This is a genomic window from Pseudarthrobacter adonitolis (genome assembly GCF_055412845.1).
Window position 1 is genome coordinate 1 of record NZ_JBVAYW010000006.1, and the last position, 211950, is coordinate 211950.

Here is a 211950-nt window from a genome sequence, read left to right on the forward strand (position 1 = left end):
GCGGAACTCGGGCCAGTTCGCCCAGTCACCCACGAGGTTGGAGTTGGCAAGGAGCACGCGGGGCGCCCATTCGTTGGTGCGGAAGACGCCGACCGGTTTGCCGGACTGGACCAGGAGGGTCTCGTCCTTTTCCATCGTTTCCAGGGTGCGGGTGATCGCGTCGAACGCGGCCCAGGACCGGACCGCACGGCCGGTTCCGCCATAGACCACCAGGTCATCGGGACGTTCGGCGACCTCGGGGTCCAGGTTGTTCATCAGCATGCGCAGCGGCGCTTCGGTCTGCCAGCTCTTGGCGGTGAGCTCGGTGCCGCGGGCAGCTTTGACCGGGCGGGCACCGGTGGTGAAATCGGCGGGTGCCATGAGGGCTCCTTCTCGTGTTGGTGCATCTGGAAGAGGTTCTGTATTAACTAAAGCCGTTCCAAACCGGGCAGGATAGGACTTTCGGAGCGGTGGTGTCCGGGATTCCAGACCGCAGCGGTTCCTGTCGGGCCGTCGTCGGGCAGCGTTACTTGGCAGGGCGGCCGTGGATGCGGACGGAGAGCTCGTCCGCCACCTTCTGGACCCGCGCGGCGAGTGTCGGCCATTGGTCCGCCGGCAATTTCTCCTCGAGGAATGTCACGGCGACTGCCGCCGTCGGCCATCCCACATGATCCGTGACAGCGGCGGCGATCGAGCCGAAGCCGGGCGTCACCTCGCCGTGTTCGGTGGCGTAGCCGCGCTGCCTTACCCGGTCTAGGTGCGAGGACAGCGCGGAGTACTTCATGATGGCGCCCTCCACCTCATGCCGGGCAGTAAACGCCTCGGCATTCGGGTAGAGCGCGCGGACCTGCGACTTCGGCAATGCCGCGAGAATGGCGCGGCCGCTGGCGGTGAGGTGACTGGGGAGCCGGACGCCGACGTCGGTCACCAGCGACGGGCGGTTCTTGGCCCGTTCCTCCACGATGTACAGCACGTCGCGGCCATGAAGCACGGCCAGGTGCGCGCTCTCGCCGATCACGTCCACCAGCGATGCCAGCAGCGGTCGACCCAGACGGGACAGCGGCTCCTGCCGCGAATACGCCGAGCTCAGCTCGAAGGCACTGATCCCCAGCCCGTAGCGCTGCTCCTCGTGCAGGTGGAGGACAAAACCGTTCGCCTCCATCACGCCGAGCAGGTGGTAAACGCTTGAGCGCGGCAATCCCAAGGACGTGGCAATGCTCGACGCCGCCATCGGCCCCCGCTTCGAGGCCAGGAGCTTGAGGATACGAAGGGTGTTCTCGGCAGCGGGGACTTTGGACGTCACCCTTGGTTCGCTGCCGGCCTCAGGCCTGGCTTCCGTGTTCGACACCGCTGTGCCCTCCGTCATTTCTCGCGGGGCTTCCGGCCGTGTCCGGGATCCCGTACTTAACCTTGCGCCCATGGCGGCTCCCCTCATGGCCATCCAAACACAGCATGTGTCCGGAATACCAGACATTGGACACGGCGCGGACCCGGTCAGGAGATGCTGGGCCGAGGTTGCCCTCCCGGCCCGCTTGGGTCCGGCGGCGCTGGTCGTAGGCTGAAGCGTATGGCCTCAACCACCGATATCCTTGCCGCGTACGATTCCCAGCTCCGCCGGCTGGTTCCGCCAGCGGTTCCGACAGGCCACGAGTATCAGCTCCTGGGCCCCCTGCTACGCGTGACCGGACAGCGGCGGGGCTTCATCGAGTCGGCTCGTGACCTCGGCGTGGAGGACGGGATGCTCGACAGGATTATCGTCGAGCAGCGTGACTACTTTGCCGGCCGCGGGGAAGCCGTCGAATGGAAGACCCGGGCGCACGACCTCCCGACTGATCTGGAGGCCCGCCTCCGCGCAGCAGGCTTCGTACCGGAAGACCGCGAGACCGTCCTTGTGGGCGAGACGGCCGCGATGGCCGGTGACTCTGCGGTCCCGGAAGGTATTCGGGTGAGGCTGGCCCGCGAACGCCCTGACCTGGAGCGCATCGCGGCCATGATGTCTGAAGTGTGGGCCGCCGACTACGGCTGGGTGGCCGCTGATCTGCATCACCGGCTGGCCTCGGACCCGGAAAACCTGGTGGTCTTCATAGCGGAGGCCTCAGGGGTTGTGGTGTCGGCGGCCTGGCTGGAGATCAATCCGGGTACGGACTTCGCGGGTTTATGGGGCGGTTCAACGTTGCCTGCATGGCGAGGGCGGGGGATCTACAAGGCCTTGGTGTCGGCGCGGGCTCAGGTGGCGGCCGCCCATGGGGTGAAGTACCTGCAGGTGGACGCTTCCGCTGACAGCGAGCCGATCCTGCGAAGGTTGGGATTCAGGGCACTCACCACCACCACGCCGTTTGTGTGGACTCCTCCTGCGAGGCGAGATAGCCCTGGAGCACTTGGGTAGAGCCCCGCTATGGACGAGAAAGAGACACTGCATCACTAAGCCGCGCGTCAGGCGGGACGCCGACATGTGGGCGTCCCGCCTGCGCCCCTGAGGCTTCTCAGCGGTGCGGGTTTGTTAGCCTCAAGATCAGCAGAAAGGAAGACGCTTGATGGCGGATGAAGTGATCCTGGTTACCGGGGCTACGGGCAACGTCGGTCGGGTCGTGGTGGAGCAGTTGCTGGCCGCTGGGCGAAGAGTCCGGGCGGCCGGCCGCAGCATGGAGTCGGTGAGGCGGATGTTTGGGCAGCGGGTTGAGGCTGTTGCCCTGGATTTCACCGATGAGATGACCTGGCCCGGCGTATTCGACGGAATCCGCCAGATGTTTCTGCTGCGCCCGCCGCATCTGGGCAAGCCGAAGACGCAGATCATTCCCGCCCTCGAGTACGCGCGGGCCCGCGGGGTCGAACAGATGGTGTTCCTTTCACTCCAGGGTGCTGAGAAGAACAAGGCCGTCCCGCACGCGGCCATCGAAGCATGGCTCCGCGCCTCCGGTGCCGACTGGACCTTCGTGCGAGCTTCCTTCTTCCACCAAAACCTCTCAACCACCCACCTGACCGACATCCGTGACCGCGGCGAGATCGTGGTTCCCGCCGGCCGTGGCGCGACCGCATTCGTTGACAGCGAGGACGTCGGCGCCGTCGCCACAGCAGCGCTGCTCGATCCCGCCGGCCACCGCAACACCGCGTGGACTGTGACCGGGAACGAAGCGCTGACGTACGGACAGATCGCCCAGATCCTGACTGACGAGCTCGGCCGCCCCATCCGGTATGCCCGGCCCGGCATCTTCCGCTACCTCCGGCACGCCCGCCGGACCCTGGGAATGCCCTGGGGCATGGTCATCGTCACGGCCGCCATCTACACCGCAGCCCGGCTCGGGCTGGCCGGTGGCCTGACCGACACCGTGCACCACGTACAGGGCCGGGACCCAATCAGTTTCGCCGAATTCGCTCACCGGGAACGCGAAACCTGGAACCCCACCCTGACCGGCAAGGAAACCCCATGAGAATTGCACTGCTCGGAGCCACCGGACGCACCGGCGGCCTTGTCCTCACCGCAGCAAAGGCGCGCGGCCACCAGGTGACCGCTCTCGCCCGCAATCCCGAAAGCCTCGCGAGCTTCCGCAATGAAGACGTCACCCTGGTAGAAGGCGAGGTCCACGACCCGGAAACCCTCGCCCGCGTCACAAAAGGCGCCGACGCAGTGATCTCGGCAGTGGGCGCCCGGGGCCGCGACCCGGAGCTGCATACCATTCTCGCCAGGAACACCATTGCGGCGATGAACACCACGGGTGTTAGCCGGTTCGTCGGCGTCAGTGTGGGCGGACTTGATGTCCCCGGAGACCAAAAGGGCCCACGGGACCGATTCATAGGAGCCCTGGCACGAACCCTCGCCGGAGCAGCATCGGCTGACAGGAAACGCGAGTACCAGGCCTGGCAGGCCAGCGGACTACAGTGGACGCTGATCCGTGTCCCCCGCCTCGTCGACGGTGAAACCATCACACCTCCCGTCGTCGACCCACGCACCCCGCCCCGCGGAACCGCGTTGCACCGGGTAGCACTGGCGGCACTCCTGCTGGACTGCGCAGCCACACACCAATACACGCAGCAGGCACCCTTCGCGGCCGACACCTAACATTCATCGGTCGGCGTCACCGGCTGTGAAGGACCCGCGAACGAGACTGAAGCCGGACCCTTGCATGAGCAGCCTTCTCCTGGCCAGCGGTAACCCGATCCGGATGATCCTCCCGGCGCACCCAGTTCCCCAGCGTGCCTTCAAGCACGCCTATCCCCAGACACACCTGCGAGATCGGACGGCCAGAGGAAATCACCAACTCAACAGCCTCATCCCTGAACTGCTGCGTGTACTTCTTACAGTCGGTCATGCGAGAAAAGGCTCCTAACATGGAGCCCCACAAAACCATACGGCCGAGGATGAGAAGTTGAAGAGCGTCAGATGCTGACAACTACTTTGCCGCGAGCCCGGCCCTCGTGCATGTATTCAACGGCGGCTGGCGCCTCAGCGAGCGCGTAGACCTTGTCCACGGCAGGCTTCACACTGCCAGCTTCAATAAGCGTGGTCAGCGCCTCGAGATCGCGATAGTTCTCCGTCGAAACAAGCCCTTTGAATTTTCGGCCGGAGAACAGCGACACCAGCGGCGCACCCATCGAACGCTCAAACCCGCCGGTCAGCTTCCCACCACCCTCACCGCCAACGATCACCAGCGTCCCGCGCGGCGTGAGTGCGTTCCGCAGGACTGAGAGCGGCCGGTTGCCGGCGGTATCCAAAATGACGTCGTAAAGCAGCCCGGCGCGGGCAAAGTCGTCCAGTGTGTAATCGATGACGTGAACAGCACCGAGGGACCGGACCAGCTCCACTTTTCCGGTGCTGCAGACTCCTGTGACCTCCGCCCCGAATGCCTTCGCCACCTGTACGGCAAAGGACCCTACTCCCCCGCCAGCGCCTATGATCATCACCCTCTGGCCGGTACTGACCTGTCCGGCATCGCGGACGGCCTGCAACGCGGTAACAGCAGAAATGGGCGCCACCGCGGCCTCCTCGAACGTGAGGTTTGCGGGTTTCGTTGCCACACGGCTCTCTTTGGCGCAGACAAATTCTGCGAAGGACCCCTCACATGTGCCGAACACTTCATCGCCAGGCTGGAAGCGCGTCACGCCAGCCCCCACAGCCTCCACGACGCCGGCAACCTCGCGTCCGCGGACGGGCACCTTGGGCTTCTTCAGCCCGAACCCGAAGAGCCGGATCAGGTACGGCCGCCCGGTCATGAGGTGCCACACGCCCTGGTCGACGCCGGCCCCGCGGACGCTAATCAGCACCTCCCCATCGCCGGGCACCGGCTGCGGAATGTCCCGTAGCTGGAGTACATCGGAATTCCCGTAAACGTCCTGCACGATAGCTTTCATGATGCGTCTCCTTCGTGATTCGGGTACTGGAACACGTCCTCGAGCGGCACGCTGAGCACATGGGCGATCTGGAACGCCATCTCCAGGGACGGCGAATACCGGCCCTGCTCGATGGCAATGACGGTCTGCCGGGTGACGCCCACACGTTCGGCCAATTCGGCCTGCGTCATCTCGCCCCGTTCGAACCGCAGGCGCCGAATGGAATTGGTCACCCGCGTTGGCTTCACCACGGCTGGAACCCCCGGCGGTAGGCAACGATCTTGGCTACGGAGCCCAGGATCGCGGACAACACAAACGTCAGGTAGATGACGTTTGCGATCCAGAAGTGGTCCACCTCGGCCATCGCCAGGAGCAGCGCCGCGACGCCCCCGATGACCACAAAAGACTGGCCGATGTACTCGCCGAAACGGTAGATCTCCCTGTCGCGCTGGTCCTTCTTCCCGGCCTCCTTGGGCGAAAAGATGCCCAGGAGAATGTGCAGCGCGATGGACGCAGCAATAGAGGCCCCGATGGTCCACAGCAGTGGAGCAACATACGGAACCCCGGCAACGGGCATGGTGCCGGCCAGGCCCAGGACGATGGCCAGATACACGCCATAAGAGCCCGCGGCCACCACCCCCATGATCCAGGCGCTCTTCTCTTCGAAGGACATTTCCGCTCCTGCCATTTCCACCAGATGTAAAACAAAGCTGACATCTCAAAGGTAAAGAAAACCAGACATGATGTCAAGAGTTTTGGACTCGATACAACGCGCAGTGCAGATACCAGCCCCCAGTCCGAGATGGAAGACACCACCGCCTGTGATCCGTGGTGCTGATGGCTGCCCCCGGACCCAGCGCGCTGTTCGTGATCGGCCGTTCCCTGGCCCTTGGCTGGGAGGGGCGGCGTCCTGACAGTACTGGGCAATGCGACCGGGCAGGTGGCTGCAGTTGCGTTCGGAGGGGGCACTATTGTGGCGCAGTCCGTAGTCCTTTTCAGCGTGGTGAAGCTGGCGGGGGCCGCTTACCTGGTCTATCTGGGCATCAAGGCCATCCGGAACCGGCGGCACAACTCGTTCGCCGATCGTCAGCCAGTGGCCTCCTCGCCACAACGGCTGGTGGCGGAAGGTCTGGTGGTGGGTGTCACCAACCCAAGTCAGTGGTGTTCTTCGTCGCGGTACTGCCGCAGTTTGTGGACTACCCGTCCGGGGCCATTCGTTCCAGCTGGCGCTGCTGGGGCGGTTTTCCTGCTGATCGCCATAGTTTCAGATAGCCTCTGGGCCGTCGCCGCAGGTTCGGCCCGCCAATGGTTCGCCCGGTCGCCCCCGGGTTTCAGCAGTGGAGGCAACAGGCGGGGCCTTGATGATCGGCCTCGGCGGAACGTTGGCCCTGACAGGCACCAAGTCCTAGTCACCCGGCCCGCAGGCCGGGCAACAGGACTTCTGAACAGGAGCTGTCAGGGCTGTGTGGCTCAGAAGGCATGCAGCCGTCAGACCGGGTCCTGCCTAGGCCGAAGCAAGCGCCGAACGGACGGCAACCGGCATCGGCGTCGTGGGACGGCCGATGAGGGTGCGGAGGTCCGAGCCGCTGACCAGGAGATCGCCATGGGCAATGCCGAGGTCCGAGTCCGCCAGAATGTCGGCGAAGAGCTCCGGCACGCCGAATCCGGCAAGGAGTCCGGCGTAGTCACTGGCCGGAAGGTCCTGGTACACCACGGGCTTGTTGGCCGCGGTGCTGATTTCCTGGGCCAGTTCGGTGAGCATGAAGGCGTGGTCCCCGCCGAGCTCGTAGACCTTGCCGGCCTGGTTCTGGGCCAAGAGCACGGCCGCGGCGGCCGCGGCGTAGTCCACCCGGGACGCGGCACTGCCGCCAGCCTGCCGGAAGGATTGGCCGACGGTGTGTTCCCGGCCGGTGCCCCAGCCGCATCGTCCTGGACCACATCACCAGCAAGTGGGGAGTGCTGATCCTGCCGGCACTCTCGGAAGGTGAGCAGCGCTGGAGCGAACTCCGGCGCCGCGCCGAGGGAATCAGCGAGAAAATGCTGGCGCGGACCCTCAAGACCCTGGAGCGCGACGGCCTGGTGCTGCGGAAGGCGCAGCCGGTCATCCCGCCCCGCGTTGACTACAGCCTGACCGAACGCGGCTATGAACTATCGGGCCTGCTCGTCCCCCTGATCACCTGGGCCTACAACAACGCTGACGACATCCTCAACGGCGAGCGCTGATTCCCTGCCAGCGCTGGCAGGAAAATCCCCTAAGTAGGGCCCCTCCGCAAAGATGAGTACATGTTACTGGTGTGACTGGTGTGATTAGCGCCTAGCGTAAATGTAAGGTGCCAGCCAGGAATTGGAGGACCATCCTCTGCTGGGGCGTTCCGGCAACCGCACCGCCAGTGAGCGGACGAGCGCCGCGCTGAAGGAGTTACCGATGGTCAATGCTGCCCGTAATCCGGCCCAACACGAACCTCAACACGACCGCCACTACGACGCCAGCGGGAGACAACCGCGCCGTATGGCTAGGGCCTGGAACCGTATCCGCGCGGTGCCAGGCCCAGCAAGCCCCTACAAAATCGGTGACGCCGTTGTGGGAGACGATCCCTTCAACGGCCGGCACGAGGGTGTGGTGGTCTCACGGACCCTCGACTCTGTGGGCATGCGAACCGCAGAGGGCGTTGTCTACTACGATCCCCGCCAGGTCAGACGGCAGGAGTAGGCAATCGGCCCGGCCTACCGCGCGGACCAGCCGCCGTCCATCATGTAACTGGACCCGGTGACCATGCCGGCGTGATCGGAGGCCAGCCAGGCCACCAAAGATGCGACCTCCTCCGGTTCCACCAGGCGTTTCACGGCGGACTCGGTGAGCATCACCCTGGCCAGGACCTCGGACTCGGGGATGCCGTGCACCTTGGCCTGGTCCGCGATCTGCTTTTCGACGAGCGGGGTCCGGACATAGCCCGGGTTGACGCAGTTGGATGTGACTCCGTGCTCCCCGCCTTCGAGCGCCGTCACCTTGCTCAGCCCTTCCAGGCCGTGCTTGGCGGAAACGTACGCACTCTTGAAGGGGGAGGCCCGGATTCCGTGCACGGATGACACGTTGATGATGCGGCCGAAACCGTTGGCATACATGTGCGGCAGCGCCGCCCGGATCAGCAGGAAGGGGGCCTCGAGCATCAGCGCGATGATCCGGCGGAAATCCGCTGGATCGAACGCTTCGATGGGGCTGATGCGCTGGATCCCGGCGTTGTTCACCAGGATGTCGCAGTCCAGGCTCACGGTGGCGAGCGCGTCCGCGTCCAGCAGGTCAACGGCCCAGGCAGTGCCGCCCACTTCATCGGCGAGGGCGGCAGCGCCGGCGGAGTCGACGTCGGCAACCACCACCTTGGCCCCACGGGCGGCGAACTCTCGGACACAGGCAGCGCCAATCCCGCTGGCGCCGCCGGTCACCAGGGCCTTGCGGCCGTTCAGCGTGTTTTCCATTGCACTTCCCATCGTTTGCCTAGTCCCAGTAGCTCAAGCGGCTCAAGCAGCTCAGCGTGAGCCGGCCGGGATCAGTCCCTCGCGGGCGGCGTCGGCCTTGTCCACGTCCTCCAGCGCGATGCCCTTGGTTTCCTTCAGGCTCAGCACCGCCACTGTGGTGATAGCGCACGCAACCACGAGATAGATGGCGGTGGGCAGCCAGGAACCGGTGTCCTTGAGCCACTGGGTGGCCAGCAGAGGCGCCAGCGAACCGGCGAAGATCGAGGTGACCTGCGAGCCCAGCGATACACCCGAGTACCGCATCCGGGTGGGAAAGAGCTCGGCCATGATGGCAGGCTGGCCGGCATACATAAAGGCGTGCAGGCACAGGCCGATGGTCACGGCCAGGACAATCACGACGGCGTTGCGGGTATCGAACATGGGGAAGGCGAAGAACGGCCAGGCCGCACCGGAGATGGCGCCGATGAGGTAGACGGGCTTGCGTCCCAGCTTGTCCACGAGCCGCCCCACCTGCGGGATGACCAGGAGGTGGATGACATGGGCGATAAGGAGTGCCAGCAGGAGCGAGGACGTGTCGTACTTGTGCACGCTCTTGAGGTAGACGATCGCGAAGCTGACCACCAGGTAGTACATGATGTTCTCCGCGAAACGCAGCCCCATGGCCTGCAGGATGCCCTTGGGGTACTTGCGCACCACCTCGAAGACGCCGTAGTTGACAGCCTGCTCCTTCTCCACGAGGGCTTTGGCCTCCAGGAAGATGGGTGCCTCGGTGACGTGGGTGCGGATGTAGTAGCCAACGAAGACGATCACGGCGGAGAGCCAGAATGCTACACGCCAGCCCCAGCCGAGGAACGCCTCGGGGCTCAGGGTGGTGGACATGATGAACAGCACCAGTGTTGCCAGGAGGTTGCCCACCGGCACGGCCGCCTGCGGCCAGCTGGACCAGAATCCGCGGGACTTGTTGGGGCTGTGTTCGGCAACCAGCAGCACCGCGCCGCCCCATTCACCGCCGAGCGCGAAGCCCTGGATGAAGCGGAGGGCCACCAGCAGGGCCGGGGCGAGGTAGCCGATGTCGGCAAAGCCCGGGAGGCAGCCCATCAGGAAGGTGGCCACGCCGACGATCACGATGGTCAGCTGCAGGGTAGGCTTGCGGCCCAGCTTGTCGCCGATCTGGCCGAAGACGATGCCACCGAGGGGGCGCGCCACGAAGCCCACCGCGTAGGTGAGGAACGCCTGGATAATGCCGTCCAGCTCGTTGCCGGTGGCGGGGAAGAAGTACTTCCCGAAGACCAGGGTGGCGGCGGTGGCGTAGAGGAAGAATTCGTACCATTCCACTACCGTGCCCACCATCGAGGCGGCCACAATCTTTTTCAGTCCGGATCCCTTGGGTGCGGATCCGGCGGCATTGTCTGCCGAGCGCTGCTCTACGCTCATGAGTTTCTCCTTAGTGTCCACTTTGACACGCGCTGTGATCCACAGCACTAATGGCTTCACTGAGTATTACTGCACAAACATGCGCCTTCAATGACCAAACAAGCACCGCCTGTGTGCACAATTGCAGATATGAAGGCGAATCCCGATGACCTGCTGGTCCTGCTCGCGGTATCCCGCTCAGCAAAATTTACGACGGCGGCGCAAGCGTTGGGGCTAAACCACACCACCGTCTCGCGTCGGATAGCCGCCCTGGAGAAGGCGCTCGGCGGCCGCGTCCTGGCCCGGGCGGCCGGCGGCTGGGAACTGACGGAGCTGGGCACGGAGGCTGTCCGGGTCGCCGAACAGGTGGAGGCCGCGGTGAGTGTGCTGGGACCGGCAGGCCAGGCACCGGACCCGATCACCGGCGTCGTACGTATGACGGCGACCGACGGCTTCAGCGCCTACATCGCGGCACCCGCTGTGGCGCGGCTGCGCCGGAAACACCCCGGGCTGAGCGTGGAAGTGGTGACCATGACCCGCCGTGCGCTGCAGCAGCGCTCGGGTCTGGACATCGAAGTGGTGGTGGGCGAACCGCAGGTCCACCGGGCCGAAGCCGTCCAACTCGGTGAGTACATGTTGGGGATGTACGCCTCGCGCGCCTACCTCTCCGAGAACGGGACGCCGGCGAGCGTTGCTGAACTGACGGAGCACCCGCTGGTGTACTTTGTGGATTCGATGCTGCAGGTGGACCTCCTGGACGCACCCCGGCGGCTGGTGCCGGCCATGCGCGAAGGGCTCACTTCCACCAACGTGTTTGTCCATGTGGAGGCCACCCGCGCCGGCGCGGGCATCGGATTCCTGCCGTGCTTCATGGGCAATCTGCACAACGACCTGGTCCGACTGCTCCCCGACGACTTCGCCGAATTGCTCCCTTATTGGATGGTGCTGCGGCCGGATTCTATGCGCCGCCCCGCCGTGGCCGCCGTTGTGCAGGCATTGCGCGACCAGACGGCGGCGCACCGGGATGCCCTGCTGGGCAGGGCCCAGACTCCAGCGATTGCTCCGTAACGGCCGTTTTGGGCGCTCAAAAAGGGCGGCTACGGAGCAATCGATGGGGCGTCCGGGTCGCGACGCACCGGGGAGTTCGCGGCGAAGGAGCGCACCTGGGCGTCGTTCCAGATGTGGGCCGGGACGGCACCGCCCAGGAGCCGACGGGCCAGCTGCGGGTCCCCGTCCAGCGGGGTATCGCTGCCGGCCATCACCATGTTGCCGTAGCGGCGGCCCTTCAGCATGGAGGGGTCGGCGATGATGACGGTGTGTGCGAACGTGGCCGCGATGGTGGCGGCGTCTTCCCGCGCATTCAGCAGGCTCGGGGCGTCGCCTGAGTTCACCACATAGATACCACCCGGCGACAGGACCCGCTTGATGTGGTCATTGAACTCGGCCGTGGTGAGCGGCCGCGGCGTAAGTGAACCGGCAAACACGTCGCGGATGATGAAGTCGCGACTGTCCGGCGTGAGCGTCTCGGTAACCTCGCGGGCCTCCCCCACGCGCAGCCGCAGCAGCGGCGCCTTGGGCAGGTCGAACCAGCCGCGGACATACTCGGCCAGTTTGCCGTCGAGTTCCACCACCACCTGCCGGGCGTCCGGATAGGCGGTGTGGAGGTATCGGGCCAGGGAACAGGCCCCGCCGCCCAGGTGCAGCCCGCGCAGCCGCCCGGTCCCGCCCGCGGTGGGCGCGACCGCCTTGGCCCCGCCCCTTCCGGACTTCGGCGGCCAACGTGACTCAATCAGCGCCGCCATCCAGCGCATGTACTCAAAATCGAGGAACAACGGATCGGCGAGGTCGATGTGGGAGCTCATGACACCGTTGATCTTCAGGAGCCAACCGTTGGAGTTGTCCTGGTCCGCGATGAGCTCGCAGTCGCCGGTATCAATGTAGTAGACGCCCTCAACCGGGCCATCAGGACGGGTTCCCTTGGGCACCTCGATGACACCCGCCGTCGGACGCTGGCTGTTCCGGCCGCCTGACTTGCCGCGCTTTGCCATTACCCGTGTGCCGCTTCAGTCATGGATCAACCCTAGTTGTACACCCCAAATCGGCACGCCTCGATGGCAGGCCACCAGCTTCGGGCGTGGGGCAGGGTCCGACCAGGACGTACAGGCTAAATGCCGGAGCCCTAAATGCCGGAGCGCGGCGTGTCGCGATCAGCCCGCTCGCGACGCCTCCGCAGCTCTTCGGCCTGCGCAGGATCGGTGTGCGCATTGGCATCAGGGTAACCGTCTCCATCGCCGTCGACGTCGCCACGGGACCGCACCCCTCCGGGCTGCGTTTCACCGGGGCGGACTTCATTGGACCTCGCTGCTCCGGAACGGGATTCTTGGGCGCGGGTTTCGTCGGCGCGGGCTCCTTCAGTGCGGGCTTCAGCCTGGCGTGCATCAAGGCGCGCATCCTGATCTGCACCCAGGCGTGCATCCGCATCCCGGCCCATATCCTCGCGCACGTCCGGGTCTATCGCGTTGGCCTTTTCGGTCTGCCTGGCTACATCGTCACGGAGAGATCTCGCGTCGCCGGCCTTCTGCTCGGCATCCTGCTTCAGCCGTGCGGCATCGACCTGCGCCTGCTCCGCGTCAGCACGGGCGCGGCTCGCCCTGGCTTCCTTCTCACTCGCATCGAGCTCCACCTCCTCCGCCTTCCGGCGCATTTCGGCGGCCTTCTCGCGGTTCGATTCGTCCCGCTTCTGCTCAAGCGCCCGACGACGACGCCCTGTCACCAGGAACAACACGATCAGGAGCACCACCACGATGCCAACAATCACCCAAACCCACGATGTTGTATCCACAACTACTCGCCTCTTTCCACTTCGTTGTGACGGGGTCCCTGCGATGCCAGGCCGGCAGGCCATACGGACCCATTTGAAATTCAGGTAGGAATAGTACTTACCTTCCGTTAGTAACCATGCTTACTATTTTACGGCCAGTATCGCTGGTTCTTGATCAACAAGCGGCCTTCTTTGGAAAGAGAGCGAAGATGACAGAGAACCAATGGCCCGAGGATTCGGCTTACCCGGCTCCACCGGCCACTCCCGGAAACACGGGAGAACGCGCCCCCAGTACATTCCCCAGTAAGTCCCCCCCAACAGCTCCGCAGACCGGCGATCCCCACGGGACGTCCCGCACCGATACTGTCAGGGAAGAAGCCGGAGACGTGGCGCGGACAGCGACGGAGTCCGCACAGAGCGTGGCGGAAACCGCCAAATCAGAAGCGGCGAACGTCGCGTCGGAGGCGAAGGCGAATGCGAAGGACCTCCTGCAGCAGGCCCGCTATGACCTCACCGAGCAGGCCAGCGCGCAGCAGCAGAAGGTAGCCAGCGGCCTCCGGTCAGTCTCGGACGAACTGCACGCCATGGCGCGGGCGTCAGACCAGCCCGGAGTGGCCACAGACCTGGTCCGCCAGGCCGCGGAGCGTTCCTCCTCCGTTGCCGCATGGCTGGACGGCCGCGACCCCGGATCGCTCCTGAACGAAGTCAAGACCTTCGCCAGGCAGCGTCCCGGGACTTTCCTGCTCCTGGCCGCCGGTGCCGGCGTCCTCGCCGGGCGGCTCACCCGCAGCCTCAGCGCAGGAGCACCGGAGTCCGCCACGACCAGGACCGGCGGCCAATACGACGCGACCGTGCAATACGGCACCGGTGGCCAGTTCGACGGCACCGGCGGTCAATACGGCGCCGGCCCGGCCGGCTATACACCGTCGGGCGGTGGCACTGTCCCGCCGCCGCCGGTACAGTTGCCCGGCCCGGCCACCACCACGGCAGGGTTCGACGGCGGCGCGCCGGGGAGCAGCTACGGGGATCCTTCGCGTCCCGCCAGTCCCTTGGACAGCCCCCAACTCGCGGAACAGCCCTCCTCCGGGGACCGCCTCGCCGACGATCCCCTGGGCGAACGTGATCTCGCCGACGATCCGATGGCCAACGCCCCCCTGACCCGCGACCGCTCGGCGGACGGTCAGACTGGCAGGCCGTGATGAGCAGCCAGATACCGGAGCCTCCCCCCTCGGCTGCGCACGCGAAGGCGGACAACACGTCGTTGGGTGACCTGCTCGGTGAGGTGACTCGCGACCTGTCCACTTTGATGCGCCAGGAAGTAGAGCTTGCCAAGGCCGAACTGAAGGAATCCGCCACCAAGGCAGGCAGGGGCGGTGGCATGCTTGCCGGCGCCGGCGTAGCTGGGCACTTCGTGCTGCTCTTCCTGTCGATCGCACTCTGGGTCGCGTTGGGCGAGCTGATGGGACTCGGCTGGTCTGCCGTCGTCGTCGCAGTCCTCTGGGGCGCCATCGCCGCAGTACTGGCGTCGGTGGGCCGCAAAGAGCTCAAAGCAGTCAAGGGCATGCCCCAAACCGCTGAAACACTCCAGGAAATTCCCCCAACCCTAAAACCCGGTGAGGTACAACGATGAGCGACAACCCGGACGACATCCGTTCAGATATAGAAGCAACCCGCGCCCGACTGGGCACCAACGTGGACGCGGTGGCGGACAAAGTGACGCCGTCCAACATCGTCCACCGCCAAACCGACAAGGTGAAAGACGCCGTTTTCGGAGTGAAGGAGAGAGTCATGGGAGCAGCCGACGACGCCACCACACGCGTCCACAGCGGCGTCCACGCCCGCACTGACAGCGCCGGCAACGCACTCACCGATGCACGTGAGGCCATCGGTGACGCGCCGCACCAGATGAAGGCGAAAACCCAGGGTAACCCGATGGCCGCGGGCTTGATCGCGTTCGGAGCTGGCCTGCTCCTGTCGTCACTGATCCCCGCCAGCGAGAAGGAACGCGAAGCGGCGGACGCCCTCAAATCCGCAGCCGAGCCGCTGACCACCGAACTGACCGAGGCCGCCAAGGACATGGCCGAAGGCCTGAAGGAACCGGCACGGGTAGCCATGGAAAACGTCAAGGCCACGGCCACCGACGCCGCCGAACATGTCAAGGCGGAGGGCCAAGTGGCAGCGGCCGACGTCAAGGACCGCGCTACCGACGCCAAGGACCACGTCCAGAACACCTGACCGGCGGTAGCCCCGCCAGCAGCATGATAGACAGGCCGGTCTCCCTTTCCCGGGAGGGCCGGCCTGTCCATTACCAACCCGTGAGGACACCCCGTGGCCGCTCAAGACTCATCCGAAACCAGCACTGCCAAGGCGGACCAAGCACCCGCGCCCGACGACTCCCGGAAACCGGACAGCCCTGCCGATGTCACTAAGCCGGCTTGGAAGTACATCGCCAAAAAGACCCTTCGGGAGTTCACTAAGGACCAGTGCCCGGACCTCGCTGCTGCCCTGACGTATTACGCCGTGCTGTCCTTGTTTCCTGCGATGCTCGCGCTCGTTTCTCTGATCGGCCTTTTCGGGGACCCTGAGAAAACAACCACTGCCCTGCTGGAGATCGTGCGGGGCTTCGCCCCTGCTGAGACGGTCAATACCGTTAGCGGCCCAGTTGAGGAGTTAGCTAACGCACCCGCTGCCGGGCTGACACTGTTCATCGGACTCGCCACCGCGCTCTGGTCCGCCTCCGGGTACGTTGGTGCTTTCGGTCGGGCCATGAACCGGATTTACGAGATCGATGAGGGCCGTCCGTTCGTCAAGCTGCGCGGAACCATGCTCGCTGTTACGCTCGTCGCCGTAGTCATCGTGGCCCTCCTGGCAGGCATGCTGGTGCTCAGCGGACCTGTGGCAGAGGCAGTCGGCGGCCTCATCGGGCTCAGCGGTGCGTTCCTCACCGGCTGGAACATCGCCAAGTGGCCAGTAATGGTGGCGCTCATCATCGTCATCATCGCGGTGCTCTACTACGCCACGCCCAACGTCAAACAACCGAAGTTCAAATGGATGAGCCTTGGCTCCGGGATAGCCCTGTTCATTTTCCTGCTGGCCTCGCTCGGCTTCGCCCTCTATGTGGCCAACTTCGGCAATTACAACAAAACCTACGGTGCGCTGGGCGGCGTGATTGTCATGCTGCTCTGGCTGTGGATCCTGAACATGTCGCTGCTGTTCGGGGCAGAGTTCGACGCCGAGATGGAGCGGGGACGGCAGCTCCAGGCCGGAATCGAGGCTGAGGAGACCATCCAGTTACCGCCCCGGGACACCAAGAAAAGCGAGAAGATGCAGGAGCAAGAAGAGGACGACATCCGGCGCGGCCGCGAACTGCGTGAACGCCACCGGAACAGCGCCGATCAGGCGGAACCGGACGCGGAACCGGACCGCGCCCGGCGGGACTAGGCAGGACCCGCCACTTAGAGGAAAATCAATATCAGCAGATTCCTTCAGGCTTCCCGGGTCCTTCGCGTCCCGGGTGTCAGGCGGGGTCGGCGGCGAGGTGGCCTCTTCTGAGACCGAGGCCAGTCCCCCCAGTCGTCGTCGGCCCCCTCATTTTGTCCGCTTCTCAGCGTTCAGGTGCTTCCAACGTTCATGCTTCTCAGCGTTCGAACGCCACCGCGGACTCCATGCCAAGGGCCAGCAGATATGCGCCGAACCCCTGCGGCGCCCGGGCCTCGGTCCGCCCGGAAGTCACTACTCGGACCGTGTCCGTAGACGTTACACGGAACCCATGGCCGCGCAGCCGTTCCACCAGCGCACGGTCCTCATGCGAACGCTGACGGGGAAAGCCACCAGCCCGAATGTAGGCCGAGGCCCGCACCCCGAAATTCGCACCATACACGTGGGGATGGTCCTCCCCCAACGGATGCCGGACGTGCCAGCGCCTCAGGAGTTCGCTGTCCATGCCCTCCGGGTCCGGTTCAACCGTCCCCAGGACTGCATCTGCGCCGCGGTCAGCGAGTTCCACCTGACGCAGGAGCCAGTTTTCCGGAACGCAGGAATCGGCGTCGGTATTGGCCAGCCATACCCGTTCCACAGCCTGCGTCCGGCCTGCTCCAGAATGCTCCGGCAGGGGTCCTGCGAGGAGCAAGTTGATGCCTGCACGCCGGCTCCTCCCGACGCTTCGGAACGCGACCGGCAGCAGGGTGATGCGGCGGCGATCGGCCGCCGCAACACGCGCCGCCACGGCGCCGGAACTGTCCGTGCAGGCGTCCAAGACCACCACGATGGCGACGTCCGTGCCTGGCTGGCTGTCCTGCAGGGCATCAGCTGCAGCTCTGACCGCTGCCAGGGCACGTGCCAGGTGCGGTTCCTCGTTATGGACCGGAACAACCACGGCAACCTTCGCGATCCTGTCCACGTCAGGACACCGGAGGTCCGGGATCGCCGGCATCGCCGGGAGCAACCAGTGTTTCCAGCACAAAATCGCGTTCCTCGTAGCGACCGGAGGTGGGCCACCGCAGCCGGTTCCGGGCCAGCGCATGGACCAAGTCGCCGTCGAGCTCCCAACCGGAAACCGGGTGCCGCCAATGGCACAGCAGCAGCGTGCCACCGGGCGCCATCGATTCCTGGATCCGCTGCAGCAGCAGCTCAAACTCCGCGGGCGACAGGTAGTAGCCCACCTCGGAGACCACCACGAGGTCATAGCTGCCCCCGGGCCAGTCAGCAGGGAGCGTCAGCTGCCGCGTGGAGACCCCGGGAAACGACGCGAGCCGCCGGGCCGCAAACTCAAGCGCGGTGCTGCTGGCATCTACGGCAAGCAAGCTGGTGCATCTGGTGGCCAATTCGGCGGCCAGAGTTCCGATGGAGCAGCCGATTTCCAGGCCCGACAGGTAGTTCTCCCGGGGCAGTGCGGAGAGGGTGAGGGCGCGCTTGCGCCGCTCGTACCAGCTGGTGGTGTACTCCCAGGGGTCCTCGGACCTCGAGTGCACGGCGTCGAAGATCCGTTGCGCGTCCGTGCTGGTGTGGGGAGGGGAGTGAACCGGGTGGGCCCCGGGCGGCGTCCAGGCGAAAGTCTCAAAGGCGCGCCTGAAATGCAGCAGCAGCCCCTCGCCGAGGAGCACTTCGTCTCCGGGCAACCCGGACAGCGGACGTATCTGGCTCGTGTGTGAGGCCATGGCGGACCTCTTCGCGGCCTGCTGATCAGCACCCAGCGGAACGCGCGCCCAGGACCGCCAGGCCGGGTCCTCCGGGGAAGCCCACAGCCAGTACCAAATGGGATACTCCAGCAGAGCGTGCCCACCTTCGGCGGCGACGCAGGCGGCCACCGCTCCGAGGACGTTGTGGTCCGCGTGGCCGTCGTCGCGGTACGGTGCCACAATTGCCAGCTGGTGAGGTGGTCCGGGGAGCCGGCCGATGGCCTCACGCAGCCGGGCGGCGATTTCCGGCTTTCGGTCCTGTAGGCCCCGGTCCGGCAGCCCGAGGAAACGCCAGCGACCGGCTAATCCCAGGACTCCCATCGCAGCCGAAAATTCCTCAATCCGGACAGCGGCAAGCTGTTCAGGCGTAATAGTCGCCGAGTCCGGGTGAGAGCCCTCCCCTGCTGTGCAAAGCAGCACCTCGACGTCGGCGCCCAGCGAGTGCAGCAGCGCCAGCATGCCCCCGGCGCCCAGGGTCTCATCGTCGGGGTGCGCAGCCAGTACCACGAACCGCATGGCAGCCAATTCCTGCTGTCCCAAGGGCAGCTCCGCCATCGCCGCGAGCCCGCTTGCCTCCCAGCGGGCCTCGTCAGTCCCCTGGTCCGTGTGCGAGAAGGTCACCACAGCTGTTCCCCCTTCAGCGTCAGCTTTCCCAGCTGCGCATCGTCCCGCATGGCATGGTGCTGGCGCACGTACAGCGCCAGGTCCGCCATGCGCTTGGCATAGGGTTCGTCGAACGCCAGCGGCGCCGGTCCCCGGTTCCGGCTGACCAGGGACAGGACACGCTCGACGGCGGCAGCTACGGTTCCGCGCACACGTAACGCTTCGCTCCACGCGCTCCGGTCCGCCGCCTCTATTTCTTCCCCGGATTCCCGTTGGGCCTCGCCAGTTTCCGGTGTATCTTCCCCGGCGGGCAGGCCGCCGTCGTTGGACAGCTGGCCACCGTCGATCAATGCTGCCGTACGCGCAAGATACTGAAGCGTGGCCGTGAGGATCCTGTCTGTTTCGCCCAGGGCAGCCAGCGCGATCTGGTCAGGTTCGCGGCCGGACTGAGCGGCGGCGGCCAAGGAGTCCTTGTAGTTCCGCGCCACGCCCACGGCGCCCCCGAGCCAGCAGGCAGCTACCCCCATGCCGCCCCAGGCAAAACCGGGCCGGCTGAAATACCAGCCGTCGCTGCCCACGTGTTGTGCGGGCACCTGGCTGAAATGGACTGTCCCACTGGGAATCTCCCGCAGCCCGCGTGCCACCCACGCCGGCTCCTCGCACGTCACGCCCGGATCCCGGAGGTCCACCGCGAAAGCCGCCCTGCCTCCGGCTTCAGTGTGGGCAGTGATGACAGCCCGGTCCAGGAGGGGCGCAAGTGAACACCACGGTTTGGATCCGCTCAGTAGAATTCCGGCGTCGCCGGTCTTGGCGTCGAGGCGAAGTCCCGGGCCTTCCGCGGCAAACACTCCCCACGCGCCCGCGCGGTCGGCCGGATCGTGGCCCGCCTGATGCTTCCCCGCCTGGGCAAGGATCGCGAGCGCATCCATATGCGGTTCAAAAACGCGGCCCGCGGCGACGTCCACGGCGGAGACGGAAGCGAGCAGTTCCCAGAGGTGGGCAGTCTGCCCGCACCCTGGCAGCGGCCAGTTGCCTCCCGCGTTCCGGGCCAACGACAGCAGCGCGGGGACGTCGCCTGCCGCGGAAGCCACGGAGTCGAGCAGGGGAACCGTCCAAGCCAGTTCCGTTTGAGTTGAGACCATGCGGACAGGCTGGTGGGATGATGCAGGCATGCTGCCGCCTCTCCGGCCCGGCCTACTTTGCCGCCGGTTCGGTGACGGCGGCGGACGGAGTCATGGTTTCCGCGTTGACCATCCACGCGAGCTGTTCCAGGCGTTCAATGGAGGCATGCAGCAGGTCGGTGCTGGTGGGATCCTCTTCATCCACCTCATCGTGGACATCCCGCATGGTCTTCACCGTCCGCTCCAGCCTGGCCGTGACCAGTTTGACGGCGTCCTTCGTGGAAATCAGCCCGCCGGTGAGCTCATCAAGGCGCGTGTCTGCGGCTACGGTCTGGCTCCGCCCGTCGGGCAGGGCGTGCAGGGCCCGCATCCGCTCCGCCACCTGGTCGGCAAACAGCCGGACACTGGCGATGATCTCGTCCAGCTGCAGGTGAAGGTCGCGGAAGTTGGTGCCCACGATGTTCCAATGGGCCTGCTTGGCCTGGAGATGGAGCTCAATCAGGTCAGTGAGGACCATCTGAAGGTTGCTGGCAAGGGTGGGTGATGCTTTCATCGTTTTCCTCCACTGCAGGCGGTTCCGGACGGGACATCGGCCGGACAGTCATTCTAAGCATACTTAGCAATATTCGGATGAACGGATGCTGTCGGCGCCCAGGACTCAGCTGCTTGGGGCAGGGGCTCGCGGTTAGATGCTCGGGGCGACCGCTCGGGGTCAGCACTCAGCGGACGCGCGCCAAGGCGAACCCGTCCCAGCCTTTGGACCCGACAGTCTGGATCACGGTGGCATCGAGCTGCGGATGCTGGCCCAGCAGTTCAAGGGCGCTGATGATCCCAGGGGCGTTGATCTGGTCCACGGAAGGATCCAGCACGGCGCCCTCCCAAACGGCGTTGTCGAGGACCACCACGGTTCCCGGCCTGCCCAGGCGCACAGCCCACTCAAGGTACGCTGCGTCGTTTTCCTTGTCCGCATCGATAAACACAAAATCGAAGGGTTCCTGGCCTTCCGCCTGCAGCGTGGCCAAGGTGTCCAGGGCGGCGCCCACCCGGACCTCTACCTTGTCTCCCAACCCGGCCGCCTCCACATTCGCCTGGGCGATGTCCGCATGTTTGGCGAGGTATTCGCACGTCACCAGCCGGCCGCCGTCGGGCAGGCCCTGCGCCATCCAGATGGTACTGAACCCGGCCAGCGTGCCGATCTCCAGCACCCGCCGGGCACCGGACAGTTGGACCAGGAGCTTAAGTAGCTTGCCGGCGTTGGGCGTCACTTCAATGGGCGGCATCCCGGCGTCGACGGCGGAGCGCACCGCCTGCTTGAGCGCACTATCGGGATGCACCACGGTAGTTGTGAGGAATTCTTCCACTGCCAGCCACCCTGGCTGGGACTTGTGCTCAAACATGGCCACAGTCTGGCATGCAGGCAAGCGATGGTCTAGGACTCGGCGCAGGAACCAGCCTAGGAACCGTCTGCGAGGGCCTCTTCGAGGCGGTCCACCTTGGCGCTGAGCTCGCCCTCATAACCGGGCCGGATGTCCGCCTTGATGACCAGTGAGACACGGCTGCCAAACTCTCCCACGGCTTCGGTGGCGCGCTTAACGACATCGAACACCTCGTCCCATTCACCCTCGATCGTGGTGAACATTGAGTCCGTCTGGTTGGGCAGGCCCGACTCCCTGACGATCCGCACGGCGGCCGCAACGGCGTCGTGCACTGAAGCGTCGGTGGGACGCGATCCCCCGGCGGGCGTACCTGACGGGGCGACTGAAAATGCAAGCAACATAGGGCAAGTCTGTCATGCAGCCCACCATGAAACGGGTTTGGCGAGGCTGGCGAAGCGTCACATAGCCGGCTACCCTCCGGTAACCATGATGGCTGCCTGCTGCATTGCTAACCTGAACGAATGAGCATTGCTGTCGTCCGCAAGCCACTACGCGCAGACGCTGCCCGGAACGTGGACAAGATTATCCTGGCCGCGCGCCAGTGCTTCCGCGAGCATGGTCCCGAGGTTCCCCTCCAGACCATCGCACTGACGGCAGGAGTTGGCCCGGCCACCCTGTTCCGGAACTTCGCCGACAAGGAGGAGCTGGTCCTGGCCGCCCTCAACCGGCAGCTCCGCGAGACCGTGGACCCCGTCATGGCGGACGCATTGGCCGGCATCGACGCAACTGCGGGACTGCTGCGCGTCCTCGAAGCCATCATGGCCGCGGCCAGCGCTGATGCCAACCTGCTGGGCGCCGTTGCGGGCCGCCGCGAACTCCTTACCGGGATCACCGGCTCGCTGATGGATTCCATGAGCGTCCTGCTGGGCCGCGGCCAAGGTCAAGGCACGCTGCGTTCCGATATTTCCATGACTGACATGTTCCGCCTGCTCGCCATGCTGATCGGCGTCGTGGACACCATGGAGCCTGGTTCCGATGCCTGGCGCCGCCCCCTGGCACTGATTGAGGACGCCATCCGCACTGAACGGCCCCACCGCCCGTTGCCCGCGCATGTGCCGCTGCCCGCCCCGCAGCTACAGGGTCCACAGTTCACCTGACACCCCGCGCCTGAGCACCCGCCGGCACCGCCACGGGCGCCCCATTGTTGGTGTCGAAACGTTGGATTAGACTTGAGTAGGGTTACGCAGCCAGCCTCTGAATCTCCAGAGGGAGCATAGTGAAAAACATCCAGCGCAGCCAATCCAACGCCATGGTCCGCCGATGAACCAGACGCATTTGTCCCGACTCATCCACGATCCCCGCGGCCCGGAAGAGATCCTTCCTTCGCTGGCAGCGGAGGAACTGGCCAATCTTCTGGACGCCCTCTACCAGAACCTCGATACTCCCACGCCGGTGTTTGATGCGCAGGCGTGGTACGAGCTGGCCGTCGAAGAAAGCGCCCGCCGGACCGGGTCGCCAGAGGATGAACAAACGGCCTGACCGGCCTGCGCCTCGAACCCGGAGAGTGGCACTGCGGAGCCGCCGATGATGAACCCCGTCAGCTGCCGACGCCTTCGGGGTCTTTTTCTTGAGGCTGGGATTTTTGAGAGTGGGATTCCTGGGGCTGGGGTTCCTCGGGCGGGGTTTCCTGGCGCCCGGCGCTGGCTTTCCCATCCGCTTTGCGGGGCTCCTGGTCGTGCTTGTGAGTCTCATGATCGTAGTGGTGAGGCACGTGCTCCTTGGCCTCCAACAGGTGCTGCTGCAGCTTCTCCTCCGCGTCGCGGCGGCGCCGGGAAGTATCCCGCAGCTCCCGCGTCGATTCGGAGACACTGGTGTCGTACACCGGCCGCGGCTTCGGGTCCGAACCCTGGGAGTTGTCGGTACCGCTGTCCGGGTCGGGTGCGTTGGGCCCAGGCTGTTCGTTCATCTAAGTGGCTCCTTTCGTCCGTGCAGACCGCATCACGCCGGCTTTCGTCCGGCCGTCAATCGTCCGCTTCCGGTTCCCGGTTTCGGAGCTCGGCCCGTAATGCCGCGTGCAGGGCGGTGATATTCGATTCCTGGCTGACATCCAGAGCCTGCCTTATTCGCTCGGAGAGAAAATCCAGGTCCTCTGGCGGCAGATCGGACAGGGACCGGAACCGGGTAAAGAAGCGCTTGACCGGTACCCCGGCGCGCCAACCAGCAACAGCCGGGCGGCGGGTTTTGCCGGGTCTTGCACCGGCCGGGTGCAGTCTTATTTCCATGGTCAGCGCTCTCACGAGAGTCCACGGCCAACTGCATAGCCAGCCTCATGCTACAGCGCAGGCGAGCCGCACCACCAGTGGTTTGGTGTCGGTTTCACCGGAGGGGCGGTCAGTTCCATCCGATGAGCCGTAGCAGAGCTGCGGCACCGGCACCCACCACGACCACCAGCAGGAAGGGCGCACGGAAGGCCAGTGCGACGGCGGCGGCGGCGAGGGCTCCCAGCCGCGCGTCGGCGGCCAGGGTCTGGCCGGAGGCCACAGTGTTGAGAATGGTCAGGGACGCCAGCAGTCCGATGGTCAGCGTGCCGGCAATACGCGACATCCGGGGGTCCTTCAGCAGCTTTGCCGGGACGAAATAGCCCACCAGCTTCCACGCGTAGGCAAGGACGCACGCCAGCAACAACCAGAGCCAGAGATTCATGTGCCCGCCCGCCCTGCCTGCCCGTGGCCGTCCCCGTGCAAGTCCCGATGCGTGACCCTGTTTTTGTCCCGGTGCCCGTGGTGCGTGTCGTAAGGATCCACGTCCGGTTCCAGGCCTTCGTCACTGCGTCCGTGGCTAAACCAGCCGATCAGCGCGGCCACCACAGCGGCAATCAGGATGGGCACGCCCGCGGGGACGAACGGCACGGCAACGACCGTGGCCAGGGCGCACACCACGGCAATCACCGCCGGCTCCCGGCCCTTGAGGCGCGGCCACAGCAGGGCCAGGAATGCGGCCACGGCGGCACCGTCCAGGCCCCACTGTTTGGGATCACCCAATCCGCTCCCCGCGAGGGCCCCCACGGCGGTGAAAAGGTTCCAGAGTACGTAGATGCCAATGCCGGCCGTCCAGAAACCGCGGCGTTGCTCATCGGGGTCAGTCTGCCCGCTGCTGGTGGCGGTGGACTCGTCAATGGTGACCTGCGCGGCGACATACCGCCGCCAGCCGGTCGGATGAAGGAGGGCGTTGAGCTGCATGCCGTAGATGCCGTTCCGCATGCCCAGCAGCGTGGCCGCGCTCATGGCCGCAATACCGGAGCCGCCGCCCGCCACCACACCGATGAACGCGAACTGTGAACCGCCGCTGAAGAGCAGCAGGCTGAGCGCCATGGTCTGCCAGAAATCGAATCCTGAGGTGACGGACAGCGCGCCGAAGGAAATCCCGTAAAGCCCCGTTGCGATGCTGATCGAGATTCCCACCCGCACGGCGGGCGAGGCGAGCAGCTTCACCGCCGTCGTCCCGGTTTCCGCAGGCTCCAGGCCCACAGGATCAGCGGCAGCTGAAGCGGCAACCTGACGGTATGCACCTTGCGCTGCGCCGGGGAACCGGCGGGACCATAGGCGCGGCGAAGGGCGTCCACGTGGCCGGCCAGGAATACGGCGAACATGGCAGTCACGGCGGTGGCAGTTGCGCGGCGCGTCACCGGGATCAGGAGGCCGACGGCGGCACCCGCCTCCAGCAGTCCGCTCACCGCAATCCATTCCTCCCGTGACATCACCGCCAAGGGCCGCTTGCCGCCGTTGGGCGTTGGTATTTCGTGCCCGTCCGGCAACTCGCCGCCAGCACTTGGCGCCTCGCGGCAAAGATAATCAGGGACCACCTGCTCGAAGAACCGTGGCTCGCGGAAGTGCTTCATGGCGCTGGTCATCAGCAGCGCGCTCATGGCCGCCGCGGAGACTGTTTGGGTGGCCCGGGCGGACCATCGAAAAGGCATGGGTCCACTCAATCACAGCGGACCTCCGGGGACTAACAGCACCGGCTCAGGACGGCAGCTGGACCTGTTGCCCGCTCGACTGGAGCTGCGCCAGAACGCTGGCCGGTTTGTTCGTGGTGATCTCGTGGATCCCCAGCCCTTGGCAGAGCGCCACATCCCGCTCCGAATCCACGGTCCACACGCGGAAGCGGCGGCCTGATTCCAGCCAGCGCTGCACGGTACGGGCGTGCTCGCGGACGTACATGATTCCCGGTCCCGCGAGTCCCACCTCGCACTCGTCCAAGATGCGTTCGCCTTCCATCTGCGCGGCCTTCATCACGTTGGCAAGTGCGCCTCCAGACAAGGGGCCGAGGTTTAGCTCGTCGCGGAGTTCGTCGACGTCGATGTCGTCTACCAGTTGGCAGATGAATTCGGCCGGCACGCTCCGGAGCAGATGCTTCACCGAATCCGGGCTGAAGCTCATGAACGTCACCCGGACGTTGTCCACCGTGGAGGTACCGGCGTCCCAGCCTTCGCCCCGGAGCACGTCCAGCACGCGGTCTTCCAGTTTCAGCTGATATGGACTGGGGTGCTTGAGCTCGATTGCCAGTGCGATCGGCCGACCAACGCCGCGCAGGATGTCCAAGAGTTCCGGCAAGGTGAGGAACTGCTCAGACCGGGCACCGTATTTCTCCGGGATCCTGACGCCCTTCCAGGACGAAAAATCCAGCAGCCGCAGCTCTGCCAGCGTGCGGTCCGCGACGGGCCCGGTCCCGTCCGAAGTCCGGTCAAGGTTGGCGTCATGCAGCAGCACGGCGTGCTGGTCCCGGGTGAGGTGGACGTCGCACTCCATCCCGTCAGCGCCGTCGGCTATCGCTTGCAGGTAAGCGGCGCGTGTGTGCTCGGCAAATGCCGCGCTGGCGCCCCGGTGGGCGAAAACCCGTGGCCGTTCCGGCATAGACTCCTCGAATGTCATGAGGACACGCTAGCGGACGCGGCCCGGCGGCGCGGGGTTAGGCTGGGCACATGCAGGTGAACTCTGAGCCAACTACCCGCCAGTCCCCGCCCGGGCCCGCAGGTCCCGCGCCGCTGTCCCCCCAGGCGAGCGCCGCCGTCGTCGGTCATCAACTCAGCGCCGGCGACGCCGAAAAGGCGGCAGCGCTGCGGAAAATGAAGCTTGTGGCGCTGGGACTCCTCATTGCCATGGCGGTCATTTTTGTGTTCGCGTTCGCGCTGCAGAAGGAGTATCCGTGGCTGCAGTACGTCCGCGCCGCGGCTGAGGGCGGCATGGTGGGCGCGCTGGCCGACTGGTTCGCCGTCACCGCGCTGTTCAAGTACCCCATGGGCATCAAGATCCCGCACACCGCCATCATCCCGCGCCGCAAGGACCAGATCGGGGCGTCGTTGGGTGAGTTTGTGGAGACCAACTTCCTGTCGGAGCAAGTGGTCCAGGACAAGCTGGCCAGTGTGAACGTCGCCCGGAAGGCCGGCCAGTGGCTCGCCGGGCCGGGTGGCGCCGAGCGCGTGGCGAAGGAGGGTGCCGCCGTCATCCGCGGCGCGTTCAAGGTTTTGAACGACGACGACGTCCAGGCGGTCATCGAGGGAATGGTGCGTAAGCACCTGCTGGCCCCGCCGTGGGGACCGCCCGTAGGCAGGATGGCGGAACGGATTTTTGCCGACGGACACCACCACAAGCTGGTGGACTTGCTGGTGGACCGCGCCGCGGACTGGGTGGACGACAATCACGAAACCGTCAGCCGGCTCGTGTCGGACCGCTCCCCCGCCTGGGTCCCGCAGTTCGTGGACGGGCTGGTGGGCGACAAGGTTTACGTGGAGATCCTCAAGTTCGCGCGCGCCGTGCAGTCCGATCCGAACCACCAGGTGCGGCAGCAGATCGACAAGTACCTGAACGATCTCGCGCAAGACCTTCAGCACGATCCCGCGATGATCGCCCGGGCCGAGGACATCAAGGCACAGGTTCTGGGAGACCCGGAGGTCCGCGAGCTGGCCTCCCGCACCTGGGGAACTGTGAAGAGCGCCCTGCTGTCTGCGGTGGACGATCCGGACAGTGAACTGACGGTGCGGTTCAAGGCGGCAGTGCGCGATTTCGGCTCGCGCCTGGTTAACGACGCCGACCTTGCCGGCAAGGTCAACACCTGGATCGGCGACGCCGCCGGCTACCTGGTCCGGACCTACCGCTCCGACATCGCCGGGGTGATCACGGATACCGTGGCCCGTTGGGATGCCGAGGAAACGTCGCAGAAGATCGAGCTCCAGGTGGGCAAGGACCTGCAGTTCATCCGGATCAACGGCACCGTGGTGGGCTCACTGGCCGGGCTGGTCATCTTCAGCGCGGCGCACCTGGTCTTCGGTTAGCCGCGCCTTCCCCACTGGCGCGAACGGCTGGCGCCTACGCGAAGGATTCCAGCTCTACTCCGGCCGCTTCGAGCCCGGTACGAACACCGGCGGCCATCTCCACAGCCCCGGGAGTGTCGCCATGGATGCACAGGGAATCGGGCCTGACCTGAACCACCGTTCCGTCCACGGCCACAACTTCGCCCTTCGTCGCGAGCCGCACGGCGCGCTCAACGATCGACTCGACGTCGTGCAGGACCGCACCCTCCTGGGAGCGCGGCACCAAGGTCCCGTCCGCCTGGTAAGCGCGGTCCACAAAGGCCTCAACAAAAATCGGGTGGCCGGCTTCCTTGGCCTGGATCAGCAGCTGCGAGCCCGGCAGTCCGAGGATCGGCAGGCCGGGGTCGTAGGCCTGGATGGCGGCAACCACGGCGGAGGCCTGCTCGGCGTCGTGAACCAGGCGGTTGTATAGGGCGCCATGCGGCTTGACGTAGTCAACGGAGGCACCAACGGCGTGCGCCACGCCGTCGAGCGCGCCCAACTGGTAGAGCACGTCGCCGAAAAGCTCGTCGAAGGACATGTCCAGCGACCGACGGCCGAAGCCAGCCAGGTCCCGGTATCCCACGTGCGCACCGACGGTCACATCAAGCTCGAAGGCGGCGCGGCAGCTGTCCAGCATGGTGATGGGGTCGCCTGCGTGGAAGCCGCAGGCCACGTTCGCGCTGGTCACCAGCCGGAACATCGCGGCGTCGTCCCCCATGTTCCACGAGCCGAACGATTCGCCGAGGTCAGCGTTAAGATCCAAAGTTGTTGCCTTCCAGAGTACGTTTTTCCGGTTCCGCCGCCATGGCCATGAGCTCCCCCGGGATAGTGTCCGGCATGGGGCCGAAAGCTTCCTTGGCGTTGGCCACCACGGCGCGGCCCATTATGAGGTTACCGGCACCGCCCACCACCGCGCCGATGCCAAACGGAAGCGCCCGGCCAAGAAGCGCCGTTCCTTGGCGCTTGAGCAGGTTCTTGAGGAAGGCCTTCTGAATCTTGTTCCGAATGGCACCGAACCCCGAGGGCATGGACTTGGTCAGCACGTTGCCCCACGTCTGCGTGGCACTGGCTCCCTTGCCCAGGGCCTGGCCGCTCAGGGTTCCCAGCAGGGCAGTGCCCTCTTCGCCCAGCATGATGGCCATCACCATGGTGCTGGCCTTTTCCGGGTTGGTCAGGCGGATACCGTGGAGTTCCGCCAACGACGTGGCATAGAGGGCTGTGGCTTCGAGGAAGCCAACGGCAGCCGCGGCGGAAAGCCCCAGGGAAGCCACAGTTCCGACGCCGGGTACAACCGCGGTTGCCCCGACGATCGCACCGCCACCGGTCACCGCCCGCAGGTAGTCGCGTTCGAGGATCTCCGCGAGCCTGGCGGCGCTGGCACGCGGATGTTTGCGTTGCAGCCGCCGGACGTAGGCGAGCACCAGCGGCCGCTGGATTTCGACTGCCCGGAGGAGCATGTTGTGGGCTCCGGGTTTCGGCTTGCCGTCGGCGTCGAACACCGCGTTGTGGGCGGTCTCCTGTGCGATACGTACTGCGGGATTGCTGCGCTTGGCCATGGTCACCTCTGCTTCGGTCCTTCTTGTGTCCGCCGGCAGTTTTGGCTGCGGCCCTGCCTTAACACTAAGGGTGATTAGGACTAAGCGGTCCCGGCGCCAGCCGAACCATGCCGTTGAGTTACGCGAAAATCCGGCCGAGCCTAGACTTGCCCTATGCCCACACTCCAAGCCCTGCGGCCCTTTGCGCACCGCGAGTACCGGGTCCTCATCGCGGCACTGGCCATCTCCATCTTCGGATCGGGAATGTGGGCTGTCGCCATGGTCTACCAGGTGATTCACCTCGGCGGCGGCCCGCTGGAACTGTCCCTGGTGGCCACTGCCGGCAGCATCGGCCTGGTGGCCTTTGTCCTCGCGGGCGGGATCGCCGCTGACCGCGTACCGCAGCGGCTCCTCATCATTGCCGTCGAAGGTGCCAACCTCGCCGTTATCGCGGCGATCAGCGGTCTGGCCATGGCAGGGTGGCTGCAGCTGTGGCACCTCGCCGTGGGCAGCTTTGTCCTGGGCGTGGGCGCCGCGTTCTTCTTCCCCGCCTACTCCGCGATCCTGCCACGTATCCTTCCGCCCGAAGACCTGCTGGCCGCCAACGGCATGGAGGGGACCATGCGGCCCATCCTCCAGCAGGCGGCCGGACCCGCCGTCGCGGGCGTAGTGGTTGCGGCGCTTTCGCCGTCGCACGCCGTGACCGGAGTGGCCACCTGCCACCTGCTGGCGTTTATCATCCTGAACTTCCTTGGGCGCCATGCCCTCGAGGCGCCAGCGAACGGGGCCGACGGCGGGGCCCACGTCGGGGCCGAACGCGGGAGCGCCGGGGCCGACGCCGACGCGTACACAACAGGCGCCTCGAAGACGTCCTTCTTCCTTGACCTCCGCGAGGGCGTCACCTACACCATCCGCACGCCGTGGCTGCTCTGGACCTTGCTGTGGGCCTGCGTTTCGGTGCTGTTCCTGATTGGCCCTATCGAAGTGCTGATGCCGTTTGTGGTCCGCGACCAGCTCGGCGGCGACTCGAGCATGTTCGGCTTCCTGCTGGCCGTCATGGGCGTGGGCGGTGCCGTCGGCTCGCTGGTGACCGCGTCGCTGAAACTGCCGCGCCGCTACCTCACGGTGATGATGGTGTCCTGGGGCGCGGGCAGTCTGCCGCTGGCCGCCGTCGGCGTTCTGGACAGCTTCTGGACCGTGGCCGCCGCGATGTTTGTGTTCGGGGCCACCGGAAGCGTGGGCATGGTCATCTGGGGCACGCTGCTTCAACGGCGCGTGCCCAGCCATCTGCTGGGACGCGTCTCCAGCCTCGACTCTTTGTGTCCCTCGCGCTTATGCCGGTCTCCATGGCGCTGGCCGGACCGGCGGCCGAGGTGTTCCCGATTTGGGCAATCTTCCTCTTCGCCGGCGGCGTCTGTCCCGTCCTGGCGGTGATCGCCATGATCGCCGCCCGGATGCCCGCCGACGAGCTGGCCCACCCGCTGGACAAGCCAGTTGAAGTGGAACGCGCGACGGCGGCAGGAGACTGACGCTGCCTGCGTAAACTCAGGCGTGCAATCACCTGAGGCGCGGAACCACCTCAGGCGGGATCCTCACCTCACAATGGGGAGGCTCGCCGTCGGGGGTCCGCTGGGGAAGACAGTGCGCTCCGGAACCTCAACAGGCTCCAGGGCAATCCGGACCGGTTCCGCGCCGATGCTGAGCACCTGGCCGCGGACATCCACGTCAAGCGGTCCGCCGCTGTGGACGCTGAGCGTGAGTGCACCGGCGTCGAGCTCCACCAGTAGCAGGCGGCCCTGGATCTTCAGGTGGAACGACAGTGCCTCCCACTCGGCAGGGAGCCGCGGATCGAAGAACGGCAGGTGGCCCTGGTCCCGGAGCCCGGCAAAGCCGGAGACCAGCGAGCTCCAGATTCCCCCAGCGGAGGCGATGTGCACCCCGTCGATCGTGTTGCCATGGGTGTCGTCGAGGTCGATGAACAAGGCGTTCGTGAAGTGATCCAGCGCAGCTTCGGGGTGCCCCACCTCGGCAGCCATGATTCCCTGCACGCAGGCGGACAGCGTGGAGTCCCCGGTGGTGATGGGATCGTAGAAATCAAAGGCCCGGCGCTTCTCGTCGGCGGAGAAATCCTGCCACTGCAGGAACATGGCCAGCACCGTGTCTGCCTGCTTCAGCACCTGGTGCCGGTAGATCACCAGCGGGTGGAAGTTCAGCAGCAGCGGGTACTTGGACCGGGGAGTGGTCCAGTCCCACGATTCCAAGGTCATGAAGTCGTTGTCCTGCGAGTAGACCTGCAGGTCGTCGTCGAAGGGCAGTTGCATGCGCGTTGCGGCCTGCTTCCACAGCTCGCGTTCCGCGTCGTCGATCTCCGGGTGGTCCAACGCTGCGGCGGCGCGGAGGTTAAACCGGGCCATCACGTTGGTGTAGAGGTTGTCGTTGACAACTGCCGTGTATTCGTCCGGACCGGTAACACCGTGGATGTGGAATTGCCCGTCCTTGCCGAAGAAGCCCAGGGAGCTCCACATGCGGGCGGTCTCGATCAGCAGTTCGGCGCCCATGCCTTCGCGGAAGGTTTCGTCGCCGCTGGCCCACAGGTAGCGGTTGGTGGCGAAGGCGATGGCGGCTGCGATGTGGAACTGCGCGGTGCCGGCGGCGTAATAGGCGCTGGCTTCAAGGCCGTTGATAGTGCGCCACGGGAACAGCGCGCCGTCAACGCTTAGCTCCTTGGCCCTGATCTTGGCGGCCGGCAGCATGTCATGCCGGAACTCGAGGACCTGGCGGGCGCCGTCGGGGTTCGTGTAGGTGAGGTAGGGCAGGAGGTAGACCTCCTGGTCCCAGAAGTAGTGCCCTTCGTAACCTGAACCCGTGACACCCTTGGCGGGGATGCCCGCGACGTCGGCCCGCGCCGTGGCCTGCGCAAGCTGGAACAGGTTCCAGCGGATGGCCTGCTGGAGTTCGGGCTGGCCGCCCACCACGATGTCCGAGGTGGCCCAGTAACCGCGGTAATGCTCCCGGCTCTCGGCGAAGATGTCCTCCACAGGCCGGAGCCCGGCTTCGGCGGTTTCCGCGGCGTCACGGTCCGCGTCCTGAACGCCGCGGCCGGCGGCATAGCTGACGCTCTTGTCCAGCCGGAACGGCTCGTCGGCCCGGACGGCCAGAACATAGCGGACGCTGCTGTCATCTTCGCCTGCCACGGTTTCGAAGGGCTGGTGTCCGGCCGAGGTCCAGTGGTCCACGGCCATGCCCACACGCTGCCCTGATACGGCCGCTTCCCAGGCGAGGCGGAGCGAGCCGTCGCCGCCGTCGATCCTTACCGGCAGCAGGACCCGTCCTGCGTGACGGCCTGCCCGGCGCGGGTCATGCGCCGAGTGGTCCTCCACAGGCTGGTCCTGGCGGTTAATGACAGACGACGTCACATCTGCCGAAACCTCGCGGTCCGACGCTACTTCCAGCGAGATGCCCAGGCTGCCGCGCGAGGCGAAGCCCACGGCGCGGCGTTCGGTGGTGGTCACCGTGGCGCCGGACCGGCACAGCCAGGTGATGCGGCATTCGTAGATGCCGGTGGAGAAGTCAACGGAGCGGCGGTAGTCCAGGACGGCCGATTCGGCGAGGGTGAGGCTCTCGCCGTCGATGATCACCGTGAAGTTGTTCGCATCCGGGATGTAGATGATCCGCTGTCCGGTCCGGGCGAAGCCAAACGCATTCTCCGCATGCTTTATGTCCCAGATCTCGTGCAGGCCGTTGATGAAGCTGCCCGGAAGGTCGGCGTCCGCGGCCGCCCCGTGGGCGCCGCGGATGCCAAGATGCCCGTTGCCAAGGGCAAAGAGCGTTTCCAGCGTGCCCGCGCTGCCCGGCTGGTGGTGTGTTTCCACAAGCTGCCAGGGGGTGTTGGGGAACCGTTCACGGTCCGCGGTGATAAGAGCCATGGTGTTGGGATCCTTTGGCGTTGTGCGGGGCGGGGAGGTGCTTCGTGTCTGAGGCCGGGGAGCGTCAGGCGGCGATTGGTGTTAGAGCAGTTCGTTGAGGTCGTTGACCACGCTCGTGGCCCCGGCGTCGAGCAGGGTCTGCCTGCCGGCGCCGCGGTCCACGCCGATCACCGAGTGGAACTGCCCTGCGTGTCCGGCCTTGACGCCCGAGACGGCGTCTTCCACCACCACGCATTCTTCGCTGGGCAGGCCCAGCAGTTCCGCGGCGTACTGGTACGTGGCCGGGCTCGGTTTGCCGGGCAGGCCTTCGGCCGCAGCAACCACGCCGTCAACCACTATTTCGAAGTGCCCGTTCAGGCCGGCTGCTTTAAGGACAGCCGGTGCGTTCCGGGACGAGGAGACGACGGCGACCTTGAGTCCGCGGTCCACGGCGGCTTCCAGGAAACGCACCGAGCCTTCAAACGGCTCGACTCCGGCGCTGACGATGTCGTTGAAGACCGTGTTCTTCCGGTTGCCCAGTCCCTGGACGGTGGCGTTGGCTGCGTCCTGCCGGGTGGCGTTCTCCGTGGAACCTTGACCGGTCGTGCCGTCACTTGGCGCACCTTCTGGCAGCACGATGCCGCGGGACGCCAGGAAGTCCCGAACGCCGTCGAACCTGGGCTTGCCGTCGATGTGATCGAAGTAGTCGTCTTCGCGGTAGCCGGGCACTTCCGGACGGGACGCCAGGAAGACCTCGAATAGTTCCTTCCACGCCTGTTCATGGACGGTGGCCGTGGGAGTCAGCACGCCGTCGAGGTCGAACAGGATGGCGGAGGCCGTGGTCCAGCTGGTGCTTGGGGTTTTCAGAACGTCATTCATGCGCGGTGTCCTTTCAGACGGCGGGCAACAGGAGGGATGTCACGGGCAGGTTCGTTGGGCGGTACGTAAATAGGCGGAATGGTACAGCGGGCAGAAAAGCGGCGGGCAGCAGGGCGGGGTCCGAGCAGGAGCGGGGAGGGCGGCCACGATGCCGCCGGGTCAGCAGGGGCGGCTGGGGGCCAGGGTGAAAACCGCGGCAGGCCGGTGGGCTGCTGTTGAGCGTCTTCTTCCATCATGGGCGCCTTTGCGCGGCCTGACAACCTGGCGGAGCAGGGCCGGCGGCGCAAGGCGGGCAGGAGGCCTGGCACGTGGCATGTGTCCGGCTTCCCTTTCCGACGGTTTCAGCGGCCCGCAGGAGTGAGCCAACGACGAGTGTAAGCGCTTAAAAATTTGGCGCGCAACTGTTTTTTCTCGGGTTGCCATTCTTGGGCACGCGCCCCGCCTGGTACAGAGGTCAGCCGAGCACGCCGTTGAGCCGTGCCCGCAGGTCAGCCGAGCACGTAGTGGCGCAGGAAGGCGCTGACGTCCACTATCTCCGTCTTGCTCATGGCGTGGCCCATGCCGGGATACGTCCTGGCGGTCAGCCGGGTGGTTTCATTCAGCCATTGTCCGGTGTAGGCCGTGGCATCCTCATTGATTACCAGGTCGGCTTTGTCCCGTCCCCAAAAGAAGGGCGGCGGGGTTGTGAAGGATTCGGTCAGCGAGAGCAGTTCGTTTTCCAGCACAAAACCGGAGAGGCCCACCGTTGCCTTGTAATCTGCGGGATGAAGCCGCAGCAGCGTGCTGGCCATGGCCATTCCCTGCGAATAGCCCAACAGACTCACGCTGCTGTGCTGGCCCCTGACTGAGTTGATCCACGCCTGGACCGTGTTGGTGGCGGTGATGACATCCGCGAAATCGTTGACCAGGAAGTAGTCCAGCAGGAACCAGCCGTAGTGGTCGCCGATCACCATGGGGGCCCGCAGCGCGACACAAGTGAACTCGGCCGGCAAGTATTCGAACAGCCGCACCATCCGCGACTCATCGGTGCCATAGCCATGCATCATGACCAACAGCGGTGTGCCGTCCCGCTCAGCCTCCGGCTTGGACCATACAACTGTCTCCATCGGATCAGCCTAGCCAGTGCGGGCCACTGAGCAGGCGCGACGCTCACCCCGCGGCCCGCCTAAATGATTGAATCGCACCCGGCCGGGCTGTAGCGTGTGCATAGGACAGCACGCTTATCAATTTCGGCACCATAAGTACCCGAACATCAAGGAGCAAGTCATGAGAATCGGTTCCTCCATCTTCCTTATCGCGCTCGGCGCCATCCTGGCCTGGGCCGTCGCCCCGGGATTAATCCCCTTCGTGGACCAGGTCTTGATTGGCTACATCCTGATGGCCGTTGGTGTCATCGGGCTGATCGCCTCCCTGATCCTGGCCTCGCCTGGCCGCAGCCGCCGGGTCAGCGAAACCCGCTCGGTGGTTGATCCCAACACGGGCGAGCGCATTACCCGCAACGAAAGCCGCGACGGCGGCATCTAGGCTCCAAACCAACCCGAAAGCCGGGCCGGACCGCAAGGGTCCGGCCCGGCTTTTCCGTTTCCGCGCGGAGGCTCCGGCCCGGCTTTTCCGTTTCCGCGCGGAGGCTCCGGCCCGGTTTTCTGTGTTTTTGTGGCTTTCGTTGACAAACCCACATAGGCACAGATAAAGTCAAGTAATTCAACATCATGTGATGCCAGTCACTGGACTGCAGGGCACTGGGGATCAGCACTTTACGCAATGGAGGGTACGTGTTCGCCGAGGAGCGCCAGCAGAAGATCGCCGAGCTAGTTGCCGGTACCGGCCGGGTCAGCGTGACCGTGCTGGCCGAGCGCTTCCGCATCACCACCGAAACCGTCCGCCGCGACCTCGCCACCCTCGAAACCACCGGCACCGTGCGCCGTGTCCACGGCGGAGCAGTCGCGGCCGACCGCTTCAGCACCACCGAGGAAAGCATCAACGAACGGACCATCCAGCGCCCGGACCAGAAGATGCGCATCGCGCAGGCGGCCCTGGCCCTGATCCCCCAGGCAGCGTCCGGCAGCATCCTGCTCGACGCCGGTTCCACCACCGAAGCGTTGGCCGACCTCCTGTCCCGGCGCACCGCCGTCGAGCCTTCCGCTACCGAACCCGGCGCCGAACTGGTGGTCATCACCCACGCCGTTCCCATCGCAGCGAAGCTTTCCAACACTCCCGGAATCGCCCTCCAGATCCTGGGCGGCCGGGTGCGCGGCCTCACCCAGGCCGCCGTGGGGCAGTCAACCGTGGAGGCCGCGCACCGGATGCGCCCGGACATCGCCTTCGTCGGCACCAATGGCATCCACCCCACCTTTGGCCTCAGCACTCCCGATCCTGAAGAAGCCGCCGTCAAGGCAGCCTTCGTCCATTCGGCGCGCCGCATCGTGGTGCTGGCCGATTCCTCCAAACTGGACGCAGAAACCCTGGTCCAGTTCGCCTCCCTGAAAGATCTGGATACCTTGATCACAGACAGCGAGCCCAGCCCCGAACTGGCGGCAGCCCTGACCGAGGCCGGCGTTGACGTGGTGATCGCATGATCGTCACCTTCACGGCCAACCCCAGCCTGGACCGCACGGTGGCCCTGCCAGGCCCCTTGGAACGCGGCGAAGTCCAGCGCGCCATCTCGGTAAGCCAGGAATCCGGCGGCAAGGGCGTCAACGTCTCCCGTGCCCTGGTTGCCTCCGGCCTGGAGACCATAGCCGTGCTTCCGGGAGCCGAAGGTGATCCCGTCCTCGCCGGGCTGGTCCACGACGGCGTGCCGTTCGCGGCCCTTCCCATCTACGAGCCGCTGCGTACCAACGTGGCGCTCACCGAGCCGGGCGGGGTGACCACCAAGATCAACGAGCCCGGACCCATCATGGATGCAGACCAGCAGGAAGCCCTGATCGGCCTGCTGCTGGAACGCGCCCGCGGCGCCAGCTGGGTGGTCCTGGCAGGTTCCCTGCCTCCCGGCTTCCCAGCCGACTTCTATGCCACCGTCACCCGGCGGTTGCGGACTGCAGCGGGCGACGGCACACCGCTGGTCGCCGTCGACTCCTCCGGCGGCCCGCTCGTCGCCGCCGTCTCCGGCCCCTCGCCGGATGGCACTTCACAGGACGGCGTGTCCGGGAAACCGGACCTCCTCAAACCCAACGCCGAGGAACTGGCGGAACTGGCCGCAGCAGCCGGCTTCGCCACGGCGTCAACCGCAGACGAACTTGAAGCGGATCCGGAGGCTGCCGCAGCGGCCGCCGCCGCCGTCGTGCGTTCCGGTGTGGCTGCCGTGCTGGCAACTCTCGGATCCAAGGGAGCTGTCCTGGTAACGGCCGACGGCGCGTGGCTGGCCACGCATCCGCCGGTCGCCGCGGTCAGTACGGTCGGCGCGGGCGATTCGTCGCTGGCTGGCTATCTGCTCGCCCACGGCCAGGGCGCCGCCCCGGCCGATTGCCTCCGTCAGGCAGTGGCACACGGTGCCGCCGCCGCTTCCCTGCCGGGTTCCAGTGTCCCGGCAGTCCACCAAACCACCCCGGATGCCGTAACCATCACGGCCCTTCGAAAGGATTGACAGTGACTCAGCTCATCACCACCGAACTGGTCGAGCTCGACCAGAACCTGGGCACCTCGCCCGAGGACGTGATCCGGCACCTGGCCAGCAAAGTAGCTGCCACCGGCCGCGCGTCAGAAGTTGAAGGCCTCTTCGCCGACGCCTTCGCCCGCGAACAGAAAACTGCCACGGGCATCCCCGGCGGCATCGCCATCCCGCACTGCCGCTCTGCTGCGGTCATCGAACCCACGCTGGCCATGGCCCGGCTCAACCCCAAGGTGGACTTCGGCGCCAAGGATGGCCCCGCGGACCTGGTCTTCTTCATTGCCGCCCCGGACGGCGCGGACCAGGAGCACCTGAAGCTGTTGTCCAAGCTGGCCCGGTCCCTGATCAGAAAGGACTTCACTGCGGCGTTGCGTGCGGCGTCCTCCCGCGAGGAAGTCGTGGAACTGGTGGAGGGCGCGCTGGCGGACAAGCCGGCTGCGCATGCTGCTCCTGCATCTGTCGATGCGGCTGCTGCTGGCGTTGCTGCTGCCGGGGCCGGCGCCGCCGCCGGTGCGTCTGCAGCCCGGCCGAAGCGCCTGGTAGCTGTGACCGCCTGCCCCACCGGCATCGCCCACACCTACATGGCCGCCGATTCACTGGTTGCCGCTGCCCAGGAAATGGGCGTGGACCTGCAGGTTGAGACCCAGGGATCCTCCGGCGCCAAGCCGCTGGACCCGGCGGTCATTGCCGCCGCTGACGCCGTGATTTTCGCGGTGGACGTGGATGTCCGCGGCAAGGAGCGCTTTGCCGGCAAGCCCGTCATCAACGCGCCCGTCAAGCGCGGCATCGACGAGCCCGCCAAGATGGTGCAGGAGGCCCTCGCAGCCGCCGAGAATCCGAATGCGCGCCGCGTCCCCCACTTCGGGGCGGAGGAACAGGCCGAGAACGAGGCCACCGAAAAGGGCGAGCACATCGGCCAGAAGCTGAAGAAGGCGCTGCTCACCGGTGTCAGCTACATGATTCCGTTTGTGGCCGGCGGCGGCCTGCTGATCGCCTTGGGCTTCCTGCTGGGCGGCTACGACATCACCGAAGTCGCTGACAAGGTGGTGGTGGAGAACAACTTCGGCAACCTTCCCGAGGGCGGGCTGGCCATTTACCTCGGTGCTGTCCTGTTCAAGATCGGTGCCCTGTCCATGGGCTTCCTGGTACCCGCACTGGCCGGCTATATCGCCTACGCGATCGCTGACCGCCCGGGCATCGCGCCAGGTTTCGTCGCCGGTGCCGTAGCAGGCTTCATGGGTGCAGGCTTCCTCGGCGGCATCGTCGGCGGCCTCCTCGCGGGCTACATGGCCCACTTGATCGGTACCTGGCAGGTACCGCGCTGGCTCCGCGGCCTGATGCCCGTGGTGATCATCCCGCTGCTGGCCTCCATCTTTGCCTCCGGCCTGATGTTCCTGGTCCTCGGCGGTCCCATCGCCGGCCTCACCACGGCACTGAACTCCTGGCTGTCGGGCATGACCGGTGCGTCCGCCGTCGTACTCGGAATCATCCTTGGCCTCATGATGTGCTTTGACCTCGGCGGCCCGGTCAACAAGGTTGCGTACGCGTTCGCTGTTGCCGGCCTTAGCGCCGGCAGCGCCACCAACCAGGCACCGTGGCAGATCATGGCGACCGTCATGGCTGCCGGCATGGTGCCTCCGCTGGCGATGGCCCTGGCCACCGTCCTGGACAAGAAGCTGTTCAGCCTGGCTGAGCGCGAAAACGGCAAGGCAGCCTGGCTGCTGGGCGCGTCCTTCATCTCCGAAGGCGCCATCCCGTTCGCCGCGGCCGATCCGCTGCGCGTCATCCCGGCCAGCATGGTGGGCGGCGCCCTCACCGGCGCCCTCTGCATGGCCACCGGCGTCACCTCGCAGGCACCCCACGGGGGTATCTTCGTGTTCTTCGCCATCGGCAACCTGGTGATGTTCGTCGTCGCCATCCTGGCCGGAACCGTGGTCAGCGCCCTGGCCGTCATCGCCCTCAAACGCTGGGCGGCCGCCAAGCCCGCCGCTACCGTGGAGCCCGTTCCCGCGACGGTCTGACCTCGCCTTACCCACAACGATTCACGGCGCTGAACCAACGAGCGCCGAAAGACAAAGGAGCAAAAATGTCAGAACGCACCGCAACCGTCGCCAGCCGCGTAGGCCTGCACGCCCGCCCCGCCGCCATCTTTGCCGAGGCTGCCGGCGAGTTCGACCTCGACATCACCATCGCCCGCGAAGGCGAGCCGGACGATGAGGCAATGGACGCCGCGAGCATCCTGTCCCTCATGAGCCTGGGTGCCTCCCACGGCGACGTTGTGGTGCTCCGCGCCGAAGGTACCGGCGCGGATGACGCCCTGGAGCGTCTGGTCCAGATCCTGGAAACGGATCACGACGCCGAGTAAACAGCTCTGCGCCAGCGGCCGCCGTCGCGCCTGTCCCCTGTTTGGGGAAGGTACGACGGCGGCCGCTGGCTTTTCTCGTGCAGTTTCAGTTGGAGTGGGCTGCTTAGCCGCGTTCGGCGATCTTCTTGACGTCCGCCACGAGCATGTCCCACAGGCCCTTGGAGTGCTCCGCCGCGTCTTCGTTGGCGTTGTTGTCCTGCGAAAGCGTGAACCGTGTTGCACCGTTCTGGTCCTCGAGCGTCCACGTGAGCGTGTGGTAATTTTCCCGCTTGTCCTCTTCGCCGCCCAGGGGACTGAAGTGCGTGTGGACCAGCTTGCGGCCGGGATCTACCTTCAGGATCTCGCCCTTATCCTCGTAGGGTTTGCCTTCCCACTCGCCGCGCCAGGCGATGGGGCTGCCCTCCGTCCAGTCGGTCTCCAGGTCCGCGCCGAATTCCTTCACCGCGGCCGGATCGGTGATGACCTTCCAGACGCGGTCCGCCGGAGCATCAATGGTGATCGTTGATGTAGCCACAAGGTTCCCGGGCATTACCGGACTTCCTTGGCGGTCACCAGCAGGTATTCCCATTCCATTTGCCATACGGCATCACCGTGGGCCTCGCCAAAGGAATCGGCCAGTTCGGTGAGCGCTTGGTCCAGGGCCTGGGCCTTGTCCTCGTCGTCGCCGATGAATTTGTAGACCGAGATGGTGGGACCGTAGTGGGACTTGAAGTACCGCAGGAAGTCCTCCGGCTGGTGGAAACTGCGGATGGCCAGCGTGCGCTTCTTCGCCTGGATATCGGTGATTCTGTCGCCGAAGAGTTCCCGCACGTGGTCCTCGCTCCCCCACAGCGGCGGCGGCTGGGCTCCGGGCGGAGGCGGCGGCGCGAACGGCTTCATGGTGGCAAACATCCTTCCAATGAAGCCTTCGGGCGTCCAGCTGAGCAGGCCGATGGTGCCGCCGGGTTTGCACACCCGCACAATTTCGTCCGCGCCGGCCTGATGGTGCGGAGCGAACATCACGCCCAAGCAGGACGTGACCACGTCAAATGCGTCGTCCTCGAACGGCAGCGCCTCGGCGTCTGCTTCCACCCATTCAAGCCCTACGCCGCGATCGGCAGCCTGCCGGCGCCCGGCATCGAACAACTCCGGGGTGAGGTCGCTGGCCACCACATGGGCACCCATCATGGCCGCAGGGATGGCCGCGTTGCCGGCGCCGGCAGCCACGTCCAAAACGTGCTGCTTCGGCTTGATTCCGCAGGCATCAACCAGGATGGCCCCGAGATCCTGCACCAATTCGCTGGCCAGTGCCGGGTAATCCCCCGAGGCCCACATGGCCCGGTGCTTTTGCTTCAATGCCCGGTCTGCCTCGTCCGCGTCCGCTTTGTCATTCATGGTGGCGCCCCTCTCCTTTGACAGGCTTTTCCCTTGAAAGGCTTCGAGTGACAGCACACTGTTGCACAGGGCTGTAATGCGACCCATTGTGGCCGCCGCGGCGCAAGCTGTAAAGCGTCCGAAGCTACGGGCCGACCCGAAAACAAGCAACCGTAGTGTTTCCTTGTGTTTCCAGAGGCCCGGAATTAGCGTGGAAGCCTGACCAGCGAATACGGTGCTACGGCGTCCAGGTTGAAGGAGGACGACATGCCCGGCAATGAGAACCCGAGCCTGAAAGATCCTGAACTCTACGAGGAACTGCGCGAAGACGGTGCATCCAAGCAGAAGGCCGCGCGTATCTCGAACGCGGCCGCCAAGAAGGGCCGCTCCGCGGTGGGCAGCAAAGGCGGGAAATCCGGTGACTACGACGATTGGACCGTCCCGCAGCTGAAGGCCAAAGCGAAGGAAATAGGCCTCACCGGCTACTCAGCCAAAAAGAAGAGCGAGCTTATCTCCGCCCTGCGGAACTCCTAGGCGGCGGCCATCGCCACCAACGCAGCGTGTTCGCGGCCCGACTGTTCCCGGACCGCTTGTTCGCGGACCGCCTCAAGCACCCTTTCGTGCCCGCGTGGTGGTGGCCTTCACAGCAGGCTTCGCAGCGGCGGACTTAGCGGCTGTAGATTGTGCAGCGGTGGACTTAGTCGCCGTGGACTTGCTGGCTGCAGTGGATGTGGCGGCGGTTTTGCTTCCGGAGGATTTCGCCGCACCCGTCTTGGTTCCCGCGGCCTTTCGGCCGGCTTTGACGGGAGCCTTCCCGCCGGAACTGCCGGCACTTTCTTCAGTGTCGGCGTCGTCCGCGTCCCCGGGGGCCGCATCCTCGGAGCCCGCATCCTCAGAAGCGGCAGGCTTACCGCCGCCGCGCTTCCGCTCCAGGCTGCGCTTCAGCGCCTCCATCAGGTCGATGACCTCGCCGTTGCCGCCCTCACCCGCTTCTGCGCCGAACGTTTCGTCGGTATCGAGCGAATCGCCCTTCTCCAGCTTGGCCTCGATGAGCTTTCGAAGCTGCACCTGGTAGTCATCGGTGAAATGCTCGGGTTCAAAATCGGCGGCCATCGACTCCACGAGGGCGGCGGACATTTCGCGTTCCTGGGCCGAAATCCGGATGGACGTGTCCAAGGTAGGGAAGCTGGCCTCCCGGACCTCGTCGGGCCACAGCAGGGACTGCAGGACCAGCACATCGTCTTTGATGCGCAGCGCCCCCAGCCGGGTCTTCTCGCGCAGGGCGAACTGGACGATGGCCACGCGGTCCGTATCCTCAAGCGCCCGGCGCAGCAAGACGTAGGCCTTGGGCGACTTGGAATCCGGCTCCAGGTAATAGCTCTTCTCGAACATCATCGGTTCCAGCTGCTCCGACGGGACAAACTGGACCACCTCGATCTCATGGCTGTTCTCCGCCGGGATGGATTTGAGCTCATCCTTGGACAGGACCACCGTCCGGCCCTCGTCCTCAAACGCCTTGTCAATGTCCGAATAGTCGATGATCTTGCTGCACACCTCGCAGCGGCGCTGGTACCGGATCCGGCCACCGTCGGCATTGTGGACCTGGTGGAGGCTGATGTCGTGGTCCTCGGTGGCGCTGTAGACCTTCACAGGCACGTTGACCAGGCCAAACGCGATGGCACCTTTCCAGATGGCTCTCATCCCTCAAGTGAACATCACGCGCGGCCGGAGGTGAAGACCCATGGCCGGCCCTAAAGAGCGCGTCAGGGTGGCGGGGCGGGAACTGACCCTCACCAACCTGGACAAAATCATCTACCCGGAGACGGGCACCACCAAGGCCGACGTCCTTGCTTACTACGCCGCCGTGGCCCATGTCCTGATTCCCGCGGCAGCCAACCGGCCCGCCACCCGCAAGCGCTGGGTCAACGGCGTGGGTACCGCAGGGCAGCCCGGCGAGGTCTTCTTTCAGAAGAACCTGGAAGATTCAGCGCCCGGCTGGCTCCAGCGCGCTGCCATCGAGCACAAGGACCGGACCATCTTCTATCCAATGGTGAACGATCCCGCCACGCTCACCTGGTTCGGCCAGATCAATTCACTGGAAATCCATGTCCCCCAGTGGCAGGTGGACTCCCGTGGCAAGCAACTGAACCCGGACCGCCTGGTCCTGGACCTCGATCCCGGCGACGGCGCAGGACTCGAGGAATGCGCCGAGGTTGCCAGGCTGGCACGCGCCATCCTGCAGGACGTGGGCCTGGAGCCGGTGCCGGTGACCAGCGGCAGCAAGGGAATCCACCTCTACGCCGGCCTTGATGGGACGCAGACCTCCGATCAGATCTCGGACTTTGCCCACGAACTGGCCCGCGCACTGGAGGCAGACCACCCGGATCTCGCCGTCAGCGATATGAAAAAGACGCTGCGCAAAGGCAAGGTGCTGGTGGACTGGAGCCAGAACAGCGCCGCCAAAACCACCATCGTGCCGTACTCCCTGCGCGGCCGTCTCACCCCCACGGTGGCCGCCCCGCGGACCTGGCAGGAGATCGGCTCCCCCAAGCTCCAGCACCTTGACTACAAGGCCGTGCTGCGCCGGGTGAAAGCAGGCAAGGACCCGTTCGCCGCCGTCGGCCACGGTGCCGGGCACCCTGGGTACGCTAGTGCGGAGACGGACGACGGCGGGACACACGCCCGCCTGGAGCGGTACCGGTCGATGCGGGACCCGGACGCGACGCCGGAGCCGTTCTCCGGCGCCTCCGGAAATGGGGATACCTTCGTGATCCAGGAGCATCACGCGAGCAGGCTGCACTTCGATTTCCGGCTGGAGCACGAGGGTGTGCTGGTGTCCTGGGCCCTGCCGAAGGGCGTCCCGGAATCCGGCGAGAAGAACCACCTGGCGGTCCAGACCGAGGACCACCCCTTGGACTACGCCACGTTTGAGGGCACCATTCCCAAAGGCCAGTACGGTGCCGGCGAGGTCACTGTCTGGGACCACGGCACGTATGAACTCGAGAAATGGATCAACGGCCGGGAGGTCATCGCCACGCTCACCGGGGCAGAGGGCGGTGGCTTGGGCGGAACCAGGAAGTTCGCCCTGATCCATACCGGCCGGGGGCAGGGCAAAGACGCCGAAGGGCAGTGGCTCATCCACCTGATGGACAAGGACCACCACACCTTTCATCCGCGGAGGGCTGCGGCGGATGATGAACCGGCGGAGGACGCGGAGGACGATTCGGCGGAGGACAGCTCTTCCGGGAAGGCGCCCGCCGACGAAGATTCCCCGGCTCCGGCCGCGCCTTCCCCACCGCTTCGCGCGGAGAATTTCAGTCCCATGATGGCAACGTCCGGCACCACCGCCGACCTTTATGGCAGCGACTGGCAGTTTGAGCTGAAGTGGGACGGCGTGCGTGCCCTGCTGGTCGCGGACGAACAGAAGGTCCGCGTCTTCAGCCGCAACGGCATCGACGTCACCGCAACCTACCCAGAACTGACGGACCGGACCTGCTGGCCGGAGCAGGCGTTCGTCGCCGACGGTGAGATCATCGCCGTCGGGCCTTCCGGCAGACCCGACTTCGGGCTGCTCCAAGGACGAATGAAACTGACGCGGCCCGCCGACGTCGCAAAGGCCCGCGCAGCAATCCCGGTCCGGCTGATGCTTTTTGACCTGCTGTCCGACGGCGGCGAGGACCTTCGCCGGCTGCCTTTCGCGAAGCGGCGGCAGCGACTGGAGGACTTCCATCACCCGTCGGAGTGTCCCGTAGAGCTGTCCGCCGTCCTGGACGAGAGGATCGAGCACATCCTGGAAAGCGCACAGGAGCTGGGCCTCGAGGGCGTGATGGCCAAACGGACCGACAGCCGCTACGTCAGCGGGCAACGGACGCGGACGTGGATCAAGATAAAGCTGGAGCAGACCCAAGAAGTGGTGGTGGGTGGCTGGCGGCCGGGCAAGGGCGGGCGGCAGAGTTCCGTGGGTTCGCTGCTGGTGGGCATCCCCGACGGCAACAAGCTGCGGTATGTGGGCCGGGTGGGCAGCGGCTTCAGCATGCGAGAACTGCAGGAACTCCGGCAGAAAGTGGATGATCTGGCGCGCAAGACGTCACCGTTCAACGACGTTCCCCGCGAGGATGCCTCGGACGCCCATTGGGTGACGCCCCGGCTGGTCGGTGAGGTGACTTTCGGAGAATGGACGGGCAGCGGCAAGCTCAGGCATCCGGTGTGGCGGGGCTGGCGGCTGGACAAAACGGCTGAGGAAGTGGTGCCGGAGGATTAGCGACGCTGACTGGTGCCGCTGAGCTGGCGACGCGCAAAGTCCTCCGGGATGCGCTGATATTCCGAGGACACAGAAACCGCCTGGCGACACCCGAATTCGGGTGTCGCCAGGCCGTTTGTGTGTCGTCAGGTCAGATGCGGGTCGTCAGCGCGGGTGTTCCTAGGAAGAGTGCGGCATCTGCGGGCGGCCGGTACGGTGCACGGCCGTGACTGCAGCTTCCTGGCCCACCCGGCCATGCTCTGAACCCTGCTCTTTGGGGTGCCGGTGCTTGCCGTTGCCGTCCGGCCAGCGGCGTTCGCCGGCCATCGCGGCAGTCACCGCAATGGTGGCCGGGTCCGGCATGGACGGCGCTTCCATGGCTGCCGCGAGATGGTCCGCGACCTCGGGTTTGATCTTTGCTTCAGCATGTTTTTCGGCCATTTTTCTTCCTTCCGCAATGAAATGAAGTGGTTACCAATAGTAGGTCTGGCGTGCTGTCCGGGCGCTGGAATTACCAGCGGACCTTCTTCTCGGCCGGGCCCTGCTTGCCGCTGGCGTGCGTGGGCTTGTGGCTCTTGCCGACGCTTTGCAGCCCGGTGTCGCCGCCCCGGGATTTGCTGGCGAGCATGGCCCTCTGCGCTTCGGTGAGCCCGGCCCGGATGCCCTTGGCGTCGGCGTCGTCCGGCGCAGATTCGGGCTGGCTGGGAGTGTTGTTTTCAGTCATTTGGTGGAACCTTTCTGAGGAGAATCAGTGTGTCTGACGAGATCAGCTGGACGGGGCCGGAGGTACCAGGCCGCAGGCGTCCGCCTACTCAAAAATCAGTGTTCCCATGGCTCAACAATAGGCAATTTCAGGCTCGGTTGTGAACCCCCGGTTTCCGGCCTGTACATGGGGCCGGGTGGCGGTCTGCGCAGCGGCCGGGGCTGGCGCCCGGATGGCCGTGGCGGCAGTCACTTTTCCGCGCAAATCAGGGGAAAAATGGCCCCAAAAATGCGCCGTGAACAAAAAATTCGATAACGATGGGTCCGAACCGCCCGAATCCCAGTGATGACGGGGCGAGAGTCGCCAAAAGAAATCGCGGAATGGTGCAGGAAACCCACTCCGAGGAGGGCACTCTACGGTACAAAACTCTCAATTGCCATGGAATCCGCGTAAAATTGAAGGCCTGCCCAGAGCGGGGCAGCTACAAGTCGCAAGCAAATGACCTCCATAGGAGTCGCCCAAATGCCCACAGACCGAAGCACGACCGACGCTTCAGCAGGCGTGAACAACGCCAGCCGACCCAACGATGCAGCACCCAACAACGCACGACCTACCGCACCAATAAGTGTGCGGAAACCTAAGATACTTGCACGCCGCCGACTCAAAGAGTCCGACGTGAATGTCGTCAACCAGCCCATGCTTAAAAAGGCGCTCGGCGGAACCATCGTGGGTAACACCATGGAATGGTTCGACGTCGGTGTATTCGGCTACTTGATCACCACCATGGGACCAGTCTTCCTTCCCGAGGCCGACAAGTCCGTACAGACGCTGTTCCTGCTTGGAACGTTCGCTGCCACCTTCATTGCCCGTCCACTCGGCGGCGTCGTGTTCGGCTGGCTCGGCGACAAGATCGGGCGGCAAAAGGTACTCGCCGCAACACTGATGATTATGGCTGCGAGCACGTTCGCCGTCGGGCTGCTGCCCGGATACGCGCAGATCGGCATCTGGGCCGCGGCGCTGCTGGTGCTCCTGAAGCTAGTACAGGGCTTCTCTACCGGCGGTGAATACGCAGGCGCCACCACCTTCGTGAGTGAATACGCCCCGGATAAGCGCCGCGGATTCTTTGCAAGCTTCCTGGACATGGGCAGCTACCTCGGCTTTGCACTGGGTGCGGCGCTGGTTTCTGTCCTGCAGCTGACCCTTGGCCAGACAGCCATGGAGGAATGGGGCTGGCGCATACCCTTCCTCGTTGCAGGTCCGTTGGGCCTCATCGCCATCTACTTCCGGAACAAGATCGAGGAATCCCCTCAGTTCCAGGCCACCCTGGATGCCCAGGAATCCATCGGGCAGGACGCCGCAGCAGCTGACGTGGACGCCGCCAAGGGTCCGTTCGGAATCGTCAAGGCCTACTGGCGCTCCCTCATAGTGGCCATGATCCTTGTCGCCGCTGCCAACACCGCCGGCTACGCCCTGACGTCTTACATGCCGACGTACCTCACCGAATCCAAGGGCTACGATCCCGTCCACGGAACGCTGCTGACCATCCCCGTGCTGGTCATCATGAGCCTCTGCATTCCCCTGACCGGGAAGCTGTCTGACCGGATCGGCCGCCGTCCCGTGCTGTGGATCGGCGCCATCAGCACCGTGGTGCTGGCAACCCCAGCGTTCCTGCTGATCGGCATCGGCGAGGTCTGGTCCACGCTGGCAGGCCTCTCGCTGATCGCCTTCCCGGTGACGTTCTATGTTTCGAACCTTGCCTCGGCATTGCCCGCTCAGTTCCCGACAGCCAACAGGTACGGCGCCATGGGCATCGCCTACAACTTCGCCGTGGCCATCTTCGGCGGCACCACACCGCTCATCGTTGCCGCGCTGATCACGGCGACCGGCGACGACATGATGCCGGCCTACTATCTGATGGGCACCTCGGCCATCGGCGCAGTGGCGATCTACTTCCTCAAGGAATCAGCCCAGCGCCCGCTGCCCGGCTCCATGCCCAGCGTGGACACCCAGGCAGAGGCGCGGGAACTGGTTGCAACTCAGGACGAGAACCCGCTGATCGACCTGGACGACATGCCGTTCGAATCCCAGGACGTCACCGATGCCGCGGCCGCTAAAGTTCCGGCCGGAGTCTAAGCAACACATCGGAACAACAAACCGGCCTGTCCGGGCCGTCTTGTAGCCCGCGCTCAAAGGCCCGTCCCGCGCGCTTTCCTTGGGGGAAGCACGCAGGGCGGGCCTTAGCCGTGCCCGGCCCGCCCGTGCCCGGCCCACGCGACGCCCTGGGACCCAGCTAATGGTGGCCATTCCGGGCTTCTACTAACTTCCGAAGAAGGGTTTGAACGGATAGGTGGTTGGCTGTGCGCAGAGTCATGGCCCATGGACCCCGGCCTCCTGGTCACCGAACGCGCGGTGGAGACCTTTGTGGGGGCAGTGATCGGCATCGCCGTAGTTGTGGCCATCCGCGCACCGCGGAAGGCTACTGTTTCGGGCGTCGCGCCGGCCCGGACGTACGCCGCGCTGGCAGCACGCGCGAGATGGCGGCCACCAGTTTGTAGCGTTTGGTGGGGATCGAGACGCCCCTCCCGCGGGCGTTGTCGGCCAGGCCATCCCGGACCACCTGATCCGCCCGCAGCCACATCCAGCGCGGGGCGACCGACTTGTCCATGCCCATGCGGTCGTGGAATTCCGTGTGCGTGAAGCCGGGACACAGCGCCGTGACGTGCACGCCTCTCGGTCCATAGGCAAGGTTGGCCCAGCGGCTGAAGCTGACCTGCCAGGCTTTCGCGGCCGAGTAGCTGCCGCGGTTGGCGAAAGCCGCCACGCTGGCCACGTTGATGATCCGGCCGGAATGCCGTTCCAGCATCCCCTGCAGCGCGGCATGGCAGAGCTCCATAGGAGTCTGCACGTGCAGGCGCAGGTGCATCGTCTCGTCCTCAACTGGATTGTTTTCGAAGGAGCGCAGCAGCCCCATCCCCGCATTGTTCACTAGGACCTCAACCGGCCGCGCCGCGTCCGTGAGGCGCCCGACGACGGCGGCCACCCCGGCGTCGTACGTCAGGTCCGCGGGCAGCACCTCAGCTGAAACGTTGTAGTCGCGCTCGAGTTCGTCAGCGATCTGCTGGAGCCGGGCGGCGTCGCGGGCCACCAGCACCATGTGGTGGCCTTCCTGCGCGAGCTGGCGGGCGAATTCCGCTCCCAGCCCTGCTGTTGCCCCTGTTACGAGCGCGGTGGTGGGTGTCTTCATGCGCCCAGACTAGCCGTGTTACGGCGCAGGCGGCTGGTACAGACCGAAGGCCGAGCCCTGGTCGTCTTTGCACAGCTTGAATCTTCCGTACTCCGCCGCGCCTTGCTCCTGACCGAGTTGGAAAAAGTCTCTGCTTTCTGTCGATCCGGCCTCGCGCCGTTCGACCTATGGGTGAGAAGGTCGAAGGGCGACCTTCCACAACCAAGGAGAAGATTGAGATGGCCAAGTACATGCTGATCATGCGGGCAACCGACGAGTCCCTCGCGAAGTTCACGGACGTCGACTTCACAGAGGCCATGAACGCCATGGGCGAGTTCAACGACGAACTGATCCGTGCCGGTGTCCTGCTGGCGGCCGAGGGCCTGGAGGATCCGAAGGAGGGCGTCGTGGTGGACTTCACCGGCGAAACACCGGTGGTCACCGACGGCCCGTACGGGGAGACCAAGGAACTGTTCGGCGGCTTCTACATCCTCGATGTGGCGTCGAAGCAGGAAGCCATCGAGTGGGCGAAGCGGGCGCCGCTCACGGCCGGCAGTAAGACCGAGATCCGCCGTGTGCCCACCGTCGACGAGTTCCCGCAGGACAACGAATGGATCCAGAAGGAACGCGTCTGGCGCGAGCAGACCGGGCAGCTCTGACCCCGACGGTGAGTGGTGCTGAGGCGCGGGGCGCCGTCGAGGCGGTGTGGCGGATGGAGTCTGCCCGCATCGTCGGCGCCTTGGCCCGCTATACGGGCGATTTTCCGCTGGCCGAGGATCTCGCGCAGGAGGCACTCGCCGAGGCTCTCGTCTCCTGGTCCGTCAACGGGGTACCCGCCGAGCCCGCCGGATGGCTGCTCACTGCCGGCCGCCGTCGTGCCATTGACACGTTCAGACGACGGGCCGCCCGGGACGGAAAGTACGCGTTGCTGGCCCGCGACCTCTCGGCGGAGGAGCCCGGAGCGGATGCGCTGTTCGACCCCGCAGCGATCGACGACGACGTGCTCGCCCTGATGTTCATCTCGTGCCATCCGGTGTTGTCCAAGGAAGCCCGGATCGCGTTGACGCTGCGCGTTGTGGGCGGACTGGGCAGCGACGAGATCGCCAAGGCCTTCCTGGTGCCGGTGGCGACAATCCAGGCACGCATCACCCGCGCCAAGAAGACACTGGCCGCCGCGAAGGTGCCGTTCGCAGTCCCCGAACCGCACGAGCGGGCTGAACGGCTCGGCTCGGTGCGTCACGTCATCTACCTGATCTTCACCGAGGGCTCGTTCGCGTCGGGTGGCGAGGAATGGATCCGCGCTGGCCTGGCCGGCGAAGCCCGCCGCCTGGCCCGGGTGCTGGTGCGGATCGCGCCCGAACCCGAGGTATTCGGGCTGCTTGCACTGTTGGAACTCACCGCTGCGCGGTTCCCGGCCCGGATCGATGCGTCCGGCCGCCCGGTGCTTCTGGAAGACCAGGACCGACGGCGGTGGGACTCGGCCGCGATCCGGCGCGGACGTGCAGCGCTGGCCCGGGCAGCGGGTTCCGGACGCGGGCTGGGCGCCTACGGTCTCCAGGCATCCATCGCCGAGTGCCATGCAGTGGCTCATTCGGTCGCCGAAACGGACTGGCAGCGGATCGTCATCCTCTACGAAGCCCTCGGACGGCTGGCCCCGTCCCCCATCATCGAACTCAACCGGGCGGTCGCGGTCGCGATGGCATCCGGCCCTGCGGACGGACTGGAGCTGGTGGAGGCGATCGCCTCGCGCGGCGAACTGGCGGGCTCGCACCTGCTCCCCGCGGTCCGTGGCGAGATGCTCACCCGGCTCGGTCTGCGTGACGATGCACGGTCCGCACTCCTGCAGGCCGTTGCGCTGTGCGGGAACGCCGCCGAGCGCGCGGTGCTTCAGCGCAAGGTGGACGAGATCGCCTGACCCCTGGGCTGAGCCCGCGCAGCGCGAAAGGACACTTGCGGCCCCGCTGCCGGATTCTGCTCCATCATTCCGGTTTGCCCCGGGACCGGGCCCGGAATCACGGGTCCACCTGGCCGAAAACCCGCGAATGACGGAGCAGAATCCGACGCTACGCGAACCTGGCGAGCGGGTTGGCGAGCCGGCCGGCCATCTGCAGCCCGCCGGACGGGTCCGTGAGGTCAAGCATCTGCTGGTTGTTCCGCAGCTGCAGCCGGTTCAGGCACGACAGTTCAAAGTCCGCGGCGAACAGGTCGTGGCGGGCGAACTGGTCCGTCAGCTCCGGGTGTTCGGCCTGGTAGTCCCGGATGACCCGGGCGGCCGTGCCCCAGAACTCCTCCTCGCTGAGTTTCCCGTCCTCCACCAGCAGGGCACCGAGGAAGCGGAAGATGCAGTCGAACACATCCGTGAAGATGGCCAGCACCTTTTCGCCGTCGGGAATGTCCACCTGGATCCGCGATACAGCCTCGGGCAGGTCCAGCCGGTGCCCCATCACCACAATTTCCTCAGCGATGTCCTTCATAACCGCCCGCACGGGCACGCCGTTGTCCAGCACCAGGATCACGTTCTCGCCATGCGGCATAAAGGCGAGTTCGTACCGGTACAGGCAGTGGACCAGCGGGACGAGGTAGGCCTCGAAGTAGCGGCGCAGCCACTCGGCGGGTTCCAGTCCGGAGCGCTCGATCAGGGCAGACACTATCGGCTTGCCGGCCGCATCGACGTGCAGCAGGGACGCCATGGTGGCAAGCTGCTGGCCGTCCTCGAGCAACGGGAGCGGACTTTCCCTCCACAGCGCCGACAGCATCTTCTGGTAGGGCGAGCCTTTGGCGGACGCGGCCTCGTAGTAGCTGTTGTGGTAGCCGATCGCCGCGATCTCGCTGATCATAGCCATGCCGCGCTTCTGCAGGGCTTCGTCTGACCGGATCAGTTGCTGCAGCCAGTCATTGATGGCGGGGGTTGCCTTCATGTACTGCGGCGAGAGTCCCCGCATAAAGCCCATGTTCAGGACGGACATCGCCGTCTTGACGTAACTCTTGGCGGGCACGGCCGTGTTGAAGAACGTGCGGATGGACTGCTGGGCCTGATAGCTGTCTGCGCCGGTCCCCAGGTGGATGATGTGCTGCTGGGCGATTTCGGCAGCGAAGGTGATGGTGAGCTTGTTCTCCCACTGCCAGGGATGCACCGGCATCAGGAAATACTGTGCGGGGTCCACGCCCTGGGCCGCGAATTCGGTGTCAAACGACTGCAGCGCAGCGGCGCCGAGCTCGGCCTCCAGGTGGGCGCGGTAGTCCAGTCCGGCGCTGGCAGTGAAGACAGCCTTGCTGCGGTGAACCCCGATCCACTCCAGGCGAACGGGAGCTCCGGTCTCCGGCGCGAACGCCCGGTAGTCGCTGATGCCGAAGCCCAGCCGGCCGTTGTTGGCCACGAAACACGGGTGGCCCTCCGTCATGCTGCGTTCGATGGCCTGGAAGTCGGCCGCGGGGTCGGTTCCGCCGGTGACTCCAGCCACGAGTTCTTCGGCGGACGGCTGTCCCAGCCATTGTTTGTAGGAGTGGCCTGCCAACGTGCTGCTGATCTCCTCGAGGTATACCGGGAGCATCTCCTCGCGGAGGCCCAGGGTGTCCTTGAAGTCGGTGATAAAACGCAGGGCATCGGGGGCGGCATCCTCGCCGCTGCGCGTGCAGTGGATCGAAGCGGCGTCCACCGACCAGTGCTCCAGCTCAAGCACGCGGGCCGTGAATGAATATGCTGTGAGGCCGTCGTCGCTGCGGACCACGTACACCGCGGGCTTCTCCGGACCTGTGGCACCCCCGCCGGAGCCCAGGCGCTGCGGCTCCAGGATGCGTTCGTGCAGGAATTCGGCGAGCGCCTTGCGGACCAGATGACGGTTGGCCGCAGCCCAGCGCTCGGGCGCCAGGTGGGGAACGGTGTTCGCGGTGCTGTCCGGCCGGTCGGCCGCGGCGTCAATGTCGGCGGTGTCAATGTCGGCGGCGGGATCAACGACGGCGGGGTCCAGCTCGATGGTGGTCACAGTGATGCTCCCTGGTGGATCGGGGCGGAAAGGTCATGGGAAAGGTCTTGGGGGTGGCGCAGGGCTGCGCGGGCGGCAAGGTAGTCCTGGCTTGTGCAGAAGCTGAGCAGCGCATCCTTGTCCGGCAGATTGACCACCCCCGCCGGCCGGAAGCCCAGCCGCTCGTTGAGCACATGGATCTTGGAGTTTCTGGCGTCTGGTTCCACCACCACGCGTTCCACGCCTGGTTTTTCGAACAACCGCCCCAGCACGGCGGCCATCACCGCGGCTGTGTACCCCGGTTTGGGATCTCCCGACGGCGGCGCCACCAGCAGGTGCATGCCGATGTCGCCCTCCTGCACGGCATAGACCGCGGCCAGTGGCGAGGCTGCCGGCAAGTATTCCTCCATCAGAAAGGCGGGGACGCCGTCGTCGTTAATCCCCAGCAAGGCATGGTGATGCCCCGTTGCCTGGATTTTCGAGTATTCCTCCACTACTCCGTCAACTGTGGAGGACAGCATCCCCCAGAACGACGCGTACGGCTGGGTTACCCAGCTGTGGAGGAGGCGTGCATCGGCAACGGCGTCAACACAGCGGAACGTGAAGCTCATGCGGACACCTCCACACTCTGGGTGGGAACCGGCTCGGCGCTTAGCCCGGCCGGCCTGGAGCCCGGGCCGGGCTGGGGTGCGCCGAACTGCTGGAACGCGATGCTGCGCTCCACGGGATAGACCTCGCGGCCGGTGATCTCACGAAGGATGCACGAGTTGCGGTAGGCAGCCATGCCGAGGTCCGGGGTGATAAAGCCGTGCGTGTGCAGCTCGGCGTTCTGGACGAATAGTTCGCCGGGTTCGACGCCGGTGCTGTAGTTGCGTGCCACGGCGAACCGGCCGGCGGAGTCCCTGGCGATCCGGTCCTGGATGCCGGCCAGGAAGTCCGGCTCCCGGTAGGTGTAGCCGGTGGCCAGGACCACGGTTTCGCTGTCCAGCACATAATCCGAGCCCTGCTCCTCGTGCCGGAGCTGCAGTGTGTGGGAACCGGCGGCAGAATCCCACACGGCGCCGGTGAGCGATGAGTGGGTCAGGAGCTGGGTGTCCACCATGCCGGAGAGGCTCTTGGTGTACAGGAGGTCGTAGATGGCGTCGATCAGCTCGGAGTTGATGCCTTTGTACAGGTTCTTCTGGCTCTTAATGAGGCCGTCGCGTTGGTCCTGAGGCAGCCCATGGAAGTAATCCACGTACTCCGGCGAGGTCATCTCCAGGGTGAGCTTGGTGTACTCCAGCGGGAAGAAGCGCCCGGACCGGGTGACCCAGTTCAACTGGTAACCGTAGGTGTCCATGTCCTGCAGGAGCTCGTAGTAGATTTCCGCGGCACTCTGGCCGCTGCCCACGATGGTGATGCTGCGTTTGGCCTGCAGCTCACTCTTCCTCGACAGGTAGTCGGCGTTGTGGAGGACAAGTCCCCCGCCGTCCGCGGCCGCCTCGACTATTCCGTCACAGGACGCCGGCACGTACGGTGAAGTGCCCGTGCCCAGCACCAGCCGCCGGGCCAGCAGCACCTCGGGCCCCTCCGGACCTTCCACCGAAAGGCGGTACACGCCGGCGTCGTACGTTACATCCAGCACAGCCGTGCTAAAACGGACGGACCGCAGCTGGCCGGCCACCCACTGGCAGTACTGGTTGTACTCCGCGCGCAGCGGATAGAAGTTTTCGCGGATATAGAACCGGTAGAGGCGGCCGGTCTGCTTGAGGAAATTCAGGAACGAATACGGCGAGGTGGGGTCGGCCAGTGTCACCAGGTCCGCCATAAACGGCACCTGGAGGTGGGCCGGCTCCAGCATCATGCCGGGGTGCCAGTCGAAGGATTCCCGTTGCTCCAGGAAGACGCCGTCCAGCCCGTCCACCGGCTCGCTAAGGGCGGCGAGGCCCAGGTTGAAGGGCCCGACGCCGATGCCGGCGAAGTCGAAAATGCGCGGTTCGGTGGAGGTGCTCATGCGGACACCTCGCTGGTGCTGGCGTTGGCCAGCAGCTGCGCGCCGGTGCGGCGCAGCAGCTCGATGATCTCGCTGATGTCCTCCAGGGTTGCTTCGGCGTTGAGGAGGGTGAACTTCAGGTAGTGCCTGCCAGCCACCTTGGTGCCGGCCACCACGGCCTGCCCGGACGCGAAGACTGCCGCGCGGACGGCCGGGTTGAGGGTGTCGGCCGCATCCTCGGAAAGCCGGCCGTGAGCGTCGGTGAGACCGGCATCGGCAAGGCCGGCGCCGGCAAGCGCAACGGCGCCGGACACAGCCCCGGACACGCGGGGGCGGTACCGGAAGACCAGCGTGCTGAGCTGCGGGTCGGCGGCGAGCTCAAAGTCGTCGTCGGCAGCCAGCACGGATCCCACGCGTGCGGCGAGATCGATCGCTTCATCAAACAGGGCGCCAATCGCATCCGCGCCCATGATGCGCAAGGTCAGCCACAGCTTGAGCGCGTCAAAGCGGCGGGTGGTCTGGATGCTCTTGTCCACCTGGTTGGGGATCTCGGCCAGGGCGGCGCTTTCAGGGTTCAGGTAGTCCGCGTAGTAGGTGACGTGCTGCAGCATGGCGCGGTCCCGGACCAGCAGGGCGCTGGAGCTGACGGGCTGGAAGAACGTTTTGTGGAAGTCCACCGTGACGGAGTCGGCCAGGCGGGCCCCGTCCAGCAGGTGGCGGTAGCGGCCGGAAACCATCAGCCCGCCGCCGTAAGCCGCGTCGATGTGGAACCAGGCACCGTAGGCGCGGGCCAGGGTGGCGAGGTCCGCGAGCGGGTCCACGGCACCGAAGTCGGTGGTCCCGGCCGTGGCCACAACCGCCATCGGTACCAGCCCGGCGTCGTGCGTTTCCGCCATGGCCTCAGCGAGCGCGGCCGGGTCCATCTTATGGTCCGCGGCGCAGGGGACAGAGATGACGGCGTCGAAGCCCATGCCGAGCATGGACGCGGACTTCTGGATGCTGAAGTGACTGTCTGCTGATGTGAAAATCCGCAGCTTTTCCAGCAGCGCGGGCAGCCGGAGTCCGGCGTTTGCCGGCTCCTGCCGCAGCCCGGCAACGGCGTGATTGCGCGCGATCAGCAGTGCCTGAAGGTTCGACTGGCTGCCGCCGGAGGTGAACACGCCGTCGGCTGCAGCCCCCAGCTGCAGCCGTTCGGCGGTCCAGTCGATGAGCCGGCGCTCGATCATGGTGGCCCCGGCGCTCTGGTCCCAGGTGTCCATCGAGGAGTTCACCGCGGACAGGATGGCCTCCCCTACCAGCGCCGGGATCACCACTGGGCAGTTCAGGTGGGCCGCGTACTTGGCATCGTGGAAGTAGATGGCGTCCCGGAGGTAGACGCTCTCAAGCTCTTCCAGGGCCGCGGCGGTGTCCGGGAGCGGCCGGTCCAAGTCCACGGCGCCGATGCGCGCCTCCATTTCTGCAGGCCCGACGCCGGTGAACGGCCGGGTGGTCCGGTCGAGTTTGGTGGCCACGGCGTTGACGCCCTGCAGCACCTGCGCCACGTACCGGGTGGAGTTCCGGGTGTTGAACAGATGGTTGCTGGCAGCGAGGGCCAGCTCCACGCGGGAGCCGAAATCCTGCCCGGGCAGGGTTTCGCTCACCCGATTTTCATCCACGTACATCTCATCAACACGGGGCAGCAGCGGCACAGTGGTCATCCTTAGTTCGACGTTGGGGGTTGTCTTTAGCAAGGTAAGCCTTACTTAGGTGAACCTTTTCGTCAAACTTTAGTGACTTATTTATCTTAAGCCGCGGGAATACGGGTGTTCCTCCGGTCGGGAGCGCGTCATTGACTCGCCCGATCGCTATTCGGGTGCAAAATACTCCGCGCGAACGGACACCTTAGGCCCTCCGAGGGAGTTTCCGGGGCTTAGGTGACCGTTCGCCCTAGTTGTCCGGCCAGTCGATGTGCTGTTCGTAGCCCTCGTGTGCACGGAGGTAGCCGGCAATGAACGGGCAATGCGGGATGATCCGCTTACCCGAAGCCACCACGTCGTCGAGCGCGAAGTGAGCCAACACCTTGCCCAGGCCCTGGCCCTTGAAGTCCTCGGCGGTGTCGGTGTGGAGGAAATCCACGTGTCCGGGCAGGTCCCGGAAGAAGGACTGGACGGCGATCTTCCCGCCCACCCGCAGCTCGTAGCGGTGATGCTCGTCATCCCTGGACAGCGAGACGTCGGGGCTGAACTTGTCCTCTGTGGAAATCATGTTCTCAGTCATGGTTCGACATTGGCACTACTTGGCCCCGCTGGCAATGGCCCGTCAGGCTGGCTGCCCTCGTGGTCGACCCGTTCGGCACGACCATCGCCGGAGACGCGTTCCGGCATCCTGCCCAGCAGCAGGACGGCCAACACAAAGCATGCTGCGCCGCCTCCGAGCAGGCCAAGCGTCAAACCGTTGAGGGCAGCGTCCGCCACCGGAATGAAGACGACGACGGCGGCCGTCACCACCGCGGCGGCGGGCCGGCCGCGGGTGTGGACAGACGCCGTCGGACGTTCCTCCAGGCGACCGAACGCGGCCAGCACCGGGAGCAGGAGAGCGACAACCCCCAGGAGGACGAGCGGACGAGCCCACCACCATTCAGCGGTGCCTGCCGCGGGCTTGGGGAAGTCGGTGAGGAGCAGGAGCCCGGACATGGCCACGAGCAACGGCAGGTGCCAGAGGTACACGGTCATGGAGCGGCGGCCGGCAACCATGACCACCGCGCGGACCCAGCGCACGCCGGAAACCCAGCCGAGCCCCGGCCGGAAAAGCTGAAGAGCGGCAGCCTGAGATACACCCAGGAGCAGCAGGCAGAGGTTGGGCGGATTAAGGTTGACCAGCATGTTTCCGGAGTAGAGGCCCAGGCCGGTGACCAGGCCAAGCAGCAGGTTCGCCGCAAGGATGAGCCCAACCAGGCCGGAGCGCGTGAACCTGGCGAGGTGGCCGTCGGCCATCAGGAAGCCGAGCTGCTGCACGGCGCACCAGAGGAAGACAAGATTTGCGTAGGCGAGCATCGGGAGGGCTCCGCGGAAGGAGTCGACGGCCACCACGAGGGCGGCCAGGACGGCAACGGTCAGCCAGGGCGCGCGGTTATGGAACCGGGCCAGGAGCGGGATGTTGAGCTGGGCCGCCAGGTAGGCGGCGAGGAACCACAGGGGCATGCCGGCTCCGGTGGCCATCAACTGGACCACCTGGGGGTCCACGCCAAGAAGGAGCGCCGCCGAGAGGCCCAGGAACATCATCGCCAGGAGTGCCGCCGCCGGGCGGATCAGCCGCAAGAGCCTGGCCTGGGCAAACTCGACGCCGGTGCCGCCGTGGGCCTTCAGCCGCTGCCAGGACTGCAGCCCGGTGGTGCCGCCGGTCACGAAGAACAGCGGCATCACCATAAAGATCCAGATCACCGGCACGAACCAGGGCTGATCGCCCAGCGTATTTTCGGTGGTCACAGTGCCATCCGCGTGCAGGACGGGGCTAACCATCATGCAGTGGCCCACCACCACCAGGGCCAGGCAGACGAACCGGACAAGGTCGATCACCAGGTCGCGCTGGACCGCCTGCTCACCTTGCGGGGCGGGCCTGGACCGTTTGGCCGGCCCACGCCGTGGGGTTGAACCCTCTTCCTTCACACCACTCACGTGCAGTCCCTACAAGCGCCGATGCTGTTGTTGACTCAATTGTCCGCCCGCGATGCGCTCCCGGCCAGAAAAGCGTGCTCCCGGCCAGAAAACGGGCACCGCGTCGCCTCGGCAGTGTCAGTCAGCCAGTAACGGCCAGCAACCCAAGCACGACGGCGAGCAACGGCGTCGCCCCCTGCGTTACCGCGGCGCGGAGGTACTTTTTCCCGCTGAGTGCCAGCACCGCGGCGGCGAGCAGCATGGAGCCGCAGCAGCTGAAGATCAGCGTCCAGCCGACGATCTGCTGCGCCGAGGCGTCGGGGCCAAGCGCCACGCAGCCCACTCCGATGAACGCGTTGATGGCCAGGAACAGGTTGTAGAAGCCCTGGTTGTAGGCGAGGGGTTTGGTGGTCTCGGCGTCGGCCTGGGAGGCGAGGCCGAAGCGTTTCCACGTGGCCGGCCTGGTCCACGTGAGGGACTCCATGGTGAAGATGTACACGTGGAGCGCTGCGGCGATGAACGCAAAAACGAGGGAGGCCAGGATCATGTGCTGATCCTAGCCTCCCCACTCACCTGCATCCCCGAGTTCTTGTCCAGATAATGCAAGCTGCGCGCCCGCGAATTCCCTGGCCGAGCTGTTCCAGTGGCCCAGCACGCCGGTGCGGAGTTCGGTATTGAAGTTCACTTTGCCGACGTTCATCGCGGCAGTCTTGACCAGCTCCCCGCCGGAATGCCGGACGCCGCCGTGGAGCACCAGGAGAATGTGTGTCCGCACGCCAATGTCCTGCAGGACGTCCCAGCGCAGCTGCGGCTCGCCCTTGTACTTGCCGTGGACGTTCCCCACCGCAACAGCCAGCAGTTCCGCGCCGGCTTCGTCGGCGCCGAAGGCCCGGTCTTCGTCCACAGGACATAGAAACGCGCGCAAGTAGACTTGTCAGACATATCTGGCGACGGCGGCACGGGGGACAAATGGCACGGAAATCACTGGTGGGCGTTGTTGCAGACGAACTCCTGGACCGGATCATTGCCGGTGACTTTCCGCCCGGATCCAGTGTGCCCGGAGAGCTTGAACTCAGCGCCAGGCACGAAGTGAGTCGCATGACCGTGCGCGAGGCCATGAAAACCCTGGAAGCGCAGCGGATCCTCAGCGTGGAACGCGGCCGCGGTACGTTCGTCAACCCGCTTAACCGTTGGGCTTCGCTGGAAGCTGTCCTGCGGGCGGCGTCGGAGGGCCAGAACGAAGCCGCCGCCTCCGTGCAGCTCATTGAACTGCGCGGAATGCTGGAAACCGGGGCCTGCGAGCTCGCGGCGGCACGGATCAGTGACGCGGACCTGCAGGCACTGTTCGGCCATGTAGCGGCGATGCGGGCCGCCCATGAGGTCAACGACGTTGCCGCCTTTGTGGAGGCTGATCTGGCATTCCACGACCTGATCCTGTACGCCTCGGAGAACGTTTTTGTGGCGGTCCTTTTCGCGCCGCTGCACCGGGTGCTGGAAAAGCGCCGGGCCGAAACATCCGCGGTGCCAACCATCCAGGAGCACGCTATCGGGCACCACCAGAACATTGCGGAGGCGCTGGAATCGCGCGATCCGAGCCGGTCGCGGGAAGCCATGGAGCTGCACATGCAGCAAACCCTGGATGACCTCAAGAACCTGGTCCTTGAAGCTCCGTGACCAGCGGCCAATCCGCTGTACTGGGTCTGGCCACGCCTGAGAAGTGCCACTAGTGTTCAAGGACGGCCCGCAACCGGGAATCGAAGGCGATCACGAGGAGCGAAGTTGTCCAACCACACGTACAGCATTACTGAAATTGTCGGCACCTCCGAAGAAGGCGTGGATGCGGCGGTCCGGAACGGGATCGCCGAGGCCTCCAAGACCCTGCGCAACCTTGACTGGTTCGAAGTGAAGGAAATCCGCGGCCACCTCGAAGGCGGCCAGGTTGCCGACTGGCAGGTGCGGATCAAGCTCGGTTTCCGACACGAAGGCTGACCGTGCCTGAGTTTTAGCAGTTATGGCCTCGTCCTTAGGCGCGGCCATCACTGCTTTAACCCGATTGACGGTTACAGGCTGACGGGAGCCGGCAATTTGAATAGGCTCGTACCGGAGCAATCCCCGAAAGCGGTTTCCGGCCGGACATCACCGCCGGGAACCACCCTTCAGCACTACGAGGAGTCCTCCATGTCAGAAATCTCGCTGAACAACGGCGTCACCATCCCCCAGCTCGGCTTCGGCGTTTTCCAAGTCCCGCCGGAAGACACCCAGCGGATCGTTGAGGATGCCCTCGAAGCCGGCTACCGCCACATCGACACCGCCGCCGGGTACCGCAACGAAGCAGGCGTTGGAGCGGCCATCGCCGCCTCGGGCATCCCGCGCGAGGAAATCTTCGTGACCACCAAGCTCCGCAACGGCGACCAGGGCCGCGCCCGGGACGCATTCCAGGATACCCGCAAGGCGCTGGGTCTTGACTTCGTGGACCTCTACCTCATCCACTGGCCGGTTCCGTCGCAGGGGCTCTACGTCCAAGCATGGAAGGATCTGGAGAACCTGTATGCCGACAAGGAGATCCGTGCGATCGGCGTCTCAAACTTCCTCTCTGACCACTTGGACACTCTACTGGAATCCACGCAAGTAGTTCCCGCCGTGAACCAGATTGAGCTGCACCCCAGCTACCAGCAGGCCGAACTGTCCTCCAAGAGCCGGGCCCTCGGTATTGCGGTGGAGGCCTACAGCCCGCTCGGCCAGGGCGGGGACCTCAACGGAAACGCCGTTACCGCCGTCGCGCAGGCGCACGGCGCCACCACCGCCCAGGTGGTCCTGGCCTGGCACCTTGCCGCGGGCACCATCGTCATCCCCAAGTCGGTTGACTCGGCCCGGATGCGGGAGAATTTCGCGGCCGCGTCTCTGACGCTGTCCGACGACGAACTCGCCTCCATCACCGCCCTTGAGCGGGGCGCGCGCATCGGTTCCGATCCCGCCGTCGCGGCCTTTACACAGCTGTAGCATGCAGTACACTCACTTGGGCCGCTCCGGCTTGAAAGTTTCCCGCCTGTGCCTGGGCACCATGAACTTCGGCCCGCACACCGACGAGGCTGACGCGCACAGCATCATGGATTCGGCCCTGGACGCCGGCATCAACTTCTTCGACACGGCCAACGTCTATGGCGGCAGCGGGCACCGGGGCTGGACCGAGGAGATCATCGGCCGCTGGTTCGCGAAGGGCGGTGAGCGCCGCGAACGGACCGTCCTGGCCACCAAGCTGTACGGCACCATGACCGACCGCCCCAACGAGTCCAAGCTGTCCGCGCTGAACATCCGGCGCGCCCTGGACGCCAGCTTGAAGCGCCTCCAGACGGACTACATCGATGTGTACCAGTTCCATCACATTGACAGGGACACTCCCTGGGACGAGATCTGGCAGGCCATCGAAGTGGCCGTTCAGCAGGGAAAAATCCTCTACTCGGGCGGCAGCAACTTCGCGGGCTGGCACATCGCCCAGGCACAGGAAGCCGCCCGGCGCCGGAACTACACCGGGCTGGTCAGCGAGCAGTCCATCTACAACCTGTTCCGCCGCGAAGTGGAACTCGAGGTCATCCCCGCGGCACAGCAGTACGGCCTTGGGCTGATCCCGTGGTCCCCGCTCCAGGGCGGACTGCTGGGCGGTGTCCTGAAGAAGGAACGCGCGGGCGTCCGGCGCACCGAAGGACGCGCTGCAGAAACGCTTAAGAATTACCGGGACCAGATCCAGCAGTTTGAGGACTTTGCCGACGTCCTGGGGCATGAACCCGGCGACATCGCGCTCGCCTGGCTGCTTCACCAGCCAGCGGTCACCGCACCGATCGTGGGACCTCGCACGCAGGAACAGCTCGACGCCGGCATCCGGGCGTTGGAGGTCACGCTCGACGCCGACGCCCTCAAGCGGCTCGACGACATCTTCCCGGGCCACCGCCCCGCACCGGAGGACTACGCATGGTGAATCCATTGGATACCGCGGCCGACACCGTGGCACCACGGAACATCCTCTTCCTCGGCGGCACCGGGGTGATCAGCGCCGCAGCGGCGGAACGCGCCGTCGTACTGGGACACCGGGTGACCATCCTCAACCGCGGCCAATCAGGCAAGCCGGTACCGGATGGCGCAGAGGTTCTGCACGCGGACATCCGCGACCAGGACGCTGTGCGGGCGGTGCTGCAGGGCAGGGAGTTCGACGCCGTCGCGGACTTTATAGCCTTCACCCCGGATCAGGCGCGGTCCAGCATGGAGTTGTTCCGCGGCCGGACCGGACAGCACGTGTTCATCAGCACGGCGTCGGCCTACCAGAAACCGCCCACCCGGCTGCCGATCCTGGAATCCACTCCGCTGAAAAACCCGTTCTGGCAGTATTCACGGGACAAGATCGCGTGCGAGGACCTGTTGTTCGAGGCGTACCGGTCAGATGATTTTCCGGTCACCGTGGTGCGTCCCTCGCATACGTACGACCGCACGAAAGTGGGACTGGTGGGCGGCTGGACAGATATTCACCGGATGCGCACCGGCCAGCCCGTCATGGTGCATGGTGACGGCACCTCGCTCTGGACGGTGACCCATGCCAGGGACTTCGCGAAGGCCTTCGTGGGACTGCTCGGCCTGCCGCAGGCAGTGGGCGAGAGCTACACCATCACGTCGGATGAATACCTGCCCTGGAACCAGATCTACGGCCTCTTTGCGCGGGCGGCGGGGGTTGCCGAACCGGAATTGGTCCACGTGCCTTCGGAAACCATCGCCGCGCACGGCGCCAGGCACAGCCCCCATCTGGGGCCAAGCCTCCTGGGCGACCGCGCCCACTCGGTAGTTTTCGACAACGCCAAGATCAAATCCTTGGTGCCGGGCTTTGCGGCCACCGTTCCTCTGGCGGACGGGACCCGGGAGATCGTTGACTGGCATGACAGCCACCCCGAATTGCAGGTGGTGGACCAATCGTTCATGGACCTGAGTGATCGGCTGATCAGGTGGGCGCGAAAGGCGGCTGACTGACGGCGCGGCCGCGGCGCCTCCTGTGGTGCCCCGGCGCTAGACCAGTGGTGCCCCGGCGCTAGGCTTTTCAACCCACTGGGCCCGCCATCCGGGCGCCTCGAAGGTTTCGCTCCAGTAGGCCGTCTCCTTGGCAATCCTGCCGTCCCGAAATTCGAAGATGAACACCGTTTCATACTGCGGCCCGTTGTAGAAGCAGAGCTTCGGCCACCACCAGGTTCCCGCCGCTCAGCATGCGGCGTGGCGTGATGGTGGGCAGCTGCGGGAAGGTGTTGTAGATTCCCCGCCGGTTTTCCGCGCCGCGCACAACTTCCCCGGATTGCGGCCAGTGCATCTCCGCGTCGTCGTGAAACAGTTCGTCCTTCAACCACGATGTTGACCTGATTCCTCGACGATATTAGGGAGACCGCTAACCCTTGCATTGTGCTCCTGAAATCCGGCATGCACCACGGTAACTAGCCTCTCTCCCGGCAGGCCCGGGCGCTCCTGCCCAGTTGCTTTTGGCCAACCCGCCGACATGCCGTGAGAGAGGCGTCGTTTGCCGGCCTCGGACTGGAGCAACCGGGCAGGAACGCAGGCAGGTCCGCGCGCTCGAGCCGAGCCTCATTGCCTGGCCCTCGCCAGGCTCTTGCCAGATCAATCGAATATCGGCATCGCCACCGTACAGGTCACCTGGCGCACCGGATCGGGATCACCCCGGCCAATCTGGCGGTACTCAAGAACGGCCGCGCCAAAGCCGTGCGCTTCACCACGCTTGAGGCGCAGTGCGACGTCCTCGACTGCCAACCCCGGGACCTGCTGCACTGGGAGCCCGGGGAAAAGGAAGACGCGACGGCCTAATTGGGGGCAGACTGTTGAAATGACTCTCTCACCGCTCATCACGCTCAATGACGGCCACGGCATCCCGCAGTTGGGGCTCGGCACCTGGCCGCTGGACGACGAACAGGTGACTACCGCCGTCGTACATGCCCTGGAAGCCGGGTACCGGCACATCGATACGGCAGTGAAATACGGCAATGAGGAAGGTGTTGGGAACGGCATCCGCGCCAGCGGGGTGGACCGGGGTAAAATCTTCGTCAGCACCAAACTGGACGGCGAATTCCAGGGCCAGGACCGCGCCGTGGCGGGGCTGGAGGGGTCGCTCACCCGCATGGGACTGGACTACGTGGACCTGCTGCTGATCCACTGGCCGCTCCCTGCTCGTGGTGATTTCGTCTCGACGTGGAAAACGTTCGAACGGCTGCAGGCGGACGGCAAAGTCCGGTCAATCGGCGTCTCCAACTTCAAGCCGGCACACCTGGAACGACTGCTGGCCGAAACCGACGTGGTGCCGGCCGTGAACCAAATCCAGTTGAGCCCTGCGATTACCCGCGACGCAGAACGTGAGTTCAATGCCCGGCACGGAATTGTCACAGAATCGTACAGCCCGCTGGGCGGGTCAGGGGCCAGCCTGCTGACCGCCCCTCTCCTTGCCCAGCTCGGCGAGAAATACGACAAAACGCCGGCCCAACTGGTGCTGCGCTGGCATATTGAGCAGGGACTTGTAGTTATTCCAAAATCGGGAGATCCCGAGCGGATGCGCGAGAACCTGGACATCTTCGACTTCTCCCTGGATCGGCAGGATCTCGCGGAACTTGCCATCCTGGACGAGGGGCCCGGCGCCGGCAACGACTCGGACACGACAGGGCACTGAGAGAGCCCGAACTGGCTGTCCATGGGGATTCAGAGTGGCAAAAAGAAAGTAAGCATGATTAGTATTGGGGCAGAGGGAAGAAGCGTGCCCAGTATCCGGGCACCTCCCTGATGTAGGAAGAAGGAACGAAAAAATGGGTTTCTTTGCATTTTTGATTCTTGGCCTTATTGCCGGCGCGATCGCTAAGGCGATCCTTCCGGGCAAGCAGGGTGGCGGCTGGATCATCACCCTCGTTCTGGGCGTCGTTGGTGCGTTCCTCGGCGGCTGGCTCGGCGGAATGATTTTCGGTACCGGCCTGCAGGAGTTCTTCTCGCTGCAGACCTGGCTGCTCGCGATCGCCGGCTCGATCATCGTGCTGCTGGTTTACAGCATGGTCACGAAGCGGAGCGTCCGCAGCTAGTTTCGTCACCGGCATGAAAAACCGGCCCTGGGACAACATCCCGGGGCCGGTTTTCTTTCCCCGGCCAAGCGGATCGGGGACCGACACCTTCTCAACGAGCAGGAGTTCACTATGAAATCTAAACTTCTTTTGGGTATTGGCATCGCGGCGGGTTACGTCCTGGGATCGCGGTCCGGCCGGGCAGCGTACGACAAGCTCAAGGTCAGGGCGGCGGGAATCTGGGAAAGTAAGCCGGTCCAGGACAAGGTCAATGCCGCCACGGAGGCCATCAAGGAGAAAGCTCCCGAGGTGGCGGACCAGCTGAGTGAGGCCGCGCGCCGGGCGGGCACGGTTATCGGCTCCGCCGTCCACCACGACGCCCCGTCTGGTACCAGCAAGTCCAAAACGTCCGAGGTCGGCGCCTCGGTAGGTGCCGCCGGCACCGCTGCGCCGGGTACTGCTGCGGCTGCTGCGCTTGGTGACCACGTTCCCGCCCACAGCACGCACCCGGAAACAGTGAACCTGGGGACATCTGACGTCGACTCCGATCCCGCGTTCAGTGACAACCAGGGCCAGGACTGGTCCGGTGAAGGCGGCGCCACTCCCGCCGGTGCAGCAACGAACGTTGACCCTCGACGGGAATGATCCGGGGCTCTACGCCGGGACATTACGCTTGGTCCGCGCTGTGACACCGGGGCCGCGTTGGAACTGTGCTAAAAATAGTCGTTGCTGGCCGCCGCGCTCCTTGGGGGACGCGGCGGCCAGCGACGTTTCACGTCATGGCCACATGCCGGCTCAGGTGACCAGCTCGGCAGCACCGAACGACACGCTGAACTGAACGCACCACAGGTCAACTGACGGGTACTTCGACAGATCAACGTCGGCGGGAATCTGGTAAACCTGATTGCCCTGGTTTCCCTTGATCAGGCCGAGGTCGTAGTAATCAGCGGAGCCGGCGGTGAACCACCCGGCCGTCCCTTCCACCACGTGAGCGGCACTTAACCAGACGTGCACATCCGGACCATTGGAAGTATCCAGGTTTTCGAGCGTGAGGAGCCTGGCACCATCAGGCTGCTGGACGATCCGGACAGTTCCCGTGGTCGTGTGTTCATGGCTGATCAGAGTACCCACAGCGAGTTGCATCGGGCCTGCAGGCATGGGTGCCGGCGTCGGAGTAGGCGCAAGGGGTGTGGGCGTAGGCGGAGTCGGTTGTGCTTGCGCGGGACTGCTGGCCACGATGGGGAGCTGTTCATCCACCCTCACGTCTACAAAGAGGAGCCAGGGCTTGAACAGCACAAGCCCAATCACCAGTCCTACCGCTGCAACGGCCGCCGCAGCGATGATCCAGGTCCGGCGTCGGTTTGGAGTTTGCTTTCCGCTCATGGAATCATCGTCCGCGCATCCGCCGACCGGCGCAACGGACTGGACGCAACCGGGCTTGCGGCCTTTTGGGGCGACGGCGGCAGTCCGGGCATAAATGTCGTACTCCCTTGGCAGAGTGTTCCTATGGAAGGTTTCGGGGATCAGCTCGCGGGGAACGGCGGTACCGCTGCCGTGCTGATGGCCGACGCCGGCCTGGCTGCGGCGTTCGCCTCGGTGAACGCTGCCGCCGCGTCTGCTCCCGGGACGCTGGCGATGGCCGGCTACGTCGACGCCGCCGACTTCGCCGGCCTCGTCGAGGACCTCTCCCGGACCGTGGACTACCTCCAGATCCTCGCCGCGGGCGCCGTGGACCGCACCCGCAGTCAGGCCATCACCGCCGCCGTAACAACCCGCACCACCCGGCCATGGATCACCGGCTGGGACAACGGCGTCGAAACTGTCCACGAAACCGACGCCGCCTGGCCCGCCACCGGCACCGCCGGAACCACATGCCCCGTACCGCGGTCACCGGCCGATGACGGCTGCAAGAACACCGCCGAATTCCTGCGCCTCCGGCTCCGGATCGGGCGCAGCGAAGCCCACCGCCGCATCCACCTCGCCCACACCATCCTGCCGGCGACCACCCTCACCGGAGACCCCGTACCCCCAATGAGGGAACACCTCGCCGCAGCGCTCTCCCCCACCGCCACCAGCAGCTCGGCAGACACCAACGCCGACGACGGCACCGAACCCACCGAAGAAGCACGCCGCAACACCCAAGGCGCCTTCATCCGCAAACCCCGCCACGGCCTCCACCACCTGGAAATCTTCGCCACCACCGACCAATACGAACACCTCGCCACCGTCATGAACACCGCCACCAACCCTCGCACCACCACGGGCACAGAAACCGGCACGGGGGCCGGGACTCCCGACCCCGGTCAGGGCACCAACGTCTGGCAGGACAACGACCTGGACCTGGACCTGCGCACCCGCTCTCAGAAACAACTCGACGGCATCATCGGCGCGCTCAAAGCCGCCCTGAGCACCAACCAACTGCCCACCACCGGCGGGAACCGCCCCCAAATCCTCGCCACCATCAACTACCAAGACCTCCTCCCCCACCACGAGGCCGCCGGCACCGGCGCAGGCAGCAGTACGGGCACGGGCAACTACATCTTCACCGGGCCCGTCGCGGCCACCACCCTGCGCAAACTCGCCTGCGACGCCGACATCATCCCCGTCCTGCTCGGCCCCAGTGGTGAAATCCTCGACCTCGGCCGCAAAACCCGGCTCTTCACCTCCGCCCAACGCCTCGCCCTCACCGCCCGCGACCAAGGGTGCACCTTCCCCAAGTGCACCATCCCCGCCCCCTGGTGCGAAGCCCACCACATCACCTACTGGTCACACCACGGCCCCACCACCGTCAGCAACGGAGCCCTGCTCTGCTCCCATCACCACCACCTCATCCACAAAGAACAATGGACCATCCACACCCGCGGCGGCATCCCATGGTTCACACCCCCACGCCACATCGACCCGAAGCAGAAACCCCAACAAAACCGCTACTTCAAACCACCAACCCCACCCAAACGCGAGTAGACGCTGCCACAGCGCGAATAGGCGCGAGTGCAACGCGAAGGGGCAGCCGCCGCTGCAGGAAGAGGTACCTGCCGGCCCCCAGCTCTCCTAAAGTCGGGTCCGTCCAACTACAACCGTGCCGTCCAGCTCTTCCGAGCGGACAGTCCTGACCGCGAAGCCCGCACCCGCCAGGATCGACGCCGTCCCTGCGGCCTGCCGCTCGCTGGTTTCGATGATGAGATTCCCGCCTGGCCGCAGCCATCCGTTGGCATCCGCTGCGACACGGCGGTGGAATTCGAGTCCGTCAGCGCCGCCGTCTAGCGACCACCACGGTTCGTGCTCGCGTGCCTCATGCGGCATGGAATCTATGGCACCGGTGGGGACATAGGGGGCGTTGACAGCCAACACACGGATCCGTCCCCTGATGGCGGGCGGCAGTGCATCGAACAGGTCGCCCCGGTGGACCTCACCACACACACGGTCAACGTTACGGCGGGCGCAGGCCACCGCGGCCGGGTCAATGTCCGCCGCATGGAGCTCCAGCCCCGCAATCCGGGAGGCAATGGCCGCACCCACCGCACCGGACCCGCAGCAAAGGTCCACAACGACGGCGGGCTCTGAACCATCCCGGTGCTCCTGCATCGGGTCCGTCGAGAGCAGGGCTGCGGCCTCATTCACCAAAAGCCCGGTGCGGCGGCGCGGAACAAAAACCCCGGGATCGAGCTCAATCCGGAGTCCGCAGAACTCTGCCCAGCCGAGAATGTGCTCCAGCGGATACCCGGCAACGCGCCTCTCCACTGCCGAAGCGATCTCGGCCGGGCCGGACCCTGCCGTCAGGAGAAGCTGGGCTTCTTCCTCCGCAAAGACACACCCGGCCGAGCGAAGCCGCTCAACGATCCCCAAAAGGGACTCAACATGCAATTCAGTGGCTGACATGGGTACACCTTCCACGATCTGATTGGCGCCGAGCGCCGTCTCCCGCCCTCTGAATGTACGCGAAGGTAGCCTCTGGCCGGCTGTCTCAAAAGACTGGATTTATTCAGTGCAAGCGCTTACAGTGTGCCGTGGTTCACTTGGCGATCGTTCCGTGACTGCCAGCGCGAACTTCACACCTGACCGCCAACTGACGCCACCACGCTCGCATCTCCACAGCAGCCTGTACAGCATCGCCGCTACCAGGAAGGTCTCCTGACGTGAACACACGCACCCACAGAGGCTCAATCCAACGCCTCAACTACCCGACCGCATTATGGCTGGGACTGCTCGCCGCAGCCGTGGTCGTGTCGGCTTCCGCCCTCCCGGCGCACGCGGCGCCGGGCCCGAAGGACCCGGGGTCGTCGTCGGCCCTTCACTCACTCCGTGCCCCGGTGACGGACGAGAATTTCTACTTTGTGATGGCCGACCGATTCAGCAATGGGGACACAACCAATGACGACGGCGGCCTGGGTAACGACCCCATGGTGTCCGGCTTCAATCCCACAAAAAAGGGCTTCTACAACGGCGGCGACCTGGCCGGGCTGCTGGACAAGATCGACTACATCCAGGGCCTGGGCACCACGTCCATCTGGCTCACCCCCAGCTTCAAGAACAAGGCGGTGCAGCCCGAGGACAATTCGGCCGGGTATCACGGCTACTGGATCACCGACTTCACCCAGATCGACCCCCATCTGGGCACCAACGACGAGTTGAAGGCCCTCATCGACGAAGCCCACTCGCGCGGCATGAAGGTGTACTTCGACATCATCACCAACCACACCGCGGACGTGATCGGCTACGAAGAGGGCGCCCGCAAGACCTACGTTTCCAAGGACGCCGAGCCGTACAGGTCCGCTGCCGGCGACGAGTTCGACGACCGCGACTTCGCAGGGACGAAGGATTTCCCGGAGCTTGATGTCAAGACGTCTTTCCCCTACGTTCCAGTTCTGGACCCGGCGGAACAAAACCTGAAGGTTCCCGCCTGGCTGAACGATCCCACGCTGTACCACAACCGCGGCGACACCACCTTTGTAGGCGAGGACTCCTACTATGGCGACTTCTTCGGATTGGATGACCTCTTCACCGAGAACCCCAAAGTGGTGGACGGGATGGAGGAGATCTACAAGACCTGGATCGGCGATTTCGGGGTGGACGGCTTCCGGATAGACACGATGAAGCACGTCAACAACGAGTTCTGGCAGGAATTCGGCCCAGAGGTGCTCAGGTACGCCAAGGCACAGGGCAAGGACGAGTTCTTTATGTTCGGCGAAGTCTTCGACACGTCCAAGTCCTTCACCTCTCAATTCACCACCCGCAACCAGATGCAGGCCGTGTTGGACTTCCCGTTCCAGGAGGCCGCCCGGAACTTCGCGTCCAAGAGCCAGGACACCCGCTCGCTGGAGACGTTCTTCGCCGGCGACGACTGGTACACCGATGCCGATTCCAACGTCTACCAACTGCCCACTTTCCTGGGCAACCACGACATGGGCCGCATCGGCAGCTTCATCGCGGCAGACAACCCGGGGTCAGCCGACACGGAGCAGGTGGCCCGCGACCAGCTGGCCCACGAGCTGATGTACTTCTCCCGCGGCAATCCGGTGATCTACTACGGCGACGAGCAGGGCTTCACCGGCCCCGGCGGCGACCAGGACGCACGGCAGACGCTCTTCGCCAGCCAGGTGCCGGAGTACCTCGACGACGACCTGCTGGGCACCGATGCCACGCACGCCACCGACAACTTCAACGCCGGCCACACGCTGTACTCCAAGTTCAGCCAACTCGCGGCCCTGACCAAGGACCACCCGGCCCTGCGCGACGGCGCCCACCAGCACCGCTACGCCTCCGAAGGGCCCGGAATCTACGCCTTCTCCCGCACCGACGCGGAGGACCAGCGTGAATATGTTGTAGCCCTGAACAACAGCGAACAGCAGCAGACGGCCGACGTGCCCACCTATATCGGCAAGCGCAGCTATACGCGGATTTACGGTGCGGGCGCGGACGAGGTGAAGACCTCAGCGGACGGAAAGCTGACGGTCGCCGTCCCGCCACTGTCGGCCGTGGTCTACCAGTCATCGGGCCGCATTCCGCACTCCAAGACGGCTCCCGCCGTCGCGCTTCAGGAACCTGCCGCGGCACCGGCGGACAACGGCCGGATCAACGTGACGGCCGACGTCGGCGGTGCTTCGTTCTACGAGGTCACCTTTGAGGCCAGGACCGCGGGCGGTGGGTGGGCGCCGATCGGCACCGACGACACCGCGCCGTACCAGGTATTCCACGATGTCGCTGCCTTGGATGCAGGCACCGTCCTCGACTACCGCGCCACAGTGCTGGACAACGGGGGCCACCGAGCCACCAGCCAGTCCCGGGCAACCGCAGTTCCGGCGCCGGTCCTGACTATGCAGAAGCCGCTGGAAGGAAGCAGCGTGGAGGGGGCCGTTGAGCTCAGCGCAACGGCCGATCCGGAAAAGTCCAGCCACGTGGTGTCCTTCGAGCGCAGCGTGGCCGGCGGCGAGTGGACAGCCGTAGGCTCCGATGACTCCTCACCGGTGTACTCCGCGGTTGATGACCTGGCCGCACTAGAACTCGCAGACGGCACGAAGGTGCAGTACCGCGCCAGCACGAGCGGCCCCGGCTTCAGCGTGGTCAGCGAGCCGCGGACGGTAACGGTCGGCGACGCACCGCAGCCGGCTTCGGTGACCGTGGCGGGGTCGCTGAACTCCGAGATGGGTTGCCCTGCGGATTGGGACCCGGCCTGCGCAGCGGCGTTCATGACCCTGGACCCGGCGGACAACATCTGGCGGCTCACGGCAGACCTGCCGTCCGGGCAGTACGAGTACAAAGCCGCGCTCAACGGCGACTGGGACGTGAACTATGGCGCCGGCGGAGTGCTTAGCGGCAGCAACATCGTGTTGGACCACCCCGGCGGAGCAGTCACGTTCCGCTTCGACAACAGCACGCACGTCATCAGCGCCGGGTACGCCTCACAACAGCCGGGGGCGGTTGCCATCGCGGGAAGCCTGGACAACGAACTCGGGTGCGGCGCCGACTGGGATCCCACCTGCGACCAGGCCCAGTTGACGCTGGACCCAGCAACGCTGGTGTGGAAGCTGTCAGTGCCGGACCTGCCGGCCGGGACGTATGAGTTTAAGGCCGCGGTGAACCGCGGCTGGGCCGAGAATTACGGGGCTGACGGGGTGCCAAACGGCGGCAACATCTCCTACACGCACGACGGCGGCGCGGTCACCTTCCGCTACGACCACGCCACCCACCTGCTCACGGCGGGCTAGGGCTTGTCGCGGGGCTGGGTGCGTACTGTTTGCCCTAGGCCCGCGACAAACCGCCGGATGGCGAGCTCGGCAGTGACCGGCATGCCGGTGCCTCCCACTACGAGTACGGGCCTGTCGGTCATTTGGGATCCTCCTTGACGGCACGCACACCACGTCCGGCAGCCTCTTCACATTGTCACTCGAAGCGCTGCGGCCCACCAGCATCAGTCCCCCAGCGCCTCCGAGACTGCACCCAGCAAAGCGTTGAACCGCGGATTGGTAGGAAGTTCGTCGATGAACACCGGCTTTCCGTCCGGACCGCCGAGTGGGACCTGCCAGTTCGGGTACAGCGCCTCGGTGGTGCCGGGCTGGTTTTGCACCCGCCGCTCCCCCACAGCATCCACCAGTGCCACCCCGAGAAGCACCGACGGCGTCTGGGCCAGCAGGCGGTGCAGCGCCTCTATGGTGCATTCCTCGCTGCCGGCGCCACCGTCCTCAGGCAGCAGGCCGCGTTCCCGCAGCAGCCCCATCATCTTTTCCAGCGTGGCCGTGTGCTCCGCACGTTCTTCCGCCTCGGAGCGTTCCAGCAGGCCCAGCCTGCTGCGGAGGGCCACATGGTCGCCCGCAAGGTACCCTGCGGTGGGCGGCAGGTCGTGAGTGTTGACGCTGGCGAGGGCCTGCGTTCGGTACCGTTCCGGCGGCAGCGGGGAATCGCCGTCGTTCTCGAACCAGAGGATGGACGTGCCCAGGATGCCGCGGGCAGCGAGGTAGTCGCGCACCCACGGCTCGAAGGTTCCCAGGTCCTCGCCGATCACCACGGCGCCGGCGCGCTGCGCCTCCAGCGCCAGGATGCCGATCAGTGCTTCGTGGTCGTACGTGACGTAGGCGCCGTCCTGCGGCGAGTTGCCGGCCGGCACCCACCAGAGCCGGAACAGGCCCAGCACGTGGTCCACCCGGATGCCGCCGGCATGCCGGAGCACCGTGGAGAGCATGTTGCGGAACGGCGCGTAGCCGGCCTCCGCCAGGCGGGTTGGATGCCACGGCGGCTGGTTCCAGTCCTGGCCCAACTGGTTGTACATGTCCGGCGGCGCACCCACGCTGATCCCGGGCGCCAGGACATCGCGGAGCGTCCAGGCGTCGGCGCTGCTGAGGTCAACGCCCACGGCGAGGTCGTGCACCACGCCCAGCCGCATCCCGGCCCGGCGCGCCGACTGCTGCGCGCTTTCAAGCTGTTCGTCGCAGATCCACTGCAGCCAGCGGTGGAACCCGATCCTGTCGGCCAACTTTTCCCGCAGCGCTTCAGCTTCGGGCGATCCCAGCGCGCAGTCCGGGTCGGCCCAGAGTGGGTCATCCGGCGCCAGATCCTCGCGGATGGCGGACCACAGCGCGAAGTCATCCAGCCCGGGGCCGGATATCCGGCAGAATTCGTCGAACGCAGCCTGCCGTGCCGGGGCGCGCCGGGCGTGGTAAAGCAGTTCCAGGGCCTGTAGCTTGGCCGCGTACACGGCGTTGCGGTCCAGCCTTTCGCCGTCCTTGTTCAGGGCCTGGACCTGCTCCTGGAGCCTGTCCACCGTTGCGCGCTTCCGTGGTCGCAGGTAGGCGATTTCGGGTATTGCTTCCACGCGGATGTACAGCGGGTTGAAGAAGCGCCGCGTGGACGGCGAGTAGGGCGAGGGCTGGACCGGCGGGACGGGTTCCGCGGCGTGCAGCGGGTTGACCAGGATGTAATCGGCTCCGCGTGCGCCGCTGAGGGTGGCCAGGTCCGCGAGGTCGGCGAAGTCGCCGATCCCCCAGGACCGTTTGGACCGCACGGAGTAGAGCTGGGTGGCCAGGCCCCAGCCGCGGCGCTCCAGCAGCGGCTCGGCCGTGGTGAGCCGCGCCGGAACCACCACCAGAGCACCTAGTGCCATGACGCCGTCGGACTCAGCGTGCAGGGTGTGCCAGCCCAGCGGCAGCCCCTCCGGCACGGCGAAAGTTGCCCGCCCCGTGGGGACACCGTCCACGTCCTGCGGCGTCACATAAACGTCCTGTTGGACGGCGTCCACCGGTCCGCCAATGCCCGTTTCAAGCTCCACGTGCAGCCGGGCTGTGGCGCCGTCCCGGACGTGGACGGGAACCAGCGCGGTTTCACCTTGTTGGACCACGACGGCGGGCGGCAGCATCCGCCGCCACGGCGCCAGCTCCGCCCCGGCCAGGGCAGCTTGGATCAGGGCGTTGGTATGGGCCGGCACTCCCAGAGCCGCCAGAACCTTGATCAGGGTCTCGGGGGCGACACTGTGCGGAAGTCCGTCCCAGCCGTGGAACGACGTGCCCACGCCATGCGCGTCCGCGAGCCGCTTCAGGAGATGCTGATCCACGGGTCCGAGACCAGCCGCCTCGCCGCCGCCCGGGGAGCCCGGCGTTCCGGAGAATTGCGTGTACTGCTGGTCTGGAGCCTTCATGGATGTCCGCCTCGTCTGGTGTGATGGGCCCGAACTTACATTGATTTCCTGCCACACGGGATCCCTCACAGCCCCCGCGCAAAACTGTTGGTTCCGATTATTGCAGGGGCAGCCCCGGACTGCTTCAACAGGGGAATCAAAACCGTTGGACATCCCTTACTGTTCCTATCACTGAGAACGTTGTCTACCGAAATAGGCACGCGCGATGAAGGGCGACCCCTACTCCATGCAGATCAAAGTCACAAACAATCCGGACGTGTTCGGCACTCACCCTGGCAGGCCTCAGCCTCGCAGCAGCGCTGGCCGGTGGGCGCCTGGTTCGGGGAGATGAGGTGGATGTGGCTGTCCACTCCCCCCGCGGTGAGGATCTTGCGCTCGCCGGCAATGATTCGGTGCTGGCCCCGATCACGATATCCACGCCGTCGGTGATCTGCGGGTTGCCTGCCTTGCCGATCTTGAAGATGTGACCGTCCCCGAGGGCGACGTCGGACTTGTAGATGCCCGTGTAGTCCAGGATGACGGCGTTGGTGATGACGGTGTCCGGGACGTCCTCATCCCGAATCACCTGGCCGTTTTGGCCCATGCCGTCGCGGATCACTTTGCCGCCGCCGAACACCACTTCCTCGCCGTAGACCGTGAGGTCCTTCTCGATTTCGAGGAACAAGTCGGTGTCCGCCAGGCGGATGGCGTCACCCGTCGTCGGGCCGTACAGGTCGGCATACTGCCTGCGGGGTAGGTCGAAGCTCACTGGGCCCCCTCCTTGGATGCTTCGGGATCGGCGGCGTCAAGCCGGCCGTTTACGGCGTTGCTGAGCCCGTAGACTTCGCGGCTGCCGGAGAGTTCAATCAGCCGGACGGTCCTGCTGTCCCCAGGCTCGAACCGCGCCGCGGTGCCGGCGGGGATGTCCAGCCTGCGGCCGTAGGCGGCCTGCCGGTCGAATTTGAGGGCGGCATTCGCCTCGGCAATGTGGAAGTGCGACCCCACCTGGACGGGGCGGTCGCCCGTGTTGGTGACGACGACGCCGGCCGCCTCCCGTCCTGCGTTCACCGTCACCGGTGAGGAGCGTGGTGCCGTAGCTCATCAGGTCCGCCACGGTGCGGCCATCGCGGGCGCCCTCGATCAGTTCGTAGCTGATGATAGGCACGGCCTCGGGGAAGTTCAGTTTCAGCTTGTCCGTCGCCGTGGTTCCGGATTACCCTTTTTCCATCAACACGGATCTGATCGACCATGAGACGCCAGCGCGTCTAGCTGTGAGTCACGTCCCCCACAGCGCAGAGGGCTCAGATGCCCTGCACGTGTGCTCCGGGGTAGGCAAGCTCGCAGTCCCAGCAAAATTTGAAGAAGTCCTGCATCTCTTGGCAATGCAGCCTGCGACGACACCGGCGCAGGCATCAGAAAGGTCCGGTATTGATGTGGCGGAGATGCTAAACTTCTGGGCCTTTGGGTTCGAAGATGGGCTACTTCACAACCCGGCGCAATGATGCCAAGTAGGGGTAATCAAACCCTCGATTCTTTTAAAATTGCGGGATTTCCTCGACTTTTTTTCGCCGCCTTTGTATCTGGTTTGGGTGGATCTCTCGTCCCAATTGCGTTCGCTCTGGAGAGTCACAGAATCGAACCTTCAGGATGGGGCCTGACTGTGGTGCTCCTTTCCCTTTGGTCGGGGCGATTCGTTGGGATGTTTACGGTTCAGCGAATCCGCCCTGCACGAAATCCCGTGCGCGTGATGATATTTTCTGACCTCGTGCGTTTCGTCGCGCAGGCGGGTTTGCTTAGCTGGCTTCTGGCCACAGGAGCAGGTAGTGGTCATGGTGAAGCGATTGCTGCACTGTCGATCTCATCGGGTATCTATGGGATCGCCCTGGCCTTTTTTCAACCGGCGCGATTCACGGTGATTCCACGGCTGATACCAGCGGAGCACCGGGGTCGAGTCAATGCATGGCTATCAGTGTTAGGTGACGTGTTCGCCGTCACTGGACCACTCATAGGTTCGCTGGTTTTCTTGTCGCTTGGGTTCGAAGCAGTACTCCTGATCGACTCGATCGGCTTTCTGCTCGGTATCGTCGTTCTGGCAGGCCTTCGCCTCTCAGATACGTCAAGCGAACCAGTGCCCCTGGCTGAGGCTCCCATTGACACAAAGAGGTACCGCCCGAGGCTTCCTCCAGGAATAAACGTCGGATTACTAACGTGGCTGTTCGTAGCACTCACGATAGGGCTCCTGGGTACTGCTGGCCCGACCCTGGTAATCGAACAGAACTCACCGGCAACCTGGGCGGTGACTGCAGCCTTCATGGCTGCAGGTTCGCTGGTCGGTTCCGCATCGTCCCTGCTTGGATTTCTTCAAAAGATACCCTGGAGGTACCTGCACGTACTGTGCTGCCTAAGCATCGCCGTACAACTACTGTGCTTCTTGTTCATCCCAGTGCCTGTTCTGCTATGGGTAGCTGGGTTCCTGGGTGCTGCACTCACCACTGCATCTGGCATTCACTGGGACACCTTGGGCCAATCCATAGGGGACGAAGCTGTCGTCCACACCTTCGCTGCGCGTGACCAGATAGTCAACACGGTTGGCGTCCCCGCAGGAATGCTGCTGTTCGGCATAGCCGGCGTCACCAACGCTACGTCCCTCATAGTCACCGCCGTTGCAGGTACCGTGGCGCTAATGGGCGTGCTAGTCATGTTTACACAACAACCGAAAATTGAAGACAACCTGCCAGTCCCCGGTTGAACCGGTCTGGCAGGACATAGTCGGAGTTTGCGGTGAGCCCGTTGGCGCGGAGGACTGCGAGGTAACCGTGCAGCCTGGCCACGCTGCATTCGACCGCCTCAGGTCCGCCCAGGAACGCGATCTTCCGGTGGCCCAGGGCATCAGGTGCTCCTTCGCGGCCTTGCCTCCGGCCCAGTTGGTGGCGCCGATGCTCACGTACCCGGAACCGGGAGGGCTGAACGGATCAATCACCACCACGGGAATGTTTCGGCGCAGGACCCGGGCCGACCGCGGCGGCGTCCGAAACGGCCCCTAGGGTGCCGATTCCCGGATCTTCAGCGCAAAGCCAGCTTCTACATGAACGCCGGCCTCCCCCACCTCCAGCCCGTCAATCCGGTCGATCAGCAACCCGACGGACCGTTCCGCAATCTCGTCCATTCCCGGGGACACGGTGGTGAGCGACGGCGAGGCGAACCGTGCCTCGTCGATGTCGTCAAAGCCCGCCACCGCAACGTCCTGGGGCACTTTCACGCCACGGACGAGCAGTTCGTGCATGGCGCCCAGGGCCAGGGCGTTGTTCAGGCCGAACACGGCGTCGAACGGAACGCCGCGCTCCAGGAGGCCGGCGACGGCGGCTGCTCCCCCGTCGCGGCGCCATTCACCGCGCGCCACCAGGGCCGGGTCAAACGGGACGCCGGCGTCTTCCAGTGCGCTCCGATAACCGTTGAGCCGCAGTCCGGCAGAGCCCGCCGACTCCCCGGGGTGGGCGCCGAGCACGGCAATCCGACGTCGGCCTCCCGCCAGCAGGTGGGCGGTGAGGGCGTGGGCGGCGGCCTGGTTTCTCATGGTGACCAGATCCAGCCGGGGATCCAGAATGTACTCGCCGAGGAGCACCACCGGCTTGGTGCCGCGATGGGTGGTTACGGCGTCGGCGCCCATCACCAGGGGCGTGAACAGCAGGCCGTCGGTCAGCTGCCCCAGCGGACCCTGCAAGGCACCCAGTTCGTTTAGCTTCCAGGGCGCCGGATTGTTCCACGAGCACCCGGTAGCCGCGCCGCTCCGCCGCCAACATCACCCGGGAGGCCAGTTCCGCGTAGTACGGCGCGGCGAGGTCGGACAGCACCAGGCCCAGCATGTGGGTCTTCCCAGAACGCAGGCTGCGGGCCGTCAGGTTCGCTTCGTACCCCAGTTCGGCGATGGAGTCCTGGACGCGTTGCCTGGTGGCCGCCCGGATGAACTCGTAGTCGTTGAGCACGTTCGAAACGGTCTTCAGCGATACCCCGGCCGCGCGCGCCACATCGTTCATGGTCACGGCCATGCGCGGTCAGCCTTTGGCAGCCTTGGCCGCCGCCTTTGCTGCCTGCTTGCTGGCCCGCACCTTGACGAGCGATTCAGGACTCACAATGTCGGCGACCGAGAGGAAGGCATCTTCCTGGCCGTAGTGCCCGGCGGCCTCGCGCCAGCCGGGCGCCGCCAGCCCGCGCTGCTTCCCCAGGAGCGCAAGGAAGATTTTCGCCTTCTGCTCCCCGAATCCGGGCAGCGCCTGCAGCCGGCGCAGCACCTCCGGGCCGTCGGGGTCGCCCTTGGTCCAGACCAGCGTCGCGTCGCCGTCCCAGTCGTGCTGGACAGTTTCGGCGAGGGCCTGGACGCGCCCCGCCATCGAGCCGGGGAACCGGTGCACCGCGGGCCGTTCCCTGAACACCTCGACGAACGCCTGAGGTTCATACGCGGCAACCGCGGCCGGGTCGATGGACCCGATCCGGGCCCGGATCTTCTCCGGCCCGGCAAAGGCGGATTCCATGGTTACCTGCTGGTCCAGCAGCATGCCTGTCAGCAGCGCAAACGCGTCATCGGTCAGCAGTTGATCGGCGGCCGGGTCCCCGGTGATATGCAGTTCCATGGCCCTCATCTTTCCACCTCCCGCGGCCTGCGTCATGACCCAGCTAGGAATCGAGCCCCAACCGGATCATGGACCAGGATACCGCCGGGAGTTCTGCGGTGAGCCGGTCGCCGTCGGCCTTGACGCTCACGTTCGCGGCGGGCAGGACCGACGTCGAATCTTCCGCCGTTGACCGCCAGTACGGGTCCTTGTTCGCGTAGGTGACCGCTTCCACCACCCGGACGCTGCCGAGGCCCGCGTCGACGGCGTCCAGTGTCAGAGGGTCCGTCGCCGAGCGGTTCACGGCGAAGATGACCGCCTCGCCCGCTTCGGTGTCCGGGGTTGCGACAGCCGACAGGGCGGAAAAGTCCGTTGTAGTACCGCCGCCGACCAACGGGGACTCGACGGCGAGCTGTAGCACAGTGCCGGCGGCATGCCGGGAGGTGAGGGCAAAGGGGTGGAAGGTGGTCTGCTTCCAGGCCCGGCCTCCCGGTTCGGTCATGATGGGGGCAATGACGTTGACCAGCTGGGCCAGGCTCGCGGCGTGCACGCGGTCGGTGTTGCGCAGCAGGGTGATGAGGAGGTCCCCGACGACGACGGCGTCCGCCACCGTGTATTTGTCCTCCAGCAGGGCCGGGGCCACCGGCCAGTCCTTGCCGGTGGGTGCCTTGGATTCGGTGCGGCGCATGTGCGTGACGTTCCACTCGTCAACGGACATGTTGACCTGTTTGCTGGATTTCCTGACGGACTTCCCGTGGTCGATATGGTTTACGCTGTCCCGGATGGAGGACTCCATTTTGTGCCCGGCAGCCAGGTGTTCCTGCAGGTCACCGGTGTCCTCAAAGTACTGGTGGGCGAATATCAGGTCCACGAGGCACCACATCCTGATGCCATAGCCGTTCTCAGCTCAATTGGCCTTGCGCTGGTCCGAGAAGGCCGTGCCGCCGTCGATATTGCAGTATTCCAGCAGGCCAGCGCCGCCTGGATCCCGCGCGTGCCCAGGTTGACCGCCATCATCGGTTCACGCCCGCCCTAACCGACCACTTGGCGAACTCGTCAACGTCCACGAGGTTGGGATCGGTGGAGTGCCAGGCGAGATCCAGCCGTGCCGGGCGCTGCTCCTCCGGTGCCACGCCGTCTTCCCAGCGGTACCCCGACACAAAGTCGCCGCCCGGGTACCGGACCGCGGAAACACCGAGTTCGCGGGTCAGTTCCAGGACGCCCGTTCGGAACCCGTCCCCGTTCGCCCGGGGTGCTCCGGCTCGAAGATTCCGGTGTAGACGCAGCGGTCCCTGGTGTTCCACGAAGGCGCCGAACTCCGTCGCCGGACGGGTCCAACAGTGAACGCCGGGTCGATGGTGATCTTGCCGGTGGCGGTCTTTGCTGTACTCACGTTAGGTCCTTCGTTCCAGGCATTTTCAACGTTGTAGATTTTCTATCTCGGCGCTGGCGGCGTGGGAGTCAAGGAGTTTGGTGGAGGAATTTTGATGCGCAGATTGGAGTAGGCGGCCGAAAAACCAAGTACTACCTAATTTGAAAAACAAGTACCGATTACGCGGTTGCCCGGGACCACGACAGAACTACCTTCGACTAAGAGCAAAGACTCGCAAATCGCACTGAATTGGAAGTCTCACTTGGGGGGTTGTGAGAAGGATGAATACTCGACTTGGCAGCCGCGTTTTCCCGTCCCAAAGGGTCCGGGAAGTAAGCGGGGCCGGCGACGAGGAGGTCTTCGAGACCAAGGCCTCTCCCCCAGCCGTCGCCGGCCCTCCGCTCTCCACTGTTCACATCCATCGAACTCCATCAGTCCGATCCCGGCGGCCCATGGCGAGACGGACATGAAGTCTTCCCGTTCCGAAACTTCCCAGGCACACACGTCGGCGGGCAGGCGGCCAGCGCCCGCACATCCGACCCAACACGCCATCCAGCACGGAGTCCCCCATCCGGGGCCGGCAGCCAAAGCGGTCACCATCGGATTGGTCGGCGCCGAGGGGCTTATTCCCGATTTTGCCACTGGCGCGAAGGACCTGGCTGACTCTCTGGAGATCCTCGTCCACCTAGGAGCGGCCACGCTGAGCCGGATCGCGGGTGTCCCCATCGAATGCGCCGTGACCCTGAACCGGGTCAAACGCGTCAAAACCACCGCCGGAACCGGCACACCGACCGAAAGGTTGGCCCGGTTGGAGCAGGAGGTCGGCGAAGGCCCCCTGACGGAAGCCCTCGCCGGCACAGGTACAGCAGCCATGAACCATGTGGCCACCGACTTCCGCTGGGCACGCTACAGGCCGTACCTGCAGGATGCCGGGTTCAGCAGCGTCCTGGGCCTCCGGCTTTCGCTGGACGAAGGTACCGAGGCGGCCCTCGCCTTCTTCGCAGCCAGCCCCCAGGCGTTCCCGCTGCAGGTGATCGCCGAGGCGCGCGGCTTCACGGACATCGCGGCCCGCGGCCTCAGGCTGGTCCTTGAGCTGCAGTCGGCCAGCACCAGGGCATCGGATCTGCAGTCAGCCTTGGAAAGCCGGACGTCAATCGACATTGCCTGCGGCGTCATCATGGCGCAGAACAGGTGCTCCTACAACGAGGCGATCGGCATCATCTCCAGGGCATCCAGCCACCGGAACATCAAGCTCCGCACGGTTGCTGAGGGCATCCTGGCGAACTTGCCGGGCGGTGCGCCGGACACTCATTTCGAGCACTAGCCGCCCGCGGGGCTAGTGGTGATGCGGCGCGGCACCGTGTCTGGGAAGAACGACGCTGACACCAGTAATCGTTCAGCCTCGAGAACTGCCCCCACATCAGGCATCCTGCCAGCCTACCGGCGCGAACTTTGCCGCTCGGCACGGCTCTGAACAACGGGCCATTCGGCCGGGCCGACTGTCGCTTAACGAAAGAAGACCAGAGACGGAGTGTCTCTGGTCTTCTGCGTGGGTGGGCCCTGTGGGGATCGAACCCACGACCCACGGATTAAAAGTCCGATGCTCTACCAACTGAGCTAAAGGCCCCAGCTGACGGTCAAACGACCGATCAGCCCAGTCCATTTCTGGACGTAAAATACTTTACCCCACACACGGGGCGGCTTTGGCACGAAGACGCGCGCCGCCGTCGTACGTTCCGGATTCCGTACAGTGTCACCGGCGCCGGTAAGGTGCTGCATCCTGACTGCGAACAGCACTCGATTTCCCGCGCGGCACAGGAGTAGCGTGGGGGCATGAGCGAACACGCAAGCCCCAGTCACTACGGCGGAGCCAACCGGCATCACAAGCCCAAGCCGTTCGCCCCCATCGACTTTGAGCCGTTCGCCGGCGGTCCGGATCCTGCGCGCGTCTCCGAGGCCGCACACCTCGCCGCCCAGGCGCTGGTGCGCCACGGACGCGACAGCGACGATCCCGTCATCACCGAACGCCTGGTCAAGCTGACGGACGAGCAGGGCCTGGAAGCCATCGCGGAGATGTGGGCGGAAAGCCCGGCGCGTTCGCTGCCCGGCGCCCTCTGGCGGCTGTACGCCCTGCGCGCCGCCACCGTCCAGGACCCGGAACGGATCTCCGTATACTTCCGCGCAGGCAAGGACACCGCGCAGGTTTCCAACGTGGTGGCCGGTGCCGCTGAACCGCCGGGCGCCGAGGAAATGCGGGCCATGGCTGACGCCATACTCTCCGGAGCGTTCGACGGCGAGTTCGACGTCGCGCTGGAACGTTCCGCCGCGTTCTGCCGCGTCGTGGCGCTCGGCCAGGCGACGATCGCCGACGGTGCCGAGCACGGCAACGAGGCCCACGCGAGCAAGCTCACGCGCAACTCGCACCAGCTCGTGAAGACCGCTGAGGACCTTGAGCACGCGGCAAATGCCTGGCGCCTGGGCGAGCTCGACTGAACCACCGGCGCCGATCTGTCAATGTTGACTTGGACCAAGCAACGTAGAACACTGAAACTGGTGTCGAGCCGCGAAACCCCCGGGCTTCAACAATTAGCCGCCTAGAGCGGCCTACCGCCGAGAGGCGTATCCGGTTCGGCACCATTTTTTATGCTTGTTTACAGGCTGCAGGCACGGGCCGGTAGAATCAACGCAGCTGCTGGCCTGCGTCAAGTCACAAGTGGGCGGCCCCCGCCCCTGCACATCCCCGGAGACCGGTATCCCAACGTGAAGCTGCGCCTTTTTCCCCAGGAGCCCGCAGGGCTGACCCTGCTGTGCCAGATGGCCCAGCAACTTGTGCATGCCAGCGCCACCATGGCAGAGATCCTGGGCGTTCCCGCATCCGAGCACGCCAAGCTCGTGGACGACATGCACAACCACGAGGCCAAGTCCGCCGAACTTCACTTTGCCTTGCTCACCCACATGCGCACGAGCTTTGTGAACCCGCTCCCCCGCGAAGACATGTACGCACTGTCCCGCTACCTCAACGAGGCCCTCGAGAAACTGGATGGTGCCGCGGAACTTGTGTCCCTGTATCAGCTCGACCGCCTGCCGCGGCGGGCGGCAGACCAGCTCGAGATCATCAGCCGGCAAGCCGAACTCACCGTGGACGCCATGCGCCGGCTCAACAACCTCGACGACCTCGAGGATTACTGGATCGAGATCCTCAGGCTCGCCAAACGCGCGGAACGGACCCACCGGGTCTGGGTAGCGGACATGATCCGGGACATGAAGTGGGCGCAGTATTCCCGTAACCGCGACGTCGCCAACCAGCTGGTGGAAGTCACCAAAGACATGCGCCGCATCGCTACCCAGGTAGGCAGCATCATCGTCAAGGAATCCTGACGTGACAGCAGTGATTTTCGGCGTTGTGGTCCTGTTGACCGCAACGTTTGCCTTCCTCAACGGCTTCAGGGATGTCTCCACGTCCGTGGCGATGGCCGTCCGCACCCGGGCACTCACGCCCAGCGTGGCTGTGCTGCTGGCCGCCGTTTTCAACTTCGTTGGCGCCCTGATCAGCGCGACCGCAGTGGTTGCCATCAGCCACACCTGGATCCACCTGCCGGATGGCGCAAGCGGTCTCAGCATCCTGGTGGCAGCCTTGGCCAGTGCCTGCGCCTGGGGACTGCTCATGTGGTGGCGCGGCATCCCCGCGTCCTCCACGCACGCCCTGGTGGGCGGGCTGGCCGGGGCAGGGCTCGCCAGCCTGGCCGTGGGCGGAATGGGAGTAGGCGGCGTTGACGATTCCCTGCTCGTCCAGGTTCTCCTGCCGCTGCTGCTCTCGCCCGCCGTCGCTTACGTTGGCTCGTACCTGCTGGTTTTCCCGGTGACCTGGGCGGCGCGGTATGCCCAGCCGAACGTGGTCAACGAGCGCTTCCGCCGCAGCCAGGCCATCGCGGCCGGTGCCGTGGCGTTCGGCCACGGCCTGCAGGACGGCCAGCGTGTGGGTGCCGTACTGCTCCTGGCACTGCTCGCGGCGGGCTATTCCGACGGCGAGAGCATCCCCCTGTGGGTGGCGCTGGTTTCCGCTGTGATGATCACAGCCGGAACACTTTTTGGCGGCTGGCGGATCTCCCACACCATCGGCTACAAGATCACCAGGGTGGACCCGCTGCGGGGCTCCGTGGCCCAGACCTTCAGCGGCGCAATGCTGTTTCTCGGGGCGATCGCGCTGCATTGGCCCCTCTCCACCACCCACACCGTAACCGCGGCCGTGCTGGGGGCCGGCGAGAACCAGCACTTCTCCGTCACCAACCGGAAGCTGGTCATGCAGATCCTGGCGCTGTGGGTCCTGACCCCCGCGGCAGCCGCGGCCGGGGCCTTCGTGCTGGCCCTGGCGCTGTCGCCCTTGGCTGCTTAAGGGCGGCCTGGGCGCAGCACCCTTGGCTTAAACGCCGCATCGACTGCTCCGTAAGCGCCCTTATGAGCTGTCAAAGTGCGCTTATGGAGCAATCGATGCAAGGGGCGGCTGGGAGCCGGTGTTGGGCCCACACCGGCGAGGGCCCCGGCCTGAGCTTGCGAAGGCTGGGAGCCGGTGGGGATTATCCGAAGCGGCCGGAGACGTAGTCCTCGGTGGCCTTCACGGTGGGGTTGTTGAAGATGGTCTGAGTGTTCCCGTATTCGATCAGCTTGCCCGGCTTGCCGGTACCGGCGATGTTGAAGAACGCCGTCTTGTCCGAGACGCGTGCGGCCTGCTGCATGTTGTGGGTCACGATCACCACGGTGTACTGGTCCTTGAGCTCGTTGATGAGGTCTTCGATGGCCAGGGTGGAGATCGGGTCCAATGCGGAGCACGGCTCGTCCATGAGGATCACCTGCGGTTCCACGGCAATGGCACGGGCGATGCAGAGGCGCTGCTGCTGGCCGCCTGACAGGCCGGAACCAGGCTTCTCCAGCCGGTCCTTGACCTCGTTCCAGAGGTTGGCGCTCTTAAGGGAGCTTTCCACCAAGACGTCGGCCTCGCCTTTGGAGATCTTCTTGTTGTTCAGCTTCACTCCGGCCAGCACGTTGTCCCGGATGGACATCGTGGGGAACGGGTTGGGCCGTTGGAAGACCATGCCGATCTGCGAACGCACGGTCACCGGGTCCACGCCGGGACCGTACAGGTTGTCGCCGTCCATCAGGACTTCGCCTTCGACGCGGGCGCCGGGCAGAACTTCGTGCATGCGGTTCAGGGTGCGCAGGAACGTGGACTTGCCACAGCCTGAGGGACCGATGAAGGCCGTCACGGACTTGGCCTCGATATTGATGCTGACGTCCTCCACGGCCAGGAAATCGCCGTAGTACACGTTCAGGTCTTTGACGTCGATGCGCTTAGACATGATGTTCCTTCACTTGCTGGGGGTACGGATTGAAGTCTAGGGTTTGGCCGCGAGGACCGGAATGCCCTGCCGAAAAATTCTTCAGCGGCCGGACTTGGGGGCAAAGGTCCTGGCGATCAGCCGGGCACCAAGGTTCAGGGCCATCACCAGGATGATCAGCACCAGGGCGGCGCCCCAGGCCCGCTGCGAGGACGGGTCCGGGTTCGCCGGCGACGTGGGGTTCAGGATCTGGGTGTAGATGAACGTGGGCAGGGAGGCCATCCAGCCGCCGAACACGTTGTTGTTGATGCTGGTGGCAAAACCGGCGGTGACCAGGATGGGTGCGGTCTCGCCGATCACGCGGGCGATCGCCAGGGTGACACCGGACGCGATGCCTGAGATCGCCGTCGGGATGACCACCTTGATGATGGTGCGCCACTTGCGCACGCCCAGCGCGTACGCCGCTTCACGCAGTTCGTTGGGGACGATCTTGAGCATTTCCTCGCTGGAACGCACCACAACGGGAATCATCAGGACGGAGAGCGCGACGGCGGCGACGGCACCGGTTTTGGTGCCGGGACCAACCACCGCGAAGAAGAAGGCTGCGGCGAACAGGCCGGCGACGATGGACGGGATGCCGGTCATCACGTCCACAAAGAACGTGATGGCGCGGGCCAGCCGGCCGTCGTTGCCGTACTCCACCAGGTAAATAGCGGTCAGCAGGCCCACCGGTACGGAGATCACGGTGGCTACGAGCGTGATCTGGACGGTGCCCATCAGTGCATGGTAAATGCCGCCGATCACGGGGGCGCCCTCTTCAGCTGCCTTGTTGTCGTAGACGCCCGTGACGCCGTTCATGGAGCTGGTGAGGAATCCCGGGTTGATGATGCCGGGGACGCCGTTGACCAGCACCGTCCAGATCACGGAGATCAGCGGGAGCAGCGCGACCAGGAACGAGCCCACCACCAGGCAGGTGGCCAGCTTGTCCTTGGCTTTGCGGGAGCCTTCGACGACGGCGCTCCAGCCCACCAAACCGGCGGTGAAGAGGATGGCCGAGACGATGCCCCAGCCGAAGGCGTTAAAACCGATCAGTGCCAGGATTGCGGCGCCCACGATGAGCGCGGCTGCCAGGACGACGTACGGCGCGAAGGCGGGCAGCCGGCCCTTGGTCAGGGCTGAACGCTTGCTGCGCACCGGGGTGAGAGTGGAGGACATTTAGTTTGCTCCCGAGAATTCTTTGTGCCGGGTGATGATCCAGCGGGCGATCATGTTGACTCCCAGGGTGATCACAAAAAGGACCAGGCCGGCGGCGATCAGCGTGCTGACCTTCAGGCCGCTGGCTTCGGGGAAGTTCAGGGCAATTTCCGCAGCAATGGTCTGATTGCCTGACGTGATCAGGCTGGCGGTCAGGGCGCCGGAGGAGAGGACCAGGGCCACGGCCATGGTCTCGCCGAGCGCGCGGCCCAGGCCCAGCATAACGGCGCTGATGATGCCCGGGCGGGCGAACGGCAGGACCGACATCTTGATCATTTCCCAGCGCGTAGCTCCAAGTGCCAGGGCGGCTTCCTCGTGGAGCTTCGGCGTCTGCAGGAAGATTTCACGGCTTAGGGACGTGATGATGGGCAGGACCATCACCGAGAGCACAATGCCCGCGGTCAGAATGGTCTTGCCGGTGGCGGAGGCGGGACCCTGGAAGATGGGCAGCCAGCTCATGTTCTCGGCGAGCCAGTTGTACGCCGGAGAGATTTCCTTGGCGAGGAACGCAGCACCCCAGGCGCCATAGATAACTGACGGGATGGCGGCCAGTAGGTCAACCACATAGCCGAGGGCAGAGGCGAGGCCGCGAGGTGCGAAATGCGAGATGAACAGCGCCACCCCGATGGCGATAGGTGTGGCGATCACCAGGGCAATGACTGCGGCGATGAGGGTGCCGACGACAATCGGCCAGATGTAGGCGAAGAAGCCTTCGCCGCCCTGGATCTCGTCTGCCGGGGCTGTCAGCGCCGGAATGGCCTGGACTACAAGGAACAGGGCCACGCCGAACAGAACGGCAAGGATGAGGCAGCCGGCGGCTAGGGCGGCGCCGGAAAAGATCTTATCCCCGGCGCGGGCTGCGCCCTGGGAACTTCTCAGGGAGGTGGCGGTCATTGCAGACCCTTCGGTTGTGGTGGTGCCAAAAAGCTAGCTTACAAAAGCCAAGTTCCCCGCCCCGCCTGTCGGCGTGGCGGGGAACTTGGCTCAGGGACAGGTATTAGGACTTGACCTTGATGGACTCGATGGCCTTGACGGCCTTCTCTGCGAGAGCCGAGGAGAGCGGTGCGGACTTCGCTGAGTCAGCAGCTGCCTTCTGGCCTGCTTCGGAGACTACGTAGCTTTCGAAGGCCTTGACCAGGTCAACGGTTTCCTGCTTGTCGTAAGTGGTGCAGACAACGTGGTAGGAAACCAGGACGATCGGGTATGCACCCTTGGCGGTGGTCTTCCGGTCCAGCTTAATGGCGACGTCGGTGGCGGAGCGGCCTTCGACGGGCTTGCCGGCTTCAACAGCCTTGGCAGCGGCATCCGCGGAGATCTTGACAAAATCCTCGCCCACCTTGATGGAGGCGGTGCCCAGCTTGCCGCCCACAGCGGAGTCATCCGCGTAGGTCACGGCGCCCGGGGTGTCGGTGACGGTCTTGACGACACCGGAGGTTCCCTTGGCGTTCTCGCCCTGCAGGGCTGCAGGCCACACGCCGGAAGCCTTGTCGGTCCACACATCAGCAGCAGCCGCGGCAAGGTACTCGGTGAAGTTGGTGGTGGTGCCCGAATCGTCAGAGCGGTTCACCGGCGTGACCTTGAGGTCAGGGAGGGTGACGCCCGGGTTCAGGGCAGCGATGGAGGGATCGTTCCAGTTGGCGACCTCGCCGCGGAAGATCTTGGCCACCGCGGCGGCGTCCAGCTTCAGCTCGGTGACGCCGGGGAGGTTGAAGGCCACGGCGATCGGGGAGATGTAGACCGGGATGTTTATGGCGCCTTCGGGGCCGCACAGGGCCTTGGAGCTGGCCAGCTCTTCATCCTTGAGGTACGCGTCGGAGCCGGCGAAATGGGCCGAGCCGTCGATGATGGCCTTGCGGCCTGCGCCGGAACCGTCCGGGGAGTACTGCACAGTGGCGCCGGAGTTGGCGGCGGCGAAGCCGGCCTTCCAGGCGTCCATGGCTGCGCCGGTGGAGGATGCTCCGATGCCGGTCAGCGTGCCGGTGACCTTGGGGCCGGCAGAAGTCGGGTTGCCCGCAGGCGTGTTGCCCGTGGCGTTGTCTGAACCGCAGGCGGTAAGCGCGAGAGCGCCGGCTGCAATAACAGCGATAGCCGCGTGGCGGCCGAAGCGGAGTGCCTTCACTAGATGTACCCCTTCCAGGGTTATTCAGTAGCGGGCAGGACTGGAGAGGCCCTGCAGCGCGATGCGTACGTTTTGTACCTTCAATTGAAGGTATGGGCCGCAGGTAACGGGATGGGCGGCCGCAGGTGAACAGAAGATTAACGACGGCGACATATTGGCTTACAACTGTAGCGTCACCATTGCGCAGGTCACACTTTCGGACGTAGGTGCCCGGGCGGCAAATACACTGGAGGGCATGGCCGCAGCAGCAGGACTCTCAGCAAGCAGGCGTTTCCTGCGCGGACGCATCCGCACCGGCCTGGTCCGGAGCCGGAACTCGCTTGTCCCCGCCGTCCAGATGACCGCGTGCGCGGTAGGGGCGTACGCCTTCGCCGAGTACGTCCTGGGGCACTCCGGCCCCCTCTTTGCGGCCACATCGTCACTGATAGCCCTAGGCTTCTCGCGTGACCCGCGGCTGCGCCGGGTGATGGAGGTGGGCCTTGGCTGCACTATCGGGATCGCCGTGGGTGACCTGCTGCTGCACTGGCTGGGCAGCGGAATCTGGCAGGCCGCCGTCGTACTTCTGTTCTCCATCCTGCTGGCTCGTTTCCTGGACAGCGGCAACATTTTTACCACGCAGCTGGGGCTGCAATCCTTGCTGGTGGTGCTGCTGCCGGCGCCGGCCGGCGGGCCGTTCACGCGCAGCCTGGACGCCGTGGTGGGTGGCCTTTTCGCCCTCCTGGTGACCGTCCTGATTCCGAAGGACCCACGCCGAGAGCCCCGCAAGGATGTCCGGAAACTGCTGCACGAGCTTGCCGAGGTGCTCCGGGAATGTGCCACGGCCCTGACTGAGAGCGACTCCACGCAGGCCTGGCACGCGCTGATCCGAGGCCGGAACTGCCAGCCGCTGGTGGACGGGATGCGGCAGTCGCTGCGCGCCTCCGGCGAAGTGGCCACGCTGGCGCCAGCCTACCGCCGGCACCGTGACGAGCTGGACCGGCTTGAGAATTCCCTTGACTTCATCGACCTTGCGCTTCGGAACAGCCGCGTCTTCGCACGCCGGCTGACCAGCGCCATCAACCACGCCGCGCTTTCAGACAACGCCACCGAGAACATTGCCGACGTGCTCCAGGAAACCGCAGCCGCGATTGATGAACTGTCGCTCGGCCTGGCCGAGATGCACGACGGCGTGCGCCGTGCCCATCTGCGCACGGCCCGGCAGGACTTCAGCGAGATCGCGCTGCGGCTGCACCCCAAGCTGCTGGAGGTCGAACGGCTTGAGGGTGAGACTGTGGTGATGCTGTTCCGGCCGCTCATGGTGGACCTCCTGGAGGCCACCGGCATGGATGCGCGCGAGGCCCGGGACGTGCTGCCGGGGTTGTAGCGCCGGCGCCGGTGCTTGAGCTGGCGCCCCGCCCGCAGGGTTCCCTGACCGAGCCTGCGGGGTTAGGGCGCGGCTGGGGAGAAACCAGATGTCGGTGGCCGCCAGTAGGGTGGAACTCATGGCAACAAAGACTTCCCGGGCGTCCAAAGCGCCCGCTTACAAGTGCGCCGAATGCGGCTGGACCACGGTCAAGTGGGTGGGACGCTGCGGCGAGTGCCAGGCGTGGGGCACGGTTGAGGAAACCGGCGCCGCTGTAGCGCGTACGACGGCGGCAACCACAGTTCTGGAGCCGGCCCGCCGGATTGCCGAGGTGGATGCCACCACGGCAGCTTTCCTGCCTACCGGCGTGGACGAGCTGGACCGCGTGCTGGGCGGTGGCCTGGTCCCTGGTGCGGTCATCTTGCTGGCCGGGGAGCCTGGAGTGGGCAAGTCAACGCTGCTGCTGGACGTCGCGGCCAAGTTCGCCCGGACCGCGCAGGACGTCCTGTATGTCACGGGCGAGGAGTCCGCCGCGCAGGTGAAGCTGCGCGCCGAACGGATCGACGCCGTCGCCGATTCCCTGTACCTGTCAGCGGAAACGGACCTGGGGCAGGCACTGGGGCAGGTGGAGAAAATCGAGCCGCGGCTGCTGATCGTGGACTCGGTCCAGACCCTCAGCAGCGCGGACGTGGACGGCAGCGCCGGCGGTGTCTCGCAGGTGCGTGAGGTTGCGGCGTCCATCATCGCGGCGGCCAAGCGCCGGAACATGACCACTTTGTTGGTGGGGCACGTGACGAAGGACGGGTCCATCGCGGGGCCGCGGCTGCTCGAACACCTGGTGGATGTGGTGTGCCAGTTCGAAGGCGAGCGACATTCCCGGCTCCGGATGCTGCGCGCGGTAAAGAACCGGTACGGGCCCACGGACGACGTCGGCTGTTTTGACTTGAATGAAAACGGAATCGAAGGGCTCACGGACCCCAGCGGACTGTTCGTCAGCCGCACCAAGGAGCCGGTCTCCGGCACCTGCATCACGGTGACCATGGAAGGGCGGCGGCCGTTGCTGGCCGAGGTGCAGTCGCTGCTGGCCGAAAGCGCCAACTCGCAGCCCCGCCGGGCCACCAGTGGACTGGACAGTTCACGGGTGTCCATGCTCCTGGCGGTCCTGCAGCAGCGTGCCGGCTGCCTGCTGCACAAGGATGATTCCTACGTGGCCACGGTGGGCGGCGTGAAGCTCAGCGAACCGGCCACTGACCTCGCTGTTGCTTTGGCCGTCGCGTCCGCGAAGGCCCGCAAACCCCTGCCCATCCGGCTGATCGCGTTCGGCGAGGTGGGCCTGGCGGGCGAGGTCCGGCCGGTGCCCGGCATCAACCAACGCATCCAGGAAGCCCACCGGCTGGGGTTCACCCACGCCGTGGTCCCGGCCAGCCACAACGGACCCGGACCTGTGCCAGCAGGCTTCTCGGTCCGGGAAGTGGAGCACCTCACGGAAGCGTTGAGCCTGCTGATCGGGTAGGACCCGTTGGCCGGCCAGGGCGGTGTCAGCTCGCCGTGATCACCAGGGCAACGCTGTGTCCGCCGAAGCCAAAAGCGTTCACCAGGCCGGCGGGGGCGGAGCCGGGCGCCAGCGTGTGGGCCGTCTCCGTCACGACGTTCAGGTTCACTTCGGGGTCCAGCGCCTCGACGTTCGCCGTCCCTGGGAGCTGCCCGGTCTGCAAGGCCTGGACCACCACGACGGCAGCGAGCGCACCGGCGCCTCCCAGCAGGTGGCCGGTGTGGCCTTTGGTGGAGGTCACGGGCACGTCGGCACCGAAAATAGCGTTGATGGCTTGGGCTTCCAGCCGGTCCCCTACCGGGGTGGAGGTGGCGTGGGCGTGAACGAAGCCGATCTCCGATGCCTGCATTCCGGCCGAGGCCAGGGCCTTCTGCATGACCCGCCGCTGCATGGCCGGGTCCGCGGCCACGATGTCGTTGGCGTCGGACGTTACCGCCCCGCCGGCCACTGCGCCGAGGACGGCGGCGCCGCGGGCCCGGGCGTGGGCCTCACTCTCAAGCACCACAATGCCGGCGCCTTCCGCGAGGACAAAGCCGTCGCGGCCGCCATCGAACGGTCGCGAGGCGCGCTGAGGTTCGCCGTTGCGTGTGGAGAGTGCCCGGATCTGGGAGAAACCGGTGATCACCAGGTCGTTAACGGAAGCGTCCACGCCGCCCGCAATCACGACGTCGGCCGCTCCGGAGCGGATCATTTCGGCACCCTGGACAATTGCTTCCGCGCCGGATGCGCACGCGCTGACCGGGGTCCGGGCGCCGCCGCGGGCGCCAAGGTCAATGGAGACCCAGGCCGAGGGGCCGTTGACCATAAGCCGGGTGAGGGTGTGCGGCGAGACCCGGCGCGGGCCGCCGCTGGCGAGCGCACGGTCCTGTTCGAGGGTAGAACTGAGGCCACCGTAGGCGGAGCCGATCACCACGGCGAACCGTTCGGGGTCGACGTCGGGCGCCCCTGCCTGCTTCCAGGCTTCGCGAGCAGCCACCAGCGCCAGCTGCCCGCACCGGTCCATCCGCTTCAGCTCGCGCGTGGTGAGGTGCTCCGAAAGATCGGCTGTGACCTGTCCGGCCATGCGCACGGGCAGCTGCTCCGCCCAGTCCTCATCCAGCGCGGCGATGCCGGACTGTCCCGCCAGCAGGCCGGCCCAGGTCTCCGCCACGGAGGAGCCGAGCGGGTTGATGGTGCCGGCGCCGGTGATCAGCGCGCGGGGTTGGTCTGCAGACATTGGACGCTACTTTGCGGGGTTGTGGGTGCCGATGGGCACGAGGGTCAGATCGGGGTGGTTCTTCTCGATCCGGCGCAGGGCCCAGACGTCGTTGAACAAGGCGAGGTATTCGCCGTCGGACCTCAACAGCACCTCAGCGCCGGGCACGTTGGCCAGTGTGGGCATGGCGTCCGCCGTCGAAATCCTGGCGATGGAGTACGGCAGGCGCTCCAGCCGCATGGGGGCGCTGAAGTCATGCGCCATGCGGTCCTCCACCACTTCGAACTGCATGGGGCCGACGGCGGCAAGCACCGGCGCCTGATCGCCGCGGACGTCAGAGCGGAGCACCTGGATGACGCCCTCGTGCTCGAGCTGCTCGATGCCGCGGCGGAACTGCTTGAACTTGCTGGGGTCCTTGGACCGGGCCACCTGGAAGTGTTCAGGGGCGAACAGCGGGATGGCCGGGTACTCCACCGCGCCATCGAGGAAGAGGCTGTCGCCGACGCGCAGCGTGGAGGCGTTCACCAGGCCCACGACGTCGCCGGGGTAGGCCTCGTCGATGACCTCGCGTTCGCGGCCGAAGACCTGCTGGGCGTACTTGGTGGCGAAGGACTTTCCAGTGCGGGTCTGGGTGACCACCATGCCTCGTTCAAAAACTCCGGAGCAGACGCGGATGAAGGCGACGTGGTCTCGGTGAGCCTTGTTCATGCCGGCCTGGACCTTGAAGACAAAGCCGGAGAAGGACGATTCAACCGGGCGCGGGCTGCCCTCAACGTCCGGCCGGGGTGCGGCGTGGGGCGCGAAGTCAACCAGGGCGTCCAGCAGTTCCTTCACGCCGAAGTTCAGGGCGGCGGAGCTGAACAGGATGGGGGTGGCGGTGCCCGCATGGAAGGCATCGACGTCGAATTCGAGATTGGACTCGATGACCAGGCCGGCCTCGTCCACGGCGTCGGTCCAGTTGCTGCCCTGCGTTTCCGCGGCCTCTTCGGGCGTGAAGTACTCGGTCAGCGCGATGTTGGCGCCTGAATTGTTGCGCTGGAAGCGGGCGAAGCGGTCCTGGCGGAGGTCCCAGACGCCGCGGAAGTCACCGGAGATGCCCACGGCCCAGGTCAGCGGCATGGGCCGCAGGCCGGTGCGCTCGGTGAGCTCGTCCATCAGCGCCAGCGCGTCCAGTCCGGGCCGGTCCCACTTATTGATGACGGTGATGATGGGCAGGTTGCGCTGTTTGCAGACCTCGAACAGCTTCATGGTCTGCGTTTCCAGGCCCTTGGCGGCGTCCACGAGCATCACTGCGCAGTCGACGGCGGCCAGGACGCGGTAGGTGTCCTCGGAGAAGTCCGCGTGGCCGGGGGTGTCCAGCAGGTTGATGACGGTGTCCCGGTAGGAGAACTGCAGCGCCGCGGAGCTGATGGAGATGCCGCGGTCCTTCTCCATCTGCATCCAGTCCGAGACCGTTTCCTTGCGGTTGGCCTTGCCGCTGGAGGCGCCGGCGGTGCCGATCACCTTCGCGTGCAGTGCCAGGGCTTCGGTGAGGGTGGACTTGCCGGCGTCGGGGTGCGAAATGACAGCAAAGGTCCGACGCCGGGCCGCCTGTTTGTGAATCTCGTTGACCCGGGCGGGGCTAAGGACATCTTGGGACACGGTGCTACTTTCGCTGCGATGGGGTTACCCCAAGGCGCTCGGCAGGCCTCAAGGGGAAGCATGGCTCTGTGACAGCCAAGTTCCAAGTTTATCGCAGGGGCGGGCTTTAGGCTGAGGGCGTGAATAACACCAAGAGAGCAACGCTCATATGGTCGCTGGGGGCAGTTATTTTCTCTCTCATCGGCGTATCCACGGCGCTCGGCTCCAACGGAGTCTGGTACCTCATCGTTTCGGCCGTCGTTCTTCTTCTCGCCGGTATCGCTTTCGCCTCCAGGGAGACTCTCTCCCTCCGGGCCGCCAACGGTTCAGACGCTTAGTCAGCCTCGGGGAACGGTGCGAAACGCCTCCCCGACAGCCGCCGTCGAACGCGTTCCCGAGGCACTTCGCGGCACCCCCTAACGAGGCACTTTGGGGCTTGTCCGTGCGGTTGTTGCCGCTTCTTACCTCTATTATTGAGCTTGCGGGAAACTGAGTACTTTTGATCCTGCCGGCGGAGTGTAAAACCGGCGTACCTGCGGGCGGCAGTCTGCACCTTTGAAGGGAACACCTATGGCTCGGAGCCCCGAAGAATCGCTCAAGGCGACTCTGGGCAGAGTGGCTCCAGGCACGCCGTTGCGCGATGGGCTGGAACGCATCCTCCGGGGGCGGACCGGTGCGCTGATCGTACTGGGCTCGGACCGGACCATCGATTCCATCTGCTCCGGCGGCTTCGACATCGGCATCGACTTCTCCCCCACGAGGCTCCGCGAACTGGCCAAGATGGACGGCGCCATCATCTGCGACAAGGACGCCGGCAACATTCTCCGTGCCGCGGTCCAGCTGCTCCCGGACTCAAGCATCGAAACGCAGGAATCCGGCACCCGCCACCGCACGGCGGAGCGCGTGGCCATCCAAACCGGCGTGCCTGTCATTTCCGTCAGCCAGTCCATGCAGATCATCGCGTTGTACGTGAACGGGCTCAGGCACGTGCTGGAGGGATCCGAAAAGGTCCTGGCCCGCGCCAACCAGGCCCTCGCCACGCTGGAACGGTACCGTTCACGGCTGGACCAGGTGACCAGTTCCCTGTCCGCCCTGGAGATCGAGGCCATGGTGACCGTCCGCGACGTCGCCGTGACGCTGCAGCGCCAGGAAATGGTGCGCCGGATCTCCGAGGAAATCTCGCAGTATGTCTTGGAACTTGGCGAGGACGGCCGGCTGCTGTCCCTCCAGCTCGATGAGCTCACGGTGGGCCGCGGCCCGGGCAGCGATGTCATCATCCGCGACTACGCCGGACCGGACGCGTCCGCCGAGGACATCGAACAGGCCGTCAGCGCGCTGGTGAATCTCGGCCCCACGGAGCTGATCGACCTGGGCAAGATCTCCGGGATCGTCGGTTTTGCCGGCGGCGAGGCCAACCTCGACGCAGTGGTTCAGCCGCGCGGTTACCGGCTGCTGTCCGGCCTCAAGGCAGTCCCCAAGGCTGTTGCCGACCGCCTCGTGGACCACTTCGGCGGCCTGCAGTTCCTGATGGCGGCCACCATTGACGACCTCATGACCGTCGACGGCATCGGCGACCAGCGCGCCCGCACCGTCCGCGAAGGCCTGAGCCGGATGGCCGAAGCCAGCCTGCTGGACCGCTTCCTCTAAATTCCCCATCGATTGTCCCCACCGGTCCCCTCGCCTCGCAAGCTCGGCCAGGGAACCCTGCCGGCGTGGGCCCACCACAGCCCTTAGGGCTCAAAAGGGCCGGTGCGGAGCATTCGATGAGGGAAAAGTATCAGCTGAGCTGGAACACGGCCTTGGGGCTGGCCCTCGAGCCGAGCTTGGCCGTGAAAATGTAGTACGCCCCGCCTGCACCTGGCTTGGCTTCGACGGGGCCGCAGCCTTCCAGCGTGCGGTTACGGGCCCACGGGAAGTTCGCCGTCTCGCTGGCGCCCGGGGCGATCGTCTTCACGAGGTCTTCGCTTTTGGCCTGGCAGTCCTTGGACGAGAAGATCCTGTCCGCGCCGCTGGTCACCAGGAACTCCATCTGGGACGTCCCGATGTTCACCTCGCACGGCATGGTTCCGCCATTGGTCACCTTCAGGGTGAGCAGCGGGTTCTCATCGGGGCCGTAGGCGGCTTTGTCGGTCGAAGCGGACACCGTCACCAGGTTTTGGTTGCAGGACGGCGTGGGCGTGGGAGTGGGTTCGCTGCCCGCAGCTTCTGACGGCGAGGCGCCGGGGGCGGGGGCGGATTCGGTGGCGCCGTCAGTGGAAGATGCCGACTCGGTACCGCTGAAGGCACCGGCCACCGCAAAGCCACCGAACGTGAGCGCCACCGCCATCAGAAGGGCTGTTCCCACAAAAAGCCGACGGCGGCGGTAGACGGCTGCGCTCGCCGGCCGGATAGCGCCGGAACCGCCCCGGGAACCGGATGAGGATGCCGTCTTGCGCGGTGATGAATTGCCTTGCCTGCCCATCCTTCTAGGCTAGAGAACCCACCGGATTCTGCCCTCCCACCACGCCGGTCCCCCGGCCAACGCTAAGGTCACAGTTTGTCCGCGGGAATCCTCGCGTGGGCTCCCGGGAATCCACTACAGTGTTGGGATCGACGCTATGACCCTTTCCCCAGCCATGCCCGCGGACGGCTCGTCCGGCACAGATGAACTCCGCCCCGACCAGCTCGCCGCGCTGCACCGCAAGATCACCGGCTGGTTCGCGGAGACGGCGAGGGACCTGCCCTGGCGCGAACCCCGCTGCTCACCGTGGGGAGTCCTAGTCAGCGAGATCATGCTGCAGCAGACCCCCGTGGTGCGGGTCCTGCCTGTCTGGCGGGAATGGCTCGAGCGCTGGCCCACCCCCGCCGGGCTCGCCGGCGAGCCTGCAGGGGAAGCCGTCCGCTCCTGGGGCAGGCTCGGCTACCCCCGCCGGGCACTCCGCCTGCACGCGGCCGCCGCCGCCATCGTCCGCGACCACGGCGGCAAGGTCCCCGGCAACTACACGGAACTGCTGGCCCTGCCCGGCGTGGGCAGCTACACGGCCGCGGCCGTTGCCGCCTTTGCCTTCGGACGCCGGGAGACCGTGGTGGACACCAACATCCGGCGTGTGCACGCGCGCCTGATTTCCGGCGTCGCGCTCCCCTCACCATCGCTGAACGCTGCGGAGATGCGGCTCGCGGCGGAACTGCTGCCGGACGACGTCGGGACCGCCGTGCGCTGGAACGCTGCGGTTATGGAACTGGGGGCGCTGGTCTGCACGGCGCGTGCGCCCAAGTGCGCGGACTGCCCGGTGCGGGACGCCTGTGCGTGGCTGGCAGCTGGCGAGCCGCCGCCGTCGTACGTTCCCAAAGGACAGGCGTGGCACGGCACTGACCGGCAGGTACGGGGTGCCGTGATGGCTGTTCTGCGGCTTGCGGACGCCCCGGTGCCGGCGGAGATGTTCCGGCGGGAGCCTGCTGACCTGGGCTTCGCGGCGGACGGAATCGGCGTACCCCTGGCCGCACTGCACCAACTGAACTCCGCGCCGGAACAGCTCGAACGTGCGATTGCCGGCCTTCTCGCCGACGGGCTGGCCGAACTGCACCAGGGCGGTTACCGGCTGCCCGCCTGAGGCGTCTTTAGGGTGGCCCGCGCCTGGATGGCATACTTTCTGGTGACTCGAACCGGGGGAAATCATGAGAATCGTGCTGTACATCATCTGGGCGCTGTTTGTTGCGGGTGTCATTTTTGCGCTGGTCCGATCACTGCGGAAAACCAAGCAGCAGGAAAAACTGATCGCCAGCTGGCCAAAGGTGCAGGCGACCGTCACTGGAAGCGTCGCGGGCTGGACACATGGCGGAGGCGGCTCGACGCGGAGCAGGCGCTTCTATCCCACCTACCAGTTCGCCGACTCCAACGGGACCCTGTATGCGGGCGAATCCGAGGTCTCGTACGCCAACCAGCAGGCACCTGGATCGCTCCTGCCGGTGGCCTACAACCCGGCGAATCCCAACCAGTCGTTCCAGGTGGCGTCCGAATCAAAAATGGTGATCGGGTGCCTGATGCCGGTCTTCGCATTTTTCGCCCTGCTGCTGTTCTGGGTCGCCGGCGCCTTCCCGCTGGGCTGACCCGTGGACTTCCTGAAACTGCTGTTCATCGTGCTGCCCGGGCTTTTCCTTGCCGCGGGCCTCATCCTGATGGGGCTGTCCCTGGCCGCGTCCTTCCGCCGGAAACGTTCCATGGCGGGGTGGCAGGAGGCTTCGGCCACCGTCACGGGAAACCTGCATGGCACGGACGGACCCGCGAGCAACGGCTGGAACCGGTTTGCGCCGTCGTATGAATTCGCGGACGCCGGGGGCAAGCACTGGCTGGGGCAGTCCGATATCTACAGCCAGGACCAGGCGATCATCGGCACCCGCATCCCCGTGCTCTACAACCCGGCCAACCCCGCCGAATCCACGCTGCCGGTCTTCGTTGTTGCCAAGGGCCGGCTGGCGACGGGTCTCATTATGGTGACCTTCGGGGCAGCAGCCATAACAATGTTTGCATCACTTTCCTGGTAGCAATGCAGGCTTCCGGCTCCGGATTTACGCTGAAGTATGGGCAAGCCCGGAGTACTTCTGGCACTGATGACGACGGTGGTACTCACCTCCGGCTGCTACTACTACCCCGGCCCGGCGCCGTGCCCGATGATTGCCCAGGCCTCAGTGGTCTCGGTGACGGTGGCGCGGGAGTACGTGGCACAGGTGGGATCGTTACGCCTGAAGGCGTGCCAGGACGGCGTCTGCAAGGAAGCCGCCGTCGAGCTGTCTCCCGGAACGGCATCCATTGACCAGGGCTGCACCCCGGACGGGGTCTGCTCTGCCACGGCTTCCCCGGACGGGACCATGATCGGGATGCTGATGCTGGAGTCCCTCACCGAGGCCCCGATGGCGCTGACCGCCACGGGTATTACTCCTGGCGGATCGGCCCTGCCTGTGCGCACACTGGATTTCCGGCCCCGCGGCGCCTACCCCTACGGGGAGCAGTGCGGGAGGTTCGTTACGGCGTCGGTGATTCTGGACGCCGGCGGCTTGCGACAAGCCGCGTAACTATTGGCGGCCCTCGCTGGGCGGCTACTTGGCCCCGCCAGACCACCCCTTGACTTCCGCTCAGGACACTCCTACGGTCTGTATTATTAGCATCGGCAACGTTGGATTTACAACAGGTTTTGCCACCGGGAAGGGGTTTCGATGCCACTTTCAGATCGGGAGCGGAAACAGCTCGAGGAGCTGGAATCGGGCCTGGCGGCAGACGATCCGAGGCTCGCCGAGGAACTCTCGTCCGGCTCCGTGGGCATGAGGTTTGGGCGGCGTACCTACTTCGGTGCCATCGCATGCCTGATTGGGCTGGTGTTGCTCATTGTCGGGGTCAGCACGCAGATCATCGTGATCGGCGTGGGCGGCTTCCTCCTGATGGGAGGCGGCACATACCTGCTCGTGGACAAGCGCTCCTTCAATCTGGGCCGTAGCCGCCAGGTCAAATAGCCTGCCGATCAGGCCGGAGCCTCTTCCAACCACTCCCACATCAGTCCGCGCCCTACGGCTCGCCGAAGCCCGCCTGCACCAGGCCGCCGACGTAGTTCAAGGCACGCTCGGCGTCGGGCCCCCAAGCCTCGATGTGGAGCACGGATCCCTTGCCAGCCGCCAGGGTCATCAGGGATGTCATGGAGGCACCATCCACGCCGTTGACCGTGACTTCGGCGTTGAGGGACGCCAGACCGCCCGCGATCTTGGCGGCCGGACGGGCGTGGATGCCGGCCTCATTCACCAGTTCGAAGTCGCCGGTGAAGTCCGGCCCCGGACCGGTGACGGACCCTTCGGTGACGGTACTTGCGGCGAGCACCGGCGAAACAGCCGCCACCTCCGGCCCCAATCCGTAGACCGCTTCGGCGGCACGTTTGACGGCTTTTACATCGGCGCCCCCCTGTGCGGCCACGGCGGCAGCCACGAGGCCTTCCACCAGGGGCGCGTCCGCCAGGAGCACACCGGCCGGCTCCTCCACGAGTTCCAGAGCCGACTCCGCCGTCATCACGGCAGATCCCAGGTCTGTCAGGACCACCACTCCATCGCCGCCGACCGCCTGGTCCAGGGCAGACATGACTTTCTCCAGGCTCGTTCCGATCCGGCCGTCGGCGGTGCCCCCGGCGGCGAGGATTACGACGTCGGGCGCCATCTGGGCGGCAAGCTCCACGGCGCCGTCGGCAATTTTTTCGCTATGTGACACCACCACCAGGCGTACTGTCACGCTGCGGCCCCCACGGCGGCCCGGAGAATGAGGGCACTGGAGGCGGCGCCTGGATCGCGGTGGCCCGCGCTCCGCTCCCCCAGGTAACTGGCGCGGCCTTTGCGGGCCACCAGCGGGTCGGTGGCCACGGCGCCGGCCTCAGCCGCCTCTGCTGCAGCGACCAGCACGCCAAGGACGGTGCCCGCACCGTCCGCCGCGGCGGCCTGCGCTGCCTCAGCGGCGGGGGTCCAGGCATCAACCATGGTCTTGTCGCCGGACTCGGCCTTACCCCGGGCCACGATCCCGTCGCGGGCAGCCACGATCGCATCGGCAAGTTGAGGCGGATCAATCTCTACCACGTCGCCCAAAGCGGTGGAGGCGCGCAGGAACGCGGTTCCATACAAGGGTCCCGCGGCGCCGCCCACCTTGGACATCAGTGTCATGGCAGTCAGCTTCAGCGCCGCGCCGGGGGTCTCCGGCCGCGCTTCGGCCAGTTTCTCCAGCACGGCCTGGAAGCCGCGGTCCATGTTCTCGCCGTGGTCAGAATCCCCGATGGCACGGTCCAGTTCGATGAGCCATACCCGGTTTTCCGCCATGGCCTGGGCGCAGAGCGTCAGCCACCTGACGGCCCATGTCACGTCCAGCACCACGGTTACACGCCCCAGCGCAGGGCTGCGGTGTGCACCGGAGCGTCCCACAGCTGTGTAAGTTCATCGTCGAGCCGGAGCACTGAGATGGAGCAGCCCTGCATTTCCAGGGCGGTGATGTAGTTCCCCACCAGCGAGCGTTCGACGGCGGCCCCACGTTCTGCGATCACCTGGGCAGCGCGGCGGTAGACGATATAGAGCTCGCTCAGGGGGGTGCCGCCCATGCCGTTGACGAACAGGAGGACTTTCTCGCCGCCGGTGATGCCCAGGTCGCTGAGGACCGGGTCCAGCAGGCGGTCGGTGATGCCGTCCGCGTTCTCCATCGGGATTTTGTGCCGGCCGGGCTCGCCGTGGATGCCGATGCCGATCTCGATTTCATCATCCGCCAGATCGAAACTGGGCGTTCCCGCATGCGGTACCGTGCACGCGGACAGCGCGACCCCCATGGTGCGGACGTTGCTGTTGACGCGGTCACCGATCGCGGCCACGGCATCGAGGTTGTCACCCCGTTCAGCCGCGGCGCCGGCCATTTTCTCCACCAGAACAGTGCCACCCACTCCACGGCGGCCTGCGGTGTACAGGGAGTCCTCCACCGCGACGTCATCATTCACCAGGACCGTTCGGATGTCCACGCCTTCGGCCTGCGCCAGTTCCGCTGCGGTCTCAAAGTTCAGGACGTCGCCGGTGTAGTTCTTAACGATATGGACGACGCCGGCGCCCGAGTTAACGGCGAGCGTCGCCGGAAGGATCTGGTCCGGTGTCGGCGAGGTGAACACCGCCCCCGGCACCGCGGCGTCGAGCATTCCCAGTCCGACAAAACCGGCGTGGAGCGGCTCGTGGCCGCTGCCCCCGCCGGAAACGAGTCCGACCTTCCCTGCCACTGGCGCGTCTTTGCGCGTGACGTACTTCGGATCGGCAGTGACGGTCACGAGTCCCGCGTGGGCCAGACCGAATCCCTCGACGGATTCGTCAACCACGGAGCGGGGATCATTGATGAGCTTTTTCATGGCGGAACTCCTGGGGTGTAGGTGCTTCCTGGAGGATGCACTTTGACCCTACTACCGCCGCATGAAGTCCGGTAGCCTGCGACGATTCGGGTGGGAGCGGTAAGGGACAGCCCCCAATGACTGCCCCTTACGGCAGGCCCCACACTGCAACCCTGTCAGTTTATCCATCAACTCGACATAAAGCTATTTATGTCACAGGGTGACTTCTGGCCGCGGCTGCCTGGGCAGGATGATTAGGGGTGTCTAGAGGGTCTTGATCATGCGGGTATTACCGAGGGTGTTGGGCTTTACCCGCGCCAGGTCCAGGAACTCGGCAACCCCTTCGTCATGGGAGCGCAGCAGCTCGGAGTAGACCACCGGGTCCACCGCCGTCTGGTCGGCCATGACCTCGAAGCCATGGCGCTTGAAAAAATCCACCTCGAACGTGAGGCAGAAGACCCGCGCCACGCCCAGTTCACGGGCCTCTTCCAGCAGGCTTTCCACGAGAACGTGCCCTACCCCCTTGCCGCGCCACGCGTCCGATGCGGCCAGCGTGCGGACTTCAGCGAGGTCCTCCCACATAACGTGCAGGGCGCCGCAGCCGATGACTTCGCCGGCGTCGGCTTCTGCGATCCGGAACTCCTGGAGGCTCTCGTAATAGGCAACCGTTTCTTTCGCCATCAGGATCCGCTGCTCAGCCAACGGCGCCACAAGGCCTTTGATGGCGGCCACGTCACTGGTACGTGCAGAACGGATATGGAAAGAGTCTGAGTCGGTCACACCATAATCCTACGGTGGCGGCCGGCTGGCTTGGGGCGCTCCCGTACCGGCGCCATTTGCCGCTTGCTGCTCGCCAAAGCAGCAAAGGCCCCGCCTGCTCCTGAAGGGAGCCGACGGGGCCTTTGGCTAGCGCAACGAGCTTAGGCGCTCGGAGCGATCTCCGGGATGCGCGGCTTCGTGTTGCCCGCGAACGTGAACTTGGCTTCGTCTCCGTCGCCGTCCACATCCACTACAACGATGTCGCCGGCGTGGATCTCGCCGAAGAGGATCTTCTCTGAGAGCTGGTCCTCGATTTCGCGCTGGATGGTGCGGCGCAGCGGCCGGGCACCCATGGCGGGATCGTAGCCGCGGGTAGCCAGGAGCACCTTGGCCGCGGTGGTGAGCTCGATGCCCATGTCCTTGTCCTTGAGGCGCTTCTCCAGCCGGCCAACGAACATGTCCACGATCTCGATGATCTCGTCCTGGGTCAGCTGCGGGAAGACCACAACGTCGTCAACACGGTTCAGGAACTCGGGGCGGAAGTGCTGCTTGAGCTCCTCAGTCACACGGGCCCGCATCCGGTTGTAGCCGGTCTGCGTGTCCGTGCCGGACTGGAAGCCGGTGGCAACACTCTTGGAGATGTCCCGGGTGCCGAGGTTGGTGGTCATGATGATCACGGTGTTTTTGAAGTCCACCACGCGGCCCTGGGAGTCGGTCAGGCGGCCGTCTTCCAGGATCTGCAGGAGGGAGTTGAAGAGGTCAGCGTGGGCCTTCTCGACTTCATCGAACAGGACCACGGAGAACGGGCGGCGGCGGACCTTTTCGGTGAGCTGCCCGCCTTCCTCGTAGCCGACGTAGCCCGGAGGTGCACCGAAGAGCCGTGAGACCGTGTGCTTTTCGGAGTACTCGGACATGTCCAGCGTGATGAGGGCGTCCTCGTCACCGAACAGGAACTCGGCCAGGGCCTTGGCGAGTTCGGTCTTGCCGACGCCGGTGGGGCCGGCGAAGATGAAGGAGCCGCCGGGACGCTTGGGGTCCTTCAGGCCTGCACGGGTGCGGCGGATAGCCTGCGACAGGGACCTGATGGCCTCGTTCTGGCCCACCACGCGCTTGTGCAGTTCGTCTTCCATCTTCAGTAGCCGCGAGGACTCTTCCTCGGTCAGCTTGAACACCGGGATGCCAGTGGAGTTGGCCAATACCTCGGCGATGAGATCCTCATCCACCTCGGAAATGTCATCCATGCCGCCGGACTTCCAGTGGCGTTCCTTCTCGGACCGCTCAGTGATGAGCTTCTGCTCCTTGTCGCGGAGCGAAGCGGCGCCTTCGAAGTCCTGGGCGTCGATGGCGGATTCCTTCTCCATCTTGAGCTTGGCGATCCGCTCATCCATGGCCTTCAGCTCCGGCGGGGCGGTCATCCGGCGGATGCGCAGCCGGGCACCGGCCTCGTCGATCAGGTCGATGGCCTTGTCCGGCAGGAAGCGGTCCGAGATGTAGCGTTCGGAAAGGTTCGCCGCCGAGGCGAGAGCGCCGTCGGTGATGGTGACGCGGTGGTGTGCCTCGTAGCGGTCACGCAGGCCCTTGAGGATCTCGATCGCATGCGCGACGGAGGGCTCCTTGACCTGGATCGGCTGGAAGCGGCGCTCGAGCGCGGCATCCTTCTCGATGTGCTTGCGGTACTCATCCAGGGTGGTGGCACCGATGGTCTGCAGTTCGCCGCGGGCCAGCATGGGCTTCAGGATGGACGCAGCATCGATGGCGCCTTCAGCAGCGCCGGCACCCACAAGCGTGTGGATCTCGTCGATGAAGAGGATGATGTCGCCGCGGGTGCGGATTTCCTTGAGGACCTTCTTCAGGCGCTCTTCGAAGTCACCGCGGTACCGGGAGCCGGCCACCAATGAACCGAGGTCCAGGGTGTACAGCTGCTTGTCCTTAATGGTTTCCGGGACGTCGCCGCGGACAATCGCCTGGGCGAGGCCTTCGACGACGGCGGTCTTACCGACGCCGGGCTCACCGATCAGGACAGGGTTGTTCTTGGTGCGGCGCGAAAGGACCTGCATCACGCGTTCCATTTCGGATTCGCGTCCGATCACCGGGTCCAGCTTGTTCTCGCGCGCAGCCTGGGTGAGGTTTCGGCCGAACTGGTCCAGAACCACGGAGCCGGCGGGAGTGCCTTCGGGCTGGCCGGGGCCGACGCCGGCGCCGGTGGTTTCCTTGCCCTGGTAGCCGGAGAGGAGCTGGATGACCTGCTGGCGGACCCGGTTGAGGTCTGCGCCCAGCTTGACCAGCACCTGGGCGGCAACGCCTTCACCCTCACGGATGAGGCCCAGCAGGATGTGCTCCGTGCCGATGTAGTTGTGGCCCAGCTGCAGGGCTTCGCGCAGCGAGAGTTCCAGCACTTTCTTTGCGCGTGGGGTGAAGGGGATGTGGCCGGACGGGGCCTGCTGGCCCTGGCCGATGATCTCCTGTACCTGCTCGCGCACGCCGTCGAGCGAAATGCTCAAGGACTCAAGTGCTTTGGCGGCAACGCCCTCACCTTCATGGATCAGACCCAAGAGGATGTGTTCGGTACCAATGTAATTGTGGTTCAGCATGCGTGCCTCTTCTTGGGCAAGCACAACTACGCGACGGGCACGGTCCGTAAATCGCTCAAACATTTCGCCACACTCCTAGCTACGACGTACTTTGATGCTACGTGGCAGACCCTCTCTTGGGGAGCGTGTTCGCCACAGGGGAAACATGACGTGTTCAACCTCCCGTCACCCTGCCCCGCTTAGATCAATGCAAGGACCTCAAGCAAGGAGAACGTCATGGAAGTCATCACCCTGCTCATGACCGCCGCGACCGTAGCCCTCGCCGGGATCGGAGGGCTCTACTACTCCTTTGCCTGTTCGGTGATGCCGGGGCTGCGTGCCACCGATGACGCGACATTTGTCAGTGCCATGTCCCACATCAACGCCGCAATCCAGAATCCGGTGTTCGCGCTGAGCTTCGGCGGCGCCTTCCTGTCCCTTGCCGGCACGGTGGCCTATTCGTGGGCGAACGGCCGGGACAGCGCACTGCCTGCCTCTGTCGCCCTGGCCTGCTATACGGCCACACTGGTCATCACTTTCGGAGTGAACATCCCCTTGAATAATGGCCTCGGCCGGGCGGCCGCGTCCGGAGACGCTGCGGCAACCAGGGCATCGTTCGAACGCCGGTGGACGCGGTGGAACATCCACCGCACGTGGCTGTCCCTGGCCGCGCTGGTAGCGCTCAGCGCCGCCTGGGCCGCCTTGGGTCAGCCGTGAGGCTTGCCCTATCCGGGGCGGCCTATTTCCGGAAGTCGAACAGCGCCGTCTGCGTTGTCCCGTCGTTCAATCAGAGTGAATTGCCGGCACGTTCCTGCCCAGGCTTTGTGGGGTTTCCACATGTACGTGTCGGTATCGGAGCCGGCTGCGTAGCTCAGTGAACTGCTTCCCGCGGCGACGGTCTGTTCGATGTCGTCCAGTGCCGTGCCGCCCGGGCAAGCAATAGCAGACGACGACGGCGCTCCCGCCGCCAAAATGTCCTGCCCCCTATTCCCTTCGAGTCCGAACTTGAGAGGCACTGCGGCGCCTGCCTTCAAGGAGTTCAGGACGCCGCCGTTATCCACCGGCTGCAGGAATCCACGGAATGGCCACTTCGGCTGGCCGACGGCGAAGGGTGAGAAGTACGTGGTCCGTCCGCACACCTTCCCGGGGCTGCTGGTCGTGGTGATGCCCACCCATGCCGGGGCCACGTAGTGGTAGAGGTGCTGCCGGGCCGACTGCTCCGCTGTCATGCCGGCCGTGTCGAAGGTGATGCAGACTTCCGCTCCGAGGTTCTCATCGAAACCCGCCGTGGTTGCAATGTCGTAGTACAGCAGCGGGTCCGTGAGCGAGGAGAATCCGCCGTCGGGGTAGGCATCTCCGGAGTCGAGCCGGGTAACAGTGGCGGCGCCCCCTGTCCCGACCCATGGGAACGTCAAGGTGACATCGGCCCTTCCGGCGGTGTCCACGGGCGCCACTGCGACGTTCGGTCCAGCGATGATTAGGCTCGGATCCACCGGCCCCACGGCATTGCTCTCCATTGCCGCGTAGGGGCAGCCGACGCCGGCGATGTCCAGGTGCGCGGTCACGGACTTCCCACCGGCGTCCAGCGGCACCACAAACGTGGGGCCGAAGGCGCTGACTTCAACTATGTATGGGTCCGCGTGGGCCGGAGCACCGAGCGGTGCCGCCATTAACAAGAGGACTGCCGCCAGGACTGCCGTAAATCGCTGAGACCCGCTAATTCCAGACATTCCCGTCTCCCGACACTCAGAGATTCGAGCGGGCTAATTCGAGCGGGCGTCCCAGACCGAAGGCTCAAACCGAATCACCGGCTCATCGCAGGGAAATTGCACGACGATTAGCCCAACGACACGCCCGGAGCCCCTTAGTCAGGAAGGGTTTTGCGCATACGCAAGTCCGTCTTTGCGCATTCACAATTGGCAGCAAAAAACCCTGCCCCCACCCGAAGGTGAAGACAGGGCCTAATACGCAGACGGAGAGGCGTGGGTCAGGAATTTGCCTTTTGGTAGGCTGCCTGGATTTCCGCCTGAATTCGGCCGCGGCTGTTAACCGTGTAGCCGTTATCCCGTGCCCATTGGCGGATCTGAGCGGAGTCGTTGGCGCGGGCGCCTGCAACCGCTTTGGTTCGGGTGGCTCTGCCGGCCGAGGTCTTGCGCCCGGCGGCAACGAAGCGCTCCAAGGCAGAACGGAACTCGGCCGCATTGGCCGAGGACAGATCGATTTCGTAGCTGACCCCATCGAGGCCAAAACGGACGTTCTCGTCCGCAGATCCCCCATCCAGATCATCGACGAGGATGATGTTTACTTTCTGTGCCATTAAATATGTCTTCCTCTTGGAAAGGTTCGGTTGTCAGAAAATGAGGATGCTCCTGCAAAAAGTATGAGCCCTTTTATGGCAACGCGTCAAAGCGTCGAATCGTTCCTGTGGAAATCCACAGGAACCCGCAGAAAGTTCTTTCGATCTATTTGTCCGATTCCGGGTTCTGTCCGTTCAGTGGCTCGGCGGACCGCGCTTCCGCCTCGGCCTGGGCCTGGGCTTCGGCCTTACGCTCGGACTTATCGGCATTGAAGATGGATTTCATGGCGAACCAAAAAAGCAGGCCAACTACCAGTGAGGGTAAGAGTACGGCTACATATTCCATTGTCAGTGGCCTTCGGGCTTCAGAAGTGGGAAAAGGATCGTCTCGCGGATGCCGGCGCCGGTGAACAACATCACCAGCCGGTCAATACCCAGGCCGATGCCACCCATGGGCGGTGCGCCGTATTCGAGGGCCCGCAGGAAGTCCTCGTCCAACTGCATGGCCTCGTCATCGCCCGCGGCCGCGTGCCGGGACTGCTCGGTCAGCCGCTCGCGCTGGATGACGGGGTCAATCAGCTCGGAGAAGGCCGTGCCGCGTTCCATGCCCCCGATGATGAGGTCCCAGGCCTCGATCAGCCGGCCATCCTCCCGGTGCGGGCGGGCCAATGGCTGGGCAGACGGCGGGTAGTCGTACACAAAGGTGGGGTTCAACAGCGTGGGTTCCACAATTTCACCGAACAGCTCCACTGCCACTTTCTCGGCGTCCCACTTCGGGTCCACCTTAACCTCGTGCTTTTGTGCGATTTCGCGCAACACCTCCAGCGACGTGTCAGGCGTGACTTCCTGGCCAACGGCGTCGGACAGTCCCGGGTAGACGGAAACCCAGGCCCAGTCGCCATCGAGGTTGATCTCCCCGGCTTCGGTCTGGAGGGTGCGGCCGACACCCACGGCGTCAGCGGCGTCCAGGATGATCTCCTTGATGCGCTCGGCCATGACGAACTGGTCCGCCCAGGCTTCGTAGCACTCAAGGGTGGTGAATTCGGGGCTGTGGGTGGAGTCCACGCCCTCGTTGCGGAAAACGCGGCCCATGTCGTAGACGCGGTCGATCCCGCCCACCACGGCACGCTTGAGGTAGAGCTCCGTGGCAATGCGAAGGGTCATTTTCTGGTCGAACGCGTTCATGTGCGTCTCGAACGGGCGGGCCAGGGCGCCGCCGTGGACCAGCTGCAGGATCGGAGTTTCCACCTCTACATAGCTGTGGCGGTGCAGGCTCTCGCGGACGGAGCGGGTAATCGCGGCGCGGGTGTAGACCATTTCCCGGGCTTCGTCGCGCACCATCAGGTCCACGTAGCGCTGGCGGACACGCGTTTCCTCGTTCAGTTCCGCGTGCAGCACCGGCAGTGGGCGGAGGGCCTTGGAAGCCATGGACCAAGACTCTGCCATGACGGACAGCTCGCCGCGGCGGGAGGAAATCACTTCGCCCTTAATGAACACGTGGTCGCCGAGGTCCGCCAGAGCCTTCCAGTCCGCGAGCGCTTCCTCGCCCACGTTGGCAAGGCTGATCATCGCCTGGAGCCGGGTGCCCTTGCCGTCAATGCCGCCTTCCTGCAGCGTGGCGAAGCAGAGCTTGCCGGTGTTGCGCACAAAAACCACGCGGCCGGTGACGCCCACAACGTCGCCGGTGGTGTCGTCAGCCTCAAGGTGCGCGTACTTTTCGCGGATCTCCGTGAGGGAATGCGTGCGTTCCACTCCCACCGGATATGCCTCGGTACCGCGTTCGATCAGCTTGGCGCGCTTGTCCATGCGGATGCGCATCTGTTCGCTGGCGTCGAGCGGCTCTGGGGCATTTTTGGGGGTGGGGGTGTTTTGGGAAGTCACAATCCCCAAGTTTACCGGGAGTTCGCGCCACCGGCTCCCGGCGGACGCCCAGGCATAGACTCGGGCTGTGGAGACGTGGAAAGTTGAAGCGGAGGACGGCGGGCGCCTGGACGTGCACTCGTTCCGCATCCCCGCGGGACTGGACCCGACGACGGCGGGACCTCCCGGCGTCGTACTCATTCACGGCACTTTGGTCACCGATGCCCTCTACCGGCCTTTTGCCCGGAAGCTCAGCGTCCTGCTGGGCCGGCCGGTGCACTGCTACAACCGGCGCGGCCGAGCGGGGTCAGCCCCGCAGCCCGCGGACTACTCGGTAACGACTGAGGTCAACGACCTTGCCGCCGTCATGCGCGCGACCGGCTCCACGGACGTGGTGGCCCACAGCTACGGCGGCTTCGTGGCGCTGCATGCGGCCCGGACCCTGCCCGTGGGCCGGCTGGTCACCTATGACGCAGCGGTGTCGCTGTCCGGAAACCTGAGCCACCGCTGGCGGCCGGAGCTTGAGGATGCCGTCACCGGGGGCCAGCTCAACCACGCCTGGGCGCACCTGGTCCAGGGCCTGTCCACGGCCGGCCCGCTGTCCTACCTGCCGCTCGGCGCGCTGCGGATGCTGAGCATCCTCTCCGCCAGGACCAACCTGGGCGCGGAGATGCGCCAGCTGCTGCCCACGGCCGTCACCGAAATGCGTGCCGTCCTCGACGCCGACGCCGAACTGGACAATTTCACCGCACTCACCACCCCCATCCTGATGCTCAGCGGCAGCTGGAGTCCGGCGTACTTTGCCGAGACAGGCCGCCAACTGGCGGCCGCCGTGCCATCCATCGACTTCCAGTTGGTTCCCGGTCAGCTGCATGAAGGTCCCATCCGTCCCGGCAAAGGACTGGCCGTGCGGATTGCCCGGTTCATCAACGGCAGCGACGGCCAGGTCCGGAAGCTGGGGCGGCGCCGGTAGGGCGCCTTACCGGTAGGGCGCTTCGCCGCGAGCCTAGGATGGGGAGCGTGAAAGAACAGGAAGTCCCCACCCACGACGGCGGCAGGCTGGCCTTGTACAGCTACGGAACCGAGGATGCGCCGGGAGAGCGCCGCGTGGTGGTCATCGGCGGGGCATTCCTCACCGCCCTGATCTACCGGCCGTTCTCGATGGCGTTGGCCGACGGATTGGGCGATGGGTGGGCAGTGGACGTCTATGACCGGCGCGGGAGGGGTAATTCCACCGAGCAGCCAGCCGACTATTCCATGGCCACTGAGATCGCCGATGTCCGCACGGTCATAGATGCTACGGGCGCCCGTAACGTCCTGGGACACAGCTTGGGCGGGTCCGTGGCGCTGAACGCCGTCCAGGAGTTCGCGGGCACCTCCTACGAACCGGACAAGCTGGCGGTCTACGATGCCGCGGTCAACATCGACGGCAGCATCGACATGTCGTGGCTGGACGATTTCGAAGCAGCAGTCAGTGCGGGCAAGGTGGGGCATGCCATGGCCAAGATGAAAAAGGGCATGCAGCCGGGCACTGCGCTGTCAAAGGTCCCAGAGCCGGTGCTTGCAGGGCTGATGGCTGTGGTGTCGCGCACCAAAGTGAACAGGATGTTCAAGGAGCTGATGCCCACCGGCGTCGGTGAACTGCGAGCCGCGTACGACGAAGCCGAACATGTCAGGAACTTCGCCGTCCTGTCCGCCAACACGCACTTTATGGTGGGCGGCAAGAGCCCGAGCTACTACAAGGTCACGGCCCAGCGCCTTCATGCTGCCGTCCCGGGGAGCACGTTCGAGCTCTCCCCCAAGGGCTTCCACGGCTCCATCCCGGCCGCTGTGAAGGAACTTGTCACCGACATCGCGGAATACTTCAAAGGCTAAGGCATTCGGCAGGTTGCTCGGCTAGGCTCGGATCATGACGAGCGAGAACATCAAGACCCCCGACGGCGGCACGCTGGAGCTGTTCTCCATGGGTGCCGAACTGGCGTCCGCCGGCTCCGGCGTGGTTGTGGTGCCGGCCTCCATGGTGACCGCGGCCGACTACACAAAGTTCGCCCAAAAACTCAGCGCCGCGTTGGGCCGCCCCGTCCACACGTTCAACCGCCGCGGGCGGGGTTCATCGTCGCCGCAGGCCGAGGATTACACCCTGGACGCGGACATCCGGGACCTGGACGCCGTTATGAAACACACGTCCAGCACCGATGTCTTTGGCCACAGCTTCGGCGGCGCGGTGGCCCTGCACGCTGCCCGGACCCTTCCGGTGGAGCGGCTGGCTGTGTACGACCCCGCCGTGTCCGTGAACCACAGCGTAAAGGCCGACTGGACTGCTGAATACGAACGCGCCACGGCCGCCGGGGACGACGACCGCGCCCTGGCCGTGCTCACCAAGGGCCTGGAGACCGGCGCCTTCTCACGGATGCCGCTGTCCATGCTCACCATCGCCAACAAGCTCACCGCCGGCACCCATGTGGGCAAGCAGATGCGCGAACTGATGCGCACCGGCGTCCGGGAAATCAAGGCGATCATCGCCGCGGACATGCCGGCCGAGCCGTTCCTGGAACTGCCCCTGGAAACACTGATCATTGTGGGAGAGAAGAGCCCCGCGTACTTCGGTGTTGCCTGCGGCCAGATCCACGATGTCCTGTCCGGCTCCAGCTACACCATCCTGCAGGGGGCCGGCCACGACGGCGTCCTCCGCGCACCGGACAAGCTCATCACCGAGCTGAGCGATTTCTTCGCCGGCTAGCGCAACGGCGGTTCCCGGTGGTTGAGCTTGTCGAAACCTGACCTCGATCCCCAACTACCCGCCCCTTGAAGCGCGAACTGGTGGCGGCGGAGGTGTCCGCTAGTGGGCTCCGTGGCCGGGGGCGGCGCCTTCTGTTTTGCGCATCATCGCGGAAAGTACGACGGCGGCGAGGGCTATGACCGTTGCCGTCAGGAAGGCGGCGCTCATGCCGGCGACCAGGCCGGACGCGGCCGAGACCACGGCGAAGATGGACACCAGCAGCGCCGTGCCGGCGGCACCGGCCACCTGCTGGGCGGTGCTCATGATCGCCGAGCCGTGCGAGTAGAGATGCGGCGGCAGCGGGTTCAGACCGGTGGTAAATGCCGGCGTGAACAGCAGCGCCAGGCCGAAACTGAGCCCCACGTGGAGGGTGACGATCCACCAGACCGGAGTGCCGGCGTCGAGCATTGAGAACTGCCACAATGCCAGCACCATGAGCACGGAGCCCGTGACGGTGAGCGGCAACGGCCCCACCTTGTCGAACAGGCGGCCGATGAACGGGCCCAGCAGGCCCATCGCCAGACCACCGGGCAGCAGTGCGAGCCCGGTCTCCAGCGAACCCAGGCCGCGGATTTCCTGCAGGTAAAGCGGCAGCAGGATCACGCCGCCGAAGAGCGCCATCATGGCCACCACCATCAGCAGCACGGAGACGGTGAACATCCTGAAGTGGAAAGCGCGGAGGTCCAGCAGCGGGGCTTCAGCCTTCTGCAGTCGGAGCTGACGAAGCACAAAGACCGTCAGGCTGGCCACGCCGATGACCAGCGCGGCGATGGCCCCGGCGCTCGGACCGCTTTGGCCGCTTTGTCCCCCGCCGATTTGGCTGAGGCCGTACACGAGGCCGCCGAAGGCAGGAACTGTAAGAAGTACGGAGAGGAAGTCGAGCTTGGTCTTCTCGGTTTCTCCCACGTTCGTCAGGTACTTGGTGCCGATAGCCAGGGCGGCCAGTGCGACCGGCAGGACAAAGACGAACATAAAGCGCCAGGTGAAGTGCTCCAGGATCAGCCCGGAGACAGTCGGCCCCATGGCCGGCGCCACGGAGATGGCGATACTGACGTTGCCCATGACGGCGCCGCGCTTGGCCAGCGGCACAAGGGTGAGGATGGTGGTCATCAGCAACGGAAGCATAATGGCTGTGCCGCCGGCCTGGATGATGCGGGCCAGGAGCAGGATCTCAAAACCGGGCGCCGCTGCCGCCAGGGCGGTGCCGCCGGCGAACAGTCCCATGGCCAGCATAAAGACGGCTCGCGTGGACAGGCTTTGGAGGATGAACCCGGTGGTGGGAATGACCACGGCCATGGTGAGCATAAACCCGGTGGACAGCCACTGCACGGTGGGCGCGTCCACGCCGAGGTCAACCATCAGCCGCTGCAGGGCAACGTTCATGATGGTCTCGTTAAGGATCACCACAAATGTTGCCACGAGCAGCGTGGTGATGATGGTCACCGATTCCCGAGACATCTTCTCCGGCGCGGAGGACTTCGCCGGCGCCGCGTTCCCGGAGGGACCGGACGGGCCGGAGGCGTTCGAAGAGACTTCTGTAGACATGTGCGTTCCCTCAGGGAGTAAGAATGAAGTAAAGCGCGAGCATCGTCGCTGCAGATGCAAACACTCTACCGTCTGGAGTAATTCCGGAGCGCGGATTTATTCTTCGGCACGGGCATTGTGGCCCCCGGCGTAGGCTGTGTGGAGTGAACCCCCAGAGGGTTTTTCGTGGTGCTGAAGTGACCGTTCGCGCCGGGATCAGCTGCGGTGGTGCGCGATCAGCCAGCCGGCCATCTGCTGGGCCCGCTTCGCCGCCATGGCGTCCCCCTCGGTGGCTGAGACGATTGACCCCTTCATGAGGATGTGCCAGGACCGGGCGAAATCCTCCGGGCGGTCCAACCCAGCCTGCTCCGCTAGGGCCTGCACATGGCCCCTGATTCTGGCCAGGTAATCGATGCTGGCCTGGCCCAGCGGATGTGCGGGTCCCATTTCAAGCAGGATGTTGATAAAGGAGCAGGCTTCGAAGTCGTCGCGCAGGAACCAGTCGCCGAAGACGTCGAAGATGGCCAGCAGTTGTTCAGTGGGGGTGGTGCCGCGCAATTTGGCCTGGCCAACGATGGAATCAACTGTCCACAACTGGTCCCGCTGCTCCAGGAACGCCAGGACCAGCGCGTTCTTGGACGGGAAGTGGCGGTAAAACGTTGCCTTGGCCACGCCGGAGCGCTCGATCAGTTCGTTGACACCAACGTCCCGCACACCGCGGCGGGAAAACAGTTCGTAAGCCACCGCCAGGATTCGGCCCCGGGAATCGGCCGGGACAACTGCCTCGGCGGGCAAATCCGCGGGAACCGGCGTGAGTTCTGCCGTGTGGTCTGTATCGAAAATCATTGTAGGAATACTTTACCCCGAGGGGCAGACAGACCAGTCTTACTCGCGGTAGTGTTTTCCGGACGCAGTGCGTTGACTCCGATGGAATCCCCTCCAGGGTCCTGTCGGCTTGGTGCAAGGAGGCCCCAATGTCAGCAGAGCGAAGGTTCGAATTTGTCCCGTGTGATGATACTGACCCGTGGATTGAGAGCACCACAGCGTCCGCCGAGGTCAGGTACTTCGCCCGGGAGTCCCTCAGATGGCAGGCACAGGAAATCATCGACGAAGTGCTCCGCGGAACCGCCCCCGGCGAGGAGTTGGCGAGGGCAAGGATGCGCCGCTGCGTGGCCCAGAACCCGGGCAGGCCCGAACGTGCGCTTCTGCGGCAGCTGATGCTCAACCGCGACCCCTACGGCGAACCAACACAGTAGAGCAACTCCTTCCTCCGCCCGCAAGGCGCACCTTACCCCGCCTTACAACGTGAGACTGCTGTCCACAATGCGCCCGGCGGTCATATGGATGCTCTGGCTGTTGGCGCGTGCATGGCTGGGCAGCATGTTGAACGCTGCGTTCATGTCCACGCCGTCGGTGTGGGAAATGACGCCCTTGGCCTGCTCGATCAGCACCCGGGTGTTCAATGCCAACTGCTGCTGCTCATTTACCAGTGCCGCCTCCCTGATGGTGCGTTCCTGCATGAGGGAGATGGTGGCGACGTCGGGCAAGGGCCAAAGTCAGCAAAGCCCGCGCCATGAAAGACGAACAGTGATTAGGAGCTCTAGGGCGCCCGGAACCGGACGCTACATATCAGCTGCTCAGCGGCACGTTATCGATCAGCCGGACCGGCCCCACCTTGGCCGCGATGAGGGCCAGGCCCTCGCCGCGGAACGGGACTTTCCGGCAGTTTTCGGCCAGCGGCTCAAGGGTGCGGGGATCCACCACGTCGAAGTAATCCAGTCCCACCAATGGCTGGGATTCCACCAGGGCCCGGGCCGATTCCAGATCAAGCGGCTGGTGGGCGTTCGCCCGCTCCGCCAGGAGCCGCAGCGCCCGTGACAACACCAGGGCGGCCTCCCGTTCCTCCGCGGACAGGAACCTGTTGCGGCTGGACAGGGCCAGCCCGTCCTCAGACCGGACCGTGGGAACGGCAACAATTTCGACGGGGAAGTTCAGGTCCGCCACCATCCGGCGCACCAGCGCCAGCTGCTGGGCGTCCTTTTGCCCGAAATACGCCCGGTAAGCCGGCAGTCCCCCACCGCCGGAGGCAAAAGCACCGGCCGGCGGAAGCCCGGCGCCCGGGATCCCGTAGTGCAGCAGCTTGGCAACCACTGTGAGGGCGCCGTCGAAATGGCCTGGCCGTGAAGCGCCTTCCCATTTCTCTCCCAAGGCGCCTGCGGTCACTCGCACCAGCGGTTCGCCGCCGGGATAGACCTCTTCCACCGGCGGCGCAAAGACCAGGTCCACGCCCTGTGCTTCCAGCAGGGCAAGATCGGCTTCGAGCGTGCGCGGGTACCGGTCCAGATCCACCGCATCACCGAACTGCAGCGGGTTCACGAAGATGGACGCCACCACTACGTCGTTCTGTTCGACGGCGGTTCGCGCCAGCCGGGCGTGCCCTTCGTGCAGCGCGCCCATGGTGGGCACCAGGCCCTGGGACCTGCCCATCTTCTGCGCGAGCAGCCGGGCACTCGCTTCACGGAGCTCTGCGGCAGTTGTCACCAGTAGCGTGGCCATGTCAGCTTTCCTCTTCCAGGGCCGCGCGGAGGGCCCCCACTTGATCCGCTTTGAGCAGCCCCCGGCTGCTTGCCCGCTGTGCCGTGGCGCGAGCCATGGCGAGGTAAGCCTCCAGCACATCGCCGTGCGCACCGGCGTCGTATTCCCGTAAGGCCTCAGCGTGGGCCGCCACTGTCCCCACGTCACCGCGGGCCACCGGCCCGGTCAGCGCCGATTCGCCTGAGGCGAGCGAATTCTCAAGCGTGGCACGCAGCAAAGGTCCCAGCATCCGTTCCGGTGCGTCTACGCCCACGTCGCGGAGCAGCTGGGAGGCCTGCGCCACCAGGGTGACCATATGGTTCGAGCCATGGGCAAGCGCCGTGTGGTAGAGGGTCCGGTCCCCCTCGGCGATGGCCACGGGTTCGGCGCCCATCTCCACAACCAGCGCCTGCGCGATCGGCAGCATCGCGGCATCTGCCGTGACGCCGAAAGTGCAGTCCAGGAGGCGTGTCAGGTCCAGGCTCATGCCCGTGAACGTCATGGCGGGGTGCAGCGCAAGGGGGATGGCTCCGGCGGCGCGCACCGGGTGGAGCACCCCCACGCCGAACCTTCCTGACGTGTGCGCCACGATCTGTCCGGGCTGCCACGCTCCGAGTTTGGCGAGGCCCTCCACCAGCCCGGCCAAGGCGTCGTCGGGCACGGCCAGGAGCACCAATTCGGACCGTTCCACAATCTCCTGGATCTCCAGTATGGGCACGCCGGGCAGCAACGTTTCCGCCCGTTCACGGCTGGCCTCGGACACCGCGGAAACCCCGACGACGGCGTGCTCGGCCGAGCGCAACGCCGCACCAAGGACGGCACCCACCTTCCCGGCACCGATGATTCCGACGCCAAGGCGCCCGGGCTTAGCCACGTTGCGGGCCTTCCTGTTGGGGACTTTGTTGCGGTGCGGGGGTTTCGGCTGGCTCAACCAACGGAGCCACCTGCGCCAGCCATTGCTCGCTGGTCTGCCGCTTACGGGCGAGCCGGGCGCGGGCGGACTGGGCAACAAAGAGGGCCCGGGCCTCGTCAAGCCCGGCCTGGGTGAGCCGAGGCGAGACCGGCCCCGCGGTGGTGTGCAGGACAAGGTCCGCCACACCGAATCGGCGTGCGAGCGGACCCTGGTGCAGCGCCATTGACTGGGCGCGCTGGTGCGGGACCACCACCAGTTCCCGCCACCACCGGCCCGAGCGGAGCAGCAGGGCCGTGTCAGTGGTGGCGAAGCCGTTGCGGCGCCAGCCCAGCGGCGCCAGGAATCTGCCGCGGCGCGGCGTGGTGACAAATCCGCCGTCGGAATCCAACCCCGAGAGCCCGGCCGCGAAGATCCGGCCAGGCTCCGGCGTTCCCGGATCCGGCAGCACGAGTGCGAGCATGCTCATCACGTCGGGCAGCTTGCCCACGGGCAGCAGCGTGGTCCGGGACGCCGTCTCACCGTTCCCTCCGGCCGCGCCGTACCCGGCCACGTTGACCTGGATCCGGTACCAGCCGAAGATCCGCCACAGCGGGGACTGGGCCACTTTCAGCGCCTGGACCCTGCCCGGCGGCAGCGTCTGCGCCTGCGTGTCCAGCAGCCCGTAGCGGAGCCGGATCCCGTCCGGCGAAGTGGCCGCAGTGAAGTTGTAGCCCTTGTTGAAGGAGCCCCAGTAGCTGGCTGCAAGGCCCAGCACCGCCGGGATCAGGTAGAAGAAGAAGCCGCGGTTTTCCGTTACGGCGGACAGGATCACGGAGACGATGCCGCCCACCACCACAAAGAAGCTCTGCTCGCTTAGGAGCAGCGAACCGATAAGGCGCGACGGCGGCACGGACAGGACCGGATATTCGGGCGCCTCGGGTGCGGCCTCCTGCGGCCGGGCCGGGTCCGGGACCACGCCTGCGGCCCGTGCCAGGATGGTGGCCCGGAGCTGGCGGGCGTCGTCCATCCGCAGGTACGCCAGTTTGACGGCCGATTCGCCGGCGTCGGCCACCTCGAATTTGAGTTCGGCCAGGCCGAAGATCCTGGCTAGGAGGGGCTGCACGATGTCGATGGCCTGGACGCGGTCCAGCCGTGCCTGCCGCTGCTGGCGGAAGAGGAAACCGGAGTTGACCCGGACGTATCCTTCGGAGACCTGGTACTTGGTGAAGTACCAGGTCAGGAGAAAGCCCAGCACGGTCACCACCAGGACGATGCCGCCGCCAGCCACCAGCCAGGGTGCACGGCCGGCGAAACCCTCCTCGAAGAGCGGACGGCCCTGCAGCAACCGCTCGAAAAAGTCCCGCCCGAAGAAAAAGCCAATGGCCGCCAGGGCCACCCAGCCGCGCACAAAGGGGGACGCCGGGTGCACACGCAGCCACTCGCCGTCGGGCGCTACCTGAACCGCACTCGGCGCGCCGGCCTCCGGAACGTTTGCCGTCACAGCCCTGCCAGCCTGGCTTCACCGCGGGCGGCGAGCTGCTCGCGCAGGCGTGCCCCCTCCGCAGCGGGTAAGCCGGGAATGGTGGCGTTGGTTCCGGGTGAGGCGGTGTGGAGTTTGAGCGTGCAGAGTCCCAGCCCGCGTTCCACCGGGCCCACGCCGATGTCCACGTACTGCATGCGGCCGTAGGGAACGGTCATGGTCCGTTGGAAGAAAATGCCGCCCCGGATCAGCAGGTCATCGTCGCGCTCGGCATAGCCGATGGCGCGCACCTGGCGCGGGATCAGCAGCAGCCGCCAGAGGGCCATGACCAGAGTCACCGCCGGGACGGTGATGGCCAGCCACAGCGGCGGCCACCGCCACCAGCCGAGCAGGACAAAGACGAGCGGCAGGGTCAGGACAATCACCGTGACCAGGTTCCCGATGGCCCACTGCACCAGCCGCACCGTGACGTATTTCGGGGATACCCGCTGCCAGGTAATGCCTGGTGGATCAATCGCCTCTGTACGCATATTCGCCTTCCCCTGCGGCTTCGCCGCGTACCCCGCGGCCGGGTTTTCCGTCGCCGGGTGTCGCATCGCTGTCTTCGGGCGGGATCTTGCAGAACCGTTCCACCAGCAGGCCGACGACGATCATCACCAGACCGCCGACGGCGATCGCGATTGCCACCCAGGTGATGCCCTGGTCGCTGCGCAGGTTCCAGATGCGCAGCTGGTCCAGGAAGATCCCCCCGTGCCAGCCGAGAAGGACGGTGCCCGCGTAGGCGCAGGCCTGGGCGAGCACCAGGGTCCTGGCGGCAAGGATCGGGTCAAGGGCCTTCTCGCGTTTGGTGCTGTTGCGCCACCGGAGCACGCGGATGCCAAGAACCAGGGTGATGGCAACAATCACGCCCATGGTGGCCAGCGCGGTGGCCGGAAGAACCGGCGTGGCCATGCTGTAGCGCGTGGTCACCACGGTGGCCGACCAGCCGGCCACGGTCAGGACCAGGCCGATCAGCAGGAGGCGGACAGGGTTGATGGGCTTCACTGGTTACTCGACCGCCCCGGCTGTGGGGACGCCGTCGTTATCGCCGAAACCGTCGAACGGGGCGAGGTCGCCAAAGTCGGGGGCGCGGGAAGCCAGCTCGCTGATGCGTTTCCCGCCCAGGGTGGCCGCCGGCTCGATGAGCGACCACGGATAAAGCACAAAGGCGCGTTCGGCGGCACGCGGGTGCGGCAGTGTCAGCACCGGGTCGTCACTGGTGAGGTCGCCGTAGGTGATGATGTCGACGTCGAGCGTCCGGGGTCCCCAGCGTACTTCGCGAACGCGGAGGTGCTTGTTTTCCACCGCCTGGCAGTGCTTCAGGAGCTCCGTCGGGGACAGCGTGGTTTCCACGGTGATGATCATGTTCAGGAAGTCGGGCTGGCCGGCCGGGCCACCAACGGCTTTGGTCTGCACCACCGGGGAAACGGCCTGCAGGCGTACCTCCGGCGGGTCCACCAGGTCAGCAACGGCCTCGGACAGGGTGTCGTTCCGCTCGCCCAGGTTGCTGCCGAGGGCCAGGACGGCTTTGGTGTACCCGCCGCTCATGGTCTCTCCCGGTGCACGCTGACGGCCACATCGCCGAAGGGCACCTCGATGGGTGCCTTGGGCTTGTGGACGGTGATGTCCACGGCCTGGATGGTGAATTCGGCGAGCAGGCCATCGGCGATCCGGACGGCCAGGGCCTCGATCAGGTTCAGCGGCTCCCCCGTAATCCAGTCCTTGATCCGATCAGCCACTTCGCCGTAGTGGGCGGTGTCCCGGACGTCGTCGGACACTGCGGCTTTGGCGAAGTCCAGATGCAGCACGGCGTCCACCACAAACGGCTGGCCCTCACGGCGCTCGAAATCGAAGACTCCGTGATGGCCGACGGCGGTGACACCGCTCAGCGTGATCCTGTCCATGGGTGCCCGGCCTAGGTGGTGGTAGGGGCGGCGGCCATCCGCGCGGCCACCTTGACGGCGTCAAGGCTTGGACCGACGTCGTGCACACGGACGGCCCAAGCCCCCCGGAACGCGCTGATCGCGGTGATGGCGGCCGTGGCGGCGTCGCGTTCCTCCGGGACGGCGGACTTGCCGGCGACTGTGAGGAGTGTGCCCAGGAAACGCTTGCGGGAGGCGGCCACCAGGACCTTGTGCCCCAGGCTGTCCAACTGGTCCAGGTGCTGCAAGAGCTCCCAGTTCTGGGCGTCGTTCTTGGCGAAGCCCAGGCCCGGGTCCACGATGATCTGCTCTTTACTCACCCCGGCTGCGTAGAGCTTGTCGCGGACGCCGGCGAGTTCAGCCACCACTTCGCCGGCCACATCCTGGTATTCGGCCAGCGAATCCATGGTGCGGGCATCGCCGCGGCGGTGCGTGAGGACATACGGCACCTTGGACGCGGCTACGAGCTCGGCCATCTCAGGCTCGATGGTCAGCCCGGAGACGTCGTTGATGATGGCGGCACCGGCTTTCAAGGCAGCAGCGGCCGTGGAAGCGTGGGTAGTGTCGACACTGACCAGGGCGCCCGCTTTGACCAGGGCTTCGATGACGGGGATCACCCGGCGCTGTTCTTCCTCCGGGCTGACGTCCTCCGCACCGGGGCGCGTCGATTCGCCGCCGACGTCGATGATGTCCGCTCCGGCGTAGAACATCCGCAGGCCCGCCGCGATGGCGGTGTCCGCTGTCACGTGCTTTCCGCCGTCGCTGAAGGAGTCCGGGGTGACGTTCAGGATGCCCATGACCAGGGTGCGGCCGGTGGGCAGGTCCGCGAATTTAGCGGCCGGGCGCGGTCTGCGCAGGATGGGCAGCGGAGTTGTTGCGGGCCCGGTTCCCGGGGCGGCAGCTAGTGAGTCCATGGTCTGTTACTTACCTTCCGAGGATGAGGCTCATGGCTTCGGCACGGGTGGCCGGGTCATGAAGCTGCCCGCGGACCGCGCTGGTGACGGTCTTTGCTCCGGGCTTGCGGACACCGCGCATGGACATGCACATGTGTTCGCATTCGACAACGACAATCGCGCCACGGGGCTTGAGGTGGCTGACCATTGCTTCGACGATCTGGGTGGTGAGCCGCTCCTGCACCTGGGGGCGCCGGGCGTAGATGTCCACGAGGCGTGCCAGCTTGCTGAGCCCGGTCACTTTGCCGTCGTGGGAGGGAATGTAGCCGACGTGCGCAACCCCGTGGAACGGCACCAGGTGGTGCTCGCACGTTGAGTAGAACGGGATGTCCTTGACCAGGACCAGTTCTTCGTGGTCCAGGTCAAACGTGGTGGAGAGGACGTCCGCGGGATCGTGGTGCAGTCCCGCGAACACCTCGGCGTAGGCCTTGGCCACCCGCCGGGGGGTGTCTATGAGGCCGCCGCGGTCCGGGTCCTCGCCGATAGCCAGGAGTATCTCACGGACTGCTGCCTCGATCCGGGGCCGGTCCACCTTCTCGTGCTTTTTGTGGTGGGAGCCGTCCTCCGCCGGGAGTCCGGCGGAGGCATGGGCGTTGTCGTCGTCGAAGTGAGTCACAGAAGAAAGCTTAGCCGCGCAGGGCGTCGGGACCCGAGTCGGGAATGCCGCCCTGAAACGGAGCATCCTCCGGGACACCCTGCGGGTGCGGCGGCTGCACGTCCAGCGGTTCCTCAAGGCGGGCCTGTTTGGCTTCCTCCTGGGCTTCGCGCTCAGACTTCTCCAGGCGGGATTCCACGGGGCCGGCCTGCTGGACCGGACGGGTCTCCTTGGACAGCCACACCTCGCGGAAGTCACGCTTGCGGATGTCCGTGAAGATGTGCGCGATCTCGGCCTGGTTGAGGGTCTCCCGTTCCAGGAGTTCCAAGGCCAGCTGGTCCAGGACGTCCCGGTTTTCGGTGAGGATGGCGTAGGCCTCATCATGCGCCTGGTCGATCAGGCGGCGCACTTCCTCATCCACCACGTAGGCGATCTGGTCCGAGTAGTTCCGCTCGTGGCCGGCGTCGCGGCCCAGGAAGGGTTCGCCGCCGCCCTGGCCCAGGCGTACCGCACCGACTCGCTCGCTCATACCGTACTCGGTGACCATCTTGCGGGCCGTGGAGGTGGCCTTTTCGATGTCATTGGAGGCTCCCGTGGAGGGATCATGGAAGACGATCTCTTCCGCCACACGGCCGCCCATCGCGTAGGCCATCTGGTCCAGCAGTTCGTTGCGGGTGATGGAGTACTTGTCGTTCTCCGGGACCACCATGGTGTAGCCCAGGGCCCGGCCGCGGGGCAGGATGGTGATCTTGGTGACCGGGGCCGAGTTCCGCAGCGCGGCCGCCACCAGGGCGTGTCCGCCTTCGTGGTAGGCGGTGATCTTGCGTTCGTGTTCCTTCATCACGCGGCTGCGCTTCTGCGGGCCTGCCATGACGCGGTCGATGGCCTCGTCCAGGGCGCGGTCATCGATGAGGTTGGCGTTGGAGCGCGCGGTCAGCAGGGCGGCCTCGTTCAGGACATTCGCGAGATCCGCGCCGGTGTAGCCCGGGGTCTTCTTCGCCACGGCCTTGAGGTCAACGCCCGGGGCCATCGGCTTACCCTTGGCGTGCACCTGCAGGATCTGGTCGCGGCCAATCAGGTCCGGGGCGTCCACCGAGATCTGGCGGTCAAAACGGCCGGGACGCAGCAGGGCCGGGTCCAGGACGTCGGGGCGGTTGGTGGCCGCAATCAGGATGACGTTGGTTTTAACGTCGAAACCGTCCATTTCAACCAGCAACTGGTTGAGGGTCTGCTCACGTTCGTCATTGCCCCCGCCGATTCCGGCACCGCGGTGACGGCCGACGGCGTCGATCTCGTCGACAAAGATAATGGCCGGAGAGTTGGCCTTCGCCTGCTCAAAGAGGTCGCGGACACGGGACGCGCCCACGCCCACAAACATTTCCACGAAGTCCGAGCCGGAGATGGAGAAGAACGGCACGCCAGCCTCACCGGCGACTGCACGGGCCAGGAGGGTCTTGCCGGTTCCCGGAGCGCCATAGAGCAGCACGCCCTTGGGGATCTTGGCGCCCACGGCCTGGAACTTGGCCGGTTCCTGCAGGAACTCCTTGATTTCCTGGAGCTCCTCCACAGCCTCGTCCGCGCCGGCAACGTCAACGAAGGTCACCTGCGGCATGTCCTTGTTGACCATCTTGGCCTTGGACTTGCCGAACTGCATGATCTTCGACCCGCCGCCCTGCATCCGGGTCATCAGGAACCAGAACAGCGCACCAAGCAGGATGACGGGGATGAGCAGCGAGAGCAGGCCGGAGAACCAGTTGCTTTCGATCGGCTGGTCCGTGTAGCCGTTGGCGGGCTTGGCAGCGGTGACGGCCTTGACGACATCCGCGGCGCGGGCGTCGACGAAGAAGAACTGGACGCTCTTGCCCTTGTCCTGCCCGTTGAGGTCCAGGTTGTCCTTCAGTGTCAGGTCAACGCGGTTTTCGCCGTCGAAGATCCTTGCCTGCTCAACCTTGCCGCTGTCGGCGAGGAGCTCAAGGCCCTTGTCCGTGTCGATCCGCGCCGCACCACCGGGAGCCAGTGTTGCAAAGGCCACGAGAAGCATGGCGATCACAACAACGATCCAGATGCCCGGGCCCTTGAAGAAACTCTTAGCTTTCATCTGTTCGGGGGCTGGCCCCGTCCCTCCTGGTAGTGCTGCACGGCGAGTGGGTCTGCGCGCGTGTGGTGCTGCATCAGCTACTAGCTATACACCGTTCGGAGTAATTCACGCACGGTGCTGCTCAAAAGTTCCCTCTGGGCGTAGCGGGATCCGGCGGCGCCGCGGGAGGCGCCAGCGGTCTCCCCCTGTTCGCTTTAAACGCAGCGAGATGGCATTTCACGGCATTGTTCAGTCCTTGGGACTGCCGTGAAGTGCCATCTCGGCGGGAGTGGTTACTCGTATACGTGCGGGGCGAGGGTGCCCACGAAGTCTAGGTTGCGGTACTTCTCGGCGTAGTCCAGGCCGTAGCCCACCACGAACTCGTTGGGGATATCGTAGCCGACGTACTTGACGTCGAGCTCCACCTTGGCGGCCGTGGGCTTACGGAAGGCAGTACAGATCTCCACAGAGGCGGTGCCGCGGGATTCCAGGTTGGACTTGAGCCAGGACAGCGTCAGGCCGGAGTCGATGATGTCCTCGACGATCAGGACATCCTTGCCCATCAGGTCCGTGTCCAGATCCTTGAGGATGCGGACAACGCCGGAGGACTGGGTGCCGGAGCCGTAGGAGGATACTGCCATCCAGTCCATCGACACGTGGCTGTGGAGCGCCCGGGCGAGGTCGGCCATGACCATCACAGCACCCTTGAGCACACCGACCAGAAGGATTTCGCGTCCTTCGTAGTCCTTGTCGATCTGCGCAGCGAGCTCGCCGATCCGCTGTTGGATCTGTTCCTTGGTGCAGAGAACGTGCTTGAGGTCTGCCTGGACGTCGTTTGAATCCACCAATGGCTCCTGTGTAGATGCGGGGTGCGACTATTCTTGGGACGGTTTTTGAGGCCGGAATACTAGCTTCCCACAGCGGGCGGCTTCGCGGGGAACAGGGGCGCCGCCGTCGGACCCCTCCGCGGTGCCGGGCCGCCCGCCCGCAGCGTCCCGCTGGGCCAGCTCGGCGAGGGAGAGCCGGTATACGCTCACCCCGCCGGGCAGCTCCACGGGACCGGCGGAACCCTGCCGCCGCAGCAGCGCTTCCGCCGCCAGAAGGCGCTGGTAGCTGGGCTGTTGGCCCCCGACGTCGGCCGCTGCCTTGGCGATGACCCGGAACCTGATGGCCGGGGGCAGTCCGCCCAGGGCTTCCTCCGGGAGGCTGATCTCCGGCCCGGACCGCTCGGCCAGGGCCGTAAATGTGCGATCTGCCACGTCCTCCAGATAGTCGGCGTCCTGTTGCAGGATGGACGCAGTCCGCGCAAGTGATTCAGCCACTCCGGGCCCGAGTTTTTCCTCGAGCAGCGGCAGCACTTCCACCCGGGTCCGGGAGCGGACAAAGGCCGGGTCTGAATTGCTGGGATCGTGCCAAGGGTCGAGGTCCTCGACGTCGCAGATTTCCAGGGTGTCCGCGCGGCGCAGGCCCAGGAACGGCCGTAGCAGCATGCCCCGGGCAGGCCTCATGCCCGCGAGGGAACGGGTGCCCGAGCCGCGGGCCAGGCCCAGCAGGACCTGTTCGGCCTGGTCGTCCAGGGTGTGACCGAGCAGGACCGCCGCGGCTCCCTGGTCCCGGGCCGCAGCCTCCAACGCTGCGTGGCGTGCATCCCGGGCGGCAGCCTCCGGGCCCATCCCTGTGCTGGCGACGGTAACGGTCCGGAGGTCCACCGGGGAGAGGCCCAGTTCCTTAAGTGCCTGGACGGTGGCGGCAGCTACCTGGGCCGAGCCCTCCTGCAGTTGGTGGTCAACCACCACGGCGCCGACCGTCAGTGGGTGCCCGTCAACGTGGCCGCGGCGGGCGAAATAGGCTGCCACCGCCGCAAGGGCAAGCGAATCCGGGCCACCGCTGCAGGCCACCAGCACATGGGCCGGATAGCCCGCGTGCGCCAGGGCGTTCTGGAGCGCTTTGCGCGCTGTGCCGACGACGGGCGCCAACCTGCCGGGCCGCCGTCGTCCGCTTGGAGCCTTGCGAGCGTCCGGCATCTTTGGAGCGTGCTGCACCTACAGGCCCATCCGGTCGACCCACAGCTTGGCGTCGTGGATTTCAGGCTCGGTGGGGAGGTTGTCCGCGGCTTCCCACACCCGGTTGAAGCCCTCCATGCCGGCAACAGCCACGACGGCGCGGACAAACTTGGCGCCGTCGGAATACTGACGCATCTTGGCGTCCAGGCCCAGGAGGCTGCGGATGAATTTCTCCATCACGCCGCGGTCCTTGCCGCGGTCGGTGAAGCGCTGCCGGATGGTCCTGACGGAGGGGACGATGCTGGCGTCGACGGCGTCCATCACCACGTTGGCGTGGCCCTCCAGCAGGCTCATCACTGCCGTCAGGTGGGATAGGGACGCCTTTTCCTCGGGGTTCTGCAGCAGGTCCAGGATGGCGCCGCGGCCTGGAGTATTGCCCGTGGCGGTCCGGTCTTTGAGGGAACGCGCGGCCGCGGACGCACGCTCCATCAGCGAATCAACGTTGCCCAGCAGGTGCCCGCTGAGGTTGTCGATCTCGGAAAGCATGTGGTGGCGGAGCCACGGCGCGGCCGCGAACTGCACGCGGTGCGTCTGTTCGTGCAGGCAGACCCAGAGCCTGAAATCCTCCGGCGTGACGTTGAGCTCGCGCTCCACAGCCACGATGTTGGGCGCCACAAGCAGCAGGCGGCCGGCTGCGGGCGCCGTGGAACCGTCGGCGAGCGCGGCGAACGGATCGTACTGGCCCAGGACTTTGCTGGACAGGAACGCCAGGACAGCGCCGAGTTGGCTGCCCGTGATGGCGCCGCTGACGCTGGCCGCCGCCGGGCTGACGGTGCCGCGGCGGCTTTCGAGCATTTTTTCCATGGCGGGTTTGAGCATCACGGCGAAGCTCTGTGTGTTGGCCTTGGCCCAGTTGGCCCGGTCCACCACCAGGACAGAGGAGTCGCGGAGGTCCCGTGCGGCTTCGAGGCCGGTGATTTCGTGGACGTGCGGGACGGAGGCATCCGCGAGGCGGCGCAGGCTGTCCACGGCTTCGCCGATTTCCGCCGAGTTGAGTGTTGGCCCGGCGGAGGCCAGCCGGGCCGCCGTGGATGCGGCCAGGTCCCAGTTGATCAGGGCCTGGGGCGGGCTGGATGATGCCGGGGCTGACGAATCACGTGCAGTGGACTCCATAGTCCCCATCACATCACAGCCGACGGCGGATGGTCCTTAAGTTCGCTGACCGGCGAACGCCTCCGGGCATCCCGTCCGGCCAGTTACGGGCCCTGTTACTGCCCTCCCGTAGTCTTCGTAGTGACCTCGGCACGTGCTGTGTTGGCGTAGACCTCCGGGCTGACCTCATAGCCGTGTTGGTCGAGCTCGAGTGCTTGCTTATTAATGTCTGCCAGTTGGGCGTCGGAGAGCTGTTCAATTTGCACGAGGTCCAGAGTTTCCTGCCTTACGCCACCCTCAGCTGTCACTTTCACAAGCCCTGTCCCGGCTGAATAGTGCTTACGCTGATGGCCTACCTCCGGTTCCAACGGATTGCGTTCGTTAATAATCAGCACGTCTCCGTAGCAGCCTGTGGGGACGCACAGCGCTACATCCTCCTGGATGACACCTCCGCAATCCAAGAAACCTACTGAAGCCGCGTGCGCCTGAACGTATTCCGGCGTGCCGGTCTGCGGCTCCGCTGGCATGGCAATTCCGGCCTGGCTCCCGGAAATTCCGTGGATGAAGGTGTTGGGCGCCCCCATGAATTTGTCGTTTTCAAACTCCTCGGGATACTCACCGAAGAGCCAAACCGTTCCAGCGTTATCTTGGGCAAAGAAGGCCAGTTCCGATTCAACCAGCACCTCGTCCTGGTAATCGCGGTCCCACATCACCAGGGTTTTCACACCGTCAATAACTTTGGTCAGGCCAGTTACGGTGTGTGTGACCCTCCGCTCGGTGGTGCCATCTTCAGCCTCGACTGTGCCGGTGGTGGTGTATGTGGTGCCAGGCTTTAGCGGAAACCACTTGTTGTTGATCGTCGGAGAGCTTTGGAAGTCTGTCTTGTCGAAGTTGATCGAAGACCCTGGCCCGCACAGCTCTGGCGCCTGCGACGTAGCTGTCGGCGACTCTGACGGCGATCCTGACGGCGATGCCGGCTCCGAAGTGCCGGTGGAGTTGGGCTGCGCCTGCCCGGCATTCGGCGCCGCGCACGACGCTACAGCCGACATCGCCAGAAGCAGCGTGAAAGCGGAACTGAGGGCTGATAGTCGTCTTTTTGACTGGAACATCATTGTGGCCTTCGCTGTCGGAGTTTATTGCTTCAGCAACTGCCTTGGGCGCCCCGTTCGGGAGTTCATCTAGGGGCAGCGCTGTCGAAACCCGCGCCGGGTCTGGGGCGATCAGAAGACGCCGCCTACGGGAGCGCGGCGAGCCGCCAAACGCGCGGCTGCAAGCACAAGGTCATGCCGTGCCGCGTCTTGGCGGGAGTGGGTCGGGGCGGCATCACGGAATTTGATCGGACATGGACACCAGCCTCACCCCTTCATGACGGTTTCGACGTCGGAGGTTCTTTGCGTTGCCAAACGCGGAGCCCCGTGTGGTCGAGTGTAGGGCCGGCCTTCGTCACGTGTCACGAGTAGCCGGTACTTGTTTTTCCTCCCGTTGCGCCGCAAGTACGCGCTCATAAAAAGGCCCTGCCCGCATAACAGCGGTCGGGACCCGCACGGACGGTGTTGCCCCGGCACCGGTCTTCGGGGCAGCACCGCTGGTGCCGGCAGGACAGGTGCTTCGAGGACGGGGCCGCCAGGTCAGCGACAGCCGCAGGCAGCGAGCGCCGTGGCGGCCCGGTCCAGGGCTTCCCGGTTCCCGGCCGCGCCAGGCGTCAGTCCGTTGCCGATGAAGGAGAAGACCAGGAGCCGGCCGTCTGCGTCCACCACGTACCCGCTGAGTGCCATCACCGAGTTCAGGGTCCCGGTCTTCGCCCGCACCAGGCCGGCGCCCCGGGAAGTGGCGTCATCCCCGTAGCGGGCGTCCAGGGTTCCGGTCAGCCCCGCGACGGGAAATCCATCCAGCGCAGCCCGCAGCCTGGTGTCGGAACCGGTGGTGATGGCACGCACCACTTCGGCGAACTGGCGGGCCGAAACCTGGTTGGCCAGCGCCAGCCCGGACACGTCCGCGAGCCGCATGGTGTCTGTGGGGATCCCCATGTCCGCGAGTTGTGCGCCGACTGCCACGGTGGAGCCGTCGTTGCTGGCGGGCTTCCCCGCTGCCGCCGCTGCCATCCGGCCCAGAACCTCTGCCAGATAGTTGTCCGAGGTCTGCAGCATCAGGTCCACCTGCTGGCCCACCGTGGCGGACCGGACCTCGGCCAGGACCGCCGGCTCTTCTGCGGGAAGCGTATCGCCCGAAGGCGCGGCGTAACGCTCGACGCCGGCCGCTACCGTGAGTCCCGCAGCTGCACCTGCCGCCTTGAGCTGCGCGGCAAACGCCTCCGCGGCGGTGATGGCTGAGTCCTGGGGGCGCGGGCCGGTGGTCACAGCCGGGTCAAAGCGCGCCGAGTTCAACGCAAGCGGGTACAGCGGGGCCACCTCGCCCGCCGCAACGTCCCCCTCAGCCCAGGCGGGGTTCAGGGCGGGGCCGCTGAACAGGGAATCGTCCACCAGGACCTTCAGCTCGCCAATTGTTCCTGTGGCTTGGAGCGCGTTCACGGTGGCGGTGGCAAGGGTAGCGAGCCCGGCGTGGCTCATTACCTGGTTGGGCGCGGAATCTCCGGCGCCCAGGAGGACGTCGCCGCCGCCGGTCAGCACCACATCGTTGGCATCCGAACCGGCCAGAACCTTGGTGCTGAACCGGTGGTCCGGCCCGATTGCCCGGAGGGCGGCCACCGCGGTGAGCAGCTTCATATTGGAGGCGGGGATCCGGCTCTCCGCACCGCCGCGGTCAAACAGGACCTGGCCAGTGAGCGCATCCTGGACCAGCCCTGTGAAGCTGCCGTCGCCGTCGGGCTTTAACAAGGCGTCCAACTGCGCGGCGACGGCGGAGGGCAGCGGCACGGACGCCGACTCCGAGAGCGGAGCCAGGCCCTGCCGGGCGGAAAGCGTGGCAGGGCGCTGCTGCCAGGCAGGCACCACGGGCGTCGCCACTGGAGGCGGGCCGACGAAAGCCGGGGCAACCAGCCACGCGGCGGGCAGTGCCAGGATGACGATCACGGCCAGGAGCAGAGCCGTGGGCCAGGCACGCAGCCCGCGCTGGACCGTGCGCCGGAACGCGCCGGGGCCCGATGATTCCTTCATGCTGGTGCTGGTCCTCAAGTCCTGAAATTTCCCCGCAAGTTCCTGAAACCTGGGCCTCTCGCTATATCCTCAATAGTAGTCGGCGGCACGGACACTCCTTTTGTTGTTCGTCTCCTGTGCCGCGAACCCCCTGCAATTGCCGAGGAGCATTCCATGAAGCATGACGTGACCATCGAGATCCCCAAGGGATCACGAGTCAAGTACGAAGTTGACCACGAGACCGGCCGCGTCCGCCTGGACCGCGTCCTCTTCACCTCCATGCAGTACCCCACGCACTACGGTTTCTTCGAGAACACTTTGGGCGAAGACGGCGATCCGCTGGATGCACTGGTGCTCCTGCAGGACTTCGATCTGCACCCCGGCGTCATCGTTGAGTCGCGCCCCATCGGCGTATTCAACATGACCGACGACGGCGGCGGAGACGCCAAGGTCCTGTGCGTCCCGGTTGACGCCCGCTTCGACCACATTCAGGAAATCAGCGATGTCAGCGACTTCCTGATTAAGGAAATCGAGCACTTCTTCACCCGTTACAAGGACCTGGAGCCCGGCAAATGGGTCAAGGCTGAGGGCTGGGGCGACCGCGCCGCCGCCGAGGCCGAGCTGGAAGCCTCCATCAAGCGTTACGTGCCGGCAGCCCACTAGCGTCTGTCCCTAACGTCCGACGGCGGGTGCCGGGTTCGCGAGAGCCCGGCACCCGCCGTCGTCATCTGCTAGTTTTTGTCCAGCTATCGGGGCTTGAGCAGCGGCAAAGGCCCGATATCTGGACAAAAACTCCAAAGGAAACTATGGAATCGTTGCCCTGTGAATTCCGAGCCATTGCTTAATCCTCCGTGCGGACCAATCACCGGGTGGCAGGACGGTGCCGTGCTGCGCGCCACCGGCATCCCCTACGCCACCGCGCGCCGCTTCCACCCTCCCGTTGCCGCGTCCGACTGGACCGCCGAGTTTGCCGCCACCACCCTCGCGCCGGCCTGCCCGCAGGGCCCCGTTCCGTTCCTGGACGACGTCCTGGGTACCCGGTACGGCGAACTCCCCGGAAGTGAAGACTGCCAGCGCCTGTCGATCACCGTTCCGGCCGGGCTTGCCGACGGTGAGCAGGTCCCGGTCATGGTGTGGTTGCACGGTGGCTCCTACACGTCGGGTTCCGGTGACCTGGCGATCTTTGACGCCAAGTCCCTGGTGTCCGAGAACCGGGTCATCGTGGTCTCCGTGACCTACCGGCTGGGCCTGTTCGGATACCTGGCCACCGGCACCGGCCGGCCCGCGAACCTCGGCCTTCTGGACCAGCTCGAAGCCTTCCGGTGGGTGCAGCGCAACATCGCGGCCTTCGGCGGGGACCCGGGGCGGGTCACCGCGTTCGGGCAGTCCGCAGGGGGTGACTCCGTGGCCCACCTCATGGCCGCCCCGGAGGCGCCGTCTCTGTTCCAGCGGGCCATCATCCAGAGTGCGCCGCTGGGGATAACCCGCGGCCGGCACAAGATGAGCCATGCCATGGGCATCGCGGCCGAAGCAGTTACAGAAGACACGCCTGCCATGGACGTTGTGGCCATTGAGGACCAGGTGTCCCAGGTGTCCCGGAAGTATGGGCTGCTGGCGGCCATGCCGTTCGGCACGCAGTACGGACACGACCCACTGCCGCCGGAATCCGGCATTGAAGCCGCCTGGAACGCCACGGCCCCGGGCATCGAAGTGCTGATCGGGCACACGTCGGATGAGGCCCGGCTGTTCCTGCCCCGCAGTCCAGTGGTCGGCCGGCTGGGCAAGATCCCGCTCGTGGGCGCCGCCGCCGTGAAGGCCATCAATTGGGCCGTAACGGAGGCGGTCTACGGCCGGGCAGCCCGAAAGTTTGCCCGCCGCCACGCCCGCGCCGGGGGCAAGGCCTACAGTTATGTGCTGTCTTGGGGCGCACCCGGAAACTTCTACCGCGCCGCACACACCGTTGACCTGCCGCTGCTCTTCGGAAACCAACAGACCTGGGCCGCCGCCGGGCTTCTCAAGGGCGCAACCTGGGATGAGATCGACGCCGTGGGCCGCGAGATGCGCCGGCTGTGGGCCGCCTTTGCCCGGGGTGAAGGACTGGCTGAGACGGGCGGGATTCCGGGGGCGCTCCAGTACCGCTCGGTATGAGCCCGAGTTTTTGTCCAGCTATCGGGGCTTCAGCAGCGTCAAAGGCCCGATAGCTGGACAAGAACTCTGAGGGTTCTCAGCCGTTGAGCACCCAGTTCCGGATCTCCTCCGGGTCCTCGCCGTGGGTGCGGGTGTGTTGCCGCGCTTGGATCCGCCGGTCCTGAAGGTCCTGCCGCAGCAGCGAGTGCTTTTCGGCCAGACCGGGCACGCGGTCAACAGCGTCGATGGCCAACTGGAAGCGGTCGATCCCGTTGAGCATGGCCATGTCGAACGGCGTTGTGGTGGTTCCCTCCTCCTTGTAGCCGCGCACGTGCAGGCCGTCCTGGTTGGTGCGGCGATAGGCCAGCCGGTGGATCAGCGACGGATAGCCGTGGTAGGCGAAGATGATCGGTTTGTCCGGGGTGAAGATGCCGTCAAAGTCCGACGCTGGGAGGCCATGGGGGTGCTCACTCACGTCCTGGAGCCGCATCAGATCAACTACATTGACCACCCGGACCTTCAGCCCCGGGACACCTCGCTTCAGCAGTTCGGCCGCGGCCACCGTTTCCACCGTGGGCACATCCCCGGCACACGCCAGAACAACGTCCGGGTCCTCCCCCGGCACCTCCGAACCCGCGAACTCCCAAATGCCCAGCCCCCGCCGGCAGTGGTTCGCCGCGTCGGCCGGCCCAAGCCAGGTGGGCGATGGCTGCTTGCCGCTGACCACAATGTTCACGTAATCGGTAGATGCCAGGCAGTGCTCCATGACCGACAGAAGCGTGTTCACGTCCGGCGGCAGGTACACGCGGATGACCTCGGCTTTCTTGTTCACCGCGTGATCGATGAAGCCGGGATCCTGGTGCGAAAAACCATTGTGGTCCTGCTGCCACACATGGGACGACAGCAGGTAGTTCAGCGACGCCACGGGCTGGCGCCACGGGAGCTTGCGGTGGACCTTGAGCCACTTGGCGTGCTGGTTGAACATGGAATCCACGATGTGGATGAAGGCCTCGTAACAGCTGAACACCCCGTGCCGGCCGGACAGGAGGTACCCCTCCAGCCAGCCCTGGCACAGGTGCTCGCTCAGCACTTCCAGAACCCTGCCGGAGCGGGCGAGGTCCTCGTCGGCGTCGTCAATCCGGTACTGCCAGACCTTGTCGGTGACTTCGTAGACGGCCTGAAGCCGGTTGGATGCCGTCTCATCCGGCCCGAAGAGGCGGAAGTTCTCCATGTTCAGCGAGATGACGTCCCGCATCCACGAGCCCAAGGTGATCATGGGGCTGATCCGTTCGGTCCCCGGCGCCGCGACGTCAACGGCGTGGGCGGCGTAGGCGGGCAGCTTCAGCGGTGTGCGAAGGAGTCCGCCGTTGGCGTGCGGGGTGGCGCTCATCCGGAGGTTCCCGGTGGGCGCATTCGTGGCGACGTCGGGCCGGAGCCGGCCCTCGGCGTCGAACAGCTCCTCCGGACAGTAAGACCTCAGCCACTCCTCCAGCTGTTTCAGGTGTGCGCCGTTGGTGCGGACTTCCGCCAGCGGGACCTGGTGGCTCCGCCAGGTGCCCTCCACCTGGAGTCCGTCCACTATCCGCGGTCCCGTCCAGCCCTTAGGCGAGCGCAGCACAATCATGGGCCAGTGCGGCGCAGCGCCGTTTCCGGGGGCACCGCCTGAAGTGCCGCCGTCGTGCGCTTTCCCGCCCGTCCCGTCCGCCCCGCCCCGGCGGGAGGCCTGGATGGCGCGGATGCCTGCCAGGCAGCCGTCGACGGCAGCCGCGAAGTCCCGGTGCGCCTGCTCCGTGTTGTCCGCGTCCTGGACCGTCACGAAATGCGGTTCGTGGCCGTAACCGCGCAGCAGCTGCTCCAGCTGTTGCTGCGGCATGCGCGCCAGGATGGTGGGGTTGGCGATCTTGTAGCCGTTCAGGTGCAAGATGGGCAGCACGGCACCGTCCGCCACCGGATCCAGGAAATTATGGGAGTGCCAGCTCGCCGCCAGCGGCCCCGTTTCAGCTTCGCCGTCGCCGATCACGACGGCGGTGATCAGCCGGGGATTGTCGAACACCGACCCGTAGGCGTGGGCCAGCGCGTACCCGAGTTCGCCGCCTTCGCTGATGGAACCCGGCGTCTCCGGCGCCGCGTGGCTGGGAATGCCGCCGGGGTAGGAAAACTGCCGGAAAAGTTCGGCCATTCCTGCTTCGTCAGGGCCCACGTGGCCGTAGATTTCCGAGTACGTGCCCTCGAGCCAGGCGTTCGCCACTACCGCAGGACCGCCGTGGCCCGGGCCGGCAACGAAGAGCATTTCCTGCGAGTCCCGGCGGATCACGCGGTTCAGGTGTGCGTAGACAAAGTTCAGCCCGGGAGTGGTGCCCCAGTGGCCCAGGAGCCTGGACTTGGTGTGATCCGCAGCGAGGGGCTCCCGCAGCAGCGGATTTGAGCGCAGGTAGATCTGACCTACCGAAAGGTAGTTCGCAGCCCGCCACCAACGGTCCACAAGATCCAGGGCTTCCTGCCCCAATTCGTCCTGCCCCATGCTTCCGGCCATGACCATCCTCACGTAGCTGCGCGCCGCCGTCGGCGGCTGTGCCTCCATCGCAACATCTATCGGTACGCCGGCACAACCCTGCCCTCTGAGGGACTCCTCGCCAACTTGCCTTGGGCCAGCTGCTAACCGGTAGTCTGTGATCCACATGTTCACGTTGACCATCAATCAAACGGATAGCCGGCGCGACGGCGACCGCGTCCCTCAGCTGCTGAAGGACCTGCGGCACATACCCGCGCGCCTGGACTTCGACCGTTCTGTGGAGGATGAGGTCCAGGGCATTGTGGACTGCCCGCACCAGGCCGTGGAGGCTGCCCTGATCGCCCTGCGCTGCGGCTCCTGGTACGTGGGGCTCGGCGTCGGACCGGTCAACGAGCCGCTTCCCAACCAGATCAAGGATGCCTCCGGCCACGGCCTGATCTACGCCCGGCGCGCGGTGGACCGGCTCCGGAACAGCAAAGAACGCATCCCGGTTGCCGTAGAAGGACCGCTGGCGGACGTCGCCCACGAAGCCGAGGCCGTGCTGCGGCTTTTGGGCCATATTGTGCGGGACAGATCCGGGGCTGAATGGCGCGTACTGGACCTCATGACCCCCGGCGTCCGCGGACAGCAGAAAGCGGTGGCCCAGGAACTCGGCATCACCACCCAGGCCGTCAGCAAGGCAGTGGCCAGGGCCCAGTGGAACGAGGAACACGCTGCCCGTCCCGCGGCCGCGCGGTTACTGGCGCTCATCCTCGAAGTGCGCTGAACCCAGTTAGGTCACGCCGCCTGCTGCTGAAGGGGCCTGTTGCAGGGCGCCTTTACTGCATGGCGCCGATGATTGCCCCCATTGCAGTGAAGGTCACGATGTTGTAGCTGGCGTTGATGGCGAACAGCGTCAGGCTGCGGCGTTCGAAAAGGTAGTTGACGCCCAACGCGGCGGCCACCCACGCCGTACCGGTAGCCAACCCTGCAAGAGCACCGAATCCGGCGCCGCCGTCGGCGATAAAGGCGGCGAGCGCCACGGCCATCACCGCTGCGAGCAGGAACGATCCCACAAACACCCGCACCGTTCCGTGCTTCAGCTGCTCATCCGTCACGCCGGCCTCGCGTTGCCATACTTTGGCGAAGAGCACTGAGTACCAGAGCGCTCCCACTATGAAGCCCGCCAGCGCGGCCAGCAGCACGGCCAGCCAGTTGATGTTGATGTCCATGAGGGGGCATCCGCCTTTCCGAAGGGTGATAGCCCGATGCTAGCGGCCGCCACAGGCCAGGTCTTGTAAAAATGCCGCAGTGTCAGAGACGTCCGGTTCTGAGGCCGGGCAGTTCCTCCACCGGAACAAACGTGGCGTAATCGGCGCCGTGTTCCCGGACGATCCTCAGATATTCCGACGGCGTGAAGCCGGCAAAGCGGCGGAATGCCCGGACCAGGTGGGGCTGATCGTAGTAGTCGGCCAGGGACAGGAGATCTTTTCCCGCCCCGGCGCCTGGCGGCAAAGCAGCCGCGGCCTTGACGAAGCGATGGAATCGGCACACGTCGGAGAACCCTTTGGGCGTTGTTCCGCAGTCCCGCATCATGATCCGCTGCAGCGTGGAGGTGCTGAGTCCCAGCCGCCGCGAAAGGTCCCCCACCGGGATGTCTTCTTCCGCAAGGAGGCCGACGGCGGCTGCCGTCCTCGCATCGGATCGGTACCCGGGGCGGAACCTCGCCTTGAGAAACGATTCCAACGCGGCGAAGGCGCGCTCCGGCGTCGGGCCCTCAGTTCCGCGACCCCGCGCGGCACGCAAGGTGCCGAATCCGGGGAAGATCCTCTCGGCGTCCAGCACCCGTCCGCTTAAGGCCGACGGCGGCACGTCAGTGAAGGCGGCCGCCCCGAAGGGTGCGAGAACAGCTCCGACGTTGAGGATCTGTGCGGGGTTTTCACTGATACGTGCCCTGGAGTCCTGAGTAGAACCCGGCGGCGACTTCTTGCGCCGGACCCGCGGAACCTGTGGGGTCGATGAGCCGGTACGGATCAGAGAGGTTCAGGACCAGGTGCGCCGAGGGTGCGGGCAGGATCTTTTCACAGCGTGCTGCCGGGCTGGCCCGGATAAACCAAAAACCCGTGACGAACGGTTGCAGCCCGGGCGGCGCCGGGCACTCCTCGAAGTGCACAGCCCCAGTCTAGGTGCGCCGTTCCAGAACCACTTGCCGCAACTGCCAGCCCTCTATAGGAGGCTGCGCAGCACATGCGCGGCGCCGTCGTCGAACACCGAATGCGTGACCTCATCCGCGGCGGCGATGACTTCGGCCGGAGCCTGGCCCATGGCGACGCCCCGCCCGGCCCAGCCCAGCATTTCGATGTCGTTCCGGCCGTCCCCGATGGCCACGGTGCTGTGGGGTTCAATCCCCAACTGGCCGCGGAGCCGTTCCAGCGCACTGGCCTTCGTGACCCCTGCGGCGGCGATATCCAGCCACGCCGTCCAGCCGACCGAGTAGGTGACGCCGGCCAGGCCGATCTCCCTGATGGTTGCGGAGAATTCCTCCGGCGTGTTTTCGGTGCTGAACACCACGAGGCGGACCGCGGTGGCCTCCAACAGGGTCTGGAAGTCCACGCCGATCGCTTCGACGCCGAAGCTGGCGTCCTGGAAGCGTTCCGTGGACAGGAAGTTGCCGTCCTCGTCCTCCAGCGCATACTTCGCGGTGGGCAGCTTCTCCCGCAACGCCCGCAGCGCCGGGGCAGGATCGAAGGTGGCCTTGTGGATGATTTCGTAGCCGTCGGCCAGGTCCGGATCCAGCCGGAGAGTTACGCCGCCATTGCAGCAGACGGCGTAGCCGCTGTCGATGCCGATCTGTTCGATGATGGGCAAGGTGGCGTTCAAGGAGCGGCCGGTGGCGATCAGGACGTCGTGACCCGCGGCCACCACGGCCTGTGCGGCCTCACGGACCGGCGCGGACATGTGGCCGTCGTGGTCCACCAGGGTTCCGTCCACGTCCAGGGCAACCATGAACTTGGTGCTGTCTTCGTTTGCGATCCGCTGGTCATCGATGCCAGCGACTGTGGTTTCAGTCAATGTAGTCATACATCCAGTAGACCAGAGACCCCTGACACCGGCTAGGACGCAGGCCACAGCGCCCCATGAACACCCGGTAAATACTCACAGGCTTCGTCGGCGGTTATGTCACCACGGATCCCGGCATAGCAACCACCAGAGCATGGCTGAGCTTGCTCGACCCCATGACATCCATTGCGGTCTGGATCAGCCCCGCGCAACGGAATTCACCCTGCACCACGGGCTCTACAGTTGTCCTCAGTCGGTGCCGGAGCGGATAGGAACGCGTTTCCCGCACTTCCTTGACTGCCGTGTCCTCACCGAGGACCAGGAGCGGCGATCGCCGTATCCGCTGCGTCCAGGAAGCGTTGTTGCAAGCTCAACGAATGCGGGCGTCCTGAGGGTGGGCAGGCCGTTGGCCAGGGCGGCCGTTTCCCCGCACAGCACGGCGCCCTTCACTGACCGGGCAACCGCCGTCGCCAGGCAAAGCGCTCCGAGGGAAGGGGCTGGCGGTACGTAGCCCGCAGTCAGCAAGCGCCGAGCCCTATGTGGACCAGGGAGGCGACGGAGGAAGCCTCGGAAAGAAGATTCCTGGGCGTCCGGGGTGGCCGGAAGCTAGAGGACGGGGAAGACTTCCATGCCGCCAAGGTACTTCTGCAGTCCGGCCGGGACGTTGACCGAGCCGTCGGCGTTCTGGTGGTGCTCCAGGATGGCCACGATCCAGCGGGTGGTGGCTAGCGTGCCGTTCAGGGTGGCCACGGCACGGGTGCCCTTGGTTACGCCTTCGTCGTTGACCACACGCTCGCGGATGTTCAGGCGGCGGGCCTGGAACGTGGTGCAGTTCGAGGTGGACGTGAGTTCACGGTAGGCGCCCTGGGTGGGAACCCAGGCTTCGCAGTCGAACTTGCGGGCCGCGGACATGCCGAGGTCACCGGCAGCAGTGTCGATCACCCGGTACGGAAGCTCGCACTTGGCCAGCATCTCCTCTTCCCAGGCCAGGAGCCGTTCGTGTTCGGCTGCGGCCTTTTCCACCGTGGTGTAAACGAACATCTCCACCTTGTTGAACTGGTGCACGCGGATGATGCCGCGGGTGTCCTTGCCGTGCGAGCCGGCCTCACGGCGGTAGCAGGAGCTCTGCCCGGCGAACCGGATCGGTCCGGCCGTCAGGTCCAGGATCTCGTCCGCGTGGTAGCCGGCCAGGGCAACCTCGGAGGTGCCCACCAGGTAAAGGTCGTCCTCGGCGAGACGGTAGATCTCGGCGTCGTGCTTTACATCAAAGCCGGTTCCCTGCATGGTTTCGGGGCGCACCAGAGTAGGCGTGATCATGGGAACGAAGCCGGCCTCGATGGCCTGGTCCATGGCCATCTGTAGCAACGCCATCTCCAGGCGTGCACCCACGCCGCGCAGGAAGTAGAAGCGTGAGCCGGACACCTTTGCGCCGCGCTCCATGTCGATCGCGCCGATCAGCTCACCGATTTCCAGGTGGTCCTTCGGCTCGAAATCGGGGAACTCGCGGGGCGTGCCAACGGTTTTGACCACCACGTAGTCGTCCTCGCCGCCCTCGGGCACGCCGTCCTCAATAAGGTTTGCGATCGTGCGCAACAGTTCGTCCTGCTTGGCTTGGGCAGCGTCCGCTTCGGCCGATGCGGCCTTCACAGTGTTGGCCAGTTCCTTGACCTCGGCGAGCAGGGCCTTCTTGTCGTCGCCCTTGGCCTGCGCCACCTTCTTGCCGAAGACATTCTGCTCGGCGCGGAGGTTTTCAAACCGGATCAGGGCGGCACGCCTGGCGGAGTCTGCGGCGATGATCGCGTCCACCACTGATTCGTCTGCGCCGCGGGCGCGCTGGCTGGCCCGGAACTTGTCCGGGTTTTCGCTGAGGTCTTTTACGTCGATCACCAGACAAGAGTATCGAATCCGGCGGAACCAACACTGCCCGGCCGGACGGGGGGAATCGCGGCGCGCCGGCCGGGATACTGTTGAAGCACCATGAACGACTGGCTTCTCTACATCCTGAGCGCGGCGGCGCTGGCTTTCGCCGTCTCCAGCTGGTGGGGCGTCCGGAGGCTCAAGGCCCTGCACATCCGCAGCGCGGTCCACGAAGAAGCCCACGAAACCGGCCTCACCCAGCAACGCGTGGCGGTCATCCTTAATCCCATCAAGGCACGTGCCCCGGAAGCGAAGGAAGCCATCCAGCGCGCCTGCTTGGCAGCCGGCTGGGACGAGCCCCTCTTCTTGGAGACGACCGCCGAGGACCCCGGATACTCCCAGGCCCGGTCGGCGCTGGACTACAAGGCCGACGTCGTTCTGGTGGGCGGTGGCGACGGAACTGTGCGGGTGGTGGCTGAGTCCCTCGCACATACGGATGTGGCCATGGGCCTGATTCCCCTGGGGACGGGAAACCTTCTGGCGCGAAACGTTGATCTGGACGTCAACGACCTTCACGCCAACGTGCAGACAGCGCTTTTCGGCCACCAACGCTACATCGATACCGCGCGTATGCGCATCGAAAATTCCCGCACGGGACACTCCTCCGAACACGCGTTCCTGGTGATCGCCGGGATCGGCATGGACGCCGAAATTCTCGCTGATACCAATGACGGCCTCAAGAAAGCTGTGGGTTGGCTCGCATATACCGAGGCCGGAATGCGTCACCTGCCCGGGCGGCGAAGGAAAGTATCAGTCGCGATGGATGACAAGCCGGAGCAGGTCCGTAACATCCGCAGCGTCCTCTTTGCCAACTGTGGGCTGGTCCCGGGCGGGATCGATTTCATCCCGGAAGCCATGATCGATGACGGCATGCTGGACGTGGTGGTCATGAGCCCCCGCAGCGCCATCGGCTGGCTGGCCATGTACGCGAAAATTCTCTTCAAACACAAGGGCAACCTGCCCATTATGACGATGTACCGGGCCGGGCGAATTGTCATCAAGTGCCCGGAGCCCATGCCCACACAAACCGACGGGGACACGTCCGGGTTGGCCACTAAGCTCACCGTCCGGGTGGAGCCGCGGTCCCTCCTGATAAGGGTGAAAGGCCAGCAGGCCTGAAGCGGGCCAGGCCTCAGGCGGTTGCCTTCTTGACCGCTTCAGCCTCTGCGGCGGCTTTCGCGGCACGCGCCTCGGACTGCTCGCGGATCATGGCCTGTTCCTCTTCGAAGCGCAGGCGGTCAGCGCGGTCAGCCTCGTCGCCGCCCCAGTCCTGGTTGTCCGCCGCGGGCTTGGGATTAACGATCATGCCCTGGCCGTCATTATCTGTGCTGCTGGTACTCATGACCTGCTCCCTTCGTTAGGGGCCATCCCCCAAGTGGATCAAGCAAGCATACGCACAGTAACTATCCCGCGGAAGTACCTTGATCTACGCTGTGGGCGAAGCCCTAAGCGTCGTCTAGCTGCATTCATTCCCTCCCCAGAATCTGCCCCACCCATTCATGCGCCGCCCGGAATGCCTCGTCGGACGTGTGTTGCGCGACGCTGGAGCTTTGGGCGTCCGCCCGTCCATAGGAGCCCAGGAAGCGTGTGGCCGGGCTGATGCGGTGAAGCCCGGCCAGGGCGTCGGCCACACGGGCGTCCGCGATGTGCCCGTCGGCGTCGATGCTGAAAAAGTAGTGGCCCAGATACTGGCCCGTCGGCCGCGATTCGATCCGACTGAGGTTCACGCCCCTAGTGGCGAACTGGTCCAGGATTTCCATCAGCGCACCCGGACGGTCTTCCGGAAGCGGGACTACCACTGTGGTCTTATCCGCACCGCTCCGTTCGGGCAATGAGCCCGGCCGGCTCACCAGGATGAACCGCGTCACTGCTCCCGGGTTGTCGCCGATGTTGTCTGCCAGGACGGTCAGCCCCGGCTGCTCCTGCGCCACCATGGGCGCACATATCGCGGCGTCGTAGTGGGCATCGCCGCCCAGCAGCCCCATGGCAGCCGCCGCGGTGGAGGAGCCAGCAACATATTCCGCACCCGGAATATTCGCTTCTACCCAGAGACGGCACTGCGCCCAGGCATGGCCGTGGGTAGAGATCCGGCGGATATCCGGCACCTCCACACCGGGTCCGGCCACCAGCACAAAGCTGATGGGCACCAGAACTTCTCGGATGATCCGGAGTTCCTGCCCACCGGCGATAGCGTCCAGGGTGGCTGTGACCCCGCCTTCCACCGAATTCTCAATGGGGACCATCGCTGCGTCCGCAGAGCCGTCGCGGACCATGTCCAGCGCGGCATTAACGTTGGAGGCCGGGACGCGGGTGGCGTCGGCGGCACCCGGAACCTGCATCAGCGCCGCTTCGGTGAACGTGCCCGCAGGCCCGAGGAAGGTGTACGTAACGGGTGTCGCGGGCATGAATTCCTCTGTGGTGACGGGATACAGGTTCGGGCTTGAACTACAGAATGAGTGGCTTGAGGCCGTTGTCGGACACGAGCGGCTTGCCGGACTCGAGCCACTGGTCCATTCCGCCGGCCACATTGATGGCTGTATAGCCCTGTCCGGTGAGCCATTGCGCTGTGCGGAAGGACCGTCCGCCGGTGCGGCAGATGATGTAGACGTCCTGGTCCGGGTCCAGTTCGTCAAGCCGCGCCGGAAGCTGATCCAGGGGGATGTGCACGGCGTCCTCGGCGTGTCCGGCTACCCATTCGTAGTCTTCGCGGACGTCCAGAATCACGGCGTCGGCTGGGACGTCGTTGACGGGCACGGAATCGAAATCGCTCATGGGAGTCCTTTTTCGGAGAATCACGGGTCTCCTTCCAGCCTAGCGCCAGCCGATCGCCCCGCTCCCGAAACCAGGGACAAGTTACGCTGTTGATGACCCTTAGGAGGATCCTTGCCCGCTGAGCAGCCCACCATTTTGGCCACGTCTGGAGGCTACAGGCAAGGTGTGCGAACACGCCTGGAGTTTGACCGCCTGCTGCACTATGCCGTGGAGCTTTCCGGCGTCAGCGGACGGCCGCCGCGGGTCACCCACGTGGGTACGGCGGCGGGGGATCAGCGCGGGTTCAATGCGGAAATGGACGAGGCCGCGCGGCTTGCTGGCTTCGACTTCAGCCACCTGAACCTCTTCACCATGCCGAACTACGCAGACCCAGAGGCGCATCTGCTGGAACAGGACGTGGTGTGGGTGAACGGCGGCTCCGTGGTGAATCTGCTTGCCGTCTGGCGCGCCCACGGACTGGACGGGATCCTCCACCGCGCGTGGCAGCGCGGAGTTGTGCTGGCGGGGGTTTCGGCCGGATCCATCTGCTGGTACCAGGGCGGCACTACGGATTCGTTTGGGCCGGAGCTGCGTGCAGTTACCAACGGCCTGGCCTTCCTCCCATACGCCAATGGCGTCCATTACGACTCAGAGGTAAGGCGGCGGCCGCTGGTGCACCGGCTCGTGGCTGACGGAAAGCTGGGGGAAACGCACTGCACGGACGACGGCGTGGGGCTGGTCTATCACGGCACGGAACTCGTGGAAGCGGTTGCCGAAGTACGGGGCAAGGGCGCCTACATCGTCACCGCGGAAGCCGGTGGAGCGGGTGGGGCTACCGCTTCCGAGAGGCGCCTGGAGCCTCGCTTCCTTGGCTGACATCCACGAACTGCCGGCCGTCCGGCTCCGGGATGTCCTCCGCGCAGGCGAGCTTTCAGCGCGGGACGCCACTGCACATTTCCTGGCCCGGATTACAGAGCAGAATCCGTTGCTGGGCGCCTTTGTCACGGTCACGGCAGAACAGGCGATGGCCGATGCAGCCGCCGCCGATGCCCGGTTCGTCCGGTTCCGAAATGACTTCGGAACGGACTCCGCGGAGGGCCCCGGAGGCAGCGCGGACGGCCTGCCGCTCGTGCATGGCATGCCGGTGGCGTTCAAGGACCTGACCGACGTCGCCGGTGTGGTGACCACCCACGGAAGCGCTGCACTTGACCACAAACCTGCGCCCTCCGACGGCGCCCTGGCTGCAGTCCTCAAGGCCGCTGGCGTCGTCTCATTGGGTAAGACGCAGGTTCCGGAGTTTGGACTGACGGCGTACAGCGAGAACCGCATCGCACCGCCGTCGCGCAATCCGCATGCGCCGAGCCGGAGTTCCGGCGGTTCCTCCGGGGGCAGCGCTGCCGCGGTGGCCGCGGGGCTGCTTCCGTTCGCGCCAGGGACCGACGGCGGCGGTTCCGTCCGTATTCCGGCCGCCGCCTGTGGCCTCGTGGGCCTCAAACCCGGCCGCGGTGTGGTGCCGTCAGGCGAGAGTTCAGGCGACCCGGCGCGCCTGGTGGTAGCGGGGCCGCTGGCCCGTAGCGCCGCCGATGCAGCCCTGCTGATGGATGCGCTGGCACCGTCAGTTGGCAGCAGTTATCTCGGCGCAGTGGGACACGAACCGCGCCCGTTGCGCATCGGCCTGACCCTGGACAGCCCCTGGTCCGCCACCTTCCCGTTCACGCCGGAACCCGAAGCCCTGGCTGCATTGCAGACGGGCAGCGACATGCTAGAGCATGCCGGGCACGCCGTCAGCGAAGCCGCAATCCGCTACGACAACCGCTACCCGGACGCCTTCACCACAGCGTGGACCGCCGCCGTCGGAACCGCCCGGATCAGTCCGCACCGCGAAGCCCTTCTGGCCCCGCTGACCCGGACGTTCAGGCGCCGTGCCCAACAGCGCAGCGTCGCCAAGCTCAACGAATCGCTGGCGTTCCTCCGGCAATTCGAGCGCGATACCATCACGCAGTACGGGGCGTGGGACCTGATGCTGATGCCGACACTGGCCCAGACACCCCGGCCGGTGGGCTGGTTTACCGGTGCAACGCACGGTGACGGACGCTGGCCGGCTGCGGAATGGGCCGGCGACGCCGACGGCGACTACCGCAGGCAGTGCGAGTTCGCGCCTTGGTCCTCCATGGTGAACGTGTGTGGCCTGCCGGCCATCACGATTCCGGTGTACTGGACCGGTGGACTACCGGCTCATGGCCTCCCGATGGGAATCCAGCTCGTGGGGCCGGCGGGATCGGAACTGCTCCTGCTCCAGGTGGCGGCCCAGCTCGGATTCTGAGGCTGGATTGAGGGGCCCTTGGGTGTCGACTCCGCTGCCGAGACGGAGGACGATTAAGGGGCAGTCACTATGAGGAGGTCTGTGATGTGCTATTCATCGATGGAGGAATACGGGTGGCGTAACAAGAGAGAAGCCAGCCGGAAACCCGAAGCGCGCCACGAAACACCGCCGGACCGTCAGGAGCCGCATTACACGGCCCAGGACTTAACTTTCTGGGCCTTCCCGCGTCGCCGGAAGACCCACGAATCCCAGGAACCGGCCGCTGAGAGTACGCGCGAGAGAGTCTGATTTTGTTGTTCAGGCCCACCTGAAGAAGGGCCCCCTGACGGGGGCCTTTCCGCTGACTGGCAGTCTGTATCCAGGCGGGTCAGTTTCGACCGGGGTCAGTAACCGTAGATCGAGCTGTACGACAGCCCGATGATGAGGAGCAGCCAGAACGCTCCGTACCCCAGCAGGCACAGGTAGCCCAGGACCAGCCCGGTGATGGACATGCCCTTGCCTGAGGGTTCGCGGCGCAGAGCCAGATGGCCGGTAATGATTGCGGCGATCTGCGGAATCATGAACCAGCCCAGGAGGACCGAAGAAATGCCGCACACCATGCTGGCGATGCTGAGGCCTTTGGGTTCGGCCGGCATGCCGTAGTAGGCCGGCTGGCCGTACGCCGGCTGGCCATAAGGGCTGGCACCTTGGCCGTAAGGGCTTGCAGGCTGGGCATATGCCGCGCCGTACTGATCGCGCGGCTGGCTATACTGGCCTGCACCGTACTGGTTCTGGCCGTACTGATTCTGGTCATACAGAGGCGGCGCCGGAATGCCGGGACCCGGCGGCGGCTCGTAGCCTGCCGGCGAATCGCCTGGTCCCTGGGCACCGGACCCTTGCGAATCTGGGCGCGGAGTTGGCTGGTCAGTCATGGTTCTCCCCATTCGAAGTCTTCGCTTCCCAGCCTACCGCCGCCTGCATTACAAGGCCTACCGCCGCCCTCATTCCAGTCCTACCGCCCCCAATACGACAGCACGTAGACGGTAAAAACTACGAAGGCAGCCAGGAACATCAATCGGGTAATTCCAGTGGCTGCGTGGTGCTGCGCTTTCGACTTCCTGGCGCGTCCGGCTCCGCCGCTGCCCGCCCCACTCCGCGCCCCGCGGCCGGTGCCGTGGGCGAGTTGCCGGGGTCCCGGCCGGACTCCAGTCTGCCCGGACCGCGGCGGCCCAGCTATCGGCGGCCGTCCGGCTGCCGGCTTCACGGTCAGCGAGTTCACCGCCGGACCTTCCACAGCCAGTTCCTGCGTCAGCTGCTCGCCGAGGTGCGCAGACAGGCCCGCCACCGTCTGCTGGTCGAGCACCGGTGGCAGCGCCAGGACGGCAGCCACAACGCGGTCGGCACCTGCCACGGCGACATCGGAATTGGTGATGCCGAAGAGGTCAGGCTGCCCGGCGAGGCAGATCAACGGACGGACGAACCGCCGGTGGGGCGGCGCCAGCACAGACGCGACGGCGGCGCACTGCGCCAACGCCCCGTCCACGGACTGCGTCCTGGCGAAACGGCCCTGCCACAGGACACCGGCGGAGACACGGACCTCGCCGGTCCAGTTCTTGGCATCGACCACCACCACCCCGCCGGGACCCACCAGCACATGGTCAAGGTTGGCTTTGGGCCGCCCGGGCCAGTGCACATCGTTCAGCAGGTACCAGCCGTGCGGAATGAGCCGGCTTAGCCTGTCCTCTACGAGCCGCGCGCCCACGGCACCGGCGTCCCACGACTTCGTGGCACGCTCGGCCTGATCGAGCTGGCGTTTCAGTCGCTGCACGCGTTCTGCAGCCAGCCTCGACTGCTCCGCCGCGCCGTCTCCTGCCCCCATGACCTGCCCCCTGATCGCTGCGTCCCGACTTACTGCAATGCCCGACGCTTACTGCAGTGCCCGATGGCGGCGCTCCCCGCCGTCGGGCATTCTTTCCTGAGTTTTTCCGAAAGTAGCAGCGCCGCAGGGAGCCGGTATATAGGTACTTTTGGGGCCAGTACTCGCTTTAACTATTTGCTGCCCACGGCCCGGAGGGGAGTTTCCGCGTCATAGGGGCCGGATTATGGACCCGGCGTTTTGACTCCCGCCCACGTCTGGCATGCTGGTGCCATGGCTAGCCGCGCGGGCACAGTTGCCCAATCCCAGGACCTTGTTGACATCACTGCGCTTCTCGACGCGTATTACGACATCACTCCGGATCTGAGTGATCCCGGCCAGCGCGTGGCGTTCGGCACTTCCGGGCATCGCGGCTCGAGCCTCAAGGCGTCGTTCAACGAACAACATATCGTCGCGATCACGCAGGCAATCGTGGAATACCGCGCGGGGCAGGGCATCACCGGCCCGCTTTTCCTGGCGAAGGACACCCACGCCCTCAGCGAGCCGGCGCAGAACTCCGCCCTGGAGGTCCTCGCGGCCAACGGCGTACACGTGCTGATCGACGCGCGGCACGGCTACACCCCCACGCCGGCACTGAGCCACGCGATCCTTACGTACAACAACAACGGCCAGCCCGGCACTCCTGAGGCGGACGGCATTGTGGTCACGCCCAGCCACAACCCGCCCGGAGACGGCGGCTTCAAGTACAACCCTCCGCACGGCGGCCCGGCCGATTCCGACGCCACGGGCTGGATCGCCAACCGCGCCAACGAACTCCTTGAAAACAACCTGCGGGGCGTGAAGCGCATCCCCGTCGCGGACGCCCTCGCCGCGGACAGCACCGGCAAGTTCGATTTCCTCAGCAGCTACGTTGACGATCTCCCGTCCGTGTTGAACCTTGACGCTATCCGCGAGGCTGCCGTACGCATCGGCGCCGACCCCATGGGCGGTGCCGCAGTGGATTACTGGGGCGAGATCGGCGAGCGCCACCACCTGGACCTGACGGTGGTGAACCCCACTGTAGATCCCCAGTGGGCTTTTATGACCCTGGACTGGGACGAAAAGATCCGGATGGACTGCTCCTCGCCGTTCGCGATGGCATCCCTGATCAACAGGATGTCCGACGGCGGCAGTTCAGCCGCGTTCGACGTCGCCACCGGCAACGACGCCGACGCCGACCGGCACGGCATCGTGACCCCTGACGGTGGCCTGATGAACCCAAACCACTACCTCGCCGTCGCCATCGATTACCTCTACCGCAACCGAAGCGGCTGGAACCCCAACTCGGTGGTGGGCAAGACCCTGGTTTCGTCCTCGATCATCGACCGTGTGGCGGAAAGCCTGGGCCGCAAACTGGTTGAGGTCCCTGTGGGCTTCAAGTGGTTTGTGCCGGGGCTGCTGTCCGGCGAAGGCGCCTTCGGTGGCGAGGAGTCTGCCGGCGCTTCCTTTAACAAGTTGGATGGCAGCGTCTGGACCACCGACAAGGACGGCATCCTGTTGGCGCTCCTGGCCTCGGAGATCACCGCAGTCACCGGCAAGTCTCCGTCTCAGCTGTACAAGGGCCTGACCGACCAGTTCGGCGCCCCCGTCTACGCTCGCATTGATGCAGCAGCCACGCGTGAGCAGAAGGCGGCACTCGGCAAGCTCTCGCCGTCGGACGTCACTGCGACTGAATTGGCCGGCGAAACGATCACCGCCAAGCTGACCGAGGCGCCTGGCAACGGCGCGCCAATCGGCGGGCTCAAGGTGGTCACAGAGAACGCCTGGTTCGCCGCACGCCCGTCCGGGACCGAGGACGTCTACAAGATCTATGCCGAGTCGTTCAAGGGCGAGGAGCACCTCAAGCAGGTCCAGGCGGAAGCCAAGGCCTTGGTGGACGGTGTGATCGCCTAGCCTGCCGGGGAAAGGCGAACGCTCTCTCACCGGAAGTGAGAGAGCGTTCGCCCTTAAAGCGCAGAAAGTGAGAGAGCGTCAGCCCGGGGATTCATGGCGCGCCGCATGGTAGGCGTTGTTTAAGCAGTGAAAGGGCCCCCTGAACTGGGAAATAGTGGTTGTCGAGACCGATATTTGCCGAGCGAAGGAGCACCCTTTCGACGCAAAAGTCTACCCCTGTTTTTCCGTCCGTTCCGGTCACTTTCACCGGCCAGTCGCTGATCGCCCACGCCGGAGTCACGGTCCTCACCGGCTGCATGGACGCGCGGGCCACTTGTGGACGGGCGAGAGATGCACACCACCCACACCCCGGCCCCAAAGGCAGTTGAATCGTGATGCTCACCATAAATCTCACGATGCCTTGTAACTCCCGGCGAACGACTGAACGCTGCGCTGGCTATGGAGCGGGGCTTGTGGTGCTTCTTGTTGCCCGTTCCAGGAGCTCCAATAGGTGCAGGTACTCTTTCCCTGTTGACCTGGACATGCCTAGCTCGCAGGTCCTGCTGGACGAGGCGTAAGCGTCGAATTCCCGCCTATTGAGTTCGGCGGCCTCATATTCGGTTGCTGAGGATGTGAGTTCTGGATGCAGCAGCCCACGGTCCCCGGCAAAGGCACAGCAGGACCAGTCCACCGGAATAAATACTTCCGTGGCGATACGGCCTGCGATGGATGTCATCATCGCGTTGATTCCCAGCTGGGTCGAAGAGCAGGTCGGGTGCAGAGCTATAGATGACATTGGCGCCGACACCGTGAGGTGCTCCAGCAGGTTGTTATGGACGAATTCGAGGGCGTCCACGAAACGGAGGGAGGCATACTTGGCTGTGCTGCCCGCGGTATCACGCAGGGTTTCGAGGCCTTCCGTGCAGGAGGAGGCGTCGCAGATGATGGGCAGCTCGCCCTGCCGAGATGTCTCCCACAGCACCGGCAGGACCTTCTCCGCCATACGCGTGTGGCCGGTCGTGAACCCTTTGGACTTCCAGGGGGTTCCGCAGCAGAGGGATGCGATCTCCTCCGGCACGATGATCGGAACGCCTGCCCGCCGGCACAGCGCGAGGATAGCCGACGAAACCCCTTGGGAGTTCCCGGCCGGCCCGAAAATGGTCCCGATGCAGGCGGGGAAATATACGGCCACTGGTTTCTCTGCAGGCACGGGAAGACGCCGGGACCCACCAGCCGGCAGCGACCGGTCGTAGAGCGGCACGGTATCGGCTCCTATGACCGCACGTCCTAAGCGGGTAGCTGCGGTCACGGCAGTTGCTGGCACCCGATCTGCAAGAGTAAGAGCCGCTCCCCCCAGCTTCGTCATACCATCCCAGTGATTGGCGGCTGTCGCCCAGACGGATGATTCGACCGCGCCGGCGTTTTCCGCGCGCAACCGGCGTACGAGGTCTCCCGTGTTGATTTTCACTGGGCAGGCGACCTGGCACATACCGTCGACCGCGCACGTGTCGATCCCTTCGTAAGCGAAAGCGGATTGGAGCTCGCGGAGCAGCTTGCCGTCGCCGTCAGCTTCTGCCGTCTGCATTTCGCGTCTGAGCACGATGCGCTGGCGGGGTGTCAGCGTCAGATCTTTCGAGGGGCACGACGGCTCGCAGTAACCGCACTCGACGCAGCGGTCGACTTCTTCTTCCACAGCGGGGGCCAGTTTTAGGTCCTGTAGATAAGAATCCGGGTCATCGGAGAGCACTGCACCGGGGTTGAGCATCCCGGTGGGATCGCAGAGGAGTTTGACCTGGCGCATGACCTCGTGGAGTTCACTACCGTACTGTCGGCGGATGAACGGGGCCATGATGCGGCCGGTTCCGTGTTCGGCCTTCAGAGAGCCGCCCCTGCCGAGGACGAGGTCAACCATGTCTTCAGTGAAATCCCGGTACCGCTGGAGGTTTGAGGACTCCTCGAAGCGTTCATTGATCATGAAGTGGATGTTGCCATCTTTCGCGTGTCCGAAGATCACGCTTTCCTCGTACGAGTGCCGTTCAAAGAGCCCAAGGAGGCCCTCGCAGGTTCCGAGAAGCTCCGGGACGGGGACGACGATATCCTCCAGGAGCGCGGTGGTTCCCGAGGGCCGGGCGCCGGCGACAGCGGTGTATAGACCTTTGCGGACGCTCCAGAGGGCTGCCCGCGCGCCGGCGTCGCGTGTCATGGTCAGCGGGGCAGCCAGCTCCAAGGAGGAGAACAGCCCTTCGCTGCGGGCTTGCTGCCTTTCCACGTCGTCCGGTGTCGAGCCGGTGTATTCGATGAGGTAGGCGGCGTGGTGGTCTATCGTCAGCGCAGTCAGTTCCGGAGTGACCTGAGGGAGGGCCTGGGCAACCCGCAGGGACGTGGCGTCCATCAACTCGATGGTGGCCAGCCCGGTGCGCACGAGCGCCGGGAGCGCCGCTGTCGCACTGCTCAGCGACGGGAAGACCGCCAGTCCCGTGGCCGCGCGCGGGTGCGAAGCCACTGTCCGGTAGGTAGCCTCGGCGATGAAAGCCAGGGTGCCTTCGCTGCCGACGACCAGATGGGTAAGGATGTCGACAGGACAGTCGAAGTCCAGGAACGAGTTAACTCCGTAACCCATGGTGTTCTTCATGGCGAACTGCCGGCGGATCGTTTGGACCGAGCTCTGGTCGGCACGCACTCTGTCCCGCAGCCGTGCCAGTCCGGTCCAGAGATCGCCTTCGGCATGCCGGAGGCGCTCATCTGCATCGGGGGCACCGGTGTCGATCATTGTGCCGCTGGGAAGTACGACCACCAGCGATTCAAGGGTGTTGTAGGTGTTGTATTCGGTGCCGCAAGTCATACCGCTGGAGTTGTTGGCCACCACGCCGCCGATGGTGCAGGCGATTTCACTGGCCGGATCGGGACCGAGTTTGCGGCCTAACGGGGCAAGACGGTTGTTGACGCTGCGAAGCGTCGCCCCTGGCTGGACCCGCACTCTGAGGCCGTCGTCAAGGACCTCAATGCCTCTGAAGTTGCTGCGCACGTCGGCAAGGATTCCGTTTGAGAGTGCCTGCCCGCTGAGGCTGGTGCCTCCGGACCTGAACGTCAACGGAATCCCATGTTCACGGCTGACCTTGAACAATCGGGCCACGTCCTCGGCATGTCGCGGGACCGCCGTCAGCTCGGGAACCAGCAGATAGTGCGACGCATCGTGTGCCAAAGCAAGGCGATCGAAAGCACGGGAACTCGCCGGCACGGGGGCAAGGACGTCCGCGTCCATCAGGCCCCGCCGTGCTGACTGCGTTCATGGACGACACGGTAGGTGTTGCGCAAGGCTTCCATTGAGGCGTCATAAGATGCCTGCGCCACACCGGTGAAGAGACAGTCGACGACCATGAGCTGGGCAATACGGCTGCCAAGGGCTCCGGACCGGAACCTTGTTTCCCTGGCGGCGGTCGTGAGCACAACGTCGGCGGCCGCGGCGACCGGGGAATCATGGAAGTTGGTGATCGCTATCGTGGCAGCACCGGATTCCCGTGCGACGGAGAGGAACTCCACCGTGTCCTTTGTGTTTCCCGAGTGGGAGATGGCGATAGCGACACATGAGTCGTTGAGCGTCGCAGCAGCCGTCCACGCCGAGTGCGAGTCAGACCAGTTGATCACCGTCCGGCTGATCCGGGAAAGCTTCTGCTGCAGGTCAAGGCCGACGAAAGAGCTGGCACCCATGCCGAAAGTGTCTATCCGGCGGGCCCCTGACACTAGACCCACGGCCATGCCCAGGGCTTTTGTGTCCAGCGCCCGGGCCGTGTCGGCAATTGAGAGGGTCTCGTTGATGGCCACTTTCGCCACAATGTCGTCAAGTGAGTCGTTCCGTCCGATGTCCCCGGAAACCGGAGGGAGGCTGGAAGTCGTCATTTCCTGACGCATCGCCTCCCGGGTGAGGTCCATCAACAGGTCCTTGTAGTGCGAGTAGCCCATCCGCTTGTAGAAACGCACCACCGACGTGGTCGAGGTGTCGCAGCGATCGGCCAGTTCGGCCACGGACAGGGTTGCCCCCTCAGACGGGCTTTCGATGAAGACCTGGGCGATGCGTTTCTCGGACGGCCTCAAGGAGGGTAAGGCGGCCCGGATCCGAATCAGCACCGTCTCGGAATCGGGTGTTTCTACCGCGTTGTTCACATTCAGCTCCCTCGTCAGGGTGTTCCTCCGGCAGTTAGCCAAAGGTAACGGATGGCATGGGAAGGACACGTCTAAAAAACTATCCGGGGAATATCTTTACATAGATTGCTCCATGAAGGTACGTTAATGACCAACCCGGATCACCGATGCTCTCTGGGGGACCTGCGAAAGCCGGCGCGGCATGCAGGAGGCATCACATGTCACAGAGGAGACCAACCCATGCACAGCGGTTCCCGATTCATCCGTGGCACGCTTTCGGCATTCGCAATAGCCGCAGCTGTGTCGATAACTTCCACTGCCTGCTCCGCCCCGGCATCTCAACAGACTTCAGCGGGAAAATCCGGCGGGAATCTTGTCGTGGGTGTGACGACAGACCCCGACACTCTGCTTCCCTGGAAAGCCACGCAGTTCCAGGCTGTCTCAGTGCTCCAGAACATCTACGGCACACTTACGGAGTTTGATAAAGACCTATCCGTGGTTCCTGGGCTGGCCAAGTCCTGGGACGCATCGGCGGACGGTTTGACCGTCACGTTCAAGCTCCGCGAAGGCACGGTGTTCAGCGATGGCAGCGCCCTGGATTCGAAGGACGTGAAGTTCTCTCTGGACAAGATCAAAGAAGAAGCGACGGGTGCTGTGGCGCGAACCTCGCTGGCCGCAGTGTCTTCGGTCGAGGCTCCCGATCCTGCGACGGTCATCCTTCGGATGACGTCGGCTGACGCTGCGCTGCCGGCCAACCTGGCCGTCATCAACATGGCAATACTCTCCTCCGAGGACCCCGAAACGTCGCTGATGACAACGCCGAACGGATCCGGTCCGTTCACGCTGAAGGAGCGCATCCCCAGCCAGTCGATGAAGCTGAGCCGGAATGATTCCTATTGGGGGGAGAAAGCGAAACTGGACACAGTCGAATTGCGGGTGATCCCGGACGAGTCCTCCATCGTCGCCGCGATGCAGTCCGGCAACGTAAATTTCGCCGTTTTCAATAGCCCGCTGGTTGCGAAGACCGCTGGCGGCCCCAACACTTCAGTGGCCAAGACGCCTCAGTTGAGCTATCACGCCCTCCAGCTGAACGCAGGACGCCCGGCCCTCGCCGACCTTAACGTTCGCCTGGCGATCCAGTGCGCCGTGGACCGTCAGCAGGTGCTCGATACCGCGGCACTCGGTGAAGGCGAGGTGACAGGTCCCATCACCTCGCCCGCCTACAAATCGAACGCGGACGACCGCCCGTGTCCGAAGCGCGATCTCACCAAAGCCGCTGAGTACCTCAAGAAGGCAGGAAAAGATGCGGGAGTGACACTGTCGACGATCGTCTCCCAGGGCGAATACGCCACATCCGTTGACGAGGCACAAAACCTCAAGGCCCAGCTCGCCGACGCCAAGATCACGCTCACCATCGACGTTCTCGAATCCGGCGCCTTCGTTAATCGGTGGAAGGCCGGAGACTTCGATGCCGCAGTTGCACTCAATAGTGGACGCCCCGACCCTGACGGCATGTACGGGCGGTACTTCACCAGCACCGGCAACCTGAATAAGGTCGCGGGTTACAACTCGCCAGCGCTCGACACCCTGTTCGCCTCCGGCAAGACAACCTCAGATTCGGAGAAGCGCAAGGACATCTATTCCAAGGTCTCCGGCGAGCTGGAGAAGAACGCTGCCTGGGTCTGGTTGTTCACCAGCTACACCTACACAACGACGAGCTCTTCCGTCCAGGGGTTTATCCCCATGGCAAACGGCTCACTCCAGTACCTGCGAACCACGACTATCAACTAGCCGCCCCGACAGTGGGCCCCGTTCCACCGGGGCCCACCACTGGCGAGAAAACCAGGGACATGCTTCAGACCTTTACCCACAATCCCATCTTGCGTCGCGCCGCCGGCGCAGCGGGAACGCTGCTGGGGGTGGCTATCTTCGTATTCATCATGCTCCGTGCCATCCCGGGAGATCAGATCATCGCCGGCCTCGGAACAGAAGCTGCTGCCCTCACCCCGGCCCAGCAGGCCTCCCTGGAGCGCTACTACGGCCTGGATCAGCCGCTTTTCGTCCAGTTCTTCTCCTGGCTGGGCAATCTGTTCACGGGAAACCTCGGCTTCTCGGCCCGGGCCCAGCAGAGCGTTCTGGACCTCACCCTCCGATCCCTTCCGGTGACCTTCGAACTTGCCATCCTGGCGATCGTCCTGGCACTGCTCATCGGTGTGCCCCTCGGCATGCTGGCCGCTTCCAGGCCTGACTCCCCGCGTGACGGACTGGCCCAGGTCGTGAGCCTGGCCGGGCTCTCAGTCCCCGCGTTTCTTCTAGCCACGACACTGCTTTCTGTCTTCGCCGCCTCCCTCGGCTTCAACCCGAACGGGCGGGGATTCGCCACCTTCACCGAGAACCCACTGCTGAACCTTCAACAAATGCTCCTGCCCTCATTAGTCCTGGGATTCGGCATAGCCGCACCGATCATCAGGACCACCCGCACCGCCGTATTGGAGATTCGCTCAAATGACTTCATCCGCACCGCCCGCGCCAAAGGCGTCCCGGAGAGCCGGCTGCAGACCAGACACGTACTGCGCAACGCCCTCGTCCCGATTGTCACGATGACCGGTCTCCAGTTCGGATACCTCCTTGGCGGGGCGGTTGTCGTAGAGCAGATTTTCTCGATTCCGGGGATCGGCCGGCAGGTGCTGCTCGGCATACAACAGAAAGAGTATGCACTCGTGCAGAGCACTGTGCTCGTCATCGCACTGACCTTCGTCATCGTGAATCTATTGACCGATGTCCTCTACCGGATCATTGACCCGCGGGTACGTGCCTCATGACCGGCATGCCATTGACCACGGAAAACAATATGATCCTCACGGGGGCCGCCCGCCGCTCCCTGGCGCTGCTGAAGAGTCCCACAGGTCTGACCGGGCTCATCATTATCTGCCTGCTCGCTCTGCTCTCGGCGCTGTCTTTCAGCAGCGCCCTTCCCTATGATCCGATCACGCAGAACTCGCCTGCCAGGCTGCTCCCACCGTCCGGCTCGCACTGGTTCGGGACGGACCAGTTCGGGCGGGACGTGTTCTCCCGGGTCGCCGCAGGTGTCTCCAACTCATCCCTCATCGCAGTCACCGCAGTGGCCTTCGCCGCAGTTATTGGCACACTGGCCGGCCTTGTCGCCGGGTTCTACCGCGGCATGGCCGACGGGCTCATCGGCGGCGTCACCAACGTACTCTTCGCCTTCCCTCCCCTGCTCCTGGCTCTCGCCCTGGCGTCAGTCTTCGACCGCAACTGGTTCACGATCGCCGTCGCGATCGCCGTCGTCTATGTGCCGATCTTCATCCGGGTCACCCGCGGCCCGGTCCTGTCGCTGCGCGAAATTGAATATGTGAAGGCGGCAACCAGCACAGGACAGAGCCGGGTGATGATCATGCTGCGGCACGTTCTGCCGAACATCACCTCTATCATCATCATCCAGGTGGCCCTTTCGCTCTCGTGGGCGGTCCTCACTGAGGCGTCACTGAGCTTTCTGGGGCTTGGCACTCCCCCGCCGGCCCCGTCGCTTGGATCAATGATCTTTGAGGCCCGCACACTGGTTTATGTTGCGCCCTGGACCATGATCGCGCCCGGCGCGCTCGTCGTCCTTCTCGTCGTCGGCCTGAACCTCCTCGGGGACGGCCTCCGCGATGGACTCGACCCACGGAACCGAGGCAAACGATGACCCTTACCCCTCTCGAGATCGCCCGGCTTACAACTCTCGACACGGAAATCGCAGACCCTCGATTTGCCACCATCGACAAAATGTCCGTCGGTGAGCTGGCAGAAACAATGAACACAGCCGACTCCGCTGTCCCTGGCGCGGTCAGACGCGCCCTTCCACAGATAACACCCGCGATCGAAGCCACCGCGACGCGCATGAAGGCCGGCGGCCGGATGATTTACGTTGGCGCAGGAACACCTGGCCGCATCGGGGTGCTCGACGCCTCGGAATGCCCGCCGACCTTCGGGACTTCGCCGGATCAGATCTTTGCCGTCATCGCCGGAGGGGCCAGCGCCATCGTCGCCCCCTGCGAAGGCGCGGAAGACGATGTCGACGCCGGCACGCAGGCAATGGATGCGGCCGACGTCGGTGCGCTGGACACGGTGATCGGCATCGCCTCCAGCGGCCGGACGCCGTTCGTCGTCGCAGCCCTGGAGCGCGCGCGATCCAGGGGCGCCCTCAGCGTTGCCCTCACCTGCAACACAGGGACACCCCTGGCGGCCGCCGCGGAACACCAAATCGAAGTCATCGTCGGTCCCGAAGTCGTCGGCGGCTCAACCCGCCTCAAGGCAGGGACCGCCCAAAAGCTAGTGCTGAACATGTTCTCAACAATCGTCATGGTCCAGCTCGGCAAGACCTACGGCAACCTTATGGTCGATGTGAAACCCACGAATGCCAAGCTCCGGGAACGCGCCGTCCGAATGGTCCGGTCCGTCACCGGCGTAGAACGTGTCAGCGCCCTCGAAGCCCTGGGCGCCAACAACTCTTCCGTCAAACAAGCCATAGTCGCACTTCGTCTGGGTCTCAACCCGGTTGAAGCGGCGACGCAACTCACTAAGCACAGCGGCCTCCTTCGAGCGGCACTAGGGGAGCAAGCATGAGAATTCTAGGGATGATTTCGGGAACCTCCCACGACGGAATCGATGCCGCCGTCGTGGACTTCGATGAACGCGACGGACACCTGACGGGAAAAGTTCTGCAGTCCACCAGCACGCCCTACCCCCCGGCACTCCGGGCTCGGCTCATCAAGTCGCTTCCTCCAGCAGCCACGACCCTGGCCGAGATGTGCGAACTCGACACACTGGTCGGCCAATGCTTTGCGCAGGCGGCACTGGACGTCATCCGCGACGCCGGCCCCGTAGACCTTGTCGTTTCACACGGTCAGACGGTCTTCCACTGGGTGGAGGACGGGCAGGCGCGGGGAACGCTGCAGATAGGACAACCAGCCTGGATCGCCGAAGCGACCGGGACACCTGTGCTGTCGGATGTGCGCGTCCGGGACATCACGGCGGGCGGTCACGGTGCGCCCCTGGTGTCGTACTTGGACGCCCTGCTGCTGGCCGGCCACCACGGTACCGCCGCCGCCCTGAACCTCGGCGGTATCGCCAACATGACAGTGGTCTCCGGAGAGTCGGAGCTGTTCGCCTACGACATCGGACCGGCCAACGCGCTCATCGACGCGGTCGTCGTCGGCCGGGACCTGAACGATAAGGGCTACGACGCAGACGGCAGGATTGCTGCCACCGGCACGGTGGACGCCGACTTGCTTGACGTGCTCCTCGATGACCCCTATTTCCGGCTGCCAGCTCCTAAGTCCACCGGCAAAGAACACTTTCACCTCCCCTATGTCGAGGACAGCCTGGAGGCAGCCGGTGCCCGTCCCAGCGACGCCGATCTGATAGCAACCCTCACCGAACTGACAGTCCGCTCCGTGGCCCGGGACGTGCGCACGCACGGAATCGACCTCGTGGTCGCTTCCGGTGGCGGATGCAGGAACAGCGTCCTCATGGAAGGACTGCGGCGCGCGCTGCCCGGAGTCCTCATTACACAATCGGACGACTACGGTGCCCCGGCCGATGACAAGGAGGCAATTGCCTTCGCGCTCATCGGGTGGTGCACCGCTCACGGGCTGCCCGGCACGGTCCCTGCGGGAACGGGCGCCCGGGAAGGCCGAATCCTCGGCACCATCACCCCTGGAAACGGACCGCTGACCCTTCCAGCACCTGCCACGTCAGCGCCCATGGCCCTGACACTCCGCCGGGGATAGAGAGGCGGTGATCGTGCCCCTCACCTCTCGGAGAGCGTCCGCGGCCGACTTCGAAGAAATCGTCGAAGTGTTCCTTTCCTGCTGGCGGGACAGCTATTCGGGCGTTCTGCCACCCCATGTCCTACAGAGCATGACGGAAGAACGCCCTCGTGCCCTGCGGGAACGGGTGTTGTCCACTCAGGACGTTGAGGAAGAGATCACCGTCGCCGCTGACGCCGGTACGGGCGCCATCCGCGGCGTCGTCAGGCACGGTCTCAAATACCCCGGCCACGGAATCATCTGGTCGCGCTACGTTGACCCGTCCTCGCAGGGCTGCGGCATCGGATCCCGCCTGCTCCGCGGGGCGGAATCCTCTTTGGCGGAGGTGGGCGCCGAATCGGCCAGCCTGTGGGTTTTCGCCGACAACGCAGCTTCCGTCGCCTTTTACGCCCATCACGGCTGGCTTCCCGGCAGCAAACCTCCGGCCCGAAGCCGGGAATTCGGCGAACCCACGTGCCGGCTGTCGAAATCCTTCCGGGACGCCCGCCCGGAGGCCCCCGCCACCATCATCCTCAAGGAGTGCTATCCCCTCTACGCCGCGGCTGCAAGCGCTGGGGACGCCCACCGCCTCGTCGAAACGCTTCCCCTGGTCTGCGCACCCAGGACCGCGCGCCGCTATTCCGATCTCGGCTTCATTCTCCTGGGCCGAATAGTCGCCGCCGCAGCCGGCCAGGACCTCGCATCTGCCACCGCAGAGCAGGTCACCCGACCACTCGGCCTCGAGTCGACCCGGTATGCGCGGCCAGCCGGTACCAACGTGGCCACGGGATCCCGCGACGACAGGATCGAAGCCGCGATTGTCGACTCCCATATCCCCTACGCAGGTCCCTTCAGCAGCAGTGACTTCTCCGGATGGCGCCGTCAGCCGGTAAGAGGACAAGTTGCGGACGGTAATGCCCACCACGTCTTCGATGGTGTTTCGGGGCATGCGGGCTTCTTCTCGACGGCTCCTGATCTCCTCCGGTTCGCCGCCGCACTGGCGGCCTACCGGGAGCACGATTCCCTGTGGCGATCAGAAGTCGCCGAGGAGTTCTTCTCGGCTGGACCGGATGCGGGGCAGGCGCTCGGATTCCGCCGTTACAGGCTGAAGATCAATGATGAAACTCTCACGGTCCTCGGCCATCCCGGCCACGTGGGGTGCGCTGTCGGGTTCCTGCCGGACCGAGGCATAGTCCTTGCGCTGGCCAGCAACCGCCTGCTCGTGGACGGGGCGCCGGTCGTGACAGAGGAACTATGGGCGGAGCTTCTCGAAGTAGCCGGTGACGAAATCGGACGCAGCAGCCCATGAGTGCCACTTTCGTCGCATCAGCCATCCACGTCTTCCGCAGCCCTGCAACAGAGAGGCACACGCCATGACTCCCCCTTCCCCGCTCCTTTCCATCCAAAACCTTTCGATCGCTTTCGGCTCCGGTGCGCGCCAGCTGGCTGTGGTTCAGAATGTTTCCTTCGAGGTGTTCCCCGGACAGACAGTTGCCGTCGTCGGCGAATCGGGCTCGGGAAAGTCAACTACCGCCGCCGCCGTCAACCGGCTTCTTCCTGCGAACGGACGGATCATCGGCGGTGACATCTTCTTCGATGGCCGCAACCTGGCCGATGCCACGGAACGAGAAATGCTGGCAATTCGTGGCGCCCGGATCGGCTTCGTACCCCAGGATCCGATGTCCAACCTGAATCCGCTCATGCGAATCGGCGACCAGATTGCCGAAGCCCTGGAGGTCCACGGGCGCTCCCTGGGCAAGGGCGGCCGCGGGCAGGTCATCGAATTGCTCGACATGGTCGGGATTCCAGAGCCGGAGCGGCGGCTGAGCCAATACCCCCATGAATTCTCCGGTGGCATGCGTCAGCGGGCACTCATTGCCATGGGTCTGGCCTGCCGACCGAGCCTCCTGATCGCCGACGAACCCACGTCTGCGCTGGATGTGACCGTACAGAGGCGCATCCTCGACCAGCTCGAGGAGCTTACCGAACGGATGGACACGGCCGTGCTGCTGATCACGCACGACCTCGCACTGGCCGCCGAGCGAGCCGACTCCATTGTGGTGATGCGGCAGGGGGCAATCGTCGAATCGGGCCCCGCGGCCCAAATCCTGAATGATCCCCAACATGACTACACCCAACGCCTCCTTATGGCAGCGCCCAGCCTGACCTCCCGGTCGATTGTCACGCATACGGCCGTCGGCGTCGAGCCTGGCCCGCACCCTATGGAAGCGGCTCCGGCGAAGATTGCCGACGTCCGCAACCTGAGCAAGACCTTCACCATCCGCGGCTCCGGAGGCCGAGGAGGCACCACGTTTACCGCGGTGGACGACATCAGCTTCAGTATCCCGCGTGGCCATACTGTCTCAATTGTCGGGGAGTCCGGTTCCGGGAAATCAACGACGGCGAACCTGATGTTGGGACTGGATGACATCACCTCGGGCCAGATCCTGTTTGACGGCACCGACGTCTCGACCCTGGGAAGACGTGAGCTTTTTGCCTTCCGCAGGCGCGTCCAACCGGTATTTCAGAACCCGTACGCGTCGCTCGACCCCAGATACACGATCGCAGAGTCGGTTACCGAACCCCTCCGGGTCCACCGGATGGGCACGAAGACCGTACGGCACAGCAAATGCCTGGAGCTGCTGGACCAGGTTGCGTTGCCAGCAACCATGGCCGACAGGCTGCCCCACGAGCTCTCCGGCGGGCAGCGCCAGCGCGTGGCCATTGCCCGCGCGCTGGCTCTTTCCCCCGAACTCGTCGTGCTCGACGAGGCGGTATCCGCACTCGACGTTCTCGTGCAGGCTCAAACCCTGGACCTGCTCGCCGAGCTACAAAAGGAGCTTGGCCTGAGTTACCTCTTCATCAGCCACGACCTCGCTGTCGTCCGAATGATTTCCCACGCAGTACACGTCATGCAGCGCGGCCGCATCGTCGAAAGCGGCACCCCCACCGACATTTTTGACCACCCTCAAGCCGCCTACACCCGCGAGCTCCTCGCCGCCATCCCCGCCGTCACGTCAGGCGCCTGACCGGAAACCCTGCACCAAAAATAGGCCGCCGCCGAGCTGGCGTAAGCCCGGTTGCGCCACTTCCCCCGCAGCGACGCCGCGGGGGCGTCCTGCCGCGGAATGACGGCCTTCAGGCCCTCGAAACGAAACGTTTTTCTGGACCGAAAGAAGCCATTGACGACTAACAAGCCTGCTGGTAATTTTTTTACCAATCCACTCATAACTTGGTAAGTAAATTACGAAGCAGTCAAAGATGACCTGCCCGCCGCATGCGGCCGGCAGCCCTGGGGGAAGGATCGGTACGTGCATGGCTCTCGGCAATCGTGACAAATTCAAAACTCCGGCCCGGACCTCGAAGACGACGGAACCGGGTCGGGACACCGCGGCCCTGCCACAACGGGTACAAAAAGCAGGGCTGTTCACCGCCTTCGCCGGGATGGGCGGCACGACATCGATAGTTCCGGCGATCATCCCCTTGACTGCCCACAACTCAAACAGCCCGGTCTCCGAATACCTCGGCGTCGTACCCGCGCTCTTCTTCGGACTGATGGCCGGGGTGCTGCTCTCGTCAATTCTGCTGCGGGCGACGAGCGCGGCCGCCACGCTTTCCGCCGGATCGCTGCTTCAATTCGCTGCACTCATCGCAATAGCCGCTGCACCGGACGGTGCTGCCTTCGCGATATCGGCCGGGGCCGCGGGCGTGGGGTTCGGCCTGTGCGAAGCCAGCGGGAGCATCATGGCACGCGTCGTCGCCGGCGAGGGGACCACGAGCCTGCTGTCTGCACTAACCGGAACCGTCGCCCTCGTCGCGGCCCTCGGCCCCCTGCTTATCGTCGCGGGGCTTCTCGGCGCGAACGCGGTCCCGCTGCTGGCATCGATCGCGCTCGTCCACCTGACCACGGCCGCCCTCTTCCTCTTTGCGCCAAAGACCGGCAGCGGACCGCAGGGGACCGGCGCTTTGACCGATCCCGCCAGAACCCGCCCGACAGCACTGCTCCTCCTGCTGGCGCCGGTGTCGGCAGCCCTCTTCGTGTACGTCGGCGTCGAAACAATCTTCGCCGGATGGTCCGCAGTCATCCCCGCCGAAGCTCTGGCACTGGACGCCACCGCTGCAGCAGCCGGAACGTCCGCTTTTTGGGTCCTGATGGCCGCTGGCCGTTACGCAGCATGGTTCGTCCTCAAGACCACAGTGACGCCATCAGCGGTCCTCATCTCCACCTGCTCCATCGCCGTGACGGGCCTCGCCGTGGCGGGTGCCCTCAGGCAGGCCCACCCCGTGGCCGCTCTGGTCACGACGGGCGTGGCCATTGTGTGCCTGGGGCCGATGTACTCCCTGATTCTAGGAATCGGACTGACCCGGGTCAAAGTCCAGGACGCCAAAAAAGCGGTCGGCCTACTGGTCGCCTGCGGCGCGGCAGGCGGCGCCTGCATCCCTGCCGCACTCCTCTCGGTCACGTCCCACCCAGGGAGCATGGGTGTTTTCCTTACGGCCGCGGCGCTGACAGCGGCCATAGTGCCGCTCATCGTCCGTCGACGCCCCCAGCAGCTTCCGCCGAACCACACCAGCCAACACTGCATAGAACCGGAGAACAAAATGGCAGTTCTGCACGACATCGAAGAGAGTCTGGCAAGCAAAGAACCGACCGCTCCCCCGTCCTGGACCAACGCCCACCTCGCCCTGGTCAACGAAAACGTCGTTCTTCACAGCGGGGCAGGGATTCTCCAGGGAGCATGGCACTCACAGGACAGCGACGAGGTGCTACTGGTCCTTAGCGGTCGATGCACCGTCGAAACGGGAGAGGGAGCCTTGACGGCCGGCGCAGGCCAGCTCATCCGCATCTCCGCCCACGAGCCGCACCGGGTCAGCACCGGTGAGGCGACGGTCCTGGTCGCGATCGAAGGCTCGTCGGCACTCCGAACGCCGCTGACCGGCCCAGGCGCATGAGAGCAGAGTTTTCGCGGAAGCCAGCATGTCGATGGCGTTGTCGCACTCGATGACGGCAGCACCGACGAGTCGCTGAAAATCCTCACGTCCGCTGCCTGCATCACAGAAATCATCAGGATCCATCCGGACGAAAAGACGGAATGGAACGAACCGCGCAATCGCGAGCTGCTGGTGACTGCTGGTCAGGCACTGGGAGCGGGCTGGTTCGTCGCCTACGACGCCGACGAGCGCCCGGACAGCCGGCTCTGGAACCAGTGGAACCTTTTGACCGATGTGGCGGACGCATCAGGGGCAATCGGGATCAGCCAACCACTCCGGGAGATATGGGACCGCCCCGATAATTATCGCTGTGACGGGGTCTGGGGACGGAAGCGGAAAGTGTCGATCTTCCGGAACCTGGAATCTGATCACCAGTTCGACCCGGCCCAGTGGCACGGGGAATGGTACCCCGCCCAGTTTCTGGGAACGGATCGTTTCCTGCTGACAGACGTGAACCTTTACCACATGAAGATGCTGCACGCCGCGGACCGGGAGCAGCGGATGAAGCGCTACCTGCGCCTGGATCCTGATCGTAAATTTCAGGAGACCGGATACGAATACCTCGTAGACGAGGCCGACATCGCACTAGCGCCGATCTCCCCGGTGGAAGGCTACGCCGGCATGGCCAGCGGCGCCGAACACAGCCGAACGGTGGCGCATGAGTAAACCCCTTGTACGCTCACGGCTTCTGACCCTGTTTGCCGGGACTGCCCTGGTCATTCCCACCACCAGCTACCTTTGCGCGCAATGGGGCTGGAGTCCCGCCGCTACCGGTGGCGCCGTCAGCCTCATGACGGGCGCCGCTGTGGTCTTCGCTCCAATGTGGGGCGTCCTTGACGACAAGGCGAACGGGCTCGGAATGCGCCTTGCCTCCGGTGTTGCGACGATTTCATGCGCACTTCTGTGGATCTGCGCAACCTGGGGGCCCTCCGGTGGATTCGCTGTGACAATCAGCCTGGCCCTGTTCGGAGCCTCAAGCGGAGGCATCGAACCGCTCATATCGGCGCACATACAACGGCTGCAGCTCATGGCAAAGTACCCGGGCCTTCGCTTGTTTGGAACGGGCGGTTGGGTGCTGGGCCTGGCGGCAGCATCCGTGGGAGTCATCACCGGAACACTGGAAACCGTCTATCTTCTTGCCGGCGCTCTCTTCGGATACCTTCTGATTGCCAGCTCTTCGGGCAACGTGACGGCGCCCGAGCGGAGACAAACACAATGGCGCCTCCAGCGACCCGTGGTGTTATTCGTCCTGATCGGCCTTCCCATCCCGATTTCGGCCTACGTCTACCTCGTCTTTTCTGGGGCTGCATTCCAGTCACTCGGTGTCACACACCCTGGCGCACCGTTCGTCACACTGCTTCTGCTGGCGGTGCTCGAAGTGCCAGCCTTCCTGCTGGTGCAAAAGATCATTCCCGGCCATGGACTGGTTCCCCTGTACGCGGTCGCGATGGGATGTCTGGCGCTCTCCTGGCTTGCCCTGATGGTGGCAGACGGCAACATCCTGCTCCAGGCAGCTGCACTCGTGACTCATGCCGTGGCGGCCGCCCTGTGGGCGTCCTTGCAGGTCAATGTCGTCAGGCATTACTCAAAACCGGGACAGGCAGGTTTCTCCCAGGCATCAGCCTCAGCCATGGCCAAGTGCCTCAGCGCGACTATTGCCGGTGTGGTCGCCGGCTGGCTTATGGGCGCCGTGAATGCCATGGCCGCCGCCTGGTTCATCCTCATGCTCTGCCTGCTTTCTCTCCTCTGCTTGATCGCCATCTTCAGGTCCTCGGGCTTCATGGCGTCAACGAAAGTTCCCCGCAACGAATTATTCCCAATCGAAAGGTGACGTACCCATGTCAACTGTGCTGGATAACATCCATGGAACGACCGGCTCCGCGAAAACCCTCGCCGACCGGGACCGCGAATTCGTCGCCCGCCCGACGACGCGGATTCCCGTCGCCGTCAAAGGCGGTGACGGCGCCTATCTCGTGGACGCCGACGGCAGGTGCCTTCTCGATCTCACCTCCGGCTGGAACGTGGCAAACACCGGGTGGAACCACCCCAGGGTCGTCGAAGCCGTTGTACGGCAGGCGCGCCAGATGTCCTTCTCGCCCCCCTGGTGCACCCACGACGGGCGTTCCAGCGTCGCCGAAAGGCTCAGCGACCTGCTCGGCGGCGGATACAAGGCGCTCTGCGGTGCGACCGGGAGCGAGGCTGTCGAGGCGGCACTCAAGGTGGCCCGCCGGGCCACCGGTCGGCAGGCCATCGTCGGATTCACCGAGGCGTACCACGGCGGAACCCTGGGTTCGATGCAAGCGGGCGGCGTTCCGCAACTCCATGCCGTGGATGTCCCCAGCACCGAATTTCACCGTTACGCCCCCATCCCGGACGCACTGCGCTCCAATGGGGTGGACTACGCGGCAGCCCTGCGGGAGGTGCTGGCGAGCGGACCCGCGCCGGCAGCCATCCTGCTCGAACCCATTTTCACGAATCCTGGCGTCATCCACGGCGATGCCCAGTTCTACGCCGCTGTGCAACAGGCGGCCCGAGAGGTTGGCGCGCTCATCATCATGGACGAAGTCGGAACAGGATTCGGCAGAACCGGTCACGCCTTCGGCTTCCAGCACTGGGGGATGGATCCCGACATCGTTGTCGTCGCCAAGGCCCTCACGTCCGGTGCGGTTCCCATGGCGGGAGCACTGATGAAGGAGGAGCTGTCCGCGGCGGTCGCCGGGCCGGGGTTCTCCTCCACCTTCGGCTGGGTCCCGCTCGCCTGCGCGGCCGCCCATGCGTCGCTGGATGTCATCTCTGACGAAGACCTGGTCGCGCGGGCGGCAACCCTGGGGCAGCGGGGCCTCGACCGGTTCTCCGGTCTCGTCGCCACCTACCCGAGCGTCGCTGCTGTCCGGGGCAAGGGCCTGGAAATGGGCATCGAATTTACCGATGAGAACGGCAATCCCTTCGCCCGGCCCCCCATGGAGAACCTCACCAGCCGCCTTCTCAAGCGGGGGATTTTCGCCGAGCCGTCCTCATATACATCGACACTGCTGCTCATGCCGCCACTGGTCATCACCGACGAGGACTGGGTCCGCGCGCTCGATGCCATCGAGGAAGAAGTCGCTGACATGACGCGGATGGGAGAATTCCAGTGAGCCAGACTTTCCGGGTGGGCGTTCTCGGCCTGGGCGCGATGGGCAGCCCCGTTGTGGAGCATCTCCTTGAAATCGGCGCCAGCGTCATAGTCTTCGACGAAGACTCTAGCAAAACCAGCGGACTCGTCCAGCTTGGCGCGACGGCCACAACATCTGCCGCGGCCATGGCCGACGAAGTCGACTGGATGCTGCTATTCCTCCCCGGCCCGCAGGAAGTCGCCGCAGTCGGATCCGAGATATTGGCCGCGCCTCGGCGCCTTAAGGGCATCATCGACTGCACTACGAGCGACCCCACCGTTTCCCGAGACGTGGGGGAACGGCTCGCCAGCGCCGGCGTCCTCTTCGCAGATGCCGGCATGCTGGGAAATCCGCCGCTTGCCCGCACCGGATCACTACTTCTGCTCCTGGGCGCGACGGAGGCGGATGCCGGACCGCTGATGCCGCTGTTGTCCCTCGTCAGTCGGAAAGTCTTCTATCTGGGCCGCGTCGGCGGAGGTCACGCCGCGAAGCTCGCAGCAAATGAGCTGTTCACCGCCCAGGTTGCGGCAATGGCGGAAGCTCTGGCGGTGCTTCGGGCCCTCGACGTGGACCACGACGTGTTCCTCAAAGCGCTTTCGGCCACCGGAGGACGAGGAGTCGGACTTGCCGACATCGGCAAAACCATGCTAAGTGAACCTCCCGCTAGGGGGTTTGCGCTGCGCCTGGCAGCCAAGGATGTCTCCCTGCTGGACGCATTGGCGGGTAATTCCGGGGTCCCGGCCCCTGTCGCCGCGGCGCTGGCAGGGCTCTTTGCCGCTGCCGCAGGGAATGACGGCAATGCCGACTACACCCGCGTGTACCACCACATCGTGCAGACCCAGGGGGAAGGAAACGAAACCTCGTCCGACATCAACCGCACACCAGCACACAACGCCACATGAATTCCGTGGGCGCAGTCATTTTCGACATGGACGGTGTCCTCCTTGATACACCGAGGATCCACCGCGAGGTCTGGCTCGAGTTCGCATCGAATGCCCCCTGGGCTGAGGTCCGAAATTACGAGTCAACGTCCGCCGGGAGACGTTCCCGGGACGTTCTTGATGAACTCATCGCGCACCGGGTTTCGCCCGGGCAGATCGAGGACATTGTGACCTATCTCCATGGAGATTTCTTACGACGCTGCCGGGGAGAGGATCTGGTGTTTCCCGCAATGCGTCAGGCCGTAGAGCACCTCCGGGGGAATGTACCAATAGCTCTGGCTACGAGCGCCCCGGGCTACGTCGCCGTGCAAATGCTGGATGATCTCTTCAAGTCCTTTGATGCGACGATCACCAGCGACGAATGCGGCAAAGGCAAGCCGGATCCGGAAGTGTATGCCCGCGCGCGGGAAGCACTCGTGAACGTCACCTCGCCGGTCCTCGCGGTAGAAGACACGTCGATCGGGGTGAAGTCGGCGGTGGCCGCAGGCTGTACGACGTGGGCGCTTGCTCCGGATCCGACGGCTGCCTCCGATGCGGTTCGCGCTGGAGCTTCCGTCGTCGTCTCCGACGTCACTGATCTGGCAAATCTGATCGTCGGATCCGCCAGCTGGTCATCAAGTCCCTCACACGGAGACATGCTCGTACCCCTGGACACGTGACGCCAGGGACGGGTGCACCAGCTCTCGCAGGAACTGGCGCACCCGCCCTCCACCGGGAAAATTATCACCCGCACCCGCGCAACCAGCTGCTGCTACCGGAATCAGCGCCCGAGAAAGACCCTGAAACTGCCTTGGAGAACGACCGGACGCCTCATACAACTCATACCTGCCCCCCGGCCGAGCCGCCACTGATCCTGTCCCGACGAACAGCCCCATCACCGGACGTGAAACGGCACCAACCTCAAGCGAACCAACGGGCCACACAGTACTGCCCGAAACAGAAGCAACCGCCGGCCAACCCGCTGGCGCGAATCAGCGACCATCATGAAAAATCGAGGTTAGACGGTGCGGACAACGTCCTCGTAGCTGAACTTGGGCTTTGCTGCGCCCCAGGCGTCTTCGCCGGCCTGGCCGATGTTGACCACCAGGAAGCTCTTCTGGTCGCCGGCGGGGAAGAAGGCGGCGTCGATGGCGCTGAAGTCGGCTCCGGTCATCGGGCCGGCGGCGAGGCCGAGGGACCGTACGGCCAGGATGAAGTAGCCGGCCTGCAGGTGGGCGTTGTTGTTGCCGGTGGACGCGGCCAGGTCGGGAGCGGCGTCGTACATGGCCTTCGGTGCGTTGTACTCGGGGAGGAAGTTGTCCCACTGCTCGGCCCAGGCGGTGTCGTAGCTGAGGACTGCAACCAGCGGTGCTGAGGCGGTCTTGGCCTTGTTTCCGTTGGCCAGCGTGTCGACGAGCGTGGCGCGGGCCTCATCAGAGCGGACGTAGGTCACGCGGAGGGGCTGGGAGTTGAAAGCCGTGGGGCCGAACTTGGTGAGTTCGTAGATGGCGCGGGCCTGATCCTCGGTCACCTCGCCGGTGAAGGAGTTGGCTGTGCGGGCCTCGGCAAAAATGGCGTCGACGGCGGCCGAATCGATAACCGCTTCTTCGTGGGCAATAGTCATGGCGTACCTTTCGCTGGGCCCGCTCATCGTAAATGATGGGCCGGCAGTCTGCTTTCCATAGTTGTAACTTCAAGCACGCCGTTCCTCTTCCCATGAAGCGCGTGACGTTCACCACAGCGGAGCCGGGATTGCCGTTGCCCCCCGTACGCAGGAACATGGGCGGTATCGGCGCAGCCTGCGTGATCGTGCTCCTGCGTCTCCCGACCCAGCAGGGACGTGATGACATGTCGGAGCCCCGGAAACGCCCATTGCCGGTCCGGCTCTCCGCCGTTCTGGCCGCCGCCGCGACAGTCTTGCTGACGGGCTGTACAGCCCGACAGTCTTGCTGACGGGCTGTACAGCCTTGCTGACAGGCTGTACAGCGGCGCCGCCGGCGCCTGTGCAAGTCACCCGCGAGACCGTGACCTACAGGACCATCCTGGAGGAATTCAGCAAAAGGATGCTGGACCTTGGAGCCCCGGCAGTCCTGATCGAGGCGCGGATCGATGGCGAGAGGTTTTCGTCGGCGGGCGGGGTCCGCAGCCTTGAAACCCCGACGCCGGCCGAGGTCACCGACCCGGTGCACGTCGCCAGTGTCACCAAGTCCATGGTGGCCGTTTCGGTCCTGAAGCCGGTGGAGGAAGGCGTCATCCAGCTCTGGGACCCGGCGGGAAGGCACCTCCGTCAACGTCCTGATGGTGAACAATCCGCAGATGGAGGATCTGCAGCGGGCTCACCGCGGATAACTTCACCAAGGAAACCGGCATCAAAGTCCCGCCGGAAAACGCTTCCAGAACGACCGCTTCGTTGAGAACCCCCCGCAGCGCCCACGCTTTGCCCACATGCTGCCCACATTCATGGTAAAAACCAATGATCTAGCGTGAAAATCCCCGAAATCTAAGGGTTTCCCGCGCCGGGCCAGGCGCGGGAGAGGTTTCAAATTCCATCGTCACCGCGAAATGCAAGGCCCTTGCTTCCCTTTGTTTACAAGGAAAGCAGGGGCCTTCGCTTGCCCGTATCAGTGTTTTGGGCACACTTGCCAGCAAGACGTCGTGATCCAGGGCGTCTGAAACGGAGTCCAGATCCGCGCCAAAGAGGTCCGCGTAGACATCCGGCGTCATGGCTGCCGAGCTGTGGCCAAGCATCTTTTTTGGACAGCTTTTTGGCCTTCCCGGCAGGTCTACGCCCCGCGCGTGGTGGTTAGGGTCCGGCGATCCGCGATGCCGCCGTCTGCTATCGATTGGGCGCAGGCGGCCTATGTTTGCTTGTCGGTCCGGTCAAGGCCGCTGTCAGCGTTTCATCGCTCGGCCTGTCGGCTCAGTGATGGTAAACCTGCCGTGTTGGCATGCGTCGTATCCGGATTGTGGAAAATATCTTCCACAAAGGTGTAGAGTTTCCTATGTGTTACGGGTCACGTACGACTGATGCCAAGCAGAACCGCCGCTGTACACCACTGAACTGACGAGCAAAGAAGCCAGTAGTTGAGAGGTCCTCTTGAATTAAGAGGAACGTTGAGGAGCGTGAAACATGGATGAAATCAAAGTGACCGTTAACGGTCAAGTCCGAGGCTGTGACGGCGTGGACCCGAATACCCGGCTCCTCGACTGGCTGCGGTCAGAGGGCCTCACCGGTTCCAAGGAAGGCTGCGCCGAAGGCGAGTGTGGTGCCTGCGCCGTGCTGGTAGCCCGGCCAGACGGAACCGATCGCAGCAGATGGACATCAGTGAACGCCTGCCTGCCGCCTGCCTTGGCGTTCGACGGCCAGGAAATCATCACCGCCGAAGGCCTCGGTACCGCACCGAGCCCCAATGTGAAAGAGGAGCTGCACCCGGTCCAGCGCGAAATGGCTGACCGCGGAGGATCCCAGTGCGGTTACTGCACCCCCGGCTTCGTCTGCTCCATGGCCGCCGAATTTTACCGCCCCGAGCGGGTCGCCTCCGGTTCCGGCAACACTGTTTCCGGCAACACCGTGCAGGCCAGTGCAGAAGCGCCCAACGAGGAGCACGAAACCGACCACGAGTGCGGGCCCAACGGCTTCGACCTGCACTCCTTGAGCGGCAACCTCTGCCGCTGCACCGGCTATCGGCCTATCCGGGATGCGGCATATGCCCTCGGCGCCCCAACGGAAACCGACCCCCTCTTGCAGCGCCAGGACAGCCCCGCGCCGGCCGCTGTGCACACTCAAACCACCGTGGACGGCGCACAGTTCCTTCGCCCACAAACCATGGAAGAGCTCTTTGAGCGTCTCGCGCAGAACCCTGAGGCCAAGTTGGTGGCCGGTGCTACCGACCTCGGGGTGGAGGTAAACATCCGGCACACCCGGCCTCCGTTAGCTCTGGCCATTGACCGGCTCGAGCCGTTACGGGAGCTCCGGATTGGCAGCGATTTGATCGAAATCGGAGCCGCCTTGACCCTCACAGAGATCGAACGCGAACTCAACGGAAAAGTTCCCCTGCTGGCCCAGCTATTCCCCCAGTTCGCCTCACGGCTGATCCGCAACGCCGCAAGCTTTGGTGGCAACCTCGGCACCGGATCCCCCATCGGTGATTCAGCTCCGGCCCTGCTTGCTTTGAACGCTTCCCTGGTCCTGGCATCCAAGAACGGCGAGCGAACGGTCCCCCTTTCCGAGTACTTCACCGGATACCGCCAGACGGTGAAACAACCCGGCGAGATCATCCGCACGGTGCAGATCCCGCTTCCCCTCGCGGAGAAAACTGCCTTCTACAAGATCGCTAAGCGTCGCTTCGATGACATCTCCAGTGTTGCCATCGGTATTGCAATGCAGCTGGATGAAGGCACTATCACCTCCATCCAGATCGGCTTGGGCGGCGTTGCAGCCACACCTATCCGGGCACAAAAAGCCGAGCAGGTTCTTCTTGGCAAGCAGTGGACTCCTGAGGTAGCTGCCGAAGCTGCGGCTGCAATGGCCACTGAAGGTACTCCTATTGATGACTTCCGGGCCAGCTCCAAGTACCGCTCAACCATGCTCGGACAAGTAATGCTCAAGTTCTATGCGGAAACCCAGTCCGCCAACACGTTGGAGGTAAGCAAGTGAAATCTCTGGCCGATCGTCCCGCAAACCCGGTTGTTGGAACTTCCGTCTCCCATGAGAGCGCTGCCCAGCACGTCACCGGCGCCGCGCTCTACACAGATGACCTTTACTACAAAGATCAGAATGTGCTCCATGCCTGGCCTGTTCAAGCCACGGTCGCCCACGCCAAAATAACCTCGCTCAACACCGATGCAGCTCTAGAGATCCCGGGCGTTGTCCGCGTTCTTACAGCTGCAGACGTGCCAGGCATCAACGATGCAGGCATCAAGCACGATGAGCCGCTCTTCCCCAGCGAGATCATGTTTTATGGCCACGCGGTGTGCTGGGTTTTGGGTGACACCCTTGAAGCAGCACGTCTGGGAGCCGAAGCAGTCACCATTGACTTCGAAGTACTCCCCTCGTTGATCACCGTTCCTGAAGCTATTGCAGCGGAGAGTTTTCAGGGCCACCGGCCTACAGTTACCCGCGGCGACGCCGATGCAGCCCTTGAGGCTTCTGCCTACCGCTTCAGCGGCGAGCTGGAGTTCGGTGGCCAGGAGCACTTCTATCTGGAGACTCATGCCTCGTATGCCCGTGTTGATGAGGGCGGGCAGCTCTTTGTTCAGTCAAGTACTCAGCACCCCTCAGAGACTCAGGAAATTGTGGCTCACGTTCTTGGCTTGAACAGCCATGAGGTGACAGTTCAGTGTGTCCGCATGGGTGGTGCATTCGGTGGTAAAGAAATGCAGCCGCACGGTTTTGCAGCAATTGCCGCTTTGGGTGCAACCCTTACCGGACGTCCAGTACGCTTGCGCCTGAACCGCACCCAGGACATCACCATGACTGGAAAGCGACACCCCTTCCTCGCTAACTGGGAAGTTGGCTTCGATAAGGATGGTTACATCCAGGCGTTGAAGGCCACGCTTACTAGCGACGGCGGATGGAGCCTTGATCTTTCCGAGCCAGTTCTGGCCCGCGCACTGTGCCACATTGACAATGCCTACTGGATCCCTAATGTGAAGGTCAACGGCCGGATTGCGAAGACCAATAAGACTTCGCAGACTGCTTACCGCGGTTTCGGTGGCCCTCAGGGCATGATCGTGATCGAGGATCTCTTAGGCCGTTGCGCTCCACTCTTGGGCCTGGATCCAGCCGAGTTGCGCCGTCGTAATCTCTATTCACCCGGCCAGAGCACTCCTTATGGTCAGCCGGTAAGGCATGCAGAGCGCTTGGTGACCATTTGGGACCAGCTTGTTGAGCGTTCTGATCTCAAGGCTCGTAAAGAGCAGATCGCTGCCTTCAACGCTGCACACCCGAACACTAAGCGTGCCCTGGCTATCACTCCGGTGAAGTTCGGCATCTCCTTCAACTTCTCCGCGTTCAACCAGGCGGGCGCTCTTGTACACGTGTACAAGGACGGCTCCGTACTGATCAACCACGGTGGAACTGAAATGGGCCAGGGCTTGCACAGCAAGATGCGCCAGGTTGCCGCAACCGCTCTGGGTGTGCCGTTGGAAGCCGTTAAATTGGCCCCGACGCGTACTGACAAAGTGCCCAACACCTCGGCAACTGCTGCGAGTTCGGGTACCGACCTCAACGGTGGTGCAATCAAGAACGCTTGTGATCAGATCAGTACACGCCTGGCTGAAGCCGCTGCCCGCAAGTTCAACGTGCACCCTGACGATATTCGTTTCTCTCAGGGCAAGGTCACTGCTATCAGTAGTCCTGATCAAGAGATTGCTTTCAATGATTTGGTTCGCGACGCTTACTTCCAGCGCATTCAGCTTTGGGCTGCCGGGTTCTACCGCACCGAAGGTCTGCACTGGGATCCCGTGAAGATGCGTGGCGAGCCGTTCAAGTACTTCTCCTTTGGTGCTGCGGTTTCCGAGGTTGAGGTGGACGGCTTTACCGGTGCGTACCGTCAATTGCGCACTGATATTGTTCACGACGTCGGAGACAGCCTTTCGCCGCTGATCGACGTCGGGCAGATCGAAGGCGGTTTTGTCCAGGGTGCCGGCTGGTTGACTCTTGAAGAACTCCGCTGGGATGTTTCTGATGGGGCGAACCGTGGGCGTCTTGCTACCCAGTCTGCAAGTACTTACAAGCTGCCGAGCTTCTCTGAGATGCCTGCAGAATTCAATGTCCACCTCTTTGAGCAGGCCACCGAAAGTGGAGTTGTGTACGGTTCCAAAGCCGTGGGTGAGCCACCTTTCATGCTCGCCTTCAGTGTTCGTGAGGCTTTGCGTGAAGCTGTTGCAGCCTTCAGCACAAGCAACGGAGCCGTAGAACTTCCTAGCCCTTCCACTCCAGAAGGCATCTTCTGGGCCGTTCAGCGGGCTAAGGATCCTTCTTCAGTTTCAGAGACAGTTGCTGTTTCATCTGCTGCTTCATTGGCCGCTGCTGAGACTCCTCTTTCACCGGTTCCTGTTCACTAACATGGACTGGCTACAAGCGCTGCAGGAGCTGCGTTCTGACGGGCTGCCAGGTGTTCTGGCAACCGTCACTGAAGTACGTGGGCACGCCCCTAGGGAGGCCGGAGCGAAGATGTTGATCGGCGCCGAGGCCCTCTGGGGCAGCGTTGGTGGCGGAAACCTGGAGGCAACAGTGGTGGATCGGGCCCGTCCCATGATCGCATCCGGCACTGCTGTTCCAGAAAGCCTGGACTTCTCGCTCAACGAGCACGCTGCAACTGAGCATGGACAACAGTGTTGCGGAGGCGTAGTCCGTGTGCTCCTCGAGCCGTTTCCTTCCCGCCCCACTGTTGCCATCTTTGGGGCAGGGCACGTTGGACATGAACTGGCCAGGATACTCTCCCGCTTGTCCTTAAACGTCCATCTTGTGGACAGCAGAGCCGATCAGCTGAGTTCAGAGCGGCTCGCAGATGTGATGGAGGGGGCTGCCGAGGTCCATTCCCATCACAGCCCGGTTCCGGATACATTGCTGGGAGAATTGCCCTCCGGTACTCATGTGTTCATCATGACGCACGACCATGCCGAGGACTTTCTGCTGTGCGACGCCGCGCTACGTCGGGACGATTTAGGCTCAGTGGGTCTGATCGGTTCCAAGGCTAAGTGGGCGCGGTTTCGTCAGAGGCTCAAGGGTGAAGGGCACCTTCTGGCCGTTATCGATCAGATCAGCTGCCCGATAGGGCTTCCTGACATCACAGGAAAAGCCCCGGCCGTGATCGCCATCAGCGCCGCCGCCAAGCTGCTCCAGACAGTCCCGTCCGCGGCGATACCCATGGAAAGCGAGTAGTTAGGTCCCTGCTTCCCCCTTCATAAGGAAAGCAGGGGCCTTTGCTTTGCCCAAATGGCGGCCAAACAGCTGCGGTGAGACGACGACAAACACCTTCGGGGCCAACACGGGGGAGTCCATCACCGCGTCCCAGGCCCCTGGCGGGGCCGCCGGGCAGGGGGCATACGGGAACACCGCGGCGAACACAAAGTACCTGGCCACGTCCAGCACCGATGATGCCGGCAACCAGTCCCTGTACACCTACAACGGGGCCGGGAACATGCTGACGTCCACCGATGCCTCGCCGCGGCCGCGGCCCTGAGCTACAACACCGACGGCACCGTTGCCGCCGCCCTGGCGCCGGGCAACGGGACCAACAAGACCCAGTACGGGTACGACTACAGCCACCAGCTGACGACCCTGACCCCGGTCACCGGGTCCTCGCTCGCTTCCCGGACGTTCACCTACGACACCTGGGGCAGGCCGGCCACGGCCACCAACGGGCGCGGCACCACCCTGAGCTACAGCTATGACGCCGTTGGACGGCTGTCCGGTACCCGGTGCTCCATGATTTCCAGCCGGGAGCCGCTCCGCGGACGACCTTCGGTCTCGTCATCGAAGCACTCTCCCGCCGTCGGAAACGCGGGCTGGCCCCCTTCACCGTGATGAAGCTGCGCCTCCTCAACGCCAGCCACCAGGGCTTGTGCTATTTCGGCTACCGCTACGCTCACGAAGTCTGCCAGGACCCGCTGTTCACCCAATTCCTGCTCGACTACATGGACAAGGCCACCCCCACCCTCCAGCCTGTCCCCGAGATCGACCTCAGCGAGGCGTCAGCAAAGCCGGCAATGGTGCCGGTAGGATCGCTGATTCGTCGTTCCGTGGATGTGAAGACGGTCCCGCTGGTTCCAATCGATGCCGCCACTTCACCCGGTTTATGGGTTAAACCCAGTGCTGCTCCCGCGTTGTCTCCGCACCCTGCAGCCACCAGGGTTCCTGTCGCTGTTGCACCTGCAGTGGCAGAGGGTTCGATCACGGTGGCAGGTCGGGGGATCTGCCGAACGCCCACTCCACGAGGTCGTGCCGATAGATGTCGTTGCGAACAGAGTAATAGCCCGTTCCCGACGCGTCACTGCGGTCGGTGGTCGGGTAGTTCTGCGCTCCAGGATCTGCCAGATCAGCCAGTCGTGCGGAAGCAGGACTTTGCGGACGCGGTCGGCCAGCTCGGGATGGTTGTCGGCGAGCCACGCAAGCTTGGTGATGGTGAAGGAGGACACCGGGACGATGCCGATCTCCTCCGCCCATATCTGTGCCCCGAGCTCCTGGCGCAGCCGGTCGGCCTGGGGTGCGCTGCGGGACATGGGGTACCTGGGCGGGCTCATCGGCGACACCGCGGGTGGCTTGGTTGCAACTGTTGGTGACATCAATACGTCTACGCTGCCCTGATGGACGGACGGCTCCTGAAGCCGGCCACCGTCAAAGAAATGCTGCTGGCGCCGAAGGGGCTACGGTCTTGGCCTCGAGCGGTGGGGCGACGCCTGCGAGGGCGGCTTCTACTACAGCCATGCCGGCGATACGGCGGGATACGGAACCATGGTCCTGACAACCCCAGACAGCAGCCGTCAGCTCACCATTACCCTTGCATATCCTCCTGACCAGCTGAACCTCACACCGTACGTGCCGAGTAACGAGCTGGCCTGGGAAGTACTGAGGATCGCGAGGAAGGCACTCGACAGCAGCTGCTAAACCCGGGCTGGCCGCGCGGTATTGTTGCACCGGAAGATCCCAGCCCCAGCGGCAACCCCCTTGAAAGGCCCCGACCATGAGCATGCTCGGAATGAAATGGAAGCTCCACGGCACCGGCAAATCGATTAAGCCCGGCCACGTGGTCGCTCCGGATGAGCGGCTGGCCTGGCCCCTGACCATCGGCGTGGGCATGCAGCACGTCGTGGCCATGTTCGGAGCCACCTTCCTGGTTCCCATCATCACCGGGATGCCGCCGGCCACCACCCTGTTCTTCTCCGGCATCGGCACACTGCTGTTCCTGGTCATCACCAAGGGGCGGGTGCCCAGCTACCTCGGCTCCAGCTTCGCGTTCATCGCGCCCATCATGGCGTCCCAGCAGCAGTTCGGCGTGCCGGGCGCGCTGGGCGGAGTGGTGCTCGCCGGCGTCGCACTGGCCCTGATCGGTGCGATCGTGCAGAAGTTCGGCGCGGGCTGGATCAACCGGCTGATGCCGCCCATCGTCACGGGCGCCATCGTGGCGCTGATCGGCCTGAACCTTGCCCCCGCGGCGAAAATGAACTTCGACGCCGCCCCCGTCACCGCCGTCATCACGCTGGCCACCATCATCCTGGTGAGCGTTCTTTTCCGCGGAATCGTCGGCCGGCTCAGCATCCTGGTGGGCGTGGTGGTGGGCTATCTCGTGGCCATGCTGCGCGGCGAAGTGAGCTACGAAAAAATGGAGGCCGCCGCCTGGATCGGCCTGCCGCACTTCCAGACCCCCGAGTTCCATGTGGGCGTGCTGGGTCTCTTTGTCCCCGTGGTGCTGGTCCTGGTTGCCGAGAACATCGGGCACGTAAAGTCCGTGGCGGCCATGACCGGCCAGAACCTCGACGGCGTCTCCGGCCGCGCGCTGATGGCGGACGGCGCCGCTACTGTCCTCGCCGGCCTGGGTGGCGGCTCCGGCACCACCACCTACGCGGAGAACATCGGCGTTATGGCGGCCACGAAAGTGTATTCGACCGCGGCGTATTGGGTTGCCGGCATCTTCGCCATTGTGCTGAGCTTCTCGCCGAAATTCGGCGAACTGATTGCCACGGTCCCGTCAGGCGTGCTGGGCGGTGCCGCCACCATGCTCTACGGCATGATCGGTATCCTGGGCGTCAAGATCTGGGTGCAGAACAAGGTGAACTTCTCCAACCCGGTGAACCTGACCACCGCCGCCGTCGCGCTGATCATCGGCATCGCCGACTACACCTGGACCATCGGGGAACTGACGTTCACCGGCATCGCCCTCGGCTCAGCCGCCGCCCTGGTGATCTACCACGGCATGAAAGCCATCGCGAAGGCCCGCAGCTCGGTGGCTGAACCGGAAACGGAGCAAGGCGGGCCTGCCGCCCGCCGTCACGGCCGCCGCTAACGCAGCAGCGAAACGCGCACCGAAGAAGCGCTGACCCGTCCGCAGGCGCGTCAAGCTGTTGCGTCAGGCTGCGTGACCGCCGCCGATGAATGGGCCGGGCGGGGTTCCGATGCCGAAAACCGGCCGCGGGTCGGGACGCTTGGCGGTCAAATCCGCTTCTGGCGGGTGCCTCAATTGCCGGATCACCCACGGAACGAGATATTCCCGTGCCCAGATGAGGTCCTCGGTCCTGGCTTCCTTCCAGCTGTGGGGCAGCGGGGGCTTAGGGTCCCACGGCTCCAGTGTGTGCGGGACACCCAGGGCCTTCAGCACGGCCGCGGCGATGGTGTGGTGCCCCAGCGGTGAGAAGTGCAGCCGGTCCGGATCCCACATGCCCGCGTTCGACAGTTCGCGCAGGAACCACAGGTCAACCATGACCGCGTCGTGGCGGGCGGCCACCGCGTGCAGGTTCTCGTTGAAGATGGCCACTTTGCCGCGGATCTGGCTGAAGACCGGCGTCGCACCCCAGTCCGGCCCGGCAAAGAGGACCACGGTGGCGCCGGACCGGGCCAGCTGCTCCACGCCGTCGTCGATCTTTTCGGCGAGCCGGTCAGGATCGCTGCGCCGGAAAACAATATCGTTGCCGCCAGCGGAAAGCGTCACCAGGTCGGGCTTCAGGGCCAGCGCCGGTGCAAGCTGCTGGTCGAAGATCTGCTGTACCAGCAGGCCCCGGACAGCAAGGTTGGCGTAGGCGAAATCAGGCTGGTTCGCACTGAGTTCCTCGGCCACGCGGTCCGCCCAGCCGCGCAGACCACCCTCGCTGCGCGGCTCGGGGTCACCGATGCCCTCAGTGAAGGAGTCGCCCAACGCAACCAGCCGGTGCCACGGGTGGGGCGCCAGTTCCACAGCGGCCTTCTTGGCTGCAATGTCCTGCTTCCAGACGTTCATGCCGGACTCCCTGTTTTGTGAGGTCCCTGGCGGAGTGCGCGTATTTCAATGTCAGCGAGACCCCGGAAGACGGCATTTTCCTGGCCGGGTCCTGCCGGGTCCGGGCGCGAGGCAGCCACAATATTCAGGGCCGTCTCGCGAAGCCCCTGGCGCGTGTGCCGTGCAACGGTCCGGAGGTACTGCAGGGCGGCCTCATGGCCGAGCCCGTACTCGGACTTGAGGGTGCTGACTGCCAGGTCCATGAGTACCATGGAGCTTTGGGCTACCGCCAGTTGCGCGCCGGCTTCGGCCCGCTCCGCCACACGCACCACCATCCGCAGCGACCGGGCCACCTGCCGCGCATACCGGCGCGTCCTGATGATGTCCTCGCTGGTGAAGGCATGGGGAGTGGACGCGTACAGGCTCAGTGCGGCACTCCATCCGGCAGCGGCCACAATCGGCATGGACAGCAACGACCTGACGCCGTGGTCCGCGGCAGCACTGGCATAGCCCGGCCACCGCCGGTCGCGGGCGACGTCGGCCAGGTGCACAAAATCACTCGCGCGCACGGCTTCCAGCACAGGTCCGTCCGCAAACGAGCACTGTTCTTCGTCCGCGGCGCGGGCTGCGGACGTCCCGGCGGCGGCGGTCCGGGCCGATCCGTGGCGGAAGAAGGTTACAGCCCAGCTGATACCGCGGGAATCGCCGTCGATGTCGCGCATGAACTCGCGGGTGACCGCAGCAAGGAAATCTTCAACATCCGTGCTGTCGATCACCACATCTTGGGGGTCGGGAAGCGATTCCCAGCCCGGCTCCCCCGGTGTCTCCGCGGCCATGTTCCACGCCTAGGTTCGAAACGCGTGGCCCACTGCAAAACCTATTTCTAGGATACGTCCGGTGACCGGTCCGCGGGCGGTGTCCAGCCACACAAAAACCGCAGCCCGCGAACAGAACAGTGCTTACCCGGCGTCGAAACTTTTCTCGTCGTCGTCCTTCGGTGACTTGTCCTTGGGGCGGTCGGTTCCGCTGCCGTCCGGCAGGCCGGCAGCATCCTGTCCGGATTCCGACGAGAAGGGTTCCGAGCCCTGCGAATCGTCGTTGGCCTCGTTGATCTCCGCCTCGGCGGAGGGCACGTCGGCGTCGCGCGGAATCGGCGGTTCGCCCGGTTCGAAGCCCGGATCGTTGGTGTCACTTTCGGCGTGATGCTGGTCATCGGTGCCGCCGAAGCGGCCGGCACCCGGTTCGCCGGCGCTGTCCTTGTCTTCCTCATCGAAGTGGCTGAGATTGGGAGTGCCCGTGACAAACGTTTCGCCGTCAGGGCTGTCCTGGTTCAGGCCGGCGGCATCAAAATCCTCTTCCTCGCGGGGCTGGGCGAACTGCTTGGTCTCCGCTCCGCCCGTCTCCTGTTCCGCCGTCGGCGTGCCGTAGCCGCCCACTTCCTCGTCTGGTTCCGTGTGCTGGTTGTCCTGACTCATGGTTCCTCCTGTTGTGGATGTGAATCTGACGTGCAAACTTCGCTACAGGCCCTTGCCGCCGGTCACCGGCAGCACTGCTCCGGAGATGTAGGATCCCTGGTCGGACGCCAGCAGCACATAAGCCGCGGCGAGCTCCGCCGGCTGACCCGCGCGCTGCAACGGCGTGTCCTGCCCGAAGGTGGGCAGCTTGTCCGGCCATTCCGTGGCGGGGATCAGCGGGGTCCAGATGGGGCCCGGGGCCACCGCGTTGACGCGGATCCCCTTCGGTCCCAGTTCCTGGGCCAGCGCCTTGGTGAAGGCAACCTGCGCCGCCTTGGTCATGGCGTAGTCAATCAGCCCCGGGGACGGGTTGAAGGCCTGGACGGAGGCCGTAGTGATGATCGAGGAGCCAGCCTTGAGGTGCGGGACCGCGGCTCGGGCGGTCCAGAGCAGGGAATAGAGATTGGTCTTGAACACGCGGTCGAATTCCTCGGTAGGGAGGGACTCGAAACTCTCGCGGTTCTTCTGGTAGGCGGCGTTAAGCACCACCACATCCAGACCGCCAAATTCAGCCACGGCATCTGCGACGATTCGGGTGCTGAAGTCCTCTTCCCGTCCGTCTCCGGCCAACAGCAGCGCACGCCGGCCCGCTTTGCGGATCCAGTCGGCGGTGTCCTGGGCGTCCTCCTCTTCTTCCGGAAGGTAGGAAATTGCAACGTCGGCACCCTCGCGGGCGAAGGCGATGGCTGCCGCCTTGCCGATTCCGGAGTCTCCGCCGGTGATGAGCGCCGCCTTACTCTGCAGCGCACCGCGCCCTTCGTAGCTGAGTTCGCCGTGGTCCGGCTTGGGATCCATGGGCGCGGTGAGTCCCGGCTGTTTCTGTTCCTGCTTCGGGAAGGGCCCGGAGTGATAGCCGTCCCGGGGGTCTGTGGGCGGGCCTGTCCGTTTCTGCGTGTCGCTCATAGTCCACCTCTTCATTGAATCGGGTTTGGAAGGGCTTCTGCCTGCACCGGCTCTTCGAAACTATCCCGCCCGGAGGAGCAAGTCCACCGCACGGAGCGAATAATCAGTAAACTTATCAAACGTTGCCCTGGGCGCAACTTGGGCCTAGTTTTGGAGCACGCTGCTATGCCCCGGAAGCGAGGAAACCAATGTCGGATGTTGAGGACTTCACCGGAAGCACCGGCCGGAATGAAACCCGGGAAGAACAGCTTGACCGGAACTGGGCCGAGCTGCTGCAGGAACTCAGGGTGCTGCAGACCGGGGTCCAGATCCTTGCCGGCTTCCTCCTGACGCTGCCCTTCCAGCAGCGGTTCGAGGACCTGGACGATTTCCAGGTGGTCCTCTATCTCGTCAACGTGGTCATCGCGACGCTGACCACCGCCTTTATCCTGCTTCCCGTCAGCGTCCACCGCAGGCTCTTCCGCCAACGGCTCAAGGAAACCCTGGTCTCCAGCGCAGACAGCATTACCAAAATCGCCCTGGCCGGCGTGGGGATGCTCAGTGTGGGGACAGCCGCCCTGGTCTTTGACGTAACGGCCGGCCGAACCGCCGGCCTGACCGCCGGCGGAATCCTACTGGCGGTCCTCCTGGTCCTGCTGATCTACGTCCCGCTGCGGCTCAACAGGCGCGCAGCGGAACGGTAGCCACCCACCAGGCCACCAAGCAGGGATCCGATCGAAGGAGTGCACATGCGCACGTGGGCCAAGGAACACGGGCTTTTGCTCGCCAACGCCGGACTGTTCCTGGCGTTTTTCGGCGGCATGACCCTCTCCGGGGCTGCGGTTTACAGCGAGGATCAGGTGGCCCATGGGCAGCCGGGAGTCACGGTTCTGGAGTACCTGTCCACCGGCGATTTTGTCGAAGCCACGTTTGAAAACTGGGAATCCAAGTTCCTGCAGATGGCCATGTAACGCTCCCTGCCCGTAGTCCTGCTGCTGCTGTTTGGTGTCGCGTCGTTCAGCCTGCACCTCCGGGCCCTGGCTTCAGGCGCCTTCCAGAACCTGGCTGGTGGCCCAGGTCAGATATTTTGCGGCGTTGGCGACGGCGTCTTCCGGGCTGGCCGCAACATCCAGCAGCTGCGCCGCGGCTACCACGCCATGCCCGGCCAGGTCCTCGGGCGTGACCAGGATCCGCCCCGCCACCACGATCACCGGGATCCCGCGTTCCCGGGCTGCGTCGGCGAGCGCGATGGGGGCCTTGCCGGTCAGTGACTGCGAGTCCATGGAGCCCTCACCGGTGATCACCAGGTCTGCGTTGTCCAGTTGACCCGAGAGGCCCGTGAGTCCCGCAACCAGCGCGAACCCGCCTTCCAGCCGGGCGTTGGTGAAGGCAAGGAACGACGCCGGGAAGCCACCCGCCGCCCCGGCTCCCGGGATGTTAACGTCCCGGCCAGTGGCCTCCCGGAGTACGGACGCCCAGTTGCGGAGACCGGCGTCGAGCTGTTCCGTTGCCTCGTCGTCGGCACCCTTCTGGGCGCCGAAGACGTGCGCCGCGCCTGTGGCGCCATACAACGGGTTCTGGACGTCCACGGCGATCCTGAACGAGACGGTGGACAGGCGGGGATCCAGTCCGGAGGTATCGAGGGCTGCAACGTCGGCGAGTGATCCGCCGCCCAGCGGGACAACGTTTCCGGCGGCGTCCAGCGGCTTGAGGCCCAGCGCGCGCACGGCGCCGCTGCCGCCGTCGGTCATGGCCGATCCGCCAAGGCCCAGCACAATCTCGGTGGCGCCGGCGTCGAGCGCCGCGGCGATCAGCTGCCCGCAGCCGTAACTGTGCGCCCGCAGGGCGTTAGCGGGGGTGGGTTCCATCTCAGCCAGGCCGGAGGCCTGCGCTGTCTCGATGACGGCGGTAGCACCGCCGTCGGTGTTCTTCCGGATGGCCCAGGCGGCTCCCACGGGGGCAAGAATGGGACCCACAACGGCGTTGAGTCGCTCCTCGTAGCCGGCTGAAACGGCAGCCTCCAGGGTTCCCTCACCGCCGTCGGCGATCGGAAACTGGTTGGCGACAGCGTCCGGGTAGACGCGCAGCGCACCTTCAGCGATGGCGGCGGCGGCCTCCGCGGCGGTGAGCGAGCCCTTGAACTTGTCCGGAGCGATGAGAATGCGCATGCCGTCCATCATGCCAGCCATATCCAGGAAAGCGCTTGCCCGATCCGGCATGCGGACACCTCAGGACGCCCCCTACCGGCTGGCGGGGGGATCTTCGGGCTTGAGCACTGCAAAGTAGCCCGGCACCCTGCTGCTTCCCGCGGCGTCCATCAGCGGGTTGGTCTCGATGGTTGCGACCCCGTCTTCCACGAGCGCCCACCGGTCCTTTGGCATCACGCGGGCGAGCTCTTCCGGTCCGAAGCGGCCCGGCATGGGCAGCTTACGGATTGCCAGCTCCAACGGGGCAGGGATGCTCCGGGGCGACGCCCCCAGGTGCGCGACGTACTCCACCTGGTTGCCCTGGAAGTTCGTCTCCGCCAGGAAGACTGTGCCGCGGGCGCCCACGAGCTGCCTCAGATTTTCCATCAGCGCGGCCTGATCGGTCGGGGCCAGGACGTGCAGCACGCCGCGGACAAAGACGTTAGCGTCCGTGGATCCCACGAGTCCCGTGCCTGCCCCTGGCTGAGTCATGTCACGCGCCAGGTAGCTGACACCCTCAACGCCTGCCGATTCGTCGCGGGCGCGGGCCACCGCGTGCGCAGACACGTCAACGCCCAGGACCTGCGGCGAAAACGCCGTCAGAGCGCGGCTGAATGCGCCATGCCCGCATCCCACATCCACCACGGGAAGGCTGGGATCGAAGTACCGCTGCAGGACGTCCCGATAGCCCAGCAGCTCGTGGTCCGTGCCGGAATCCCACAGCACGTCACTCCGGGCGCCCGTCCTGGCGATCGCGGCCCAATACCTGTCCCAGGCCACGGTCCTGTTCTTCGGAGCAGACCAGGACAGCCTGATCAGTTTGGGCAGGATCAGGTACTTCCGCAAGGCGGAGAGCACGGGTTTCGCTGGGGAGGACATCGTACAAATATAGGACCCCAAACGCGCCGCGGCGGTTTGGCCGGGCGGGTCCCTTCAGGCTGGGGCCCCGGGTTCCTTCAGCAGCCAGGCCATGGCGTCGTCACGGGACGTAAAGAACCGGGTGGGGCACGGCAGTTTGTTGATGCCCAGGATGAAGTTGGCCAGTACTCTATCAACCGGAGACGCCCCCAGCAGCGCAATGCGGGAGGCCTGGCAGGGGCGGCCAAAAACGGCACGGGCTCCCCGGCTGACCTGGGCCGTGGTGGCCATATCCACCAGCATTGGATGGCGGAGGGAACCGCACAGGTCGTTCACGTTCTGCATGGCGGCCTCGGCATCGGATTCCGCGATGGACACACCCCGCGGCCACTTCAGCCGGATAACACCCTGTTCATCCAGCGTCAGGTCCGCTTTGGCTGCTTCTGCAGGCTGACTCGTCACGATTAACCTCTCCGCATTTTTATAGGAACAGGCATGCTCCGTCACCCTACAATGTACTGAGTCAGGAGCAAACGGGTGCTCACTCAGGAGCGAAGGGGGCAGGTTGCCAGCGGACACACCACATTTCGCAACCGTGCCATACCTGGCTGTCGTTGCGGACCCCGACGCCGGACGCCGGGAATTCACGACGGCGGCACTTGAGGCGGCGGGCTTCACGGTCGGCGCTGTGGACAATGCCACCAGTCTGTCGGCCGTTCTGGACCAGCGCGAGCCCTCCGTCCTGGTCCTGGACAGTTCACTCTCCGACGTCGACGCGACCGCCCCTGTGTTGGTCCTCGTTGATCTCGACAGCCCTGCCGAAGTCAAGGCGGTGGAGCACGCCGGCGTACGGGACAGCATCTCCAAACCGCCTACTGCCAAGGAACTCGTCCACCGCGCCACAGCCCTGATCAACCTGGTCTCGCGCCGGAATGAAGCGCGGCAGGAAGCGGAGACGTTACGTGAAAGGCTACGGCAGGTATCCGCGGCGGTCCGCGGAACCAACCATCCGCAACAGATCGCCGACTTTGTGGTCAGGGGGTTCGGTGAGACTTTCGGCGCGGACCGGGTCTGGCTGACCACGTTCGACGACGACAGGGTGGCACCCATCACCGCCCAGTGGCACCGGCCCGACCTGGCTCCGCTACCTGAAGGATTGTTCACGGACGAAGGCCCGGTACGCAGGGCGGCTGACGTTCTGTGGGCGCGGGCTGAGGCCCTGACGGCGGACGGAGCGTTCGCGCCACTCGGCGCCGGCGACGTCCGGCTGCCGGCCGAACTCGCGAAACTGCGCGCCGCCGCATCCGTGGCCGTCCCGATGGGGGACGGCAGCTCGTCACTGGGAATTATCTGGATCGCCCTCCTGGACTCCCCCCGGGAATGGTCGCGGGCTGAGCTGGCACTGATCCAGCATGTGGCCGGCAATACCGCCCACGGCCTGATCCAAAGCCACCTGATCACCAGCCAGCAGCAGGTGGTCAAGCAACTCCAGCAGCTGGACAAAGCCAAGACCGACTTCCTGGCCACCGTCAACCATGAGCTGCGAACGCCGCTGACATCGATCATGGCTTACCTGGACATGATCCAGGAGAATACCGCCGATCCGGTGTCCAGCGAGGTCCACCAGATGTTGGACATCGTAGTCAGGAACACCGAACGGCTGCGGTTGCTGATCGAAGACATGCTGAGCGTCTCCCGCAACGGGCATGAGCAAAGTCCGCTGCACCTGACCCCTGTCCGGCTGGCGCGGACGCTCGAGATCGTCACCGCTGCGCTGAGGCCGCTCGCAAAAGTACAGAACGTCGCCATTGCCATGGCAATGGCCTCGGACGATATGGAAATCCTTGCAGATGAAGTGCAGCTGCAGCAGGTTTTCACGAATCTGGTCTCCAATGCCATCAAGTTCACCCCCGGCGGAGGACAGATCGACGTCGTCAGTCTGACGCGGGCAGATGCAGACGGCACCCGCTGGGCGACGGTCAGCGTCTCGGACACCGGAATGGGGATCTCCAGTGACGAGATTGCCCACATCTTCACTCGCTTTTACCGCGCCTCGAACGCGATGTCCGGGGCGGTTCCGGGTACCGGACTTGGGCTCGCCATCACGCAGGACATCGTCCAACGCCACGGCGGCCGCATTGACGTAACCTCGGAGCTGGGTGTTGGCACCACTGTCACCGTGAACCTCCCCCTTGGAGCCCACGCGTCCCAGGAGACCTGACCCGGAAAGGAGGCACCAGATGTTCGCTGACGGTGACCCCAGGCTCTCCCAGCTGCTCGATGGCATCGTCCGGCTCGCCTCCGGAGACCTCCAGTCGCGGATAGAAGTTTCGCCGGCCCGGGACGAGCTCGACGCCATCATCATGGGCACCAACCTCCTGGCCGAGGACCTCCAGATCATTTACGAGGAGCTTGAGCAGCGTGTTGAGGTCCGCACGCAACTGCTGCACGAAGCCCACCGCGAAATGCAGAAGATGGCCATGCAGGATCCCCTCACCGGCCTCGCCAACCGCTCGGCGCTTCTGGCCGCGCTGAGGTCCGCCCAAGACCACGACGGCGATGCCCGCAGCCAGCCCGTTATCCTCCTGCTTGACCTTGACGCCTTCAAATCCATCAACGACACCCTCGGCCACACCGCCGGCGATCAGGTACTGATCACCGTGGCGCACCGCATCCGCAGCGCCGTCCGGACCAGCGACGTTGTTGCCCGGCTGGGCGGGGACGAGTTTGCCATCGTTATGCCGGCCACGGGCGCCGACCAGGCCGACGTCGTAGGCCAGCGCATCCTGGCAGCCATCAAGGAACCCATAGGCCTGCCGGACCGGACCGTCCGCTGCGGGGCCAGCCTAGGACTCAGCGTCGGGGCGGCCGGGCGGAGGGCCGAGGACCTGCTGATGGAGGCCGATGTGGCCATGTATGCCTCCAAAGCCGAGGGCCAGAACCGGCTGCACGTCTTTGAACCCGGTCTCCTGCTGGTCCGCAGGCTCCGCAGCCAGCTGCTGGAGGACCTCCGGGCCGCCATCAAGGGCGAGGGTCTGGTGCTGCACTACCAGCCCGTGGTTGAACTGGGCACCGGGCGCATCGAAGGGGTGGAAGCCCTGGTCCGCTGGGACCACCCCACCCGCGGCCGGATCATGCCCGACGAGTTCATCCCACTGGCAGAAGATGCCGGGTTGATCTCCGAGCTGGGCCTGTGGGTGCTCAGCACGGCTGTAGGACAGCTACGCCGCTGGATTGATGCCGAACTGGTGGACAGCCGGTTTTCCGTCCGGATCAACATCTCCGCAACGGATCTGCAGAGCCTGCAGTTCATCGAGGACGTCCGCGCCGTGCTCAAGCAGACGGGCGTCCGTCCCGAGCAGGTTGTCCTGGAGCTGACGGAAGCGGCCATCGTCAGGGGCAACGAACTGGACCGGTATTCCCTGGGCGGGCTGCGCGGACTGGGCGTCGGAATCGAGATCGACGACTTCGGTACCGGATATTCCTCCATCAGCTACCTGCGCCGGCTCCCGGTGGACCGGGTCAAAGTGGACCGTTCCCTGATCGAGGGCCTGGGCACAGACCCCAGCCAGCCGGCACTGGTGGCTGCAGTCCTGCAGCTGGTGCGCGCCTGCGGGCTCGAAGCCGTATGGGAAGGCGTGGAAACAGCGGAACAGGTCGAGCACCTCAGGAACCTCGGGTGCCTCAGCGCACAGGGCTATTTCTTCAGCAAGCCCGTCCCGCCGGAACAGATTCCTGCGCTGCTGGCCGAAACATCATCCAAGAGTAATAGAGGTTGATCGATTAAGGGCTGCGCTTTTGGATCATCCCGATATACGATCAAGTGGCAGTATCCGATTTTCTAGGCTAGGAAGATCGGCATTAATCAGGAGTGGCGCATTCCGAAGGCATCTGGAAATTTGCAAAAGGGGCCAAGGAGCCATTACTTCGTCAACTGGGGGCGTTGCTAATGACGGTTCGGGTACAAGCTTGGGGAGTTATTGCTGCGGTATTGGCGGATTCCGATCCTGCCGGGGCTGCAATACGTCAGCGCCTTAGCGACCGCTTGGGGGAAAATCCCGGTATGCCGGAACGGGCCCTGCTGGAATATCTTCTGGAACGCCGGCAACAGGACGGCGCAGCCGCCGACACTCCGGATATTGCCCGCTTCCCGCAGCCTCTCAGCGCCATGCCGCCACAGCTGGCCGAGCGGCTGGATTCCCTGCGCAGCCTGTCGCGGATCAGCGCGCTGCTGGAAAACCAGATGCTGATGACCGCGTTCCAGCCGATCTACGGCCTCGAATCCAAAGGCGTTGTGGGCGTGGAGGCGTTATCGCGCTTTGTCAGCGACGACGGCGCCAGCGCGGAACTGTGGTTCGCCGAGGCGGCCGCCGTTGGCCTGGGCGCCAACCTGGAATTTTCAGCCCTCGCGTCCGCAGCCGTAGCTGCCGCGAAACTCCCCGCGCACCTCTATGTCTCCCTGAACATCTCCCCCACATCATGCCTGGATCCCCGGTTGCCCGAATTGTTTGACCACATCGAGCTGCCAATAGACCGCATTGTGCTCGAATTGACGGACGAAATTCCGGACGAGGAATACTCGCATTTCATTTCCGCAATTACGCCGCTCCGGGAACGCGGGCTGCGCATTGCAATCGATGATTCACACCCCAGCGCGGGCGCCCTGAGCCGGATGCTCCATCTGCGGCCTGACTTCATCAAGCTGGGCAGGAACGTGATCAGCGGCGTGGACACAGATACCTCCCAGCACGCCCTGGCCGCGTGCCTGGTGGACTTCGCGGAGCAGATCGGCAGTGTCCTGGTGGCCGAAGGGGTTGAAACCACCGAGGAACTGAAGGTTCTGACGGAGTTGGGTTTCAGCGCTGGCCAGGGCTACCTGCTGGGCCGGCCCTCAGTGCGGCCGAAGGACTGGGCGGCGTGGAATACGCCGCTCGACCCCGATGGGCTCCGTCACCTCACCGCCGCAGCGGATCACGCCACCCACGGTCCCGGCGGCACTGACCGGCACTAAGCCCTGCTCGCAGCCACGGGATGACGGCGGGCTATTCGCTGTGGCCCTGGTCGCCGCTCATCTGATCCTCGGCGGGCGGCGTTTCGCCCGGAGGCACGCCCCCGCCCGGCTCCAGACCGGTGATGTTTCCTTCTGCGGGGTCAGGATTGGCTGACGCTGCAGAGTCTTTTCCTGACCGGTGTGGCTCTTTCGGCGACCGATCCGACTCTGCCTGATCGGATCCTGGCTGGTCAGGGTTCGCTGGATCATTTTCAGGATGATAGCTGCTCATGGCGACTCTTCCTTTCCGTGAATCGGCCTGGGATCCGCCCCGGGCTCTGGACTAATTGTAAGCATGCTGATAATTCTGGAACGGTAGTGTTCCGGCAGGCTCCCTGTAGCCCGGCCCCGCCGCCGGACCGGTATCCACCATCCCGGGTGAACCTGAGTCGGATACCCGGACTTCGCCATCGGAGTCAGCGGCGGGCGCTTCGGATGTCCCGAGTGACGTTCCCGACCCCCCGGCGGTTTGCCCCAGGGCGACCCGGACGAATTACGTGCCGATCCCGGCGAGGGTGACGAAGACCCGTCCACGGGATTTGGACGCGGCCGACCGCACGCGCCAAATAGATCCGGGTCAGCTGCCGGGCCACTCGCCGCGCTCCTGCAGGACCTGCTTCAGCAGATCCGCACGGTCCGTCACGATCCCGTCCACGCCCAGGTCAAGCAACCGGTGCATCTCGGCGGGGTGGTTGATGGTCCACACATGGACCACCAGGCCCAGAGTGTGAGCCCGCCGGACATAGGCCGGCGTCACCACCCGGATCGCCCCGTACCGGACCGGAACCTGCAGCGCCTGGACATCCCGCAACGGGCCCCGCAACACAAAACGCAGCCAGGCAGCGGGAAGCACCGGTCCCAGCAGGACAAACAGCGCGTTCGTCACCATCCCTGCCGACGACGCCACCGGACGGCTCAGCAGCTTCAGCACCGCCCGGCGTCGGCGGTCTGAAAAACTGGCCACGAGGACCCGGTCATGCGCGCCGTGCCGTTCGATGCCGGCGGCCAGGCTTTGCACGGAGTTCCAGTCTTTGACGTCCAGGTTCAGCCGGGCAGCCGGGAAGGCCGTCAGCAGTTCATCGAACAGAGGCACAGGCTCGAGCCCGCCGATCCGCGCGGTGGAAACCTCGACGGCGGTCAGCTCGGAAATCCGGCCACGGCTGTCGGTGACCCGGTCCAGGGTCTCGTCGTGGAAAAGCAGCAGCACGCCGTCGGAGGTGGTGTGCACATCCGTTTCGAGGTACTGATAGCCAAGTTCGGCGGCGGCCCGGAACGCGGCCATCGAGTTCTCCAGCCCCTCCCGGGAGAATCCGCGGTGGGCCATGGCGATGGGACGCGGGGGACGGGCAGCACCGCCGGAAGCATCAAAAAACGGCTCAGTCACGTTTGTGAGCGTACCGGAGCCGCTGGGCTATGCGTCCTGCGGCACAATCTCCACGCCGTCACTGCAGTGCAGCAGCGTGCGGCCATGGCCGTTGTCGAGGTCCACCCACACAGCGGTGTGGTCCCAGGTGATGGCATCCACAAACCCGCCGGTTTCGTATCCCCGGGCGAGGCGGACGCGCACGCGGTCGCCCTCTTTCAGTGCCTTCCAGAGCGCAACCGGCTCTGCCGGGCGCAGCGGCGCTTCGGCCGCGCGTTGGTTGCCGTTCCTTGCCATGACTTCCCCCTTAGCTGCGGATGTGTATCCGTAGCCCACGGTAGGTGGCAAACGTGAACGGAAGGTGAGCGGAAGCTGTGAATTCCTGGCCAGGGAGCCGGGATCAGGACAGCTCTACCCCCAGCGCCGCGAGCCTGGCCTCGAGGACCTGGGCCACGCCGTCGTCGTCAAAGTGTGGCGCCTTCTGCCCGGCAGCGCTGATGGCTTCCGGATGGCCACTGGCCATGGCATACCCGTGGCCCGCCCAACGCAGCATCTCGACGTCGTTGGGCATGTCCCCGAACGCCACGACGTCGGCAGCGTCAATGGATAGCGCTTTTGCGTATTCGGCCAGGGTGACGGCTTTGTTGACGCCGGGGAGGGACAGTTCCAGCATCGCCACGGTCGGCGCAGAGTGGGTCGCGGACGCGAGATGGGCGACGGCGGGCCGCACGGCTGCCAGGAAGTCGTCCGCGGTGCCATCCCTGACAATCGCCAGGAACTTCACGACGGCGTCGTCCGGGGTGAGCGTTTCGGCTAGCGGGGCGGGGGTAAATTCGGCCAGCAGCTCGCTGGTACCGTTCTCGATGAAACCCGGCTCAAGGTGGAATCCGGTCAGCGTTTCCGCGGCGAAGAGCGCGGCGGGGCGCAGGTCCTTGATGATCCGCCGCAGTTCCAGCACAGCATCCATGCCCAGCGTCCGGGCGGAAACCAGCCGGTCCGCTTCGAGGTCCCACACCACGGCGCCGTTGGAACAGATGACCGTGCCGGTGTGGCCCAGCTGTTCCTCCAGCGGGTGGAGCCAGCGCGGCGGGCGGCCGGTGACAAAAACGAGCTCGATGCCGGCGTCCCGGCACGCGTGGAAGGCACGGACGGTGCGGTCGCTGATCTTTCCGTCGTGCCCAAGAATCGTTCCGTCAATATCACTTGCTACCAGCCGCATCCTGCCAGTCTACGTGGGACATGGGGCTTCCCGGGCCGTGAAGCTTCCTCCCTGGCGGCTGGTCCGGTGGAGTCGCCCGGCGACGTTTTTTGACGCCGGGCTACGTTCTGTTGAGCCTGCGCGTCGCTGCGTGAACGTCCGTGTCCGGCGCCGTTGTGGGGCGTGGGGGCCGTCCGTAATCTCATCTTCAACATCTCCGCAAGCAAAGGAGATACCGTGACAACTCCTCCGCAGAACCAACCGGCGGCCACCCGCATCGTGGCCGGCCAGACTTCCGCTCCGAAGCGTCCGCTCGGCCTGAAGATCGGCATCGTGGCCGGCATTCTAGCCCTGGTCGGCGGCGGCGTGGCCGTGGCATCGGCCGTCTCCGGCAACGCCGCCGGCACCTCCGCAGCGTCCTCCGCCGCCCCGACCGGCAACCCGGCAGCAGAGCTCAAGCTTGGCTATTTCGGCAACGTGACACATGCACCCGCATTGGTGGGTGTCAGCCAGGGCTACATCGCCAAGAGCTGGGCGATACCAAGCTCAGCACGCAGGTCTTCAACGCCGGGCCCGCCGCGATCGAAGCCCTGAACGCCGGCGCCATCGATGCCACGTACATCGGCCCGAACCCGGCCATCAATTCGTTCGTCAAGAGCGGCGGAGAGTCCGTGAACATCATCGCCGGAGCGGCCGCAGGCGGCGCGCAGCTGGTGGTCAAACCGGAAATCAACTCCGCCGCGAACCTGAAGGGCAAGACTCTCGCCTCGCCGCAGCTCGGCGGCACGCAGGATGTGGCACTCCGCGCCTGGCTCGCCGCCCAGGGCTACAAAACCAACGTTGACGGTGGCGGCGACGTGGCCATCAACCCCACCGAAAACGCGCCAAGGTCCTGGTTGACGAAAAGGACCTCTGGGACGGCTCACTCTCCGGCGAGGCCGGCGAGTTCCCCACCACCATCCTGATCGTGAACAAGAATCGCCGCCGAGCACCCGGACACCGTGAAGGCATTGCTCAAGGGCCACGCCAAGTCTGTTGACTGGCTGAACAGCGCGGCTGCAGGCGAAAAGGCCAGCGTCATCAACGCTGCCCTCAAGGAAGCGGCAGGCGCCGAACTCAAGGCCGGCGTGATCGAGCGGTCCCTGAAGAACATCGTGTTCACCGTGGATCCGCTCGCCGGAAACCTACCCCAAGCTGCTCAAGGACGGCGTGGAAGCCGGCACCACCGAGCAGGCCGACATCAACGGCATCTTCGACCTCACTGCCCTCAACGAGGTCACCGGGGAGAAGACGTCAGCGGCCGGGCTCGGCAAGGAATAGCCCCAGGAGCCGTCGGCCCAGTGCACCACGCAACCCGCTCATCCGCCCGAACTGAACCCAATTGCGGGCCGATGGGCGGGATTCCGCGGCATCCCGCTAAAAAGCCCCGCATGGAGGGACAATGGCGGTATGAGCTCAGAAGAACAGCTGCCGCCCGTCGTCGTACCGCCCGCTCCGGAGTCCCAGCCCACGGTTCAGCGCACCGAGCCTGCCCCTGTGCCTCCCAGGAAGACTGCTTCCCCACGCGTCACCCGCGCCGCAGTCATTTGGAGTGCCGTGGCGGTCAGCCTCGCGGTGCTGGTGCTGCTGATTATTTTCTTTATTCAGAACCAGGACATGGTCGCGGTCAAGTTCCTTGGCTGGGAGGGCCGGCTTGCCCAGGGTGTGGCGTTCTTCATCGCCGCGGTCGGCGGCGGCATACTCGTGGCGATCGCCGGCGGCGCGCGCATCCTGCAGCTGCGCCGCACCGAACGACGGCGGCGCAAGGTTACCAACCTCTAGCAGCTGAGCTGCTCCCCAGCCCTTACTCCGCCGGAACCGCGTTCAGCTCCGCGCGCGTGGGCGGGTTGGCGCCCGGGCGGGAAACAGTGACGGCCGCAGCGCGGGCAGCGTGGGCCAGGAGTTCAGCCAGGCCCTCGGCCGGAAGCTCGCGCAGGTCCTTCCGGTTCTGCGCACCGTCCAGGCCCCGGTCCACGATCCCGGAGAGCAGCGCGGCCATAAAGGAATCACCGGCGCCCACAGTGTCGGCCACGTCCACGCGAGGCGCGTCAATCGCAGCTTCACCCGCGGCCGTGATGCCCCACGGACCGGCGGCGCCCCGCGTGACCACCACCAGGGCCGGCCCCTCAGAGCCGCCCAGCGACAGCCATCGGCGCGCTGATTCCAGCACATCGACACCCGGGTACAGCCACTCCAGGTCCTCGTCCGAGGCCTTGACCACGTCCGCGAGAGTGACAAATTTCTCCGCCTGCCGCCGCGCATAATCCACGTCGGTAATGATGCTGGGCCGGCAGTTGGGATCGAAACTGATCGTCGCGGCGGGGTGGGCGTGCTCGACGGCGGCGAGCACCGCCGCGGCGCCCGGCGCCAGCATTGTGGCGATGGAGCCGGTGTGCAGCAGGGTGGTTCCCTGCAGCATAAAGGCGAGGCGGTCCGCCAGGCCGGGAAGCTCCCAGGTGAGGTCGAAAGCGTAGGTAGCGGCGCCGTCGTCGTCAATCACGGCGGTGGCCACGCTGGTAGGCAGCTCATCGGGGCCCAGCGGCAGCATGACGGAGCTGGAGCGCAGGTGCGCCGCCACCGAATCCCCGTAGGCGTCGCGGCCGTAACGGCCGACGAACTGCACGGGATGGTCAAGGCGGGCCAGGCCCACCGCGACATTAAGGGGACTGCCGCCCACGTGGGCTTCGGTTCCGGAGGCGCGCTGGACAACGTCAACAAGGCCCTCGCCAATAACTGTGAGCATGGTCATACTCTGCCAGACATGCGCCCGCCTACACAGGCGTGTCCCCGCCCTCAACGACTACGGCGATCCGAGCCTCCTGGCGGACGTGGACACCGGCCCTATCTTGATGTTCCACGCCGCCGGAACGCACGCCGGATTCTTCGAAGCAGCGGCCGTGCTGGAGCCCGATGACAACGTCCAGCACTGTGACCCCAGTTTCTCGGACGACGACGGCCTGACCTGGCAGCACCGCAGGATCACCGCCCAACTCAGCTCCGTCCGCCGGTTCACCCCGACGAGCCGGACATCACCGGGATCTTCGCCGCGGCCGGGTAGGGCATCCAGATCCCCGCCGGACCTTACCGCGGCCGGCTGGTGCAGCAGTGCGGGCGTGGACGGCATGGTCGTCGACGCCGAAATGTCACGGTAGCCGCCGTGCGTGGTTCGACCCAGCTGTGCGGAAGCAGGCGAGGACCCGATCGCGGCGCCCGGGGGATTTCGCCTTGGCCCGTTAGGGATTCCTTCCCTGGTTCTTGCCACGTCAGGAGGAGTCCGATCAACCGGGCCACTACGGTTGGGGGTGGCCGTCGAGTGGTCAGACTCCAACCCTGATGGATTCGCACCACGTCGGTTGTTCGATGTCTCGACCAGTCCGAGCAGATGCATTCGAGACTTATTGAGTAGATTCAACGGAGTTCCACTATCCAAGGAGTCTCTGTTGCCTCGTCCCCACTCACCGATGCTGTCCGTCGATGCGATCGTCACCGCGGCGATGACGCTCGTAGATGAGGCGGGGGACTTCAGCTTCCCCAAGATGGCGCGCCGACTCGGCGTCAGCCAGTCCGCCCTGTATCACCACATCGACAACCGTGAGCACATCATTGAGCTGATGCGGGGCCGGCTTTTCGCCGTCCAGGTTCCGCCACGGATTGAGAATCTCTCTTGGGCGGATGCCCTGCGCGCCCTCGTGCGCGCCTACCGTGACAGATTCGCCGCTCACCCTCGGCTCGTACCCCTGCTGATCACGCAAACGGTCCAAGATCTCGGCGTCGTGGGCTTCTACGAGGAAATTGCCGTCACGCTCGAGAGTGCCGGCCTTGAGCAGGGCCAGATCGGCCCGGCGATTGCCACGATTGACTACCTTGCCCTGGGTGCGGCCCTTGACCTGACCGCTCCGGAGGTCGCCTGGTCCCCGCCCGAGGGTCAATTCCCCGCGCTGCATCGCGCGGTCGCAAATTCCGGGTCCGTGGAGGAGCGGGCCGAAGCGGCCTTCGTGTTCGGCCTCGAACTGCTCGTCGCCGGCATACATGCCCAGGCGATTACATAAGATTTACTGAAAGCCTTTCACTAACCTCTTGTGCCCGACCGGGAGATGCGTCACACTAAATGAATGCCCTTCATTTAGTAACGGCATTCCCATCCAGCCCATCCCCCGGAGGTAGCCATGCCTGAAAACATTGTGGAGCCGGGGGGTTCCGGCCGCGTGCCCCTGACGGCGAAGCGCGCCATCTCTGTCTTTGGGATCAGCGTGGTGGGTTTCATGACCGCCAACCTGGTTCCGGTCATGATCGTTGCCCTGACCGGGGAGTTGGGATTGTCCGTCACCGAAGCGGGCACCCTGATGACGGCCTCCCTGTTGGCCTGCGCTGCCTCCTGCCTGGTGACCTCCCGCTGGTCCGCCCACGGCGGGCGGTACGCCGTCGCCCGCGCCGGCCTTGCCCTTGCGGCTCTTGGTTTCGGAGCCGCCGCGTTCGTCCCCTCCGTGCCGGTGGTCGTCGCAGGACTCGTGCTGGGCGGCTTGGGTGCGGGCGGGGCTGTCTCCTCCGGTGGCGCGGCCTTGGGGGCCCTGCGTAATCCGGACCGCGCCTCGGGCATCAACGGGTTCACTAACCGCGCGATCGTGTCGGTCGTCCTGTTCGCGATCCCGGCGCTGGGAGCCGGAATGGGCAGCGCCTTCGGGCTGCTCGCGGGCCTGGCCTTGGCGGCCCTGCTCACAACAGGGTGGCTCCCGGACCGTCCTGTGCCCACGGCAACGTACGCCTCTGCTGCGTCCTCGTCGGCCCCTGCCGCAAAGCCCGCACGCACTACGACACGGGCCGGGATCGGGCTGTTGATCTGCTTCGCCTTGTGGGCCCTGAGCGAAGATTCCCTGTGGGCCGTCGCGGGCACCATGGGGGCCGAGCAGGCCGGTCTCGATGAAACCGGCATGGGACTTGCGCTCAGCCTGTCCACCTTGGGGGGTTTGCTCGCCACAGCCGTCGTGAGCTACTTCGGGCGGCGCCTGGGACGCACCATCCCCCTGGCGGTCGCCCTGATGGCTGGCGGCCTGCTCAAACTTCTCGCCGGGGCTGTGACCGACCCGGGCTGGTACCTGGTGGTCATCATCGCCTGGAACACGCTCTACGCGGCCGCGTTCGTCTACATCATCGCTGTCGCCGCCGCACTGGACGCCTCGGGGCAGTGGTCGGCGCCGCTGCTCGGCGTCTACCTTATCGGCTCCTCCTTCGCCCCCGTCTTCGGCACTTCCCTCTCGGCCGCGATCGGCTATGCCGGGATGGGCATGGTCCTTGCCGGGATGACCTTTGCCCTGCTGGTTCCCTTCCTCGTCATCTCCCGCTTCTCCGTCCGGGCCGAGACCGCCTCGGCCACCCGATCGGCGCCGGAGTCCGGCTTCCCCCAGGCAGCGATCGCCTGATGCTCCCCGCCACTTTCCCAACATCCGAAAGCCTTCCCGTGACACACCGCATTCTCTACACAAATGCCACGATCTTCACCGCCGACGGCACCGGAGCCGATTCCTTCGTCGTCGAGGGCTCCCGTTTCCACTATGTCGGGGCCCAGACCGACGCGCGCCGGGCCGCCGGTACTGATGCTGCGGAGGTCGATCTGGCCGGGGGCTTCGTCCTACCCGGGTTCGTCGACGCCCACACGCACCTCCTGATGATGGGACAGGCCGCGCAGAAGGTCGCCCTGCGCGACGCCCCGGACCTTTCCCAGATCCAGCGGCGGCTGCGGGAAGCGGCCGCGGAGAACCCGCAGGCTCCCCGGGTCCTCGGCGCCGGTTGGCTTTACAGTGCTTTGGGAGGCACGGCCCCGACCCGGCAGATGCTCGATGAAGCCGTGGCCGACCGTCCCGTCTACCTTGACGCCAACGACCTGCACTCGGTATGGGTCAACAGCGCCGCCCTGGCCGAACTGGGCATCGACGACGCGACGCCGGACCCGATCGGCGGGCGGATCGGCCGGGACCCCGGCACCGGGGCAGCAGACGGGATGCTCTACGAAACCGCCGCGCAGCAGATCGTCTGGCCCACCCTCGCCCGGGCCGCCACCGATGCCGACAGAGACTCACACCTCGACTCGGCCTTCGAACACTACCTCGCGGCCGGCGTCACCGGCGCCGTGGACATGGCCGTCCAGGACGACGACCTGGACGCCTTCCGGCGTGCCCTGCGCCGCCGCGGCGGCTCCCTGCCCCTGCGTGTGAAGGGCCACTGGCTCGTCACCCGCCGGGCCGCCGAGCAGGACAACCTCGCCCAGGTCGCCAGGGCGGCCGGCCTGGTGGCCGAGCTCTCCGGCCCATGGCTGCGAATCTGCGGAATCAAGATCGTCATCGACGGCGTCATCGACAGCTGCACCGCGGCCATGAAGGAGCCCTACGCCGATGGCAGCCGGTGCGAACCCATCTGGGACCGGGAGTCCCTGATCCCGGTGGTGGTCGCCGCCGATGCCGCCGGGATGCAGATCGCCCTGCACGCCATCGGCGACGAAGCGTCCGACATCGCCCTGGACGCCCTCGAAGAGGCGCACCGGATCAACGGCCCGAAGGACCGCCGGCACCGCATCGAACACCTCGAGACCGTCACTAGGGGCAACGTGCTACGGCTAGCTGACCTTGGTGTGGTGGCCTCCATGCAACCGGTCCACGCCGACCCGGCGATCCAGGACAACTGGAGGTCCGTGCTGGGCGACGACCGCGTCGAGCGGGCCTACCCCTGGACCGAATTCCTCGCCGCCGGAGCAACCCTGGCCCTGAGCACGGACGCGCCCACCGCGCCGCACGAGCCATTGCCCAACATGTACGTCGCCACCACCCGGAAGTCCGCTCTGGATCCCTCACTGCCACCAAACCGGCCGGACTACGCCCTTAACCTGGCCGACGCCCTTTGCCACGCAACCCGCGACGCCGCCTACTCCTGCCGTGCCGAAGACAGCGAGGGCCGCATCGTCGCCGGTCACCTCGCCGACTTCACCGTCCTCGACACCGACCCCTTCCTCTCCGAAGCCGAGCAGTTGCTGACGAACCGGACGCGCCTGACCGTTGTGGGCGGGCACGTCGCCTTCGACGCCGCCGCCGCGGCGGTCGCACCATGACGACGTCTCCGCCCACCTCCCTATCCCCCACGAACCGAAAGAACTGCCCCGCCATGAACCCCGCCACTGCGACAGACACGGTCATGCCCGCCGAGTGGCACCCCCACGACCGGACCTGGATGGCCTTCCCCACGCCCAACGACACCTTCGGCGCCGTCGGCAGCAGCACCCTGGAGCGGGCCCGGCGCGCATGGGCGACCGTCGCCCGGACCATCGCCCGCCACGAACCCGTGACCATGGTGGCGGACCCCGCCGATGCCGAAGCGGCCCGCGCCGCGCTGGCCGAGGGGATCACGGTCGTGCAGGCGCCGCTGGACGACGCCTGGTTGCGCGACTCCGGGCCCACCTTCACCCACGGACCCGACGGCACCGTGCTGGCCGTGGACTGGGTGTTCAACGGCTGGGGCGCCCAGGAATGGGCAGCCTGGGAAAACGACCAGCACCTCGGCGGGTTCGTCGCCTCCGAGGCCGGCGCCGGCCTGCGGGCCAGCACCCTCGTCAACGAGGGGGGTGGCTTCCACGTCGACGGCGAGGGCACCGTACTGCTGACCGAGACCGTGCAACTGGACCCCGGCCGCAACCCCGGGGCGACCAAGGCTGAGGTGGAGGCAGAGATCCACGCCCGACTCGGCACCACCAAAGCGATCTGGCTGCCGCGCGGGCTGAGTCGCGACTATGACGCGTTCGGCACCCGCGGCCACGTGGACATAGTCGCCGCGTTCGCGGGTCCGGGCACGGTCCTGATGCACCGGCAGGATGACCCGCGCCATCCCGACTTCGACGTCTGCCAGCAGATCCGTGCGGCTCTTGAGCAGGCCGTCGACGCGGCCGGGCGCCGCCTCCGCATCATCGACGTCCCCGCCCCCACCGTCCTCGACGCCGGCGACGGCTTCGTCGACTGGTCCTACATCAACCACTACGTGGCCAACAACGCGGTCATCCTGTGCGCGTTCAACGACCCGAACGACGCAATCGCCGCCGGGATCCTGGCGCAGGCTTACCCCGGCAGGCGGATCGAGCTCGTTGACGCCCGGGACATCTTCGCCTTCGGCGGGGGCATCCACTGCATCACCCAGCAACAGCCCGCTCCCCACCGGACAACGACGGACGGGGAGGCCTGGCGATGAGCACCTTCAACGTCGTCGAGGCAACGATCTCCGAACTCCGGGCCGCACTTGAGTCCGGCCGCGTGACCAGCGAAGAACTGGTTCGCCTCTACCTCGACCGGATCGAAGCCTACGACCGCAGCGGGATCCGCCTCAACGCCCTCGTCGTCATGACCCCCGACGCCCTCGTCGAGGCCCAAGCTTCCGACCAGCGCCGTGCCCGCGGCGCGGTCCTCGGGCCGCTGGACGGAATCCCCTACACCGCCAAAGACAGCTTCCAGGTCCGCGGCCTCACCGTGGCGGCCGGCTCCCCCGCCTTCGAACACCTCGTCGCCCAACGCGACGCCTTCACGATTGAACGGCTCCGCGCGGCCGGAGCGGTGCTCATCGGACTGACCAACATGCCCCCGATGGCCAACGGCGGAATGCAGCGAGGTGTCTACGGCCGGGCAGAAAGCCCCTACAACGCCGACTACCTGACCGCGGCCTTCGGCTCTGGCTCCTCAAACGGTTCAGGCACGGCGACAGCGGCCAGCTTCGCAGCGTTCGGACTCGGCGAGGAGACCTGGTCCTCAGGCCGGGCCCCCGCCTCAAACAACTCCCTGTGTGCATACACACCCTCCCGCGGGATCATCTCCGTGCGCGGCAACTGGCCGCTCGTACCGACGATGGACGTCGTCGTCCCCCACACCCGCACCATGGCGGACCTCCTCGAGGTGCTGGACGTCGTCGTCGCCGACGACACCGAGGCCCGCGGAGACTTCTGGCGCGTGCAACCCTGGATCGAGATCCCGGCCGCGTCGAGTGTGCGCCCCGACTCCTACGGCACCCTCGCAGTGGCCGACGCCACGGCCGCCGCACGCGTCCTTGCGGGCACCCGCCTCGGAGTTCCACGGATGTACATCAACGCCGACCCCGACGCGGGCACGGGCGACTCCCCCGGCATCGGCGGCCCCACAGGGCAACGCATCCAGACCCGGATCTCCGTCCTTGACCTCTGGGAAGCCATGCGCCGTGACTTGGAGGCCGCCGGCGCCGAGGTAGTCGAAGTCGATTTCCCCGTCGTAACCAACTACGAGGGCGACCGCCCCGGCGCACCGACACTCGCCACCCGCGGACTGGTCAGCGCTGACTACCTGGAACGCGAACTCTGGGAACTGTCGATGTGGGCGTGGAATGACTTCCTCGAGGCCAATGGCGACCCCGCCCTTCACCGCCTCGCCGACGTCAACGGGCAGCGCATCTTCCCCCCTCCGGAAGGGGCGCTGCCCGACCGCTACGGCGACCTGGATTTCGACCTCGCCCAGTACACCCTCCGAGCCCGCGAGGAAGGCGTCCCGCCGCTGGAGGACATTCCGCACATGGCCGAGGGACTGCGGGGACTGGAGGAAACCCGCGGCGCAGACCTCGAGGAATGGATGAACATGCGGGGCCTGGACGCTGTCATCTTCCCGGCCGTCGCCGACGTCGGCCGGGCGGACGCTGACGTGAACGACGCATCCGCCACCGTCGCCTGGCGCAACGGCGTGTGGGTGGCCAACGGCAACCTCGCGCCCCGGCACCTCGGCATACCGACCGTGACCGTGCCGATGGGCACCATGGCCGACACTGGCATGCCCGTAGGGGTCACTATCGCTGGCCGCGCCTACGACGATACCGCGCTCCTGCACCTGGCGGCCGCCGTCGAGGCCACCGGAGACCGCCGTGCCGCACCCACGCGCACGCCACCGCTGGGCGGGTGAGCCGGTAGCAGCATCTCGTGCCCTACGAAGAGGCCAACGCCCATGGTGCCCTCGGCACACGTACAGCGATGAGTCATCTCCCGTCACCCTTTCCGACACACCCATATATAAAGGACGCACCCATGACAAACACGGGAACCCGTGATTCGATCACCCTGACCATCCGCGAAAGAGCATCGATGGAAAGCACACTGGACGACGCCGTGCGAATCCTCAGGCCCGAGGCAATGGCCCGACGACACGGCCTAATGGTCACACGCAGCGGCCCGCACACATTCACCGTCAGCCTGGACCAGGATGTCCCCTACGGCACCACGCGCGAAAGAACGGCGTGGAAGTAAGCCATCGGATCCTGTGAAAGGCGGTCATACTCGATCTTTCAGGCGGACAGGGCGTGTCCGTCTAACGGTCCACGGTTGGCATTTAGTTGATTCTTCCGCCGAAGGTGATGGCGGGCATTCAGTGCCGGATTTCGACGTCGTAGTCCAGGAGCGGCGGGAACTCGCACCGGGCGCGTGTGAGGTCGAGAGAGGTGATGCCCGCCTTCGGTCTGGAGCTATACCTCCAGTTCGTGTTCGCCTGGCTGACGGGAAATGGTGATCTCCACGCCAAGAACGTCGCCATCCTCGCCGGGTGGGTCCGGCGCATTTGTTGTGGTGCCGGTCTATGACGTGCCCTGCACACTCCTGTATGGGGATGAGACCCTAGCGCTCCCGCTGGGCGGCCGGACACAGAACCTGAAGGCAAGGCATTGGCGGGAGTCCCCGGCCACGACTGGCCTGCCTCAGCGGGCAGCCGCGTCGAGAAAATACTCTCGCACGTCGGGCCGCGGCGGCCATTGATCTTATCAGCGCCAACACACCAACACCACCGCCCACACAGTGGATCACTGGCTGCGGGCAGGGCACGGATTCACGCCGGGAGCTCGTGAGGACGGGCACGAACGGGGTGGTCACCGCCGTCGTTGTCTCCGGACGACTACGACACCTCCGACCTCATCAGCGGCGGCTTCACAGCTGTCCCCGGAAGCCGCCGACTGCAGCCGCCGCCGGGACTACCTCGACCCGGAGGAACCCGCTTTCCCTTCCGAGGAAGGACTGCGTGTCGACATAGTAGATGACGGCGCTCTTCCACCACCGGTCGCTGGTGGCCTCGAGGCACATGGGCGCCACCACCGATCGACCGATCCCGACCAGTTCCCGGAGTTCTCGGTCACCGGCATCCGCGTCCAGGATCCGGTCCACCCCACGGCAGCGGGCAGTGGGGTTCGTCGCCCGCGCCCAACAGCCTGCTCACCCCCGAGCAGCTGGCGATGCAGTACGTGGTCCGCGAGCCGAGACGCTGGAGCTGCGATCTGCCTACCTGCTACCTGCTGGTGCTGCCGCTCGCCGAGGCCTGATCAGACCATAGCGCTCGCCGCGCCGTTCGCTAGGGCCCGTTTTGGGTCTTCCAGTTACTGGTGGCGGGGAAGTCCCGTAAAAGGAAACCCTACGGGACAGTTGCCGCTGGCGCCGCTGACTGCAGGCCTGGCTATGGTCACGAAGCTGCGAACCCAAGAATGGAACTAGTCGTCGAACTGACCGCTGGGCTCGGGCCATGCGTAGCGTCCGAACTGACTCAAGTAATCCAGGCTTGTGAATCGCAGCGGTATTTGGCGTTGTTCCGTCAACGGTAAATGGCGGGTGCCCGTTCGAGGAACGGCGGATTCAGGCGGTCATTGCAACAGGAGGCCTTCGATCAGTTCGATCGGTTTTTTGAACTCGAGTCTTTTGCGTGGCCGGTCGTTGAGTTCCTGGGCAACCCAGTCGAGGTCTGCCTGGCTGTGGATGCCCAGGTCCGTGCCCTTGGGGAAATACTGGCGAAGCAGGCCATTCGTGTTTTCATTGATGCCGCGCTGCCAGGGCGAGTGCGGGTCCCAGAAGTAGATGTCTATGCCGGTGTCCATCTTCACGGTTTTCCAGTCCTGCATCTCGATGCCCTGATCCCAGGTCAGGGAATGCCTCAGCGCCTCGGGAAGCGTCTTGATCTTCGCGACCAGCGCATCACGGATCTGCTCGGCCCTGTACCCGTCCGGCAGGTGCACGAGCATCGTGTAATTGGTGTTCCGTTCCACCAGGGTCCCGATCGCGGACTGGTTGCCTTTGCCGATGATGAGATCACCCTCCCAATGCCCCGGCACCGCACGGTCCTGAACCTCGGGATGACGTTCGGAAATGTTGATCATGCCCGGGATCCGGTTCTTCCGCTGACCGGCTTTCCTGCAGGGCTGCCTGACCGCCCGCCCGGTGCGCAGGCACGCGGTCAGATCACGCTTCAGCGCTCCGCGGGACTGCACGTACAGGGACTGGTAGATCGTCTCGGGTGACACCCTCATCTCCGGTTCATCGGGGAACTCAATCCGGAGCCGTCCTGCGATCTGCTCCGGTGAGTACTTCTTTTTCAGGTCCTCTTCCACCTTCGCACGCAGCACGGTGTTCGTGTGCAGTTTCGCCGGTTTCGGCCGCGAGGCCCGCTCATACGCCAGCGCGTGGGCCGAGGTCGCCCGGTAAGGCAATCCTGCCACCGAGTTACGGCGCAGCTCCCGGGAAACCGTCGAGGCCGATCTGTCGATCAGGGCCCCGATCGCCCTTAGGGAGCTTCCCTGGGCGCGCAGCACCGCGATCTCTTCACGCTGGGCGAAGGTCAGGCACCGGCCCTTCAGATCCCGGCCGCGACGAGGCCTGACACCCCCGGCCTCCGCCAGGACACGGCGCCCAGTCCGCCTGCTCGTATTGATCGGCACCACAGCATCCGTGATGAAATCACCGGCCTGCATCCCGGCCCAAAACACCTGCAGCAAATCCGGTCTTACGTAGATCGAATAGCTCGCCACAACAACACCCATCCGCTAAGTGTTGCAATCACCGCAAGAACCCAAGGAACCTTCACCGGGCAATCGCGGCTATAGCTGCGTGCGGTCGGCTGCCGTGATCTTGGCGCGTTTCGACGTCAAGGAGCTCGAACCCGGCATTCTGCAATAGGCGACTCATCTGGTCTACAGACCAGTAGTACGCCTTGGTAATTGCATGGTCGAGCGGCTCGGCGGACACGCCCTCGAAAAAACCAACAAGCAGGTGCCCTTGTGGCCTGAGAACGCGTGCGAGCTCGGAAAGAATGTGAGGCATCTCCGTTGGGGACAGATGAATCAGCGAATACCATGCGAGGACGCCGTTCAGGCTCCCGTCTGCTACGTCGAGGGCGCGGAGTGAGGAGACCCGAAACGATACCTCGGGGAAGCGGATGCGGGCGCTTTCTATGAATTCGGGAACGAGGTCAACGCCAGAGATTTCGACACCCCGCTTGTGAAGAAAGTCCGTCCAATGCCCTGGGCCGCATCCCGCGTCGATCACCGGACCGCTAATCTCCTCGGCCCACCGTTCAATGCGACGCCGGTCAAGCTCATGCATGTCTTCTATTGCACCGAGAACACTCGTGTAGTCCGCCGCACGCGCGGCGTAGGCATGGAGAACCTGCGCATCAGTCACGCAACAAGTGTAGGGACGAGCAAGCGCGATTCCTGCACGCCAGACTGAAGCACCCCTAAGGGGTGTCCTGTATGGAGGCTTCAAGTCGGCCCGGCAGGGGGTCGTTTGTGAATCAGAGGATTCGTTGCCCAGGATCCTCTTTCCGGAAGACGTGCACGTGCGGATAGTGTCGGGGTAGTGAGGGCTGAGCTCTTCGTGCACTGCCCCGTCGTTCCTGTCGGGGATTCGTTTCGGTGGGAGTTCTATGTCTGCTGTTCAGGTCCATCCGGATGTCGCCATGGTGATGAGGGTTCTCGGCGGCCTCGCCCTCGTCTGTTCGCCCGCCATAGTCGAGCCCGACAACGCTGAGTACGGTGCCGCGATCTCGGCAATCGGTCGGTCTCCGGTTCGGTTCAGGGTCGGCAAGCTGACCCCGACGAAGGTGGGATTGTTCGTGACGGTGTGGCGGCGCTCTCTCGGCGGGTCGACCGAACCGCTGCCTGCGGAGGAGTATATCGACGTGCTGGTGGTCTGCGTACGGGAGGATTCCCGCTTCGGAGCGTTCGCGTTTCCGAAGGCGGCGCTCGTCAAGTACGGCGTCGTGTCCGTGGGCGGCGCCGGAGGCAAACGAGGGTTCCGCGTCTATCCGCCGTGGTCAGCAACGACGAATCGGCAGGCGAAAAAATCCCAGCAGTGGCAGTGTAATTACTTCTTCGAGATGGCTGACGGATCCGCCATCGATGGGCAGCGAGCCATTCGACTCTTCGTTGCGGCCTAGACGGATTCGGCGACATTTCGGTGAGGCCAGGTCGGTGGCGGGCCATGGTCGAGCGCTGCTCCACCCCGAGCGAGCCCGACAGATATTGTCGCGAAAATGCCGCCTCTAGAGACGCGATCCACAGCCGGATTGGTTGTGGATCGCAGTTGTATTTGGCGTTGTTCTGTCAGCGGCAAAATGGCGGGTGTCCGTTCGAGGAACGCTAAACGGACACAGCCCCGAGAAACGACACAATGAACTATGGCTGAATCTGTGATCCTGATAAATGGACTTCCCGGAGCGGGAAAAAGCACTCTGAGCAAACAACTCGGCAAGGAGCTAGGCGTGCCGGTTGTATCCAAAGACAGAGTCAAGGAAGTCCTCGCAGATATCAGTCTGGGGCAGGTAACTAGCGGCAAGCTTGGCCAGATTGCGTCAGACACCATGTGGCAGGTAGTAGCTGCGATTCCGGGCACGGTCATCGCCGAGTCGTGGTGGTACCGGACGCGTGATCTTGGCTTTGTAACTGACGGCTTAGCTCAATCAGGCAGCCCCAAGGTCACTGAAGTCTGGTGCGAAATTCCTCCCAGCCTTGCGTGGAAGCGCTATGTGGAACGCCAACGCCACGAGATTCATCCGACCGGGAGCGTCGCAGAACGTGACTGGGCGGATTGGTCGGCAAATTCAGTTCCACTAGGCATAGGGCGCACGGTCAAAGTAGATACCTCCGCCCCCGTCGATGTGGTCTCTCTTGTCGGCATGCTGTCAATAGCAGTTGCTCTTTAGCAGCGAGGTACCGCCGTAAGGGCTGTCAGCGTCTGGCCTGTGACTGTCTGTATCGAAAGTCCTCTGCGCCAACCCTGGGGTGTCGGCCTGGAGGAGTCCAGGTTGGGGAACCCTGAGCGGTCGCGTCCATTTCAATCGACGACTGCTGCGACAGCTTCGATCTCCACAAGTTGGTCGGGGTAGCCCAGAACCGTGACTCCGAACAGTGTGCTCGGAGCATCGTGGTCACCGAAGGCCGCGCGAACAACATTCCACGCCGCGACAAGGTCAGATCGTTCAGTGGAGGCCACGAGGACCCGGGTGGAGATGACGTCTGTAAGGCCCGCACCAGCTTCTTCCAACGCAACGCACATGTTATCAACTGCTTTTTGGGCTTGTGCCTCGTAGTCCCCAGGACCGGCCGTCGAGCCGTCGTCATTCAGGGGACAAGCACCGGCTAGGAAGATAAGTCGTGCCTTGCTGGGACAAGTTGCAGCGTATGCATATTCTGCAGCTGAGGCCAGTTTGTCCGAACGAATCAGGGTCACGGCGCCTGGCATAAGGGTCCTCAATTTGGGGTGACTGCTGCTTGTTTTCATCCTAGCCACACTGGCTCCTCGGTTGATTGCCATCCCGACAACCGCGCCCCAGGCCAGTACGCTCGGTAACCAGTCGCCGGTGCCGACGGCGCGCGGGGAGGGACCCGTGGGGTTGCGCCACCGGTAGAACGAGGCACGGGATACCTTCAGGGCCCGGCAAGCCAAGGGCGTACGGGTCGCCGCCCCGACGGTCGGTGCGGTCATGCGCGAGCAGGGCCTGCGGGCCGTGCGCACCAAGGCGTGGAAGCAAACCCCGTGCAGGACCCGCCGGCGAAAACCGCGCATATCCGCAATCACATGCTCGATGAGGACGGCAAGCGGGACTTCACCTCCATGCTGCCCGGGACCCTGCTCTGCGGGGATATCACGTATCTGCGCACCGGCGAGGGGTGGCTCTGGCCACCGTGATCGACCTGTGCACGGGCATGGTCATCGGCTGGGCCATGGTCGATCACATGCGCGCCAGCCTCTGTACCGGCGCACTGGCTATGGCCCGTGACCACGGCTACCTGGTCGGGGAAACCACGGTGTTTCATTCTGAGCGGGGCTCCCAATACACCTCAGACGAAATCCAGAAATGGTGCGGCGGCAACGGTCTCACCCAGTCAATGGGAGTCGTCGGGGTGTGCTGGGATAACTCGGTCGCCGAGAATTTCTTCTCGCATCTGAAGACCGAGACGTACCACCAGCACACCTTTGGCAGCCGCAACTGTCCCGATATTTGTTCTGTACGATTTGCGTGGCACGTCTTAATGAGGATAGTTATGGAACGAAATCGGGTGGCGTGTCGCCATTTTTCGGAGGCCCGGTCCTGGGCGTTCCACTTCCTAGGAACCGGGACAGTTCGGGGCTCGCGAACTCACAAGCTAGGGGAGTTGGTGGCGGGGACGATTGCCGGCCGTCTTTTGCAGTGCTCCGAAGAAGGCGCTGATGCAGGCAGCAACAGCGCCGGGTTCTTCTTTTGCCATGAAGTGTCCACCGTGCGGCAGCACCTCAAATGAACGGATGTCGGTGTAACACCGCTCGGCCAACGACCGCGGGTATCCCAGGTCCCCTTGAGCGACACCGATCCCCGCCGGCACACGGACGATCGGCCGTTCTGCACGGTGCCGGAAGTCGTAATACGAGAGGAACGACGAGCCAATGCTCTGAGTGAACCAGTACAGAGAGACAGTGGTTAGCAGATCGTCGCGCGCGAACTTCTCCTCCAACGTCTGAACATCTGCCCCGCTGCTACGGTCGCTCCACGCTCGAAACTTTTCCACGATCCACGCTGCCAATCCTGCTGGCGAATCGTTGAGTGCAGCGGCGAGAGTATCCGGGCGGGTCGATTGGATGCCCTGGTAGCCGACCTCTCCCTCCCACTCCTTATCCAGCCATCTGATGAAAGCGGTCTCGGCCTCTGTAG

General features: G+C 65.1%; 208 protein-coding genes, 1 tRNA gene and 13 pseudogenes. 101 read left to right on the top strand and 121 right to left on the bottom strand.

Annotated elements, in window-relative coordinates:
- Both ACZYZ4_RS08370 and ACZYZ4_RS08375 read right to left on the bottom strand, forming a co-directional pair.
- A pseudogene (locus ACZYZ4_RS08370) lies at positions 1-360 on the bottom strand (urocanate hydratase); the annotation flags it as partial.
- Positions 361-505: 145 nt separating this feature from the next.
- Positions 506-1345 (bottom strand): IclR family transcriptional regulator, encoded by an 840-nt coding sequence (locus ACZYZ4_RS08375; RefSeq protein WP_463859881.1) that lies wholly within the window; start codon positions 1343-1345, stop codon positions 506-508.
- Positions 1346-1546: 201 nt separating this feature from the next.
- Between ACZYZ4_RS08375 and ACZYZ4_RS08380 the strand changes: the two genes are divergently transcribed.
- The 3 genes from ACZYZ4_RS08380 (at position 1547) to ACZYZ4_RS08390 (ending at position 4036) form a co-directional block, all read left to right on the top strand.
- Positions 1547-2365, top strand: coding sequence for a GNAT family N-acetyltransferase (locus ACZYZ4_RS08380; protein WP_463859883.1), 819 nt, complete (start codon positions 1547-1549; stop codon positions 2363-2365).
- 148 nt (positions 2366-2513) lie between these two features.
- Complete coding sequence (locus ACZYZ4_RS08385) at positions 2514-3407, top strand: NmrA family NAD(P)-binding protein (RefSeq protein ID WP_463859885.1); 894 nt, start codon at positions 2514-2516, stop codon at positions 3405-3407.
- Positions 3404-4036: an NAD(P)-dependent oxidoreductase gene (locus tag ACZYZ4_RS08390; protein ID WP_463859887.1), complete on the top strand. Its 633-nt coding sequence runs from the start codon at positions 3404-3406 to the stop codon at positions 4034-4036. Before ACZYZ4_RS08385 ends, ACZYZ4_RS08390 begins: the two co-directional genes overlap by 4 nt.
- Before the next feature lie 16 nt (positions 4037-4052).
- Here ACZYZ4_RS08390 and ACZYZ4_RS08395 read toward each other — a convergent pair whose 3' ends face one another.
- Genes ACZYZ4_RS08395 through ACZYZ4_RS08410 form a run of 4 tightly spaced genes read right to left on the bottom strand, consistent with a single transcriptional unit; the run spans position 4053 to position 5977 of the window.
- Positions 4053-4325: a transposase gene (locus tag ACZYZ4_RS08395; protein WP_463859889.1), complete on the bottom strand. Its 273-nt coding sequence runs from the start codon at positions 4323-4325 to the stop codon at positions 4053-4055.
- A 28-nt stretch (positions 4326-4353) separates the two neighbouring features.
- Positions 4354-5325, bottom strand: coding sequence for an NAD(P)-dependent alcohol dehydrogenase (locus ACZYZ4_RS08400; protein WP_463859890.1), 972 nt, complete (start codon positions 5323-5325; stop codon positions 4354-4356).
- The gene (locus tag ACZYZ4_RS08405; protein WP_160677130.1) at positions 5322-5555 is read right to left on the bottom strand and encodes a helix-turn-helix transcriptional regulator; all 234 of its coding nucleotides are present in this window, start codon (positions 5553-5555) and stop codon (positions 5322-5324) included. The genes ACZYZ4_RS08400 and ACZYZ4_RS08405 overlap by 4 nt, the downstream gene beginning before the upstream one ends.
- Complete coding sequence (locus ACZYZ4_RS08410; RefSeq protein ID WP_463859892.1) at positions 5549-5977, bottom strand: hypothetical protein; 429 nt, start codon at positions 5975-5977, stop codon at positions 5549-5551. The genes ACZYZ4_RS08405 and ACZYZ4_RS08410 overlap by 7 nt, the downstream gene beginning before the upstream one ends.
- A gap of 267 nt (positions 5978-6244) precedes the next feature.
- Between ACZYZ4_RS08410 and ACZYZ4_RS08415 the strand changes: the two are divergent.
- Positions 6245-6559, top strand: a pseudogene (locus tag ACZYZ4_RS08415) (LysE family translocator); the annotation flags it as partial.
- A 249-nt stretch (positions 6560-6808) separates the two neighbouring features.
- Here ACZYZ4_RS08415 and ACZYZ4_RS08420 read toward each other — a convergent pair.
- A complete protein-coding gene (locus tag ACZYZ4_RS08420) occupies positions 6809-7153 on the bottom strand; it encodes a Rossmann-fold NAD(P)-binding domain-containing protein (protein ID WP_463860250.1) in 345 nt (114 codons plus the stop codon).
- A gap of 24 nt (positions 7154-7177) precedes the next feature.
- Between ACZYZ4_RS08420 and ACZYZ4_RS08425 the strand changes: the two are divergent.
- A pseudogene (locus tag ACZYZ4_RS08425) lies at positions 7178-7527 on the top strand (winged helix-turn-helix transcriptional regulator).
- Between the two features lie 202 nt (positions 7528-7729).
- Positions 7730-8014, top strand: a complete 285-nt coding sequence (locus tag ACZYZ4_RS08430; RefSeq protein ID WP_463859894.1) for a hypothetical protein — start codon at positions 7730-7732, stop codon at positions 8012-8014.
- 14 nt (positions 8015-8028) lie between these two features.
- Here ACZYZ4_RS08430 and ACZYZ4_RS08435 read toward each other — a convergent pair whose 3' ends face one another.
- Together ACZYZ4_RS08435 and ACZYZ4_RS08440 are read right to left on the bottom strand one after the other, a co-directional pair.
- Complete coding sequence (locus ACZYZ4_RS08435; protein ID WP_463859895.1) at positions 8029-8778, bottom strand: 3-hydroxybutyrate dehydrogenase; 750 nt, start codon at positions 8776-8778, stop codon at positions 8029-8031.
- Between the two features lie 51 nt (positions 8779-8829).
- Positions 8830-10212: an MFS transporter gene (locus ACZYZ4_RS08440; protein ID WP_463859896.1), complete on the bottom strand. Its 1383-nt coding sequence runs from the start codon at positions 10210-10212 to the stop codon at positions 8830-8832.
- A gap of 129 nt (positions 10213-10341) precedes the next feature.
- On the opposite strand from ACZYZ4_RS08440, the gene ACZYZ4_RS08445 reads away from it, so the two are divergent.
- Complete coding sequence (locus ACZYZ4_RS08445) at positions 10342-11259, top strand: LysR family transcriptional regulator (RefSeq protein ID WP_463859898.1); 918 nt, start codon at positions 10342-10344, stop codon at positions 11257-11259.
- Between the two features lie 29 nt (positions 11260-11288).
- Here ACZYZ4_RS08445 and ACZYZ4_RS08450 read toward each other — a convergent pair whose 3' ends face one another.
- On the bottom strand, positions 11289-12239 hold the full coding sequence (locus ACZYZ4_RS08450) for a spermidine synthase (protein WP_463859899.1): 951 nt from the start codon (positions 12237-12239) through the stop codon (positions 11289-11291).
- A gap of 131 nt (positions 12240-12370) precedes the next feature.
- Entirely contained in the window at positions 12371-13033 is a 663-nt protein-coding gene (locus ACZYZ4_RS08455; RefSeq protein WP_463859901.1) for a hypothetical protein, read from the bottom strand.
- A gap of 188 nt (positions 13034-13221) precedes the next feature.
- Here ACZYZ4_RS08455 and ACZYZ4_RS08460 point away from each other — a divergent pair, with 188 nt between their 5' ends.
- The 4 genes from ACZYZ4_RS08460 (at position 13222) to ACZYZ4_RS08475 (ending at position 16453) form a co-directional block, all read left to right on the top strand.
- Complete coding sequence (locus ACZYZ4_RS08460) at positions 13222-14211, top strand: hypothetical protein (RefSeq protein WP_463859903.1); 990 nt, start codon at positions 13222-13224, stop codon at positions 14209-14211.
- Positions 14211-14642 carry a phage holin family protein gene (locus ACZYZ4_RS08465; protein ID WP_463859905.1) on the top strand — a complete coding sequence of 144 codons (432 nt, stop codon included), beginning with the start codon at positions 14211-14213 and terminating at the stop codon, positions 14640-14642. The genes ACZYZ4_RS08460 and ACZYZ4_RS08465 overlap by 1 nt, the downstream gene beginning before the upstream one ends.
- Positions 14639-15247 carry a DUF3618 domain-containing protein gene (locus tag ACZYZ4_RS08470; protein ID WP_463859907.1) on the top strand — a complete coding sequence of 203 codons (609 nt, stop codon included), beginning with the start codon at positions 14639-14641 and terminating at the stop codon, positions 15245-15247. Before ACZYZ4_RS08465 ends, ACZYZ4_RS08470 begins: the two co-directional genes overlap by 4 nt.
- A 93-nt stretch (positions 15248-15340) precedes the next feature.
- On the top strand, positions 15341-16453 hold the full coding sequence (locus ACZYZ4_RS08475; RefSeq protein WP_463859909.1) for a YihY/virulence factor BrkB family protein: 1113 nt from the start codon (positions 15341-15343) through the stop codon (positions 16451-16453).
- Between the two features lie 196 nt (positions 16454-16649).
- Here the strand turns inward: ACZYZ4_RS08475 and ACZYZ4_RS08480 are convergent, their stop codons facing one another.
- The 6 genes from ACZYZ4_RS08480 to ACZYZ4_RS08505 form a co-directional block, all read right to left on the bottom strand.
- Positions 16650-17411 (bottom strand): glycosyltransferase family 2 protein, encoded by a 762-nt coding sequence (locus ACZYZ4_RS08480; protein WP_463859911.1) that lies wholly within the window; start codon positions 17409-17411, stop codon positions 16650-16652.
- A gap of 1 nt (position 17412) precedes the next feature.
- Positions 17413-18813: a PIG-L family deacetylase gene (locus ACZYZ4_RS08485; protein ID WP_463859913.1), complete on the bottom strand. Its 1401-nt coding sequence runs from the start codon at positions 18811-18813 to the stop codon at positions 17413-17415.
- Positions 18807-19934, bottom strand: a complete 1128-nt coding sequence (locus ACZYZ4_RS08490; RefSeq protein WP_463859914.1) for an acyl-CoA dehydrogenase family protein — start codon at positions 19932-19934, stop codon at positions 18807-18809. The genes ACZYZ4_RS08485 and ACZYZ4_RS08490 overlap by 7 nt, the downstream gene beginning before the upstream one ends.
- A gap of 52 nt (positions 19935-19986) precedes the next feature.
- Positions 19987-20466 (bottom strand): Dps family protein, encoded by a 480-nt coding sequence (locus ACZYZ4_RS08495; protein WP_463859915.1) that lies wholly within the window; start codon positions 20464-20466, stop codon positions 19987-19989.
- A gap of 166 nt (positions 20467-20632) precedes the next feature.
- Entirely contained in the window at positions 20633-21310 is a 678-nt protein-coding gene (locus ACZYZ4_RS08500) for an O-methyltransferase (protein ID WP_463859917.1), read from the bottom strand.
- Between the two features lie 56 nt (positions 21311-21366).
- A complete protein-coding gene (locus tag ACZYZ4_RS08505) occupies positions 21367-21690 on the bottom strand; it encodes a thiamine-binding protein (protein ID WP_111907406.1) in 324 nt (107 codons plus the stop codon).
- A gap of 120 nt (positions 21691-21810) precedes the next feature.
- Between ACZYZ4_RS08505 and ACZYZ4_RS08510 the strand changes: the two genes are divergently transcribed.
- Both ACZYZ4_RS08510 and ACZYZ4_RS08515 read left to right on the top strand, forming a co-directional pair.
- Positions 21811-22446, top strand: a complete 636-nt coding sequence (locus ACZYZ4_RS08510; protein ID WP_463859920.1) for a TetR/AcrR family transcriptional regulator — start codon at positions 21811-21813, stop codon at positions 22444-22446.
- 163 nt (positions 22447-22609) lie between these two features.
- Complete coding sequence (locus ACZYZ4_RS08515; RefSeq protein ID WP_463859922.1) at positions 22610-22828, top strand: hypothetical protein; 219 nt, start codon at positions 22610-22612, stop codon at positions 22826-22828.
- A 58-nt stretch (positions 22829-22886) separates the two neighbouring features.
- Here ACZYZ4_RS08515 and ACZYZ4_RS08520 read toward each other — a convergent pair whose 3' ends face one another.
- From ACZYZ4_RS08520 to ACZYZ4_RS08545, 6 genes are all read right to left on the bottom strand, one after another.
- Entirely contained in the window at positions 22887-23255 is a 369-nt protein-coding gene (locus ACZYZ4_RS08520) for a hypothetical protein (RefSeq protein ID WP_463859924.1), read from the bottom strand.
- Between the two features lie 55 nt (positions 23256-23310).
- Entirely contained in the window at positions 23311-23586 is a 276-nt protein-coding gene (locus tag ACZYZ4_RS08525; protein ID WP_463859926.1) for a hypothetical protein, read from the bottom strand.
- 94 nt (positions 23587-23680) lie between these two features.
- On the bottom strand, positions 23681-23992 hold the full coding sequence (locus tag ACZYZ4_RS08530) for an AzlD domain-containing protein (RefSeq protein ID WP_463859928.1): 312 nt from the start codon (positions 23990-23992) through the stop codon (positions 23681-23683).
- Positions 23989-24780: an AzlC family ABC transporter permease gene (locus tag ACZYZ4_RS08535; protein WP_463860229.1), complete on the bottom strand. Its 792-nt coding sequence runs from the start codon at positions 24778-24780 to the stop codon at positions 23989-23991. Before ACZYZ4_RS08535 ends, ACZYZ4_RS08530 begins: the two co-directional genes overlap by 4 nt.
- Entirely contained in the window at positions 24777-25265 is a 489-nt protein-coding gene (locus tag ACZYZ4_RS08540; RefSeq protein WP_463859929.1) for a DoxX family protein, read from the bottom strand. The genes ACZYZ4_RS08535 and ACZYZ4_RS08540 overlap by 4 nt, the downstream gene beginning before the upstream one ends.
- A 46-nt stretch (positions 25266-25311) precedes the next feature.
- Positions 25312-26220, bottom strand: coding sequence for a glycerophosphodiester phosphodiesterase (locus ACZYZ4_RS08545; RefSeq protein WP_463859931.1), 909 nt, complete (start codon positions 26218-26220; stop codon positions 25312-25314).
- A 50-nt stretch (positions 26221-26270) separates the two neighbouring features.
- On the opposite strand from ACZYZ4_RS08545, the gene ACZYZ4_RS08550 reads away from it, so the two are divergent.
- On the top strand, positions 26271-27620 hold the full coding sequence (locus tag ACZYZ4_RS08550) for a DUF445 domain-containing protein (RefSeq protein ID WP_463859933.1): 1350 nt from the start codon (positions 26271-26273) through the stop codon (positions 27618-27620).
- Between the two features lie 34 nt (positions 27621-27654).
- Here the strand turns inward: ACZYZ4_RS08550 and ACZYZ4_RS08555 are convergent, their stop codons facing one another.
- Both ACZYZ4_RS08555 and ACZYZ4_RS08560 read right to left on the bottom strand, forming a co-directional pair.
- Positions 27655-28404: a LamB/YcsF family protein gene (locus ACZYZ4_RS08555; RefSeq protein WP_463859935.1), complete on the bottom strand. Its 750-nt coding sequence runs from the start codon at positions 28402-28404 to the stop codon at positions 27655-27657.
- Entirely contained in the window at positions 28394-29197 is an 804-nt protein-coding gene (locus tag ACZYZ4_RS08560; RefSeq protein ID WP_463859937.1) for a hypothetical protein, read from the bottom strand. The genes ACZYZ4_RS08555 and ACZYZ4_RS08560 overlap by 11 nt, the downstream gene beginning before the upstream one ends.
- A 153-nt stretch (positions 29198-29350) precedes the next feature.
- Here ACZYZ4_RS08560 and ACZYZ4_RS08565 point away from each other — a divergent pair.
- Positions 29351-30705: pseudogene (locus ACZYZ4_RS08565) on the top strand (MFS transporter).
- 63 nt (positions 30706-30768) lie between these two features.
- Here ACZYZ4_RS08565 and ACZYZ4_RS08570 read toward each other — a convergent pair.
- The 3 genes from ACZYZ4_RS08570 to ACZYZ4_RS08580 all read right to left on the bottom strand — a co-directional run bounded on the left by ACZYZ4_RS08570 (position 30769) and on the right by ACZYZ4_RS08580 (position 35066).
- Positions 30769-33102 carry a glycoside hydrolase family 65 protein gene (locus tag ACZYZ4_RS08570; RefSeq protein ID WP_463859939.1) on the bottom strand — a complete coding sequence of 778 codons (2334 nt, stop codon included), beginning with the start codon at positions 33100-33102 and terminating at the stop codon, positions 30769-30771.
- Positions 33103-33183: 81 nt separating this feature from the next.
- Positions 33184-33960, bottom strand: a complete 777-nt coding sequence (locus tag ACZYZ4_RS08575; protein ID WP_463859941.1) for an HAD family hydrolase — start codon at positions 33958-33960, stop codon at positions 33184-33186.
- Between the two features lie 488 nt (positions 33961-34448).
- Positions 34449-35066 carry an alpha/beta hydrolase gene (locus ACZYZ4_RS08580; RefSeq protein WP_463859943.1) on the bottom strand — a complete coding sequence of 206 codons (618 nt, stop codon included), beginning with the start codon at positions 35064-35066 and terminating at the stop codon, positions 34449-34451.
- A gap of 160 nt (positions 35067-35226) precedes the next feature.
- Here ACZYZ4_RS08580 and ACZYZ4_RS08585 point away from each other — a divergent pair, with 160 nt between their 5' ends.
- The 5 genes from ACZYZ4_RS08585 (at position 35227) to ACZYZ4_RS08605 (ending at position 39932) form a co-directional block, all read left to right on the top strand.
- On the top strand, positions 35227-35484 hold the full coding sequence (locus tag ACZYZ4_RS08585) for a DUF6458 family protein (protein ID WP_141002098.1): 258 nt from the start codon (positions 35227-35229) through the stop codon (positions 35482-35484).
- A 248-nt stretch (positions 35485-35732) separates the two neighbouring features.
- Positions 35733-36536, top strand: a complete 804-nt coding sequence (locus ACZYZ4_RS08590) for a DeoR/GlpR family DNA-binding transcription regulator (RefSeq protein ID WP_463859945.1) — start codon at positions 35733-35735, stop codon at positions 36534-36536.
- Positions 36533-37543 carry a 1-phosphofructokinase family hexose kinase gene (locus ACZYZ4_RS08595; protein WP_463859947.1) on the top strand — a complete coding sequence of 337 codons (1011 nt, stop codon included), beginning with the start codon at positions 36533-36535 and terminating at the stop codon, positions 37541-37543. Before ACZYZ4_RS08590 ends, ACZYZ4_RS08595 begins: the two co-directional genes overlap by 4 nt.
- Positions 37544-37545: 2 nt before the next feature.
- Entirely contained in the window at positions 37546-39588 is a 2043-nt protein-coding gene (locus ACZYZ4_RS08600; RefSeq protein ID WP_463859949.1) for a PTS fructose transporter subunit IIABC, read from the top strand.
- 65 nt (positions 39589-39653) lie between these two features.
- Entirely contained in the window at positions 39654-39932 is a 279-nt protein-coding gene (locus ACZYZ4_RS08605; RefSeq protein WP_463859950.1) for an HPr family phosphocarrier protein, read from the top strand.
- A gap of 103 nt (positions 39933-40035) precedes the next feature.
- Here ACZYZ4_RS08605 and ACZYZ4_RS08610 read toward each other — a convergent pair whose 3' ends face one another.
- Entirely contained in the window at positions 40036-40461 is a 426-nt protein-coding gene (locus ACZYZ4_RS08610; RefSeq protein ID WP_463859952.1) for an SRPBCC domain-containing protein, read from the bottom strand.
- Complete coding sequence (locus ACZYZ4_RS08615; protein ID WP_463859954.1) at positions 40461-41306, bottom strand: class I SAM-dependent methyltransferase; 846 nt, start codon at positions 41304-41306, stop codon at positions 40461-40463. The genes ACZYZ4_RS08610 and ACZYZ4_RS08615 overlap by 1 nt, the downstream gene beginning before the upstream one ends.
- Before the next feature lie 246 nt (positions 41307-41552).
- On the opposite strand from ACZYZ4_RS08615, the gene ACZYZ4_RS08620 reads away from it, so the two are divergent.
- Positions 41553-41819, top strand: coding sequence for a DUF7218 family protein (locus ACZYZ4_RS08620; protein ID WP_463859956.1), 267 nt, complete (start codon positions 41553-41555; stop codon positions 41817-41819).
- 72 nt (positions 41820-41891) lie between these two features.
- Here ACZYZ4_RS08620 and ku read toward each other — a convergent pair whose 3' ends face one another.
- Positions 41892-42986 (bottom strand): non-homologous end joining protein Ku, encoded by a 1095-nt coding sequence (ku, locus tag ACZYZ4_RS08625; protein ID WP_463859958.1) that lies wholly within the window; start codon positions 42984-42986, stop codon positions 41892-41894.
- A gap of 40 nt (positions 42987-43026) precedes the next feature.
- Here ku and ACZYZ4_RS08630 point away from each other — a divergent pair, with 40 nt between their 5' ends.
- Complete coding sequence (locus ACZYZ4_RS08630; RefSeq protein WP_463859959.1) at positions 43027-45546, top strand: ATP-dependent DNA ligase; 2520 nt, start codon at positions 43027-43029, stop codon at positions 45544-45546.
- 159 nt (positions 45547-45705) lie between these two features.
- On the opposite strand, the gene ACZYZ4_RS08635 is transcribed toward ACZYZ4_RS08630, so the two are convergent.
- Positions 45706-45966 carry a hypothetical protein gene (locus ACZYZ4_RS08635; RefSeq protein ID WP_463859961.1) on the bottom strand — a complete coding sequence of 87 codons (261 nt, stop codon included), beginning with the start codon at positions 45964-45966 and terminating at the stop codon, positions 45706-45708.
- A 70-nt stretch (positions 45967-46036) separates the two neighbouring features.
- Positions 46037-46249, bottom strand: a complete 213-nt coding sequence (locus tag ACZYZ4_RS08640) for a hypothetical protein (RefSeq protein ID WP_463859962.1) — start codon at positions 46247-46249, stop codon at positions 46037-46039.
- Between the two features lie 501 nt (positions 46250-46750).
- Between ACZYZ4_RS08640 and ACZYZ4_RS08645 the strand changes: the two genes are divergently transcribed.
- Positions 46751-48361: an MFS transporter gene (locus ACZYZ4_RS08645; protein ID WP_463859964.1), complete on the top strand. Its 1611-nt coding sequence runs from the start codon at positions 46751-46753 to the stop codon at positions 48359-48361.
- Positions 48362-48704: 343 nt separating this feature from the next.
- On the opposite strand, the gene ACZYZ4_RS08650 is transcribed toward ACZYZ4_RS08645, so the two are convergent.
- Positions 48705-49472, bottom strand: coding sequence for an SDR family NAD(P)-dependent oxidoreductase (locus ACZYZ4_RS08650; protein WP_463859965.1), 768 nt, complete (start codon positions 49470-49472; stop codon positions 48705-48707).
- Between the two features lie 218 nt (positions 49473-49690).
- On the opposite strand from ACZYZ4_RS08650, the gene ACZYZ4_RS08655 reads away from it, so the two are divergent.
- Positions 49691-50110, top strand: coding sequence for a YciI family protein (locus ACZYZ4_RS08655; protein ID WP_463859967.1), 420 nt, complete (start codon positions 49691-49693; stop codon positions 50108-50110).
- Between the two features lie 8 nt (positions 50111-50118).
- On the top strand, positions 50119-51366 hold the full coding sequence (locus ACZYZ4_RS08660) for an RNA polymerase sigma factor (RefSeq protein ID WP_463860231.1): 1248 nt from the start codon (positions 50119-50121) through the stop codon (positions 51364-51366).
- A gap of 148 nt (positions 51367-51514) precedes the next feature.
- Here the strand turns inward: ACZYZ4_RS08660 and ACZYZ4_RS08665 are convergent, their stop codons facing one another.
- From ACZYZ4_RS08665 to ACZYZ4_RS08700, 8 genes and pseudogenes are all read right to left on the bottom strand, one after another.
- On the bottom strand, positions 51515-53371 hold the full coding sequence (locus tag ACZYZ4_RS08665) for an IucA/IucC family protein (RefSeq protein ID WP_463860233.1): 1857 nt from the start codon (positions 53369-53371) through the stop codon (positions 51515-51517).
- Between the two features lie 59 nt (positions 53372-53430).
- On the bottom strand, positions 53431-54024 hold the full coding sequence (locus ACZYZ4_RS08670; RefSeq protein WP_463859969.1) for a GNAT family N-acetyltransferase: 594 nt from the start codon (positions 54022-54024) through the stop codon (positions 53431-53433).
- Positions 54021-55406, bottom strand: coding sequence for a lysine N(6)-hydroxylase/L-ornithine N(5)-oxygenase family protein (locus ACZYZ4_RS08675; protein ID WP_463859971.1), 1386 nt, complete (start codon positions 55404-55406; stop codon positions 54021-54023). Before ACZYZ4_RS08675 ends, ACZYZ4_RS08670 begins: the two co-directional genes overlap by 4 nt.
- Positions 55403-57046, bottom strand: coding sequence for a pyridoxal phosphate-dependent decarboxylase family protein (locus tag ACZYZ4_RS08680; RefSeq protein WP_463860235.1), 1644 nt, complete (start codon positions 57044-57046; stop codon positions 55403-55405). The genes ACZYZ4_RS08675 and ACZYZ4_RS08680 overlap by 4 nt, the downstream gene beginning before the upstream one ends.
- Before the next feature lie 265 nt (positions 57047-57311).
- Complete coding sequence (locus tag ACZYZ4_RS08685; protein WP_354250032.1) at positions 57312-57641, bottom strand: GNAT family N-acetyltransferase; 330 nt, start codon at positions 57639-57641, stop codon at positions 57312-57314.
- Positions 57638-59038 (bottom strand): acyltransferase family protein, encoded by a 1401-nt coding sequence (locus tag ACZYZ4_RS08690; protein ID WP_463859974.1) that lies wholly within the window; start codon positions 59036-59038, stop codon positions 57638-57640. Before ACZYZ4_RS08690 ends, ACZYZ4_RS08685 begins: the two co-directional genes overlap by 4 nt.
- A 121-nt stretch (positions 59039-59159) precedes the next feature.
- A complete protein-coding gene (locus ACZYZ4_RS08695) occupies positions 59160-59564 on the bottom strand; it encodes a DUF1304 domain-containing protein (protein ID WP_463859976.1) in 405 nt (134 codons plus the stop codon).
- 9 nt (positions 59565-59573) lie between these two features.
- Positions 59574-59918 (bottom strand): annotated as a pseudogene (locus ACZYZ4_RS08700) (class II fructose-bisphosphate aldolase); the annotation flags it as partial.
- 68 nt (positions 59919-59986) lie between these two features.
- Here ACZYZ4_RS08700 and ACZYZ4_RS08705 point away from each other — a divergent pair.
- The 5 genes from ACZYZ4_RS08705 to ACZYZ4_RS08725 all read left to right on the top strand — a co-directional run bounded on the left by ACZYZ4_RS08705 (position 59987) and on the right by ACZYZ4_RS08725 (position 64027).
- A complete protein-coding gene (locus tag ACZYZ4_RS08705; protein ID WP_463859978.1) occupies positions 59987-60691 on the top strand; it encodes a FadR/GntR family transcriptional regulator in 705 nt (234 codons plus the stop codon).
- A gap of 105 nt (positions 60692-60796) precedes the next feature.
- Complete coding sequence (locus ACZYZ4_RS08710) at positions 60797-61006, top strand: dodecin (protein WP_463859980.1); 210 nt, start codon at positions 60797-60799, stop codon at positions 61004-61006.
- Positions 61007-61195: 189 nt separating this feature from the next.
- The gene (locus tag ACZYZ4_RS08715; protein WP_463859981.1) at positions 61196-62017 is read left to right on the top strand and encodes an aldo/keto reductase; all 822 of its coding nucleotides are present in this window, start codon (positions 61196-61198) and stop codon (positions 62015-62017) included.
- 1 nt (position 62018) lies between these two features.
- Positions 62019-62990: an aldo/keto reductase gene (locus tag ACZYZ4_RS08720; RefSeq protein ID WP_463859983.1), complete on the top strand. Its 972-nt coding sequence runs from the start codon at positions 62019-62021 to the stop codon at positions 62988-62990.
- Positions 62984-64027, top strand: coding sequence for an SDR family oxidoreductase (locus ACZYZ4_RS08725; protein ID WP_463859985.1), 1044 nt, complete (start codon positions 62984-62986; stop codon positions 64025-64027). The genes ACZYZ4_RS08720 and ACZYZ4_RS08725 overlap by 7 nt, the downstream gene beginning before the upstream one ends.
- Positions 64028-64196: 169 nt before the next feature.
- On the opposite strand, the gene ACZYZ4_RS08730 is transcribed toward ACZYZ4_RS08725, so the two are convergent.
- Positions 64197-64391, bottom strand: a complete 195-nt coding sequence (locus tag ACZYZ4_RS08730; RefSeq protein WP_463859987.1) for a nuclear transport factor 2-like protein — start codon at positions 64389-64391, stop codon at positions 64197-64199.
- Between the two features lie 272 nt (positions 64392-64663).
- Here ACZYZ4_RS08730 and ACZYZ4_RS08735 point away from each other — a divergent pair, with 272 nt between their 5' ends.
- The 4 genes from ACZYZ4_RS08735 (at position 64664) to ACZYZ4_RS08750 (ending at position 66741) form a co-directional block, all read left to right on the top strand.
- The gene (locus tag ACZYZ4_RS08735; RefSeq protein WP_463860237.1) at positions 64664-64864 is read left to right on the top strand and encodes a helix-turn-helix domain-containing protein; all 201 of its coding nucleotides are present in this window, start codon (positions 64664-64666) and stop codon (positions 64862-64864) included.
- Between the two features lie 19 nt (positions 64865-64883).
- Positions 64884-65717, top strand: a complete 834-nt coding sequence (locus ACZYZ4_RS08740; RefSeq protein ID WP_463859989.1) for an aldo/keto reductase — start codon at positions 64884-64886, stop codon at positions 65715-65717.
- A 133-nt stretch (positions 65718-65850) separates the two neighbouring features.
- Complete coding sequence (locus ACZYZ4_RS08745; RefSeq protein ID WP_463859991.1) at positions 65851-66117, top strand: GlsB/YeaQ/YmgE family stress response membrane protein; 267 nt, start codon at positions 65851-65853, stop codon at positions 66115-66117.
- 111 nt (positions 66118-66228) lie between these two features.
- The gene (locus ACZYZ4_RS08750) at positions 66229-66741 is read left to right on the top strand and encodes a hypothetical protein (protein ID WP_463859993.1); all 513 of its coding nucleotides are present in this window, start codon (positions 66229-66231) and stop codon (positions 66739-66741) included.
- A 150-nt stretch (positions 66742-66891) separates the two neighbouring features.
- On the opposite strand, the gene ACZYZ4_RS08755 is transcribed toward ACZYZ4_RS08750, so the two are convergent.
- On the bottom strand, positions 66892-67479 hold the full coding sequence (locus tag ACZYZ4_RS08755) for a DM13 domain-containing protein (protein WP_463859995.1): 588 nt from the start codon (positions 67477-67479) through the stop codon (positions 66892-66894).
- A 123-nt stretch (positions 67480-67602) separates the two neighbouring features.
- On the opposite strand from ACZYZ4_RS08755, the gene ACZYZ4_RS08760 reads away from it, so the two are divergent.
- On the top strand, positions 67603-69060 hold the full coding sequence (locus ACZYZ4_RS08760) for an HNH endonuclease signature motif containing protein (protein WP_463859996.1): 1458 nt from the start codon (positions 67603-67605) through the stop codon (positions 69058-69060).
- 87 nt (positions 69061-69147) lie between these two features.
- On the opposite strand, the gene ACZYZ4_RS08765 is transcribed toward ACZYZ4_RS08760, so the two are convergent.
- On the bottom strand, positions 69148-69975 hold the full coding sequence (locus ACZYZ4_RS08765; protein WP_463859997.1) for a putative protein N(5)-glutamine methyltransferase: 828 nt from the start codon (positions 69973-69975) through the stop codon (positions 69148-69150).
- Positions 69976-70298: 323 nt separating this feature from the next.
- Between ACZYZ4_RS08765 and ACZYZ4_RS08770 the strand changes: the two genes are divergently transcribed.
- Complete coding sequence (locus ACZYZ4_RS08770; protein ID WP_463860238.1) at positions 70299-73301, top strand: alpha-amylase family glycosyl hydrolase; 3003 nt, start codon at positions 70299-70301, stop codon at positions 73299-73301.
- Here the strand turns inward: ACZYZ4_RS08770 and ACZYZ4_RS08775 are convergent.
- From ACZYZ4_RS08775 to ACZYZ4_RS08795, 5 genes and pseudogenes are all read right to left on the bottom strand, one after another.
- Positions 73298-73423 (bottom strand): hypothetical protein, encoded by a 126-nt coding sequence (locus tag ACZYZ4_RS08775; RefSeq protein WP_463859999.1) that lies wholly within the window; start codon positions 73421-73423, stop codon positions 73298-73300. The genes ACZYZ4_RS08770 and ACZYZ4_RS08775 overlap by 4 nt on opposite strands.
- A gap of 81 nt (positions 73424-73504) precedes the next feature.
- Entirely contained in the window at positions 73505-75721 is a 2217-nt protein-coding gene (gene malQ / locus ACZYZ4_RS08780; RefSeq protein ID WP_463860001.1) for a 4-alpha-glucanotransferase, read from the bottom strand.
- A gap of 308 nt (positions 75722-76029) precedes the next feature.
- Positions 76030-76469: pseudogene (ureC, locus tag ACZYZ4_RS08785) on the bottom strand (urease subunit alpha); the annotation flags it as partial.
- Complete coding sequence (locus ACZYZ4_RS08790) at positions 76466-76774, bottom strand: urease subunit beta (RefSeq protein ID WP_463860003.1); 309 nt, start codon at positions 76772-76774, stop codon at positions 76466-76468. The pseudogene ureC and the gene ACZYZ4_RS08790, both read right to left, overlap by 4 nt.
- Position 76775: 1 nt before the next feature.
- Positions 76776-76889, bottom strand: a pseudogene (locus tag ACZYZ4_RS08795) (urease subunit gamma); the annotation flags it as partial.
- A gap of 312 nt (positions 76890-77201) precedes the next feature.
- Here ACZYZ4_RS08795 and ACZYZ4_RS08800 point away from each other — a divergent pair.
- Positions 77202-78449, top strand: coding sequence for an MFS transporter (locus ACZYZ4_RS08800; protein ID WP_463860240.1), 1248 nt, complete (start codon positions 77202-77204; stop codon positions 78447-78449).
- A gap of 291 nt (positions 78450-78740) precedes the next feature.
- On the opposite strand, the pseudogene ACZYZ4_RS08805 reads toward ACZYZ4_RS08800, so the two are convergent.
- From ACZYZ4_RS08805 to ACZYZ4_RS08815, 3 genes and pseudogenes are all read right to left on the bottom strand, one after another.
- Positions 78741-79746: pseudogene (locus tag ACZYZ4_RS08805) on the bottom strand (LacI family DNA-binding transcriptional regulator).
- A 6-nt stretch (positions 79747-79752) separates the two neighbouring features.
- Complete coding sequence (locus tag ACZYZ4_RS08810; protein ID WP_463860004.1) at positions 79753-80337, bottom strand: HhH-GPD-type base excision DNA repair protein; 585 nt, start codon at positions 80335-80337, stop codon at positions 79753-79755.
- A gap of 34 nt (positions 80338-80371) precedes the next feature.
- Positions 80372-81700: pseudogene (locus tag ACZYZ4_RS08815) on the bottom strand (alpha-N-arabinofuranosidase).
- A gap of 445 nt (positions 81701-82145) precedes the next feature.
- Here ACZYZ4_RS08815 and ACZYZ4_RS08820 point away from each other — a divergent pair.
- Positions 82146-83003 carry an ANTAR domain-containing protein gene (locus ACZYZ4_RS08820; protein WP_463860006.1) on the top strand — a complete coding sequence of 286 codons (858 nt, stop codon included), beginning with the start codon at positions 82146-82148 and terminating at the stop codon, positions 83001-83003.
- 230 nt (positions 83004-83233) lie between these two features.
- Here the strand turns inward: ACZYZ4_RS08820 and ACZYZ4_RS08825 are convergent.
- A tRNA-Lys gene (locus tag ACZYZ4_RS08825) sits at positions 83234-83306 on the bottom strand.
- A 206-nt stretch (positions 83307-83512) separates the two neighbouring features.
- On the opposite strand from ACZYZ4_RS08825, the gene ACZYZ4_RS08830 reads away from it, so the two are divergent.
- The 3 genes from ACZYZ4_RS08830 (at position 83513) to ACZYZ4_RS08840 (ending at position 86072) form a co-directional block, all read left to right on the top strand.
- Positions 83513-84172, top strand: a complete 660-nt coding sequence (locus tag ACZYZ4_RS08830; RefSeq protein WP_463860008.1) for a hypothetical protein — start codon at positions 83513-83515, stop codon at positions 84170-84172.
- Positions 84173-84439: 267 nt separating this feature from the next.
- Entirely contained in the window at positions 84440-85057 is a 618-nt protein-coding gene (locus tag ACZYZ4_RS08835; protein ID WP_463860009.1) for a DUF47 domain-containing protein, read from the top strand.
- Between the two features lies 1 nt (position 85058).
- Positions 85059-86072 carry an inorganic phosphate transporter gene (locus ACZYZ4_RS08840; protein ID WP_463860011.1) on the top strand — a complete coding sequence of 338 codons (1014 nt, stop codon included), beginning with the start codon at positions 85059-85061 and terminating at the stop codon, positions 86070-86072.
- Between the two features lie 181 nt (positions 86073-86253).
- On the opposite strand, the gene pstB is transcribed toward ACZYZ4_RS08840, so the two are convergent.
- The 4 genes from pstB to pstS form a co-directional block, all read right to left on the bottom strand.
- Positions 86254-87033, bottom strand: a complete 780-nt coding sequence (gene pstB / locus ACZYZ4_RS08845; protein WP_463860013.1) for a phosphate ABC transporter ATP-binding protein PstB — start codon at positions 87031-87033, stop codon at positions 86254-86256.
- Positions 87034-87114: 81 nt separating this feature from the next.
- Positions 87115-88227: a phosphate ABC transporter permease PstA gene (pstA, locus tag ACZYZ4_RS08850; protein WP_463860015.1), complete on the bottom strand. Its 1113-nt coding sequence runs from the start codon at positions 88225-88227 to the stop codon at positions 87115-87117.
- Positions 88228-89160, bottom strand: coding sequence for a phosphate ABC transporter permease subunit PstC (gene pstC / locus ACZYZ4_RS08855; protein ID WP_463860017.1), 933 nt, complete (start codon positions 89158-89160; stop codon positions 88228-88230). It lies immediately after the preceding gene.
- A gap of 103 nt (positions 89161-89263) precedes the next feature.
- Positions 89264-90385, bottom strand: coding sequence for a phosphate ABC transporter substrate-binding protein PstS (gene pstS / locus ACZYZ4_RS08860; RefSeq protein WP_463860019.1), 1122 nt, complete (start codon positions 90383-90385; stop codon positions 89264-89266).
- 235 nt (positions 90386-90620) lie between these two features.
- On the opposite strand from pstS, the gene ACZYZ4_RS08865 reads away from it, so the two are divergent.
- Entirely contained in the window at positions 90621-91748 is a 1128-nt protein-coding gene (locus tag ACZYZ4_RS08865; protein WP_463860021.1) for an FUSC family protein, read from the top strand.
- Positions 91749-91866: 118 nt separating this feature from the next.
- Positions 91867-93240 carry a DNA repair protein RadA gene (gene radA / locus ACZYZ4_RS08870; protein ID WP_058930359.1) on the top strand — a complete coding sequence of 458 codons (1374 nt, stop codon included), beginning with the start codon at positions 91867-91869 and terminating at the stop codon, positions 93238-93240.
- 25 nt (positions 93241-93265) lie between these two features.
- On the opposite strand, the gene ACZYZ4_RS08875 is transcribed toward radA, so the two are convergent.
- Positions 93266-94495: a beta-ketoacyl-[acyl-carrier-protein] synthase family protein gene (locus tag ACZYZ4_RS08875; RefSeq protein ID WP_463860024.1), complete on the bottom strand. Its 1230-nt coding sequence runs from the start codon at positions 94493-94495 to the stop codon at positions 93266-93268.
- A 6-nt stretch (positions 94496-94501) separates the two neighbouring features.
- A complete protein-coding gene (locus ACZYZ4_RS08880) occupies positions 94502-96115 on the bottom strand; it encodes a peptide chain release factor 3 (RefSeq protein ID WP_463860026.1) in 1614 nt (537 codons plus the stop codon).
- A 119-nt stretch (positions 96116-96234) separates the two neighbouring features.
- Here ACZYZ4_RS08880 and ACZYZ4_RS08885 point away from each other — a divergent pair, with 119 nt between their 5' ends.
- The gene (locus ACZYZ4_RS08885; protein ID WP_463860028.1) at positions 96235-96432 is read left to right on the top strand and encodes a hypothetical protein; all 198 of its coding nucleotides are present in this window, start codon (positions 96235-96237) and stop codon (positions 96430-96432) included.
- Between the two features lie 232 nt (positions 96433-96664).
- Positions 96665-97741: a DNA integrity scanning diadenylate cyclase DisA gene (gene disA / locus ACZYZ4_RS08890; protein ID WP_463860030.1), complete on the top strand. Its 1077-nt coding sequence runs from the start codon at positions 96665-96667 to the stop codon at positions 97739-97741.
- Between the two features lie 130 nt (positions 97742-97871).
- Here the strand turns inward: disA and ACZYZ4_RS08895 are convergent, their stop codons facing one another.
- Complete coding sequence (locus ACZYZ4_RS08895; RefSeq protein ID WP_463860032.1) at positions 97872-98555, bottom strand: hypothetical protein; 684 nt, start codon at positions 98553-98555, stop codon at positions 97872-97874.
- A gap of 154 nt (positions 98556-98709) precedes the next feature.
- Here ACZYZ4_RS08895 and ACZYZ4_RS08900 point away from each other — a divergent pair, with 154 nt between their 5' ends.
- The 5 genes from ACZYZ4_RS08900 (at position 98710) to ACZYZ4_RS08920 (ending at position 101578) form a co-directional block, all read left to right on the top strand.
- Complete coding sequence (locus ACZYZ4_RS08900; protein ID WP_463860242.1) at positions 98710-99684, top strand: HhH-GPD family protein; 975 nt, start codon at positions 98710-98712, stop codon at positions 99682-99684.
- Between the two features lie 64 nt (positions 99685-99748).
- Positions 99749-100180: a DUF3592 domain-containing protein gene (locus ACZYZ4_RS08905; protein WP_463860034.1), complete on the top strand. Its 432-nt coding sequence runs from the start codon at positions 99749-99751 to the stop codon at positions 100178-100180.
- Positions 100181-100183: 3 nt separating this feature from the next.
- Positions 100184-100615 carry a DUF3592 domain-containing protein gene (locus ACZYZ4_RS08910; protein ID WP_463860035.1) on the top strand — a complete coding sequence of 144 codons (432 nt, stop codon included), beginning with the start codon at positions 100184-100186 and terminating at the stop codon, positions 100613-100615.
- A 36-nt stretch (positions 100616-100651) separates the two neighbouring features.
- Positions 100652-101143 carry a hypothetical protein gene (locus tag ACZYZ4_RS08915; RefSeq protein WP_463860037.1) on the top strand — a complete coding sequence of 164 codons (492 nt, stop codon included), beginning with the start codon at positions 100652-100654 and terminating at the stop codon, positions 101141-101143.
- A gap of 141 nt (positions 101144-101284) precedes the next feature.
- Complete coding sequence (locus tag ACZYZ4_RS08920) at positions 101285-101578, top strand: DUF3040 domain-containing protein (protein ID WP_463860038.1); 294 nt, start codon at positions 101285-101287, stop codon at positions 101576-101578.
- A 52-nt stretch (positions 101579-101630) separates the two neighbouring features.
- Here ACZYZ4_RS08920 and dhaM read toward each other — a convergent pair whose 3' ends face one another.
- The 5 genes from dhaM to ACZYZ4_RS08945 all read right to left on the bottom strand — a co-directional run bounded on the left by dhaM (position 101631) and on the right by ACZYZ4_RS08945 (position 107363).
- On the bottom strand, positions 101631-102338 hold the full coding sequence (gene dhaM / locus ACZYZ4_RS08925; protein ID WP_463860043.1) for a dihydroxyacetone kinase phosphoryl donor subunit DhaM: 708 nt from the start codon (positions 102336-102338) through the stop codon (positions 101631-101633).
- Positions 102335-102967: a dihydroxyacetone kinase subunit DhaL gene (dhaL, locus tag ACZYZ4_RS08930; RefSeq protein ID WP_463860045.1), complete on the bottom strand. Its 633-nt coding sequence runs from the start codon at positions 102965-102967 to the stop codon at positions 102335-102337. Before dhaL ends, dhaM begins: the two co-directional genes overlap by 4 nt.
- Before the next feature lie 2 nt (positions 102968-102969).
- Positions 102970-103971, bottom strand: a complete 1002-nt coding sequence (dhaK, locus tag ACZYZ4_RS08935) for a dihydroxyacetone kinase subunit DhaK (RefSeq protein WP_463860047.1) — start codon at positions 103969-103971, stop codon at positions 102970-102972.
- A 243-nt stretch (positions 103972-104214) separates the two neighbouring features.
- On the bottom strand, positions 104215-104730 hold the full coding sequence (locus ACZYZ4_RS08940; RefSeq protein ID WP_463860049.1) for an amino-acid N-acetyltransferase: 516 nt from the start codon (positions 104728-104730) through the stop codon (positions 104215-104217).
- A gap of 140 nt (positions 104731-104870) precedes the next feature.
- A complete protein-coding gene (locus tag ACZYZ4_RS08945) occupies positions 104871-107363 on the bottom strand; it encodes an ATP-dependent Clp protease ATP-binding subunit (protein ID WP_463860051.1) in 2493 nt (830 codons plus the stop codon).
- Positions 107364-107516: 153 nt separating this feature from the next.
- Between ACZYZ4_RS08945 and ACZYZ4_RS08950 the strand changes: the two genes are divergently transcribed.
- Positions 107517-107996 carry an anthrone oxygenase family protein gene (locus ACZYZ4_RS08950; RefSeq protein ID WP_463860053.1) on the top strand — a complete coding sequence of 160 codons (480 nt, stop codon included), beginning with the start codon at positions 107517-107519 and terminating at the stop codon, positions 107994-107996.
- A gap of 8 nt (positions 107997-108004) precedes the next feature.
- On the opposite strand, the gene ACZYZ4_RS08955 is transcribed toward ACZYZ4_RS08950, so the two are convergent.
- From ACZYZ4_RS08955 to lysS, 4 genes are all read right to left on the bottom strand, one after another.
- Positions 108005-108949 (bottom strand): PxKF domain-containing protein, encoded by a 945-nt coding sequence (locus ACZYZ4_RS08955; protein ID WP_463860055.1) that lies wholly within the window; start codon positions 108947-108949, stop codon positions 108005-108007.
- A gap of 317 nt (positions 108950-109266) precedes the next feature.
- Positions 109267-109596, bottom strand: a complete 330-nt coding sequence (locus ACZYZ4_RS08960; RefSeq protein ID WP_463860057.1) for a histone-like nucleoid-structuring protein Lsr2 — start codon at positions 109594-109596, stop codon at positions 109267-109269.
- 145 nt (positions 109597-109741) lie between these two features.
- Complete coding sequence (locus ACZYZ4_RS08965; RefSeq protein ID WP_463860059.1) at positions 109742-109921, bottom strand: hypothetical protein; 180 nt, start codon at positions 109919-109921, stop codon at positions 109742-109744.
- A 2-nt stretch (positions 109922-109923) separates the two neighbouring features.
- The gene (gene lysS / locus ACZYZ4_RS08970; RefSeq protein WP_463860061.1) at positions 109924-111456 is read right to left on the bottom strand and encodes a lysine--tRNA ligase; all 1533 of its coding nucleotides are present in this window, start codon (positions 111454-111456) and stop codon (positions 109924-109926) included.
- 67 nt (positions 111457-111523) lie between these two features.
- Here lysS and ACZYZ4_RS08975 point away from each other — a divergent pair, with 67 nt between their 5' ends.
- The 3 genes from ACZYZ4_RS08975 to ACZYZ4_RS08985 are packed head-to-tail and all read left to right on the top strand — an operon-like array spanning position 111524 to position 114175.
- Positions 111524-112408, top strand: a complete 885-nt coding sequence (locus ACZYZ4_RS08975) for an alpha/beta fold hydrolase (protein ID WP_463860063.1) — start codon at positions 111524-111526, stop codon at positions 112406-112408.
- Positions 112409-112446: 38 nt separating this feature from the next.
- On the top strand, positions 112447-113310 hold the full coding sequence (locus ACZYZ4_RS08980; RefSeq protein ID WP_463860065.1) for an alpha/beta fold hydrolase: 864 nt from the start codon (positions 112447-112449) through the stop codon (positions 113308-113310).
- 34 nt (positions 113311-113344) lie between these two features.
- Positions 113345-114175 carry an alpha/beta fold hydrolase gene (locus tag ACZYZ4_RS08985; RefSeq protein WP_463860067.1) on the top strand — a complete coding sequence of 277 codons (831 nt, stop codon included), beginning with the start codon at positions 113345-113347 and terminating at the stop codon, positions 114173-114175.
- A gap of 99 nt (positions 114176-114274) precedes the next feature.
- On the opposite strand, the gene ACZYZ4_RS08990 is transcribed toward ACZYZ4_RS08985, so the two are convergent.
- Both ACZYZ4_RS08990 and ACZYZ4_RS08995 read right to left on the bottom strand, forming a co-directional pair.
- Entirely contained in the window at positions 114275-115759 is a 1485-nt protein-coding gene (locus ACZYZ4_RS08990) for a DHA2 family efflux MFS transporter permease subunit (protein ID WP_463860069.1), read from the bottom strand.
- 195 nt (positions 115760-115954) lie between these two features.
- A complete protein-coding gene (locus ACZYZ4_RS08995) occupies positions 115955-116584 on the bottom strand; it encodes a TetR/AcrR family transcriptional regulator (protein ID WP_463860071.1) in 630 nt (209 codons plus the stop codon).
- Between the two features lie 128 nt (positions 116585-116712).
- Between ACZYZ4_RS08995 and ACZYZ4_RS09000 the strand changes: the two genes are divergently transcribed.
- On the top strand, positions 116713-116994 hold the full coding sequence (locus ACZYZ4_RS09000) for a hypothetical protein (protein ID WP_463860073.1): 282 nt from the start codon (positions 116713-116715) through the stop codon (positions 116992-116994).
- A 42-nt stretch (positions 116995-117036) separates the two neighbouring features.
- Here ACZYZ4_RS09000 and ACZYZ4_RS09005 read toward each other — a convergent pair whose 3' ends face one another.
- The 16 genes from ACZYZ4_RS09005 to dacB form a co-directional block, all read right to left on the bottom strand.
- Positions 117037-117285 carry an ANTAR domain-containing protein gene (locus ACZYZ4_RS09005; RefSeq protein ID WP_463860075.1) on the bottom strand — a complete coding sequence of 83 codons (249 nt, stop codon included), beginning with the start codon at positions 117283-117285 and terminating at the stop codon, positions 117037-117039.
- 82 nt (positions 117286-117367) lie between these two features.
- Complete coding sequence (locus ACZYZ4_RS09010; RefSeq protein WP_463860076.1) at positions 117368-118294, bottom strand: 4-phosphopantoate--beta-alanine ligase; 927 nt, start codon at positions 118292-118294, stop codon at positions 117368-117370.
- Position 118295: 1 nt separating this feature from the next.
- A complete protein-coding gene (locus ACZYZ4_RS09015) occupies positions 118296-119186 on the bottom strand; it encodes a Rossmann-like and DUF2520 domain-containing protein (RefSeq protein WP_463860078.1) in 891 nt (296 codons plus the stop codon).
- Complete coding sequence (locus ACZYZ4_RS09020; protein ID WP_463860079.1) at positions 119179-120705, bottom strand: PH domain-containing protein; 1527 nt, start codon at positions 120703-120705, stop codon at positions 119179-119181. The genes ACZYZ4_RS09015 and ACZYZ4_RS09020 overlap by 8 nt, the downstream gene beginning before the upstream one ends.
- Positions 120702-121214, bottom strand: coding sequence for a PH domain-containing protein (locus tag ACZYZ4_RS09025; protein WP_463860081.1), 513 nt, complete (start codon positions 121212-121214; stop codon positions 120702-120704). Before ACZYZ4_RS09025 ends, ACZYZ4_RS09020 begins: the two co-directional genes overlap by 4 nt.
- Entirely contained in the window at positions 121195-121728 is a 534-nt protein-coding gene (locus tag ACZYZ4_RS09030) for a DUF3180 domain-containing protein (RefSeq protein ID WP_463860082.1), read from the bottom strand. Before ACZYZ4_RS09030 ends, ACZYZ4_RS09025 begins: the two co-directional genes overlap by 20 nt.
- A 3-nt stretch (positions 121729-121731) precedes the next feature.
- On the bottom strand, positions 121732-122271 hold the full coding sequence (gene folK / locus ACZYZ4_RS09035) for a 2-amino-4-hydroxy-6-hydroxymethyldihydropteridine diphosphokinase (protein WP_463860084.1): 540 nt from the start codon (positions 122269-122271) through the stop codon (positions 121732-121734).
- Positions 122268-122627 (bottom strand): dihydroneopterin aldolase, encoded by a 360-nt coding sequence (folB, locus tag ACZYZ4_RS09040; RefSeq protein WP_463860085.1) that lies wholly within the window; start codon positions 122625-122627, stop codon positions 122268-122270. Before folB ends, folK begins: the two co-directional genes overlap by 4 nt.
- A gap of 11 nt (positions 122628-122638) precedes the next feature.
- On the bottom strand, positions 122639-123559 hold the full coding sequence (gene folP, locus ACZYZ4_RS09045) for a dihydropteroate synthase (protein WP_463860087.1): 921 nt from the start codon (positions 123557-123559) through the stop codon (positions 122639-122641).
- A 10-nt stretch (positions 123560-123569) separates the two neighbouring features.
- Positions 123570-124214 carry a GTP cyclohydrolase I FolE gene (gene folE, locus ACZYZ4_RS09050; RefSeq protein WP_463860089.1) on the bottom strand — a complete coding sequence of 215 codons (645 nt, stop codon included), beginning with the start codon at positions 124212-124214 and terminating at the stop codon, positions 123570-123572.
- A gap of 10 nt (positions 124215-124224) precedes the next feature.
- Positions 124225-126291 (bottom strand): ATP-dependent zinc metalloprotease FtsH, encoded by a 2067-nt coding sequence (gene ftsH, locus ACZYZ4_RS09055; protein ID WP_463860091.1) that lies wholly within the window; start codon positions 126289-126291, stop codon positions 124225-124227.
- Positions 126292-126563: 272 nt separating this feature from the next.
- Positions 126564-127115 carry a hypoxanthine phosphoribosyltransferase gene (gene hpt / locus ACZYZ4_RS09060; protein ID WP_463860092.1) on the bottom strand — a complete coding sequence of 184 codons (552 nt, stop codon included), beginning with the start codon at positions 127113-127115 and terminating at the stop codon, positions 126564-126566.
- A gap of 30 nt (positions 127116-127145) precedes the next feature.
- Positions 127146-128294 carry a tRNA lysidine(34) synthetase TilS gene (gene tilS, locus ACZYZ4_RS09065; protein ID WP_463860094.1) on the bottom strand — a complete coding sequence of 383 codons (1149 nt, stop codon included), beginning with the start codon at positions 128292-128294 and terminating at the stop codon, positions 127146-127148.
- An 18-nt stretch (positions 128295-128312) separates the two neighbouring features.
- On the bottom strand, positions 128313-129446 hold the full coding sequence (locus ACZYZ4_RS09070; protein ID WP_463860095.1) for a zinc-dependent metalloprotease: 1134 nt from the start codon (positions 129444-129446) through the stop codon (positions 128313-128315).
- Between the two features lie 95 nt (positions 129447-129541).
- Positions 129542-130537, bottom strand: a complete 996-nt coding sequence (locus ACZYZ4_RS09075) for a hypothetical protein (protein ID WP_463860096.1) — start codon at positions 130535-130537, stop codon at positions 129542-129544.
- Between the two features lie 516 nt (positions 130538-131053).
- Complete coding sequence (dacB, locus tag ACZYZ4_RS09080; RefSeq protein ID WP_463860098.1) at positions 131054-132538, bottom strand: D-alanyl-D-alanine carboxypeptidase/D-alanyl-D-alanine endopeptidase; 1485 nt, start codon at positions 132536-132538, stop codon at positions 131054-131056.
- 153 nt (positions 132539-132691) lie between these two features.
- Between dacB and ACZYZ4_RS09085 the strand changes: the two genes are divergently transcribed.
- Together ACZYZ4_RS09085 and ACZYZ4_RS09090 are read left to right on the top strand one after the other, a co-directional pair.
- Positions 132692-133180, top strand: a complete 489-nt coding sequence (locus tag ACZYZ4_RS09085; RefSeq protein ID WP_248763190.1) for an inorganic diphosphatase — start codon at positions 132692-132694, stop codon at positions 133178-133180.
- A gap of 159 nt (positions 133181-133339) precedes the next feature.
- Positions 133340-134665, top strand: coding sequence for a carboxylesterase family protein (locus ACZYZ4_RS09090; RefSeq protein WP_463860100.1), 1326 nt, complete (start codon positions 133340-133342; stop codon positions 134663-134665).
- 76 nt (positions 134666-134741) lie between these two features.
- Here the strand turns inward: ACZYZ4_RS09090 and ACZYZ4_RS09095 are convergent, their stop codons facing one another.
- Entirely contained in the window at positions 134742-137177 is a 2436-nt protein-coding gene (locus tag ACZYZ4_RS09095; protein ID WP_463860244.1) for a phosphoketolase family protein, read from the bottom strand.
- Between the two features lie 145 nt (positions 137178-137322).
- On the opposite strand from ACZYZ4_RS09095, the gene ACZYZ4_RS09100 reads away from it, so the two are divergent.
- Positions 137323-137922, top strand: coding sequence for a hypothetical protein (locus ACZYZ4_RS09100; protein ID WP_463860102.1), 600 nt, complete (start codon positions 137323-137325; stop codon positions 137920-137922).
- 52 nt (positions 137923-137974) lie between these two features.
- Here the strand turns inward: ACZYZ4_RS09100 and ACZYZ4_RS09105 are convergent, their stop codons facing one another.
- From ACZYZ4_RS09105 to serS, 5 genes are all read right to left on the bottom strand, one after another.
- Complete coding sequence (locus ACZYZ4_RS09105; RefSeq protein WP_463860104.1) at positions 137975-138367, bottom strand: DUF1761 domain-containing protein; 393 nt, start codon at positions 138365-138367, stop codon at positions 137975-137977.
- 82 nt (positions 138368-138449) lie between these two features.
- Entirely contained in the window at positions 138450-138980 is a 531-nt protein-coding gene (locus ACZYZ4_RS09110) for a helix-turn-helix domain-containing protein (RefSeq protein WP_463860106.1), read from the bottom strand.
- 94 nt (positions 138981-139074) lie between these two features.
- On the bottom strand, positions 139075-139308 hold the full coding sequence (locus ACZYZ4_RS09115) for a DUF6597 domain-containing transcriptional factor (protein WP_463860108.1): 234 nt from the start codon (positions 139306-139308) through the stop codon (positions 139075-139077).
- 53 nt (positions 139309-139361) lie between these two features.
- A complete protein-coding gene (locus ACZYZ4_RS09120; RefSeq protein WP_463860110.1) occupies positions 139362-140216 on the bottom strand; it encodes an HAD family hydrolase in 855 nt (284 codons plus the stop codon).
- A gap of 585 nt (positions 140217-140801) precedes the next feature.
- On the bottom strand, positions 140802-142082 hold the full coding sequence (gene serS, locus ACZYZ4_RS09125) for a serine--tRNA ligase (RefSeq protein ID WP_463860112.1): 1281 nt from the start codon (positions 142080-142082) through the stop codon (positions 140802-140804).
- A 90-nt stretch (positions 142083-142172) separates the two neighbouring features.
- Here serS and ACZYZ4_RS09130 point away from each other — a divergent pair, with 90 nt between their 5' ends.
- Positions 142173-143231: a diacylglycerol/lipid kinase family protein gene (locus ACZYZ4_RS09130; RefSeq protein WP_463860114.1), complete on the top strand. Its 1059-nt coding sequence runs from the start codon at positions 142173-142175 to the stop codon at positions 143229-143231.
- Between the two features lie 13 nt (positions 143232-143244).
- Here the strand turns inward: ACZYZ4_RS09130 and ACZYZ4_RS09135 are convergent, their stop codons facing one another.
- The 3 genes from ACZYZ4_RS09135 to ACZYZ4_RS09145 form a co-directional block, all read right to left on the bottom strand.
- Positions 143245-143454 carry a hypothetical protein gene (locus tag ACZYZ4_RS09135; RefSeq protein WP_463860116.1) on the bottom strand — a complete coding sequence of 70 codons (210 nt, stop codon included), beginning with the start codon at positions 143452-143454 and terminating at the stop codon, positions 143245-143247.
- 124 nt (positions 143455-143578) lie between these two features.
- Positions 143579-144517 (bottom strand): prephenate dehydratase, encoded by a 939-nt coding sequence (gene pheA, locus ACZYZ4_RS09140; protein ID WP_463860118.1) that lies wholly within the window; start codon positions 144515-144517, stop codon positions 143579-143581.
- Between the two features lie 40 nt (positions 144518-144557).
- The gene (locus ACZYZ4_RS09145) at positions 144558-144884 is read right to left on the bottom strand and encodes a rhodanese-like domain-containing protein (RefSeq protein ID WP_463860120.1); all 327 of its coding nucleotides are present in this window, start codon (positions 144882-144884) and stop codon (positions 144558-144560) included.
- A 111-nt stretch (positions 144885-144995) separates the two neighbouring features.
- Between ACZYZ4_RS09145 and ACZYZ4_RS09150 the strand changes: the two genes are divergently transcribed.
- Positions 144996-145739, top strand: a complete 744-nt coding sequence (locus ACZYZ4_RS09150) for a Type 1 glutamine amidotransferase-like domain-containing protein (protein ID WP_463860122.1) — start codon at positions 144996-144998, stop codon at positions 145737-145739.
- On the top strand, positions 145732-147186 hold the full coding sequence (locus tag ACZYZ4_RS09155; RefSeq protein WP_463860124.1) for an amidase: 1455 nt from the start codon (positions 145732-145734) through the stop codon (positions 147184-147186). The genes ACZYZ4_RS09150 and ACZYZ4_RS09155 overlap by 8 nt, the downstream gene beginning before the upstream one ends.
- A gap of 383 nt (positions 147187-147569) precedes the next feature.
- Here ACZYZ4_RS09155 and ACZYZ4_RS09160 read toward each other — a convergent pair whose 3' ends face one another.
- Both ACZYZ4_RS09160 and ACZYZ4_RS09165 read right to left on the bottom strand, forming a co-directional pair.
- On the bottom strand, positions 147570-148097 hold the full coding sequence (locus tag ACZYZ4_RS09160; RefSeq protein WP_463860126.1) for a DUF4190 domain-containing protein: 528 nt from the start codon (positions 148095-148097) through the stop codon (positions 147570-147572).
- 80 nt (positions 148098-148177) lie between these two features.
- Positions 148178-149044 (bottom strand): nuclease-related domain-containing protein, encoded by an 867-nt coding sequence (locus ACZYZ4_RS09165; RefSeq protein WP_463860128.1) that lies wholly within the window; start codon positions 149042-149044, stop codon positions 148178-148180.
- A gap of 270 nt (positions 149045-149314) precedes the next feature.
- On the opposite strand from ACZYZ4_RS09165, the gene pgm reads away from it, so the two are divergent.
- A complete protein-coding gene (gene pgm / locus ACZYZ4_RS09170; RefSeq protein ID WP_463860130.1) occupies positions 149315-150973 on the top strand; it encodes a phosphoglucomutase (alpha-D-glucose-1,6-bisphosphate-dependent) in 1659 nt (552 codons plus the stop codon).
- Between the two features lie 436 nt (positions 150974-151409).
- On the opposite strand, the gene ACZYZ4_RS09175 is transcribed toward pgm, so the two are convergent.
- A complete protein-coding gene (locus ACZYZ4_RS09175; protein WP_463860132.1) occupies positions 151410-154214 on the bottom strand; it encodes an FAD-binding and (Fe-S)-binding domain-containing protein in 2805 nt (934 codons plus the stop codon).
- Positions 154214-155113, bottom strand: a complete 900-nt coding sequence (locus tag ACZYZ4_RS09180; protein ID WP_463860134.1) for a MurR/RpiR family transcriptional regulator — start codon at positions 155111-155113, stop codon at positions 154214-154216. Before ACZYZ4_RS09180 ends, ACZYZ4_RS09175 begins: the two co-directional genes overlap by 1 nt.
- A gap of 363 nt (positions 155114-155476) precedes the next feature.
- Here ACZYZ4_RS09180 and ACZYZ4_RS09185 point away from each other — a divergent pair, with 363 nt between their 5' ends.
- From ACZYZ4_RS09185 to ACZYZ4_RS09245, 13 genes are all read left to right on the top strand, one after another.
- Positions 155477-156883: an ABC transporter substrate-binding protein gene (locus ACZYZ4_RS09185; protein WP_463860135.1), complete on the top strand. Its 1407-nt coding sequence runs from the start codon at positions 155477-155479 to the stop codon at positions 156881-156883.
- Positions 156884-156942: 59 nt separating this feature from the next.
- The gene (locus ACZYZ4_RS09190) at positions 156943-157914 is read left to right on the top strand and encodes an ABC transporter permease (RefSeq protein WP_463860136.1); all 972 of its coding nucleotides are present in this window, start codon (positions 156943-156945) and stop codon (positions 157912-157914) included.
- A 5-nt stretch (positions 157915-157919) separates the two neighbouring features.
- Positions 157920-158798, top strand: coding sequence for an ABC transporter permease (locus ACZYZ4_RS09195; RefSeq protein WP_463860138.1), 879 nt, complete (start codon positions 157920-157922; stop codon positions 158796-158798).
- A complete protein-coding gene (gene murQ, locus ACZYZ4_RS09200; RefSeq protein ID WP_463860140.1) occupies positions 158795-159718 on the top strand; it encodes an N-acetylmuramic acid 6-phosphate etherase in 924 nt (307 codons plus the stop codon). The genes ACZYZ4_RS09195 and murQ overlap by 4 nt, the downstream gene beginning before the upstream one ends.
- An 11-nt stretch (positions 159719-159729) precedes the next feature.
- Positions 159730-160884, top strand: a complete 1155-nt coding sequence (locus ACZYZ4_RS09205) for an anhydro-N-acetylmuramic acid kinase (protein ID WP_463860142.1) — start codon at positions 159730-159732, stop codon at positions 160882-160884.
- 130 nt (positions 160885-161014) lie between these two features.
- Positions 161015-162211 carry a GNAT family N-acetyltransferase gene (locus tag ACZYZ4_RS09210; protein WP_463860144.1) on the top strand — a complete coding sequence of 399 codons (1197 nt, stop codon included), beginning with the start codon at positions 161015-161017 and terminating at the stop codon, positions 162209-162211.
- Positions 162212-162275: 64 nt separating this feature from the next.
- Positions 162276-163931, top strand: coding sequence for an ABC transporter ATP-binding protein (locus ACZYZ4_RS09215; protein ID WP_463860146.1), 1656 nt, complete (start codon positions 162276-162278; stop codon positions 163929-163931).
- Between the two features lie 286 nt (positions 163932-164217).
- Complete coding sequence (locus tag ACZYZ4_RS09220) at positions 164218-165855, top strand: cupin domain-containing protein (protein ID WP_463860148.1); 1638 nt, start codon at positions 164218-164220, stop codon at positions 165853-165855.
- A gap of 171 nt (positions 165856-166026) precedes the next feature.
- Positions 166027-166560, top strand: a complete 534-nt coding sequence (locus tag ACZYZ4_RS09225; protein WP_463860150.1) for a hypothetical protein — start codon at positions 166027-166029, stop codon at positions 166558-166560.
- Complete coding sequence (locus ACZYZ4_RS09230) at positions 166553-167725, top strand: MFS transporter (RefSeq protein WP_463860152.1); 1173 nt, start codon at positions 166553-166555, stop codon at positions 167723-167725. Before ACZYZ4_RS09225 ends, ACZYZ4_RS09230 begins: the two co-directional genes overlap by 8 nt.
- Before the next feature lie 7 nt (positions 167726-167732).
- Positions 167733-169031, top strand: coding sequence for an aspartate aminotransferase family protein (locus ACZYZ4_RS09235; protein ID WP_463860154.1), 1299 nt, complete (start codon positions 167733-167735; stop codon positions 169029-169031).
- Positions 169028-169951, top strand: a complete 924-nt coding sequence (locus ACZYZ4_RS09240; protein WP_463860155.1) for an NAD(P)-dependent oxidoreductase — start codon at positions 169028-169030, stop codon at positions 169949-169951. The genes ACZYZ4_RS09235 and ACZYZ4_RS09240 overlap by 4 nt, the downstream gene beginning before the upstream one ends.
- A complete protein-coding gene (locus tag ACZYZ4_RS09245) occupies positions 169948-170649 on the top strand; it encodes an HAD family hydrolase (RefSeq protein ID WP_463860157.1) in 702 nt (233 codons plus the stop codon). Before ACZYZ4_RS09240 ends, ACZYZ4_RS09245 begins: the two co-directional genes overlap by 4 nt.
- A gap of 338 nt (positions 170650-170987) precedes the next feature.
- Here the strand turns inward: ACZYZ4_RS09245 and ACZYZ4_RS09250 are convergent, their stop codons facing one another.
- On the bottom strand, positions 170988-171593 hold the full coding sequence (locus ACZYZ4_RS09250; protein ID WP_463860159.1) for a malonic semialdehyde reductase: 606 nt from the start codon (positions 171591-171593) through the stop codon (positions 170988-170990).
- Between the two features lie 400 nt (positions 171594-171993).
- On the opposite strand from ACZYZ4_RS09250, the gene ACZYZ4_RS09255 reads away from it, so the two are divergent.
- The 6 genes and pseudogenes from ACZYZ4_RS09255 to ACZYZ4_RS09280 all read left to right on the top strand — a co-directional run.
- Complete coding sequence (locus ACZYZ4_RS09255) at positions 171994-172383, top strand: serine hydrolase (RefSeq protein WP_463860161.1); 390 nt, start codon at positions 171994-171996, stop codon at positions 172381-172383.
- A 716-nt stretch (positions 172384-173099) separates the two neighbouring features.
- The gene (locus tag ACZYZ4_RS09260; protein WP_463860163.1) at positions 173100-174626 is read left to right on the top strand and encodes a xanthine dehydrogenase small subunit; all 1527 of its coding nucleotides are present in this window, start codon (positions 173100-173102) and stop codon (positions 174624-174626) included.
- Positions 174623-177037, top strand: a complete 2415-nt coding sequence (gene xdhB / locus ACZYZ4_RS09265) for a xanthine dehydrogenase molybdopterin binding subunit (RefSeq protein ID WP_463860165.1) — start codon at positions 174623-174625, stop codon at positions 177035-177037. The genes ACZYZ4_RS09260 and xdhB overlap by 4 nt, the downstream gene beginning before the upstream one ends.
- A 1-nt stretch (position 177038) precedes the next feature.
- Positions 177039-177857: a xanthine dehydrogenase accessory protein XdhC gene (gene xdhC, locus ACZYZ4_RS09270; RefSeq protein WP_463860167.1), complete on the top strand. Its 819-nt coding sequence runs from the start codon at positions 177039-177041 to the stop codon at positions 177855-177857.
- Between the two features lie 46 nt (positions 177858-177903).
- Entirely contained in the window at positions 177904-178158 is a 255-nt protein-coding gene (locus tag ACZYZ4_RS09275) for a hypothetical protein (protein ID WP_181577303.1), read from the top strand.
- A 331-nt stretch (positions 178159-178489) separates the two neighbouring features.
- Positions 178490-178660, top strand: a pseudogene (locus ACZYZ4_RS09280) (mannitol dehydrogenase family protein); the annotation flags it as partial.
- Here the strand turns inward: ACZYZ4_RS09280 and ACZYZ4_RS09285 are convergent.
- Together ACZYZ4_RS09285 and ACZYZ4_RS09290 are read right to left on the bottom strand one after the other, a co-directional pair.
- Positions 178609-178761, bottom strand: a complete 153-nt coding sequence (locus ACZYZ4_RS09285) for a hypothetical protein (RefSeq protein WP_463860169.1) — start codon at positions 178759-178761, stop codon at positions 178609-178611. The pseudogene ACZYZ4_RS09280 and the gene ACZYZ4_RS09285 sit on opposite strands and share 52 nt — an antisense overlap.
- A 10-nt stretch (positions 178762-178771) precedes the next feature.
- The gene (locus ACZYZ4_RS09290) at positions 178772-179197 is read right to left on the bottom strand and encodes an FGGY family carbohydrate kinase (protein WP_463860171.1); all 426 of its coding nucleotides are present in this window, start codon (positions 179195-179197) and stop codon (positions 178772-178774) included.
- Between ACZYZ4_RS09290 and ACZYZ4_RS09295 the strand changes: the two genes are divergently transcribed.
- The gene (locus ACZYZ4_RS09295; protein ID WP_463860252.1) at positions 179121-179282 is read left to right on the top strand and encodes a hypothetical protein; all 162 of its coding nucleotides are present in this window, start codon (positions 179121-179123) and stop codon (positions 179280-179282) included. The two genes, ACZYZ4_RS09290 and ACZYZ4_RS09295, sit on opposite strands and share 77 nt — an antisense overlap.
- A gap of 376 nt (positions 179283-179658) precedes the next feature.
- Positions 179659-181012 (top strand): annotated as a pseudogene (locus ACZYZ4_RS09300) (uracil-xanthine permease family protein).
- A 29-nt stretch (positions 181013-181041) separates the two neighbouring features.
- Here the strand turns inward: ACZYZ4_RS09300 and ACZYZ4_RS09305 are convergent.
- The 4 genes from ACZYZ4_RS09305 to ACZYZ4_RS09320 all read right to left on the bottom strand — a co-directional run bounded on the left by ACZYZ4_RS09305 (position 181042) and on the right by ACZYZ4_RS09320 (position 184301).
- Positions 181042-181905: an SGNH/GDSL hydrolase family protein gene (locus ACZYZ4_RS09305; protein WP_463860172.1), complete on the bottom strand. Its 864-nt coding sequence runs from the start codon at positions 181903-181905 to the stop codon at positions 181042-181044.
- A complete protein-coding gene (locus ACZYZ4_RS09310; RefSeq protein WP_463860174.1) occupies positions 181902-182720 on the bottom strand; it encodes a GAF domain-containing protein in 819 nt (272 codons plus the stop codon). Before ACZYZ4_RS09310 ends, ACZYZ4_RS09305 begins: the two co-directional genes overlap by 4 nt.
- A 123-nt stretch (positions 182721-182843) precedes the next feature.
- The gene (locus tag ACZYZ4_RS09315; RefSeq protein WP_463860175.1) at positions 182844-183359 is read right to left on the bottom strand and encodes a hypothetical protein; all 516 of its coding nucleotides are present in this window, start codon (positions 183357-183359) and stop codon (positions 182844-182846) included.
- A 42-nt stretch (positions 183360-183401) separates the two neighbouring features.
- Positions 183402-184301 (bottom strand): SDR family oxidoreductase, encoded by a 900-nt coding sequence (locus tag ACZYZ4_RS09320; protein WP_463860176.1) that lies wholly within the window; start codon positions 184299-184301, stop codon positions 183402-183404.
- A gap of 188 nt (positions 184302-184489) precedes the next feature.
- Here ACZYZ4_RS09320 and ACZYZ4_RS09325 point away from each other — a divergent pair, with 188 nt between their 5' ends.
- The gene (locus ACZYZ4_RS09325; protein ID WP_463860178.1) at positions 184490-184984 is read left to right on the top strand and encodes a DUF6328 family protein; all 495 of its coding nucleotides are present in this window, start codon (positions 184490-184492) and stop codon (positions 184982-184984) included.
- Positions 184985-185029: 45 nt separating this feature from the next.
- On the top strand, positions 185030-185251 hold the full coding sequence (locus ACZYZ4_RS09330) for a DUF6766 family protein (protein ID WP_463860180.1): 222 nt from the start codon (positions 185030-185032) through the stop codon (positions 185249-185251).
- 72 nt (positions 185252-185323) lie between these two features.
- On the opposite strand, the gene ACZYZ4_RS09335 is transcribed toward ACZYZ4_RS09330, so the two are convergent.
- From ACZYZ4_RS09335 to ACZYZ4_RS09345, 3 genes are all read right to left on the bottom strand, one after another.
- Complete coding sequence (locus tag ACZYZ4_RS09335; RefSeq protein ID WP_463860246.1) at positions 185324-186448, bottom strand: glycerate kinase; 1125 nt, start codon at positions 186446-186448, stop codon at positions 185324-185326.
- A 72-nt stretch (positions 186449-186520) separates the two neighbouring features.
- The gene (locus tag ACZYZ4_RS09340) at positions 186521-187345 is read right to left on the bottom strand and encodes a class I SAM-dependent methyltransferase (protein WP_463860182.1); all 825 of its coding nucleotides are present in this window, start codon (positions 187343-187345) and stop codon (positions 186521-186523) included.
- Positions 187346-187399: 54 nt separating this feature from the next.
- Positions 187400-187786 (bottom strand): DUF7793 family protein, encoded by a 387-nt coding sequence (locus ACZYZ4_RS09345; protein WP_463860184.1) that lies wholly within the window; start codon positions 187784-187786, stop codon positions 187400-187402.
- Between the two features lie 133 nt (positions 187787-187919).
- On the opposite strand from ACZYZ4_RS09345, the gene ACZYZ4_RS09350 reads away from it, so the two are divergent.
- The 3 genes from ACZYZ4_RS09350 to ACZYZ4_RS09360 all read left to right on the top strand — a co-directional run bounded on the left by ACZYZ4_RS09350 (position 187920) and on the right by ACZYZ4_RS09360 (position 192335).
- Positions 187920-189545: an ATP-binding protein gene (locus ACZYZ4_RS09350; RefSeq protein WP_463860186.1), complete on the top strand. Its 1626-nt coding sequence runs from the start codon at positions 187920-187922 to the stop codon at positions 189543-189545.
- Between the two features lie 19 nt (positions 189546-189564).
- Positions 189565-191103, top strand: a complete 1539-nt coding sequence (locus ACZYZ4_RS09355) for a putative bifunctional diguanylate cyclase/phosphodiesterase (RefSeq protein WP_463860188.1) — start codon at positions 189565-189567, stop codon at positions 191101-191103.
- 284 nt (positions 191104-191387) lie between these two features.
- Positions 191388-192335, top strand: a complete 948-nt coding sequence (locus tag ACZYZ4_RS09360) for an EAL domain-containing protein (RefSeq protein WP_463860189.1) — start codon at positions 191388-191390, stop codon at positions 192333-192335.
- Positions 192336-192366: 31 nt separating this feature from the next.
- Here the strand turns inward: ACZYZ4_RS09360 and ACZYZ4_RS09365 are convergent, their stop codons facing one another.
- From ACZYZ4_RS09365 to ACZYZ4_RS09380, 4 genes are all read right to left on the bottom strand, one after another.
- The gene (locus ACZYZ4_RS09365) at positions 192367-192606 is read right to left on the bottom strand and encodes a DUF6480 family protein (protein WP_463860191.1); all 240 of its coding nucleotides are present in this window, start codon (positions 192604-192606) and stop codon (positions 192367-192369) included.
- Positions 192607-192951: 345 nt separating this feature from the next.
- On the bottom strand, positions 192952-193758 hold the full coding sequence (locus ACZYZ4_RS09370; protein WP_463860193.1) for a glycerophosphodiester phosphodiesterase family protein: 807 nt from the start codon (positions 193756-193758) through the stop codon (positions 192952-192954).
- 27 nt (positions 193759-193785) lie between these two features.
- Positions 193786-194034, bottom strand: a complete 249-nt coding sequence (locus ACZYZ4_RS09375) for a hypothetical protein (protein ID WP_463860195.1) — start codon at positions 194032-194034, stop codon at positions 193786-193788.
- Between the two features lie 103 nt (positions 194035-194137).
- Positions 194138-194956, bottom strand: coding sequence for an HAD family hydrolase (locus ACZYZ4_RS09380; protein ID WP_463860197.1), 819 nt, complete (start codon positions 194954-194956; stop codon positions 194138-194140).
- A 216-nt stretch (positions 194957-195172) separates the two neighbouring features.
- On the opposite strand from ACZYZ4_RS09380, the pseudogene ACZYZ4_RS09385 reads away from it, so the two are divergent.
- Positions 195173-196255 (top strand): annotated as a pseudogene (locus ACZYZ4_RS09385) (ABC transporter substrate-binding protein).
- Positions 196256-196384: 129 nt separating this feature from the next.
- Positions 196385-196756, top strand: coding sequence for a LapA family protein (locus ACZYZ4_RS09390; protein WP_463860199.1), 372 nt, complete (start codon positions 196385-196387; stop codon positions 196754-196756).
- A gap of 22 nt (positions 196757-196778) precedes the next feature.
- Here the strand turns inward: ACZYZ4_RS09390 and ACZYZ4_RS09395 are convergent, their stop codons facing one another.
- Entirely contained in the window at positions 196779-197717 is a 939-nt protein-coding gene (locus ACZYZ4_RS09395; protein ID WP_463860201.1) for a PfkB family carbohydrate kinase, read from the bottom strand.
- Here ACZYZ4_RS09395 and ACZYZ4_RS09400 point away from each other — a divergent pair.
- The 7 genes from ACZYZ4_RS09400 (at position 197716) to ACZYZ4_RS09430 (ending at position 205259) form a co-directional block, all read left to right on the top strand.
- Positions 197716-198126 carry a hypothetical protein gene (locus ACZYZ4_RS09400; RefSeq protein ID WP_463860203.1) on the top strand — a complete coding sequence of 137 codons (411 nt, stop codon included), beginning with the start codon at positions 197716-197718 and terminating at the stop codon, positions 198124-198126. The genes ACZYZ4_RS09395 and ACZYZ4_RS09400 overlap by 2 nt on opposite strands.
- Before the next feature lie 288 nt (positions 198127-198414).
- Positions 198415-199023, top strand: coding sequence for a TetR/AcrR family transcriptional regulator (locus ACZYZ4_RS09405; RefSeq protein WP_463860205.1), 609 nt, complete (start codon positions 198415-198417; stop codon positions 199021-199023).
- Positions 199024-199140: 117 nt separating this feature from the next.
- A complete protein-coding gene (locus ACZYZ4_RS09410; protein WP_463860207.1) occupies positions 199141-200391 on the top strand; it encodes an MFS transporter in 1251 nt (416 codons plus the stop codon).
- Between the two features lie 38 nt (positions 200392-200429).
- Positions 200430-202070 carry an amidohydrolase gene (locus tag ACZYZ4_RS09415; protein WP_463860209.1) on the top strand — a complete coding sequence of 547 codons (1641 nt, stop codon included), beginning with the start codon at positions 200430-200432 and terminating at the stop codon, positions 202068-202070.
- Between the two features lie 53 nt (positions 202071-202123).
- Positions 202124-203197 carry an agmatine deiminase family protein gene (locus tag ACZYZ4_RS09420; protein WP_463860211.1) on the top strand — a complete coding sequence of 358 codons (1074 nt, stop codon included), beginning with the start codon at positions 202124-202126 and terminating at the stop codon, positions 203195-203197.
- Positions 203194-204918: an amidase gene (locus ACZYZ4_RS09425; RefSeq protein WP_463860213.1), complete on the top strand. Its 1725-nt coding sequence runs from the start codon at positions 203194-203196 to the stop codon at positions 204916-204918. Before ACZYZ4_RS09420 ends, ACZYZ4_RS09425 begins: the two co-directional genes overlap by 4 nt.
- Positions 204919-205040: 122 nt before the next feature.
- A complete protein-coding gene (locus ACZYZ4_RS09430) occupies positions 205041-205259 on the top strand; it encodes a hypothetical protein (RefSeq protein ID WP_463860215.1) in 219 nt (72 codons plus the stop codon).
- Positions 205260-205928: 669 nt separating this feature from the next.
- On the opposite strand, the gene ACZYZ4_RS09435 is transcribed toward ACZYZ4_RS09430, so the two are convergent.
- The 3 genes from ACZYZ4_RS09435 to ACZYZ4_RS09445 all read right to left on the bottom strand — a co-directional run bounded on the left by ACZYZ4_RS09435 (position 205929) and on the right by ACZYZ4_RS09445 (position 208442).
- Positions 205929-206162, bottom strand: coding sequence for a hypothetical protein (locus tag ACZYZ4_RS09435; RefSeq protein WP_463860217.1), 234 nt, complete (start codon positions 206160-206162; stop codon positions 205929-205931).
- A gap of 470 nt (positions 206163-206632) precedes the next feature.
- Positions 206633-207802 carry an IS30 family transposase gene (locus tag ACZYZ4_RS09440; RefSeq protein WP_463860219.1) on the bottom strand — a complete coding sequence of 390 codons (1170 nt, stop codon included), beginning with the start codon at positions 207800-207802 and terminating at the stop codon, positions 206633-206635.
- 40 nt (positions 207803-207842) lie between these two features.
- Positions 207843-208442 carry a class I SAM-dependent methyltransferase gene (locus ACZYZ4_RS09445; protein ID WP_463860221.1) on the bottom strand — a complete coding sequence of 200 codons (600 nt, stop codon included), beginning with the start codon at positions 208440-208442 and terminating at the stop codon, positions 207843-207845.
- Between the two features lie 244 nt (positions 208443-208686).
- Here ACZYZ4_RS09445 and ACZYZ4_RS09450 point away from each other — a divergent pair, with 244 nt between their 5' ends.
- Together ACZYZ4_RS09450 and ACZYZ4_RS09455 are read left to right on the top strand one after the other, a co-directional pair.
- Positions 208687-209199: a MepB family protein gene (locus tag ACZYZ4_RS09450; RefSeq protein WP_463860223.1), complete on the top strand. Its 513-nt coding sequence runs from the start codon at positions 208687-208689 to the stop codon at positions 209197-209199.
- A 240-nt stretch (positions 209200-209439) separates the two neighbouring features.
- A complete protein-coding gene (locus ACZYZ4_RS09455) occupies positions 209440-209964 on the top strand; it encodes a P-loop nucleotide/nucleoside kinase family protein (protein WP_463860225.1) in 525 nt (174 codons plus the stop codon).
- A gap of 131 nt (positions 209965-210095) precedes the next feature.
- Here ACZYZ4_RS09455 and ACZYZ4_RS09460 read toward each other — a convergent pair whose 3' ends face one another.
- Positions 210096-210503, bottom strand: coding sequence for a RidA family protein (locus tag ACZYZ4_RS09460; protein WP_463860248.1), 408 nt, complete (start codon positions 210501-210503; stop codon positions 210096-210098).
- Between the two features lie 279 nt (positions 210504-210782).
- On the opposite strand from ACZYZ4_RS09460, the gene ACZYZ4_RS09465 reads away from it, so the two are divergent.
- Positions 210783-210950 (top strand): hypothetical protein, encoded by a 168-nt coding sequence (locus tag ACZYZ4_RS09465; RefSeq protein WP_463860227.1) that lies wholly within the window; start codon positions 210783-210785, stop codon positions 210948-210950.
- 17 nt (positions 210951-210967) lie between these two features.
- A pseudogene (locus ACZYZ4_RS09470) lies at positions 210968-211105 on the top strand (IS3-like element ISGmo1 family transposase); the annotation flags it as partial.
- A gap of 303 nt (positions 211106-211408) precedes the next feature.
- Here ACZYZ4_RS09470 and ACZYZ4_RS09475 read toward each other — a convergent pair.
- A partial coding sequence (locus ACZYZ4_RS09475) for an alpha/beta fold hydrolase (protein ID WP_463860254.1) occupies positions 211409-211950 on the bottom strand: 542 nt, incomplete at its 5' end.

Coding starts and splice junctions, on each gene's coding strand:
- ACZYZ4_RS08375 (WP_463859881.1), bottom strand. CDS start 1,345: ATGACGGAGGGCACAGCGGTGTCGAACACGGAAGCCAGGCCTGAGGCC.
- ACZYZ4_RS08380 (WP_463859883.1), top strand. CDS start 1,547: ATGGCCTCAACCACCGATATCCTTGCCGCGTACGATTCCCAGCTCCGC.
- ACZYZ4_RS08385 (WP_463859885.1), top strand. CDS start 2,514: ATGGCGGATGAAGTGATCCTGGTTACCGGGGCTACGGGCAACGTCGGT.
- ACZYZ4_RS08390 (WP_463859887.1), top strand. CDS start 3,404: ATGAGAATTGCACTGCTCGGAGCCACCGGACGCACCGGCGGCCTTGTC.
- ACZYZ4_RS08395 (WP_463859889.1), bottom strand. CDS start 4,325: ATGGTTTTGTGGGGCTCCATGTTAGGAGCCTTTTCTCGCATGACCGAC.
- ACZYZ4_RS08400 (WP_463859890.1), bottom strand. CDS start 5,325: ATGAAAGCTATCGTGCAGGACGTTTACGGGAATTCCGATGTACTCCAG.
- ACZYZ4_RS08410 (WP_463859892.1), bottom strand. CDS start 5,977: ATGTCCTTCGAAGAGAAGAGCGCCTGGATCATGGGGGTGGTGGCCGCG.
- ACZYZ4_RS08430 (WP_463859894.1), top strand. CDS start 7,730: ATGGTCAATGCTGCCCGTAATCCGGCCCAACACGAACCTCAACACGAC.
- ACZYZ4_RS08435 (WP_463859895.1), bottom strand. CDS start 8,778: ATGGAAAACACGCTGAACGGCCGCAAGGCCCTGGTGACCGGCGGCGCC.
- ACZYZ4_RS08440 (WP_463859896.1), bottom strand. CDS start 10,212: ATGAGCGTAGAGCAGCGCTCGGCAGACAATGCCGCCGGATCCGCACCC.
- ACZYZ4_RS08445 (WP_463859898.1), top strand. CDS start 10,342: ATGAAGGCGAATCCCGATGACCTGCTGGTCCTGCTCGCGGTATCCCGC.
- ACZYZ4_RS08450 (WP_463859899.1), bottom strand. CDS start 12,239: ATGGCAAAGCGCGGCAAGTCAGGCGGCCGGAACAGCCAGCGTCCGACG.
- ACZYZ4_RS08460 (WP_463859903.1), top strand. CDS start 13,222: ATGACAGAGAACCAATGGCCCGAGGATTCGGCTTACCCGGCTCCACCG.
- ACZYZ4_RS08465 (WP_463859905.1), top strand. CDS start 14,211: ATGAGCAGCCAGATACCGGAGCCTCCCCCCTCGGCTGCGCACGCGAAG.
- ACZYZ4_RS08470 (WP_463859907.1), top strand. CDS start 14,639: ATGAGCGACAACCCGGACGACATCCGTTCAGATATAGAAGCAACCCGC.
- ACZYZ4_RS08490 (WP_463859914.1), bottom strand. CDS start 19,934: ATGGTCTCAACTCAAACGGAACTGGCTTGGACGGTTCCCCTGCTCGAC.
- ACZYZ4_RS08495 (WP_463859915.1), bottom strand. CDS start 20,466: ATGAAAGCATCACCCACCCTTGCCAGCAACCTTCAGATGGTCCTCACT.
- ACZYZ4_RS08500 (WP_463859917.1), bottom strand. CDS start 21,310: ATGTTTGAGCACAAGTCCCAGCCAGGGTGGCTGGCAGTGGAAGAATTC.
- ACZYZ4_RS08505 (WP_111907406.1), bottom strand. CDS start 21,690: ATGTTGCTTGCATTTTCAGTCGCCCCGTCAGGTACGCCCGCCGGGGGA.
- ACZYZ4_RS08510 (WP_463859920.1), top strand. CDS start 21,811: ATGAGCATTGCTGTCGTCCGCAAGCCACTACGCGCAGACGCTGCCCGG.
- ACZYZ4_RS08515 (WP_463859922.1), top strand. CDS start 22,610: ATGAACCAGACGCATTTGTCCCGACTCATCCACGATCCCCGCGGCCCG.
- ACZYZ4_RS08520 (WP_463859924.1), bottom strand. CDS start 23,255: ATGAACGAACAGCCTGGGCCCAACGCACCCGACCCGGACAGCGGTACC.
- ACZYZ4_RS08530 (WP_463859928.1), bottom strand. CDS start 23,992: ATGAATCTCTGGCTCTGGTTGTTGCTGGCGTGCGTCCTTGCCTACGCG.
- ACZYZ4_RS08540 (WP_463859929.1), bottom strand. CDS start 25,265: ATGCCTTTTCGATGGTCCGCCCGGGCCACCCAAACAGTCTCCGCGGCG.
- ACZYZ4_RS08545 (WP_463859931.1), bottom strand. CDS start 26,220: ATGACATTCGAGGAGTCTATGCCGGAACGGCCACGGGTTTTCGCCCAC.
- ACZYZ4_RS08550 (WP_463859933.1), top strand. CDS start 26,271: ATGCAGGTGAACTCTGAGCCAACTACCCGCCAGTCCCCGCCCGGGCCC.
- ACZYZ4_RS08560 (WP_463859937.1), bottom strand. CDS start 29,197: ATGGCCAAGCGCAGCAATCCCGCAGTACGTATCGCACAGGAGACCGCC.
- ACZYZ4_RS08570 (WP_463859939.1), bottom strand. CDS start 33,102: ATGGCTCTTATCACCGCGGACCGTGAACGGTTCCCCAACACCCCCTGG.
- ACZYZ4_RS08575 (WP_463859941.1), bottom strand. CDS start 33,960: ATGAATGACGTTCTGAAAACCCCAAGCACCAGCTGGACCACGGCCTCC.
- ACZYZ4_RS08580 (WP_463859943.1), bottom strand. CDS start 35,066: ATGGAGACAGTTGTATGGTCCAAGCCGGAGGCTGAGCGGGACGGCACA.
- ACZYZ4_RS08585 (WP_141002098.1), top strand. CDS start 35,227: ATGAGAATCGGTTCCTCCATCTTCCTTATCGCGCTCGGCGCCATCCTG.
- ACZYZ4_RS08595 (WP_463859947.1), top strand. CDS start 36,533: ATGATCGTCACCTTCACGGCCAACCCCAGCCTGGACCGCACGGTGGCC.
- ACZYZ4_RS08605 (WP_463859950.1), top strand. CDS start 39,654: ATGTCAGAACGCACCGCAACCGTCGCCAGCCGCGTAGGCCTGCACGCC.
- ACZYZ4_RS08610 (WP_463859952.1), bottom strand. CDS start 40,461: ATGCCCGGGAACCTTGTGGCTACATCAACGATCACCATTGATGCTCCG.
- ACZYZ4_RS08615 (WP_463859954.1), bottom strand. CDS start 41,306: ATGAATGACAAAGCGGACGCGGACGAGGCAGACCGGGCATTGAAGCAA.
- ACZYZ4_RS08620 (WP_463859956.1), top strand. CDS start 41,553: ATGCCCGGCAATGAGAACCCGAGCCTGAAAGATCCTGAACTCTACGAG.
- ku (WP_463859958.1), bottom strand. CDS start 42,986: ATGAGAGCCATCTGGAAAGGTGCCATCGCGTTTGGCCTGGTCAACGTG.
- ACZYZ4_RS08630 (WP_463859959.1), top strand. CDS start 43,027: ATGGCCGGCCCTAAAGAGCGCGTCAGGGTGGCGGGGCGGGAACTGACC.
- ACZYZ4_RS08635 (WP_463859961.1), bottom strand. CDS start 45,966: ATGGCCGAAAAACATGCTGAAGCAAAGATCAAACCCGAGGTCGCGGAC.
- ACZYZ4_RS08640 (WP_463859962.1), bottom strand. CDS start 46,249: ATGACTGAAAACAACACTCCCAGCCAGCCCGAATCTGCGCCGGACGAC.
- ACZYZ4_RS08645 (WP_463859964.1), top strand. CDS start 46,751: ATGCCCACAGACCGAAGCACGACCGACGCTTCAGCAGGCGTGAACAAC.
- ACZYZ4_RS08650 (WP_463859965.1), bottom strand. CDS start 49,472: ATGAAGACACCCACCACCGCGCTCGTAACAGGGGCAACAGCAGGGCTG.
- ACZYZ4_RS08655 (WP_463859967.1), top strand. CDS start 49,691: ATGGCCAAGTACATGCTGATCATGCGGGCAACCGACGAGTCCCTCGCG.
- ACZYZ4_RS08670 (WP_463859969.1), bottom strand. CDS start 54,024: ATGAGCTTCACGTTCCGCTGTGTTGACGCCGTTGCCGATGCACGCCTC.
- ACZYZ4_RS08675 (WP_463859971.1), bottom strand. CDS start 55,406: ATGAGCACCTCCACCGAACCGCGCATTTTCGACTTCGCCGGCATCGGC.
- ACZYZ4_RS08680 (WP_463860235.1), bottom strand. CDS start 57,046: ATGTACGTGGATGAAAATCGGGTGAGCGAAACCCTGCCCGGGCAGGAT.
- ACZYZ4_RS08685 (WP_354250032.1), bottom strand. CDS start 57,641: ATGACTGAGAACATGATTTCCACAGAGGACAAGTTCAGCCCCGACGTC.
- ACZYZ4_RS08695 (WP_463859976.1), bottom strand. CDS start 59,564: ATGATCCTGGCCTCCCTCGTTTTTGCGTTCATCGCCGCAGCGCTCCAC.
- ACZYZ4_RS08705 (WP_463859978.1), top strand. CDS start 59,987: ATGGCACGGAAATCACTGGTGGGCGTTGTTGCAGACGAACTCCTGGAC.
- ACZYZ4_RS08715 (WP_463859981.1), top strand. CDS start 61,196: ATGTCAGAAATCTCGCTGAACAACGGCGTCACCATCCCCCAGCTCGGC.
- ACZYZ4_RS08720 (WP_463859983.1), top strand. CDS start 62,019: ATGCAGTACACTCACTTGGGCCGCTCCGGCTTGAAAGTTTCCCGCCTG.
- ACZYZ4_RS08725 (WP_463859985.1), top strand. CDS start 62,984: ATGGTGAATCCATTGGATACCGCGGCCGACACCGTGGCACCACGGAAC.
- ACZYZ4_RS08740 (WP_463859989.1), top strand. CDS start 64,884: ATGACTCTCTCACCGCTCATCACGCTCAATGACGGCCACGGCATCCCG.
- ACZYZ4_RS08745 (WP_463859991.1), top strand. CDS start 65,851: ATGGGTTTCTTTGCATTTTTGATTCTTGGCCTTATTGCCGGCGCGATC.
- ACZYZ4_RS08750 (WP_463859993.1), top strand. CDS start 66,229: ATGAAATCTAAACTTCTTTTGGGTATTGGCATCGCGGCGGGTTACGTC.
- ACZYZ4_RS08755 (WP_463859995.1), bottom strand. CDS start 67,479: ATGAGCGGAAAGCAAACTCCAAACCGACGCCGGACCTGGATCATCGCT.
- ACZYZ4_RS08760 (WP_463859996.1), top strand. CDS start 67,603: ATGGAAGGTTTCGGGGATCAGCTCGCGGGGAACGGCGGTACCGCTGCC.
- ACZYZ4_RS08765 (WP_463859997.1), bottom strand. CDS start 69,975: ATGTCAGCCACTGAATTGCATGTTGAGTCCCTTTTGGGGATCGTTGAG.
- ACZYZ4_RS08775 (WP_463859999.1), bottom strand. CDS start 73,423: ATGACCGACAGGCCCGTACTCGTAGTGGGAGGCACCGGCATGCCGGTC.
- malQ (WP_463860001.1), bottom strand. CDS start 75,721: ATGAAGGCTCCAGACCAGCAGTACACGCAATTCTCCGGAACGCCGGGC.
- ACZYZ4_RS08800 (WP_463860240.1), top strand. CDS start 77,202: ATGCCAAGTAGGGGTAATCAAACCCTCGATTCTTTTAAAATTGCGGGA.
- ACZYZ4_RS08810 (WP_463860004.1), bottom strand. CDS start 80,337: ATGAGGGCCATGGAACTGCATATCACCGGGGACCCGGCCGCCGATCAA.
- ACZYZ4_RS08820 (WP_463860006.1), top strand. CDS start 82,146: ATGAAGTCTTCCCGTTCCGAAACTTCCCAGGCACACACGTCGGCGGGC.
- ACZYZ4_RS08830 (WP_463860008.1), top strand. CDS start 83,513: ATGAGCGAACACGCAAGCCCCAGTCACTACGGCGGAGCCAACCGGCAT.
- pstB (WP_463860013.1), bottom strand. CDS start 87,033: ATGTCTAAGCGCATCGACGTCAAAGACCTGAACGTGTACTACGGCGAT.
- pstA (WP_463860015.1), bottom strand. CDS start 88,227: ATGTCCTCCACTCTCACCCCGGTGCGCAGCAAGCGTTCAGCCCTGACC.
- pstC (WP_463860017.1), bottom strand. CDS start 89,160: ATGACCGCCACCTCCCTGAGAAGTTCCCAGGGCGCAGCCCGCGCCGGG.
- ACZYZ4_RS08865 (WP_463860021.1), top strand. CDS start 90,621: ATGGCCGCAGCAGCAGGACTCTCAGCAAGCAGGCGTTTCCTGCGCGGA.
- radA (WP_058930359.1), top strand. CDS start 91,867: ATGGCAACAAAGACTTCCCGGGCGTCCAAAGCGCCCGCTTACAAGTGC.
- ACZYZ4_RS08875 (WP_463860024.1), bottom strand. CDS start 94,495: ATGTCTGCAGACCAACCCCGCGCGCTGATCACCGGCGCCGGCACCATC.
- disA (WP_463860030.1), top strand. CDS start 96,665: ATGGCTCGGAGCCCCGAAGAATCGCTCAAGGCGACTCTGGGCAGAGTG.
- ACZYZ4_RS08895 (WP_463860032.1), bottom strand. CDS start 98,555: ATGGGCAGGCAAGGCAATTCATCACCGCGCAAGACGGCATCCTCATCC.
- ACZYZ4_RS08900 (WP_463860242.1), top strand. CDS start 98,710: ATGCCCGCGGACGGCTCGTCCGGCACAGATGAACTCCGCCCCGACCAG.
- ACZYZ4_RS08905 (WP_463860034.1), top strand. CDS start 99,749: ATGAGAATCGTGCTGTACATCATCTGGGCGCTGTTTGTTGCGGGTGTC.
- ACZYZ4_RS08915 (WP_463860037.1), top strand. CDS start 100,652: ATGGGCAAGCCCGGAGTACTTCTGGCACTGATGACGACGGTGGTACTC.
- ACZYZ4_RS08920 (WP_463860038.1), top strand. CDS start 101,285: ATGCCACTTTCAGATCGGGAGCGGAAACAGCTCGAGGAGCTGGAATCG.
- dhaK (WP_463860047.1), bottom strand. CDS start 103,971: ATGAAAAAGCTCATCAATGATCCCCGCTCCGTGGTTGACGAATCCGTC.
- ACZYZ4_RS08945 (WP_463860051.1), bottom strand. CDS start 107,363: ATGTTTGAGCGATTTACGGACCGTGCCCGTCGCGTAGTTGTGCTTGCC.
- ACZYZ4_RS08950 (WP_463860053.1), top strand. CDS start 107,517: ATGGAAGTCATCACCCTGCTCATGACCGCCGCGACCGTAGCCCTCGCC.
- ACZYZ4_RS08955 (WP_463860055.1), bottom strand. CDS start 108,949: ATGGCGGCACCGCTCGGTGCTCCGGCCCACGCGGACCCATACATAGTT.
- ACZYZ4_RS08960 (WP_463860057.1), bottom strand. CDS start 109,596: ATGGCACAGAAAGTAAACATCATCCTCGTCGATGATCTGGATGGGGGA.
- ACZYZ4_RS08965 (WP_463860059.1), bottom strand. CDS start 109,921: ATGGAATATGTAGCCGTACTCTTACCCTCACTGGTAGTTGGCCTGCTT.
- ACZYZ4_RS08980 (WP_463860065.1), top strand. CDS start 112,447: ATGGGGAGCGTGAAAGAACAGGAAGTCCCCACCCACGACGGCGGCAGG.
- ACZYZ4_RS08985 (WP_463860067.1), top strand. CDS start 113,345: ATGACGAGCGAGAACATCAAGACCCCCGACGGCGGCACGCTGGAGCTG.
- ACZYZ4_RS08990 (WP_463860069.1), bottom strand. CDS start 115,759: ATGTCTACAGAAGTCTCTTCGAACGCCTCCGGCCCGTCCGGTCCCTCC.
- ACZYZ4_RS08995 (WP_463860071.1), bottom strand. CDS start 116,584: ATGATTTTCGATACAGACCACACGGCAGAACTCACGCCGGTTCCCGCG.
- ACZYZ4_RS09000 (WP_463860073.1), top strand. CDS start 116,713: ATGTCAGCAGAGCGAAGGTTCGAATTTGTCCCGTGTGATGATACTGAC.
- ACZYZ4_RS09010 (WP_463860076.1), bottom strand. CDS start 118,294: ATGGCCACGCTACTGGTGACAACTGCCGCAGAGCTCCGTGAAGCGAGT.
- ACZYZ4_RS09025 (WP_463860081.1), bottom strand. CDS start 121,214: ATGCGTACAGAGGCGATTGATCCACCAGGCATTACCTGGCAGCGGGTA.
- folK (WP_463860084.1), bottom strand. CDS start 122,271: ATGAGCGGCGGGTACACCAAAGCCGTCCTGGCCCTCGGCAGCAACCTG.
- folB (WP_463860085.1), bottom strand. CDS start 122,627: ATGGACAGGATCACGCTGAGCGGTGTCACCGCCGTCGGCCATCACGGA.
- folP (WP_463860087.1), bottom strand. CDS start 123,559: ATGGACTCACTAGCTGCCGCCCCGGGAACCGGGCCCGCAACAACTCCG.
- ftsH (WP_463860091.1), bottom strand. CDS start 126,291: ATGAAAGCTAAGAGTTTCTTCAAGGGCCCGGGCATCTGGATCGTTGTT.
- tilS (WP_463860094.1), bottom strand. CDS start 128,294: ATGCCGGACGCTCGCAAGGCTCCAAGCGGACGACGGCGGCCCGGCAGG.
- ACZYZ4_RS09070 (WP_463860095.1), bottom strand. CDS start 129,446: ATGGAGTCCACTGCACGTGATTCGTCAGCCCCGGCATCATCCAGCCCG.
- ACZYZ4_RS09075 (WP_463860096.1), bottom strand. CDS start 130,537: ATGATGTTCCAGTCAAAAAGACGACTATCAGCCCTCAGTTCCGCTTTC.
- dacB (WP_463860098.1), bottom strand. CDS start 132,538: ATGAAGGAATCATCGGGCCCCGGCGCGTTCCGGCGCACGGTCCAGCGC.
- ACZYZ4_RS09085 (WP_248763190.1), top strand. CDS start 132,692: ATGAAGCATGACGTGACCATCGAGATCCCCAAGGGATCACGAGTCAAG.
- ACZYZ4_RS09095 (WP_463860244.1), bottom strand. CDS start 137,177: ATGGCCGGAAGCATGGGGCAGGACGAATTGGGGCAGGAAGCCCTGGAT.
- ACZYZ4_RS09100 (WP_463860102.1), top strand. CDS start 137,323: ATGTTCACGTTGACCATCAATCAAACGGATAGCCGGCGCGACGGCGAC.
- ACZYZ4_RS09105 (WP_463860104.1), bottom strand. CDS start 138,367: ATGGACATCAACATCAACTGGCTGGCCGTGCTGCTGGCCGCGCTGGCG.
- ACZYZ4_RS09120 (WP_463860110.1), bottom strand. CDS start 140,216: ATGACTACATTGACTGAAACCACAGTCGCTGGCATCGATGACCAGCGG.
- ACZYZ4_RS09130 (WP_463860114.1), top strand. CDS start 142,173: ATGAACGACTGGCTTCTCTACATCCTGAGCGCGGCGGCGCTGGCTTTC.
- ACZYZ4_RS09135 (WP_463860116.1), bottom strand. CDS start 143,454: ATGAGTACCAGCAGCACAGATAATGACGGCCAGGGCATGATCGTTAAT.
- pheA (WP_463860118.1), bottom strand. CDS start 144,517: ATGCCCGCGACACCCGTTACGTACACCTTCCTCGGGCCTGCGGGCACG.
- ACZYZ4_RS09145 (WP_463860120.1), bottom strand. CDS start 144,884: ATGAGCGATTTCGATTCCGTGCCCGTCAACGACGTCCCAGCCGACGCC.
- ACZYZ4_RS09160 (WP_463860126.1), bottom strand. CDS start 148,097: ATGACTGACCAGCCAACTCCGCGCCCAGATTCGCAAGGGTCCGGTGCC.
- ACZYZ4_RS09165 (WP_463860128.1), bottom strand. CDS start 149,044: ATGGGGGCAGGAGACGGCGCGGCGGAGCAGTCGAGGCTGGCTGCAGAA.
- pgm (WP_463860130.1), top strand. CDS start 149,315: ATGGCTAGCCGCGCGGGCACAGTTGCCCAATCCCAGGACCTTGTTGAC.
- ACZYZ4_RS09175 (WP_463860132.1), bottom strand. CDS start 154,214: ATGGACGCGGACGTCCTTGCCCCCGTGCCGGCGAGTTCCCGTGCTTTC.
- ACZYZ4_RS09190 (WP_463860136.1), top strand. CDS start 156,943: ATGCTTCAGACCTTTACCCACAATCCCATCTTGCGTCGCGCCGCCGGC.
- ACZYZ4_RS09195 (WP_463860138.1), top strand. CDS start 157,920: ATGCCATTGACCACGGAAAACAATATGATCCTCACGGGGGCCGCCCGC.
- murQ (WP_463860140.1), top strand. CDS start 158,795: ATGACCCTTACCCCTCTCGAGATCGCCCGGCTTACAACTCTCGACACG.
- ACZYZ4_RS09205 (WP_463860142.1), top strand. CDS start 159,730: ATGATTTCGGGAACCTCCCACGACGGAATCGATGCCGCCGTCGTGGAC.
- ACZYZ4_RS09210 (WP_463860144.1), top strand. CDS start 161,015: ATGACGGAAGAACGCCCTCGTGCCCTGCGGGAACGGGTGTTGTCCACT.
- ACZYZ4_RS09215 (WP_463860146.1), top strand. CDS start 162,276: ATGACTCCCCCTTCCCCGCTCCTTTCCATCCAAAACCTTTCGATCGCT.
- ACZYZ4_RS09220 (WP_463860148.1), top strand. CDS start 164,218: ATGGCTCTCGGCAATCGTGACAAATTCAAAACTCCGGCCCGGACCTCG.
- ACZYZ4_RS09230 (WP_463860152.1), top strand. CDS start 166,553: ATGAGTAAACCCCTTGTACGCTCACGGCTTCTGACCCTGTTTGCCGGG.
- ACZYZ4_RS09235 (WP_463860154.1), top strand. CDS start 167,733: ATGTCAACTGTGCTGGATAACATCCATGGAACGACCGGCTCCGCGAAA.
- ACZYZ4_RS09245 (WP_463860157.1), top strand. CDS start 169,948: ATGAATTCCGTGGGCGCAGTCATTTTCGACATGGACGGTGTCCTCCTT.
- ACZYZ4_RS09250 (WP_463860159.1), bottom strand. CDS start 171,593: ATGACTATTGCCCACGAAGAAGCGGTTATCGATTCGGCCGCCGTCGAC.
- ACZYZ4_RS09260 (WP_463860163.1), top strand. CDS start 173,100: ATGGATGAAATCAAAGTGACCGTTAACGGTCAAGTCCGAGGCTGTGAC.
- xdhC (WP_463860167.1), top strand. CDS start 177,039: ATGGACTGGCTACAAGCGCTGCAGGAGCTGCGTTCTGACGGGCTGCCA.
- ACZYZ4_RS09295 (WP_463860252.1), top strand. CDS start 179,121: ATGCCGATCTCCTCCGCCCATATCTGTGCCCCGAGCTCCTGGCGCAGC.
- ACZYZ4_RS09290 (WP_463860171.1), bottom strand. CDS start 179,197: ATGTCCCGCAGCGCACCCCAGGCCGACCGGCTGCGCCAGGAGCTCGGG.
- ACZYZ4_RS09305 (WP_463860172.1), bottom strand. CDS start 181,905: ATGAACGTCTGGAAGCAGGACATTGCAGCCAAGAAGGCCGCTGTGGAA.
- ACZYZ4_RS09310 (WP_463860174.1), bottom strand. CDS start 182,720: ATGGCCGCGGAGACACCGGGGGAGCCGGGCTGGGAATCGCTTCCCGAC.
- ACZYZ4_RS09315 (WP_463860175.1), bottom strand. CDS start 183,359: ATGAGTCAGGACAACCAGCACACGGAACCAGACGAGGAAGTGGGCGGC.
- ACZYZ4_RS09320 (WP_463860176.1), bottom strand. CDS start 184,301: ATGAGCGACACGCAGAAACGGACAGGCCCGCCCACAGACCCCCGGGAC.
- ACZYZ4_RS09325 (WP_463860178.1), top strand. CDS start 184,490: ATGTCGGATGTTGAGGACTTCACCGGAAGCACCGGCCGGAATGAAACC.
- ACZYZ4_RS09330 (WP_463860180.1), top strand. CDS start 185,030: ATGCGCACGTGGGCCAAGGAACACGGGCTTTTGCTCGCCAACGCCGGA.
- ACZYZ4_RS09335 (WP_463860246.1), bottom strand. CDS start 186,448: ATGCGCATTCTCATCGCTCCGGACAAGTTCAAGGGCTCGCTCACCGCC.
- ACZYZ4_RS09340 (WP_463860182.1), bottom strand. CDS start 187,345: ATGTCCTCCCCAGCGAAACCCGTGCTCTCCGCCTTGCGGAAGTACCTG.
- ACZYZ4_RS09355 (WP_463860188.1), top strand. CDS start 189,565: ATGTTCGCTGACGGTGACCCCAGGCTCTCCCAGCTGCTCGATGGCATC.
- ACZYZ4_RS09360 (WP_463860189.1), top strand. CDS start 191,388: ATGCCGGAACGGGCCCTGCTGGAATATCTTCTGGAACGCCGGCAACAG.
- ACZYZ4_RS09365 (WP_463860191.1), bottom strand. CDS start 192,606: ATGAGCAGCTATCATCCTGAAAATGATCCAGCGAACCCTGACCAGCCA.
- ACZYZ4_RS09375 (WP_463860195.1), bottom strand. CDS start 194,034: ATGGCAAGGAACGGCAACCAACGCGCGGCCGAAGCGCCGCTGCGCCCG.
- ACZYZ4_RS09380 (WP_463860197.1), bottom strand. CDS start 194,956: ATGCGGCTGGTAGCAAGTGATATTGACGGAACGATTCTTGGGCACGAC.
- ACZYZ4_RS09390 (WP_463860199.1), top strand. CDS start 196,385: ATGAGCTCAGAAGAACAGCTGCCGCCCGTCGTCGTACCGCCCGCTCCG.
- ACZYZ4_RS09400 (WP_463860203.1), top strand. CDS start 197,716: ATGGTCATACTCTGCCAGACATGCGCCCGCCTACACAGGCGTGTCCCC.
- ACZYZ4_RS09395 (WP_463860201.1), bottom strand. CDS start 197,717: ATGCTCACAGTTATTGGCGAGGGCCTTGTTGACGTTGTCCAGCGCGCC.
- ACZYZ4_RS09410 (WP_463860207.1), top strand. CDS start 199,141: ATGCCTGAAAACATTGTGGAGCCGGGGGGTTCCGGCCGCGTGCCCCTG.
- ACZYZ4_RS09420 (WP_463860211.1), top strand. CDS start 202,124: ATGAACCCCGCCACTGCGACAGACACGGTCATGCCCGCCGAGTGGCAC.
- ACZYZ4_RS09425 (WP_463860213.1), top strand. CDS start 203,194: ATGAGCACCTTCAACGTCGTCGAGGCAACGATCTCCGAACTCCGGGCC.
- ACZYZ4_RS09430 (WP_463860215.1), top strand. CDS start 205,041: ATGACAAACACGGGAACCCGTGATTCGATCACCCTGACCATCCGCGAA.
- ACZYZ4_RS09440 (WP_463860219.1), bottom strand. CDS start 207,802: ATGGGTGTTGTTGTGGCGAGCTATTCGATCTACGTAAGACCGGATTTG.
- ACZYZ4_RS09450 (WP_463860223.1), top strand. CDS start 208,687: ATGTCTGCTGTTCAGGTCCATCCGGATGTCGCCATGGTGATGAGGGTT.
- ACZYZ4_RS09455 (WP_463860225.1), top strand. CDS start 209,440: ATGGCTGAATCTGTGATCCTGATAAATGGACTTCCCGGAGCGGGAAAA.
- ACZYZ4_RS09460 (WP_463860248.1), bottom strand. CDS start 210,503: ATGCCAGGCGCCGTGACCCTGATTCGTTCGGACAAACTGGCCTCAGCT.